The 186,762-nt window shown below is 72.1% G+C and carries 167 protein-coding genes, 2 tRNA genes, 1 rRNA gene and 1 riboswitch; of the genes, 80 read left to right on the top strand and 90 right to left on the bottom strand.

Annotated elements, in window-relative coordinates; all coding sequences use genetic code 11:
• The first annotated feature begins 163 nt into the window (after positions 1 to 163).
• From AC07F3_RS21085 to moeZ, 5 genes are all read left to right on the top strand, one after another.
• A complete protein-coding gene (locus tag AC07F3_RS21085; RefSeq protein WP_479116006.1) occupies positions 164 to 1,897 on the top strand; it encodes a DUF3492 domain-containing protein in 1,734 nt (577 codons plus the stop codon).
• A complete protein-coding gene (locus AC07F3_RS21080; protein ID WP_479116005.1) occupies positions 1,894 to 3,042 on the top strand; it encodes a hypothetical protein in 1,149 nt (382 codons plus the stop codon). Before AC07F3_RS21085 ends, AC07F3_RS21080 begins: the two co-directional genes overlap by 4 nt.
• A gap of 145 nt (positions 3,043 to 3,187) precedes the next feature.
• The gene (locus AC07F3_RS21075) at positions 3,188 to 4,153 is read left to right on the top strand and encodes an NAD-dependent epimerase/dehydratase family protein (RefSeq protein WP_479116004.1); all 966 of its coding nucleotides are present in this window, start codon (positions 3,188 to 3,190) and stop codon (positions 4,151 to 4,153) included.
• The gene (locus tag AC07F3_RS21070; protein ID WP_479116003.1) at positions 4,141 to 4,917 is read left to right on the top strand and encodes a spherulation-specific family 4 protein; all 777 of its coding nucleotides are present in this window, start codon (positions 4,141 to 4,143) and stop codon (positions 4,915 to 4,917) included. Before AC07F3_RS21075 ends, AC07F3_RS21070 begins: the two co-directional genes overlap by 13 nt.
• Positions 4,918 to 4,980: 63 nt before the next feature.
• Entirely contained in the window at positions 4,981 to 6,159 is a 1,179-nt protein-coding gene (moeZ, locus tag AC07F3_RS21065) for an adenylyltransferase/sulfurtransferase MoeZ (RefSeq protein ID WP_479116002.1), read from the top strand.
• A 128-nt stretch (positions 6,160 to 6,287) separates the two neighbouring features.
• Here the strand turns inward: moeZ and AC07F3_RS21060 are convergent, their stop codons facing one another.
• The 7 genes from AC07F3_RS21060 to AC07F3_RS21030 all read right to left on the bottom strand — a co-directional run bounded on the left by AC07F3_RS21060 (position 6,288) and on the right by AC07F3_RS21030 (position 17,040).
• Positions 6,288 to 7,871, bottom strand: coding sequence for an alpha/beta hydrolase (locus AC07F3_RS21060; protein WP_479116001.1), 1,584 nt, complete (start codon positions 7,869 to 7,871; stop codon positions 6,288 to 6,290).
• An 84-nt stretch (positions 7,872 to 7,955) separates the two neighbouring features.
• Complete coding sequence (gene hemG, locus AC07F3_RS21055) at positions 7,956 to 9,326, bottom strand: protoporphyrinogen oxidase (protein ID WP_479116000.1); 1,371 nt, start codon at positions 9,324 to 9,326, stop codon at positions 7,956 to 7,958.
• Positions 9,323 to 10,501, bottom strand: a complete 1,179-nt coding sequence (locus tag AC07F3_RS21050) for a TIGR04053 family radical SAM/SPASM domain-containing protein (protein WP_479115999.1) — start codon at positions 10,499 to 10,501, stop codon at positions 9,323 to 9,325. Before AC07F3_RS21050 ends, hemG begins: the two co-directional genes overlap by 4 nt.
• Positions 10,498 to 11,223, bottom strand: a complete 726-nt coding sequence (gene narI, locus AC07F3_RS21045) for a respiratory nitrate reductase subunit gamma (RefSeq protein WP_479115998.1) — start codon at positions 11,221 to 11,223, stop codon at positions 10,498 to 10,500. The genes AC07F3_RS21050 and narI overlap by 4 nt, the downstream gene beginning before the upstream one ends.
• Positions 11,223 to 11,864 (bottom strand): nitrate reductase molybdenum cofactor assembly chaperone, encoded by a 642-nt coding sequence (narJ, locus tag AC07F3_RS21040; protein ID WP_479115997.1) that lies wholly within the window; start codon positions 11,862 to 11,864, stop codon positions 11,223 to 11,225. Before narJ ends, narI begins: the two co-directional genes overlap by 1 nt.
• Complete coding sequence (gene narH, locus AC07F3_RS21035; RefSeq protein WP_479115996.1) at positions 11,861 to 13,381, bottom strand: nitrate reductase subunit beta; 1,521 nt, start codon at positions 13,379 to 13,381, stop codon at positions 11,861 to 11,863. Before narH ends, narJ begins: the two co-directional genes overlap by 4 nt.
• A complete protein-coding gene (locus AC07F3_RS21030) occupies positions 13,381 to 17,040 on the bottom strand; it encodes a nitrate reductase subunit alpha (RefSeq protein ID WP_479115995.1) in 3,660 nt (1,219 codons plus the stop codon). Before AC07F3_RS21030 ends, narH begins: the two co-directional genes overlap by 1 nt.
• A gap of 257 nt (positions 17,041 to 17,297) precedes the next feature.
• Between AC07F3_RS21030 and AC07F3_RS21025 the strand changes: the two genes are divergently transcribed.
• Positions 17,298 to 18,032, top strand: coding sequence for a YwiC-like family protein (locus AC07F3_RS21025; RefSeq protein WP_479115994.1), 735 nt, complete (start codon positions 17,298 to 17,300; stop codon positions 18,030 to 18,032).
• Between the two features lie 64 nt (positions 18,033 to 18,096).
• Here the strand turns inward: AC07F3_RS21025 and AC07F3_RS21020 are convergent, their stop codons facing one another.
• Positions 18,097 to 20,958, bottom strand: coding sequence for a lysylphosphatidylglycerol synthase transmembrane domain-containing protein (locus AC07F3_RS21020; RefSeq protein WP_479115993.1), 2,862 nt, complete (start codon positions 20,956 to 20,958; stop codon positions 18,097 to 18,099).
• A gap of 221 nt (positions 20,959 to 21,179) precedes the next feature.
• Here AC07F3_RS21020 and AC07F3_RS21015 point away from each other — a divergent pair, with 221 nt between their 5' ends.
• The 5 genes from AC07F3_RS21015 to nudC all read left to right on the top strand — a co-directional run bounded on the left by AC07F3_RS21015 (position 21,180) and on the right by nudC (position 31,460).
• Entirely contained in the window at positions 21,180 to 21,575 is a 396-nt protein-coding gene (locus AC07F3_RS21015) for an MGMT family protein (RefSeq protein ID WP_479115992.1), read from the top strand.
• A gap of 161 nt (positions 21,576 to 21,736) precedes the next feature.
• Positions 21,737 to 25,081 carry an ATP-dependent helicase gene (locus AC07F3_RS21010; protein WP_479115991.1) on the top strand — a complete coding sequence of 1,115 codons (3,345 nt, stop codon included), beginning with the start codon at positions 21,737 to 21,739 and terminating at the stop codon, positions 25,079 to 25,081.
• 237 nt (positions 25,082 to 25,318) lie between these two features.
• The gene (locus tag AC07F3_RS21005) at positions 25,319 to 28,990 is read left to right on the top strand and encodes a UvrD-helicase domain-containing protein (protein ID WP_479115990.1); all 3,672 of its coding nucleotides are present in this window, start codon (positions 25,319 to 25,321) and stop codon (positions 28,988 to 28,990) included.
• A 10-nt stretch (positions 28,991 to 29,000) separates the two neighbouring features.
• On the top strand, positions 29,001 to 30,416 hold the full coding sequence (locus AC07F3_RS21000; protein WP_479115989.1) for a dipeptidase: 1,416 nt from the start codon (positions 29,001 to 29,003) through the stop codon (positions 30,414 to 30,416).
• Positions 30,417 to 30,488: 72 nt separating this feature from the next.
• The gene (nudC, locus tag AC07F3_RS20995; RefSeq protein WP_479115988.1) at positions 30,489 to 31,460 is read left to right on the top strand and encodes an NAD(+) diphosphatase; all 972 of its coding nucleotides are present in this window, start codon (positions 30,489 to 30,491) and stop codon (positions 31,458 to 31,460) included.
• A 110-nt stretch (positions 31,461 to 31,570) separates the two neighbouring features.
• Here the strand turns inward: nudC and AC07F3_RS20990 are convergent, their stop codons facing one another.
• The gene (locus tag AC07F3_RS20990) at positions 31,571 to 31,813 is read right to left on the bottom strand and encodes a mycoredoxin (RefSeq protein WP_479115987.1); all 243 of its coding nucleotides are present in this window, start codon (positions 31,811 to 31,813) and stop codon (positions 31,571 to 31,573) included.
• Positions 31,814 to 32,076: 263 nt separating this feature from the next.
• Here AC07F3_RS20990 and AC07F3_RS20985 point away from each other — a divergent pair, with 263 nt between their 5' ends.
• The 5 genes from AC07F3_RS20985 (at position 32,077) to AC07F3_RS20965 (ending at position 35,988) form a co-directional block, all read left to right on the top strand.
• Positions 32,077 to 34,263, top strand: a complete 2,187-nt coding sequence (locus AC07F3_RS20985) for an ATP-dependent DNA helicase UvrD2 (RefSeq protein ID WP_479115986.1) — start codon at positions 32,077 to 32,079, stop codon at positions 34,261 to 34,263.
• A 179-nt stretch (positions 34,264 to 34,442) separates the two neighbouring features.
• Positions 34,443 to 34,796: a hypothetical protein gene (locus AC07F3_RS20980; RefSeq protein ID WP_479115985.1), complete on the top strand. Its 354-nt coding sequence runs from the start codon at positions 34,443 to 34,445 to the stop codon at positions 34,794 to 34,796.
• A gap of 169 nt (positions 34,797 to 34,965) precedes the next feature.
• Positions 34,966 to 35,334: a WhiB family transcriptional regulator gene (locus AC07F3_RS20975; protein ID WP_053729898.1), complete on the top strand. Its 369-nt coding sequence runs from the start codon at positions 34,966 to 34,968 to the stop codon at positions 35,332 to 35,334.
• A complete protein-coding gene (locus AC07F3_RS20970) occupies positions 35,331 to 35,654 on the top strand; it encodes a hypothetical protein (RefSeq protein ID WP_479115984.1) in 324 nt (107 codons plus the stop codon). Before AC07F3_RS20975 ends, AC07F3_RS20970 begins: the two co-directional genes overlap by 4 nt.
• A gap of 142 nt (positions 35,655 to 35,796) precedes the next feature.
• Positions 35,797 to 35,988, top strand: coding sequence for a hypothetical protein (locus AC07F3_RS20965; protein ID WP_479115983.1), 192 nt, complete (start codon positions 35,797 to 35,799; stop codon positions 35,986 to 35,988).
• An 11-nt stretch (positions 35,989 to 35,999) separates the two neighbouring features.
• Here the strand turns inward: AC07F3_RS20965 and AC07F3_RS20960 are convergent, their stop codons facing one another.
• The gene (locus AC07F3_RS20960; RefSeq protein ID WP_479115982.1) at positions 36,000 to 37,370 is read right to left on the bottom strand and encodes an ABC1 kinase family protein; all 1,371 of its coding nucleotides are present in this window, start codon (positions 37,368 to 37,370) and stop codon (positions 36,000 to 36,002) included.
• A 40-nt stretch (positions 37,371 to 37,410) separates the two neighbouring features.
• A complete protein-coding gene (locus tag AC07F3_RS20955) occupies positions 37,411 to 38,544 on the bottom strand; it encodes a ThiF family adenylyltransferase (RefSeq protein ID WP_479115981.1) in 1,134 nt (377 codons plus the stop codon).
• A 226-nt stretch (positions 38,545 to 38,770) separates the two neighbouring features.
• On the opposite strand from AC07F3_RS20955, the gene AC07F3_RS20950 reads away from it, so the two are divergent.
• The 4 genes from AC07F3_RS20950 (at position 38,771) to AC07F3_RS20935 (ending at position 42,562) form a co-directional block, all read left to right on the top strand.
• Positions 38,771 to 39,367, top strand: a complete 597-nt coding sequence (locus tag AC07F3_RS20950) for a M48 metallopeptidase family protein (protein WP_479115980.1) — start codon at positions 38,771 to 38,773, stop codon at positions 39,365 to 39,367.
• 106 nt (positions 39,368 to 39,473) lie between these two features.
• Complete coding sequence (locus AC07F3_RS20945) at positions 39,474 to 41,096, top strand: TerD family protein (RefSeq protein WP_479115979.1); 1,623 nt, start codon at positions 39,474 to 39,476, stop codon at positions 41,094 to 41,096.
• Positions 41,097 to 41,109: 13 nt separating this feature from the next.
• A complete protein-coding gene (locus AC07F3_RS20940; RefSeq protein ID WP_479115978.1) occupies positions 41,110 to 41,790 on the top strand; it encodes an AIM24 family protein in 681 nt (226 codons plus the stop codon).
• A gap of 16 nt (positions 41,791 to 41,806) precedes the next feature.
• On the top strand, positions 41,807 to 42,562 hold the full coding sequence (locus tag AC07F3_RS20935; RefSeq protein ID WP_479115977.1) for an AIM24 family protein: 756 nt from the start codon (positions 41,807 to 41,809) through the stop codon (positions 42,560 to 42,562).
• Positions 42,563 to 42,667: 105 nt separating this feature from the next.
• Here AC07F3_RS20935 and AC07F3_RS20930 read toward each other — a convergent pair whose 3' ends face one another.
• Both AC07F3_RS20930 and AC07F3_RS20925 read right to left on the bottom strand, forming a co-directional pair.
• Complete coding sequence (locus tag AC07F3_RS20930) at positions 42,668 to 43,189, bottom strand: NUDIX hydrolase (RefSeq protein WP_479115976.1); 522 nt, start codon at positions 43,187 to 43,189, stop codon at positions 42,668 to 42,670.
• Positions 43,186 to 44,652, bottom strand: coding sequence for a zinc-dependent metalloprotease (locus AC07F3_RS20925; RefSeq protein WP_479115975.1), 1,467 nt, complete (start codon positions 44,650 to 44,652; stop codon positions 43,186 to 43,188). The genes AC07F3_RS20930 and AC07F3_RS20925 overlap by 4 nt, the downstream gene beginning before the upstream one ends.
• 189 nt (positions 44,653 to 44,841) lie before the next feature.
• Here AC07F3_RS20925 and AC07F3_RS20920 point away from each other — a divergent pair, with 189 nt between their 5' ends.
• From AC07F3_RS20920 to AC07F3_RS20905, 4 genes are all read left to right on the top strand, one after another.
• Positions 44,842 to 45,948, top strand: coding sequence for an SDR family oxidoreductase (locus AC07F3_RS20920; RefSeq protein WP_469835058.1), 1,107 nt, complete (start codon positions 44,842 to 44,844; stop codon positions 45,946 to 45,948).
• 78 nt (positions 45,949 to 46,026) lie between these two features.
• Complete coding sequence (locus tag AC07F3_RS20915) at positions 46,027 to 46,491, top strand: molybdenum cofactor biosynthesis protein MoaE (RefSeq protein WP_114038854.1); 465 nt, start codon at positions 46,027 to 46,029, stop codon at positions 46,489 to 46,491.
• A gap of 142 nt (positions 46,492 to 46,633) precedes the next feature.
• On the top strand, positions 46,634 to 46,804 hold the full coding sequence (locus AC07F3_RS20910) for a hypothetical protein (RefSeq protein ID WP_189389853.1): 171 nt from the start codon (positions 46,634 to 46,636) through the stop codon (positions 46,802 to 46,804).
• 108 nt (positions 46,805 to 46,912) lie between these two features.
• A complete protein-coding gene (locus AC07F3_RS20905; RefSeq protein ID WP_479115974.1) occupies positions 46,913 to 48,001 on the top strand; it encodes a YlbL family protein in 1,089 nt (362 codons plus the stop codon).
• A gap of 25 nt (positions 48,002 to 48,026) precedes the next feature.
• Here AC07F3_RS20905 and AC07F3_RS20900 read toward each other — a convergent pair whose 3' ends face one another.
• Positions 48,027 to 48,572: a PPA1309 family protein gene (locus AC07F3_RS20900; protein WP_479115973.1), complete on the bottom strand. Its 546-nt coding sequence runs from the start codon at positions 48,570 to 48,572 to the stop codon at positions 48,027 to 48,029.
• A gap of 135 nt (positions 48,573 to 48,707) precedes the next feature.
• On the opposite strand from AC07F3_RS20900, the gene AC07F3_RS20895 reads away from it, so the two are divergent.
• The 4 genes from AC07F3_RS20895 (at position 48,708) to AC07F3_RS20880 (ending at position 53,989) form a co-directional block, all read left to right on the top strand.
• On the top strand, positions 48,708 to 51,593 hold the full coding sequence (locus AC07F3_RS20895) for a UPF0182 family membrane protein (protein ID WP_479116267.1): 2,886 nt from the start codon (positions 48,708 to 48,710) through the stop codon (positions 51,591 to 51,593).
• 102 nt (positions 51,594 to 51,695) lie between these two features.
• Positions 51,696 to 51,769 (top strand) — tRNA-Met (locus AC07F3_RS20890).
• A 238-nt stretch (positions 51,770 to 52,007) separates the two neighbouring features.
• Complete coding sequence (locus AC07F3_RS20885) at positions 52,008 to 53,840, top strand: tetratricopeptide repeat protein (protein WP_479115972.1); 1,833 nt, start codon at positions 52,008 to 52,010, stop codon at positions 53,838 to 53,840.
• A 75-nt stretch (positions 53,841 to 53,915) separates the two neighbouring features.
• Positions 53,916 to 53,989, top strand: a tRNA-Met gene (locus tag AC07F3_RS20880).
• 147 nt (positions 53,990 to 54,136) lie between these two features.
• Here the strand turns inward: AC07F3_RS20880 and AC07F3_RS20875 are convergent.
• A complete protein-coding gene (locus tag AC07F3_RS20875) occupies positions 54,137 to 54,553 on the bottom strand; it encodes a Fur family transcriptional regulator (protein WP_469497851.1) in 417 nt (138 codons plus the stop codon).
• Between the two features lie 126 nt (positions 54,554 to 54,679).
• Here AC07F3_RS20875 and AC07F3_RS20870 point away from each other — a divergent pair, with 126 nt between their 5' ends.
• Positions 54,680 to 56,149: a catalase gene (locus AC07F3_RS20870; protein WP_479115971.1), complete on the top strand. Its 1,470-nt coding sequence runs from the start codon at positions 54,680 to 54,682 to the stop codon at positions 56,147 to 56,149.
• Positions 56,150 to 56,228: 79 nt separating this feature from the next.
• Here the strand turns inward: AC07F3_RS20870 and AC07F3_RS20865 are convergent, their stop codons facing one another.
• Together AC07F3_RS20865 and hisN are read right to left on the bottom strand one after the other, a co-directional pair.
• Entirely contained in the window at positions 56,229 to 56,627 is a 399-nt protein-coding gene (locus AC07F3_RS20865) for a CBS domain-containing protein (RefSeq protein WP_479115970.1), read from the bottom strand.
• 232 nt (positions 56,628 to 56,859) lie between these two features.
• Positions 56,860 to 57,666: a histidinol-phosphatase gene (gene hisN, locus AC07F3_RS20860; RefSeq protein ID WP_479115969.1), complete on the bottom strand. Its 807-nt coding sequence runs from the start codon at positions 57,664 to 57,666 to the stop codon at positions 56,860 to 56,862.
• A 156-nt stretch (positions 57,667 to 57,822) separates the two neighbouring features.
• On the opposite strand from hisN, the gene AC07F3_RS20855 reads away from it, so the two are divergent.
• Positions 57,823 to 58,482 carry a TetR/AcrR family transcriptional regulator gene (locus AC07F3_RS20855; RefSeq protein WP_479115968.1) on the top strand — a complete coding sequence of 220 codons (660 nt, stop codon included), beginning with the start codon at positions 57,823 to 57,825 and terminating at the stop codon, positions 58,480 to 58,482.
• A gap of 45 nt (positions 58,483 to 58,527) precedes the next feature.
• Here AC07F3_RS20855 and AC07F3_RS20850 read toward each other — a convergent pair whose 3' ends face one another.
• From AC07F3_RS20850 to AC07F3_RS20835, 4 genes are all read right to left on the bottom strand, one after another.
• The gene (locus AC07F3_RS20850) at positions 58,528 to 58,851 is read right to left on the bottom strand and encodes a DMT family transporter (RefSeq protein WP_114038981.1); all 324 of its coding nucleotides are present in this window, start codon (positions 58,849 to 58,851) and stop codon (positions 58,528 to 58,530) included.
• Between the two features lie 98 nt (positions 58,852 to 58,949).
• Positions 58,950 to 59,963: a ribosome small subunit-dependent GTPase A gene (gene rsgA, locus AC07F3_RS20845; protein WP_469835044.1), complete on the bottom strand. Its 1,014-nt coding sequence runs from the start codon at positions 59,961 to 59,963 to the stop codon at positions 58,950 to 58,952.
• A gap of 15 nt (positions 59,964 to 59,978) precedes the next feature.
• Complete coding sequence (aroA, locus tag AC07F3_RS20840; RefSeq protein WP_479115967.1) at positions 59,979 to 61,304, bottom strand: 3-phosphoshikimate 1-carboxyvinyltransferase; 1,326 nt, start codon at positions 61,302 to 61,304, stop codon at positions 59,979 to 59,981.
• Between the two features lie 26 nt (positions 61,305 to 61,330).
• Complete coding sequence (locus tag AC07F3_RS20835; protein ID WP_479115966.1) at positions 61,331 to 62,032, bottom strand: M50 family metallopeptidase; 702 nt, start codon at positions 62,030 to 62,032, stop codon at positions 61,331 to 61,333.
• A 50-nt stretch (positions 62,033 to 62,082) separates the two neighbouring features.
• Between AC07F3_RS20835 and AC07F3_RS20830 the strand changes: the two genes are divergently transcribed.
• The 8 genes from AC07F3_RS20830 to def all read left to right on the top strand — a co-directional run bounded on the left by AC07F3_RS20830 (position 62,083) and on the right by def (position 69,540).
• Positions 62,083 to 62,898: an SOS response-associated peptidase gene (locus AC07F3_RS20830; protein ID WP_479115965.1), complete on the top strand. Its 816-nt coding sequence runs from the start codon at positions 62,083 to 62,085 to the stop codon at positions 62,896 to 62,898.
• Between the two features lie 44 nt (positions 62,899 to 62,942).
• Positions 62,943 to 63,578, top strand: a complete 636-nt coding sequence (locus AC07F3_RS20825; RefSeq protein WP_479115964.1) for an alpha/beta hydrolase family protein — start codon at positions 62,943 to 62,945, stop codon at positions 63,576 to 63,578.
• Between the two features lie 256 nt (positions 63,579 to 63,834).
• Complete coding sequence (locus AC07F3_RS20820) at positions 63,835 to 64,479, top strand: sigma-70 family RNA polymerase sigma factor (protein ID WP_167157084.1); 645 nt, start codon at positions 63,835 to 63,837, stop codon at positions 64,477 to 64,479.
• The gene (gene rsrA, locus AC07F3_RS20815) at positions 64,476 to 64,790 is read left to right on the top strand and encodes a mycothiol system anti-sigma-R factor (RefSeq protein ID WP_479115963.1); all 315 of its coding nucleotides are present in this window, start codon (positions 64,476 to 64,478) and stop codon (positions 64,788 to 64,790) included. The genes AC07F3_RS20820 and rsrA overlap by 4 nt, the downstream gene beginning before the upstream one ends.
• Before the next feature lie 299 nt (positions 64,791 to 65,089).
• Positions 65,090 to 66,514, top strand: coding sequence for an HD-GYP domain-containing protein (locus AC07F3_RS20810; RefSeq protein ID WP_479116266.1), 1,425 nt, complete (start codon positions 65,090 to 65,092; stop codon positions 66,512 to 66,514).
• A gap of 1 nt (position 66,515) precedes the next feature.
• Positions 66,516 to 67,751, top strand: coding sequence for an HD-GYP domain-containing protein (locus tag AC07F3_RS20805; RefSeq protein ID WP_479115962.1), 1,236 nt, complete (start codon positions 66,516 to 66,518; stop codon positions 67,749 to 67,751).
• A gap of 117 nt (positions 67,752 to 67,868) precedes the next feature.
• A complete protein-coding gene (locus AC07F3_RS20800; RefSeq protein WP_479115961.1) occupies positions 67,869 to 68,849 on the top strand; it encodes a tetratricopeptide repeat protein in 981 nt (326 codons plus the stop codon).
• 58 nt (positions 68,850 to 68,907) lie between these two features.
• Positions 68,908 to 69,540 carry a peptide deformylase gene (def, locus tag AC07F3_RS20795; protein ID WP_479115960.1) on the top strand — a complete coding sequence of 211 codons (633 nt, stop codon included), beginning with the start codon at positions 68,908 to 68,910 and terminating at the stop codon, positions 69,538 to 69,540.
• Positions 69,541 to 69,661: 121 nt separating this feature from the next.
• Here the strand turns inward: def and AC07F3_RS20790 are convergent, their stop codons facing one another.
• The 18 genes from AC07F3_RS20790 to AC07F3_RS20705 form a co-directional block, all read right to left on the bottom strand.
• Positions 69,662 to 70,678 carry a ribonucleotide-diphosphate reductase subunit beta gene (locus AC07F3_RS20790; protein ID WP_479115959.1) on the bottom strand — a complete coding sequence of 339 codons (1,017 nt, stop codon included), beginning with the start codon at positions 70,676 to 70,678 and terminating at the stop codon, positions 69,662 to 69,664.
• The gene (locus AC07F3_RS20785) at positions 70,678 to 73,053 is read right to left on the bottom strand and encodes a ribonucleoside-diphosphate reductase subunit alpha (RefSeq protein ID WP_479115958.1); all 2,376 of its coding nucleotides are present in this window, start codon (positions 73,051 to 73,053) and stop codon (positions 70,678 to 70,680) included. Before AC07F3_RS20785 ends, AC07F3_RS20790 begins: the two co-directional genes overlap by 1 nt.
• Positions 73,054 to 73,178: 125 nt before the next feature.
• Positions 73,179 to 73,307, bottom strand: a riboswitch (cobalamin riboswitch).
• A 151-nt stretch (positions 73,308 to 73,458) separates the two neighbouring features.
• Complete coding sequence (mctP, locus tag AC07F3_RS20780; protein WP_479115957.1) at positions 73,459 to 75,087, bottom strand: monocarboxylate uptake permease MctP; 1,629 nt, start codon at positions 75,085 to 75,087, stop codon at positions 73,459 to 73,461.
• Positions 75,084 to 75,356 carry a DUF3311 domain-containing protein gene (locus AC07F3_RS20775; protein WP_469842676.1) on the bottom strand — a complete coding sequence of 91 codons (273 nt, stop codon included), beginning with the start codon at positions 75,354 to 75,356 and terminating at the stop codon, positions 75,084 to 75,086. The genes mctP and AC07F3_RS20775 overlap by 4 nt, the downstream gene beginning before the upstream one ends.
• 131 nt (positions 75,357 to 75,487) lie before the next feature.
• The gene (locus AC07F3_RS20770) at positions 75,488 to 76,465 is read right to left on the bottom strand and encodes a LuxR C-terminal-related transcriptional regulator (protein ID WP_479115956.1); all 978 of its coding nucleotides are present in this window, start codon (positions 76,463 to 76,465) and stop codon (positions 75,488 to 75,490) included.
• Positions 76,466 to 76,498: 33 nt separating this feature from the next.
• A complete protein-coding gene (locus AC07F3_RS20765; protein ID WP_479115955.1) occupies positions 76,499 to 78,595 on the bottom strand; it encodes an MMPL family transporter in 2,097 nt (698 codons plus the stop codon).
• The gene (locus AC07F3_RS20760; protein WP_479115954.1) at positions 78,582 to 79,562 is read right to left on the bottom strand and encodes an aldo/keto reductase; all 981 of its coding nucleotides are present in this window, start codon (positions 79,560 to 79,562) and stop codon (positions 78,582 to 78,584) included. The genes AC07F3_RS20765 and AC07F3_RS20760 overlap by 14 nt, the downstream gene beginning before the upstream one ends.
• Entirely contained in the window at positions 79,562 to 80,578 is a 1,017-nt protein-coding gene (locus AC07F3_RS20755) for an endonuclease/exonuclease/phosphatase family protein (protein WP_479115953.1), read from the bottom strand. The genes AC07F3_RS20760 and AC07F3_RS20755 overlap by 1 nt, the downstream gene beginning before the upstream one ends.
• A 7-nt stretch (positions 80,579 to 80,585) precedes the next feature.
• Positions 80,586 to 81,743 (bottom strand): endonuclease/exonuclease/phosphatase family protein, encoded by a 1,158-nt coding sequence (locus AC07F3_RS20750; RefSeq protein WP_479115952.1) that lies wholly within the window; start codon positions 81,741 to 81,743, stop codon positions 80,586 to 80,588.
• Positions 81,736 to 82,806: a glycosyltransferase family 2 protein gene (locus tag AC07F3_RS20745; protein ID WP_479115951.1), complete on the bottom strand. Its 1,071-nt coding sequence runs from the start codon at positions 82,804 to 82,806 to the stop codon at positions 81,736 to 81,738. Before AC07F3_RS20745 ends, AC07F3_RS20750 begins: the two co-directional genes overlap by 8 nt.
• Before the next feature lie 21 nt (positions 82,807 to 82,827).
• Complete coding sequence (locus AC07F3_RS20740) at positions 82,828 to 83,874, bottom strand: NAD-dependent epimerase/dehydratase family protein (RefSeq protein ID WP_479115950.1); 1,047 nt, start codon at positions 83,872 to 83,874, stop codon at positions 82,828 to 82,830.
• Positions 83,868 to 85,298: an aspartate aminotransferase family protein gene (locus tag AC07F3_RS20735; RefSeq protein ID WP_479115949.1), complete on the bottom strand. Its 1,431-nt coding sequence runs from the start codon at positions 85,296 to 85,298 to the stop codon at positions 83,868 to 83,870. Before AC07F3_RS20735 ends, AC07F3_RS20740 begins: the two co-directional genes overlap by 7 nt.
• Before the next feature lie 26 nt (positions 85,299 to 85,324).
• Entirely contained in the window at positions 85,325 to 86,275 is a 951-nt protein-coding gene (locus tag AC07F3_RS20730) for a lysylphosphatidylglycerol synthase domain-containing protein (RefSeq protein WP_479115948.1), read from the bottom strand.
• Entirely contained in the window at positions 86,272 to 87,231 is a 960-nt protein-coding gene (locus tag AC07F3_RS20725; RefSeq protein ID WP_479115947.1) for a UbiA prenyltransferase family protein, read from the bottom strand. The genes AC07F3_RS20730 and AC07F3_RS20725 overlap by 4 nt, the downstream gene beginning before the upstream one ends.
• Before the next feature lie 73 nt (positions 87,232 to 87,304).
• Positions 87,305 to 88,324, bottom strand: a complete 1,020-nt coding sequence (locus tag AC07F3_RS20720) for a glycosyltransferase family 2 protein (protein ID WP_479115946.1) — start codon at positions 88,322 to 88,324, stop codon at positions 87,305 to 87,307.
• Between the two features lie 44 nt (positions 88,325 to 88,368).
• Entirely contained in the window at positions 88,369 to 88,581 is a 213-nt protein-coding gene (locus AC07F3_RS20715; RefSeq protein ID WP_479115945.1) for a hypothetical protein, read from the bottom strand.
• 72 nt (positions 88,582 to 88,653) lie between these two features.
• On the bottom strand, positions 88,654 to 88,824 hold the full coding sequence (locus AC07F3_RS20710; protein WP_479115944.1) for a hypothetical protein: 171 nt from the start codon (positions 88,822 to 88,824) through the stop codon (positions 88,654 to 88,656).
• Between the two features lie 297 nt (positions 88,825 to 89,121).
• A complete protein-coding gene (locus tag AC07F3_RS20705) occupies positions 89,122 to 89,886 on the bottom strand; it encodes a GntR family transcriptional regulator (protein WP_479116265.1) in 765 nt (254 codons plus the stop codon).
• Positions 89,887 to 90,349: 463 nt separating this feature from the next.
• On the opposite strand from AC07F3_RS20705, the gene AC07F3_RS20700 reads away from it, so the two are divergent.
• From AC07F3_RS20700 to AC07F3_RS20660, 9 genes are all read left to right on the top strand, one after another.
• Positions 90,350 to 91,630, top strand: a complete 1,281-nt coding sequence (locus AC07F3_RS20700) for an extracellular solute-binding protein (RefSeq protein WP_479115943.1) — start codon at positions 90,350 to 90,352, stop codon at positions 91,628 to 91,630.
• A gap of 76 nt (positions 91,631 to 91,706) precedes the next feature.
• Positions 91,707 to 92,705, top strand: a complete 999-nt coding sequence (locus tag AC07F3_RS20695) for a carbohydrate ABC transporter permease (RefSeq protein ID WP_479115942.1) — start codon at positions 91,707 to 91,709, stop codon at positions 92,703 to 92,705.
• Between the two features lie 29 nt (positions 92,706 to 92,734).
• The gene (locus tag AC07F3_RS20690; RefSeq protein WP_479115941.1) at positions 92,735 to 93,592 is read left to right on the top strand and encodes a carbohydrate ABC transporter permease; all 858 of its coding nucleotides are present in this window, start codon (positions 92,735 to 92,737) and stop codon (positions 93,590 to 93,592) included.
• A 9-nt stretch (positions 93,593 to 93,601) separates the two neighbouring features.
• The gene (locus tag AC07F3_RS20685) at positions 93,602 to 95,119 is read left to right on the top strand and encodes a glycoside hydrolase family 3 protein (RefSeq protein ID WP_479115940.1); all 1,518 of its coding nucleotides are present in this window, start codon (positions 93,602 to 93,604) and stop codon (positions 95,117 to 95,119) included.
• An 840-nt stretch (positions 95,120 to 95,959) separates the two neighbouring features.
• Complete coding sequence (locus tag AC07F3_RS20680) at positions 95,960 to 97,030, top strand: phytanoyl-CoA dioxygenase family protein (protein WP_479115939.1); 1,071 nt, start codon at positions 95,960 to 95,962, stop codon at positions 97,028 to 97,030.
• Entirely contained in the window at positions 97,012 to 98,331 is a 1,320-nt protein-coding gene (locus tag AC07F3_RS20675) for a DUF6271 family protein (RefSeq protein WP_479115938.1), read from the top strand. The genes AC07F3_RS20680 and AC07F3_RS20675 overlap by 19 nt, the downstream gene beginning before the upstream one ends.
• Positions 98,324 to 99,496, top strand: a complete 1,173-nt coding sequence (locus tag AC07F3_RS20670) for a type III PLP-dependent enzyme (protein ID WP_479115937.1) — start codon at positions 98,324 to 98,326, stop codon at positions 99,494 to 99,496. The genes AC07F3_RS20675 and AC07F3_RS20670 overlap by 8 nt, the downstream gene beginning before the upstream one ends.
• A complete protein-coding gene (locus tag AC07F3_RS20665) occupies positions 99,497 to 100,015 on the top strand; it encodes a GNAT family N-acetyltransferase (RefSeq protein ID WP_479115936.1) in 519 nt (172 codons plus the stop codon).
• 6 nt (positions 100,016 to 100,021) lie between these two features.
• Entirely contained in the window at positions 100,022 to 101,197 is a 1,176-nt protein-coding gene (locus tag AC07F3_RS20660; protein ID WP_479115935.1) for an MFS transporter, read from the top strand.
• Positions 101,198 to 101,530: 333 nt separating this feature from the next.
• On the opposite strand, the gene nagB is transcribed toward AC07F3_RS20660, so the two are convergent.
• On the bottom strand, positions 101,531 to 102,316 hold the full coding sequence (gene nagB, locus AC07F3_RS20655) for a glucosamine-6-phosphate deaminase (protein ID WP_114038812.1): 786 nt from the start codon (positions 102,314 to 102,316) through the stop codon (positions 101,531 to 101,533).
• Between the two features lie 665 nt (positions 102,317 to 102,981).
• Here nagB and AC07F3_RS20650 point away from each other — a divergent pair.
• Positions 102,982 to 104,448, top strand: a complete 1,467-nt coding sequence (locus AC07F3_RS20650) for a sensor histidine kinase (protein ID WP_479116264.1) — start codon at positions 102,982 to 102,984, stop codon at positions 104,446 to 104,448.
• Positions 104,449 to 104,595: 147 nt separating this feature from the next.
• Here the strand turns inward: AC07F3_RS20650 and AC07F3_RS20645 are convergent, their stop codons facing one another.
• Together AC07F3_RS20645 and AC07F3_RS20640 are read right to left on the bottom strand one after the other, a co-directional pair.
• The gene (locus AC07F3_RS20645; protein ID WP_004937597.1) at positions 104,596 to 104,853 is read right to left on the bottom strand and encodes a WhiB family transcriptional regulator; all 258 of its coding nucleotides are present in this window, start codon (positions 104,851 to 104,853) and stop codon (positions 104,596 to 104,598) included.
• Positions 104,854 to 105,173: 320 nt separating this feature from the next.
• On the bottom strand, positions 105,174 to 106,139 hold the full coding sequence (locus AC07F3_RS20640; RefSeq protein ID WP_479115934.1) for a diacylglycerol/lipid kinase family protein: 966 nt from the start codon (positions 106,137 to 106,139) through the stop codon (positions 105,174 to 105,176).
• A 93-nt stretch (positions 106,140 to 106,232) separates the two neighbouring features.
• Between AC07F3_RS20640 and AC07F3_RS20635 the strand changes: the two genes are divergently transcribed.
• Entirely contained in the window at positions 106,233 to 106,667 is a 435-nt protein-coding gene (locus AC07F3_RS20635; RefSeq protein ID WP_479115933.1) for a hypothetical protein, read from the top strand.
• A 36-nt stretch (positions 106,668 to 106,703) separates the two neighbouring features.
• Here the strand turns inward: AC07F3_RS20635 and AC07F3_RS20630 are convergent, their stop codons facing one another.
• From AC07F3_RS20630 to AC07F3_RS20620, 3 genes are all read right to left on the bottom strand, one after another.
• Positions 106,704 to 107,654, bottom strand: coding sequence for an RNA polymerase sigma factor SigF (locus tag AC07F3_RS20630; RefSeq protein ID WP_479115932.1), 951 nt, complete (start codon positions 107,652 to 107,654; stop codon positions 106,704 to 106,706).
• Positions 107,651 to 108,064 (bottom strand): ATP-binding protein, encoded by a 414-nt coding sequence (locus AC07F3_RS20625; RefSeq protein ID WP_053729847.1) that lies wholly within the window; start codon positions 108,062 to 108,064, stop codon positions 107,651 to 107,653. The genes AC07F3_RS20630 and AC07F3_RS20625 overlap by 4 nt, the downstream gene beginning before the upstream one ends.
• A gap of 290 nt (positions 108,065 to 108,354) precedes the next feature.
• The gene (locus AC07F3_RS20620) at positions 108,355 to 108,615 is read right to left on the bottom strand and encodes a UBP-type zinc finger domain-containing protein (RefSeq protein WP_114038806.1); all 261 of its coding nucleotides are present in this window, start codon (positions 108,613 to 108,615) and stop codon (positions 108,355 to 108,357) included.
• Positions 108,616 to 108,681: 66 nt separating this feature from the next.
• Between AC07F3_RS20620 and AC07F3_RS20615 the strand changes: the two genes are divergently transcribed.
• On the top strand, positions 108,682 to 110,280 hold the full coding sequence (locus tag AC07F3_RS20615) for a Na+/H+ antiporter (RefSeq protein ID WP_479115931.1): 1,599 nt from the start codon (positions 108,682 to 108,684) through the stop codon (positions 110,278 to 110,280).
• Positions 110,281 to 110,462: 182 nt separating this feature from the next.
• Here the strand turns inward: AC07F3_RS20615 and AC07F3_RS20610 are convergent, their stop codons facing one another.
• The 4 genes from AC07F3_RS20610 to AC07F3_RS20595 all read right to left on the bottom strand — a co-directional run bounded on the left by AC07F3_RS20610 (position 110,463) and on the right by AC07F3_RS20595 (position 113,977).
• Complete coding sequence (locus AC07F3_RS20610) at positions 110,463 to 111,368, bottom strand: 1-aminocyclopropane-1-carboxylate deaminase/D-cysteine desulfhydrase (protein WP_479115930.1); 906 nt, start codon at positions 111,366 to 111,368, stop codon at positions 110,463 to 110,465.
• A gap of 69 nt (positions 111,369 to 111,437) precedes the next feature.
• A complete protein-coding gene (locus tag AC07F3_RS20605; protein WP_479115929.1) occupies positions 111,438 to 112,028 on the bottom strand; it encodes an N-acetylmuramoyl-L-alanine amidase in 591 nt (196 codons plus the stop codon).
• A 128-nt stretch (positions 112,029 to 112,156) separates the two neighbouring features.
• The gene (locus tag AC07F3_RS20600; protein WP_479115928.1) at positions 112,157 to 113,347 is read right to left on the bottom strand and encodes a globin domain-containing protein; all 1,191 of its coding nucleotides are present in this window, start codon (positions 113,345 to 113,347) and stop codon (positions 112,157 to 112,159) included.
• A 186-nt stretch (positions 113,348 to 113,533) separates the two neighbouring features.
• Positions 113,534 to 113,977 carry an RrF2 family transcriptional regulator gene (locus tag AC07F3_RS20595; RefSeq protein ID WP_479115927.1) on the bottom strand — a complete coding sequence of 148 codons (444 nt, stop codon included), beginning with the start codon at positions 113,975 to 113,977 and terminating at the stop codon, positions 113,534 to 113,536.
• Positions 113,978 to 114,226: 249 nt separating this feature from the next.
• Between AC07F3_RS20595 and AC07F3_RS20590 the strand changes: the two genes are divergently transcribed.
• The 4 genes from AC07F3_RS20590 (at position 114,227) to AC07F3_RS20575 (ending at position 119,039) form a co-directional block, all read left to right on the top strand.
• On the top strand, positions 114,227 to 115,624 hold the full coding sequence (locus AC07F3_RS20590) for a family 2B encapsulin nanocompartment shell protein (protein ID WP_479115926.1): 1,398 nt from the start codon (positions 114,227 to 114,229) through the stop codon (positions 115,622 to 115,624).
• Between the two features lie 76 nt (positions 115,625 to 115,700).
• A complete protein-coding gene (locus AC07F3_RS20585) occupies positions 115,701 to 116,732 on the top strand; it encodes a family 2 encapsulin nanocompartment cargo protein polyprenyl transferase (RefSeq protein ID WP_479115925.1) in 1,032 nt (343 codons plus the stop codon).
• A 428-nt stretch (positions 116,733 to 117,160) separates the two neighbouring features.
• A complete protein-coding gene (locus tag AC07F3_RS20580; protein ID WP_479115924.1) occupies positions 117,161 to 118,411 on the top strand; it encodes an MFS transporter in 1,251 nt (416 codons plus the stop codon).
• A gap of 28 nt (positions 118,412 to 118,439) precedes the next feature.
• Positions 118,440 to 119,039: a GNAT family N-acetyltransferase gene (locus AC07F3_RS20575; protein WP_479115923.1), complete on the top strand. Its 600-nt coding sequence runs from the start codon at positions 118,440 to 118,442 to the stop codon at positions 119,037 to 119,039.
• Between the two features lie 39 nt (positions 119,040 to 119,078).
• Here the strand turns inward: AC07F3_RS20575 and AC07F3_RS20570 are convergent, their stop codons facing one another.
• The gene (locus AC07F3_RS20570) at positions 119,079 to 119,690 is read right to left on the bottom strand and encodes a TetR/AcrR family transcriptional regulator (protein ID WP_479115922.1); all 612 of its coding nucleotides are present in this window, start codon (positions 119,688 to 119,690) and stop codon (positions 119,079 to 119,081) included.
• A 108-nt stretch (positions 119,691 to 119,798) separates the two neighbouring features.
• Between AC07F3_RS20570 and AC07F3_RS20565 the strand changes: the two genes are divergently transcribed.
• The 4 genes from AC07F3_RS20565 (at position 119,799) to AC07F3_RS20550 (ending at position 122,382) form a co-directional block, all read left to right on the top strand.
• Positions 119,799 to 120,380 (top strand): dihydrofolate reductase family protein, encoded by a 582-nt coding sequence (locus tag AC07F3_RS20565; protein ID WP_479115921.1) that lies wholly within the window; start codon positions 119,799 to 119,801, stop codon positions 120,378 to 120,380.
• 57 nt (positions 120,381 to 120,437) lie between these two features.
• Complete coding sequence (locus AC07F3_RS20560; RefSeq protein WP_479115920.1) at positions 120,438 to 120,881, top strand: DUF6304 family protein; 444 nt, start codon at positions 120,438 to 120,440, stop codon at positions 120,879 to 120,881.
• A 176-nt stretch (positions 120,882 to 121,057) separates the two neighbouring features.
• Positions 121,058 to 122,026, top strand: coding sequence for a DUF1648 domain-containing protein (locus AC07F3_RS20555; protein WP_479115919.1), 969 nt, complete (start codon positions 121,058 to 121,060; stop codon positions 122,024 to 122,026).
• The gene (locus tag AC07F3_RS20550) at positions 122,026 to 122,382 is read left to right on the top strand and encodes a GntR family transcriptional regulator (RefSeq protein WP_479115918.1); all 357 of its coding nucleotides are present in this window, start codon (positions 122,026 to 122,028) and stop codon (positions 122,380 to 122,382) included. Before AC07F3_RS20555 ends, AC07F3_RS20550 begins: the two co-directional genes overlap by 1 nt.
• Positions 122,383 to 122,410: 28 nt before the next feature.
• Here the strand turns inward: AC07F3_RS20550 and AC07F3_RS20545 are convergent, their stop codons facing one another.
• From AC07F3_RS20545 to sodN, 4 genes are all read right to left on the bottom strand, one after another.
• Positions 122,411 to 122,821: a VOC family protein gene (locus AC07F3_RS20545; RefSeq protein ID WP_479115917.1), complete on the bottom strand. Its 411-nt coding sequence runs from the start codon at positions 122,819 to 122,821 to the stop codon at positions 122,411 to 122,413.
• A gap of 10 nt (positions 122,822 to 122,831) precedes the next feature.
• Positions 122,832 to 123,224, bottom strand: a complete 393-nt coding sequence (locus AC07F3_RS20540) for a nuclear transport factor 2 family protein (protein WP_479115916.1) — start codon at positions 123,222 to 123,224, stop codon at positions 122,832 to 122,834.
• A gap of 20 nt (positions 123,225 to 123,244) precedes the next feature.
• Positions 123,245 to 123,835, bottom strand: a complete 591-nt coding sequence (cpt, locus tag AC07F3_RS20535; RefSeq protein ID WP_479115915.1) for a chloramphenicol phosphotransferase CPT — start codon at positions 123,833 to 123,835, stop codon at positions 123,245 to 123,247.
• 166 nt (positions 123,836 to 124,001) lie between these two features.
• Complete coding sequence (gene sodN, locus AC07F3_RS20530) at positions 124,002 to 124,397, bottom strand: superoxide dismutase, Ni (protein WP_067163856.1); 396 nt, start codon at positions 124,395 to 124,397, stop codon at positions 124,002 to 124,004.
• Between the two features lie 175 nt (positions 124,398 to 124,572).
• Between sodN and sodX the strand changes: the two genes are divergently transcribed.
• Positions 124,573 to 124,998 (top strand): nickel-type superoxide dismutase maturation protease, encoded by a 426-nt coding sequence (sodX, locus tag AC07F3_RS20525; protein ID WP_114041481.1) that lies wholly within the window; start codon positions 124,573 to 124,575, stop codon positions 124,996 to 124,998.
• Here the strand turns inward: sodX and AC07F3_RS20520 are convergent.
• On the bottom strand, positions 124,917 to 125,531 hold the full coding sequence (locus AC07F3_RS20520) for a CGNR zinc finger domain-containing protein (protein WP_479115914.1): 615 nt from the start codon (positions 125,529 to 125,531) through the stop codon (positions 124,917 to 124,919). The genes sodX and AC07F3_RS20520 overlap by 82 nt on opposite strands.
• Positions 125,532 to 125,715: 184 nt before the next feature.
• On the opposite strand from AC07F3_RS20520, the gene AC07F3_RS20515 reads away from it, so the two are divergent.
• Positions 125,716 to 126,405, top strand: coding sequence for a class I SAM-dependent methyltransferase (locus tag AC07F3_RS20515; protein WP_479116263.1), 690 nt, complete (start codon positions 125,716 to 125,718; stop codon positions 126,403 to 126,405).
• A gap of 75 nt (positions 126,406 to 126,480) precedes the next feature.
• Here AC07F3_RS20515 and AC07F3_RS20510 read toward each other — a convergent pair whose 3' ends face one another.
• The 3 genes from AC07F3_RS20510 to AC07F3_RS20500 are packed head-to-tail and all read right to left on the bottom strand — an operon-like array spanning position 126,481 to position 129,178.
• Entirely contained in the window at positions 126,481 to 127,248 is a 768-nt protein-coding gene (locus AC07F3_RS20510) for an amino acid ABC transporter ATP-binding protein (protein WP_053730660.1), read from the bottom strand.
• 4 nt (positions 127,249 to 127,252) lie between these two features.
• Positions 127,253 to 128,188 (bottom strand): amino acid ABC transporter permease, encoded by a 936-nt coding sequence (locus AC07F3_RS20505; protein ID WP_479115913.1) that lies wholly within the window; start codon positions 128,186 to 128,188, stop codon positions 127,253 to 127,255.
• 27 nt (positions 128,189 to 128,215) lie between these two features.
• Positions 128,216 to 129,178 carry an ABC transporter substrate-binding protein gene (locus AC07F3_RS20500; RefSeq protein WP_479115912.1) on the bottom strand — a complete coding sequence of 321 codons (963 nt, stop codon included), beginning with the start codon at positions 129,176 to 129,178 and terminating at the stop codon, positions 128,216 to 128,218.
• 618 nt (positions 129,179 to 129,796) lie between these two features.
• Here AC07F3_RS20500 and AC07F3_RS20495 point away from each other — a divergent pair.
• Positions 129,797 to 131,005, top strand: coding sequence for an NAD(P)-dependent malic enzyme (locus tag AC07F3_RS20495; protein WP_479115911.1), 1,209 nt, complete (start codon positions 129,797 to 129,799; stop codon positions 131,003 to 131,005).
• A gap of 146 nt (positions 131,006 to 131,151) precedes the next feature.
• Complete coding sequence (locus AC07F3_RS20490; protein ID WP_479115910.1) at positions 131,152 to 132,117, top strand: zinc-binding dehydrogenase; 966 nt, start codon at positions 131,152 to 131,154, stop codon at positions 132,115 to 132,117.
• Positions 132,118 to 132,403: 286 nt separating this feature from the next.
• On the opposite strand, the gene AC07F3_RS20485 is transcribed toward AC07F3_RS20490, so the two are convergent.
• Complete coding sequence (locus AC07F3_RS20485) at positions 132,404 to 133,435, bottom strand: PadR family transcriptional regulator (RefSeq protein WP_479115909.1); 1,032 nt, start codon at positions 133,433 to 133,435, stop codon at positions 132,404 to 132,406.
• 1 nt (position 133,436) lies between these two features.
• On the bottom strand, positions 133,437 to 134,399 hold the full coding sequence (locus AC07F3_RS20480; protein ID WP_479115908.1) for a DUF4097 family beta strand repeat-containing protein: 963 nt from the start codon (positions 134,397 to 134,399) through the stop codon (positions 133,437 to 133,439).
• Between the two features lie 207 nt (positions 134,400 to 134,606).
• Between AC07F3_RS20480 and AC07F3_RS20475 the strand changes: the two genes are divergently transcribed.
• Positions 134,607 to 135,425 carry a hypothetical protein gene (locus AC07F3_RS20475; RefSeq protein WP_479115907.1) on the top strand — a complete coding sequence of 273 codons (819 nt, stop codon included), beginning with the start codon at positions 134,607 to 134,609 and terminating at the stop codon, positions 135,423 to 135,425.
• 106 nt (positions 135,426 to 135,531) lie between these two features.
• On the opposite strand, the gene AC07F3_RS20470 is transcribed toward AC07F3_RS20475, so the two are convergent.
• Positions 135,532 to 135,717, bottom strand: coding sequence for a DUF6104 family protein (locus AC07F3_RS20470; RefSeq protein ID WP_114041492.1), 186 nt, complete (start codon positions 135,715 to 135,717; stop codon positions 135,532 to 135,534).
• Positions 135,718 to 136,009: 292 nt separating this feature from the next.
• Between AC07F3_RS20470 and AC07F3_RS20465 the strand changes: the two genes are divergently transcribed.
• From AC07F3_RS20465 to AC07F3_RS20455, 3 genes are all read left to right on the top strand, one after another.
• The gene (locus AC07F3_RS20465) at positions 136,010 to 136,534 is read left to right on the top strand and encodes a hypothetical protein (protein ID WP_479115906.1); all 525 of its coding nucleotides are present in this window, start codon (positions 136,010 to 136,012) and stop codon (positions 136,532 to 136,534) included.
• A gap of 68 nt (positions 136,535 to 136,602) precedes the next feature.
• A complete protein-coding gene (locus AC07F3_RS20460; RefSeq protein WP_479115905.1) occupies positions 136,603 to 137,100 on the top strand; it encodes a hypothetical protein in 498 nt (165 codons plus the stop codon).
• Positions 137,101 to 137,244: 144 nt separating this feature from the next.
• Positions 137,245 to 137,472 (top strand): DUF6191 domain-containing protein, encoded by a 228-nt coding sequence (locus AC07F3_RS20455; RefSeq protein ID WP_479115904.1) that lies wholly within the window; start codon positions 137,245 to 137,247, stop codon positions 137,470 to 137,472.
• Between the two features lie 177 nt (positions 137,473 to 137,649).
• Here the strand turns inward: AC07F3_RS20455 and AC07F3_RS20450 are convergent, their stop codons facing one another.
• The 4 genes from AC07F3_RS20450 to AC07F3_RS20435 form a co-directional block, all read right to left on the bottom strand.
• Positions 137,650 to 141,453: a multifunctional oxoglutarate decarboxylase/oxoglutarate dehydrogenase thiamine pyrophosphate-binding subunit/dihydrolipoyllysine-residue succinyltransferase subunit gene (locus AC07F3_RS20450; RefSeq protein ID WP_479115903.1), complete on the bottom strand. Its 3,804-nt coding sequence runs from the start codon at positions 141,451 to 141,453 to the stop codon at positions 137,650 to 137,652.
• A 281-nt stretch (positions 141,454 to 141,734) separates the two neighbouring features.
• Complete coding sequence (locus AC07F3_RS20445) at positions 141,735 to 142,925, bottom strand: HAMP domain-containing sensor histidine kinase (protein ID WP_479115902.1); 1,191 nt, start codon at positions 142,923 to 142,925, stop codon at positions 141,735 to 141,737.
• Positions 142,922 to 143,659: a response regulator transcription factor gene (locus tag AC07F3_RS20440; protein ID WP_053730675.1), complete on the bottom strand. Its 738-nt coding sequence runs from the start codon at positions 143,657 to 143,659 to the stop codon at positions 142,922 to 142,924. The genes AC07F3_RS20445 and AC07F3_RS20440 overlap by 4 nt, the downstream gene beginning before the upstream one ends.
• Before the next feature lie 90 nt (positions 143,660 to 143,749).
• Positions 143,750 to 144,418, bottom strand: coding sequence for a spermidine synthase family protein (locus AC07F3_RS20435; protein ID WP_479115901.1), 669 nt, complete (start codon positions 144,416 to 144,418; stop codon positions 143,750 to 143,752).
• 249 nt (positions 144,419 to 144,667) lie between these two features.
• On the opposite strand from AC07F3_RS20435, the gene AC07F3_RS20430 reads away from it, so the two are divergent.
• Positions 144,668 to 145,468 carry a rhomboid-like protein gene (locus AC07F3_RS20430; protein WP_479115900.1) on the top strand — a complete coding sequence of 267 codons (801 nt, stop codon included), beginning with the start codon at positions 144,668 to 144,670 and terminating at the stop codon, positions 145,466 to 145,468.
• A gap of 15 nt (positions 145,469 to 145,483) precedes the next feature.
• Here the strand turns inward: AC07F3_RS20430 and AC07F3_RS20425 are convergent, their stop codons facing one another.
• Positions 145,484 to 146,155 (bottom strand): GNAT family N-acetyltransferase, encoded by a 672-nt coding sequence (locus AC07F3_RS20425; protein ID WP_479115899.1) that lies wholly within the window; start codon positions 146,153 to 146,155, stop codon positions 145,484 to 145,486.
• A gap of 159 nt (positions 146,156 to 146,314) precedes the next feature.
• Here AC07F3_RS20425 and lon point away from each other — a divergent pair, with 159 nt between their 5' ends.
• Positions 146,315 to 148,729: an endopeptidase La gene (gene lon, locus AC07F3_RS20420; RefSeq protein WP_479115898.1), complete on the top strand. Its 2,415-nt coding sequence runs from the start codon at positions 146,315 to 146,317 to the stop codon at positions 148,727 to 148,729.
• Positions 148,730 to 148,781: 52 nt separating this feature from the next.
• Here lon and AC07F3_RS20415 read toward each other — a convergent pair whose 3' ends face one another.
• Positions 148,782 to 149,585 (bottom strand): trypsin-like serine peptidase, encoded by an 804-nt coding sequence (locus AC07F3_RS20415; RefSeq protein WP_479115897.1) that lies wholly within the window; start codon positions 149,583 to 149,585, stop codon positions 148,782 to 148,784.
• A 126-nt stretch (positions 149,586 to 149,711) separates the two neighbouring features.
• Positions 149,712 to 150,545, bottom strand: coding sequence for a lysozyme (locus AC07F3_RS20410; RefSeq protein WP_479115896.1), 834 nt, complete (start codon positions 150,543 to 150,545; stop codon positions 149,712 to 149,714).
• 308 nt (positions 150,546 to 150,853) lie between these two features.
• Between AC07F3_RS20410 and AC07F3_RS20405 the strand changes: the two genes are divergently transcribed.
• Positions 150,854 to 151,306: a MarR family winged helix-turn-helix transcriptional regulator gene (locus AC07F3_RS20405; protein WP_114041413.1), complete on the top strand. Its 453-nt coding sequence runs from the start codon at positions 150,854 to 150,856 to the stop codon at positions 151,304 to 151,306.
• A gap of 375 nt (positions 151,307 to 151,681) precedes the next feature.
• Here the strand turns inward: AC07F3_RS20405 and AC07F3_RS20400 are convergent, their stop codons facing one another.
• Positions 151,682 to 152,467, bottom strand: a complete 786-nt coding sequence (locus AC07F3_RS20400) for a hypothetical protein (RefSeq protein ID WP_479115895.1) — start codon at positions 152,465 to 152,467, stop codon at positions 151,682 to 151,684.
• Positions 152,468 to 152,804: 337 nt separating this feature from the next.
• On the opposite strand from AC07F3_RS20400, the gene AC07F3_RS20395 reads away from it, so the two are divergent.
• The 5 genes from AC07F3_RS20395 to AC07F3_RS20375 are packed head-to-tail and all read left to right on the top strand — an operon-like array spanning position 152,805 to position 158,279.
• The gene (locus AC07F3_RS20395) at positions 152,805 to 155,474 is read left to right on the top strand and encodes a sensor histidine kinase (protein WP_479115894.1); all 2,670 of its coding nucleotides are present in this window, start codon (positions 152,805 to 152,807) and stop codon (positions 155,472 to 155,474) included.
• Entirely contained in the window at positions 155,471 to 155,989 is a 519-nt protein-coding gene (locus AC07F3_RS20390; protein WP_479115893.1) for a roadblock/LC7 domain-containing protein, read from the top strand. The genes AC07F3_RS20395 and AC07F3_RS20390 overlap by 4 nt, the downstream gene beginning before the upstream one ends.
• The gene (locus tag AC07F3_RS20385; RefSeq protein WP_479115892.1) at positions 155,986 to 156,393 is read left to right on the top strand and encodes a DUF742 domain-containing protein; all 408 of its coding nucleotides are present in this window, start codon (positions 155,986 to 155,988) and stop codon (positions 156,391 to 156,393) included. Before AC07F3_RS20390 ends, AC07F3_RS20385 begins: the two co-directional genes overlap by 4 nt.
• A complete protein-coding gene (locus AC07F3_RS20380; protein ID WP_479115891.1) occupies positions 156,374 to 156,991 on the top strand; it encodes a GTP-binding protein in 618 nt (205 codons plus the stop codon). Before AC07F3_RS20385 ends, AC07F3_RS20380 begins: the two co-directional genes overlap by 20 nt.
• Positions 156,992 to 157,037: 46 nt before the next feature.
• A complete protein-coding gene (locus tag AC07F3_RS20375; RefSeq protein ID WP_479115890.1) occupies positions 157,038 to 158,279 on the top strand; it encodes a styrene monooxygenase/indole monooxygenase family protein in 1,242 nt (413 codons plus the stop codon).
• Here the strand turns inward: AC07F3_RS20375 and AC07F3_RS20370 are convergent.
• The 4 genes from AC07F3_RS20370 to AC07F3_RS20355 form a co-directional block, all read right to left on the bottom strand.
• Complete coding sequence (locus tag AC07F3_RS20370; RefSeq protein WP_479115889.1) at positions 158,276 to 159,451, bottom strand: C40 family peptidase; 1,176 nt, start codon at positions 159,449 to 159,451, stop codon at positions 158,276 to 158,278. The genes AC07F3_RS20375 and AC07F3_RS20370 overlap by 4 nt on opposite strands.
• Positions 159,452 to 159,551: 100 nt before the next feature.
• Positions 159,552 to 159,851: a hypothetical protein gene (locus AC07F3_RS20365; protein ID WP_479115888.1), complete on the bottom strand. Its 300-nt coding sequence runs from the start codon at positions 159,849 to 159,851 to the stop codon at positions 159,552 to 159,554.
• Between the two features lie 10 nt (positions 159,852 to 159,861).
• Positions 159,862 to 160,587, bottom strand: a complete 726-nt coding sequence (locus AC07F3_RS20360) for a TetR/AcrR family transcriptional regulator (RefSeq protein ID WP_479115887.1) — start codon at positions 160,585 to 160,587, stop codon at positions 159,862 to 159,864.
• A gap of 29 nt (positions 160,588 to 160,616) precedes the next feature.
• The gene (locus AC07F3_RS20355) at positions 160,617 to 161,546 is read right to left on the bottom strand and encodes an AurF N-oxygenase family protein (protein WP_479115886.1); all 930 of its coding nucleotides are present in this window, start codon (positions 161,544 to 161,546) and stop codon (positions 160,617 to 160,619) included.
• Between the two features lie 189 nt (positions 161,547 to 161,735).
• Between AC07F3_RS20355 and AC07F3_RS20350 the strand changes: the two genes are divergently transcribed.
• Positions 161,736 to 162,854 (top strand): ferritin-like domain-containing protein, encoded by a 1,119-nt coding sequence (locus AC07F3_RS20350; RefSeq protein ID WP_479116262.1) that lies wholly within the window; start codon positions 161,736 to 161,738, stop codon positions 162,852 to 162,854.
• A gap of 129 nt (positions 162,855 to 162,983) precedes the next feature.
• A complete protein-coding gene (locus tag AC07F3_RS20345; protein ID WP_479115885.1) occupies positions 162,984 to 163,583 on the top strand; it encodes a Uma2 family endonuclease in 600 nt (199 codons plus the stop codon).
• An 18-nt stretch (positions 163,584 to 163,601) separates the two neighbouring features.
• Here the strand turns inward: AC07F3_RS20345 and AC07F3_RS20340 are convergent, their stop codons facing one another.
• The 7 genes from AC07F3_RS20340 to AC07F3_RS20310 form a co-directional block, all read right to left on the bottom strand.
• On the bottom strand, positions 163,602 to 165,059 hold the full coding sequence (locus tag AC07F3_RS20340) for a penicillin-binding transpeptidase domain-containing protein (protein ID WP_479115884.1): 1,458 nt from the start codon (positions 165,057 to 165,059) through the stop codon (positions 163,602 to 163,604).
• Positions 165,056 to 166,447, bottom strand: a complete 1,392-nt coding sequence (locus AC07F3_RS20335) for an FtsW/RodA/SpoVE family cell cycle protein (RefSeq protein WP_479115883.1) — start codon at positions 166,445 to 166,447, stop codon at positions 165,056 to 165,058. The genes AC07F3_RS20340 and AC07F3_RS20335 overlap by 4 nt, the downstream gene beginning before the upstream one ends.
• A 260-nt stretch (positions 166,448 to 166,707) precedes the next feature.
• Positions 166,708 to 167,049 (bottom strand): SH3 domain-containing protein, encoded by a 342-nt coding sequence (locus AC07F3_RS20330; RefSeq protein WP_479115882.1) that lies wholly within the window; start codon positions 167,047 to 167,049, stop codon positions 166,708 to 166,710.
• A 100-nt stretch (positions 167,050 to 167,149) separates the two neighbouring features.
• Positions 167,150 to 168,478, bottom strand: coding sequence for an ATP-binding protein (locus AC07F3_RS20325; RefSeq protein ID WP_479115881.1), 1,329 nt, complete (start codon positions 168,476 to 168,478; stop codon positions 167,150 to 167,152).
• Positions 168,475 to 169,263 carry a hypothetical protein gene (locus tag AC07F3_RS20320; protein WP_479115880.1) on the bottom strand — a complete coding sequence of 263 codons (789 nt, stop codon included), beginning with the start codon at positions 169,261 to 169,263 and terminating at the stop codon, positions 168,475 to 168,477. Before AC07F3_RS20320 ends, AC07F3_RS20325 begins: the two co-directional genes overlap by 4 nt.
• A 70-nt stretch (positions 169,264 to 169,333) precedes the next feature.
• Positions 169,334 to 169,960, bottom strand: coding sequence for a class F sortase (locus AC07F3_RS20315; protein ID WP_479115879.1), 627 nt, complete (start codon positions 169,958 to 169,960; stop codon positions 169,334 to 169,336).
• A gap of 88 nt (positions 169,961 to 170,048) precedes the next feature.
• Positions 170,049 to 170,354, bottom strand: a complete 306-nt coding sequence (locus tag AC07F3_RS20310) for a zinc-ribbon domain-containing protein (RefSeq protein ID WP_479115878.1) — start codon at positions 170,352 to 170,354, stop codon at positions 170,049 to 170,051.
• 153 nt (positions 170,355 to 170,507) lie between these two features.
• Here AC07F3_RS20310 and AC07F3_RS20305 point away from each other — a divergent pair, with 153 nt between their 5' ends.
• Positions 170,508 to 171,311, top strand: a complete 804-nt coding sequence (locus AC07F3_RS20305) for a nuclease-related domain-containing protein (protein ID WP_479115877.1) — start codon at positions 170,508 to 170,510, stop codon at positions 171,309 to 171,311.
• A gap of 28 nt (positions 171,312 to 171,339) precedes the next feature.
• Here the strand turns inward: AC07F3_RS20305 and ligD are convergent, their stop codons facing one another.
• Positions 171,340 to 172,224 (bottom strand): non-homologous end-joining DNA ligase, encoded by an 885-nt coding sequence (gene ligD, locus AC07F3_RS20300; RefSeq protein ID WP_479115876.1) that lies wholly within the window; start codon positions 172,222 to 172,224, stop codon positions 171,340 to 171,342.
• Between the two features lie 59 nt (positions 172,225 to 172,283).
• On the opposite strand from ligD, the gene ku reads away from it, so the two are divergent.
• Positions 172,284 to 173,342 carry a non-homologous end joining protein Ku gene (gene ku / locus AC07F3_RS20295; protein WP_479115875.1) on the top strand — a complete coding sequence of 353 codons (1,059 nt, stop codon included), beginning with the start codon at positions 172,284 to 172,286 and terminating at the stop codon, positions 173,340 to 173,342.
• Between the two features lie 103 nt (positions 173,343 to 173,445).
• Positions 173,446 to 174,531 (top strand): PP2C family protein-serine/threonine phosphatase, encoded by a 1,086-nt coding sequence (locus tag AC07F3_RS20290; RefSeq protein ID WP_479116261.1) that lies wholly within the window; start codon positions 173,446 to 173,448, stop codon positions 174,529 to 174,531.
• 258 nt (positions 174,532 to 174,789) lie between these two features.
• On the opposite strand, the gene AC07F3_RS20285 is transcribed toward AC07F3_RS20290, so the two are convergent.
• The 9 genes from AC07F3_RS20285 to AC07F3_RS20245 all read right to left on the bottom strand — a co-directional run bounded on the left by AC07F3_RS20285 (position 174,790) and on the right by AC07F3_RS20245 (position 185,847).
• A complete protein-coding gene (locus AC07F3_RS20285; protein WP_479115874.1) occupies positions 174,790 to 176,214 on the bottom strand; it encodes a DUF6177 family protein in 1,425 nt (474 codons plus the stop codon).
• On the bottom strand, positions 176,211 to 180,215 hold the full coding sequence (gene eccCa / locus AC07F3_RS20280) for a type VII secretion protein EccCa (protein ID WP_479115873.1): 4,005 nt from the start codon (positions 180,213 to 180,215) through the stop codon (positions 176,211 to 176,213). The genes AC07F3_RS20285 and eccCa overlap by 4 nt, the downstream gene beginning before the upstream one ends.
• Positions 180,212 to 181,684, bottom strand: a complete 1,473-nt coding sequence (locus AC07F3_RS20275; RefSeq protein WP_479115872.1) for a CpaE/TadZ family protein — start codon at positions 181,682 to 181,684, stop codon at positions 180,212 to 180,214. The genes eccCa and AC07F3_RS20275 overlap by 4 nt, the downstream gene beginning before the upstream one ends.
• Positions 181,685 to 181,704: 20 nt before the next feature.
• A complete protein-coding gene (gene eccD / locus AC07F3_RS20270) occupies positions 181,705 to 183,069 on the bottom strand; it encodes a type VII secretion integral membrane protein EccD (RefSeq protein ID WP_479115871.1) in 1,365 nt (454 codons plus the stop codon).
• Between the two features lie 13 nt (positions 183,070 to 183,082).
• Complete coding sequence (locus AC07F3_RS20265) at positions 183,083 to 183,391, bottom strand: hypothetical protein (RefSeq protein WP_114041390.1); 309 nt, start codon at positions 183,389 to 183,391, stop codon at positions 183,083 to 183,085.
• Positions 183,392 to 183,470: 79 nt separating this feature from the next.
• Positions 183,471 to 183,911 (bottom strand): hypothetical protein, encoded by a 441-nt coding sequence (locus AC07F3_RS20260; RefSeq protein ID WP_479115870.1) that lies wholly within the window; start codon positions 183,909 to 183,911, stop codon positions 183,471 to 183,473.
• A 91-nt stretch (positions 183,912 to 184,002) separates the two neighbouring features.
• Entirely contained in the window at positions 184,003 to 184,314 is a 312-nt protein-coding gene (locus AC07F3_RS20255) for a pore-forming ESAT-6 family protein (protein ID WP_479115869.1), read from the bottom strand.
• 16 nt (positions 184,315 to 184,330) lie between these two features.
• The gene (locus AC07F3_RS20250) at positions 184,331 to 184,666 is read right to left on the bottom strand and encodes a hypothetical protein (RefSeq protein WP_479113453.1); all 336 of its coding nucleotides are present in this window, start codon (positions 184,664 to 184,666) and stop codon (positions 184,331 to 184,333) included.
• Positions 184,667 to 185,082: 416 nt separating this feature from the next.
• Entirely contained in the window at positions 185,083 to 185,847 is a 765-nt protein-coding gene (locus AC07F3_RS20245; protein WP_479116260.1) for a MerR family transcriptional regulator, read from the bottom strand.
• An 831-nt stretch (positions 185,848 to 186,678) separates the two neighbouring features.
• On the opposite strand from AC07F3_RS20245, the gene AC07F3_RS20240 reads away from it, so the two are divergent.
• Positions 186,679 to 186,762: ribosomal RNA gene (locus tag AC07F3_RS20240) — 16S ribosomal RNA — on the top strand; the annotation flags it as partial.

Below are 186,762 nucleotides of genomic sequence, written 5' to 3'. Positions count from 1 at the left end.
GCACACCAGAAGGAGAGGCACTCCTCCCCCCCCCCCCCCCCCCCCCTCCACCCCACCCCCCCCCCCCCCCCCCCCCCCCACCGGCATCACCGCTTACGTTCTTCCCGCTGCGAGTCGCCGTTGCCAACGGTGACCGCCCACAAGGGAGATCGGGGGTGCGCACATGCGGATCGGACTGCTCACGGATGGCGGTTATCCGTACACGACCGGCGAGTCCAGGCTGTGGTGCGACCGGCTCGTGCGCGGGCTCGCGCGGCACGAGTTCGACATATTCGCGCTGAGCCGCAGCCGGGAACAGGAGGAGCGGGGCCTGCTGCCGCTGCCGCCCCAGGTGCGGCGGGTGCGCACCGCCCCGCTCTGGGCGGCGCCCGAAGGGTGCGGCACAGGCCGCGGACGCGGCGAGCGCGGCTACGGACGGCGTGAACGCCGGGAATTCGCCGCGCACTTCGGGCAGCTGGTCCGGGGGATCTGCACGGACGGGCAGGCGGACCCGGAGCCGGGCGACGGCTTCGCCGAGGGGCTCTACGGGCTCGCCGCCCTCGCCCGCGAACACGGCGGTCTCGCCGCCGGGCTGCGGTCCGAGACGGCCGTCCGCATGCTGGAGGCCGCCTGCCGCGCGCCCGGCGCCAACCGCGCCGTCCAGGCCGCCCGGGTGCCCGACCACCTCGCCTTCGCGAGCCTCCTGGAGCGGACCCTGCGCCCGCTCTCGCTCGACTGGTACGGCGACGACGCGCTCGGCTCGGCCGACCTCAGCCACGCCACGTCCGGCGGCCGCGCGGCCCTGCCCGGGCTCCTGGCCAAACGCTTCTGCGGGGTCCCGCTCCTGGTCACCGAGTACGGCGTGCAGCTGCGCGCCCAGTACCTCGCCAACGCCCGGCTCTCCGTCCCCGTCCGGGCGTTGCAGGCGGGCTTCCAGCGCCGCCTCGCCGCCGAGGTGTACGCCCGCGCCGAGCTCGTCACCCCGGGCAACACCCACGCCCGCCGCTGGCAGGAGCGCTGCGGGGCCGACCGCGCCAAGCTGCGCACCGTCTACCCCGGCATGTCGGCCGACCGCTTCCACGCCGTGGGGGAAGGCGCCTACGGCGGGGACCCGCACACCCTGGTCTGGGTCGGGCGGATCGAGCCCGCGAAGGACCTCATCGCGCTGCTGCACGCCTTCGCCGAGGTCCGCAGGGCGGAGCCGCGGGCGCGGCTGCGGCTGATCGCCGCGCCCGCCGAGGGCGCCGAGGCGCTCGCCTACCTCGCCCACTGCCGGGCGCTGGCCGCCCAGCTCTTCCCCGACGAGGCCGCCGACGCCCACGCGGTGGGCGACAACCCGGTCTCCTTCGAGGAGATCGGCGGCCCCGAGGCGCCCGAACTCGCCGACGCGTACGCGGCCGGCAGCGTCGTGGTGCTCTCCAGCGTCGTCGAGGGCTTCCCGATCAGCCTCGTCGAGGCCATGTTCTGCGGCCGGGCCACCGTCTCGACCGACACCGGCGCGGTCGTCGAAGTCATCGGCGGCACGGGCCTGGTGGTGCCGCCGCGCAACCCGCGCGCGCTTGCCGACGCCTGTGTGGCGCTCCTGCGCGACCCCGAGCGGCGCTCGCGGCTGGGCGCCGCCGCCCGCGCCCGCGCGCTCGAACTGTTCACCGTCGAGCAGAACCTCGCGGCATTTCGCGGCATTTACCTGGAGCTCATGTCGCACAACCCCGTCCACCGCGAGCAGACCGGTGACGCGGCCGCCCCGCAGCCCTTCGCGCACCCCGCCGAGGCCCATGTTCCGGGACGCTGGGCGGCCCCGACCGCGGCCCGCGTGCCCGTCAACACCGGCCCGGCGAAGCCGAGTTGGGCGGGAGGCCCGATCGCCGTGCTGCTCCAGCAGCGCCTCGACGCCGAGGCGGAAGGGGCGGGCGCGTGACCGACCTCCCCTCCGCCCCGGCCACCGGCGCCGCCTGGGACTCCCGCTCGAAGGACGTCCTCTCCTCGGCGTCCCCGAGCGAGTTGGGCCGCACCGCCACCCCCCGGCGCGGCCCCGCCGACCCCGTCAAGGCGCTCATGCACCGCCACCGCGAACTGTGCGAGCGGGCCGTCGATCCGCTGGAGATCGCGGCGGGCCTCGAAGCGCACGGCGTCACCGACCGCACCGCGGCGCGCTTCCGCCACCGCGACGTCTTCTCGCTCGCCGAAGAGCTCTACGCCCGGGTGCCGCGCGACACCGAACCCCCGCCGCCCGCGGCCGAGTCGACGCCCGGTGCCCTCGGATGGGCATGGTGGGCGCCGCTGCCCGGCATCGTCTGCGCCCTCGCCGTCGCGGGGGTCCAGCTCACCAGCGGCGGCGTCCGCCTGGCCGCGGGCGCGGTCGGCACGCTCGCCTTCGTGGCCGCCCTCGCCCTGACCCTGCGCCGCGGCCCCCTGCGCTCCGACCCGCGCACCCGGCCCGCCGCCCGCCTCGGCGCCGGCTGGCTCATGGCGTACGCGATCGGCGGCGACGGGCTGCTCACCGAGGCCGTGCACGGCGGCCCCGACGGGAGCTGGCCGCTGGACCCCGCGGCGGCCACCGGCCTCGCGTTCGCCGTCGTCCCCGCGCTGTGGTGCGCGCACCTCTTCTCGGCGCAGGCCCGCAGGAGGCTCGCGTCGAGCCGAGGGCTCGCCGAGTTCTCCGGGCGGTCCCGGCCGCTGCTCCTGGCCGCTGCCGCCCTGTTCCTCGGCGGCCTCGCGGGATGCCTGGCGATCGCCCAACTCGCTTACGGGAAAGACGTGTTCGCGGACGGACTGGCGCTCGGAATGCTGCTCTGGCTGGCGCGGCTGCTGACCGCGCACGGGTTCGCCCGTGCCGCGACGAAGACGCTCACCGCCGCCGCGTGCGCCGAACTGCTCGCCCTGGCCTGTGTGTTCACCGGGCGGCTGCCCGGGTGCGCCTTCGTCGGCCGACCCGTCGAAGCCGTCGTCCAGACCTGGGGCGCCGGGGCGGTGCCCGCCGCCGTGTGCGGCGCCGCCGCCCTCGCCCTGCTCGCCCGAGCCGCCGCCGTGCTGGCCCGCGCCTCGGCCCACTGTGACCAGTGAGGCGCCCGACGACCGAAGCGCCCACCCCACCGAAGCGCCGTCACCGCCCGACCGCATCACGGAACGGGCGGCACGGCATTGAAGGAGAACGACACATGACCGCCCTGCCACCGGCCTCCCGCCGCCCGCACGGAAGGACCGTGCGATGAGGGTGCTGCTGCTCGGAGCCAACGGATACCTCGGCCGGTTCGTCGCCGACCGCCTGCTCGCCGACCCCGCCGTCCAGCTCACCGCCCTCGGGCGCGGCGACGACGCCGACGTACGGTTCGACCTCGCCACCGGCAGCCCGGGAGCCCTGACCCGCTTCCTCGACGCCGTGCACCCCGGGGTCGTCGTCAACTGCGCCGGGGCCACCCGGGGCGGCGCCCGCGAACTGACCCGGCACAACACCGTCGCCGTCGCCACCGTCTGCGAGGCCCTGCGGCGCAGCGGCTGCGGCGCCCGCCTGGTGCAGATCGGCTGCGCCTCGGAGTACGGGCCCTCGCAGCCCGGCTCCTCCACCGCCGAGGACGCGGTGCCGCGCCCCGGCGGACCGTACGGCGTCTCCAAGCTCGCCGCGACCGAACTCGTCCTCGGCTCCGGGCTCGACGCGATCGTGCTGCGCGTCTTCTCGCCCGTCGGCCCCGGCACCCCCGCCGGGTCGCCGCTCGGCCGGCTCGCGGAGGCGATGCGGCGTGCCATGCAGTCCGGCGACGGCGAGCTGAAGCTGGGCGGGCTCGGCGTGCAGCGGGACTTCGTCGACGTGCGCGACGTGGCGCGGGCCGTGCACGCGGCCTCGCTCTCGGCTGCGCAGGGCGTGGTCAACATCGGCACCGGGCGCTCGGTGAAGCTCCGCGACGCGGCCGCCGTCCTCGCCCGGGTCGCGGGCTACGCGGGCGCCCTGCACGAACTCGACGGCCCCCCCGTCATGCGCCCCGGCATGATCGGCTCCCCGCGCCCCGGCGAGCCCGGGCTCGAACACCTCGCCGCGCCCGCCCCCTACCCCGACGGCTGCGGCAGCTGGCAGCAGGCGGACGTGCGCACCGCCCGCGACCGGCTCGGCTGGCGGCCCCGCATCAACCTGGAGGAGTCCCTCGCGGACATCTGGATGGAGGCGGCATGCCGAATCTGACCCGGCTCCTCGGGCAGCGCGCGGCGACCGGCGCCGACCGGCTCGGACTCGGTGTCCCGGGCTACGCCCACCCGCTGGTCGCCCCCGTCGAATGGGCCGAACTCACCCGCCCCGGAACGCCGTTGCACTGGGCCGTGCTCAACGTGTCCGGCGGCACGCCGGGCGGCCCCGGCGCCCGGCCCGACCCGCACTGCCTCGAAGCCGTCGGGCGACTGCGCAACGCCGGGATCCGGGTGCTCGGCCACCTCGACACGGCGTACGGGACGCGCTCCTTCGGAGAGCAGATCTCCGAGGCGCACCGCTACCTCGACTGGTACCGGGTCGACGGCTTCCTGCTCCACCGCTGTCCCACGGAGCGAGACGCGCTTCCCGAAATGCGGCGCACCCTGGACACGCTGCGGGCCCTGCGCGAGGGCGCCCACCTGGTCCTCGGGCACGGCACGCACCCGTACCCCGGCTACGCGGAGGCGGCCGACCAGCTGATTACCTACACCGGGCCATGGGCCGACTACCGCTGGTCGCAGGTGGCGGAGTGGACCGCCGACTACCCGCCGGAGCGCTTCTGCCACCTGGTGCACGGGGTGCCCAGGACCCATCTGGAAGAGGCCCTGCGGATCGCCCGCTGGCAGGGCGCGGGCACGATCTACTTCACGGACCGCGACGACCGGCCCCGCAAGGGAAACGGATATATCGATCCATTCGAGACACTGCCCGGCTACTGGGACGAAATCGTCTCGCGGATCGGACCGGGTATCTCGGAATGAGGCGGCGCGTGGCAGTGTTACGCAGAGAACAACCGTACTGACTTACCGACAAACGGAGTTTCCGTGTCGCTGCCACCCCTGGTCGAGCCAGCAGCTGAGCTCACCGTAGACGAGGTCCGCAGGTATTCGCGCCACCTGATCATTCCCGACGTCGGGATGGATGGGCAGAAGCGGCTGAAGAACGCGAAGGTGCTCGCCGTGGGCGCCGGCGGTCTCGGCTCCCCGGCCCTGATGTACCTGGCCGCCGCCGGTGTCGGCACGCTCGGCATCGTGGAGTTCGACGAGGTCGACGAGTCGAACCTCCAGCGCCAGATCATCCACAGTCAGGCCGACATCGGCCGCTCCAAGGCGGAGTCCGCGCGCGACTCCGTCCTCGGCATCAATCCGTACGTGAACGTGGTCCTGCACGAAGAGCGGCTCGAGGCCGAGAACGTGATGGACATCTTCAGCCAGTACGACCTGATCGTCGACGGCACGGACAACTTCGCGACCCGCTACCTGGTCAACGACGCCTGCGTGCTGCTCAACAAGCCGTACGTGTGGGGCTCGATCTACCGGTTCGACGGCCAGGCCTCGGTCTTCTGGTCCGAGCACGGCCCCTGCTACCGCTGCCTCTACCCGGAGCCCCCGCCGCCCGGCATGGTCCCGAGCTGCGCCGAGGGCGGCGTGCTCGGTGTGCTGTGCGCCTCGATCGGCTCGATCCAGGTCACCGAGGCGATCAAGGTCCTCGCGGGTGTCGGCGAGCCGCTGGTCGGCCGCCTGATGATCTACGACGCCCTGGAGATGCAGTACCGCCAGGTGAAGGTCCGCAAGGACCCCGACTGCGCGGTCTGCGGTCCGAACGCGACGGTCACCGAGCTCATCGACTACGAGGCCTTCTGCGGCGTCGTGTCCGAGGAGGCCCAGGAAGCGGCCATGGGCTCGACGATCACTCCCAAGCAGCTCAAGGAGTGGATCGACGCCGACGAGAAGATCGAGATCATCGACGTCCGCGAGCCGAACGAGTACGAGATCGTCTCGATCCCGGGCGCCAAGCTGGTCCCGAAGAACGAGTTCCTGATGGGCACGGCCCTGGAGGCGCTGCCCCAGGACAAGCGCATCGTCCTGCACTGCAAGACGGGTGTCCGCTCGGCGGAGGTCCTCGCGGTCCTCAAGTCCGCCGGCTTCTCGGACGCGGTGCACGTGGGCGGCGGCGTGATCGGCTGGGTCAACCAGATCGAACCGGAGAAGCCGATTTATTAGGCGCCGGGCAATGGGGTCGGTCCCGCACGAGAAGTGCGGGCCGACCCCATTGGTCTCAAGGGGCGCGGGGAACTGCGCGGCCAGCCACAGACGGCCCGCGGACGAACGCACTCCGAAGCGGCGCCGGGTCACTGGCAAACGGCCCCCGCGGAGGGGACCTTTCCGTCCAACAGGTACGCGTTCACAGCCCCCTGCACACACTTGTCACCGCTGTTGTACGCCCCGTGCCCCTGGCCCTTGTACGTGAGCTCCACGCCGACGCCCGGGCCCAGCTTGGCCACCATGTTCCGGGCGCCCGCGTACGGGGTCGCCGGGTCGCCGGTGTTGCCGACGACCACGATGGGGGCGGCGCCCGGCGCGCTCACGTCGGGGTTGGTCCACTGTCCGGCGACCGGCCATGCGGAACAGCCCATGAGGCCCCAGCCCATGAAGTCGCCGAAGACCGGGGAGGCGGCACGGAACTCCGGGAGCTTGGCCTTCGTCTGCTCCAGTGAGTAACGCTGTTTGAAATCGGCGCAGTTGATGGCCGCGTTGGCGGCCTGGATGTTGCTGTAGGTGCCGTCCTTGCCGCGCCCGTTCATCGCGTCCGACAGGGCGAGCAGCAGCGCGCCCTGCCCGCCCTCCGCCTCGTCGACGCCCTGTTCCAGGAGCCGCCAGTACTCCTTCGAGTACAGGGCCTGCGCGATGCCGTTGGTGGCCTGCGTCTGAGTGAGCTGCCGTCCGCTGTTGCCCGCGGGGATCGGCTTCGTGTCGAGCTGGGCGAGCAGCTTGACGATGACGTCCTCGACCTCCTTGACGTCGGTGCCGCGCAGCAGGCACTTGTCGCCGCGGTTCACGCAGTCCTGGGCGAAGTTGTCGAGGGCGAGCTGGAAGCCCTTGGCCTGGCCGAGCGCGCCCTGCTCGACGTCGTTGGTGGGGTCGACGACGGCGTCGAAGACGGCCCGCCCGACGTTCTTGGGGAACAGGTGGGCGTAGACGCCGCCGAGCTCGGTCCCGTACGAGATCCCCATGTAGTACAGCTTCTGGTCGCCGAGGACCTGGCGCAGGAGGTCCATGTCGCGGGCGGCCTCGGTGGTGCCGACGTGGGGGAGGACCCTGCCGGAGTTGTCCTGGCAGGCGACGGCGAACGACTTGAGGCCCTCGATGTAGGCCTTCTCCTTGGCGGCGTCGTCGGGGGTCGCGTCCTGGGCGAAGTAGGCGTCGAGCTGGGTGTCGTTCTCGCAGCGCACCGGCGCGCTGGCGCCGACCCCGCGCGGGTCGAAGCTGACCAGGTCGTAGCGGCCGCGCAGGGCCTCGTAGTCGCTCGCCGCCGCGGGCAGGGTGGTCACGCCGGAGCCGCCCGGGCCGCCGAAGTTGAACACCAGCGAGCCGATGCGTCGGGCCCTGTCGGTGGCCTCGGTCCGGATGAGGGCGAGGTCGAGCGTGCCGGCCTTGGGGTCCGCGTAGTCGAGCGGCACCTTCATGGTGGCGCACTTCCACTGGGCGCCGCCGGGCAGCGGGGAAGGCGCGGAGCCGGTGCCCTCCGCGGCGGTGGGCGCGGAGCACGCCTTCCAGTCCAGCTTCTGCGTGGCGAGTTTGGCCGGATCGGCCGTGCCGGAGCCGAGCCCGTTGTCGTCCTTGCCGCCGCTGGAACAGCCGGCGGCGAGCAGTACGGCGGCGGCGCTGAACGCGGCGGCCCGGGTCCGCTTGCGCGGGGCACGGTGGTGTTCCATCTCCCCATCCTGCGGCGGGCAGGCGGGGGGCGCGCCAGCGGGGCGGCCCATCGGGGTGGCGCCCGGCCCGGGACCGGCCGCCGGTCAGGCCACGCGATCCGCCGCCGCGAACCCGGTCGCGACGCAGGCCGCGATGCCCACGCCCTCGTAGGCCGCGCCGCACACTTCGAGGCCCGGCAGGCGGGCGACGTCCTCGTGGATCCCGGCCAGGCGGGCGGCGTGGCCCACCGTGTACTGGGGCAGGCCCCGCTCCCAGCGGGTGACGCGGGCCGCGACGGGCTCACCGATCGGACCGGCCGCGTGGTGCAGATCGGTCAGGGCCGTACGGATGAGATGGCGGTCGGGCCGCTCCAGGAGGTGCTCCTCGCCGGCCCGGCCGACGGAGGCGCGGAGCAGAAAGAGGTCGGGGGCGGCGTCCGCCTGCCAGCGCCACTTGTTGGAGAGGAACGTCGCCGCCTTCACGGTGTGGCCGTCCACGGGCGGCACCAGGAAGCCGTTGCCGGACGGCAGCCTGCCGAGCCCGGCCCGGTCGCGGGCGAAGGCCATCGTCACCACGGCCGTGCTCGCGTACGGAACCGCGGCCAGCTCGCGGGCGGCGGTCGCCGCGTGCGGGCGCAGCAGGGCGGCCGCCGCGAAGGCGGGCAGCGCGAGGACCACTGCGTCGGCGGCCAGCAGCAGCGGGCCGTCGGCGGTGTTCGCCCCGACCCGCCAGGTGCCGGACGCGGTGCGCTCCAGGGCCCGTACGGTCGTCCCGGTCAGGACGCGCGCGCCGCTCGCCCGCGCCACGGCGAGCGGGAGCTGCCCGGTGCCGCCCGCGATGCCGCGTACGAGCGGACCCTTCGGGCGGGGGCGGCCGTGCAGCGCGCCGAGCAGCGGCTCGCCGCGCCCCGCGATGCCCGCGACGCCCGGCATCGCCGAGCGCAGCGACAGCTGGTCGGTGCTGCCCGCGTACACGCCGCCGAGCAGCGGTTCCACCAGGCGGTCCACGGCCTCGCGGCCGATGCGGTCCCCCAGGTAGGCGGCGATCGACACGTCCTCGGTGACCGGGGCGGCCGGTCTCGCCCCCTCCTCGCGCAGCCGTGCCAGGCCGGCGTCCGACAGGAGGCCGGTCCCGGCGAGCGCCGCCGGGTCGGAGGGGATGCCGAGCACATGGCCCGCGGGCATCGGGCGCAGCGCGCCCCGCGTCCACACGGTGACCGGGGCGGGCGCCGGGTCGGCCAGGGCCCGGCCGAGACCGACCGCCTCCGCGAGCTCGACGGCCTCGGGGCGCAGCGCCATCACGGACTCGGCGCCCTCGTCGACCGCCACCCCGGCGAGCGTGCCGGTGCGCAGCTTGCCGCCGATGCGGGCCGTGCTCTCCAGGACCGTGACCTCGGCCCGCCCGCGCAGCCGCCAGGCGGCGGCGAGGCCGCTGATGCCTGCGCCGATGACGATGACCGATCGCCGCGATGTCATGGGGCCAGCTCTCGGAGGTCGTCCTGATGGGGGAAGGTGCCGGGCTCGTACGCGCACCACGGGTCGGCGGCGAGCACGTCGCCGGTCAGCCCGTACGCCCGTGAACGCGAGCCGCCGCACACGGAGTTGAACTCGCAGCGCCCGCACCTGCCGCGCAGCAGGGCGGGGTCGCGGAGCGTCGTGAACAGGGCCGAGCCGCGGTAGATGTCGGTGAGCGGATGGTGTTTCACGTTGCCCGCCGAGACGGGCAGGAAGCCGCTGGGGTGGACCTCGCCGGTGTGGGAGACGAAGACGAAGCCCCGGCCCGACGAGACGTCCATCGGCGGCCTGCGCACCGGCCGCCCCTCGCCCGAGAACAGGTCCAACTCCTGGGCACGTGCGAAGAGTTGCCGGTACAGGGGCCCAAGGTCGGGCTGTTCGCCGTGTCGGGCCAGGATGGCCCGCTGAAGGGCGACGCGGCGGAAGTGGTGGCCCTCGGTCGTCTTGGTGGCGATGACGGAGCCGCAGTCGTACAGGAAGTGGAGGACGTCCTCGATCTCGTCGGGGGTGAGGGCGTCGAGTCCCGCGCCGCGCCCGGTCGGCACCAGGATGAACCCCGACCAGAGCATCGCGCCCTCGTGCTTGACCACGGCCGCGATGTCGGCGAGGTCGGGGAGGCTGGTGCGGGTGACGGTGGTGTTGATCTGCACCTTGAGGCCGAGCTCGCGCGCGGTGCGCCAGCCCTCCAGGGTCCAGTCGAAGACGCCGTCGACGCCGCGGAAGGCGTCGTGCCGGGCGGCGGTCGAGCCGTCGAGCGACAGGGAGAGCGCCACGGCGCCCGCGCCCCGCACCGCCGTGAGGTTGGCGCGGGTCAGGGTCGGGGTGCCGGACGGAGACACCGCGACCCGCAGGCCGAGCGAAGTCCCGTACCGCACCAGCTCGTTGAGGTCGGCGCGCTGGAACGGGTCGCCGCCGGTGATCACGAAGAGCGGGCCCGGTTTCCCGAACGCGGCGATCTGGTCCATCAGGCGCCGGGCATCCACCCCGTCGAGCTCACCCGGGTCGCGGTCCGGCCGCGCCTCGGCACGGCAGTGCAGACAGGCCAGCGGGCAGGCCCGGGTGGCCTCCCAGATGACGATGAAGGGGCGTTCCGCCACCGCGTGCCGGGGCCTGCGCACCAGCGTGTGCCCGCTCATCGCACCCGCTCCCAGCCGCGCCGCGCCGCCCGGGTGGCGGTGAGCCCCGGATCGCGGCGCCGGTAGACGACGTACGGCCGGAACAGGTACCGCACGGGGGCGCTGAACATGTGGACCAGGCGCGAGTACGGGATCAGCGCGAACAGCGTGAAGCCGAACAGGACGTGCAGCTTGAAGACCAGCGGGGCCGCGCCCATCAGGGCGTAGTCCGGCTGGAAGGTGAACAGCGAGCGGAACCAGAGGGAGACGCCCTCGCGGTAGTTGTAGTCGCCGGTGGCGCCGACCGAGCTCATCACCGTCGCGGTCAGGCCGAGGAAGAGCGCGCCGAGCAGGAACGTGTACATCAGGTGGTCGCCGCGCAGGGTCGACCGGCGCACGGCGGTGACCGTGAACCGCCGGTAGACCAGGATCGCGATGCCGCAGGCCGCCGCGAGCCCCGCGACCGCGCCCGTGGACAGGGCGACCAGGTGGTAGGTGTGGTCGGCGACCCCGGCCGCGTCCGTCCAGCTCCGCGGGACCACCAGGCCCACCACGTGGCCGAGCACGACGAAGAGCATCCCGAAGTGGAAGAGCGGCGAACCGACGCGGAGCAGCCGCGACTCGTGGACCTGGGTGGAACGCGTGGTCCAGCCGAACCGGTCGTAGCGGGCCCGCCAGGCGGTGCCCGCGACCAGCAGGGCGATCGACACATAGGGCAGCACGCCCCACAGGAGCAGGTCCATCAGGATGCCTTCCTCTCGGGGAAGCCGGGCCAGGGGAGGTCGACGCCGGGCCCGAAGGGTTCGATTCCCACCGTCTCCCGCGGCGGGCCCGCCTTGGCCAGCGCCTTCGCCTCGGCCTTCGTGGTGGGCGAGGCCCCGGGCAGGGTCGCGCAGACCGCGTCGAGGACGTCGGCGTACGGGGTGGCCGCTTCGGTCAGGGCGAGGCGCAGCAGTTCGAGGCCCGCCCGGTGCTCCTGGAGCAGCTCGGTGCCGGACTCCTCGTGGCGCCCGGCGAATTCGAGGGCCACCGGGAGGAAGTCGGGAAGCTCCTCGTGGCTGAACTCCAGGCCGTGGTCGCGGTAGATCCGCTTGAGGCGGACCAGCGAGAGGCCGCGGCGCCGGGTGTCGCCGTCGGTCCACCACGTCAGGTACAGGCAGCGGCGGTTGCGGGTGTCGAACGTGGCGGTGTAGTGCGCGGCCAGGTCCAGCGGATCGGTGGCCGCCGCCACGTCCACGAAGGACTGGAGCCGTTCGGCGGCCGGGCCGGGACAGTCGCGCAACGCCGCTCGCAGCAGCGGGAGTTGGGCGGAGAACATGTCGTCGGGGTAGTGCAGGCAGCGGGCCGCGACCAGGCGCAGGACGGCTGGGCTCTCGGGATTCACGCGCTCCTCCGGGTGGCGGAGAGGTTGAGCAGGACGCGCCCCGGGGCCGCTTCGCCGACCGGGCAGGCGTCGTCGAGCGGGTGGGCGTCGGCCAGGGCGTCCGCGTCGGCGCGGGCCGCGCTCGGCACCACGTAGCGGTCCTCGTACTTGGCGACGGCGAGCAGCCGGAACAGGTCCTCCATCTCGGTGCCGGTCAGGCCCACGGCGGCGGCGATGGACTCCTCGCGCTCCTCGCCGAGGTTGACCCGCCGCATGTACGCGCGCATCGCGGCCATCCGGCGCAGGACCGCCTCCACGGGGTAGGTGTCGCCGGCCGTGAGCAGCTCGGCCAGGTACTCCACCGGGATGCGCATCGCGTCGATCGCGCCGAACAGGTTCCCGGCGTCCTCGCCGTCGTGGCCGCTCGCCGCGACCGCCTCGACGACCGGCGAGAGCGGCGGCACGTACCAGACCATCGGCATCGTGCGGTACTCCGGGTGCAGCGGAAGGGCGACCTGGTAGGTGGCGATGAGGTCGTACACGGGGGAGCGGCGAGCCGCCTCGATCCACTCGTGGGTGATGCCCGACGCCTTGGCCGCGGCCACGACCGCCGGATCCGCCGGGTCGAGGAAGCACTCCAACTGGCTGGGATACAGGTCGTGTTCGTCCTCGACGGCGGCGGCATCGGCCACCTTGTCGGCGTCGTACAGCATCACGCCGAGGTAGCGCATCCGGCCGACGCAGGTCTCCGAGCAGACGGTGGGCAGGCCCACCTCGATGCGCGGGAAGCAGAAGGTGCACTTCTCGGCCTTGCCGGTGGCGTGGTTGAAGTAGACCTTCTTGTACGGGCAGCCCGTCACGCACATCCGCCAGCCGCGGCAGGCGTCCTGGTCGACCAGGACGATGCCGTCCTCCTCGCGCTTGTACATCGCGCCGGACGGGCACGACGAGACGCACGCCGGGTTCAGGCAGTGCTCGCAGATCCGCGGCAGATAGAACATGAAGCTCTGCTCGAACTCGAAGCGGATCTTCTCGCCGACCTCGTCGCGGATCTTCTCCACGATGGGGTCGAGCGGGGCGTTCCGCGGCGCGCCGCCCAGGTTGTCGTCCCAGTTCGGGCCCCACTCGATGGTGTCGACCGGCTCACCGGTCAAGCTGGACACGGGCCGCGCCACCGGCAGGTCGTCGCCCGCGGGGGCGTCGATCAGGTTCTTGTACTCGTACGTCCAGGGCTGGTAGTAGTCGTCGATCTCGGGGAGTTCGGGGTTGGCGAAGACCTGGCCGAGCCGCTTGAGGCGGCCGCCGGCGCGCAGGCGCAGCTTGCCGGAGCGGGTGCGCTCCCAGCCGCCCTTCCACTTCTCCTGGTCCTCCCAGCGGCGCGGATAGCCCTGGCCGGGGAGGGTCTCGACGTTGTTGAACCAGACGTACTCGGTGCCCTGCCGGTTGGTCCACGCCTGCTTGCAGGTGACCGAGCAGGTGTGGCAGCCGATGCACTTGTCGAGGTTCATGACCATCGCGATCTGGGCCATCACGCGCATCAGTACTCCACCTTCTGGTCGCGGCGCCGGATGACGGTGACCTCGTCGCGCTGGTTGCCGGTCGGGCCGAGGTAGTTGAACGCCCAGGTCAACTGGGCGTAGCCGCCGACCAGATGGGTGGGCTTGAGCATGATCCGGGTCAGCGAGTTGTGGATGCCGCCGCGCCTGCCGGTCTTCTGGGTCTTCGGCACCCCGACCGTGCGCTCCTGCGCGTGGTTCATGTAGACGGTGCCGGCGGGCATCTTGTGCGAGACGATGGCGCGCGCGGTGACCACGCCGTTGCGGTTGACCGCCTCGATCCAGTCGTTGTCCGCCACGCCGATCGCTTCCGCGTCCTGCGGGGACATCCAGATGGTCTGGCCGCCCCGGCCGAGCGTCATCATGTACAGGTTGTCCTGGTACTGGCTGTGGATCGCCCACTTGTTGTGCGGGGTGAGGTAGCGGACCGCGACCTGCTTCCCGTCGGTGGAGCCCAACTCCGGTTCGCCGTACAGGCGGTGCATGTCGAGCGGCGGCTTGTAGACCGGCAGCGCCTCGCCGACCTCGTGGATCCAGTCGTGGTCCAGGAAAAAGTGCTGACGGCCCGTCAGGGTGTGCCAGGGCTTGAGGTGCTCGGTGTTGACGGTGAACGCGGTGTAGCGCCGCCCGCCGGACTCGCTGCCCGACCACTCCGGCGAGGTGATCACCGGGACCGGCCGGGCCTGGGTGTCCGCGAACGTGATCCGCTTGCCCTCGGCCTCGGCGGCGAGGTGCGCCATGCGCTGCCCGGTCCGGCGCTCCAGCGTCTCGAAGCCCTGCGTCGCCAGGCGCCCGTTGGAGGTGCCGGACAGCGACAGGATCGCCTCGCAGGCGCGCTGGGCGGTGTCCAGACGCGGGCGGCCCTCGGCCACCCCCTCGCGCACCAGGCCGTTCTTCTCGCCCAGGTACGCCACCTCCTCGGCGACGTCGAAGGTGATCGCCTTCGTGGTGACGCCGAGCCGGTCCACGAGGGGGCCGAGCGCGGCGAACTTCTCGCCGACCGCGCCGTAGTCCCGCTCGACGACCGTCAGGTTGTACATGGTCCGGCCGGGTACGGGCTCGCACTCGCCCTTCGACCAGTCGAGCGCGATCCCGCCGGGCTGGGCCATCTCGCCGCCCGGGGTGTCGTGCTGGAGCGCGGTCGCGACCACGTCCCTGCGCACCCCCAGGTGCTCCTTCGCGAGCTCGCCGAAGCGTACGGCCAGCGCGTGGAAGGCGTCGTAGTCGGAGCGGGCCTGCCACGGCGGGTCCACGGCCGGGGTGAAGGCGTGCAGGAAGGGGTGCATGTCGGTCGAGGACAGGTCGTGCTTCTCGTACCAGGTGGCGGCGGGCAGCACGACATCGCTGAGCAGCGTCGTCGACGTCATCCGGAAGTCCATCGCGAGCAGCAGGTCGAGCTTGCCCTCGACGTCGTCCTGGTGCCAGGCCACGTCGCGCGGGGCGCACCGGGGGCCGTCGTCGGGCAGGTTGGAGTGGGTGCCGAGCAGGTGCTTGAGGAAGTACTCGTTGCCCTTGGAGGACGAGCCGAGCAGATTGGCGCGCCAGACGTTCAGGACGCGCGGCCAGTTGCGCGGGGCGTCCGGGTCCTCGCCCGCGAAGCCGAGCCGCCCCGCCTTCAGCTCGTCCACCACGTGCCGGACGGGGTCCTCCGCGTCGCCGAGTTCGAGGGGGTTGCGGTCGAAGGTCGGGTACGACGGCATCCACCCCATGCGGGCGGAGGCGGCCAGGCAGTCGGCGCCGGTCATGCCCTCGAAGCGCCCGTCGCCGAGCGGCGAGGCCAGCGCCTCGGTGGGCAGCGTGTCATAGCGCCACTGGTCGGTGTGGAGGTAGAACCAGCCCGCGCCGATCATGTGCCGGGGCGGCCGGGTCCAGTCGGAGGCGCTCGCGAGGGTGGCCCAGCCGGTGACCGGGCGGCACTTCTCCTGCCCGACGTAGTGCCCCCAGCCGCCGCCGTTGCGGCCCTGGCAGCCGGTCAGGGTGAGCAGCGCGAGGAACGCCCGGTAGATCGTCTCGGAGTGGAACCAGTGGTTGGTGCCCGCCCCCATCAGGATCATGCAACGCCCCTCGGACTGCTTGGCCGTGTGCGCGAACTCCCTTGCCACGCGCGCCACTTGGGCCGCCGGGACCGAGGTGAGGGTCTCCTGCCAGCCCGGGGTGCCGGGGGTGGCCGGGTCCTCGTAGGAGGCGGGCCAGGAGCCGGGCAGCCCCTCGCGGCCCACCCCGTACTGGGCGAGCATCAGGTCGTACACGGTCGTGACCGGGCGGCCGCCGATGCGCCGGACCGGGACGCCGCGCCGTACGACACCGTCGGCGTCCTCCTCGAAGCGGGGCAGCACGACCTCGGCACTCTCGCCGGAGCCCAGCATGCTGAGCCGGGGCACGATGTCACCCAGGTCGAGGTTCCACTCGGGCCTCTCGCCCCAGCGGTGGCCCAACGTGCCGTTGGGGACGGCGGGTTCCCCCGTGGCGTCGTCGACGAGGACGGTCTTCCACTGGGCGTTCTCCGTGTCCTCGCCGAGATCGGCCGCGGTGACGAACTTGTGCGGGACGAGCCCTTCCTCGGTCTCCTTCAGGGAGACCAGGAACGGCAGATCCGTATAGCGGCGGACGTAATCCGTGAAGAAGGGCGTCTGCCGGTCGACGAAGAATTCCTTGAGGATGACGTGGCCCATGGCGAGGGCGAGCGCGCCGTCGGTTCCCGGGTGCGGATGCATCCATTCGTCGGCGAACTTGGTGTTGTCCGCGAAATCCGGGGAAACGGTGACGACCTTCTGCCCGCGGTAGCGTGCCTCGGTCATCCAGTGGGCGTCCGGCGTGCGGGTGACGGGGACGTTGGAGCCCCACATCATCAGATAGGCGGCGTCCCACCAGTCCCCGGACTCCGGCACGTCGGTCTGGTCGCCGAAGACCTGCGGGGAGGCCACGGGGAGGTCGGCGTACCAGTCGTAGAAGGACAGCATCGGGGCGCCGATGAGGGAGTGGAAGCGGGCGCCCGCCGCGTGCGAGGCCATCGACATCGCGGGGATGGGGGAGAACCCCGCGACCCGGTCCGGGCCGTGCTCCTTGATGGTGTGGACGTGGGCGGCCGCGACGATCTCGACGGCCTCCTCCCAACTGGCCCGCACCAGACCGCCCTTGCCGCGCGCCCGCTGGTACCGGCGCCGCCGCTCGGGATCGCCCTGGATGTCGGCCCAGGCCAGCACGGGATCACCGAGCCGCCGCTTCGCCTCGCGGTACATCCGGAGCAGCTCGCCGCGTACGTGCGGGTGGCGGACCCGGGTGGGGGAGTAGCTGTACCAGGAGAAGGAGGCGCCGCGCGGGCAGCCGCGCGGTTCGTACTCGGGGCGGTCGGGGCCCACGGAGGGGTAGTCGGTGGCCTGCGTCTCCCAGGTGATGATGCCGTCCTTGACGTACACCTTCCAGCGGCACGAACCGGTGCAGTTCACGCCGTGCGTCGAGTACACGACCTTGTCGTGGCTCCAGCGGTCCCGGTAGAAGGACTCCGCCTGGCGGCCGCCCGTGCGGTGCACGGTGCGCAGGTCCTCGGAGACCTCGGCGCGGGTGAAGAAGCTGCCCGCCCGCACCAGTGCGTCGGCGGCGCCGCGAGGGTGCCGCGCCTCTGTCTGCGCCCTGTTCTGCAACGGAAACTCCTCCGGCCCGGAAAAAGAATGTGAGCGGGCCTTTTCCGGACGACCTGTCGGGAAATACGGACGCCTCCGGACGGCCATCAACGACCTTACGCCCGCCCTTTCTTGGAACCCGGGGACTTTGGTCCCACCGGGCGGTGACCTAATTCCGCAAATGTCCCGTGGGGAGGGCTGGAAAGCTGGAAAGGCGCCGCAAGTACGCGGCGTCCAGTACTTTTGGTCATTCCGGGGAAACGGAAAGGCGGGGTGTCGTGGGCCGGAGCCGGTGGCTGCCGAACCAGCACGGGGCGTGGGCGATGCTCGCCGTCCCCTTCGCCGCGGGTACGTTCCTCGGGCACCCCCGCTGGGCGCATCTGCCGCTCCTCGGCGCCTGGCTGCTCGGCTACCTCGCGGCCCACCACGCCCAGCAGTGGCTGCGCCTGAGCCGGATCTCGCGCAACCCGAGGGCGCCGCGCCGCCACGTCCGCCCGGCGCTCTGCTTCGCCGCCGGGACGGCGGTCTGCGGGATCCCCCTCGCGGTGGCGCACCCCTGGCTGCTGGTCGCGGCGGCCTGCGCGGCGCCCTTCATCGCCGTCAACACCCTTTACGCGTACGGCAATCGGGAACGCGCCCTGCTCAACGGCCTCGCGGCGGTGGTCCCGGCCTGCGCGATGCTGCTCGTGGCGCTGCGGCTCGGGGGCGGCGCGTGGAGCACGGGCGTGGCCCCGGCGCTGGCCTGCCTCCTGTACTTCGGGGGGACGGTGCCGTACGTGAAGACGATGATCCGGGAGCGTGACTCCCGTGCGTACTACCGGAGTTCGGTGGGGTACCACGCGGTGGCCCTCGTGTCGGCCGCCTGCCTGAGCCCGTGGCTCGCGATCCCCTTCGCGCTGTATCTGCTGCGGGCGGCGGCGCTGCCCGGGCGGGGCCTGAGGGTGGGGGTGGTGGGAGCGGTGGAGATCCTGGGGTCGCTGATGCTGCTGGGCGTGGTGCTGGCGGCGTTCTAGCGCGAGCGCCGCCACCCGCGGGGTTCCCCGCGCCCCTGGCAGGGCTGTGCTTGGCGGGGGTGGGTTACAACTGGCCCTTGCGGGTCAGGTAGTTGAAGCACAGCCATCCCGGCAGTACCGGGAGCCAGAACGTCAGGAGCCGGTACAGCAGCACCGCGGACGTCGCCGTCTCCGCGGTCATGCCCGCGATCGTCAACGCCGTCGACAGCGCGAGCTCCACCGCTCCGACACCGCCAGGAGTGGGCGCCGCGGAGCCGAGCGCGTTGGCCGTCAGGAAGACCACCGCCACGCTCGCGTAGCTCAGCGTGTGCTCGCTCCCCGTACCGAAGGCGCGGATCGACGCGTCGAGGCACATCACGAACACGCCCGTCAGGAGCAGCATGCCGCCGATGCCGGTGATGAGCTTCTGCGGACGCTGGAGGACGTCGAGCATGCGCGGCACCACACCCGCGAACAGCGAGCGGACCCGGCTGACCACGAACTTCCGCAGGAACGGGACCGCCGTGACCACCAGGATCAGCACGGCAGCTGTGAGCAGGCCCGCGATCACGGTGCGGGACGGCGACAGTTCCGAGGTCTGCTCGGTGCCGGTGACGTACCCGAAGATCAGCAGCAGCGAGATGTGCGAGGCGAGCCCGAAGAGCTGCGACGCGCCGACGCTCGCCACCGCGAGCCCCGGCCGTACCCCCGCGCGCTGGAGGAACCGCGTGTTGAGGGCGACGCCGCCGACCGCGGCGGGCGCCACCAGCTTCACGAACGACCCCGCGACCTGCGCGATCACCGCCCGCCAGAACGGCACCCGCTCGGGCACGAAGCCGAGCAGGCTGGCCGCGGCGGCGGGGTAGGACAGCGCCGAGAACAGCACGGCCGCCGCGACCCAGCCCCACTGGGCGTTCGCGATCAGATCGCCGAACTTGATGTTGGTGAGCTGCACCAGGAGGAAGTACGCGGCGAAGGCGCCCGCCACGAAACTGATCAGCGTCTTCACCTTGATGCGCTCCAGGCGCACCGGCTCGACGGGTGCCAGCGGACGGATCAGCAGCACCTGGTGGCGGATCTGGGTCAGTAGATCGTCCTCGTGCGCCTCCTCCAGGGCCTCGTCGATGGCGAGCTTCTCGGCCTTCTTCTCGGCCTTGACCGCCTTGCGGTCGTCGGGCGCGGCGGGCACGGCCTCGGGGTGTGCCGCGGCCTCCTTGGCGGCGGCCGCCTCCGCCGCCTTCGCCTCCTTCGCCGCGTCCGAGGCCTCCAGGACCGCCTCGCGTTCGCGCTGCGCCTGCTCGCGGCCGAGCTTGCGCAGCGTCGCCCGGGTGGAGCGGCTCAGCGCGATGGGCTGGAGCAGCGGGAGGCTGTCGGCGACCGCGTCCGGGCCGAGCACGTCGAGCGCGGAGGCCACCGAGCGCTCGGCGCCGACCCGCAGGCCGAGGGTGGTGAGCAGCTGGGCGATGTCCATCCGGAGCACGATGTCGCCCGCCGCGATCTCACCGCCGCGCAGATCGGTCACGATCACCCTGCCGGAACGATCCACCAGGATCGCGTCGCCCGCCAGCCTGCGGTGCGCGATCCGTCGCGACTGGAGCGCCTCCACCTGCCGCCACGTCTCGCGCAGCAGGTCGTCGGTGATCTCCTTGTCCTCCAGGGAGTCCAGGGAGCGGCCACCGGTGTGCTCGTACACCAGCATCACGGCGTCCGGGCCGAGCTCCGACGTGGCGATCAGCTTGGGCGCGTTGGCCCCGGCCGCGATCGCCGCGTACGCGAGGAGCGCCTCCTGCTCCAGGGCCTGGCGCAGCGACTGGATCGAGCGGCGGGTGGTGATGGAGCGCAGCGTCAGACGGCGCCAGACGCGGTAGAAGAAGCCCTGGGCCTGCTGTTCGCGGTCGACGACCGTGACGTCGAGGGGCGGCCCGTCCTCCAGCGTGACCAGATAGCGCCGGCCGCGTTCGCCCTGCTCCATCGAGTCGGGCACGTCCTCGGCGCGCAGCGCGGACACCGGGTTGAAGCCGACGTGGCGAAGGCCCGCGAGCAGGGTCTGCCCGGTGGGCCGCACATTGGGCGAGCCGACCGCGTAGAGCGTGCCGTACGCGACCGTCCAGCCGATCAGGATCGTCACGATGATCGAGAACGGGGTGGTCTGTCTGCCGACGAGCACCGCGAAGGAGTTGAGCAGCAGCACCGCCCACAGCGCCACGCGCCATCTGGGTCTGCGGGCCATGCCGACGGCCGTCATGTAGGCGATGACGGGGGCGAGATAGCCGTGCACGGGGTCGGTGAGGGTGCCCGACGCGGTCTGCCGGGTCAGCGCCTCGGTGATCGAGCCGGGTGCGGACTTGGCGACCCACAGGTCGGTGGCGAGGGCGACGCCGTGCGCGAGGACCGCGGCGAGCACCCCGTCCGCGATGCGCAGCCCGTCGCGTTTGATCAGCCGCTCGATGGCGAAGGCGACGGGCAGCACGAGGACGGCGATGCTGGAGGCGAGCCCGGCGAGGCGGATCAGGACGTCGGGGGTGCCGGTGGTGCCCTTGGCGATGTCGTCTTCCAGGCCGGACGTGGTGCCGTGCGCGAACGCGGCGATGGCCAGTACGGCGGCGATGGCGAGCACACCGGTGAGCAGCCGGAGCAGGTCCGAGGGACGGTGCACGCGCGCGGGCAGCAGCGGTTCGTCCACCGAGACGCGCTCGATCGAGCCCGACGTGTCGTCGCACAGGGGCTCGCCGCCCTCGCCGTCCTCCGGGGCGCCGGAGTCCTGCGGGCGGCCGGGGCCTCCGGCGTCCTCGAAGGCGCCGGAGCGCTCGTGGCCCGCGTCGCCGCTGGAGCCGTCCGCCCCGGCGCCGGGAGTTCCCGCCTCGTCCGACGGCTCACCAGCACCGGACGCGGCGGGCTGCCGCCCCGCTCCGGGGGTGCTGCTCGCCGCCGCCTCGGGTGGCTGCACGCCCCGCTCCTTCGCTGACTCGTCCGTCTTGTCTCTGTCTCGTATCACCGCTCACCGCCCGCATGATGGTGGCATGTCCAGAGATCCCAGGGGGGCATCAGGGTGCATTGCCCGGGCGTGCGCGGTGTGAGCTGCGCCCCGTGCGCACTCCCCGGCCGGAGCGCGCCCGGGTACGACCGGGCCCGGGACGACTGTCGGTGGCGTACGGCAGGATGGAGCGGATGAGCCAGCAGCAGAGGGACCGGGCGGGCGAGCCGCTGCCCGAGATCCCCGCATACGCGGAGCGGGTGCTCGAAGTGACCGAGCACATTCCGCCCGGCCGGGTGATGACGTACGGGGACGTCGCGGAGTGGCTCGGCGAGGGAGGGCCGCGCCAGGTCGGCCGGGCCATGGCGCTCTACGGCGGCGCGGTGCCCTGGTGGCGGGTGGTGCGGTCGGACGGCGCGCTGCTGCCCGGGCACGAGCTGCGCGCCCTGGAGCACTACCGGGACGAGGGCACACCGCTGCGCGAGGCGGGCCGGTCCGCCGAGGGCCATCTGCCGCGGCTCGACATGAGACGGGCGCGCTGGGACGGCTCCGGCGGCGGCGCGGTCGGCGGCGGGGCGTCTCATACCTGACAGCTTCCGCCATCCGGCGCCGCCGGGGGCGGCCTGAGGACCGTACGGATGACCCGCTGCGTGCCGGGCACGGTTCGGCGTACCGTCGAGGGTCTGCGCCGGCCGCGCAGGCCCCGTCCACACCCTCACCACCAGCACACCCACCAGGACCGGCGATCCACGTGAGCTCCTCCTCCTCCACCGGGCGTACGACGTACCAGCAGGCACGTCGGCGGTCCCCCGGCGCGTACCGACTGGTGCGCACACCGCCGGACCCGGTGGATCCCCCTCTCCTTGACGCACCGCAGCGCAGGGTGGTTGACCACGGCTCCGGTCCGCTTCTGGTGCTCGCCGGGCCCGGCACCGGCAAGACCACCACGCTGGTCGAGGCCGTCGCGGCCAGGGTCGCGGCCGGCACGGATCCCGAGCGCGTCCTGGTGCTCACCTTCAGCCGCAAGGCGGCGGTCGAGCTCCGCGACCGCATGGCGCTGCGCCTCGGCGCGGGCGCGAAGAGCCCGCAGGCGACCACGTTCCACTCGTACTGCTACGCGCTGGTCCGGGCGCACCAGGACGCCCAGCTGTTCCGCGAGCCCCTGCGGCTGCTCTCCGGCCCCGAACAGGACGTGGCCGTACGCGATCTGCTGGCCGGCCAGATCGACCTCCAGCGGGGCGGGCTCGCGCACGTGAGCTGGCCCGACGAACTGCGGGCCTGTCTGACCACGCGCGGCTTCGCCGACGAGGTGCGCGCGGTGCTCGCCCGCAGCCGCGAACTCGGCCTCGGACCCGACGCCCTGGCCCGCTTCGCCCAGCGGGCGGGGCGGCCGGACTGGAAGGCGGCCTCGGCGTTCCTCGCCGAGTACCTCGACGTCCTCGACCTCCAGGGCGTCCTGGACTACGCGGAGCTCGTGCACCGCGCGGTGCTGCTCGCCGAGCGCGTCGAGCTGCCCTCCTACGACGCGGTGCTCGTCGACGAGTACCAGGACACCGACCCGGCGCAGGTCCGGCTGCTGCGGGCGCTGGCGGGCGGCGGGCGCACGCTGGTGGCGTTCGGCGACCCCGACCAGTCCATCTACACGTTCCGGGGAGCCGACATCAACGGCATCCTCGACTTCCCCGACACCTTCGCGCGCGCGGACGGGAGCCCGGCGCCGGTCGAGGTGCTCACCACCTCGCGCCGCTCGGGCACCGCGCTCCTGGCCGCCACCCGGCTGCTGACCCGCCGCATGCCGCTGCCGCGCCTCCCCGCCGAACAGGTCCGCGCGCACCGCGACCTGGCGCCCACCCGCACCGGCGGCCGCGTCGAGACGTACACCTACCCGACGGCCTCCGCCGAGCTGGAGCACATCGCGGACCTGCTGCGCCGCGCCCACCTCGAAGAGGGTGTGCCCTGGCGGGAGATGGCGGTCCTGGTCCGCGCGGGCACCCGCACCATCCCGGCGCTGCGCCGCGCCCTGACCACGGCGGGCATCCCCGTCGACACCTCCGGCGCGGACACCCCGCTGCGCGACGAGCCCGCGGCCGCGCCGCTCCTCACCGCGCTGCGGCAGGTCGCGCGGGCGGCGCTCAAGAGCGGGGCCGGGGCCTTCGCGCCCGGTCGGGTCAGCCTCGTCCACCCCCGCCGTGCGACCGCGACCGGCCCGGCGGAGCCCCCCTCCTGGCTCGACCCCGAGACCGCGCACACCCTGCTCACCTCGCCGCTGGGCGGCATGGACACGGCCGACCTGCGGCGCCTCGGACGGGCCCTGCGCGACGAGGAGCGGGCCGCGGGCAACCGCGTTCCGGCCCCCTCCGACGTGCTGCTCGCCCGCGCCCTCGCCGAACCCGAACGCCTCGTCGCGCACGACCCCTCGTACGCCCGCGGCGCCCAGCGCCTCGCCGCCCTGCTGCGCAAGGCCCGCGAGCTCCTGGAGGGCGGCGGGACGGCCGCCGAGGCGCTGTGGGAGCTGTGGAACGGCACCCCCTGGCCGCAGCGGCTGGAGCGCGCGGCGCTGCGCGGCGGTGCGGGCGGCCGGGCCGCCGACCGCGATCTCGACGCGGTGTGCGCCCTGTTCGACACCGCGGCCCGCGCCGAGGAGCGCACCGGCGGCCGGGGCGCGCTCAACTTCCTCGAAGAGGTCGACGCGCAGGACATAGCGGCCGACACCCTGACCCGCCGGGCCGTCCGCCCGGACGCGGTGCGCGTCATGACCGCCCACCGCTCCAAGGGCCTGGAGTGGAGCCTGGTCGTGGTCGCCGGGGTGCAGGAAGGGCTCTGGCCCGACCTGCGCCGCCGCGGCTCGCTCCTGGAGGCCGACCGCATCGGCCGCGACGGGCTGGCCGAACCGCTCACCCCGGGCGCCCTGCTGGCGGAGGAACGACGCCTCTTCTACGTCGCGGCGACCCGCGCCCGCGACCGCCTCGTGGTCACCGCCGTCAAGGCCCCGGCCGACGACGGCGACCAGCCCTCCCGCTTCCTCACCGAGCTGGGCGTGGAGCCCCGTGACACCACCGGCCGCCCCCGCCGCCCCCTCGCGGTCGCCGCCCTGGTGGCCGAGCTGCGCGCCACCACCGTCGACCCGGAGGCCTCCGAGGCGCTGCGCGAAGCGGCCGCCGAACGTCTGGGCCGCCTCGCCGCGCTCACCGACGACGAGGGCCAGCCGCTGGTCCCGGCCGCGCATCCGCACCGCTGGTGGGGCCTGGAAGAGCCGACCCGCTCGCAGGTCCCGCTGCGCGACCGCGACGTGCCCCTGGCGCTGTCCGGCAGCGCCCTGGGCCAGCTCGCCAACACCTGCGCCCTCCAGTGGTTCCTGGGCCGCGAGGTGAAGGCCGACGCGCCCGCCACAGCGGCCCAGGGCTTCGGCAACGTGGTCCACGTACTCGCCGACGAGGTCGCCTCCGGCCGTACGCCCGCCGACCTCGCCGTCCTGATGGAGCGGCTCGACTCGGTCTGGGACGCGCTCGCCTTCGACGCGCCCTGGAAGTCGGACCAAGAGAAGCAGAACGCGCGCGCCGCCCTGGAACGCTTCCTCCAGTGGCACACCCTGGACCGCGCGGGCCGCACCCCCGTCGCCACGGAACACGGCTTCGACGTGACCCTGGAGGCGGGCGAGTACGAGGTGCGCATCCGGGGTTCCATGGACCGCGTCGAGCGGGACGTCGAGGGCCGCGCGTACGTGGTCGATTTCAAGACCGGCAAGCAGGCGCCCACCGCCGCCGAGGTCGCCGCCCATCCGCAGCTCGCCGTCTACCAGCTGGCGGTCCGCGAGGGCGCCCTGGACGAGGCCTTCGAGGGCCGCCGCCCGGACCCGGGCGGCGCCGAGCTGGTCCACCTGCGCCAGCCCGCCCCCCAACGCGAGGGAGGCGACGCCTACCCCAAGGTGCAGGCCCAGCAGCCCCTGGCGGGCGAATGGGTGGGCGACCTGCTGGCCACGGCGGCGGGCAAGGTCCTGGACGAACGCTTCACCCCGACCCCGGGAACCCACTGCACCCACTGCACCTTCCGAGCCTCGTGCACGGCCCAGCCGGAGGGCCGCCAGGTGGTGGAGTAACCCGTCCCGAGGGGGCCCGGGCCCGATCCCCGCCGGGGTCCGGGGCGGAGCCCCGAAGGGGGTGCAGGGGGCGAAGCCCCCGCGGGGGGCCCGGGGGCGCAGCCCCCGGAAGCAAACAACCCTCCCCCCACCCCCGGAGGGTTGAGGGAAGGGGCGGGGTGGGGGAGAACCCCCACCGCACCCACCCCCACCCGCACGGAACCCGCATTGTCAGCACCCCCCACTACCCTTGCCGACGTGCCCACCCACCTCACCGACCCCGAGCAGCTCAAAGAGCTCCTCGGCATCCCGTTCACCCCGGAGCAGACGGCGTGCATCACCGCCCCGCCCGCCCCGCAGGTCATCGTGGCCGGAGCCGGATCGGGCAAGACCACCGTCATGGCCGCCCGGGTGGTGTGGCTGGTGGGCACCGGCCAGGTCGCGCCGGAGCAGGTGCTGGGGCTGACCTTCACCAACAAGGCCGCGGGCGAGCTCGCGGAGCGGGTGCGCACCGCGCTGATCAGGGCGGGCATCACCGATCCGGACGCCCCGGAGCCGGAGCAGGGCGAGCCGGGCATCTCCACGTACCACGCCTTCGCGGGACGCCTGCTCACCGACCACGGCCTGCGCATAGGCCTGGAGCCCACCTCGCGGCTGCTCGCCGACGCCACCCGGTTCCAGCTCGCCGCCCGGGTGCTGCGCGAGGCCCCGGGGCCGTACCCGACGCTGATCAAGTCGTTCGCCTCCCTGGTCAGCGACCTGCTCGCGCTCGACGCCGAGCTCGCGGAACACCTCGTACGCCCCGAGCGGCTCGCGGCGTACGACCGGGAGCTGCTGCGCACCCTGGAGGGCGCCAAGCTCAGCAACGCCGAGCTGCGCAAGGTGCCCGAGGCCGCCGCGGCCCGGCTCGAACTGCTCGACCTCACCACGCGCTACCGGGCCGCCAAGAAGAGCCGCGACCTGCTCGACTTCGGCGACCAGATCGCGCTGTCGGCCGAGCTCGCCCTCAGCCACCCCGAGGTCGGCCGGATCCTGCGCGAGGAGTTCAAGGTGGTGCTCCTGGACGAGTACCAGGACACCTCGGTCGCCCAGCGCCGGCTGCTCGCCGCGCTGTTCGGCGGCGGCACCGGGCACGCCGTGACCGCCGTCGGCGACCCCTGCCAGGCGATCTACGGCTGGCGCGGCGCGTCGGTGGCCAACCTCGACGACTTCCCCCGCCACTTCCCGTACGCCGACGGCCGCCCCGCCACCCGCCAGGCCCTGTCGGAGAACCGCCGCAGCGGCGGCCGCCTCCTCGACCTCGCCAACTCCCTTGCTGCGCCGCTGCGTTCGATGCACGCCGGGGTGGAGGCGCTGCGTCCGGCCCCCGGCGCCGAGCGGGACGGGAGCGTGCGCATAGCCCTGCTCGACACCCACCAGGAGGAGATCGAGTGGCTCGCCGACTCGATCGCGCACCTGGTGCGCACCGGCAAGGCGCCCGGCGAGATCGCCGTCCTGTGCCGTACGGCGGGCGACTTCCCGCAGATCCAGGGCGCGCTGGTGGCCCGCGACGTTCCCGTCGAGGTCGTGGGCCTGTCCGGGCTGCTCCACCTGCCGGAGGTGGCCGACCTGGTGGCGGTCTGCGAGGTCCTCCAGGACCCGGGCGCCAACGCCCCGCTCGTGCGGATCCTGACCGGCCCGCGCTGGCGCATCGGCCCCCGCGACCTGGCCCTGCTGGGCCGCCGCGCCCGCCATCTCGTCCGCCGTCCGCCGAGCGAATCCGACGACCCCGACCAGCGCCTCGCCGACGCCGTCGAAGGGGTCGACCCGGCCGAGGTGATCTCGCTCGCCGACGCCCTGGACACCTTCCTCGAAGGCGCCGACGACGACGGGCTGCCCTTCTCCGCCGAGGCCCGCGTCCGCTTCGCGCGCCTCGCCGCCGAACTGCGCGATCTGCGCCGCTCGCTCGCCGACCCGCTCATGGACGTCCTGCACCGGGTCCTGACCGTCACCGGCCTCGAAGTCGAGCTCTCGGCTTCCCCGCACGCCCTGGCCGCCCGCCGCCGCGAGACGCTCTCCGGCTTCCTCGACACGGCGGCGAGCTTCGCCGCGCTCGACGGCGAGGCGTCCCTCCTCGCCTTCCTCGGCTTCCTGCGCACCGCCGCGCAGTACGAGAAGGGCCTGGACAACGCGCTGCCCGGCGGCGAGAACACGGTGAAGGTGCTCACCGCCCACAAGTCCAAGGGCCTGGAGTGGGACGTGGTCGCCGTCCCGGGCCTGGTCACCGGAACGTTCCCGTCCACGCAGTCGAGGGAGGCGTGGACGGCCCAGGCGAAGGTCCTCCCGCACGCGCTGCGCGGCGACGCCCCCACGCTGCCCGTGGTGGACGAGTGGGACGCGAAGGGCCTCAAGTCCTTCAAGGAGGCGATGAAGGAGCACCAGCACACCGAGGAACTGCGCCTGGGATACGTCACGTTCACCCGCCCCCGCTCCCTGCTGCTCGGCTCGGGACACTGGTGGGGCCCGAGCCAGAAGAAGCCCCGGGGGCCCTCCGCGTTCCTGCACGCGCTGTACGAGCACTGCGCGGCGGGCCACGGCGAGATCGAGGCCTGGGCGGACGAACCGGCCGAGGGCGCCGAGAACCCGGCCCTCCACGAGTCGGCGACCACCCACGCCTGGCCGCTCCCGCTCGACCCCGAGTCCCTGGCCCGCCGCCGGGCCGCCGCCGAGCGCGTCCTGGCCCACCTGGCGACGGCGGCCCCCCGGGAAGCGGCGCCCCCGCACCTCGAAACGCCCTCCTCTTATGAGGACGCGCCGTACGAAGGCGCGCCCCAAGAGGGCGTGCGCCCCGAGGACGGCCCCTACGAGCACACCCTCGACGAGCACGCGCCTTACGACGACGAGCCTTTCGCGGGTGAGCCGTACGAGAGCGAGCTGTACGAGGACGAGCCGTACGGGGAAGGCGCCTTCCCCCCGGACGAGGCGAACCCCCCTTATGGAGAGGGGGAGTTCGCCCAGCCGGGCGATCTCGGCGATCTCGGCGACCCCGCCGACTTCGCCGACGACTGGCACCTGCTGACCGAGGAGCGCCCGGCCACCGCGACGCCCACCACGCGGTCCGCGCCCGCCGAGCACACCCGGACCGGGCCCGGTGCGGGCCCCCGGGCCCGCGAACACGGCCTCGTCCCCGGCGGCATCCCGGCCCCCCGCCTGACCCCCGAGGACCGCCGCACGCTGCACTCCTGGGACCGCGACCTGGAGGCGCTCACCACCGAGCTCCGCCGGGCCCGCGCCACCACCCTCGACGTGGCGGTGCCGGCCTCGCTCACCGCGTCCGAGCTGCTGAAGCTGGCCGCCGACCCCGACGGCTTCGCCCGGGACCTGGCCCGCCCCATGCCGCGCCGCCCGCAGCCCGCCGCGCGCCGGGGCACCCGCTTCCACGCCTGGGTGGAGTCCCGCTTCGAGGAACTCCCGCTGCCCATGCTCGGCCCCGACGAGCTGCCGGGAGCGGACGAAAGCGACGCCGACATCGCGGACGAGCGCGACCTCGCCGCCCTCAAGGAGGCCTTCGAGCGCACCCCGTACGCGGCCCGCACCCCGTTCCGCACCGAGGCGCCCATCCAGCTGACGCTCGCGGGCCGGGTGATCAGAGGCCGCATCGACGCCGTCTACAAGGAGGGCGAAGGCACGCTCGCCACGTACGAGATCGTCGACTGGAAGACCGGTCGGCAGGCCACCGCGGACCCGCTCCAGCTGGCGGTCTACCGGGTCGCCTGGGCCGAGCAGACGGGCGTGCCGCCGGAATCGGTCGACGCCGCGTTCGTGTACGTACGCACAGGTGAGACGGTCCGTCCGGCTCGGCTGCCGGGCCGGGCCGAGCTGGAGGCGATCCTCCTGGGCCACCGTCCGCAGGGCGGACCGGAGGACCGGCCACCGCTTGCGGCCGGATAGGCTCAAGGGCATGAGCGAGACCCCGGACAGCGCCGTCCAGACCGCCACCGCGACGGTGCGCGCCTACATCGAGCAGCACCGCGCCGCCTTCCTCGGCGACCTCGCACAGTGGCTGCGCATCCCGTCCGTGTCGGCCCAGCCCGACCACGACGCCGATGTACGACGCAGCGCCGAGTGGCTCGCCGCCAAGCTCCGCGAGACGGGCTTCCCGGTCGCCGAGATCCTGGACACCCCCGGCGCCCCCGCCGTCTACGCCGAGTGGCCCTCGGGCGAGCCGGGCGCGCCCACCGTCCTGGTCTACGGCCACCACGACGTGCAGCCCGCCGCCCGCGAGGACGGCTGGCACACCGACCCCTTCGAGCCGGTGATCACCGACGGCCGGATGTACGGGCGCGGCGCCGCCGACGACAAGGGCCAGGTGTTCTTCCACACCCTCGGCGTCCGCGCGCACCTCGCCGCCACCGGCCGCACCGCCCCCGCCGTCAACCTGAAGCTGCTCGTCGAGGGTGAGGAGGAGTCGGGTTCGCCGCACTTCCGGGCCCTGGTCGAGGAGCACGCCGAGCGCCTCGCCGCGGACGCCGTGATCGTGTCCGACACCGGCATGTGGTCCGAGGACACCCCCACCGTATGCACGGGCATGCGCGGCCTCGCCGAGTGCGAGATCCAGCTGTACGGTCCCGGCCAGGACATCCACTCCGGCTCCTTCGGCGGCGCGGTGCCCAACCCGGCGACCGCCGCGGCCCGTCTCGTCGCGGCCCTGCACGACGCCGACGAGCACGTCACCGTCCCGGGCTTCTACGACGGCATCGCCGAGCTGACCGACGCCGAGCGCGAGCTCTTCGCCGAGCTGCCCTTCGACGAGGCGGCCTGGCTGGACACCGCCAAATCGACGGCGCCGCTGGGCGAGGCCGGTTTCTCCACCCTGGAGCGGATCTGGGCGCGCCCGACCGCCGAGGTCAACGGCATCGGCGGCGGCTACCAGGGCCCCGGCGGCAAGACGATCATCCCGTCCTCGGCGATGGTGAAGCTGTCCTTCCGCCTGGTCGCGGGCCAGGACCCGAAGGACATCGGGAAGCTCGTCACCGACTGGGTCGCCGGGCGGATCCCCGCCGGGATCCGGCACGAGATCACCTGGAGCGCGGGCACCCGGCCGTGTCTGACGCCGCTCGGCCACCCCGCCCTCCAGGCCGTCGTCCGCGCCATGACCGCGGCCTTCGGCACGAAGGTCCGCTTCACCCGCGAGGGCGGCTCGGGCCCCGCCGCCGACCTCCAGGACGTACTGGCGGCGCCCGTCCTCTTCCTGGGGATCTCGGTCCCCTCCGACGGCTGGCACGCGCCGAACGAGAAGGTCGAACTGGACCTGCTGTTCAAGGGCGTCGAGACCTCCGCCCACCTGTGGAGCGACCTCGCCGCCACGACAGCCTGATCCCTCAGCCCGCGCCACCGGCTGACAGAAATCGCTGAACACACCATCCATCCGGGGGAGTTGGAAGCACCTGTGAGCACCACCAGCAGTGAAGCCGTCACGGACCAGCCGATCGGGCTCGCCACGCCCATCGGTCTCACCGCGCCCAGCGGCATCGACCGGGCCGCGCACCACCGCCTCGACGAGGCCTGGCTCGCGGCTGCCTGGAGCCACCCCACGACCCGGGTCTTCGTGGTCTCCGGGGGACAGGTCCTGATCGACGAACCGGCGGACGGCGGCGACGGGCCCACCGAGCTCGTCATGACCCCGGCCTTCGAGGCCCCGGTGACCGAGACCCACCGCTACTTCCTGGGCACCGACGAGGACGGCGTCAGCTACTTCGCCCTCCAGAAGGACGCGCTGCCCGGGCGGATGGACCAGTCGGCCCGGCCCGCGGGGCTGCGCGAGGCCGGCCTGCTGCTGTCACCGCGCGACGCGAGCCTGATGACGCACGCCGTCGCCCTGGAGAACTGGCAGCGCCTGCACCGCTTCTGCTCCCGCTGCGGCGAGCGCACCGTGATCGCGGCGGCCGGCCACATCCGCCGCTGCCCGGCCTGCGGCGCCGAGCACTACCCGCGCACCGACCCCGCGGTGATCATGCTGGTCACCGACGAGCACGACCGGGCGCTGCTCGGCCGCCAGGTGCACTGGCCCGAGGGCCGCTTCTCCACCCTCGCGGGCTTCGTCGAGCCCGGCGAGTCCATCGAGCAGTCGGTGCGCCGCGAGGTGTTCGAGGAGGCGGGCGTCACGGTCGGCCCGGTCGAGTACGTGGCCAGCCAGCCCTGGCCCTTCCCGTCCAGCCTGATGCTCGGCTTCATGGCCAAGGCCACCTCGTCCGAGATCAACGTGGACGGCGAGGAGATCCACGAGGCCCGCTGGTTCTCCCGCGAGGACCTGGCCGCGGCCTTCGAGTCCGGCGAGGTGCTGCCCCCGTACGGCATCTCGATCGCGGCCCGCCTCATCGAGCTCTGGTACGGCAGGCCGCTGCCGAAGCCGACGCGCTGAGCTTGGCCGGCGCTCCGGCCCAGGCATGCGGAAGGCCCCCGTCCACGGTTGGACGGGGGCCTTTCCGCTCGGTCGGGCGGATCGCCCGCACGGGCTCGTGCGCGCCGCGCTCAGACGCCGATCTTCTGCTTGACCTGCGCCAGCGAGGGGTTGGTCAGCGTGGACCCGTCGGCGAACAGCACGGTCGGCACCGTCTGGTTGCCGCCGTTGGCCTTCTCCACGAACGCCGCCGAGGCCGGGTCGTGCTCGATGTTCACCTCGTCGTACGCGATGCCCTCGCGGTCCATCTGCTTCTTCAGCCGCTGGCAGTAGCCGCACCAGGTGGTGCTGTACATCGTCACAGTGCCCGGCATGTGTCTCGCGCTCCTCTGTATCGCTGACTGGCGTGCGCGCCCCGCCGAATGCGGTTCCGCAGGGGGTGGAACGTACGGGGCCCGGCCACCATTCCCGCGCGGCGCCCCCATGTGACCCAATCGCCACGACGGGCCTCCGGCGGCCGCCCGGCCCGGTGTCCCGCGGCCCGCGACCGGCGGCACGCCCCGCGTTAGTACGACTGCGGGCGCCACCTGTGGACAACGCGGCACACCCGTCCCGGGCGACCTGGCAGCATGGCGGGGTGACATCAGCAACGCACTCCACTCTCTTCCCGCGGGTCCCCGACACGGCCGACGCGGTGCTCGACGGGCTCGACCCCGAGCAGCGCGAGGTCGCCACGGCCCTGCACGGCCCGGTGTGCGTGCTGGCCGGCGCGGGCACCGGCAAGACCCGCGCGATCACCCACCGGATCGCGTACGGAGTGCGGTCCGGCATCCTGCCGCCCGGCGGGGTGCTGGCCGTCACGTTCACCAACCGGGCGGCCGCCGAGATGCGCGGCCGGCTGCGCGAGCTCGGCGTGGGCGGCGTGCAGGCCCGCACCTTCCACTCCGCGGCCCTGCGGCAGCTCCAGTACTTCTGGCCCAGAGCGGTCGGCGGCCAGCACATGCCCCGCCTCGTCGAGCGCAAGGTCCAGCTGGTCGCCGAGGCGGCCGCCCGCTGCCGGCTGCGCCTCGACCGCAACGAGCTGCGCGACGTGACCGGAGAGATCGAGTGGGCGAAGGTCACCCAGACCGTCCCCGGCGACTACCCGGCGGCCGTCGCCAAATCGCACCGCGAGGCGCCCCGCGACCCGGCCGAGATCGCCCAGGTCTACCGGATGTACGAGCAGCTCAAGCAGGACCGCGCGGTGATCGACTTCGAGGACGTGCTGCTCCTCACGGTCGGCGTGCTCCAGTACCGCGACGACATCGCGCAGGAGGTCCGCCGCCAGTACCAGCACTTCGTGGTGGACGAGTACCAGGACGTCAGCCCCCTCCAGCAGCGCCTGCTCGAACTGTGGCTGGGCGACCGCGACACCCTGTGCGTGGTGGGCGACGCCAGTCAGACCATCTACTCCTTCACCGGCGCCACCCCGGACTACCTGCTCGACTTCCGCACCCGCCACCAGAACGCGACGGTGGTCAAGCTGGTCCGCGACTACCGCTCCACCCCCCAGGTCGTACACCTGGCCAACGGGCTGCTGAACCAGGCGAGCGGCCGCGCCGCCGAGCACCGGCTCGAACTGGTCTCGCAGCGCGACAAGGGCCCGGACCCGGTCTACACGGAGTACGGCGACGAGCCCGCCGAGGCCGAGGGCGTGGCCCGGCGCATCCGCGACCTCATCCGCTCCGGTGTGCCGGCCGGCGAGATCGCCGTGCTGTACCGCATCAACGCCCAGTCCGAGGTCTACGAGCAGGCCCTCGCGGACGTGGGCGTGCCCTACCAGCTGCGCGGCGCCGAGCGGTTCTTCGAGCGCCCCGAGGTGCTCGAGGCGATGGTCGCGCTCGGCGGCGCCTCCGTGGCGGGCCGCAACGACTCGCTGCTGGACGACGCCGTGGACGTGCCCTCCCAGGTGCGGGCGGTGCTCGGCACCAAGGGCTGGACGGCGCTGCCCCCGACGGGCTCGGGCGCGGTGCGCGACAAGTGGGAGTCGCTGGCCGCGATGGTCCGCCTCGCCGAGGACTACGCGCAGGCGAGGCCCGAGGCGAGCCTGGCCGACCTGGTGGCCGAGCTCCACGAGCGCAAGGCCGCCCAGCACGCCCCGACCGTCCAGGGCGTCACCCTCGCCTCGCTGCACGCGGCCAAGGGCCTGGAGTGGGACGCCGTGTTCCTGGTCGGCCTCACCGAGGGCATGCTGCCGATCACGTACGCCAAGACGGACGAGCAGATCGAGGAGGAGCGCCGGCTGCTCTACGTCGGCGTCACCCGGGCCCGGATCCACCTGGGTCTTTCCTGGTCGCTCTCGCGCTCTCCCGGCGGCCGGGCGAGCCGCCGCCCCAGCCGCTTCCTGAACGGCCTGCGGCCCGGCTCCGGCTCCCGCGCGGCGCGTCCGGTCGCGGGCGGCACCGGAGGCGTCGAGCGCGGCCCCGCGGTGCGCAAGCGCGTCCGGCGGGGGCCGGTGCTGTGCCGGGTGTGCGGGAAAACACTCACCGAGGCCGGCGAGATGAAACTGATGCGCTGCGAGGACTGCCCGTCGGACATGGACGAGGCGCTGTACGAGCGGCTCCGTGACTGGCGCTCCCACCAGGCGAAGGAGCTGGGCATGCCGCCGTACGTCGTCTTCACGGACAAGACGCTGATGGCGATCGCGGAGGCCGTGCCGTCCACCGGGCACGAGCTCGCGGTGATCTCCGGCGTCGGCGCCCGCAAGCTGGACCGCTTCGGCACCGACGTACTGGCCATCTGCGCAGGTGACGAGCCTGGAGGAGTCGACGACGCGGGTTCGTGAAAACTCGTCGAAAAAATAGTTTGCGCCCGCCCCAGGAATCCCCATAGGTTCTTAACCACGGAAACGGGAGCTTCTCCGAAGCCTGGTCTCCGTGCTGTACTTAGCTGTACTTATCCGAATACGCATGGGATCAGGCCGCGAGGCCGAAGTCCCCGAGACGCCGAGAGGAGGCGAGACCAGTGGCCAGCTACAACGAGACCAACACCAGCTTCATCAGCACCAAAGTGACGGACCGCTCGGTCGCCGCCACCTGCACGCTCGGCTCTTCGTTCCAGGGCACCGGTCTGTCCACCGGCGTCTCCGGTCTGGTCGGCCTCTTCGCCGCCGCTCCGGCGTCCCTGACGAGCCTCCCCGTGCGTGATGAGCGTAATGAGCGACCGATTCAGGCGCCGGGAGCAGCAGTAGCGAAGGGACGGGCCCAGGCCCACGCCTTCGCGGCGACCGGTGCCGGAGCCGAGAAGCAGACGCAGAAGTACCAGCACCACATGATGTGGGCCTTCCGTGGGCTCGAACCCTGGAGTGATCCAGCCTGATCCAGATCAGGCAGGCGCCTTCAGGGCCGCGGAACCCCATCAGGGATCCGCGGCCCTTCTGTTTGTCCCGAACGGGACGGACGGAGTGAAGGGGGCCTCGGTACCAGCCGACACCCGGCCGACCGGCCGGACCGACAGCCGAACACGACAAGACGAGGTTGAAACCACCGTGCAACTCGAAGCGCACGCCCCGTCCGTACCGCCCGCCCCGACTCTCCCCCCGCCCGGTCTCACGGAGGACCCCGCCTTGACTCCCCTCACCGCGCTCACCGCGCTCGACGACGCCATCGAGAACCTCGGCGTACCCGTCCCCTGCCGTTCCTTCGACCCGGAGGTCTTCTTCGCCGAGTCGCCGGCCGATGTCGAGTACGCCAAGTCCCTGTGCCAGACCTGCCCCCTGATGGCCGCCTGCCTCGCGGGTGCCAAGGAGCGGCGCGAGCCGTGGGGCGTCTGGGGCGGCGAGCTCTTCGTCCAGGGTGTGGTCGTGGCCCGCAAGCGGCCGCGTGGCCGTCCGCGCAAGAACCCGGTCGCAGCATGAACCGCCCGGGAACCATCGACCACCCCCGAACGAACGACCCCCAGAAGCAGGCCCCGATGACGACGTCCGCCAGCGAGCCCACCGGCTCCGCGACCCCAGACTTCACCACCACCGGCGCGAACGAGTCGCGCCAGAACAGGACCCTCGAAATGCAACTCATGCCAGAAGCCCTGGCCCGTGCGCATATGCATCAGCGACTGCAGGAAGCCGAGGTGGAGCGCCAGGCCGTGCGCCTGGTCGCCGCCCGGCGTATGCAGCGGCGCGCCGAGCGCGCGTCGATGCGCGCCCGCCGCGCCCTCGCCATGGCCGTCATGCACTGACGGCCGGCACGTGGTCGGCACGACCACGAACGCAACAGAAACAACAGAAGCAGAACGTAAGACGGCGGGGGCCGGTCCGAACGGACCGGCCCCCGCGGTGCGTTGTGCTCCGCGGTGCCCGGCGCGGCGGTATCGTCGCACGGTGGACGACCAGAATCGGCCGGTGGCCGAAACCATCGTGTGCTCCCACTGCGGGACCCCGGCTCCGGCCGAGGGCCCACCGCCGACGTGGACCTACTCGGTCGAGAACGGCGCCGGTCACTACTACTGCGAGGCCTGCGCCCGCGCCAACATCAGAGCCATCGAAGGCAGGCTCGACGCCGCCTGGTGGTAGCGCCGGCCTCCTCAGGCCTCCTCGGCCGCCTCCGGCTCGGGCTCGTCCGGAACGTCCGCCAGGAACCCCGGCATCCACTCCTCCAGTTCGTCCCGCATCCGCACCGTCGCGTCCAGCTGGCACAGCACCCCGATGGTGGACAGCGTCACGCGGTGTATCAGCAGATACGACGGCGGCAGGTTGAGCTGCTTGCCCAACTGGTGGGCGGGGGAGCGGGGATCGGCGATCCGGGCCGCCTGCCCGCGCATCCAGCCCCGGCTGAAGGTGAACGCTTCGGCCTGGGCCGGTTCGATGATCGGCAGCAGGTAGTCGAGCACCGCGTCCGGATCCAGGTCGATGGACTCCTTGACGAAGCCCTCCTCGCGCAGCAGCTCGTAGACCGCCTCGGCCTCGCCATCCAGGGTCATCCGCAGGGACTCGCCGATGGTCGCGGGCAGCCCGCCGGGCAGCCGGTCGACCGTGCCGAAGTCCAGGACGCCGAGCCGCCAGACTCCCCCCGGCTTCTCCGGCGGCAGGAGGCGGAAGTTGCCCGGGTGCGGATCCGCGTGCAGCAGGCCGGTCCTGGCCGGGCCGGAGAACAGGAACCGGGTCAGCAACTGCCCCGCCCGGTCCCGCTGCTCCGGTGTGCCCTCCCTGATCACGTCCGAGAGCGGTATCCCCTCGATCCACTCGGTCACCAGGACCTGGTCGCACTGGTGGACCACGTCGGGCACCAGCACATCGGCGTCGCCCGCGAACTCCGCCGCGTGCTCCCGCTGGGCCCGCGCCTCCAGCCCGTAGTCCAGCTCCTCCGAGACCCGGTCGCGCAGCTCGGCGATGAGCGGCTTGATGTCCATCCCCGGAATGAGCGGGCCGAGCAGCCGGGCGAACCGGCTGAGCTGCGTCAGATCCGAAAGCAGTGCGTCGCCGGCGCCCGGATACTGCACCTTGACGGCCACCTCGCGCCCGTCGTGCCAGACCGCGCGGTGGACCTGCCCGATGGAGGCGGCCGCCGCGGGCTTCTCCTCGAACTCCAGGAACAGCTCCCGCCAGTCGGCGCCGATCCGCTCCGCCAGGACGGCGTGGACCGTGCGGGTCGGCATCGGCGGCGCGGCCTCCTGGAGCTTGGTCAGGGCGGCCCGGTAAGGTCCGGCGACCTCCTCCGGCAGAGCCGACTCGAAGACGGACAGCGCCTGCCCGAACTTCATGGCGCCCCCCTTCAGCTCGCCCAGGACCTTGAAGAGCTGTTCGGCGGTGCGCTGCTGGAGCTCGCGGGCCACCAGCTCCGCGGACTTCCCGCCGATCCGCTTGCCCAGGCCCCAGGTGGCCCGGCCCGCGAAGCCAAGTGGCAGCGCGGCCAGCTTGGCGGTCCGGGTGACCGCCTTCCGGGGAAGATCAGACATGCGCCCCTCCAAATCCCAGACAGCAGCGCCCTCGCAGGCGTCACCCGGCCATTGTGTCGTGTGGCCCGACCGCCCCCGAGACCTGCTCCCCCTGAGTGTTCCCGACCGCGCCGCAGAAGCAGTCCCCGTGTGGCTCGATCGGTGTGGAGCGCCAGTCGAGGCAGGGCAGCGAGGCCTCCCAGCGGCGGCCCGTACTGGCCGGAAGATCCCCGTCCAGGAACGCCAGGGCATGCCCCGCCGCGAGACCCGCGACCGCGGTCGCCAGGGCCAGGTCACAGGCCGGTGCGCCGGTGCGCCGACGCCCCGAGCGCCACTGCGCGAGCAGCCGCGGCCAGCCCGGGTCGCGCTCGGCGCGGCCGAGCGAGAGGCACCCCGCGCATCCGGTGCCGCCGGGCAGCACCAGGGGACCCACCACACCCGTGGTCTCCACAACTCCCGCGTACAGATGGGGTGTTCCCGCGCCGACCCACTCCTCGGCGTCCGCCGCGTCCGGCGCGTACACGTCGAGTGCCTCGCGCGGGGCCACCACGATCAGGGAGAGCGGGGCCCGCTCCGCGTCCCTCCCGTGGCGCGGGGGACCGCCCGGTGCCGTGCGCCGCACCAGCTGGGCCGCCGCCGTCGCGCGCCGCTCGCCCACCGCCCGCTCGGGCAGCCCGCCCGGCGCCACGTCCCCCGGCTGCGCGGTGCCGCCGTCGAGGACGTCGACCCGGCCCACCCCGGAGCCCGAGAGCACCGCGGCGATGGCCGCGCCCACCCGCCCCGCGCCCCGCACTTGAACCCGTATGGCCCTGCGGGCCGCGAGCCTGCGCGCCGCGTCGCCCGGATCCGGATGGATGAGCGAGAGGGACGCGAGATCCGGCCGTAGTCGCTCCAGGGTGTCCGGCCGATTCCGTAGCGCACGGGCCGCCGGGCCGCCCGCCGTCGGATCGTCCACCACGCCCGCCGCCGTCAACCGGGCCACCAGTTCGTCCACTTGGTCCGGCGGCAGGTTCAGGGCGCGGGCCCGCTCGTACAGGATCGGCAGGCCCTGGGTGCCGTCGAGCAGTTCCAGGAAGTGGCCCGTCGCCGGGTCCACCGGTGACACGACGACGGCCTGCGCGGGTGTGATCCCGAACTGCACGGTCTGCCGGTCCCGCCAGGCCCGGCGCAGCGCCGGCTTCAGCATCGGATGCATGGTCGAACCCCCGTTGTCCCACGGCTCCGCGCGTCCCCGGGGCCTGCCCGATCGCAGGGCCGTCGCGCGGCATGGGGCCAGAATGCACGGCTGCGGCGGAGGGCGTGGAAAGTTGTCCACAGGCGAGGGGTATTAGTCATTCAAATGCTGCACCCCAGCGGATGGATCATGGCTCAACCGTCCCGGAGGCGGGACTTCCCCCACTGACAGCGGGTAACGTCGGGGCGTGCCCGCCGACCCACTGCAGAGTGCCGGAAGCCCGCCGCGCAGCCCGACCAGCCTGCCGCCACGCGGTCCGGCGACGAGCGCGGTCGAGGTCCGCCGCAGCTCCCGGCGCAGCAGAACGGTCTCCGCCTACCGCGAGGGCGACCGCACCATCGTGCTCATCCCGGCCCGGATGTCCGAGGCCGAGGAGCAGCGCTGGGTCACGGTGATGCTGGACAAGCTGGCCGCCCAGGAGAGCAAGCGCATGCTGGGCGACGCGGAGCTCACCGAGCGCGCCGAGCGGCTCTCCGAGCTGTACTTCGACGGCCGGGCGCGCCCCGCTTCGGTGCGCTGGGTGACCAACCAGAACACCCGCTGGGGCTCCTGCACCCCGGCCGAGGGCAGCATCCGCCTCTCGCACCGGCTCCAGGGCATGCCGGAGTACGTCGTCGACTATGTGCTCGTCCACGAGCTCGCCCACCTCCTGGTGCCCGGTCACGGGCCCCGGTTCTGGGAGCTCCTCGACGCCTATCCGCGCACCGAACGGGCCCGCGGATACCTCGAAGGTGTGGTGGCCGCCGACCGCCTCCCGCACCTCCCCGCCGCACGCGGAGAGTGACCGTCGACGGTTCTGTACCGAATGTGCAGCGACTTCGCCGATTGTCCGAGGCAGCCGTTAGCCTGGCGCGACGCAATCACCTCGGGATGGGGGACGGTCGGTACGCATGGCCAGGGAATTCCAGCGCGGCCACAAGGCCAAGGTCAGTGATCTCACGGCGGGCACGGATCTGTACGTGGGCGTGCAGATCGGGGGCCCCGGGCTGACCTTCGACATCAGCTGCTTCGGGCTCGACGCCAACGAGCGGCTGTCCGACGACCGTTACTTCGTCTTCTTCAACCAGCCGAAGTCCCCCGAGGAGTCGATCCAGCTCCTCGGCCCCCAGGCCGGTGACACCGAGTCGTTCCGCGTCACCCTGGACCGCGTCCCGGCCCACATCCACAAGCTCTCCTTCACCGCGACGCTGGACGGCGCCGGCCAGATGTCACAGGCGGGCCCGGGCTACATCCGGGTCGTGGCCGGAGGCGAGGAAGTGGTCCGGTACGCCTTCACCGGCGCGGAGTTCAGCACCGAGCGGGCCGTCATGCTCGGCGACTTCTACCTGAAGGACGTCTGGCGCTTCGCCGCCGTCGGCCAGGGCTTCGACGGCGGCCTCGAAGCCCTCCTGAAGAACTTCGGCGGCGAGGTCCTGGAGGAGGAGCCAGCGCCGCAGCAGCCGCCGCAGCCGCAGGGTGCGGCCCCCGGCTTCGCCCCGCCGCCCCAAGCCGCCGCGCCCGCCCCGCAGTTCGGCGCCCCGGCGCAGGCCCCGGCGCCCGCGCCCTCCTTCGCGACACCCGCGCCCGCGGCCCAGCACTACGCCCCGCCGCCGGGGTCCACTCCGCCGCCGCCCCCCGTGCCCACCCCGCAGATCCACGCGGCTCCGACCATCGCGGCGCCCATGCACCTGGTGCCCGGCACCGTGCCGCCGCCCGCGCCCGCGCCGTACGGGCAGCCGCCGCAGCTCCCGTACGGACAGCAGCCGCCGCAGCCCCAGTTCGGCCACGTCCCGGGCCAGGTCCCGCCGCCCGGGGCGCCCGCTCCGTACGGACAGTCCGCGCCCTACGGTCAGCCGCAGGGCGTGCCCCAGGGCGGCGGGCTCCGCGCCGCCATCCAGATGTACAAGGAACTGCCCACAGGCCAGCGCTGGACTTCGCAGAACAAGCAGCTGGTCCGGGTCGACCTCGGCGTCGGCGGCCAGCCGGTCCTCGCCCGCCAGGGCAGCATGGTCATGTACCAGGGCAAGGTCGACTTCGGCTACAAGGGCGCCGGTTTCGCGGGCCGCATCGTCGGCAACGCGACCGGCCAGGAAATGCAGTTGATGCGGTGCACCGGCCGCGGCCAGGTCTTCCTCGCCGAGAACAGCGCCTATCTGCATCCCATCGAGCTCCAGGGCGAAGGCATCTGCGTCTCCGCCGACAACGTGCTGGCCTTCGACGAGTCCCTCCAGTACGAGGTCCGTCGCATCGAGGGGCACGGCATCCCCGGCGGCGCCCTGTTCACCATGCTGTTCCAGGGCACCGGCACGGTCGTCGTCATGACCCACGGCACCCCGGTGGTGCTGCCGGTCACCCCGACCACGTTCGCCGACAGCGACGCGATCGTCGCCTGGTCCGCCGCGTCCCAGGTGATCGTCTCCAGCCAGGTCAGGCTGCGCCGCAACGCCTATCCGGGCCACAGCGGCGAGTCCGTCAATCTCCAGTTCCGGGGCGCCCCCGGCAACTTCATCGTCGTCCAGCCGTACGAGGTCTGAGGGAGCCCGAACCATGAACCAGCAACTTGCGGGCTACGCCCCCACGCCCGTCGCGGCCCGGATGGAGAACCACGGCAGCGCGATGCTCAAGGTGGCCATGTCCACCGGCCAGGACCTGTTCGCGCGGGTCGGCTCGATGGTCGCCTACGAGGGCTTCATCCAGTACGAGCCCAACCCGCCGGCCGTGCGCCAGATGGCCCGGGACTGGATCACCGGCGAGGGCGCGCCGCTCATGAAGTGCACCGGCGACGGGCTGCTCTACCTCGCCGACTACGGGGCCAACGTCGTGATCGTGCACCTCGACAACGACGCGCTCTCCGTCAACGGCACCAATGTGCTGGCCTTCGACGCGAGCCTCCAGTGGGGGGTCGAGCGGGTCAGGGGCCTGGCCAAGTTCGCGGGTCAGGGCCTGTTCAACGTGAAGATCTCCGGCACCGGCTGGGTCGCCCTGACCTCGCGCGGCACCCCGGTCGTCGTCGACTGCGGAAGCGGCGAGGACGAGACGTACGTGGATCCGGACGCGCTGGTGGCCTGGTCGCCGAACCTGAAGGTGAAGGGCAAGCGCAGCTTCAAGGCCTCCTCGCTGATCGGACGGGGCAGCGGAGAGGCCTTCCAGATGGCGTTCTCGGGCCAGGGCATCGTCGTCGTACAGCCGAGTGAGGACAGCACGGACCGCCTGCGGGCCCGGGGCTGAGGGGGAGAGACACACCATGCAGAGCCCGCTTTTCGGCTACACCGAGCAGCAGTCCCAGGAGCGCTACGCGGCGCAGAACCCGCAGTTGCTGCGGGCCGTGCTCACCGGCCACGACGACCTCCTGGCCCGCAAGGGCTCGATGGTCGCCTACCAGGGTCTGATGGAGTTCGACGGCGAGTACCAGTCGAACGGCCAGCAGCGCGCCCGCGCCCACACCGGTGAGGGCCTGGACCTGATGCGCGTCTCGGGCCAGGGCACGGTCTACCTCGCCAACCTGGCCCAGCACGTCCACATCGTGGACGTCGACCGGGACGGGCTGACCGTCGACAGCGGCTACGTCCTGGCGATGGACTCCTCGCTGCACTACGAAGTCATCGCCGTGGACAGCCAGTACGGGGTCTCCGGCACCGGCAAGTACCAGCTCAACATCACCGGCAGCGGCAAGGTCGTCCTGATGACCTCGGGCCAGCCGCTGATGCTCCAGGTCACGCCCGACAAGTACGTGAACGCGGACGCGGACGCGATCGTGGCCTGGTCGACCTCGCTGCGCGTCCAGATGCAGGCGCAGACGCACTCCACGGGCGTGTGGCGGCGGCGCGGCAACACCGGTGAGGGCTGGGAACTGAGCTTCCTGGGCCAGGGTTTCGCCCTCGTCCAGCCGAGCGAGGTGCTGCCGCCGCAGAACGCGGCGATCGGGCAGGGACTGCGGGCGCAGTACGGCATGGGCCAGCAGGGCGCCCACGCGCAGAACCAGGGCAACGCCTGGAGCTAGCTGAACGCTAGTCCTGGGCACACGTAAGGGGCGCTCGCCCTGGCGAACGCCCCTTACGTGTGCGGTAGTTGAGGCCTTGCGGGCGGATCGGGCCCGGCCGGTCGGCTAGAGCCGGGCGCGGGTGGCCTCCAGGAGCCTGACCACCGAGTCGTCGGCGACCTCGGCCACCTCGTCGTAGCCGAACCAGCGCAGGTCGAGGGACTCGTCACTGATCGCCTCGACCGCGCCGGCCGGGGCGAGGGCCGCGTACTGGACGTCCAGGTGCCAGTGGCACGGCGCCGGGATCGGATGCCGGTCGAGGCGGACCGGGCCGCCCGCGAGCAGCGTGAGACCGGTGACGCCGGACTCCTCCTCGGCCTCGCGCAGCGCGGCGGCCGCCACGGTGGCATCCCCCGGCTCGCAGTGGCCGCCCATCTGGAGCCACATATTCAGCTTCTTGTGCAGCGTGAGCAGAACGCGCTTCCGCTCCGGGTCGATGACCAGCGCGCTCGCGGTCAGGTGGCCGGCCCCGCAGGCCTTCCACATGCCGTCGGGGTGCGCGCCCAGATGGTCCAGGTAGGCCTGGCGCAGCTCGCTCTGGTCCTCGTACGCCTTCAGCACGAGGACCGCGTCGTCATGCAGGCTCACTGCTCGGAGTCGTCCTTGCCGTCGGTCTTCGCGTCGCCCTCATCGGCCTTGTCAGCCTTGTCGGCCTTGCCGGGGTTGTCCTTCTTGAGCGACGGGCCGTTCTGCTCGGCGGCCTCGCCCAGCATCTTGTCCAGCTCCGAGAAGTCCAGGTGCTCGCGGTGCACGAAGCCGTCCGGGTCGTCCAGGTCGGAGGCGGTCGGCAGCATGTCCGGGTGCTCCCACAGGTCGTCCCGGCCGTCCACGCCGCGCGCGTCGGTGAGCGAGGCCCACAGGCGCGAGGCGTCCCGCAGCCGGCGCGGGCGCAGCTCCAGGCCGATCAGGGTGGCGAAGGTCTGCTCGGCCGGACCGCCGGTCGCCCGGCGCCGGCGCAGCATCTCGCGCAGCGCGTCGGCCGAGGTCAGCCGGGGCTTGGCGGCCTCGTGGACCACCGCGTCCACCCAGCCCTCGACCAGCGCGAGCGCCGTCTCCAGGCGGGCCAGCGCGGCCTTCTGCTCCGGGGTGTCCTCCGGCTGGAACATGCCCTGCTGAAGGGCCTCCTGCAACTGCTCCGGGTTCGACACGTCGAGCTGGCCGACCGCGTCCTCCAGCTTCGCGGTGTCGACCTTGATACCGCGCGCATAGCCCTCGACCGCACCGAACAGGTGCGAGCGCAGCCACGGCACATGGGCGAAGAGCCGCTGGTGGGCGGCCTCGCGCAGCGCCAGGTAGAGCCGGATCTCGTCCTTGGGGACGCCCAGGTCCTTGCCGAACGCCTCGATGTTCAGCGGAAGGAGCGCCGCCTTGCCGGCCGGGCCGAGCGGCAGACCGATGTCGGTCGAGCCGACCACCTCGCCCGCCAGGACGCCCACGGCCTGCCCGATCTGCTGGCCGAACATGGCGCCGCCCATGGAGCGCATCATGCCGATCAGCGGGCCCGCCATGGCCTGCATCTCCTCGGGCAGGACGCCGCCCATGGCCGCGCCGACGCGCTCGGCGACCGGGTCGACCAGTTCCTTCCAGGCGGGCTGGGTGGCCTCGACCCACTCCGCGCGGCTCCAGGCCACGGCAGTGGTGGAGCCCGACGGCAGCGACGTGGCGTCGTCCAGCCACAGATCCGCCAGCCGGACGGCCTCCTCGACGGCGGCGCGCTCGGCGGGGCCGACGCTCTCGTCCTTGGTGCCGTCGGCGGTGCCCTGGGCGACCGTCTGGCGGGCGATCTGCTTGGCCATGTCCCAGTTGACGGGACCGCCCTCGTAGCTGAGCATCTGGCCGAGCTGCTGGAACGCGGCGCCCAGGTCGTTCGGGTTCATCGAACCGAACATCGCGGCGAACGGGTTGTCCGCGCCGCCCGGGCCCCCGAAATCGAAGGGGTTGCCGCCCTGGCCACCGGCACCCTGACCACCTCCGGCAGGGTCCTTCTTCTTGCCGTCGCCGTTCTCCGGCTCCTCCGGCGGAAGGCCGAATCCGAATGGGGTGTCACTCACGGGTTTCCTCGGCTCGTCAGGCCGCCGGCTGATGCCGACGGCGGCTTCCCCACAACACCACCAGCGTAGACATCCGAACCGGATAAGGGCTCGGTGCTCCGCCGCCTCGTGGCCTGCGGCAGGATGGACGCCACCTGGTCCGTACGCGTCATTAACGTACGTACTGAAGACAACCGCTGGAGACGCCCGGTGAGTTCCCCAGATCCGCAGGTTCGCGCAGCGCGAAACCTCTCAACCTCAACATCGCGCGGTCCCGTCGTCGCCGTGACCGGTGCCGCCTCCGGGATCGGCGCCCTGCTGACCGCGCGGCTCGCCGCGTCCGACGAGGTCAAGCAGGTCGTCGCCATCGACGAGCGCCGGGGCGAGGTCACCGAGGCGACCTGGCACATCCTGGACGTACGGGACCCGGCGATCGCCGAGAAGCTGCGGGGCGCCGACGTCGTCGTGCACCTGGCGCTCGACCTCGACCTGGAGACCGACCCGGCGGCCCGCACCGCCTACAACGTGCGCGGTACCCAGACCGTGCTGACCGCCGCAGCCGCCGCCGGCGTCCACCGGGTGGTCCTGTGCACCTCGGCCATGGTCTACGGGGCGCTGGCCGACAACGACATCCCGCTCTCCGAGGACGCCGAGCTGCGGGCCACCGCCGAGGCGACCGGCGTCGGCGACCTCCTGGAGATCGAGCGCCTGGGGCGGCGCGCGCCCCGCGCCCACCCCGGCCTCAACGTCACGGTGGTGCGGCCCGCCGTCCTGGTGGGCGGCACCGACACCGCGCTCACCCGGTACTTCGAGTCGCCGCGCCTCCTGGTGGTCGCCGGATCCCGTCCGACCTGGCAGTTCTGCCACGTCGACGACCTGTGCAGCGCCCTGGAGTATGCCGCTCTGGAGAAGGTCGACGGGGAGTTCGCGGTCGGCTGCGACGGGTGGCTCGAGCAGGAGGAGGTCGAGGAGCTCAGCGGCATCCGCCGCATGGAGCTGCCTTCGGCGGTCGCCCTGGGCGCGGCCGCCCGGCTGCACCGGATCGGGCTGACCCCCTCGCCCGCGGGGGACCTCGCGTACACGATGCACCCGTGGGTCGTCAGCGTCGGGCGGCTGCACGACGCGGGCTGGCGGCCGCGGTGGACCAACGAGGAGGTGCTCGCCGAGCTCCTCGAAGAGGTCGCCGGCCGGCGCACCGTCGCGGGCCGCAGGCTCGGCCGCAAGGACGCCACCGCGGCGGGTGCCGCGGGCGCCACCGTCGCACTGCTGGGCGCCGCCGCCGTGGTCCGCAGGGCCCGCAAGCGCCGGGGCCTGTAGGACTCTCCTACGCGGGCGCGCCCCACCCGGTCGAAAGGGCTATTCCGGGAAGCCGGTGCCGTGCGGCACGATGGGACCATGGCACGCACGTACCCCGACCACCCCGGTGAGCAGGCGGCGCAGGACCCGATCCGGCTGCTGGCGATCCGTGACACCCCGCTCTCCGTCGACGAGGTCTTCGCGGCCGCGGGCGACTTCGCGGCGGGCGGCACCGCGCTCTTCGTCGGCACCGTGCGCAACCACGACGGCGGCACGGACGTCGACATGCTGGGGTACTCCTGCCACCCCAGCGCCGAGGCCGAGATGCGCCGGGTGGCCGAGAAGGTCGTCGCCGACCATCCGGTCCGCGCGCTGGCCGCCGTCCACCGGGTGGGCGATCTGGCGGTCGGAGACATCGCGGTCGTCGTCGCGGTGTCCTGTCCGCACCGCGCGGAGGCCTTCGAGGCCTGCCGCAAGCTGATCGACGACCTCAAGCACGAGGTGCCGATCTGGAAGCACCAGAAGTTCTCGGACGGCACGGAGGAGTGGGTCGGGGCCTGCTGACGTGGGCTCCCCATCTGAAACCCCGTCGGATCCCTTGGGCCCCGATTTGCGTAACCGCCCCCCGGGCGTGAGCGTTGGACTGGCGGATGACTAATCTGCTGATCTGTCAGTTGCGGTCGCTCATTGGGGACGGGAGGACGGAATGGCTGCACTCCTGTGGCTGCTGATTCCGCTTTTCGCTGCGGTCGGCGCGGCGATATGGGCGAGCTGGGCCGCCCGCAATCGCACGTCCGGCGATGTGTCCGAACTCGCCGGGTACAGCCGGTTCCGTGAAGCGATGGAGAAATCCCACTCCGGAACCGACGCCGTCTGAGCGTTCCCGACCCGCACGCCCGGCCCCCGTCCCGTACGCGTTCGCCAACGGCCCCGTACGGACCGGCCCCACGGGTGGGCGCACAGATCGGTCCCGTACTGTCGTTCCATGCCACGCCGCACCGCGACGATGCTCGCCTCCACCCTCGTGCTGATCGCGCTGCTCTGCGCCGGGGTGCTCATCAAAGTGCCGTACTCCGAGATGTCTCCCGGGCCCACCGTGAACACGCTCGGCGACTCCGGCGGCGAGCCGGTGCTGCAGATCTCGGGCCACAAGACCTACCCGACGACCGGTCACCTCAACATGACGACGGTCCGGGTCACCGGCGCGGACTACCGGATGAACCTCGTCGAGGCCGTCTACGGCTGGCTCGCGCACGACAGCGTGGTCGTCCCGCACGACACGCTGTACCCGGACGGCAAGACCGACGAGCAGTCCAACCAGGAGAACGCCGAGGAGTTCAGCCAGTCCCAGGAGAGCGCCAAGGTGGCGGCCCTGAACGAGCTGGGCATCCCCGTCAAGAGCTGGGTCATCGTCTCCTCGGTGGTCAAGGGCAGCCCGGCCGAGGGCAAGCTGCACGCCGGTGACGCCATCAAGGCCGTCGACGGCACCGCGGTCACCAAGCCGGCCGACGTCGCGGCGCTCGTCACCCGGCACAAGCCCGGCCAGAACGTGGTGTTCACGATCATCCCGGCGAAGGACGCGGAGGCCGCCAAGAAGGCGGGCAAGCAGCCCGAGGGCGGCGAGAAGATCACCATCACCACGGAGAAGGCGCAGGACGGCGACCGGGCCATCGTGGGCATCCAGGCCGGAACCGACCACGCCTTCCCGTTCACGGTCGACATCAAGCTGGCCGACGTCGGCGGGCCCAGCGCGGGGCTCATGTTCTCGCTCGGCATCGTCGACAAGCTGACGCCGGAGGACCTGACGGGCGGCAAGTTCGTCGCGGGCACCGGAACGATCGACGACGCGGGCAAGGTCGGCCCGATCGGCGGCATCGAGATGAAGCTGATCGGCGCGCGCCAGGCCGGCGCGCGCTACTTCCTGACGCCCAAGGACAACTGCGCGGCCGCCGCGGCGGACATCCCCTCGGGCCTGACCCTGGTGAAGGTCGACTCGATCCACGACGCCCGGCAGTCCCTGGACAAGATCCGTACGGGGGACACGGCCGGGCTGCCGAGCTGCTCGGCCAAGTGAGGCGGGCCGCGCCCCCGCGGACCCGCTAGGCGAAGGTCGCGGCCAGCGCCTCGGCGAGGCCCGGCACCAGGTCGGGGCCGGTCAGGACCTCCGTGGCGGAGTCCTTCTCGCGCAGCCGGATGGCGGACTCGCGGGCTCCGCCGCGCAGCACCGCCACCGTCATCCGCACCTCCTGGCGGTCGGGGTGGGCGGCCACCCATTTGGCGAGTTCCTTGTCGCTCAGGCCCTCGGGCACGGAGGTCTCGGCGGACGGCGGCAGCATCAGGCGCTCGACCGTGAGCGCGCAGCCGGCGACCGAGTCGGGCCAGGCGATGGTGCCGAGGAACTTGTCCAGCGGCTTGTTCCGCGGGATCTCCTCCTGCTCGATCGGGGTCAGGCCGGAGACCTGGGCGTCGTCGGCGGTGGAGACCAGGCCCGGCGCCTGGGCACGGAGCTTCGCGGTGTCGACGAGCGCGAAGAGGCGGGCCGGCTTGTCCCAGCCCAGACCGGATGCGTACTCGTCGATTTCGAGCACCGCGCGGGTGAGCGGGCTCGCGGCCATCGGGGGACCGGAGGGGGAAACGTTGGACATGGACAACATCCTGCCCTCTTTCACCCTCCGATCGGGAACTGAGTAAAGCCTCAGTAAGTTGCATGAGTGGGCTCTACGATCGCGGGGCCCGCCCATACGACAGCGAACTTCGAGGTGCGCACCTTGGCTTTCCAGATGCCGGACCGCGGCTCAGGCCCGTCCGGGCCACGGATCAGAGTCGGCCGGCCGTCCCGCCGGGTCCGGACCCTGCTGATGACACTGGGCGTTCTGGCCGTGCTTGCCATGGCCTTCGTCATGTTCGCGGGGTTCTGGACCGACTGGCTCTGGTACCGCTCGGTCCACTACTCGTCGGTCTTCACCACCCAGCTGTGGACCAAGATCGGACTGTTCTGCGTCTTCGGACTGCTGATGGCGGTGGCCGTCGGCCTCAACATCTGGCTGGCGCACCGGCTGCGGCCGCCGCTCAGCGCGATGTCCCTGGAGCAGCAGAGCCTGGACCGCTACCGGATGGGCATCGCCCCGTACAAGAAGTGGATGCTGCTCGGGATCACCGCGATCATCGGGCTCATCGCCGGTGCCTCCGCCTCCGGTCAGTGGCGCACCTGGCTGATGTGGGTCAACGGGGTGCCGTTCGGCCAGAAGGACCCGCAGTTCAAGCTGGACGTGTCGTTCTACGCCTTCGACCTGCCCTGGTACCGCTTCATGCTCGGCTTCGGTTTCGCCGCCGCCGTGCTCTCGCTGATCGCCGCCGCCCTCACGCACTACCTGTACGGCGGTCTGCGCATCACCAGCCCGGGCGCGCGCGCCACGGGCGCGGCCACCGGGCACCTGTCGGTGCTGCTCGGCGTCTTCGTGGTGCTGAAGGCGGTGGCGTACTGGCTGGACCGGTACGGCCTCGCGGTCAAGTCCAGTGACTTCAAGGCGACCAACAACTGGACGGGCCTTCGGTACGTCGACGCCAACGCCTACCTCCCGGCGAAGACCATCCTGTTCTGCATCGCGGTCATCTGCGCCGTGCTGTTCTTCGCCACCCTGTGGCGGCGCACCTGGCAGCTGCCCGTCATCGGCTTCGGCCTGATGGTGCTGTCCGCGATCCTGATCGGCGGGCTCTACCCGGCGATCGTGCAGAAGTTCCAGGTCCAGCCCAACGAGCAGGCCAAGGAAGCTCCGTACATCCAGAAGAACATCGACGCCACGCGCAAGGCGTACGGCATCGACAACGCGGACGTGACGGACTACAAGGGCACCACCGACGCCAAGGACAACCCCAAGCTGCGCGCGGACGCCGACACGGCGGCCAGCTACCGGCTCATCGACCCGAACGTGGTCTCGCCCGCCTTCCAGCAGCTCCAGCAGCAGCGGAAGTACTACCAGTTCCCCTCGACCCTGGACGTGGACCGCTACACGGACAAGGACGGCAAGGAGCAGGACACCGTCATCGGGCTGCGCGAGCTCAACCTCAAGGGCATCGACAAGCGCAACTGGATCAACGACCACTTCACCTACACCCACGGCTTCGGCGCCATCGCGGCCAAGGGCACCAGCGTGGACGACAACGGCGCGCCGGACTTCACCGAGTCGGGCCTGCCCACCAGCGGCCAGCTCGCCTCCGGCTACGAGCAGCGCGTCTACTACGGCGAGAAGACCGACCAGTACTCGATCGTCGGCGGGCCCCAGAAGGAGCTCGACTACGAGAGCGAGGGCAAGGGCCAGGTCACGACGAGCTTCGCGGGCAAGGGCGGCGTGAGCCTGTCCAACCCGTTCAACCGGGCCGCGTACGCCGTCACCTTCAACGAGCCGCAGATCCTCTACTCGGGGGCCATCGGCAAGGGCTCGAAGATCCTCTACAACCGCACCCCGAAGGACCGCGTCGAGTCGGTCGCCCCCTGGCTGACCATCGACGGTGACGCCTACCCGGCGGTCGTCGGCAAGCGCATCCAGTGGGTGGTCGACGCGTACACGACGACCAACGGCTACCCCTACGCCTCGCGCACCACGCTCGGCGAGACGACCACCGACTCGCTGACCGACAACCAGCGCGCGGTGATGGCCCAGCAGAACCAGGTCAACTACATCCGCAACTCGGTGAAGGCGACCGTCGACGCGTACGACGGCACGGTCACGCTGTACCAGTGGGACGACAAGGACCCGGTCCTCAAGACCTGGATGAAGGCGTTCCCCGGCACGGTGAAGGCCAAGTCCGAGATCCCCGGCGAGCTGCTCTCGCACCTGCGCTACCCGCAGGACATGTTCAAGGTCCAGCGCGAGCTGCTGACCCGCTACCACGTCACCAACCCCGCGCAGTTCTACAGCGGCAGTGACGCCTGGCAGGTGCCGGACGACCCGACCAACAAGGACAACAGCGCGGTCCCGCCGTACTACCTGTCCATGAAGGTGCCGGGCGCCGAGGCCGAGGGGAAGAAGTTCTCGCTGACCACGACGTTCACGCCCAACGGCCGGCCCAACCTGGGCGGCTTCATGGCGGTCGACGCGGACGCCGCGAGCAAGGACTACGGCAAGATCAGACTGCTCCGGGTCACCGACAACGTGCAGGGCCCGCAGCAGGTGCAGAGCAAGCTGAACGGTCTGCCGGAAGTCGCCGAGTTCGTACGGAACCTGAGAGGCACCGACTCCGAGATCGACTACGGCAACCTGCTGACCGTGCCGCTCGGCGGGGGCTTCCTCTACATCGAGCCGGTGTACGCCCGGGGCGGCAGCGCCAACTACCCGCTCCTGAAGAAGGTCGGCGTCTCCTACGGCGACAAGACCGTCTTCAAGGACAACCTGGCGGACGCGCTGAGCGCGGTCTTCGGAGCCGACGGGGCCACCCCGCCGCCCACCACGACCCCGCCGACCACACCGCCCACCACCACCCCGCCGGCCTCCGGCAACGCGACGGTGGACCAGGCCATCAAGGATGCCCAGAAGGCGTACGACGACGGCCAGAAGGCGCTCGCCAAGGGTGACTGGAAGACCTACGGCGACGCCCAGAAGGCGCTCCAGGACGCCTTGCAGCGGGCGGCCGACGCCGAGGCGAAGGCGGCGAAGCCCAAGAGCTGACCCCGGCGGGACGCGGCCGGCCCGGACAGCCCGGGCCGGCCGCCGTCCGCTCCGGGCTGGTCCGGGCACCCCCGCGCACCGTGGTAGCGTTCTGTTCACCGACGCGGGGTGGAGCAGCTCGGTAGCTCGCTGGGCTCATAACCCAGAGGTCGCAGGTTCAAATCCTGTCCCCGCTACTCACTGACGAGGGCCCGGATCCTTTCAAGGATCCGGGCCCTCGTCGCGTTCGCGCCGGGTGCCGCCGACGGTCCGATTGCGGTTGGCCGGAACCCGCCGGTGTGAAAGCTGGTCTTGCCAGGGGGAGTTGGGTACAACGGGTTTGGCTTGTCTCTCTGTGGGCATGTCGACAAAACGCTGAAGTGACCTCACTGGCTGCGGTATACCAGGTGTACGCGGGTTGCGGGTGGTGCGACGATGGTATTTATGGGGGACAGGGCAACTCTGTTGGAGACAGGGCGGTTTGTGCAGACACGCTCCGATGAGGATGCTGACACCGCTGACGCCGAGACCGAGGCGCGGCACCGGCGTGCCGCCGACGGCGGCGACGCCGAGTCGATGAGCGTGCTCGGTTCGCTGCTGCTGCGCCGCGGCGACCTCGACAGCGCCGAGCCCTATCTGCGCGGCGCCACCGCCGAGGGCGACCGGGCCGCCGCCAACAACCTGGGTGTCCTGCTCCACCAGCGCGGCTACACGGACGAGGCGGCCGGCTGGTGGCGCATCGCCGCCGTCGCCGGATCCGCCGCCGCCGCGCACGCGCTGGGCCGGCACTACCGCGAGCGCGGCGACGAGCCCGCCGCCGAGTACTGGCTGCGCCAGTCCGCCGAACAGGGCCACGCGCTCGGCGCTTACGCCCTCGCCGACCTCCTGGAGCACCGCAGCGACGTCGGCGCCGAGCGCTGGCTGCGCGCCGCCGCTGAACAGGGCCACCGCGAGGCCGCCTACCGGCTGGCCCGGCTGCTCGACGGGCGCGCTGACGGCGAGTCGGCCGGTGAGGGCCCCGGTGACATCGCTGTCGGCGAGGCGGCCGAGGGCGAGGGCCCGGCCGAGGACGCCGAGCCGTGGTACCGGCAGGCCGCCGCCCGCGGCCACCGCCGGGCCGCCCTGCACCTCGGCGCGATCCTGGAGAAGCGCGGCGAGCTCAAGGAGGCGGGCCGCTGGTACCTGACGTCCGCCAAGGACGGCGAGGCCAAGGCCGCCTGCGCGCTCGGCTTCCTGCTGCGCGACGCCGGCGACGAGGAGAGCGCCGCCGTGTGGTGGCTGCGCGCCGCCCAGGACGGCGACGGCAACGCCGCCAACGCGCTGGGCGCGCTGCACGCGGCGCGGGGCGAGCAGCAGACCGCCGAGCGCTGGTACCGGGAGGCGATGAACGCCGGGGACGTGAACGGCGCCTACAACCTGGGGCTGCTCTGCGCCGCCCAGAACCGCACGGCCCAGGCCGAGCAGTGGTACCGCAGAGCCGCCTACTCCGGGCACCGCGAGGCCGCCAACGCGCTCGCCATCCTGCTGCTCCAGGCCGGGGACGCGACCGGCGCCGAGCCCTGGTTCTCCAAGGCCGCCGAAGCCGGCAGCGTGGACGCCGCCTTCAACCTCGGCATCCTCTACGCCGGGCGTGACGACGACCGTACGGCCCTGAAGTGGTACGAGCGGGCCGCGGCCGCCGGGCACACCGACGCGGCCCTCCAGGTCGGCATCGCGCTGCTGCGAGACGGCGAGGAGCAGGCCGCCGAGCGCCATCTGCGGTGCGCGGCGGGCGGCGGCAGCGCCGAGGCCGCCTTCCGGCTCGCCACCCTGCTCGACGCGCGCCAGCCCCCGCCGGGCCCGCCCGCGCTCGGCGAGCCGATGGCCGAGAAGACCGAGTGCGAGGAGTGGTACGAGCGGGCCGCGCAGCAGGGCCACCGCCGGGCCCAGGTGCGGGTCGGCATGCTCGCGGCCGCCCGGGGCGACCTGGAGGCGGCCGCGCGCTGGTACGGGGAGGCGGCCGAGGCGGGCAGCCGCAACGGCGCCTTCAACCTCGGGCTGCTGCTCGCCCGTGAGGGCCGCGAGCGCGAGGCGGCCCTGTGGTGGACCCGGGCCGCGCACGCCGGGCACGGGCGGGCCGCGCTGCGCCTCGCGCTGCTCGCCGCCCGCCACGGCGAGCTGACCGAGGGGCAGCGCTGGTGCGCGAAGGCGGTCGAGCTGGGTCCCGCGGAGGTCGCCGAGCGCGCGGCGCGGCTGCGCGAGGCGCTCCACCAGGAGCTCACGGCCTAGTCCTCGGGGATTTCCCCGGGACCGGGGAACAGATTTGCGCTGGTCGGCGGCGTCCCGTAAGGTTGTGTTCACCGACGCGGGGTGGAGCAGCTCGGTAGCTCGCTGGGCTCATAACCCAGAGGTCGCAGGTTCAAATCCTGTCCCCGCTACTTGCAGGCTGAGGCCCGAATCCTTTGGGGGATTCGGGCCTCAGCCGTTTTTCGGCGCCAGTGGTGCTCGGCGCTGCGTGCCCAAAGAACCAAAGGAGAAGCCCCCGGCCGGTGGCCGGGGGCTTCATCGTGTTCCGGGGCGGCGGGTCAGGCCGCGGCGCAGTTGGGGCAGGTGCCCCGGTAGGTGACCTCGACGGCGGCGATCGTGAAGCCGAACCGCTCGGCGTCCGGCAGGTCGGCCAGCGGGTTGCCTTGCGGGTGGACGTCGCGGATCGCGCCGCACTGGGCGCAGACCAGGTGCTGGTGGGGGCGGTGCGCGTTCGGGTCGTAGCGCTTGGCCCGGCGGTCCGTGGAGACCTCCAGGATCTCGCCGAGGGTCACCAGCTCGCCCAGCGTGTTGTACACCGTCGCCCGGGAGATCTCGGGCAGCCGCTCCACCGCGCGCGCGTGCACCTCGTCCGCGGTCAGGTGCACGTGGTCGCCGTCGAGGACCTCGGCCACGACGCGCCGCTGTGCGGTCATGCGCCAGCCGCGGCCGCGCAGTCGCTCCAACAGGTCACTCATGACAACCAGCCTAACAGGGGAAGGCCCCCAGTTCCGAACGGGTGTGGCTTTGGATGCTTACTTGACTTAGACATTGTCCATTGTAGGATCGATTCCGCAGACAACGAGGGACAGGACTCGCAGGACATGACGCAGGAGGCGCACGTGACACAGGGACCGCTCACGACGGAGGCCGGCGCGCCGGTGGCCGACAACCAGAACAGCGAGACCGCGGGCGCCGGCGGTCCGGTCCTGCTCCAGGACCAGGCCCTCCTGGAGAAGCTGGCCCACTTCAACCGCGAGCGGATCCCGGAGCGCATCGTCCACGCGCGCGGCGCGGGCGCCTACGGCACCTTCACGCTCACCCGTGACGTCTCGCAGTGGACGCGCGCCAAGTTCCTCTCGGAGGTCGGCAAGCAGACCGAGGTCTTCCTCCGCTTCTCCACGGTGGCCGGCAACCTCGGCTCCGCCGACGCCGTGCGCGACCCCCGCGGCTTCGCGCTGAAGTTCTACACGGAGGAGGGGAACTACGACCTGGTCGGGAACAACACGCCCGTCTTCTTCATCAAGGACGCCATCAAGTTCCCCGACTTCATCCACACCCAGAAGCGCGACCCGTACACGGGCAGCCAGGAGGCCGACAACGTCTGGGACTTCTGGGGCCTGAGCCCCGAGAGCACCCACCAGGTGACGTGGCTCTTCGGCGACCGCGGCATCCCCGCGACCCTGCGCCACATGGACGGCTTCGGCTCGCACACCTTCCAGTGGAACAACGAGGCCGGCGAGGTCTTCTGGGTCAAGTACCACTTCAAGACCGACCAGGGCATCAAGAACCTCACCCAGGCCGAGGCCAACAAGCTCGCCGGTGAGGACCCCGACAGCCACCAGCGCGACCTGCGCGAGGCCATCGAGCGCGGTGACTTCCCGTCCTGGACCGTGCAGGTGCAGATCATGCCGGCGGCCGAAGCGGCGACCTACCGCTTCAACCCGTTCGACCTCACCAAGGTGTGGCCGCACGGGGACTACCCGCCGATCGAGATCGGCAAGCTGGAGCTCAACCGCAACCCGGAGAACATCTTCGCCGAGGTCGAGCAGTCGATCTTCAGCCCGGCGCACTTCGTCCCCGGCATCGGTCCCTCCCCGGACAAGATGCTCCAGGGCCGCCTCTTCGCGTACGGCGACGCCCACCGCTACCGCGTCGGCATCAACGCCGACCACCTGCCGGTGAACCGTCCGCACGCCACCGAGGCGCGCACCAACTCCCGTGACGGCTACCTGTACGACGGCCGCCACAAGGGCGCCAAGAACTACGAGCCCAACAGCTTCGGCGGTCCCTTCCAGACCGACCGCCCGCTGTGGCAGGGCAGCGCGGTCACCGGGGTCACCGGCAACACCGAGGCGCCGGTGCACGCCGAGGACAACGACTTCGTCCAGGCCGGAAACCTCTACCGGCTGCTCTCCGAGGACGAGAAGGCCCGTCTGATCGACAACCTGGCGGGCTTCATCGCCAAGGTGTCGCGCGACGACATAGCCGAGCGCGCGATCAACAACTTCCGCCAGGCGGACGGTGACTTCGGCAAGCGGCTCGACGCCGCGGTCCAGGCCCTTCGCGGCTGACACGCGGGCCGCTCGCCGAGGATGAACAGAAGGCCGGACTCCCTTCGGGGGCCCGGCCTTCTGGCGTGGTGCCCCGTGCTCAGCCGGCCAGCGCGGCCTCGCGCCGTGCCGGGGCCCAGCAGCGGATGATGTCGCGGACCGAGACGACGCCGACCGGTCCGTGGTCGTCGAGCACGATCAGATGCCGGAAGCCGCCGTGCGTCATGGCCTCGGCGGCCTCGACGAGGGTCCAGGCCGGCGCCGCGAACACGACGTCGGTGGTGGTGTGTTTGCTCACCGTCTCGTGGTCCGGGTCCTGGCCCAGGCCGACGGCGTTGAGGATGTCGCGTTCGGTGAGGATGCCGACGCCGCTGGTGTCGGGGTCGAGGACGATGGCCGCGCCGACCCGGCGTGCGGACATCAGGCGGGCCGCCTGTCGGAGGGTGTGGGCAGGTCCGATGGTGAGGACCATCGTGCTCATGGCGTCACGGACCAGCATGGATGGAGCCACCTCCTTGGTGGATTCGGCTCCCGGCGCGGCCGGACGACACCCGCTCCGGAAGGAATTCACAAATTCACAAGTGGGGGGACTCCTAGAGTCGCATCCGGATCGGCCGTCAACAAGAGGCTGGTAGAGGCCAGCAGAGGGGCGCGCAAAAGTACGACTCACGCCCCTCGGGCGCCTCAGGCGTGGCGCTCCCGGGCCCGGAAGACGGCTCGCGGGGCCGCGGTCACGGCTGGGAGGTGTCGCCGAGGTAGCCGAGCAGCTCCTCGTGCAGCAGGCCGTTCGACGCCGCCGCGTTGCCGCTGTGCGGGCCGGGCCGGCCGTCCAGACCGGTGAAGACGCCCCCGGCCTCCTGCACCACGATCACGTTCGCCGCCATGTCCCACATGGACAGCTCCGGCTCGGCGCAGAAGTCCACCGCGCCCTCGGCGACCATCATGTAGGGCCAGAAGTCGCCGTACGCCCGGGTGCGCCAGCACTCCCGGGTCAGGTCCAGGAAGTCGTCCAGCTTGCCCCGCTCCTCCCAGCCGCTCAGCGAGGAGTACGAGAACGACGCGTCGGCCAGCTTCGAGACGCTGGAGACCTTCAGCCGCGTCGCCGAGGTCAAGCTGCGGCCGGTGAACGCGCCGTGGCCCTTCGCCGCCCACCAGCGCCGGTTGAGGGCGGGCGCCGAGACGACGCCGACGACCGGCTGGAAGCCGTGCTCGCCCGCTTCCATCAGCGAGATCAGGGTCGCCCACACGGGCACGCCCCGGACGTAGTTCTTGGTGCCGTCGATCGGGTCGACCACCCAGCGCCGCGGGCCCGTGCCCTCCAGGCCGTACTCCTCGCCGAGGATCGCGTCGCGCGGCCGCGCCCGTTGCAGATGCCTGCGGATGACCTCCTCGGCCGCCTTGTCGGCCTCGCTCACCGGCGTCATGTCCGGCTTGGTCTCGACCTTCAGGTCGAGGGCCTTGAACCGGTCCATGGTGGCCGCGTCGGCGGCGTCCGCGAGGACGTGGGCGAGACGCAGATCATCGTGATAGTCGGGCATGGTCACCACCGTAGCGATCGCCCGGGGTGCGGACCACAGTGCCCGCACTCCGGACGCCCCGCGCGCCCGCCCCCGGCGCCTATTGACAGTCCCTCCGGGCGCGTCAACTCTGAACTCGGAGCCGCTCGCACGGCCTCGGGGGCTCGGGAGGCGACCATGCCCACAGCGCGGGAATCCTTGCTGGACGCCGCCGTCTCGGCGCTCGCGGGGCTGCCCTGGTCGGGAGTCAGGATGGTGGACGTGGCGTCCGCCGCCGGGGTCTCGCGGCAGACCCTCTACAACGAGTTCGGAAGCAAAGAGGGTCTGGCCCGCGCGCTCGTGCGCCGGGAGGCCGATGTTTATCTGCGCGGCGTCGACAGAGCGCTCGCCGAACGCCCCCACGCATCTCCCACAGGCTCCGAAGCAGGGCGGACCCCCATCCCGCCGACCGACCGCCTGGTCCACGTCGCCGAGTGGACGGTGGTCTCGGCCCGCTCCAGTGCCCTGGTACGGGCCCTGCTGACGGGCTGCTGGGGCGAACGCCTTCCGGTGCCCTCGGTGCGTACCACCGCCGCCGTGTCCGCGGTCCCCGCCCAGCGGCGCGCCGACGCCGGCGTGCCCGGCCCCGCCGAACTCGTGGCCGCGGTACGGGACCGGGCGCTCGCCGCGCTGGAGAAGGAGGTGCCGGGCGCCGACCCCGTCGAGCTCGGACGGTTCTGCGAGACGGCGGTGCGGCTCGGCCTGTCCTGCGTCGTGGCCCCGCCCGGACGGCCCGAGGGGCACGCCGGATACATCCGCGCGGTGCTCGCCCGGCTGCCGGTGCGGGCGGTGGGCTGACCGCCCCCTGATGTGACGTTCCCTCAACCGGCGCGCGGGCGTGGGTCAGTGGGCCGAGCCCGAGATCTGGAGGCCGATCACGCCCACGATGACCAGGGAGATCGACACCAGCTTGAGCGTGGAGACCACGTCGCCGAGGAAGACCATGCCGTAGATCGCCGTGCCCGCCGCCCCGATGCCCGTCCACACCGCGTACGCCGGACCCACGTCCAGCTTCTTCAGGGACAGCGTCAGGAGACCGAACGAGCCGAGCGCGAACGCGGCGAAGGCGATCGTCGGCCAGAGGCGGGTGAAACCGTGCGACAGCTTCAGGCAGACGGCGAAGCCCGTTTCGAGGATTCCCGCCACCACGACCAGCAGCCACGCCATGTCCAGGGCCTCCCACAACGCATCGTCGTCGCTGACTGCATGGTCAACACTTGGTGCGATTATGCAACGGAGGGCATGCACACGCCCCTGGAAACAGGTCAGTCGCCCTCGCGTCGCTCCCGCGTCGCCAGCAGTCGGCGCAACGAGTACAGCCGCGCCGGATCGGCGTGACCGTCCGCCACCCACTGGTCGAGCGCGCACTCGGCCTCGTCGTGGCTGCACGCGCGCGGACAGTTCTCGGTGCCGGGCACGAGGTCGGGGAAGGCCAGGATCACCCGCGAGGGATCCACGTGGTGCAGGCCGAAGGACCGTACGCCGGGAGTGTCGATGACCCAGCCGCCGTCCGGGCTGTCCAGCGGCAGCGCGAGCGCCGAGGTGGTGGTGTGGCGGCCGCGCCCGGTGACCGCGTTGACATGGCCGGTGACGCGCCGCTGCGCCTCCGGTACGAGCGCGTTGACCAGGGTCGTCTTGCCGACGCCGGAGTGGCCGACGAACGCCGTGACCCGGCCGTGCAGTTGCTCGCGCACCCGGTCCGCCGCGTCGCCCTCGTACAGCTCCTCGCGCGAGGTCACCACGTACGGGACGCCCAACGCGCCGTACATCTCCAGGAGTTCGTCCGCCGGGGCCAGGTCCGACTTGGTCAGGACCAGGAGCGGTTCGAGGCCGCCGTCGTACGCCGCCACCAGGCAGCGGTCGATGAGGCGGGGCCGGGGCTCGGGGTCGGCGAGGGCGGTGACGATGGCGAGCTGGTCGGCGTTGGCGACGACCACGCGCTCGTACGGGTCGTCGTCGTCGGCCGTGCGCCGCAGCACCGAGGTGCGCTTGCCGATCCGTACGATCCGGGCGAGCGTGTCCTTCTTGCCGGACAGGTCGCCCACGATGTCGACCCGGTCGCCCACCACGGCCGCCTTGCGGCCCAGCTCGCGGGCCTTCATCGCGGTGATCCTGCGGTCGTCGACCAGGCACGTGAGGCGCCCGCGGTCGACGGTGAGGACCATGCCCTCGGCGGCGTCCTCGTGCTTGGGGCGGATGCTGGTGCGGGGGCGGTTGCCCTTGGGGTTCGGGCGGACGCGGATGTCGTCCTCGTCCGGGTTCTTGCCGTAGCGGCGCATGATCCTAGGTCCCGCTCAGCTTCCGGACCCTGCCAGCATCGAACTCCACATGTCCGGGAAGTCGGGCAGCGTCTTGGCGGTGGTCGCCACGTTCTCGATCCGCACGCCCTCGACGGCGAGGCCGATGATCGCGCCCGCGGTGGCCATCCGGTGGTCGTCGTAGGTGTGGAAGATCCCGCCGTGCAGCGGGCGCGGCCGGATGTGCAGACCGTCCTCGGTCTCGGTCACGTCGCCGCCGAGCTCGTTGATCTCCTTGGTGAGCGCGGCCAGGCGGTCCGTCTCGTGCAACCGCAGGTGGGCGACGCCGCGCAGCGTGGACGGCGAGTCGGCGAGCGCCGCGACGGCCGCGATGCCGGGGGTCAGCTCGCCGACCTCGCTCAGGTCCACGTCGATGCCGTGGATGCGGCCGGAACCGGTGAACACCAGGCCGCGGTCGGCGAGTTGGCAGGTGCCGCCCATCTCCGTGAAGATCTGGCGCAGCTGGTCGCCGGGCTGGGTGGTGCGCACCGGCCAGTCGGGGATGACGACCGTGCCGCCCGTGACCAGGGCCGCGGCCAGGAACGGCTGGGCGTTGGAGAGGTCGGGCTCGACGGTCAGGTCGCGGCCGAGCAGCGCGGAGTGCGAGACGCGCCACACGTTCGGCTCGCCGCCCGTCTCCGGCTCGTCGACCTGGGCGCCCACGCAGCGCAGCATGTCGACCGTCATCCGGATGTGCGGCAGGGAGGGCAGCCGGCCGCCCACGTGACGCACCTCGACGCCCTGGTTGAAGCGGGGCGCGGAGAGCAGCAGGGCCGAGACGAACTGCGAGCTGGAGGAGGCGTCGATCTCCACCCTGCCGCCTTCGAGGGCGCCGGCGCCGTGCACGGTCATCGGGAGCGCGCCGCGGTTGTCGTCGTCGATGCGGGCGCCGAGCGCGCGCAGACCGTTGATCACGCCGCCGAGCGGACGCTCGTAGGAGCGCGGGTCGCCGTCGAAGCGGACCGGGCCGTCGGCGAGGGCGGCGACCGGGGGCAGGAAGCGCATGACGGTGCCGGCGTTGCCGACGTCGACGGTGGCCGGGCCGTGCAGGCCGGCCGGGATCACCCGCCAGGCCTCGCCCGAGCCGTCGGGGCCCACGCCCTCCTCGATGCCGACGCCCAGGGTGCGCAGCGCCTCGGCCATGAGCAGGGTGTCGCGGGAGCGCAGGGGGCGGCGCAGCCAGCCGGGCTCGGCGGCCAGCGCGGCCAGGACGAGCCCGCGGTTGGTGACCGATTTCGATCCGGGCACGGTGACCGTCGCGTCGACGGTTTTGCTCGCGAGGGGGGCGGGCCAGAGGGCGGGGTGCACGGGCGTTTCGGTCATGGACCTCACTTTAGTGGGGCCGTCCGCTAGAGACCGAGCAGCCAGCGGCCGCCGCCGATCAGCGAACAGACAGAAACGGCGTGGAAGAGGAAGAGCCAGAGCGCCGGTGGTACGTGGGTGAGCCGGGCGAGCTGGTCGGCGTCCGAGTCCCCGTCGTTGTACCGACGGCGCTTGGCCTGGAGCTCGAACGCCGGGCGCACGCCGCCGAGCAGCAGGAACCACACGGCCGTGTAGGCGAAGGCCGACTGGACGTCGGGATCGGTCAGCCAGGAGATGAGCAGGAACGCCGCGCCGGTCACCACGACGGTCAGGACGCCGTACGCGTTGCGGATCATCACCAGCATGGCGAGGAGCAGGGCCGTCGCCAGCCAGAGGAAGAGGGTGACGTGGTGGGCGGCGAGCAGCCAGGCGCCGCCGAGCCCGAGGAGCGGGGGAGCGGTGTACCCGGCCGCGGCCGTGAGGATCATGCCCGGGCCGTGCGGCTTGCCGCGGCTCACGGTGAGGCCGCTGGTGTCGGAGTGCAGCCGGATGCCGTCGAGGCGGCGGCCGGTGAGCAGCGCCACCAGGCCGTGGCCGCCCTCGTGGGCGATGGTGATGGCGTTGCGGGACAGCCGCCACAGGCGGTGCGGGACGACGGCGGCGAGCGCGGCTATGCCCGTCGCGACGACCAGCCACGGGGCCGGTGCGCTCTGGGTGCCGAAGAGCTGGAGGTCTTGCAGCGCGGACATTTCTGGGACGGCTCCTCATGGGGTCTCGGCGCCGTGGCAGTGTGGCACCTATGTGCGGACGGTATGCAGCGAGTCGCAGGCCCGAGGATCTCGCAGGAATCTTTGAGGTCGAGAAGTGGGATCCGGCGGAGATCGTGGAGCCCGATTGGAACGTGGCCCCGACGAAGGAGGTCTACGTCGTCCTGGAGCGCCCTCTCAAAGACGCCGCGGACCCCGCTCCGGTTCGGCAGCTGCGCAGGCTGAAGTGGGGGCTCGTCCCCTCCTGGGCGAAAACTCCCGAGGGCGCGGCCCGGATGATCAACGCGCGGGCCGAGACGATCCACGAGAAGCCGTCGTTCAAGAAGGCCTTCGCCGCCCGCCGCTGCATCATCCCGGCGGACGGCTACTACGAATGGGTCACCGGCGTGGCCGAGCGCGAACTGGAGGTCGAGGGGAAGCGGAAGCGGCCGCGCAAGCAGCCGTACTTCGTGACCCCGGCGGACGGCTCGGTCTTCGCGATGGCCGGGCTCTACGAGTTCTGGCGCGACCGCACGCTGCCCGACGACCACCCCTCGGCCTGGTGGGTGACCTGCTCGGTGGTCACCACCGAGGCCGAGACGGGGCCGCTCGGCGTGGCCCCGGCCGAGGGGCCCGGCTCGCTCGCCGAGATCCACCCCCGGATGCCGCTGATGCTGACGCCGCAGAAGTGGGGCGCCTGGCTCGACCCCTCCCACACGGACCCGGAGTCGCTGCGCGGCCTGCTGGCGCCGCCGCCGGGCGGTCTCATGCGGGCCTACCCGGTGTCGACGGCCGTCAGCAACGTGCGCAACAACGGCCCCGAGCTCCTGAAGGAACTGGAGGGCCCCGAGGAGGGCACCCTGTTCTGACATGTCGCGCGCCGCTCCGGGCGGACCGGCGGCAGGATGGCCCCGTGACCGAGAGCGAGATCGTCGAGACCGGCGCCGGTGAGGCGCGCATCACCTGGCACCCCGCGAAGAAGGCCCGCTTCGTGCTGGCCGTCAGCCACGGCGCGGGCGGCGGCATCGAGGCCCGCGACCTGCGGGCGCTGGCCGCCGCCCTGCCGCCGCTCGGCGTGAGCGTGGCCCTGGTGGAGCAGCCGTGGCGGGTGGCGGGCAAGAAGGTGGCCCCGGCGCCGAAGACGCTGGACACCGGCTGGCGCGACCTGTGGCCGGCGGTGGCGAAGAAAGGGCTGCCCGTCGTCGCGGGCGGCCGCAGTGCCGGGGCGCGGGTGGCCTGCCGCACCGCGGCGGAACTGGGCGCGGCCGCGGTCCTCGCCCTGAGCTTCCCCCTGCACCCCCCGGGCAGGCCGGAGAAGTCCCGGGCGGCGGAGCTGCTGGGGGCGGGCGCGCCCACCCTCGTGGTGCAGGGCGGCTCCGATCCCTTCGGGAAGCCCGCCGAGTTCCCCGAAGGGGCGTACGAGCTGGTGGAAGTGCCCTTCGCCGACCACGGGTTCGCGGTGCCCAAGCGCGCCCCGCTCGGGCAGGAGGAGGCGGTCGAGGTGATCACCGCGGCGGTCGGCACCTGGTTCGGCGCGCTCTCCGCCTGAGTGGCCCCGCGCCGGGAATGCGCGCCGCGGGGCCACTGTTATGGCCGACGTAAGGCGTACGCAGACCAGATGTGGAGAGGGAGTCCGTCGCATGGGTTCGACCATCTGCCCGAGCCGCGAGGCCGCCGCCGACCTGGAGTGGACGGTGCTTTCCGCGGCCAGGACGGCTCCTATTCGAGCGGCGGGCGGAGTGGATCGTCGTCTATCCTCCGATTCGAGTGGGTCCGCATTCGGGCCCAGCACACCGTTCGAGGAGGTGGGTCCGGTCACAGGGACCGACGACGGCCACGTGGAAGAGACCACCGCCGAGCGCAACGCGCGCTTCGAGCGGGATGCCCTCGGCTACCTCGACCAGATGTACTCGGCCGCCCTGCGCATGACGCGCAATCCGGCCGACGCCGAGGACCTGGTCCAGGAGACGTACGCCAAGGCGTACGGGTCCTTCCACCAGTTCCGCGAGGGCACCAACCTGAAGGCTTGGCTCTACCGGATTCTCACCAACACCTTCATCAACTCCTACCGGAAGAAGCAGCGCGAACCCCAGCGCAGCGCCGCCGAGGAGATCGAGGACTGGCAGCTGGCGCGGGCCGAGTCGCACATGTCGACGGGTCTGCGCTCCGCCGAGTCGCAGGCGCTCGACCACCTGCCGGACTCGGACGTGAAGGCGGCCCTCCAGGCCATTCCGGAAGAGTTCCGCATCGCCGTGTATCTCGCGGACGTAGAGGGCTTTGCGTACAAGGAGATCGCGGACATCATGGGTACACCCATCGGTACAGTGATGTCCCGGTTGCACCGGGGCCGCCGCCAACTGCGCGGAATGCTGGAGGACTACGCCCGTGACCGCGGGCTCGTCCCGGCCGGCGCCGGCGAGTCGGACGAAGCGAAAGGCTCGGGCTCATGAGCTGCGGAGAGCCGCACGAGACGGACTGCTCTGAGGTCCTGGACCATCTCTACGAGTTCCTCGACCACGAGATGCCCCCCACGGACTGCGACAAGTTCGAGGTGCACTTCGAGGAGTGCTCGCCGTGCCTGGAGAAGTACGGCCTCGAGCAGGCCGTGAAGAAACTGGTGAAGCGCTGCTGCGGCTCGGACGACGTGCCGAGCGACCTGCGCTCCAAGGTGATGGGGCGCATCGACCTCATCCGCTCCGGCCAGGCCGTGCCCGAACAGGACATCGTCACCGGAGAGGTGCCGACGCTCCGACCCGAGTGACCCGGGCGGCCCGCCGCTGTGACGCGGGCGATCCGGCGCGGATGATCTGAGACGGTGAACTGCCGCCCGCGGCAGGACAGTTGAGAGCGGCCACGACGACCCGTCGTGGCCGCTCTGCCGTGTCCGCGGCCCCAGACGGCGCCCCACATCACCCGAAGGTGCTAATCCGGGTGGCTCGAAACCCCCTATTCCGACCATGCGCCTGACCGCCGCCGTGCACGGGCCTATCCTCCCGAAGCTGTACGCAACGGGCTGCCCGGGCGGATGGGGAGGTGGGGGCCATGGCGGAGCCGCGGGGGCTGCGGGACGTTCCGGCGGGGGCGCGCATCGCCGTCGTGGGCGCCGTCGCGAGCGCGGGCGCGTGTGCCCTGCCCGTGCTGCGCCCGGGTGTGCCCTGGGCGGCCGTGTCGCTCCTGGCGGGCCTGTACGCGCTGTGCGAGTGGCCGCCGCGCTGTCCGGTGCTGGCCGGCCGGGTGAGCGTGCCGATCGCCTCCGGCTCCTTCTTCCCCGTGCTGCTCGCCGCCGCCTTCCTGCTCCCGCCCGCCGCCGCGGCCCTCGTCGCGGTGCCGGGCGCGCTGCTCGCGCACGTCGAGGAACAGCCGCGCCGGGTGCGCCGGGCATGGCGGGCCGCCCAGCTGGCCCTCGCGACCTCGGCGGCGGCCCGCGCGCACCAACTGCTGGGCGGGCGCGACGCGTTGGGCGGACGCGGGAGCGCCGCCGCCCCCGACTTCCCGTACGCCCTGCTGCCCGCCGGGGCCGCGGCCCTGGTCTTCTGCCTGGTGCTGACCGCCCTCGACGGCCTCATCCTCGCCACCGCCGAGCGCCGCCCGGCCCGCACCGCCTGGCGCGGGCTGCTGCTGCGCTCGCTCGCCCCGCACTGCGTGCACGGGCTCGCGGGCCTGATGATGGCCGTGCTGTGGCGCAGCCGGTTCGGAGCCCCGGCCGCCCTGTTCGTCCTGCTCCCCATGTACATCTCGTGCTGGGTCTTCGCCCAGTACCACCGCGAGCGCGCCGCCCACCAGGCCACCATCCGCGCTCTCGTCCAGGCCGTCGACATCAAGGACCGCTACACCCGCGGCCACAGCGAGCGGGTCGGCCGGGCCTCGGAGATGATCGCGCGCGAACTCGGCATGGAGGAGGGGCGGCTGGAGGTCATCCGGTTCGCCGGGATCCTGCACGACGTCGGGAAGCTCGGGGTGCCCACCCGGGTGCTCCGCAAGGACGGGCCCCTCACCCCCGAGGAGCGTGCGGTGATCGAACTGCACCCCGAGTACGGCCACGAGATGGTGCGCGGCATCGGCTTCCTCGGCGAGGCCCGCGCCGCGATCCTGCACCACCACGAGCGGCTCGACGGCAGCGGCTACCCCTACGGGCTCGCGGGCGGCCAGATCCCCGAGGCCGCGCGGGTGGTGGCGGTGGCCGACGCCTTCGACGCGATGACGTCCACCCGCTCCTACCGGCGGGCCCGACCGGTCGCGGCCGCCGTCGCCGAGCTGGAGCGCTGCGCGGGCGCGCAGTTCGATCCGCGGATGGTCGGCGGACTGGTGCGGGCGCTGGGCCGGTACGGATGGCACGTGGAGGTCACCGCGGACGAACCGGCATCCCCGGCGGCGCGCGGAAACGTGCCTCCACCCCGGCCGGTGCGGGCGCCCGCGGAGGGCCCGTTCCCGGCCCCGCCCCCTCCCGAAGCGGGCCTGCGCCCCTCGAAGTCCCCAGGGGCCTGAAATGATCGCCGTCACCCACACCCTCGCCGGGCTGCTGACCGCCTGGGCGCTCGCGGCGACCCTGCGCGACGGGCTCGCCGAACCCGCGACCGCGGCCGCGTTCGGCGCCCTCATCGTGGTGGGGGAGCTCGCCCGCTGGGGGGCCGGGGACGGCGAGCGGGACCCGGCACCGCTCGCCTCGGCCGGGGCGCTGGCCTATGCGCTGCTCGGCCAGAACGCCGGGCACGCCACCGGGCACGGGGTGCTCCAGGTGATCGCCGTCGTGGTGGCGGCGGCCCTCCTCGGCTCCGTGCCGCACGTGGCCGTCGGGCGCGGGCCGAGCGCGGACCAGATGGCCCGGCGGGTGCTCACGGTGGCCTTCGCGGCCGTCTGTTTCCAGCCGCTCTACAACTCCGGGCGCCTGGACCACTGGTTCGGGCGCGGGCCGTACTTCGCCCTGGTCCTCCTGCTGCTGCTCGTGCTGACCGCGCTGTGCGACGCGGTCGTCGCCGCCCTGCTCCTGTACGCCCGCACCCGCTATCCCTTCGGGCCGGTCCTGCGCGACGAACTGCGCGGGCTGCTCGGCATCGGGTCCGCCGTGTGCGCCACCGGCACCGTGATCGCCCTCGCGGTCGCCGTCGCCGGGCTGTGGGCGCTGCCGGTGTTCTGCGTACCGCTGCTCCTGACCCAGCTGGCCTTCCGGCGGTACGCGGCCGTACGCACCACCTACCGCCAGACCATCACCTCGCTGGCCCGTGCCACCGAGGTCGCCGGATACACGCAGCCGGGCCACGCCCGCAGGGTCGCCGAGCTCAGCCGGGCCGTCGGGCGCGAGCTCGGGCTCAGCGAGAGCGAGCTCACCGTCCTCGAGTACGCGGCGCTCATGCACGACATCGGCCAGCTGTCCCTGCTCGACCCGGTCCCCGCCGGAGCCACCGCCGTGCTGCCCGCCGCCGAGCAGCGCCGCATCGCGCTCCTCGGCGGCGCCGTCGTGCGCCAGACCGGGGTGCCCGCGGACGTGGCGGTCATCGTCGAGCGGCAGGCCGACCCCTACCGCGAGCAGCCGCTGCCCGCCGGCATCGTCCGCGCCGTCAACGCGTACGACGACCTCGCGGAGGGCGCCGCGGGCCCCGGAGGGTCACTGAACGCGCTCGAACAGCTGCGCCTGGGCACCGGCCGTGACTACCATCCCCGGGTTGTCGAATCCCTGGCACGCGTGCTGGCCCGGGGCTGTCTGACCCGGGTACCACCTGGGTAACCCAGGAGTAATGAGCGGCCTTCCGGCTGGGCATGGTTGGATGCGAAAAGAACCCAGAAAACTGGGAGACCGTAAGACCGACCCGGTAGTCGGGGCCGGTCTGGGCAGGCGGGAATCGTGAGGATCTTCGGCAAGGGACGGCACCGGCCCTCCGCCTCGTGGCGGCAGGCCACAGACCGTGCGTTCACGCTGATCGGCGACGGCCGGTACGAGGACGCCGGGGCGCTGCTGACGCGCGCCGCGGACCTGGAACCGTGGCTGTCCGAGTCCTGGTTCAACCTGGCGCTGCTGCACAAGTTCCGGCACGACTGGGAGCAGGCGCGGGCCGCCGGGCTGCGCGCCGTGGCCCTGCTGGACAAGGAGACCGGGGCCCCCGACTGGTGGAACGTCGGCATCGCGGCGACCGCGTTGCAGGACTGGCCGCTGGCCCGCCGGGCCTGGCAGGCGTACGGCCTGAAGGTCCCGGGCGAGGCCACCGGCAGCGGCGAGCCCGTCGGCATGGAGCTGGGCAGCGCCGCCGTGCGGCTTTCGCCGGAGGGCGAGGCCGAGGTGGTGTGGGGGCGCCGGCTCGACCCGGCCCGCATGGAGGTCCTCTCCATCCCGCTGCCGTCCTCGGGCCGCCGCTGGGGCGAGGTCGTGCTGCACGACGGCGTCCCGCACGGCGAGCGCACCACCGCGGCGGGTCCCTCGTTCCCGGTCTTCGACGAGATCGAGCTGTGGGCGCCCTCGCCCGTGCCGACCTGGGTGGTCCTCCTGGAGGCCGCCACCGAGGACGACCGGGACGCCCTGGAGCGCCTCGCCGCCGACGCCGGCTTCGCCGCCGAGGACTGGTCGTCCTCCGTGCGCCTGCTGTGCCGGGCCTGCTCGGAGTCCGAGATGCCCAGCGACGAGGGCGACGGCGAGCACCTCGACCCGCACGACCACAGCGAGCCCGGCCACCCCGGCCCGCTCGGCCACCGCACCAACGGCGACCTGTGGGTGCCGGAGCGCGAATGCGGCATCGCGGCCCCCGCCGGGCTGGTGCGGGGCCTCCTCGACGGCTGGGTGGCCGACAACCCCGACAGCCGGGAGTGGCGGGATCTCGAAGAAGTCTGCTGACCCGCCCCGTAGGCTGTACGGGTTCGGAATCGGGATTTCAGGAAGGCTTACGGCGGACATGGCGCAGCAGGAGACGGACCAGCAGGTCGAGAACGACGGGTTCGTCGTGGACACGGAGGACTGCGAGGCGCGCGAGCTGGCCTACCGCGAACGCGGCACCGCCCGCCCGATCACGGTCGTCGGCAACCCGGTGCTCCACAAGGAGTGCAAGGACGTCACCGAGTTCGACGGGGAGCTGGCGCGCCTCGTCGACGACATGTTCGCCAGCCAGAAGGCGGCCGAGGGCGTGGGCCTGGCCGCCAACCAGATCGGCGTGGACCTCAAGGTCTTCGTCTACGACTGCATGGACGACGAGGGGGTGCGGCACGTCGGCGTCGTCTGCAACCCGGTCCTCGAAGAGCTCCCGGCCGAGCTGCGCGTCCTGGACGAGTCCAACGAGGGCTGCCTGTCCGTGCCGACCGCGTACGCCGAGCTCGCCCGCCCCGACTACGCGGTGGTCACCGGCCAGGACGCCGAGGGCAACCCGATCAAGGTGCGCGGCACCGGCTACTTCGCCCGCTGCCTCCAGCACGAGACGGACCACTTGTACGGGTACCTCTACATCGACCGCCTCTCCAAGCGCGACCGCAAGGACGCGCTGCGTCAGATGGCGGAGGGCACCCCGCGGTACGAGGTCGTCCCGAACGACTGAGCCCGGGAGCACGTCAAAAGGGGCCCCGCACCATGCAGGTGCGGGGCCCCTTTTTGCGGTTTGGCTGCGGACCGTGCGTGGCTGGTCGCGCAGTTCCCCGCGCCCCTATGGGGCGCGGAACCTAGAAGTCCTCGTCGAAGCCCACCGAGCCCTCGACCGCCACCTGGTAGGCGGACGGGCGGCGCTCGAAGAAGTTCGTCAGCTCCTGGACGCCCTGGAGCTCCATGAACGAGAACGGGTTCTGCGAGCCGTACACCGCCGGGAAGCCGAGCCGGGTCAGGCGCTGGTCGGCGACGCACTCCAGGTACTCGCGCATCGACTCGGTGTTCATGCCGGGCAGGCCGTCACCGCACAGGTCGCGGCCGAACTGGAGCTCGGCGGCGACCGCCTCCTTCAGCATGTCGGTGACCTGCTGCTCAAGGGCGTCGTCGAAGAGGTCCGGCTCCTCCTTGCGGACGGTGTCCACGACCTCGAAGGCGAAGTTCATGTGCATGGTCTCGTCGCGGAACACCCAGTTGGTGCCGGTGGCGAGGCCGTGCAGCAGACCCCGGCTGCGGAACCAGTAGACGTAGGCGAAGGCGCCGTAGAAGAACAGGCCCTCGATGCACGCCGCGAAGCAGATCAGGTTCAGCAGGAAACGGCGGCGGTCGGCCTTGGTCTCCAGGCGGTCGAGCTTCTCCACCTCGTTGATCCACTTGAAGCAGAACTGCGCCTTCTCGCGGATCGAGGGGATCTCCTCCACCGCGTCGAACGCGGCCGCGCGGTCCTCCGGGTCGGGGAGGTAGGTGTCGAGCAGCGTCAGATAGAACTGGACGTGCACGGCCTCCTCGAAGAGCTGGCGGCTCAAGTAGAGCCGCGCCTCGGGGGAGTTGATGTGCTTGTAGAGGGTGAGCACCAGGTTGTTGGAGACGATCGAGTCGCCCGTCGCGAAGAACGCGACGAGGCGGCCGATCATGTGCTGCTCACCCGGCGTCAGCTTCGCGAGGTCGGCGACGTCGGAGTGGAGGTCGACCTCCTCGACGGTCCAGGTGTTCTTGATCGCGTCCCGGTAGCGCTCGTAGAAGTCCGGGTAGCGCATGGGACGCAGCGTCAGCTCGAAGCCCGGGTCGAGGAGGTTCTTGTGTTCGGTGTCGCTCATTACTGGCAGGCCTCGCAGGACTCGGGGTTTTCCAGGGAGCAGGCGATGGCGTCGGCGTCGGGCGCCGCCTGCTGGACGGGGATGGTGGTCGTGGCCTGGGCGGCGCGGGCGATGCGGGTCGCCGGGCGCGAGCGCAGGTAGTACGTCGTCTTCAGACCCTGCTTCCAGGCGTACGCGTACATCGACGACAGCTTGCCGATGGTGGGCGTCTCCAGGAACAGGTTGAGCGACTGCGACTGGTCGAGGAAGGGGGTGCGGGCGGCCGCCATGTCGATGAGGCCGCGCTGCGGGATCTCCCACGCCGTGCGGTACAGCGCCCGCACGTCGGCCGGGATCCAGTTGAAGTCCTGGACCGAACCGCTGGCCTCGCGCAGCGCCTCGCGGGACTGGGCGTCCCACACGCCGAGCTTCTTGAGCTCCTCCACCAGGTAGCCGTTCACCTGGAGGAACTCACCGCTCAGCGTCTCGCGCTTGAACAGGTTGGAGACCTGCGGCTCGATGCACTCGTACACGCCCGCGATGGAGGCGATGGTCGCGGTCGGGGCGATCGCGAGGAGCAGCGAGTTGCGCATGCCGACCCGGGCGACGCGCTCGCGCAGGGCAGCCCAGCGCTCCGGCCAGTTCAGCTCGACGTCGTAGTGGTCGGGGTGCAGCACGCCGCGCGCGGTGCGGGTCTTGTCCCAGGCGGGCAGCGGGCCCGACCGCTCGGCGAGGTCGGTGGAGGCCTCGTACGCGGTCAGCATGATCCGCTCGGCGAGCTGCGTGGACAGGGCCTTCGCCTCGGGGGAGTCGAAGGGCAGGCGCAGCTTGAAGAAGACGTCCTGGAGGCCCATCGCGCCCAGGCCCACCGGGCGCCACTTGGCGTTGGAGCGGCCCGCCTGCTCGGTCGGGTAGAAGTTGATGTCGACGACCCGGTCGAGGAAGGTGACGGCGGTGCGCACGGTCTGGTCCAGGCGCTCCCAGTCGATGCCGTCGCCGACGACGAACGCGCCGAGGTTGACCGAGCCGAGGTTGCAGACGGCCGTCTCCCCGTCGTCCGTCACCTCCAGGATCTCGGTGCACAGGTTCGAGGAGTGGACGGTGTGGCCGGGCTCCGCGGTCTGGTTGGCGGTGCGGTTGGAGGCGTCCTTGAAGGTCATCCAGCCGTTGCCGGTCTGCGCGAGGGTGCGCATCATGCGGCCGTACAGGTCCCGCGCGGGCATGGTCTTGCGGGCGAGCCCGGCGGCCTCGGCCTTGCGGTAGGCGGCGTCGAACTCCTCGCCCCACAGGTCGACGAGCTCGGGCACGTCGGCCGGCGAGAACAGCGACCACGTGCCGTCGGCGTCGACCCGGCGCATGAACTCGTCCGGGATCCAGTGCGCGAGGTTCAGGTTGTGGGTGCGCCGCTGGTCCTCACCGGTGTTGTCGCGCAGCTCCAGGAACTCCTCGATGTCGGAGTGCCACGTCTCCAGGTACACCGCGGCCGCGCCCTTGCGCCGGCCGCCCTGGTTGACCGCGGCCACCGAGGCGTCGAGGGTCTTGAGGAACGGGACGATGCCGTTGGAATGGCCGTTGGTGCCGCGGATCAGCGAACCGCGGCCGCGGACGCGGGAGTAGGAGAGGCCGATGCCGCCCGCGTGCTTGGAGAGCCGGGCCACCTGGTGGTAGCGGTCGTAGATGGAGTCGAGCTCGTCCAGCGGCGAGTCGAGGAGGTAGCAGGACGACATCTGGGGGTGCCGGGTGCCGGAGTTGAAGAGCGTGGGGGAGGACGGCAGGTAGTCCAGGCGGTTCATCAGGCCGTACAGGGACGCCACTTCGTCCAGGGCGCGCACCGACTCGTCCTCGGCGAGGCCGGACGCCACGCGCAGCATGAAGTGCTGGGGCGTCTCGATCACCTTGCGGGTGATCGGGTGGCGCAGCAGGTAGCGGGAGTAGAGGGTGCGCAGCCCGAAGTAGCCGAAGCGGTCGTCGGCGCCGTCGGCGAGGGCCGTGTCCACCAGCGCGTCGAGGCGGGCGGTGTGGGTGCGTACGAAGTCGGCGGTGCGGTCGGCGATCAGGCCCTCGCGGTGGCCGACGGCCACGGACGCGGAGAAGGCGACCGAGCCCTGGCTCGCGGCCTCTTCGGCGATGGTGATCGTCAGGAGCCGGGCGGCGAGGCGGGAGTACGCCGGGTCCTCGGAGATGAGCCCCGCGGCCGCCTCGGTGGCCAGGTCCCGCAACTCCGCCTCGTCCGAACGGGCGTTGCGGCCCCGCAGCGCGGCCGCGGCGACCCGGCCGGGGTCGGTGTCCGCGAGGTCGGCGGTGAGCTGCGTCAGGGTCCGCAGCAGCGCGGTCCCGGGCGCGTCGACCGGCTCTTCGGTGATCGCTGAAGCGGGATCCGCAGGGGCGATGGTCACGTGGGGGCACTCCCTCGCTCGGCACGGGGCCCTTCGGGGGAGGCGTCGGCGCGCGTGGGGCAGCCCTCAGCGCGTCGTCCACCGGCCCAACCGCGAGGCCCGGACGTCTGGCACCCGGTTCGGTCGACCCGGATGCGCCGTCGGCAGGTCCTCGGACTCGATCCATACAAAGCCGTACGGATCACACCGTTGCGGGACAGTTCCGGATTCACACCGGATTCCCCTGCGGCGACAGCGAGGACGAGCATACATGTGGGGGGCGTGGTGTGCGGCACCCCCCACATGTTGTGTGTTGTGTCGCTGAGGGGCGCCACACGGAAGCTCAAGGACTGGGTGCGCTGGGCCGCTCATGACGCAGGGCCGTGGCACCCGGGGTGCCACGGCCCTGCGTCGTTCAGTGGAACCTCAGTGCGCCGAGCCCGCCGTCGCCGGGGGGAGCTCCGTGGCGACGCCCGGGTCGCCCGCGTCCGCCGTGTAGTCCTCGGGCGAGGTCTCGTCGACGCCGTCGGGGGCCTTCAGGGCGCGCAGGACGACGGTCAGGACCACCGTCACCACGACGTTCAGGACGAACGCGGTGAGACCGATGTAGCCGATCTCGCCGATGCCCGGGATCTCCTTCGAGGAGCCGCCGAAGTGCTTCTGGGTGGGCGAGGCCACTCCGTACGCGGCGAGCGTGCCGTAGGCCATGCCGACCGCCCAGCCCGCGAGCAGCGCCCAGCGGTGGAACCAGCGCGTGAACAGGCCGCCGACCAGGGCCGGGAAGGTCTGGAGGATCCAGATGCCGCCCAGGAGCTGGAAGTTGATGGCGACCGTCTTGTCCATGGTCAGGACGAAGACCAGCGCGCCGATCTTCACCACGAGCGAGACCAGCTTGGAGACCTTGGCCTCCTGCGCGGCCGTCGCGTCCGGCTTGATGAAGTCCTTGTAGATGTTGCGCGTGAACAGGTTCGCCGCCGCGATCGACATGATGGCCGCCGGGACGAGCGCGCCGATGCCGATCGCCGCGAAGGCCACGCCCGCGAACCAGTCCGGGAACATGTCCTCGAAGAGCTGCGGGATCGCCAGCTGGCCGTTGCTGACCTTGACGCCCGCCGCGATGGCCATGAAGCCGAGCAGCGCGAGCAGGCCCAGCATCAGGGAGTACAGCGGCAGGATCGTGGTGTTGCGGCGGATCACGTTGCGGCTGCGCGAGGACAGCGTCGCGGTGATCGAGTGCGGGTACATGAAGAGCGCGAGCGCCGAGCCGAGCGCGAGGGTGGCGTAGGTCCACTGGCTCTTCTCGCCGGGCACGATCGCGCCGGTCGGCTTGCCGCCGGGCGGACCGGCGAACTTGTGCTGCGCGGCGCTGAAGATGGCGTCGAAGCCGCCCAGCTTGATCGGGATGTAGATGATCGCCACCGCGATGACCAGATAGATCAGACCGTCCTTGACGAACGCGATCAGCGCGGGGGCCCGCAGCCCGGAGGAGTAGGTGTACGCGGCGAGCACCGCGAACGCGATGAGCAGGGGCAGGTCCTTCATGAACCAGTTGTTGGACTCGCCGCCCACTCCCATGACGTCAAGGACGGCCTGGATGCCGACCAGTTGGAGCGCGATGTAGGGCATCGTGGCGAGGATGCCGGTGATGGCGACCGCGAGGGAGAGGCCCTTGGAGCCGAACCGGCCGCGGACGAAGTCCGAGGTGGTGACGTAGCCGTGCTTGTGCGAGACCGACCACAGGCGCGGCAGGAAGGTGAAGATCAGCGGGTACACGAGGATCGTGTAGGGCACGGCGAAGAAGCCGGCCGCGCCCGCCGCGTAGATCGCGGCCGGGACCGCGACGAAGGTGTACGCGGTGTAGAGGTCGCCGCCGAGCAGGAACCAGGTGACCCAGGTGCCGAACGACCGTCCGCCCAGGCCCCATTCGTCGAGCGTGGCCGCGCTTTCGGCGGTCTCGGCCTTGCGCCAGCGGGCGGCCATGAAGCCGATGACCGTGACGGCCAGGAAGAAGAAGATGAAGACGCCGAGCGCGACGCCGTTCACGCCGTCCTTCACGCGGACGCACCCCCCTTCTTGTGCTCGGAGGTGTCGCGCGAGCGCTGGTCGTGCTGCCACAGCTTGTACGCGATCATCGTGAGCGCGGTCGAGATCAGCACCCAGAGCATCTGGTACCAGTAGAAGAACGGGATGCCGCCGAGCGCCGGACCGGCCTTGGCGTAGGAGCTCACCCACAGCATCGCCACGAAGGGCGCGATCAGGCAGAGCGCGATGACCACGCGCAAGGGCGTGATCACCGGTCTCTTCACTTCCGTCGATTCCGGCATCGGGCGGCTCCGTCCCCTCACGATCACCTGTGCGTTGGATCACTTGGTAATGCGCAGGAAATCTAGGGGAGAGATCCGGTCAAGGGAACCCCCGTCCGGATTCCGGACGGGGCGCGTCGCCTGTCACGCCGTCAGAGCCAGCCCTCCTTGGCCGCGCGGACGCCCGCCTCGAACCGACTGCGGGCGCCCAGCCGGGACATGAGCTCCGAACTCATCCGGCGGACCGTCCGCAGGGACACCCCGAGCCGCCGGGCGGCGATGTCGTCGGTGCTGCCGATGCCGAGGAGCAGCAGCAACTCCCGCTCCTGCGGGGAGAGGTCGTGCTCATTGCGGCGCGGGGCCTCGCCGAACGGGGTGCCCGACTCCCACAGCTGGTCGAAGAGCACGACCAGCGCGTTGACCAGGCCCCGGCTGCGGACCTCCAGGGCGCCCGCCCGCGCGTCCTCGGGGTCCACCGGGACCAGGGCCGCGCTGCGGTCGACGATCACCATCAGCATCGGGACGACGGGCACCGTGCGCGCCTCGCCGCCCAGTTCGCAGTACCACCGTACGTACTCCAGCGTCGGCGCGTCGTTGCGGAAGCTCTCCTGGTAGATGCTGCGGATGCGCACCCCGCGCTCCAGGGCCAGCTCGTCCAAGGGCTGGCTGGCGTCCATGGTGTCGGGCAGCTGGGCGCCGCCCGGCAGCAGCGAGAGGCACTCGGCGCGGGCGCTCGCGGCCAGGTCCTCCAGGCGTTCGCGCACCGCGTCCACGCCCTGGATGCGGTCGACGACGTCGTGCCGGAAGGTGCCGCCCGCGCTGAACTTGGCCAGAATCGCGGCCACCGCCTGCTCGGCCCGCTCGACCTGGCGCCTGCGCTTGGTCAGTTCGGCCTCGGCCCGCGAGAGCAGGAAGGCGAAGCCGACGTCGGGGCTGAAGGGGGCGATGCCGTCGGCCGCGTCGTCCATGAGGACGAGCTTGAGGTCGGCGAGGTGGGCCAGCGCCTCCCGGACCTCCGCTTCGGCCCACCCCAGATGCTCGGCCAACTCCGGTACGCCGTAGTCCGGTTGCTCCAGCAGCAGCCGGTAGACGGTTTCCGTGGACTGCTGGATTCCGAGTGCCTCGAGCATGCGGGTTCCCCCAGGTTCGCGTATGCCGATACGTCACTGTCCGTGGCCCGATGGTTCGGCCAGGGGGATGGTATGGCCGCGCGGCAATCTAGGTCTAGACCAATAAGATGGCGGTGGGGTGGCCGGAAGGTCACTTGTGGTGGGCTTGGTGTGTGTTTCGGGTGCGCGGGGGAGCGCGGGCTTTCGCAGCGCCGCCAGGGCGTGGAGCAGGGCCGGACCCAGCAGGGCCGCGCCGCCGAGTCCCGTGACCAGAACGGCCAGTTCCACTTGGGGGCCGAGCCCGATGGCCAAAAGTGGCAGGGCGACGACGAGCCCGCCACCGCGCGGCGCGGGCCCGCCCGGACCGGACGACAGGAGGCACCGGTCGAGCGTGTCGGGGAAGCCGAAGGCGCCGACCACCAGCGGGACCCACCCGGTCACCGCCCCCGTCGCGGGCCCCCGGAGCAGCCAGGAAACCGCGCCGTACTGCCAGAGCAGCACCAGGAGCCCGCACGCCGCGACCGCCGGCACCAGCGCGCACAGCACCGCCCGAAGGGCCGTCCCGGCGGACCGCACGCGCCCCGCCACGACGAAGCCGACCAGCCCCACCGCGACCAGCGCGGCCGGGACGGCGCGGTACACACCGTGCACCAGATCGGGTTCGGGCACCCCCGACCCCCCGACCAGCACCCCGGCACCGGCCAGCGCCGACCGCACCTCCGCCGTCGTCCGGCGGCCCGCTGCCGTCATCGGCTCCCCGGTGGGCACCACGGCGACCAGCGCGGAGCCGTCGTGACGCCAGGCCGCGCCGCGCGGGGCGGCGGCCGTCAGCACGCCGGGAACCTCGCGGGCGGTGGCGGCCACGCGGTCGGGCCCTGTGCCCGAAGGGGCCAGCACATCAAGGGGGTTGAGCACCCCGGAGGGAATCCCGGCGGCCGTCAGCTGGTCGAGTCCGTCGCGCGCGGGGCCGTGCGCCACCAGCGCCTCGGCGCGCGGGTTCCCGGCGGTCAGCAGCCCGGCCGCGCCGGTGAGCAGCGCCAGCGCCAGCAGGGTGCCGAACGCGAGCAGCCGGGGGGCGCGGCGGCGCGCCCCGGCCGCCGGGCGGGCCGCCGCGCGGCCGGGCAGCCAGGACAGGAGTGCGGGGGCCAGGGTCAGCGCCGCCAGCGACGCCGCGCCGCAGACCGCCGCTCCCGCCACGCCGATTGACCGCAGGAAGGGGACGGGGAACGCCGCGAGCGAGGCGAGGGCCGCGCCCCCGGCCAGGGCGCCGAGCGCGGCCGGACCGGCGGTCGCGGACGCCGCGCGATGCGCCGCGGGCCGGGGCCCCGAGCCTCCGGCGAGCTCCGCCCGCCACGCACCCACCAGGAGCGCCGCGCGTCGCACCGAGAGCGCGAGCGCCGCGACCGGGATCAGGTACACCACCACGAAGCTGAGCTCCGTACTCCCCGCCAGGGCGAGCACCACCAGCAGGGCCGCCACCGACGAGACCGCCGTCAGGAGCAGGGCCAGGAGCGAGAGCAGGGGCCGCAGCACCAGGAGGAGCAGGGCAATCGACCCCAACAGGCAGAGGGACTTGGCCAGTTGGAGGGCGATGCCGGGGCGGGCGGTGGCGCTGTCCTCCTGGAGCGGCAGCACCCCCGTTACATTGACGCGTGCTTCGGGCAGCGCCGCGCGCAGGCCGGTCCGCAGCCGGGCGGTCGCGTCCGCCACGGCCGCGAGCCCGGCCAGGTCCGGCTTCCCCACGTGCGGATGGACCAGGGCGTAGGCGGTGCGGCCGTCGCGCGAGAGGAACGCCGGGTCACCCGTCTCCGCGTACGACAGGACGCGGGTGCCCGGCGGCGTCGAGGCGGTGACGCCGGCGCTCAACCGGGCCGCGGCGGCCGGTGAGCGACCGCTCGTGCCCTGTGGCCAGGTGACCACCGCGACCAGCGGGGCGACGCCCGCGCCGGACCCGTACCGCTCGATGATGGCCGCGTTGGCCCGGGAGCCGGCCTGGCCGGAGGCGGTGAAGCTCTGGTCGAGCCGGTCCAGGTGCGCGGCCGACGCGGCCCCGCCCGCGAGGAGCACCGCCAGCCACAGCAGGCACACCAGCCCGCGGTGGCCGACGCAGAACCGGGCGAGCCCGGCGGCGTACCGCTCAACTCTCCGCATCGAGGCCCGCCGCGTCGAGCCGGGCCCTGACCGCGGCGTCCAGGACGAGGCCGACCGCGTCCAGGGACTCCTCCAGCTGGGCCACCGAGCTCGCCCCGATCACCGGCAGGACCGGCAGCTCGCCGCCCATCGCCCAGGCCAGCACCACCTGCCCCGGTGTCACCCCGAGCTCCTTGGCGACCTCGGCGAGCACCGCGAGCCGCCGGTTGGAACCGGCGTGCCGGTACTGCTCCGGGATCTCCTTGGCCGGGTTGTTGTACGCCCCGGTCAGCTGCGTGGTGTAGGCGACGAAGGCGAGTTCGGGGCGGGTGCGCAGATAGTCGAGCAGTTCCTCCGAGGCGTGCGGGTTCACCCCGAAGTCGGCGCCCGGGCGCGGCTGGAGGTAGGTGTAGCGCTGCTGGACCGCCGCATGGGCCGGGACGCCCGCGCGCTCGGCGGCGCCGCGCGACTCCTCGATCCGCCAGGCGGCGAAGTTGCTGCACCCCGACAGCGAGATCTTCCCGGCGTCGGCGAGTTCCGCGAACGCGCCCATCGTCTCCTCGACCGGCGTCTTCCGGTCGTCTATGTGCGCGTAGTAGAGGTCGATCCGGTCGGTGCCCAGATTGCGCAGGCTGGCCTCCACCTGGCGCCGCAGCACCGGCGCGGACAGCCCCTCGGCGGCCTCGGGCCACGGCGCGTCCAGCGGCTCGGGCAGCGCGCCGACCTTGGTGGCCACCACCATCTCGTCCCGTACGCCCCGGCTGCGCAGCCACCTGCCGATGACGAGCTCGCTCTCGGCGCCGGTGGCGCCCGGCTCCCAGAAGGCGTACGTGTTCGCCGTGTCCAGGAAGGTGCCGCCCGCCTCGTGGAAGCGGTCGAGCACGGCGAACGCGGTCGCCTCGTCGATCCGGGTGCCGAAGGGCAGCGTGCCCAGGCACAGGGTGCTCACCCGCAGGCCGTCCCGGCCGCCCAGCTGTCGGTACTGCATCAACGGTTCATCTCCTCGATATCGGTGGTGGTGATCGTGACGTCCTGCGCCAGGTGGTCGGAGAGACCGCCCGGGTCGCGGAACGCGTACCGCTCGGCGCGGAGCCCGGCGCTGGTGAACACCCAGTCGATGCGCCACAGGCGCGGCTTCCAGCGGGCGTTCCAACTCGCCGGAAACAGCGAGCGGTTGGCGCCGATGGCGTCGCGAGCGGACCGCGGCATCCGGCGGATGTCGCCGATCGCCGCGCTGGTGTTGAAGTCCCCGGACACCAGGAACGGGTGGGGGTTGGCGGCCAGGTCGGCGACCAGCGCGTCGTACTCGCGCAGCCGCGCCCCGTGCCGGCGCCGCATGTCCCGGAAGAAGGCCCGGCCCAGCGGGTTCGTCACGGTCAGCTGGACCGGGATGTGCACGTTGTACGTCGAGACGACGCCGCCCGGCATCGAGAGGTCGACCCGGAGCGAGCACGCGCCCACCGGCACCGGGGGCCCGGCCAGGGGGAAGCGGGACAGGGTCACCGAGTTGTTGTCGATGGCCAGGTGGTGCCCGGGGAACTCGCGGCGCAGCCGCTCCTCGTCGTCGATGTCCCACACCTCGCCGCCCTCGAAGCCGTTCAGATACTCCTGGAGCAGATAGACGTCGGCGGGCAGCGTGTGGAGGAAGGCGTAGAACCGGTCGGGGTCGCGGCCCTGGTTCCAGTGCTGGGTGTTCCACGACACCACCCGGACCCGGACCCGGTCGGGGCTCCCAGGGATCGCTGAACTGCGGCGCAGCGCACCGAAGTTGATGCCGCTCTGGCTCAGACCGCCGACCAGGCAGCTTGCCGCCAGCACCCCCGCCGGGGCGCCGCCGGTGAGCACCGCCGCCGCGAGCAGGGCGGTCGGCACCGCGGCGAAGAGCGGCGGAGGCAGCAGGGAGACGGCGAGCCAGGGCCACCAGCGGCCGTTCAGGGCCAGATGGGCGCCGAGGAAGGCGGCCCAGACGAGGGCGCAGACCATGACGGCGGCAGCGGGAGACACGGTCGGCTCACCTCCCCCCGGCGTTCGTCGGTGCGGGCGGCACCGACACCCAGAGGTCCTGCACCGCGTGGTCGGACAGCTTCTCGGGCGGGTCGAAGGTGTAGCGGTCCGCGGTGACGCCGTGGCCGGTGAACGCCCAGTCGGTGCGCCAGAACGGCTTCCAGCCGCCCTCCTCCCAGCTCGTCGGGTACAGGTCGTCGCTCGCGCTCACCGCGTCGTCGAGCCGTGAGCGCAGGCCGTCGAGCTCGGACATGGCGGCGGTGGTGTTGAAGTCGCCCGCCACCACCACCGGGTTGGGGTTGTGGGCCACGTCGTCCTCCAGCCCGGCGTACTGCGCCCGGCGGGCTCCGAAGCTCTCCCGCATGTGCTGGTAGAAGGCGCCCGTGAGCGGGCCGTCGGTCATGCTGTTCCAGACCGGCATGTGCAGGTTGTAGAACGACACCGTCCGCCCCTTGACCAACAGGTCGGTGCGCAGCACCTTCGCCTCCCGGTAGCGCGTGGCCCAGTCGGCGTCCGGCGCCAGCGCGCGGGCCGGGCCGACGGCGGGCCGCGCGACGACCGGGAACCGGGAGAGCGTGACCAGCTCGCCGTCGACGGTGACCTCGTACCCGGGGAACTCCGCGCGCAGCCGCGCGAGATCGTCCACCGGCTGCCGTCCCTTCCGGTCCGGCGTGAGGTGCTGGTACTCGTGCAGCAGATACACATCGGCCTTCTTCGACTTCAGGAAGGCGTAGAAGTGGTCCTGGGTGCCGAGCAGTTGGTTCCACGAGTTGGTGTTCCAGGCGACGACGCGCACCGAGCCCGGCCGGGCCCCGTGGCCGGACGGCCACAGCGCGCCGGGGTTGAGCCCCGACTGCCCCGCGCCCAGCGCGAGCGCCACGGCCGCGGCGGCCGCGGTGCGCCACCGGTCGGCGCCGCGCGCCAGCGGGATCAGCGCGGCCAGCAGGAGCGGCACCGCCACGAACAGGAACGGGGGTACGGCGCCCGCGAGTTCGCCGAACCAGAACCGCCCGTCCACCGCCCACTCCACCCCCAGGCACACCAGCCAGCCGAGCGCGGCCCAGCACACGAGCCGCCCCGCCCGGCGCCGGGAGGCCAGGGCGGCCGGGGGGTCCGGGACCGGCTCCGTGAGCGTCCCGGCGGGCGGGGTCCGGAGATCAGACACCGGAGACACCAGCCGCCGAACCGAGCGCCGTGCTCTGCGAGGGCCGCGGCTGGGGCGCGTACAGCCGGCGGAAGCGGGGCGAGCACAGCCACTGCACGCCCGCGACGCCGATGGCCGCGAACACGGTCAGGTTCACCAGGAAGTTGACGGCCACGAAGTACCCGAGGAACCACCGCCCCCGGTGCCCGCGCACCACCCGGTACATGTCGAGGTCGCCGAGCACGGCCAGGACGAACAGGAGCGCCGGGAGCAGGGACCACACCGGGCCCCACAGCAGCGGCGCGGCCAGGGCGGCCACCGCGAGCGGCGCGGCGAGGCTCGCACCCGCCCGGGGGCCGGTCACGAAACCGCCCTGGAGGGCGCGTCGGCTCAGGATCAGCGGCACCGCGAGCCGGGCCCGGCTGAACACCTTGTCCAGGACGATCCGCAAGGTGTCGTCGTGGTCGTGCCGACCGCGCACCTCCAGGGAGCTGAGCACCTTGTACCGCTCGGAGATGCGCCGCCCGTAGTCCTGGTCCTCGGTGTGGCGCAGGAGCGGGTTGAACGGGCCGACCTCGTCGAAGACCGCGCGCGGCATCGCCAGGATCGCGGTGTGCACGGTGTCGATGACGCCCTCGGATCTCAGCAGCAGGTAGTACTGCTGGAGCGAGCGGTACTCCTCGATCAGGCTGTCCCGGATGAGGGGCTCGGGCTCGTAAGTGCCGCACACCGCACCGTACTTGACGCCGTCGGCGCCTTCGGCGAGCAGGGCGACCGACCGCTCGATCGCGTCCGGGTGCATCGCCACGTCGGAGTCGAGGAAGACGAGCACCTCGCCCCGGGCCAGTTCGGCGCCGAGGTTGCGGGCCACCGCGACCCCGCTGTTGCGGCCGGTGCTCACCACGCGGGCGCCGAGGGCGGCGGCGATCGCGGCGGAGTCGTCGGTGGAGCAGTCGTCGACGACGATGATCTCGACATGGGGGTAGGTCTGGTGCTGCGCGGCCTGTACGCACAGGCCGATCGAGCGGCCGTAGTTGTAGTTGGGGACGATCACGGAGACCAAGGGCTGCTGGTCGCTGGGCACGGTCTTCACTCCTCGGATCTCTTAGAACAGCACCTTGGCCAGGGAGAGGGCTCCCTGCCGCCACGGCTCGACACTGGTGACGCCCTGCCCCTTGGCCGGGGCGGTCCGCACCCCCTGCTGTGCGCGCCACCAGGCGTAGGTGCGCAGGATCGCGTCCTGGTTGGAGTGGCGCGGGTGGAAGCCGAGCTGCTCGCGGGCCCGGTCGGTGCTGACGTACGAGTCGTCGAGCAGCTTGTGCAGCAGGCGCCCGTAGACCGGCGAGAGGCCGGTGCGCTGGAGGGCGCTGAGCGCGGCGAGCGCGGGCCTGGCGGGCAGCGAGCGGACCCGCTTGCCGTGCCCGGCCGCGTCGAGCACCGCCTGGAAGTCCTCGCGCAGGGTGCCGAACTGGGTCGCGCCCAGGTTGAAGGTGCCGTCCGCGCGCTCGGCCGGCGCCTCCATCGCGGTGACGACCGCGTCCACCAGGTCGTCCACGTCGAACATCTGGATGCGGACGTCGCCCTTGCCGAGCACCGGGAAGTGGCGCCCCTCCTCGGCCCATTCGAAGAGCATCGCGAACAGGCCCATCCGGCCCGGGCCCAGGAACGTCTTGGGCCGCAGGATCGGCAGGCACATCTCCCCGCCCCGGAACCGCTCGGCCACCTCCTCGGCCTCCGCCTTGGCGGCGCTGTAGGTGTCGACGGGCTCGCGCGGGTACTCCTCGGGGGTGGGCACCACCTTGGGCAGCCCGTACACGGCGGTCGACGATATGTGCACGAAGCGCGGCACGCCGTTGGCCTCGGCCGCGCCAAGGGCCGCCTCCGTGCCGCCGACGATCACCGAGCGGATCTGGTCGGCCGGATAGCTGGGCAGCGCGGCCGCGCAGTGCACCACCACGTCCGCCTCGGCGGTGACCCGCTTCATGGCGACGGCGTCCCGCACGTCCGCGACGGTGTGGGCGAGGCGTTCGTGACGGATGCGCGGGGCCCGCAGGTCCACGCACGTCACGTCGTGGCCGTCGGCGAGCAGCCGCTCCACGAGGGTCGAACCGAGCATCCCGGCACCGCCGGTCACCACCGTCCTGGCTACCACAGCGACGACACCTTCTCCTTGACGAAACGGGTGAGCAGACGCGGCAGGCCCTGCGCGAGGGTGGCGTCCAGGGACTCCAGGAAGTACTCGACCTCGTGGTCCTCGGTGATCAGCGAGGGGGCCGCCATTAGCGGGTTGTCGCCGTTGAGCGTGTAGTAGGCGTAGATGCCGTGGTCGCGGTAGAGCGCGTTGACCACCGACGAGGTGATCAGCTTGGTGCGGAAGCGCGGGTCCTTGGTCGTCGCGCCCGGCACCAGCTTGGTCGCCAGCTCCAGGACCTTGGGCCCCTTGTGCAGGAACACCCCGTGCAGCGCGCCCGCGCCGCGCACCTCGGACACCACGTCCGGGTGCTCCTTGGCGATCCGCTCCAGGCCGGGCCCGAGGATCCGCTCGATGGCGCGGGCCCGGGCCGGGTAGTCGTCCTCCACCGCGATGTTGACCGCCTCGATGGCGGTGATCGCCTCCTCGCCGAAGCCGTAGTAGGTGGTGCTGGTCGACTGGAGCAGGGCGTCGGTGAGGTTGTCGTACGCCTTGCGGAACACCGGCTCGCGGGCGATGAACGCCGAGATGGAGGACTTGCCGCCGCCGAACGACTTGGAGGTGGTGAGGATGTCGGGGACCAGGCCCTCGTACCGCATGAAGTAGAAGAGGCTGCCGGTCTTGCCCCAGCCCGTGTAGATCTCGTCGAAGAGCAGCACGATGTCCTCGCGGGTGCACAGCTCCCGCAGGCCGCGCAGGAACTCCTCCGAGCAGACGTTCATGGTGGAGGCGCTCAGCGGCTCGATCAGGATGCAGTAGACGTCCGAATCCCCGTTGGCCGTACGGGACTTGGCGACCTCCGCCGTCACGGCCGCCAGGTCGCCGTACGGGAAGACGCCGACGCCGGGGATGCCGGGGAACTGGAAGGTGGACTGGTTCTGCCCGGTCAGGCTGCCCGAGCCGAGCAGCTTGCCGTGGAAGCTGATGTCGGCCCGCAGCACCCGCGAGCGGCGTCCGCCGTGGTACTTGTACGCCAGCTTGACCGCGCCCTCGACGGCCTCGGCGCCGGAGTTGGGGAAGAACGACATGGTCAGGTCGCCCGGCAGGAGCTGGGCCAGGTTGTGGCCGAGCGCCGCGATGTAGGGCGAGAAGTACGTCTTGTGGACCTCCATCCGGTGCTCGGCCTGGAAGCGCTGCCGGGCGGCCAGGATGCGGGGGTGGTTGTGGCCGTGGTTGAGCACCCCGACCCCGCCGGTGAAGTCCAGGACGCGGCGGCCGTCGCGCTGGTGGATGTAGGCGCCCTCGGCCCGCTCGACCAGCTCCTGGCCGAAGCCGAAGGAGGTCATGAGCGAGACCTGGCTGCGGTTGACGTGGTCCTTGTACAGACCGTGGACCTGCTTGGTGGTCAGCGACTCGCAGTCGTCGACCGAGTACAGCTGGGGCATGGGATCCCTCTTCGTCGGGCGTACGGTCAGGAGGTTGCGGGGGCGGGCCGGCCGGAGCTCCTGGTGAGGAGCAACGCGGCCCCGCCGACCAGGACTTCGCTCACGGTGCAGACGACCCGGCTGGCGACGGCCGCGGCCGCGGCGGCCTGCCAGGGCAGCACCGCCGAGAGCGCGAGCATCAGGACGGCCTCGCGGGCGCCCCAGCCGTCGGGCAGCACGACCACCAGGCTGGCGGCGGCGGTGGCCAGCGCGAAGCCGCCCACGCACACCGGGAGGGCCTTGGCCGCCGGGGCGCCGAGCATCACGGCGAGCGCCCACAGGTGCAGCCCGGACACCGCCCAGGACGCGGCGGCCGAGGCCATCGCCCGCCGCATCCCGGTGTCGCTCGCGGTGGCGGTGGGCGCGGGTCGGCGGGCGAGCCGGGCGCCCAGCGCCGCAAGGGAGTTGATCATCGCGGGCCGGGCGGCGCAGGCCAGCGTGACGGCGACCGGGAGCAGCAGCCACCAGGCGTCGCCGCCCAGCGTCCAGGGCGCGGCGACGGGTCCGATGGTGAGCCCGGTGAGTACGGCCACCATCAGGTTGAGCAGGAACACGGCGACCACCACCGGCCCCGGCACGCCCACCGCGCGGCCCATCCGCACCTGGGCGAGCACGCCCCACACCGCCCCCGGCAGGTACTTGCTGAGGAAGGAGGTGAAGAAGATCCGGGTCGCGACCGCGCCGGGCACTTCCGGCCCGAGGTCGGTGAGCAGGGTGCGCCAGGTCGCCATGGAGAGCAGCACGGCGGCCGTGTTGGCGGCGAGGGCGCCGAGCAGATAGGGCACGGCGCCGGGGCGTACGACCAGGTCCGCCAGGTCGCCGATCCGGTCGTGCAGGGCGAAGCCGATGCCGGTCGCGACGGCGAGCGGGAACAGGACGGGGACGGCCCGGCGCGCCAGGCCCCGAGGGGCGGCGGGGGCGAGGTCGGCGGCCGTCATGACGCGGTGTGGACGAACAGCGCGGAGCCGCCGACCAGGCAGGACCACAGCAGCGCGTTGGACACGGTCACGCGGTCGCGGAACAGGGCCCGGGACGGGTTGCCGCCGCCGGAGTCGACCACGAGCAGCTGGAGGTAGCGGGCGAGGCCGAACAGCGCGAACGGCGCCGTGAGCATCGCGACGGCGGTGCCGTGCGAGCCGAACACCGCGCTGCCCTGCACCTGGAGGACGTAGCTGATGGCCGTCAACCCTGCTGCGAACACGAGGAGTTGGTCGAGGAAGCCGACGGTGTAGCCGCGCAGCGCGGGGCGGTGCAGCACACCGCCCACGCTCATCTCGTGGCGCCGCTTGCCGAGGATCAGCATCAGGCACAGCGAGAAGACGCAGAGCACCAGCCAGTCGGGCACGGGCGAGGAGGCGGCGAGCGCGCCCTGGACGAGTCTGAGGACGAAGCCGAGCGCGACGATGAACACGTCGAGCAGCGGTACGTGCTTCAGGCCCCTGCTGTACGCCGCGTTGAGGGCGAGGTAGGCGGCGACCGGCCACCAGGCGGCCACCGGTGTGACGCCGAGCAGCGCGCAGCCGGCCACGGCGGCGCCGAGCAGGACGAGGAGGACGGCGGCGAACGTGACGGCGGTGCCCACCCCGATCCGGCCCGCGGCGATGGGTCTGGTGCGCTTCTGCGGGTGGCTGCGGTCCCGGTCGCGGTCGCTGATGTCGTTGACCAGGTAGACGAGCGCGGAGGCCAGCGTGAAGGCGACGACGGCCGCCGCCGCGCCGCCGAGCAGGCGCCCGGCCGGGCGCTCGGCGCCGAGCAGTCCGAGCGGCACCACCACCAGGTTCTTCGACCACTGGCCGGGCCGGACGAGGGAGAGGAGGTCACTGAGGAGGCTGGGGGGCCGGGCCTGCTGGGTGCGGGCCGGCTGCTGGGCGAGCGTGGGGCCGAGAGTGGCCATGGACAGGCTCCAGGTGCGGACGGGGCGGCGGGGAACGCCGGGCGGCGGGAGGGCGCTGCGAGGGGGCGTCGCGTCACCTCCGGCCGGTCGCGGGCACGGGGGCGCGGCGGCGGACCGTGGGACCGAAGTCCGGTTCGGTGACCCAGCGCACGATCCCGCGCGCCGCGCCGAGCACGAGCGCGAGGTGCAGGACGAAGTGGACGCCGGTGAACCACAGGAGGAATCCGGGCCCCTTGGTGCGCAGGACGAAGCGGCTGAGCCCCGGGTCCGCGCAGGCGAACAGCAGCGCGCACAGGGCGGGCACGAGCAGCAGCCACGGCGACAGGAGGCCGAGCAGCAGGGTGGGCGGGGCGAGGGCGGCGGCGAGCACGCCGAGCGGCCGGTTGGCGCTGAGGCCGCCCTGCCGCAGCTGTCCGACGGCCGCGACCAGGAGCTGCGAACGCCGGTACTGCTCCCGCAGCATGGGCACGAGCCGGTCGACGTCGTCGTGCCGCCCGGTGACGGTCTCCGACATCCGGATGCGGTACTTCCGCACGAGCCGCCCGCTGTACTCGACGTCCTCGGAGTCGCGCAGGTTCTCGTCGAACGGGCCGGTCTCCTCGAAGACGTGTTTCCAGATTGCGCCGAGCGCGAAGAACGCGGTGCGCACCTCACCGGCGCCGCGGCGGCGCCAGAAGTGGGCGTGCAGGGCGTGGTAGCGCTCGATCGGCCCGTCGTCGAAGAGCGGTTCGGGATCGAGGACGCCGTGGACGCAGCCGAGGCCGGGGTCGTCCAGGAGCTGGTCGACGGCGTTCGCGACGGCGTCGGGGGCGAGCGCGGTGTCCGAGTCGAGGAAGAAGAGGACCTCGCCGCGGGCGGCGGCCGCGCCGAGGTTGCGGGCCGCGGACACGCCCCGGTTGTGCGGGCTCGCGATGAGGACGCAGGGGAACGCACGGGCGATGTCGCGTGAACGGTCGGTGCTCGCGTCGTCCACGACAATGACGTCCAGGGGCTTGCAGGTCTGGGCGAACACCGATTCCAGACAGGCCCGCAAGGTCTTCTCGTAATTGAAATTGGGGATGATGACGGACACGCTCGGGCGGGCCCTGGGCATGGCGATGCCTCGATTTCTGGGGTGCTGGGAATATCAGGCGGAATTCACAGGAGCCTGAAGTCCGTGATGTGGAAGCGGGCGAACTCGGGCGACGCGGCGAGCAGCCGCCCGCAGATGTCCAGGGCGTGGCCGACGGCCTCGATCTCATCCGGACTCTGGAGGTAGAGGGCCAGCCGGATCGACTGCCCGAGGACCAGCGCACGGGCCGGCTCCACATGGCCACGGGGCTCGTCGATGCGCCGGAGCGTTTCGATCACCTGCGTTCTCGTCGGGGGTTCGGCACGGTCCCCGGGAGAAGCGGTCATCGAGATGCCGACGAGATAGATGGGTCAGCCCCAGGAGAATCCGTCGCCGGTGTTTCCGGACGGGACGGGGCTGGTGGTCGCGTCGGCGAATTGATGAGTGCGTGCGGGGGTGTTCGCCGGTGCGGCCAGTACGCAGGCGAGCGAGGCCGCGACCGGAAGCAGGAGAACCGCGATCGAACGGATCCTGGCACGCATGAGAACCACCTTTTCCTGAGGGACGGTATTTCCTTCGGCGAGCTCAAGACTGGCGGACGGCATCCGGGGTGTCACCGGAAAACGGGTGGCCACAACCGCCCGGCAGGACGGTGCCACCTTCGCCGCCCCGCCCGGCGCCGTGATCGCCGGGCTCAGCAGGGGTTCTGCCCGGGCGGGCACCTTGCTGCCAGGCACAAGGTGCCGGAGTTCCGCCGGAGTTGGACCGGAGCCCGGAACGCGCGACGGCCACGCCCGGTGCGGGCGTGGCCGTGGGTGGTGAAAGGAAGGCAGGGGCGCTCAGTCGGCCGGGCGCTTGAGGCGGGCCACGAACTTGTACCGGTCGCCCCGGTAGACCGAGCGCACCCACTCCACCGGCTCGCCCCCGCCGTCCAGCGAGTGCCGCGACAGCATCAGCATCGGCAGGCCCACGTCGGTGCCGAGCAGGCCGGCCTCGCGCGGGGTGGCGAGCGAGGTCTCGATGGTCTCCTCGGCCTCCGCCAGGTGCACCCCGTACACCTCGGCGAGCGCGGTGTAGAGGGAGGTGTACTTGACCAGCGAGCGGCGCAGCGCGGGGAAGCGCTTGGCGGACAGGTGGGTGGTCTCGATCGCCATCGGTTCGCCGCTGGCGAGCCTGAGCCGCTCGATGCGCAGCACCCGGCCGCCCGCGGTGATGTCGAGCAGCCCGGCGAGGGTGTCGTCGGCGGTGACGTAGCCGATGTCGAGGAGCTGGGAGGTCGGCTCCAGGCCCTGGGCCCGCATGTCCTCGGTGTACGAGGAGAGTTGGAGCGGCTGGGAGACCTTCGGCTTGGCGACGAACGTGCCCTTGCCCTGGATGCGCTCCAGACGGCCCTCGACGACCAGCTCCTGGAGGGCCTGGCGCACGGTGGTGCGGGAGGTGTCGAATTCGGCGGCGAGCGTCCGCTCGGGCGGCACCGGGGTGCCGGGCGGCAGGGTCTCCGTCATCTCCAGCAAGTGGCGCTTGAGGCGGTAGTACTTGGGCACGCGGGCGGTGCGGGCGCCGGCGCCCGCCTCCGTCTCGCTGCCGCTGCCGTCGGCGGCCATGGTCTGCCTTCCCGAGTGCTGCGCTGCTGCCGTCACCGGCTCCTCCGTCTGTCGCGGCTCACATGGTGGCACGGACCGGTCACGGGTCGTCGCCCTCCGTCAGGGTGTCGGTCCGGTAACGCGATCGACAAGCCCTTCTTATACACCGCCGCGCGGCGGACGTGCGGGGGAGTGTGCAAGTTGGTCTAAACCATTAAAGCCCAGGAGGTCCGTCCGCGGCAGGCCGCCGGCGGGTGGAGCGGGCCCGTCCGGGCGGTGACGCGGGGGGCTTCGGGCGGCGAGGTGTCGGTCCGATAACGGACGGTCTCAGCGTTCTTATCGACTCTTGACACCCCCATAGGTCTAGGCCAAGCTCCCGGTACTGGTCTAAACCATTAAAGACCAGAACCCAGCCCCACGGGCAGTACTCGTCGTATGTGTCATCGCGGTGGGCGGGGGGTCAGTCATCCCTGAGGAGAGTGGCGTGAAGCGCAAGCTCATCGCGGCCATCGGCGTCGCGGGCATCATGATCGGCGCCGCGGCCTGCGGCGGCAGTGACAAGAAGGACGGCGCCGCGGGGGGCGACGCCAAGGAGCTCACCGTCTGGCTGACGGTGGACGCCCAGAAGAACTGGCCCGAGCTGGTGAAGGCCGCCGACGACGCGATCGTCGCCAAGCACCCCGGCCTGAAGATCAACCACGAGTACTACGGCTGGCCGGACAAGAACGCCAAGCTCGACGCCGTCCTCGCCACCGACAAGGCGCCGGACGTGGTCGAGATGGGCAACACCGAGATGCTGTCCTACTCGATCAAGGGCGCGTTCGCCGAGGTCGACCCGGCGAAGTTCGACAACTCCGCCGCCTGGCTCGACGGCCTCAAGGCCTCGGTCACGTACAACGGCAAGACCTACGGCGTCCCCTACTACGCCGGTGGCCGCACGGCGACCTGGCGCAAGGACATCGCCGCCGAGTCGGGCATCACCGCGACGCCCAAGACGTACACCGAGCTGACCGCCGACCTGGACAAGATCCAGGCCAAGCAGGGCGACAAGTTCAGCGCCTGGTACCAGCCCACCCGTGACTGGTACGCGGCCATGTCCTTCGTGTACGACGCCGGCGGCTCCATCGCCAAGGAGGACGGCGGCAAGTTCAAGGCGAACCTGTCCTCGCCGGAGTCCATCAAGGGCCTCACCGAGTTCAAGAACGTCGTCGACAAGTACATGAAGGGCGACAAGACGAAGGACGAGGCCGACCGGCCGATCGTCTACGGCCAGGGCAAGTCCGGCCTCGTCTTCAGCCCGGCCTGGGAGGGCGCCAACGCCGCCCTGCCGGAGAACGACAAGGTGGGCAAGCTCGCCGACAAGATCGAGAGCTTCGTCATGCCGGCCCCGTCCGGCAAGGCCATGCCGGTCTTCCTCGGCGGCTCGGACCTCGCGGTCCCGGTCAAGTCCAAGGCGCAGCCCCTCGCCGCCGAGTGGATCAACGCGTTCACCGGCACCCAGGGCCAGAAGGGCCTGATCGCCAAGGGCAACCTGCCCAACAACAAGACGGACCTCGCACCGCTGAAGTCGGACCCGAAGACGGCCGTCCCGGCCACCGCGGCCGAGTCCAGCTGGTTCGTCCCGATGGCGCCGGGCTGGGGCCAGGTCGAGAAGGCCCAGGTCCTCCAGACCATGCTGCAGAACATCGGCACCGGCAAGCAGACGGTCGAGGCCGCCGCGAAGGACGCGGACGCCGCGATCGACAAGGTCATCAACACCAAGTGACCTTTTGGGCAGGGCCCCGTCACCGCGACGGGGCCCTGCCCGGCCAGTTCCAGAGAGGGATCACCAGGAGCGCGCGATGAGTGCCGCAGAGACAACCACCGCCAAGGTGCCGCCGGCGCGGCGCGACCCCCTACCGGATGCTGGATCCGGTCAACCCGGCAAGCCGGGGAAGAAGCGTGGCACGGGCGGGGGAGCGGCGGTGCCCTGGGCACTGCTCGCGCCCTGTCTGCTCGTCCTCGCGCTCGTCCTCGGCTATCCGCTGGTACGGCTCGTCACCCTGTCCTTCCAGAAGTTCGGCCAGCCGCAGCTGTGGGGCTTCCAGCCCGCCGAGTCGGTCGGCCTCGACAACTTCACCAACGTCCTCGGCGATGCCGAGTTCTGGCAGGTCGTCGTACGCACCATCCTGTTCGCCGCCACCGCGGTCGTCCTGACCATGGTCATCGGCATGTTGATCGCCCTGCTGCTCCAGCGGGTCTCGGGCTGGGTCAAGACGCTCGTCAACGTGGCTTTGGTGGCGAGCTGGGGCATGCCCATCGTCGTCGCGATCACCGTCTTCAAGTGGATGTTCGACTCCGACTTCGGTGTGCTCAACTGGCTGCTCAGCCAGCTGCCCGGGGTCGAGATGCGCGGCCACAACTGGTTCGCCGACGGCACCCAGGGCCTCGCCGTCATCATGCTGCTCGTGGTCTGGGGCGCGGTGCCGTTCGTCGTCATCACCCTCAGCGCCGGCCTCACCCAGGTCCCCAAGGAGCTCGAAGAGGCCGCCCGGCTCGACGGCGCCGGTTCCTGGGGCGTGTTCCGGCACGTCACGATGCCCATCCTCAAGCCCATCATCGTGATGCTCGCGACGCTCTCGGTCATCTGGGACATGGGCGTCTTCCCGCAGGTCTTCGTGATGCGCGGCGGCCACCCCGAGGCCGAGTTCCAGCTGCTCACCACGTACTCGTACGACAAGGCCTTCGTCGTCAACGACTACTCCCAGGGCTCCGCGATCGCCCTGCTCACCGTGGTCCTGCTGCTGGGTGTGATCGCGGTGTACATGCGCCAGATGCTGAAGATCGGGGACGTCGAGTGAGCATCGCGAACGGAAACAGGGGAGTGACGATGGCTGCCTCCACCGCCGCCGCGCGCACCAGGCCCACCCGCAAGAAGACCAAGCTCGGCTGGAACCTGCTCGGCCTGCTCGTCTTCGTCACCGCGGGCTTCCCGGTCTACTGGATGCTGAACACCGCGTTCAAGCCCGCCAAGGACGCGATCGACCCCGATCCGCACCTGTTCCCGACCAACGTCACCCTGGACAACTTCAAGCGGGCGCTCCAGATCGGCGACTTCTGGGGTTCGATCGGCCGGTCCCTGACCGTCTCCGTCGTCGTGGTCCTGATCGGCATAGCCGTCGGCCTGCTCGCCGCCCTCGCCATCTCCCGGTTCGCCTTCCGCGGCCGCAAGATCGTGATCGTCGGCATCCTCGCGGTCCAGATGGTGCCGCTCGTCGCCATGATCATCCCGGTCTTCCTGCTCCTGAACGACCTCGGGCAGTACGACAAGCTCTCGGGCCTGATCATCACGTACCTGACCTTCATCCTCCCCTTCACGGTGTGGACGCTGCGCGGTTTCATCGTCAACGTCCCCAAGGAGCTGGAGGAGGCGGCCATGGTCGACGGGTGCAGCCGCACCGGCGCCTTCATCCGCGTGGTCTTCCCGCTGCTCGCCCCCGGCATGGTGGCGACCTCCGTCTACGGCTTCATCCAGGCGTGGAACGAGTACCTCTACGCCCTCATGCTGATGAGCCAGAACCACCAGACCGCCACCGTGTGGCTGTCCAACTTCACCACCCAGCACGGCACCGAGTACGCCCCGATGATGGCCGGATCGACCATGATGGCCGTGCCCATCGTGATTCTCTTCCTCCTCGTCCAGCGCAAGATGGCCGCGGGTCTGACGGCCGGCGCAGTGAAGGGATAACCCCGCCCCATGACGACTATGACCACGGGTTCCGACACGCTGACCCGCGACGCCCTCGCCGTCCTCCAGCCCGGGTTCGTCGGCACCAGCGCGCCGGACTGGCTGCTGCGCCGCATCGGCGAAGGCCTCGCCTCCGTCGGCCTGTTCGGCCGCAACATCGTCGAGGCGTCCCAAGTGGCCGCGCTCACCGCCCAGTTGAGGGCCGAGCGGGACGATCTTCTGGTGGCCATCGACGAGGAGGGCGGTGACGTCACCCGCATCGAGGTCCGCACCGGCTCGTCCTTCCCGGGCAACCTCGCGCTCGGCGCCGTCGACGACGTGGAGCTGACCCGTGCGGTCGCCCGCGAGCTGGGCCGCCGGCTCGCCGAGTGCGGCGTCAACCTCAACTGGGCGCCGTCCGCCGACGTGAACTCCAACCCGGACAACCCCATCATCGGCGTCCGGGCCTTCGGGGCCGAGACCGACCTGGTGGCCCGGCACACGGCCGCCTACATCGAGGGCCTCCAGTCCGCCGGGGTCGCCGCCTGCACCAAGCACTTCCCCGGCCACGGCGACACCAACGTCGACTCGCACCACGCGATGCCGCGGATCGACGTGGATCTCGACACGCTGCACAGCCGTGAGCTGGTGCCTTTCCGTGCCGCGATCGCCGCGGGTTCCAAGTCGGTCATGAGTGCGCATATCCTGCTTCCCGCGCTCGACCCCGCCCGTCCCGCCACGCTCAGCCCGCGCATCCTCACCGGACTGCTGCGCGAGGAGCTCGGCTACGACGGGCTGATCGTCTCGGACGCGGTGGAGATGCAGGCCATCGCGGGGACGGTCGGCATCGAGCGAGGCTCCGTCCTCGCCATCGCGGCGGGCGCCGACGCCCTGTGCGTCGGCGGCGGCCTGGCCGACGAGGACACCGTGCTGCGGCTGCGCGACGCGCTGGTCAGGGCGGTACGGGACGGCGACCTCGCCGAGGAACGCCTGGCCGACGCCGCCGCACGGGTGCGTGCGCTGGCGGCGTGGACCCAGCGGGCCAGGGGGGACATGACGGCGCCGGGCGCGGCGGAGCAGGAGGGGACCGCGCCCGGCACCGGCAGCGACATCGGCCTGGTGGCCGCGCGCCGCGCCGCCCGCGTCACCGCGTCCCCGGCGTGGCGCCCGCTGAAGGCGGCCCCGTACGTGGCGACGTTCACGCCCGTCATGAACATCGCGGTGAGCAGCGAGACCCCCTGGAGCATCGGCGGCGAGCTCGCCGCCCTGCTGCCCGGCACCGAGGGCGGCACCTACGGCACGGACAGCGCCGCCGCCGACGTGCTGGCGGCCGCGGGGGAGCGCCGGATCGTCGCCGTGGTGCGCGACGAGCACCGCCACCCGTGGATGGCGGCGGCCCTGGACGCGCTCCTCGCGGCCCGCCCGGACACGGTCGTGGTCGAGATGGGCGTGCCCCGGGCCGCCCCGCGCGGCGCGCTGCACATCGCGACGCACGGCGCGGCGCGGGTGTGCGGCCGGGCGGCGGCGGAGGCCATCGCGGGCGCGTAGAACGCTTTTGAACCACGTGGCGGGGGGGGGGGGGGGGGGGGGGGGCCCCACCCCCCCCCCCCCCCCCCCCCACCCCCCCCCCCCCCCCCCCCCCCCCCCCCCCCCACGTTTGCATGTGCGGGCACCTTCCCTATCTGATGTCCAAAGGGGCCGAGTTTCGGTGTCCGCGAGGGCCGACTTGAGCGGCCAGGCGGAGGGCAGCGCTCCGGTTGTCCCGTCTCCGGGCGTTCAACTCGGCTGCGGACGGCTCTACTTGACAGTACGTATCCTCTCCGTGTCCGGTGCGTGAACCGGTCCGTTTTGCGGCCCGCACGCCGTCAACTTGGGGCTTGACACCGTAAGTTGGTCTAGTCCACCGTGGATGTACGCAAGATTGGTGCAGGTGCCCCCGATCCCGTGAGCGGCACCGAGCGCAAGGAGGTGGCAGCCCAGGCCCTGTCCATGTGGAGACCTCTGCTCTCCACCGGGTGACCGGCCGGCGCGGGGACGCGCCGAGCTCGACACGTCCGGTTGCCACGCGCCTGTTTGCCCTCGCAATGCCCGACTGCGAACCGGTCGGCGCACGCCACGCCGAGGGTCCCGCATCGCCCGGCACTGCGCACGTCCCCGGCCCGGACGGCCGCGAAGGTGCGTGCCGGACGCGAGCACGACCGTATGCCGAAACCACCAGCCGCAGCGCTCCGCCGCCGACCGTGACCTCACCCGGCCGCCGGGCGGACCCGCTCCGGCCCCCGCACCCTGTCGCCCCCTCTCCCGGAGCGCCCGCGCCCGTCCGCCGCCCGGCGCCGCCGGGAGCGGGGACCCCTTTGCCACCGACTGTCCGAACCCTGGAGTGATCGCATGCCGGCCCCCGACCGCTACCTCTACCGAGCCGCCTCCGACGTCCCCTATTTCAGCTCGGACGGCGGCGAGACCTACCTGGCCAGGACGCCGCTGCGGGACATCGAGAAGTCCCGCCCGCTGCGCGTCCTGTCCGAGGAGGACTTCGCGTTCTGGCAGACGTACGGCTACGTCGTCGTGAAGGAGGCCATCCCGGCCGACGCCGCCCGGCGCCTGCTCGACTTCGCCTGGGACTTCCAGGGCCTCGACCCCGAGCGCCCCGAGACCTGGTACTCCGAGGACCGCGTGTTCGCCTCGGAGCTCGAACAGCACCTGCACGTCTACGGGTTCGTGGAGGCCTACCACCACCAGCTCCTGTGGGACAGCCGGCAGACCCGGCGGGTCTACGAGGCCTTCGCCGACGTGTGGGACTGCGAGGAGCTCTGGGTCACCCTCGACCGGCTCAACCTCAACCCGCCCAACGTCAGGGACCGGGACCGCGCGCTCATCGAACCCACCGACAAGGGCTTCGACATCGAGCTGCACTGGGACGTCGACACCACGCTCGGCGTGCTGCCGCAGCGGGTCCAGGGGATCATCGCGCTCAACGACACCCAGGACGACCACGGCGGGTTCCAGTGCTCGCCCGAGCTGTTCCGCCGGTTCGAGGAGTGGAAGGTCGCCCAGCCCGCCGGCCGGGACCCCATCAGGCCGAACGCCGACCGCGCCGAGTTCCCCGTGATCCGGCCCGAGCTCAAGGCCGGTGACCTGCTGATCTGGAACGGGCTGCTGGCGCACGGCGTGGCCCGCAACACCTCTGACAACGGTGTCCGCGCCGTGCAGTACCTCTCGATGATGCCCGCCCTGGAGTCCGACCACGAGGCGCGCAAGTCCCGCGTCGAATCCTGGCGCAGCCTCTCCACCCCGGACTGGAACAAGACCCTGGTCGGCGACGCGCGGCGGCACGAGTCCCTCCGGTACCCCACCGCCACCCTCGACGACCTCGGCGCGAAGCTGCTCGGCCTCGAATCCTGGAACGCCGCCGGGTCCACGACCCCCGACGAGGAGCCCGCGTGCGACGCATCTGCCTGACCCTGCCCACCAACCGGCCCTGCGCCGCCACGCTCGCCGCGGTCCACGCCGAGGCGGTCCACGCCGCCACCCACTTCGAGGCCGAGGTCCACCTGCTGGTCCTGGACTCCTCCGACGCGTCGTCCCGAGCCGAACACGTCGCCGTACTAGGGGAGTTGGCGCCCGTCGAGCGGGTCGTCGTCCACCACTTCGACGAGGACCGCCAGCGCGACTTCCTCCAGCGCGTCATCGAGCGGTCCGGGGTCCCCAAGCCCGATCTGATGCTCGACCTCATGCTCCCCGCCGAGGTGTCCTACGGCGCCTGCACCAACCGGGCGTTCCTGCTCGCGAGCGCCCTCGGCTGCACCTCCGTCCACCGCAGGGACTCCGACAGCAGCTACCAGATCCTGGACGGCGAACCCGTCTTCCCCATCCACCACGAACTGCTCTCCCTCGGCAGGCGCGCGGTCGACGTGGTGCCCGGCGTCACCCGGACCCGGCTCGACCCGGCGGACGTCTACAAGCCGGTCGCGATGGTGGGCAGCTCGTTCGTGGGCGAGCTCTCCGTGGACATCGGCGAGATCCGGGACCTGGACCCCGGGATCTACTACGAGGTGGTCGGGCTGTGGGCCGAGGCCGGCGCCACGCCCGAGGAGCGGCGGGACCTGGTCGACGACTCGTTCGTCGGCGCGGGCACCGACCCCTTCACCCACGACGAGTCGACGCTCGGCACCCCCGACATCTGGCGGGTCGACATGTGCAACATCGGCCTCGACCACGAGGTGTACGAGCGCGTGCCGCTGCCGCCCGCGACCAGCACCATAGGCAGCGACTACTTCCTGCTGCACCTGGTGCGCGACGCGACGCTGCCCGGCGTGGTGCACAACCGGAACATCGTGAACCACTACACCCCCGAGCGGCGGACCGGCCCCGGATTCACCGCCTACCAGCTGCGGTTCACCAAGTTCCTCCTGTCGATGCTCTACCTCTACCCGGTCTACACCGCGATGGAGGAGGCACGCGGGGCGCTCCTCGACGAGCAGCACCACGTGCGCGCCGCCGAGATCGCCGAGCTCGCCGGGCGGAGCGCGGGCACGGACCGCGCCGAGAACGTCCGCAGACTGGCGGTCCTGGACCACTGCTACCGCCGACTCGGCGGAAAATACGCCGAGTTCGCCGACCACCTGATACCGCTGCGCGAGCGCCTCCTCGACGAGGCGCAGGCCGACATCGAGGACTTCGCGCTGCTCATCGAGGCCTGGGGACCGCTGGTCGCGGCCAGCCGCGCCGAGCGTCCGGCCCGGGGTGTCGACGATGCGTGAGAGCACGGCCATCCGGGCGGCCCTGGCGGCCGCCACCGACGACCGGATCTTCTTCGACCTCGACGGCATCGGGGCCCAGTACGACACCCTGCTGCGCGAACTGCCCGGCATCGCCGTCCGGTTCGCCATGAAGGCGTGCCCGGTGGACGAGGTGCTGGCCTGCCTGGCCGGGCACGGCTCGGGCTTCGACGCCGCGAGCCCGCACGAGATCGAGCAGGCCATCAGGACCGGCGTACCGCTCGACCGGATCCACTACGGCAACACCATCAAGTCCGACGACAACATCGCCGACGCGTATCGCATGGGCGTACGCGACTTCGCGACCGACAGCGTCCAGGACGTCGAGGCGATTGCCCAACACGCCCCCGGCGCGCGGGTGTTCTGCCGCCTCGCCACCAGCGGCGAAGGGGCGCTGTGGGGCCTCAGCCAGAAGTTCGGCTGCTCGGCCGACGACGCCGTACGCGTCCTGGAGTCGGCCCGGGCTGCGGGCCTGACCCCGTCGGGCCTCTCCGTGCACGTGGGCTCGCAGCAGATGACCTCGGAGGGCTGGCAGAGCGCCCTCGACGACCTGGCGGATCTCGTGGCGGTCCTGAACGGACGCGGGATCCTGCTCGACCGGATCAACCTCGGCGGCGGCCTGCCCGCGCTCGGCTGCCTCGATAAGCGGGGCCGCCCCCTCGACCCGCCGCTCGACAAGATCTTCGCCGTGCTCCGCGAAGGCATGCAGCGCCTGAGCGAGGTGTCACGGTCGCCGCTGGAGTTCCTCATGGAGCCGGGCCGCCACCTGGTCGCCGACCACGGCGCCATCCGGGCCCGCGTCTCACGGCTCACGGCCCGGCGCGGGCACGACGGCGAGCGCCAGAACTGGCTGTACCTGAGCTGCGGAAAGTTCAACGGGCTCTACGAGATGGACGCGTTGCAGTACCGCCTGGAATTCCCCGGCCACGCGGACGGCCGGTACGTACTGGCCGTCGTCGCGGGCCCCACCTGCGACAGCGACGACGCCTACGACCACGAGGCCGGACTCGTCCAGGTCCCCGCGGGCGCCGCGTCCGGCGACCCGGTCTGGATCCACTCCTGCGGCGCGTACGCCGTCGGGTACACGACCCAGGGCTTCAACGGCTTCGACCCGCTGCCGTACACCTGCATCGGAGGATCACGGTAGATGCCCCTGCTGAAGACCGACCCCCTGCTGGGCACCGGCCTGCTCATCCGCCCGCTGGCCGAACCCGACTGGGACGCCATCGTGGCCCTGGAGTCGGACGCCTACGCGCACGACGGCCTGTCGGAGGGCCGTGAAGCCCTCAAGTCCCGCTATTTTGAAGGCACTTGCTTCGTCCTGGAACACGAGGGGCGCGTCGGCGGCTACCTCCTCGCGCTGCCGTACCCGCCGCTGTCCTCCCCGGACCTCAGCCGGGCCGAGGAGAGGGGCCACCCCTCCCGCAACCTGCACGCGCACGACCTCGTCATCGCCGAGGAGCTGCGCGGCCGGGGCCTCGGGCCCCGCCTGCTCACCCATCTCCTCGACACCGCACGCGAGTCGGGGTTCGAGCAGATCTCCCTGGTGGCCGTCAGAGGCGCCCACGTCCTGTGGGCCCAGCTGGGCTACCGCGCCCACCCCGAGGTCGAGCTGCCGTCGAGTTACGGCACGAACGCGGTGTACATGTCCATGAAAGTAGGCTGAATGCGCATGGTGCGCGTGCGTGATGAATACCGTCGGTCCCAGGTGGCGATCGCGGCCCTGTTCTGTTTCCTCGGATTCCAGTACGCCACGTGGGTCTCCCGGATTCCCGCCCTGAAGACCAGGCTCGACCTCTCCGAGGCGGAGCTCGGCCTGCTGCTCATGGTCTGCGGGGCGGGCGCGGCGATCTCCTTCCCGCTCGTGGCGGTGCTGACCCGGCGGCTGGGCTCGCGCCGGCTCGCCGTGCTGTCGGCGCTCTGCCTCGGCGCGGTCCTGCTCGCGCTGTCGGTCACGCCGGACTACCCCGTCACGCTGCTCATCGTCTTCTGCGACGGGATCGCGGTCGGCTGCCTGAACGTCGCGATGAACGCGCAGGCGGCCGCCCTCGAGGTCAAGTACCAGCGGACCACCATGGCCAGGATGCACGCGACCTTCAGCGCGGGCTCGCTGTGCGCGGCGCTGCTCGCGTCCGGCGTCACCTCGGTCTCCTCGGCCCTCCCGGCCCACTTCGCAACGGCCACGGCTCTGCTGGTCGTGCTGGTCCTGACGGCCCGCCCGGGCCTGCTGACGGCGGACGAGAGCGCGCCGGAAGCCCCGGAGCCCGCCGAGAGCACGGGGAAGAAGCGGGGGCTGCCGCTGCCCACGCGGGTCACGATCTGGATGGGCCTGGCCATGGCGTTCGGCACCGTGACCGAGGGCGCGATGAACGACTGGTCGGCGCTCTACCTCAAGGACAGCGCGGGCGCGGCGGCGGAGCTGGCTCCGCTGGGCATCGCCGTCGTCTCGGTCATGATGGTGCTCGCCCGGCTCTTCGCCGACGGCTGGCGCACCAAGTGGGGCGACGACCGCGTCGTCCGGGTCGGCAGCGTGCTGGCGGGCGCGGGCCTGGCCGTGGCGCTGCTCGCGGGCGGGGTGGTCCCGGCGCTGCTCGGGTTCGCCTGCGTCGGACTCGGCATCGCGGCGGTGACACCGTGCGTGTACGTGGCCGCCGCCCGCCAGGGCCCGGACGCCCTGGCGCTCGTCGCGGCCATGGGCACGACGGGTCTGCTGGCCGGTCCCGCGGTGATCGGCTTCATCGCCAACGGCACGAGCCTGGCGTGGGGAATGGGAGCCGTGGCAATCGCGGCCCTGGTGGTCTCCCTGTGCAGCACCCGAATAACCTTCCCCACCCTCACAGACGCCTAGCAACACCACACGGCGCACGGCCGGGGGGGCCTTGGGGGCCTTTGGGGGCGCGAGCAACGCCACACGGCGGGCGGCAGAGGGGGCCTTTGGGGGCGCGAGGAACTGCGCGAGATCCATGCACGGTGGGCGGCCGAAGGGGAGTTGGGGGCGCGGGGAACTGCGCGAGCGACAACGCACGGTCCGCAGCCGAAAGCGGGGTCGGCGCAGCCCCCCGCACGGCGCGAAGCCGAAAGGCGGGGTCGGCGCAGCCCCCGCACGGCGCGAAGCCGAGGGAACCAGGGGCGCGGGGAACTGCGCGAAGGTCGCAGGACCCGCGCCCCGGGGCCGCAGGGGCTAAAGCCCCTGCCACACAGGCTTGTTGGCGAAGGTGTGCCGGAAGTACGGCGCAAGCTTCAGCTTGGACGCCGCAGCCTCATCAACCACAACCGTCGCATGCTGATGCAACTGCAACGCCGACGCGGGCACCACCGCGGCCACCGGCCCCTCGACGGTCTGCGCGACCGCCTCGGCCTTGCCCTCACCCGTGGCGAGCAGCACCAGGTGCCGCGCCTCCAGGATCGTGCCGATGCCCTGGGTGATCACGTGGTGGGGCACCTGGTCGATGTCGTCGTCGAAGAACCGCGCGTTGTCGACGCGGGTCTGCTCGGTCAGCGTCTTGATCCGGGTGCGCGAGGCGAGCGAGGAGCAGGGCTCGTTGAAGCCGATGTGCCCGTCGGTGCCGATGCCCAGGATCTGGAGGTCCACGCCCCCGGCCGAGGCCAGCGCCAGGTCGTACGCCTCGCACGCGGCCTGCACGTCCTCGGCGGAGCCGTCCGGCCCGATGAAGGAGTCGGGGCCGAGCCCGAGCGGCTCGACGACCTGGCGGATGACGGTGGCCCGGTAGGACTCGGGGTGTCCGGCGGGCAGTCCGACGTACTCGTCGAGCTGGCAGACGCGGGCGGAGGAGACGTCCACGTCACCGGCGGCGACCTTCGCGGTCAGCGCGTCGTAGATCGGGATCGGGGTCGATCCGGTGGCCACGCCGAGCAGTGCGTCGGGCTTGCGACGCCACAGCGCGGCGATCGACTCCGCGATGAGCTCGCCGCCTGCCTTGGCGTCCGGGACGATGACAACTTCCACGTGGGCCTGCCGATCTGGAGACGTGAGAAACGGGCGTGGTATAGACCAATCTAGCAGAGGAGTGGCCTTCCGGCTGGCGGTCGCGCCCGCTCCCATGGTCGTCTGAACGGGTTGCCGGAACGCATACGGAGACGGCCATTCGAGCGCACGGGACATGGCGCGGCCGCACGTGACGTCGCGCGAGCGGCCGGGCCGGACGATGTCCGGCGAGATGGCCGAGCAGCCGTCCGTCCCGCGGTGTGTCCCGGGGGAAGGCGAGCGCCCCGCGAGAGGGCCCCCGCGCCGCACGGGAAGCCCTCGCCGACGCCGCCATGCTGGCGCGGCCGCCGGTCCTGCCGCAGGATGGAGCCCGGGACCGGCGGGAGCCGTGACCGTCGCCGGGCGCGCGCGATATTTCGCCGTGCGCACGGATGGACAGGGCAGAATGGTCTAGTCCACAATGAACACACCGAACTTCCGCCCACCCCGCACAGGCGGGCGGAACCGAGGCCCCGGCGCTCTCTGCCCTGACCGCGCCGTGACCTCCCTTGAAGGCCGGAGGGACCGCACACCCACCGGTCGGCAACCGGGCTGCGGTGCCCGGGCGGGCTGAGGGTCCCGTCCAGGCGCCGCGGCCCGCAGTCCTTCGCGCCGGTCTTCGCGGGTACGCTCACAGCGTGCCCTCCATGAACGACCTCGTACGCCAGCACACCGCTCTGAGTGAGTCCGACCTCGAGTGGCTCCACCTGCTGGTCTCGGAGTGGCAGCTGCTCTCCGACCTGTCCTTCGCCGACCTGGTGCTCTGGGTCCCCACCCTGGACGGCACGCGCTACGTGTCGGTCGCGCAGATGCGGCCCAACACCGGCCCCACCTCCTACCAGGACGACATGGTCGGCCACCTGGTCCCGCGCGGCCGGCGCCCGCTGCTGGACGCCGCGCTGGACGAGGGCCGCATCGTGCGCGAGGGCGACCCGGAGTGGCGCGAGGAGGTCCCGGTCCGCGTCGAGTCCATTCCGGTGCGCCGCGAGGGCCGGGTCCTGGGTGTCATCGCCCGGAACACCAACCTGCTCACCGTGCGTACACCCTCGCGGCTCGAACTCACCTATCTCCAGTCCGCCTCCGACCTCGCCCAGATGATCGCCGCCGGGTCCTTCCCCTTCCCCGGCCAGCAGGTCGACATGGACGCCTCACCGCGCGCCGGTGACGGTCTGATCAGGTTGGACGCGGACGGCATCGTCCAATACGCCTCGCCGAACGCGCTCTCCGCGTACCACCGGCTCGGGCTCGCCTCCGACCTCGTGGGGCAGCACCTGGGCCAGCTCACCGCCGAACTCGCGCCGTCGCGCGGCCCGGTGGACGAGGCCATCGCCAAGCTGGCCAGCGGGTACGCGCCCCGGGAGGCTGAGGTGGAGGGCAACGGCGGGGTGATCCAGCTGCGCGCCATCCCGCTCAAGCCGAAGGGGCCGCGCATCGGCTCGCTGGTGCTGCTGCGGGACGTGACCGAACTGCGCCGCCGCGAGCGGGAGTTGATCACCAAGGATGCCACCATCCGGGAGATCCACCACCGGGTGAAGAACAACCTCCAGACGGTGGCCGCCCTGTTGCGGCTCCAGGCCCGGCGGATGGATTCCGACCAGGGCCGCGAGGCGCTCAACGAGGCGGTCCGGCGCGTCGGTTCGATCGCGATCGTGCACGAGACGCTGTCCCAGAACCTGGACGAGCGCGTCGAGTTCGACGAGATCGCCGACCGGGTGCTCGCGATGGTGGCCGAGATCTCGCCCGGCACCATCAGCTGCCGCCGCACCGGCCGCTTCGGCATACTCGACGCCGAGGTCGCGACGCCGCTGTCGATGGTCCTGACCGAGGTGCTGCAGAACGCCCTGGAGCACGCCTTCGCCCCGGGGGAGCAGGGCTCGGTGGAGGTCGCGGCGCTGCGCGGCGGCACCCGCGAGGACGCCCGGCTGCTGATCACGGTACGGGACGACGGCCGGGGGCTGCCCGAGGGCTTCGACCCCCAGCGCACCGGCAACCTGGGCCTCCAGATCGTACGGACCCTGGTGGAGGGCGAGTTGGGCGGCGCCTTCGACATGGTGCCGGCGCCCGGACGCGGCACCAAGGTCGTCCTCGACATCCCGGTGCGCGCCCAGAAGTAACCGGGCCCCAAGAGCAGCGAGCCCCGAACCGTGAAGAACGGTTCGGGGCTCGAATGCTGTGGGTTACTGCTGCGCGCTGCGGCTCGGGGGGCGGTGAGTGCGTACGCTCTGTACGCGCCGCGCGGTGCTAAGGCAGGAAGTGGGGGCTCAGGCGGTCGCGTTGCGCGCCCGGTTGCGAGCGGCACGGCGCTTCATCGCGCGGCGCTCGTCCTCGCTGAGGCCACCCCAGACGCCGGAGTCCTGGCCGGACTCGAGCGCCCACTGCAGGCACTGCTCCATGACGGGGCAGCGGCGGCAGACGGCCTTGGCTTCCTCGATCTGCAGCAGCGCAGGACCGGTGTTGCCGATGGGGAAGAACAGCTCGGGGTCTTCCTCACGACAAACGGCGTTGTGACGCCAGTCCATGGCTGCTACCTCTCTTGGTGTTACGTGCAGGGGGGTGCTTGTGAATGTGAACGCTTTCACGAATCCCTCAACAAGGGAAGGGCCATCTTCCAGTTGGACTGGTGGTGGTCCGAGTTTGAGGAGGGGTTCTGGCTTTCAGTGGAGGCCGGTGTTGCGGGCCGTCCCGATCGCCATGTAGAGATTCGCAAACCTCGGCGGCGGATACAACCCCTTCAGGAAAGTTTTTTTGGATTCCTCGGTGTCGACTGGGTCACAGTCGTACTTCCATGGGGTGGATGCCAGCCTAAACGTTCGAGTGAAAGGACTTTGGGCCCTTCCACTCACACAATCACACGCAGTGCACGGCGTACGCCTGTGAACGCGACGCTGGTACGCAGGCCCAGGTGGTCGCCGTCCATCTGGAAGGGGAGCGGGGCCTTGGAATGCAAGGTGAAGTCGGTCAGGTCGTGCAGGGATACCGCGTGCTTGCCGTGCGGACCCCGGTCAGGGCTGGAAGTGAGCAGCTGGGTCGCGTAACGCGTCGCGGAGGGCGCGGTCATCTTGGTGAGCGCGAGGACGTCCAGGGCCGCTTCGAAGGAGGCCTCCGGTGAGGCATACAGCGGACGATTGCCCAGGTAGGTGTAGGGGGAGGTGTTGCAGACTATCGACAGGACCAGGTCCTCGACCGTCTCGCCGTCCGGCCGCTCCAGGGTGATCTGGCCGTGTCTGCGGTGCGGCTCGCCGAAGAACTGCCGGGCCACTTGGCGCAAATAGAGCGAGTGCGTCGAACGCTTTCCGCGCTCCCGCTGCTGTTCGACCCGGCCGACCACACCCGCGTCGAATCCGAACCCGGCACAGAAAGTGAACCAGCGTTCCGGAACGCCCTCGTCGACGGTGCCCGGGACTCCGGCGGCCAGCCCCAGGCTCACCGTCCGGCTGCGGTCCTCGCGCAGCGCGTCGAGAATGACACCGGTCGACTCCACAGCGTCATTGGGCAGCCCGAGCGCCCGCGCGAACACATTCGTGGAACCGCCGGGAACCACCGCGAATTCGGGAAGCTCCGGGCTCGGCCCGTTGTGCAGCAGACCGTTGACGACCTCGTTGACCGTGCCGTCGCCGCCGAGCGCCACCACGAGGTCGATGTCGCTGCTCTCGGCCGCCCGCCGGCCCAGGTCCTTGGCGTGCCCCCGGTACTCCGTGGTCACCGCCTCCAGCTTCATCTCGCTGGCCAGCGCGTGGATGAGGACGTCACGCGTGCGCGCACTGGTGGTGGTAGCCGCCGGATTGACCACGAGAAGTGCACGCATGGGCGCCAGACTACCTACCGGGGGGTATTGGGGCGCACTTGGGCCGGAAGCCCGGTCCGGGGCCGGGCGGTCGCCGCGGGCTACCCTGGCTGGGTGAGTACTGAGCAGACCCCCGAAGCCCCCGCCGAACCGCGCCCCGGCCGGCTGACCGCCGCGGCCGCGCTGTCCGCGCTGGAAGGGCTCGCCCTGGTCGCCGGTGGCCTCTCCATGCTCGTGATGGGTCTCACCGGCAAGCCCGACCGGCCCACCCAGGCCGAGACCGGCGGTCTGACCCTGGTGGTCCTCGGCCTGATCCCGCTGATCGCCGCCCGCGGCCTGCTGCGCCGCCGCAGCTGGAGCCGGGGCCCCGCGATGATCACCCAGATCATGGCGCTGCCGGTCGCCTGGATGTTCCTGAACTCCGACGGGGCGCCGTGGATCCCGGCGGGCATCGCACTCGCGGCGGTGGCCGTCACCGGCCTCGTCCTCCTGGTGAACCCGGCCACGACCAAGGCGCTCGGGATTCGCGGGCCGATGCGCGACGCGTGACCGGAAAGGGCCCGGAGGATCGCCCCCGGACCCCGGCTACTCCTCGACGAGGAGCTTCTCGCGCAGCTGGGCCAGCGTGCGGGCCAGCAGGCGCGACACGTGCATCTGCGAGATGCCGACCTCCTGCGCGATCTGCGACTGGGTCATGTTCCCGAAGAAGCGCAGCAGCAGGATCCGCTTCTCCCGCGGCGGAAGGTCCTCCAGGAGCGGCTTGAGGGACTCGCGGTACTCGACGCCCTCCAGCGCCTCGTCCTCCGCGCCCAGGGTGTCCGCCACCGCCGGGGACTCGTCGTCCGTGTCCGGCACGTCGAGGGACAGGGTGGAGTAGGCGTTGGCCGACTCCAGGCCCTCCAGGACCTCTTCCTCCGAGATGCCGAGCCGCTCGGCCAGTTCGTGCACCGTCGGCGAGCGGCCGTGCTGCTGGGACAGCTCGGCGGTCGCCGTGGTGAGGGCGAGCCGCAGCTCCTGGAGCCTGCGCGGCACCCGCACCGCCCAGCCCTTGTCCCGGAAGTGCCGCTTGATCTCGCCCACCACGGTGGGCGTCGCGTACGTCGAGAACTCCACACCCCGCTCGGGGTCGAACCGGTCCACCGACTTGATCAGGCCGATCGTGGCCACCTGGGTCAGGTCGTCCAGCGGCTCGCCCCGGTTGCGGAAGCGCCGCGCCAGGTGCTCGACCAGCGGCAGGTGCATCCGGACCAGCTGATTGCGCAGCTCGGCCTTCTCCGCGGAGCCGTCGGGCAGCTTGCGCAGCTCGATGAACATCGCCCGCGCCCCGCTGCGATCGTGTGGATCGTGGTGCCTGTGCTCGATGTGTTCGCTCATAAGGGCCGCCCGCTCTGCCTGCTCCGCCGCGTACAAAACGCCATTTGGGCCATCCACAGGGCTGTCCACCGGGTGCGGCCGGGCCTGCTGCTCCGGGATGCCCGCGGGGCGCACCGCTTCCGGGATGCGCTTGTCGTCCCGCACCGGACCCTCCCCGCTCACGCCGGTCCGGGTCCCGCGCCGCGCTGTTTGTACAGGCTGATGGAGACCGTGCGGTCCTCGGCCACGGAGGAGTCGACCTTGCCGGCCAGGGCGGAGAGCACCGTCCACGCGAAGGTGTCGCGCTCCGGGGCCCGCCCGTCGGTGGTCGGGGCCGAGACCGTGACCTCCAACGAGTCGTCGACGAGGCGGAAGACGCAACTCAGCACCGAGCCCGGCACCGCCTGCTGGAGCAGGATCGCGCAGGCCTCGTCGACCGCGATGCGCAGGTCCTCGATCTCGTCGAGGGTGAAGTCCAAACGTGCCGCCAGTCCGGCCGTGGCCGTACGCAGCACCGACAGATAGGCACCCGCAGCCGGCAGCCGGACTTCCACGAAGTCCTGATTCCCGGGCTCGCCTGCGATCTGGGACACCCTCACCTCCAAGGTGGCACAAGCTCTTTCGAGGCCCGGGGAGGGGGGAGGTCCCGGGGCCGTGGGTACGGGGTCCGTACCTGGACTGGCGACGCTATCGCGATCCATGGTGCCCTGTCGCCGGAAGCTCCCCCGGCGGCTGTCACTCATGGTAAGCCTATGAGTACGGACAGTGGCTAGAGGTTTGCAGGGCCCAATTGCTGTGAACCGAGACCGGGTTGACGTACCCAGGCGTCAAGGGCTTCGAACCCTTCCTCACGCTCTGGACGAAGAGCGGCGGGCCACCACTCTCACACCAGCAGGCCGTCCACGAAACACCAGCGCCAGCTCTCGCCGGGCTCGAAGGTCCGCATCACGGCGTGCCCGGTCTCCTTGAAGTGGCCCGTCGCGTGCTGGTGCGGCGAGGAGTCGCAGCATCCCACGTGCCCGCAGACCAGGCACAGGCGCAGTTGTACGGGGTGCGTGCCGTCCTTCAGGCACTCCGGGCAGGTGTCGCCCAGCGGGGCCGGCTCGGGGCGCGGCAGTTCTGCAACGTGCGGGCACTCGCTCATGATGGCCAGGTTACGACGGAGCGCCCGGCGCGGGTGAGTGCGGGTGAGTGGGGACGGACGGTTCTGATGGATGCATTGCCGCTGGTGGCGCTGATCGCGGCGAGCGCGGCGGTCGCGGGGGCCGCGCGCAGGACGCCGGTGCCCGCGCCGCTGCTCCTGGTGGCGGTGGGACTGATCGGGGCGTACGTGCCCGGCGTCCCCGACTACACCCTGGACCCGCACGTCGTGCTGCCGCTGGTGCTGCCCCCGCTGCTGCACACCGCCGCCCTGGAGAGCTCCTACCTCGACCTGCGGGCGAACCTGCGGCCGGTGGCGCTGCTCTCCGTCGGCTACACGCTGTTCGCGACGGTGGTGGTCGGCTACCTCGCGTATCTGCTCGTGCCCGATCTCCCGCTGACCGCCGCACTCGTCCTCGGCGCGGTGATCGCCCCGCCGGACGCGGTCGCGGCGACGGCGATCGCGCGCCGGCTGCGGCTGCCGGGGCGGATCACCACGATCCTCCAGGGCGAGTCCCTGGTGAACGACGCGACCGCGATCACCGCGTACAAGGTGGCGCTCGCGGCGGCCGTCGGGGCGGGGGCCACGTGGGGCGGTGGGCTGAAGGAGTTCGCGCTCGCGTCGATCGGCGGCATCGGGGTCGGGCTCGTCCTCATGCTGCCGATCCACTGGCTGCGCCGCCACCTGCACGAGGCGCTGCTCCAGAACACGCTGTCGCTCCTCATCCCGTTCGTCGCGTACGCGGCGGCGGAGCAGGTGGGGGCGTCCGGGGTGCTGGCGGTCGTGGTGGTGGCGCTCTATCTGGGCCACCACTCCTGGCAGGTGGACTTCGCGACCCGGCTCCAGGAGGAGGCGGTGTGGAAGATGGTCGCCTTCGTCCTCGAATCGGCGGTGTTCGCGCTGATCGGACTCCAAATGCCGGTCGTGCTCAAGGGACTTGGGGAGTACGGGGTCGGCGAGGCGGTCTGGTACGCGGTGGGGGTGTTCGCGCTCGTGGTGGCGGCCCGCTTCGTCTGGGTCTTCCCGGCGACGTTCCTGCCGCGCGCGCTGTCCGAGAGGATCCGGCGGCGCGAGCCCGGGGTCGAGTGGACGGCGCCGGTCATCGTGGGGTGGGCCGGGATGCGCGGCGTGGTCTCGCTGGCCATCGCCTTCTCGATCCCGCTGACGATGACGGACGGCTCGGCCTTCCCGGCCCGCAACCTGGTGCTGTTCCTCACCTTCACGACGGTCATCGGCACGCTGGTGGTCCAGGGGCTCACGCTGCCGCCACTGATCCGGATGCTCCGGCTTCCCAGGCGGGACGCGCAGGCCGAGACGCTGGCCGAGGCGCAGGCCCAGAGCGAGGCCTCCCGGGCCGCCGAGGCCCGCCTCGACGAGCTCCTCGCCGACTCGCGCAACGCCCTGCCGCCGCCGCTGGCCGACCGGCTGCGGACGGTTCTCGAACGTCGGCGCAACGCGGTGTGGGAGCGGCTCGGGGCGGTGAACGAGGAGACGAAGGAGTCGGCGGACGACACGTACCGGCGGCTGTCCCGGGAGATGATCGACGCGGAGCGGCGGGTGTTCGTGGAGCTGCGTGATGCTCGTCGCATCGACGACGAGATGATGCGGACGTTGCTGCGGCGGCTGGATCTTGAGGAGGCGGCGGCGTACCGGGAGGGCGAGTCGTAGGCCCCAGGGGGCTGCGCCCCCAGCCCCCTCCGGCGGGGACGGCGCCCCCCGCACCCCTGCCCGGTGCTCCGCCCCGGACCCCGTTCGCGCCTAAAGGGCGCTCGTCCTCAATCGCCGGACGGGCTGAAGATGCCCCTGCTGGCCAGCACCGACCCCGCCAGGGGCACGGGGAACCGGAGGGTTCAGGGGAGGGGCGGGGTGGGGGAGAAAGGGCGGCCCGTCAGGACCGCCGTCACCCTCGTGCCCCGCCCGAACACCCCCTCCTCCACCAGCGTCACCAACCCGTACAGCAGCTTCGCCACGTACACCCGCTCCACCCCCACCCCGTGCCACTCCTCGAAGTCCCGCGCGAAGGCGTCCAGTTCGGCCGGGACACGGGCGTAACCGCCGAAGTGGAAGCGGTCGTCCAGGGTCCACGCCCCCCGCACCCCGCCGAACGCAGAGCGTTGCAGGGCGCGTATCTCCTCCGTCAGGAAGCCGCCCTTCAGGACCGGCACCCCGATCGCGCGCTGGCCGGGGGCGAGGCCCGCGGCCAGGCCGGCCAGGGTGCCGCCGGTGCCGCAGGCCACGCCGACCACGTCCGTCAGCCCGCGCAGCTCCTCGCCGAGCGCCGTACAGCCCCGCACGGCAAGGGAGTTGCTGCCGCCCTCGGGCACGACGTACGCCTCGGGGGAGAGGAGGTCCAGGAGGGCGGCGAGGACCTCGGGGTCGGCCTTGCGGCGGTACGTCGACCGGTCGACGAAGTGGAGCCGCATGCCGTCCGCCGCGCACTGGGCCAGGGACGGGTTGAGCGGGCGGCCGGCCAGTTCGTCGCCCCGTACGACGCCGATCGTGGGGAAGCCGAGCAGGCGCCCGGCGGCGGCGGTCGCGCGGAGGTGGTTGGAGTAGGCGCCGCCGAACGTCAGGACGGGGCGGCCCCGGGCGGCCCGCAGGTTCAGTACCAGCTTGCGCCACTTGTTGCCGACGAGATCCGGGTGGATCAGGTCGTCCCGCTTGAGCAGCAGACGTACGCCGTGCCGTGCGAAGCGCTCGTCCTCCACTTCCTCCAGGGGCGAGGGGAGGCGGGGGGCGAGCGCTTCGGGGGTCATGTCCTCATTGTCGTGTCAGGGGCCGGGTGTCACCTCACGGACCCGCGCCGAGCGGGGCCGCCCCGCCGTTCACTTCAGCCGCTCGTGGACCCGTTCGCGCAGCCAGTCCATCGTGAAGCCGCGCGGGTCCACCTTGCCGACCTGCCACTCCTTGTGGCCGATGACGGAGCGCTCGGTCCAGCCGTAGTGGCGGCAGACGGCCGCGGCCGCCTTCTCGATGGCGTCGAGCTGGGCCTGCGGCCAGGGGGCCTCGCCGTCGCCCGGGTTCTCGCACTCGAACCCGTAGAAGTGCGTGTTCCCGTCGGTGTCGTTCCGCAGCGGTGGCGGCAGCCGTTTCTCGGCGATCACGGCGCGGAGCACGTCGCCGTCGCCCGCGCCCGCGTGGTTGGCGCGGCCGTTGCCGACGAGGTGCACCGTGCCGTCCTTGGTGATCACGCCGTGGCAGAGCGGGCCCGGCAGGGAGTCGTAGCCGTCGTAGCAGAGGCGGACCGTGGCGTCGGCCCCGCCGGTGGCGGTGTGGTGGATGACGACGCCGTTGAGCGGGCCCCATCCGCCGTGGCCGGCCCGGTTGTGGCCGCGCCACTGGCCGACCTCGACGACGGTGAGGCCCTCGGCACGCAGGGCGGCGAGGAACTGGTCTGCGGACAGGGGAGGGGCCATGGCCGCCTCCTTCCAGAGCGGTGCGGAATATCTCGTACCGCTTGTATCCCAACTTCCGCTATGGGGCGATCTGTTCGGTTTGCCGTGCGAGTCGATCCGGACAGGCCCGGCGCTCGCCCGCGGGTGGCTCAGTCCTGGGCCAGCCACAGGTCCGGACCGAACACCTCGTAGTGGATGTCCGCGGCCGGTACGCCCTTGGCGAGCAGCTGGGTGCGCACCGCGCGCATGAACGGGAGCGGGCCGCACAGGTAGGCGCGGGTGCCGGACGGGACCGGGAGCGTGGTCAGGTCGACCAGACCCGTGCGCTCGGCCGGGTGGCCGGGCTCCGGCTTCTCGTACCAGAAGTGGGCCGCCGCGTCCGGGAGCTTGGCGGTGAGCGCCGCGTGGTCCTCGCGCAGCGGGTGCTCGGCGGGGGAGCGGTCGGCGTGCACCACCGTCACCGGCGCGCGGTGGCCGTCGGCCGCCAGCTGCTCCAGCATGGACAGCATCGGGGTGCAGCCGATGCCCGCGGAGGCGAGCAGCAGCGGGGCCCCGCTCCGGTCGAGCACGAGGTCGCCGTACGGTGCCGAGACGCGCAGCACGTCGCCCTCGCGGACACGGGCGTGCAGGTGGCCGGAAACCTCGCCGTCCGGGTCGCCCTGGACGCGCTTGACGGTGATCGAGCGGAGCTCGCCGCCCGGCGCCGAGCTGAGGCTGTACTGGCGTATCTGGCGGGCGCCGTCGGCGAGTTCGACCTGGACCGAGACGTACTGGCCGGGCCTGAAGGCGGGTGCGGGCGCGCCGTCGGCGGGGCGCAGCCGGAAGGCGGCGCAGTCCGCGGTCTCCTCGGTGCGGCCCACCACGGTCCACTCGCGCCAGACGTCCCCGGCGAGCACGCCCTGCTCCTCGTACAGCCGGGCCTCGATGGCGATCAGGGCGTTCGCCATCAGCCAGTACACCTCGTCCCAGGCCTCGGCGACCTCGGGCGTCACGGCCTCGGCGAGCACCTCGACGATCGCGGCGAAGAGGTGCTCGTGGACGATCTCGTACTGGTCGGCGGTGACGCCCAGCGAGGCGTGCTTGTGGGCGATGCGGTTCAGCATCACGTCCGGGCGGTCCTCGGGGTGGTCCACCAGGTGGGTCGCGAACGTGGCTATGGACCCGGCGAGCGCCTGCTTCTGGAGGCCCGCCGCCTGGTTGCCCCGGTTGAACAGGTCGCGCAGCAGCTCGGGGTGGGCCGCGAAGAGCCGCTCGTAGAAGCGCTCGGTGATGGTGCCGATGGCCGCTCCGACGGCGGGCAGGGTGGCGCGGACGGTCACGGTCGACTTCTCGGACAGCATCGAGAGGCTCCTTCGGTGCCTTGGTGTGCCGTGCTGGGTGCGCGGCAGGGCGTGGATCGGTGGTGCGGCTCAGGGGCGGATGAATTTAATTGGCATGCGAGATTCGTATTTAATGGCGTGGAGATCGGCACGGCGCGCACCGCCGCGACGGTGGGCGGCGCGGTGGCCGATCGGGGTCGGGGTGTCTCAGCGGCTGGTGAGGCCCACGAGGAGCGGGCCGGTCGGCGAGGCCACGAGGTCGTTGACGGTCAGTTCGTCGAGCGACTCGTAGAAGGCCTCCTGTGCACGGTGCAGCGCCCGGCGCAGTCGGCACGCCGCCGCGAGCGGGCAGGGTGTCGGCCCCTCGCACTCCACGACGTCACCCGGGCCTTCGAGTTCGCGCACCAGGCCCCCCACGGAGGCGAGGCGTCCGGCCGGGGTCAGGGTGAGCCCGCCGCCCCGGCCGCGCCGCGCCTCGACGAGGCCGAGGTGCTGGAGCCGGGCGACGACCTTCGCGGTGTGCGTGTACGGAATGCGCATCGCGTCCGCCACCCCCTGGGTGGTGGGCGGGGCCTGGTCGTCCGCGTTGTCGACGACCGCCAGGCGCATCAGGACGCGCAGCGCCAGGTCGGTGAATCTCGTCAGCCGCATGCGAGCAACCGTATGTAACTTGAATCCCTCGTGCAAATTAAACGCCGGGCCGCGGGGCGGACACCGGCCGGTGTATCGGGGGCGACGGACAGGGGGGCGTGCGGGAGGCGTTCGAGCGCTTCGCGGCGGCTGCCCGCCCCGCTGGTGTTCTAATCCCACTCATTTGAGTAATGGCGCGAGGACTCTCCGTGCTGGAAGTGTTCTCAGGGCAGTCCAGCTTCAAGATCGTTAGAGCTCAGAAGGAGTCACATGTCGGTCGAGGCAGGCCCCGAGAACCGCGCGCAGCAGAGTCTCGGCACAGCTGCCGCGCGCAACTTGGCGACCACCACCAAGTCCGTGCCGCAGATGCAGGAGATCACGTCGCGGTGGCTGCTGCGGATGCTGCCATGGGTGCAGGTCCAGGGCGGCACGTACCGGGTGAACCGCAGGCTCAGCTACTCGGTGGGGGACGGGAGGATCACTTTCGTCCAGACCGGCGAGCGGGTGGCCGTGATCCCGGCCGAGCTCGGTGAGCTGCCCGCGTTGCGGGACTACGAGGACGAGGCCGCGCTCACCGAGCTCGCCAACCGGTGTGAGCAGCGCGAGTTCGCGGCGGGCGAGACGATCGCGACCGCGGGCGACGTCACCGACCGGGTGTTCCTGCTCGCCCACGGCCGTGTCGAGAAGATCGGCACCGGCCCCTACGGCGACGAGACGGAGCTCGGCTTCCTCGCCGACGGCGCCCACTTCGGCGAGCAGGCGCTGGTCTCCGGCGAGGCCGTCTGGGAGTGCACCTTCCGCGCCACCACCGGGTGCACCGTCCTGGTCCTGACCCGGGCCGATGTGCTCAACCTCGCGGAGCGCTCCGAGTCGCTGCACGACCACCTCGCGTCGGTCTCGGTCCTGCCGGAGCAGCGCACCAACACCTACGGCGAGGCGGCGATCGACCTTTCGGCGGGTCACGTCGGTGAGGCGGTCATTCCTCATACGTACGTCGATTACGAGGGTGCGCCGCGGGAGTACGAACTCTCGGTCGCGCAGACGGTGTTGAAGGTCCACAGTCGTGTGGCGGACCTGTACAACCAGCCGATGAACCAGACCGAGCAGCAGTTGCGGCTCACGGTGGAGGCGCTGCGGGAGCGGCAGGAGTACGAGCTGGTCAACAACCGGGAGTTCGGTCTTTTGACCAACTGCGACTACGGGCAGCGTCTTCAGCCGCACGACGGGGTGCCGAGCCCGGACGACATGGACGAGCTGTTGTCGCGGCGGCGTGGTTCCAAGCTGTTCCTGGCGCATCCGCGGGCGATCGCGGCGTTCGGGCGTGAGTGCAACAAGCGGGGTCTGGTGCCGGAGTCGGTGGAGGTGGGGGGCCATCATGTGCCGGCGTGGCGGGGGGTGCCGATCTTCCCGTGCAACAAGATCCCGGTGAGTGAGGCCCGTACGACGTCGATCATCTGCATGCGTACCGGTGAGGCCGAGCAGGGGGTCATCGGGCTTCAGCAGGCGGGGATCCCGGACGAGATCGAGCCGAGCCTGTCGGTGCGGTTCATGGGCATCGACGAGCAGGCGATCATCTCGTACCTGGTCACCGCGTACTACTCGGCCGCGATCCTGGTGCCCGACGCGCTCGGCGTCCTGGAGAACGTCGAGGTCAGCCGCTGGCGGTGAGCTTCCGGTCCGGGCGCGCCGCCTCCGGGGCGCCCGGTGCCGCCGTCGACTCCGAGGAAAGGCACCCTAGTTGGCAATGCCGGAAGCCATGGAGGGCCGCGAGGCCGTCGAGCTCCTGGAACGGACCCGCGCGGTGGTCAACCCCCATCTGCGCGCCACGGTCGAATCGCTGCCCGGCTCCATGCGGCGGGTCGCGATGTACCACTTCGGCTGGGAGCGCGCGGACGGCACCCCGGTCGGCGGGCAGGCGGGCAAGGCGATCCGCCCCGCCCTCGTGCTCGCCGCCGCGGCGGCGTTCGGCGGCCGGGCCGAGACGGTGGTCCGGGCGGCCGCCGCCGTCGAGCTCGTCCACAACTTCACGCTGCTCCACGACGACGTCATCGACGCGGACACGACGCGGCACCACCGGCCCACCGCCTGGACCGTCTTCGGCACCCCGGACGCCATCATCGTGGGGGACGCGCTGCTCGCCCTCGCCCTGCGCCTGATCGCGGACGATGGCCACCCCGTGGCTCCGGCCGCCTCCGCGCGGCTCGCGGCCTGCGTCATCGAACTCTGCGCGGGCCAGCAGGCCGACTGCGCCTTCGAGCACCGCGGCCCGCAGGACGTGTCGCTCGACGAGTGCCTCGCCATGGCGATGGCGAAGACCGGCGCCCTGCTCGGCTGCGCCTGTGCGCTCGGCGCGCTGTACGCGGGCGCGGGCGAGGAGGAGGTCGCCGCGATGGACGCGTTCGGCCGCGAGGCCGGGCTCGCCTTCCAGCTCATCGACGACCTGATCGGGATCTGGGGCGATCCCGGGCACACCGGCAGACCGGCCGGCGCCGACCTCGCCGCGCACAAGAAGTCGCTGCCCGTCGTCGCCGCGCTCGGCTCGGGCGCCCCGGCGGCGGCCGAACTCGCCGAGCTGTACCGGGGGCCGATGGGAGCAGCCGCCGTCCGCAGGGCCGCCGACGCGGTCGACCGGGCGGGCGGCCGGGACTGGGCCCAGATCCACGCCGCCGACCGGATGGCCCGCGCGGTCGACCACCTCTCGCGCGCCGTCCCGGACCTCACGGCGGCGGGCGAACTCCTGGCCCTCGCCGAGTTCGTGACCCGCCGCGCCCACTGATCACCACGCCGCCCTGGCGCTCCACGGCGACAGGGGTGGACCCTGCTCCGACAGCTTGCGGCCGCGCGCCTACCCTGCTCCCACACCCCACGCCACGGTCCTCGCGGGGAACCGCACCCCGGCCCGACGATCCACGCCCCGGCCGCGCAGGCTCACCCCCGCCCCGGACACCCCGCAGCTGCGCAGGGCGCACCCTGCTCTGGCATCCCGGGGCCGCGCGGGCGCGCCCGCTTCCACACCCCACCCCGCAACCGCACGCGGCGCCGCACCCCGGCCCGCCGTCTAGCAAGAGGGGGCCGCACCTGGCTGTTGGCCCGCGCCAGCCAGGCGGCCCCACCCATCCGGCAGCTCGCCATCGCGCAATGGCCCAGTGAATCAGGGTTCAAGTGGCCCCCGTGCTGGGCCACTCGGGCTGGTTTGATGTGGCCATGTCCTCCCGCACCCTGTCATCCGCCGGGCCCTCCCGCATCCTGCCTCCCGCCGGGCCCGCCCGCGGACTCGCCGCCGCCCAGCTCGTCAACTCGCTGGGTGACGGCGCCTTTCTGGTCACCTCGGCGCTGTACTTCAGCCGTGTGGTCGGCCTTTCGGCCACCCGCATAGGCCTCGGCCTCACCCTCGCGTGGGCCGTCGGCGCCCTCGCCGGGGTGCCGCTCGGGCAGCTCGCCGACCAGCGCGGACCGCGTACCGTCGCCGTCCTGCTCGCCACCGCCACCGGGCTCTCGGTCGGGTCCTTCCTGTTCGTGCGCGGCTTCCTCCCCTTCGTGCTCGCCGCCTGCTGCTACGCCACCGCGCAGACCGGCCTCGCGGCCGCGCGCCAGGCGCTCCTGGCCGCGCTCGTCGACCGGCGGGACCGCACCCACGTCCTCGCGCACCTCCAGTCCACGCTGAACGCCGGGCTCGCCGTCGGCGCCGCGTTCGGCGGGGTCGCGCTGCACTACGGCACCCGCACCGCCTACCTCGCCGTGTTCGCCCTGGACGCCGCCGCGTTCCTGCTCTGCGCGCTGGTCCTGCTACGGCTGCCCGCGGTGGCGCCCACCGCCGCCGCGCCGGGCCGGGGCCCCAGGTTCGCGGTGCTGCGCGACCGGCCCTACGCCCTGGTCACCCTCCTCAACACGCTGCTCCTGCTGCGGATGCCGCTGATCAGCCTCGCCATCCCGCTGTGGACCGTCACCCGCACCGACGCGCCGGGCTGGCTGGTGTCCGCGCTGCTCGTGCTCAACACCGGCGCCGTGATGCTCTTCCAGGTCCGTACCGCCTCCGCCGTACGCGATCTGTCCAGCGCGCGGCGGACCGTGGCGCGCGGCGGCGTCCTGATGCTCGCCTCCTGCGTGGTGTTCGCGCTGAGCGCCGCCGGGGCGTCCGCCTGGGTCGCTGTGGTCGTGCTCCTTGTCGCGGGCGCGCTCCAGGTGGCGGGCGAGATGATGCAGTCCGCCGGAGCCTGGCAGATCGGCTTCGACCTCGCCCCGGCCGACCAGCAGGGCCAGTACCAGGGCTTCTTCGGCATGGGGGTGCCGCTGGCCCGGATGCTGGGACCGCTGCTGCTCACCGCCCTCATCGTCGACTGGGGCGTACCGGGCTGGCTGCTGCTCGGCACCCTGTTCCTCGGCGCGGGTCTCGCGCTGGGCCCCGCGGTCCGCTGGGCGGAGCGGGTCAACTCTAGGATCGTGGCCGCCGGTTGACGTGGGACTGGGGGCGGGAGCGACGGACATGGGCATACGGATCAGGCGCGCGGGCCAGGACGACCGGGCGGCGGTGGTGCGGGTCCTCGACGCGGCGTTCATGAACGACCCGGTGAGCAGCTGGGTCCTGCCCGACGCGGCACGCCGGCGCGAGGTGCACCACCGTCTGATGGAGGCGTTCTTCCGGATCGCGCTCGACGAGGGGCACGTGGACCTCGTCGAGGACGGCTCGGCGGCCGCGCTCTGGCTCGATGTCCCGGCCGAGCCGGAGGAGGCGGCCGACGGCGACGACGGGCCCGCGCGGCTGCGGGCCTACGTCGACCCGGACAGCGAACGGGTCGAGCACATCGCGCACTTGACCGCCGCGCTCCACCCGCACGGCCGCGCCCACGCCTACCTCTGGATGATCGGGGTGGCCCCGGACCGGCAGGGCGAGGGACTGGGCGCCGCGCTGATCGCTCCCGTACTCGCGCGGTGCGACCGGGAGGGGCTGCCCGCCTATCTGGAGGCGAGCAGCGAGCGCAGCCCCCGGCTGTACCGGCGGTTCGGCTTCGCACCGCTCGGCGAGCCGCTGCGGCTGCCGGACGGCCCGCTGGTGTACCCGATGTGGCGCGAGCCGGCGTCCTGACGCGAGGGCTTTTCAGTCCGGCACGACGCGAGAGCGTTATCAGTCCGGCACGACGCGGGCGACGATGAGGTCCACGAGACGGGCCGTCTCCGCGTCCGCCGACTCCCCTTCCGCAACGCCCTGTTCACCGGCCTCGCCGAACATCCCGGGCAGGGTGAAGGCCTCGACGAGCAGCCCGTTGACCGCCAGATACAGCAGTCGGACCGTGTCGGCGTCGCCCGGCAGGCCGGAGTCGACGTGGAAGCGGATGTTCGCGTCCAGGTCGGCCCGGAGCGCCCGGGTCAGCTCCGTGCGCAGCGCGGGCCGGCGGACGGCTTCCAGGCGCAGCTCCAGCATGGCCAGGTAGCCGGTGCGCTCGGCGGTCATGCGCCGCACCACCCAGTGTGCGAGCGAGGCCACGAGTTCACGGGACGGCTTCTGGCGCATCACCTCGGCGACCTCGTCCGGGTCCGGCGCCATGCGCACGTGGATGTGCCGGCCGGCCTGGGTGAACAGGTCGTCCCTGCTGGTGAAGTAGTTGGACGAGGTGCCCAGGGGGACGCCCGCCCGCGCGTCCACGGCGCGGAAGGTCAGCCCGCGCGCTCCCTCGCGCGCGAGCACTTCGATCGCCGCGTCGACCAGCGCCGTTCTGCGTTCCGGGTTTCGGACCATGCGGGAACTCCTCCGCGAGGAAAGGGGGTTGCGCAACCACTACACCTGAAGCACTATAGCTGTCGTGGTCAGCGAGGAAGGCCACACCCCCCATCCCAAGAGGTCGGTTTGCGCAAGCTCTCGTACTTCGTCGGCATGTCCCTCGACGGCTTCATCGCGGGTCCCGGCCATGAGGTCCAGTTCCTGATGGACCAGATGTCACCGGCGTACTTCGACCATCTGAAGACGCACTGGCCGGAGACGATGGCGACCGCCGGACGCCGGCACTTCGGCTTCGACGACGCCGAGAACACCCACTACGACACCGTCCTGATGGGCCGGGCCACCTATGACCTGGGCCTCAAGGAGGGCGTGGGCAATCCGTACGCCCACCTCGCGACGTACGTCTTCTCGCGGAGCCTCACCCAATCCCCGGACCCGGCGGTCCAGTTGGTGGCGGGCGACCCCGGCGCCGCGGTGCGCGAGCTCAAGAACCGCGAGGGCCTGGACATCTGGCTGTGCGGCGGCGGCGACCTCGCCGGTCAGCTGGCCGAGGAGATCGACGAGCTGGTCATCAAGACGTACCCGGTGCTCGCGGGCGACGGAATCCGGGTCGTCCGGGGCGCGTTCGAGCCCCGCCAGTTCGCGTTGACCGACTCCCGGTCGTTCGACAACGGGGCGGTCGTCTCGAAGTACACAAGGAAGCGGTAACACTCATTTCGGTCACCCCCTGTGACGAACGGCAGGGTACGCCGCTAATCTCCGCCCATGACACCACAGTCATGGGCGGGTTGGTACCGGGACCGCCTAGGATCCGAAGCGCTGACGATCACCACTGACGGGACGCAACTGCGGACCCGGATCAGGGGGGTCGACTTCGCCGGAGCGAGCTTCGACTCGCTCGGCCCGGTACCGGGGATACCGACGGAGAGCGGCACCTTCGCGCTCGACGGCGGGAGCCTTCGTGACTTCGTACTCGAATGGGACATGCCCGTGCCCGTCGCCTCCGACGGCGCCGTCCAGCAGGCCACCCTGAGCTGCCTGCTCTCCCTCAAACCCCCGGAGCCCGACCTCGGGGTCGCCCTGCACTTCGGGGGAGCGGTGTACGCCAGCGGCCGGGCCGAGCTCGACTTCGGCTCGGTGCTCGACGACATCCGGCGCCAACTGCCGTCCGGCGCAAGCCTCCAGCCGTCCGCGCTGGACGCGATCTGACCGCTCCACCACCGTCTCCCCTTCACATCGTCCAGTTCTCTCACCTTCCTCCGCGGCCGTCGCGCACCGGGGAGTCCAGCCGGACTCCGCGGTGCGGGGCGGCCGCTCCGCGTTCCGGGGCAGCACCCTTTCGATGGCTCGCATTGTTCTACTACTATGCGAACAAGGAGGCTTCGATGAATCGTGTCCGGTACCGCCTGGTGGCCATCTCCGTGCTGCCGTTTCTGCTCGCCCTGGCCGTCGACCTCACGGCGTTCGCACTCCTGCGCGGCCGCGTGCCCGACCCGATGGCCGGCCACTTCACCGCGGGCGGCAACTCCGACGGCACCCAGAGCCACACCTCGTACCTGGTCTTCGTCCTCGTCGTCCACCTCGGGCTCGCCGCCCTGTGGACGGTCGTCGCGCGGACCGCGGACCCGGTGCTGCGCGGGATGCGCTGGATGATCGGGGCCGGGTACGCGGTCGCCGGGCTGGTCGGCTACCTCATGGTCGCGGTGCTGCTCGCCAACGCCGACGCGACCGACCCCGCGCGGGTGCGGATGCCGCCGTGGCAGCTTGCCGCTGCGGTGGGCTGCGGCGCCCTCGCCGCGGGTCTCGGCTCGCTGCTCCTGCTCACCGTGCCGCTGCCCGCCGCCGCGCCGTCCCCCGGTCCCGGTGAGGCCGAGCGGCTCGATCTGGCCGAGGGCGAAGTGGCGGGCTGGATGCGCCGGGCGCCGTCGCGGGTGCTGCTCGTGACGGGCCTCGCGGTCACCGTGGTGGGCCTCGTCCTGCTGTACGCGGGCGGATGGCGCGCGGGCGTCGCCATGCTGGGCGCCGGCCTGCTCTGCCTCGCCTTCTCCCGCCCGTACGTCACCGTCGACCGGCGCGGCCTGACCGCGCGCCCGACCGTGCTGCCCTGGCCGCGGATACGGGTCCCGCTGTCCGATGTCGACCGGGCGGTCAGCCGCGAGGTCAAGATCCTGGAGGAGTACGGGGGTTGGGGCTACCGGATGCGTCCGGGCAAGTCGGGTCTGATGCTGCGCTCGGGTGAGGCGATCGTCGTGCGGCGCAGGGGCGGGCGGGAGTTCGCGGTGACCGTGGACGACTCGACGACGGCCGCCGCCCTGCTCAACACCCTGGCCCACCGCGCGGCGGGGAGGCGCTGATGCTCTTCCGTGTCGACCCCGCCTCGCCGCAGCCCCTCGGTGACCAGATCGCGGCATCGGTCCGCCGGGCCGTGGCCGAGGGCACGGTGGCCCCGGGCGAACGGCTCCCGTCGGCCCGTGCCCTCGCCGACTCCCTGGGGGTCAACCTCCATACGGTGCTGCGGGGTTACCAGCGCCTGAGGGACGAGGGGCTGATCGAGCTCCGCCGGGGACGGGGCGCGGTCGTCGTGGACGACACGGCCGCGCGCGGCCGGGCCGCGCTGATGCTGCGGGTGCGCGAACTGGTCGACCAGGCGCGGGAGTTGGGGCTCACGGAGGAGGAGGTCGTCGGGCTGGTGAGGCGGGGCCTGGCGTAGGGCGACGGCGGATGCGAGACTCGCGCGCCTAGTACGTCTGGAGCTCCACCAGGTTCCCGTCCGGATCGTGGAGGTGCGCGGCCCGCAGCCCCGGGCCCCACTCGGGCAGATCGCGCGCCCCGGCCACGACCGTGCCGCCCGCCTGCGCGCAGAGCGAGACCGCGGCGTCGAGGGCCTCCCGTGAGGCCACGTGGATCACGAGGGAGCCGCCGCCCCGCGGGACCCGGTCCTCGCCGAGCGCGGCGACCATCGCCGACCGGGTGAAGAGCGCGAGCGCGGTGCGGCCGTCGGTGGCGTCCCAACTGGCGTAGCCCGATGAGGAGTCGCCCCGTGCGAGGGTGCAGCCCGTCAGGGCGGGCAGTACGGCCTCGTAGAAGCGGAACGCGGGCTCGTAGCGGTCGACGAGAAGCCGGGGGTACGGGGGCTCCAGAGGGTCCATGCCCTCGAACCTAACCCGGAAGATGACCTTCCGCGGTGTGCCAGTAGTCACGCGTCTCGACCGCGAGCCCGTCCGGCCCGAAGCGTACGAACACGCAGCCCGCCAGGGTCACGGGCGCGTCGCCCTCGAAGGCCAGGACCCGGAACTCGGCGGCCGCCGTCCCGTCCCGGCCGACCAGCGGCTCACCGAAGCGCACCTCCTGGATCCGCTCTCCCTCGAAGGACCAGCGGAGATAGGCGGCGAGTTCCTCGCGCCCCCGGTGCGGCGGCCGGAACGGCATGGAGGTGTGGACGACATCGTCGGCGTACAGCTCCAGGATGGCCTCGACGTCGTGCCGGGCCCAGGCCGCCTCCCAGGTGCTGACGAACCGCCGGGCTGGGGCGGCTGGATCGGGGGTGTCCATGCCGTCGAGCATGCCCGCCGTCACCGCTCCGGGAACGGGGAGGGGAGCGCGGGGCGGTGCCGGCAGGCGTGCTCGGCGATCAGCCGGGCGCAGGCCATGGACTCGGCGCCGGAGGAGTCCACCTCGATGTCGTAGCGGACGCCGAGGTGGACGGACTCGGCCTGCGCGCGGGCCATGCCGGGGATCCGGTCGCCGCGGGCGGTCTCGCGTCCGGCCGCGGTGTCGGCGTCACAGCGCACCCCGACCCAGAGCACGTCGATGCCGTCGAGGGCGTGCTGCCAGCGCTTCTGCCCGTCGGCGCCGTCGAGCAGCACCTCGTCGAGCACCACGTGGGCGCCGGCCCGCACCATGGCGGCGACCCCGTGCCGCCAGGCGTCCGACAGGCGCCGGTACTCGGGGCCCACGCTCACCGACCCGTCCGCCCCGATGTCGAGCCCTTCCCCGCCGGTCCGGAGCGAAGCGGGCATGGCGGCGTCCACCGAGTCGACGCCGAACGTCAGCCAGGCCCCGGGCAGCACCGCCTGGAGGCACCGCGCGATCCCGGACTTGCCGGAACTGGACCCGCCGTTGAGCACGATCACCCGGCACCGCGGCACGTCCCTCTGATCCATCACTCCGTCAAGGTAGGCGCCCGGCCCCGACCCGGCCAACCGGTTTCCGCCGGGGCACGCACGGATGCGACGAAGGGGCCCGGCCGGAAGTCCGGCCGGGCCCCTTCTGGTCCGCTTTCCCCCGCGCGTTCACCGAACGCGCGGGGAGCCGCGAACTCGGCCCGAGTCAGGCCTTCTTGGTCTCCCAGAAGATGCGGTCGATCTCGGCGATGAGTTCGAGCGCCTTCTCGCCGGTCTTGGGGTCGGTCGACGCCTTGGCGGCCGAGAGGGCCTTCAGGGTGTCGTTGACCAGCTGGTGGAGCTGGGGGTACTTCTCGAAGTGCGGGGGCTTGAAGTAGTCGCTCCACAGCACGGAGACGTGGTGCTTCGCGAGCTCCGCGCGCTGCTCCTTGATGACCACGGCACGCGCACGGAAGTGCGGGTCCTCGTTGGCCTGGAACTTCTCCTGCACGGCCTTGACCGACTCCGCCTCGATGCGGGCCTGGGCCGGGTCGTACACACCGCAGGGCAGGTCGCAGTGCGCGCTGACCTTCACCTTGGGGGCAAACAGGCGGGAAAGCATTGAGCTGTCCTTCCTCGTGATCGTCTTCTCAGGTGGGACATTACTCGGTGAGAGACGGGATTTCGCGGGTGCCCCCATGGGCTTAGGCCAAAAGTCCAGGGTCACCATGGGACTCGTGGCGGAACGTACCGTGGGTGTGGCGGCGGGGTGCCGGTGGCCGGGAGGTGGGTGACGTATGACGGACGAGGGGCGGGAGCCGAGGGTGCCGCTGGGGATCGCCGAGGTCCTGGGGACCTCGATGGTTCCCACGCTGTTGCACGGGGACCAGCTGCTCGTGCACTACGGGGCGGAGTTGCGGGCCGGTGACGTGGCCGTGCTGCGGCACCCGTTGCAGCAGGACCTGCTCATCGTCAAACGGCTCATGGAACTGCGCGAGAGCGGCTGGTGGGTGCTGGGCGACAACACCGACGACGAGGTCGTGGACAGCCGCGCCTTCGGCGCCGTGCCGGTCGACCTCGTGCTCGGCCGGGTGCGCGGGCGCTACCGGCCGATGACGGCCGGGCGCCGACGCTCCGTGGGCTACTTGGCGTCGTGGATGCTCTCGTCGGTGCGGCCGGTGCTCTCCGACCGTTCGGTCTCCAGGCGCTTGCGGGCGCGGTAGGCGGCCACGTTGGCACGGGTCGCGCAGCGGTCCGAGCAGTAGCGGCGCGAGCGGTTGGTCGAGGTGTCCAGATAGGCGTTGCGGCAGGGCGCGGCCTGGCACAGGCCGAGCCGGTCGACGCCGTACTCCGTGAGGTGGAACGCCAGGCCCATGGAGGCGATCGCCGCGTAGCCCGCCGTCGCGTTCGACGGGTGGTCGGCCAGGTGCATGTGCCACAGCGGGCGGTCGTCCGCGTCGCGGTGTTCGTGGCCCGACACCTGGGGGCTGACCGGGAACTCCAGGAGCAGCGAGTTCAGCAGGTCGACCGCCTGGACCTCCTCGCCCCGGTCCGCCGCCTCGAAGACCGCGCGCAGCCGTGCCCGTACCGAACGGAAGCGCGTCACGTCCGCGTCCGTCGCCCGGCGGGCCGCCGACTGGTTCCCGCCGAACAGCTCACGGACCGCGTCCACCGACGTCAGCGTGTCCTTGCTGCGGGCCGGCTCCTCGGTGTTGACCAGGCGCACGGCATAGTCCGAGTAATAGGCCAGTTCCACTTGTAGTCCTTACGGCGGCGGTCTAGGGTCTGAGGTGTTCCAGGTAACGGCTGGATACCCATCGAGGGTATTACAGAGTGGCTTCCAAGGAGGGATTCCTGTGTCGGAGACGGTCACTGGGGCGGGCGAGAGCACCGACTGGCGGGGCTGGCAGGACAGCTGGGACCGGCAGCAGGAGTGGTACATGCCGGACCGTGAGGAGCGCTTCCGGGTCATGCTCGACATGGTCGAGGCCTGCGTCGGTCCCGCGCCGCGCGTGCTCGACCTCGCGTGCGGTACGGGGAGTATTACGGACAGGCTCCTCAGGAGGTTCCCGGACGCGGTCAGCACGGGTGTGGACCTGGACCCCGCGCTCCTCGCCATCGCCCGGGGCACCTTCGCCGGGGACGGGCGCGTCACCTTCGTGACCGCCGACCTCAAGGACCCGCGCTGGGTCGAGGCGCTGCCGTACGACTCCTACGACGCGGTCCTCACCGCGACCGCCCTCCACTGGCTGCACAGCGAACCGCTCACCGCGCTCTACGGGCAGGTCGCCGGGCTCGTCCGTGACGGCGGCGTGTTCATGAACGCGGACCACATGATCGACCCCGCCACCCCGCGCATCAACGCCGCCGAACGTGCCCAGCGGCACCAGCGGATGGACCGCGCCAAGGCGGAGTGCACGCTCGACTGGGCCGACTGGTGGGAGCTGGCCGCCGCGGACCCGGTGCTCGCGGAGCCGACGGCCAGGCGGTACGAGATCTACGGCGAGCACGCCGACGGCGACATGCCCTCGGTCGCCTGGCACGCCGACACCCTGCGCGCGGCCGGGTTCGCCGAGGCCCGCCCGGTGTGGGCCTCGCCCTCGGACACCCTGCTGCTCGCCCTGAAGTAGCGGCGGCCCCCAAGGGGCGTACGCGGAAGGGGGGTTACGGGCCGTCGCCCGTAACCCCCCTTTCCGTGGAGCGAGTTACAGCACCTTTGACAGGAACGACTTCGTCCGGTCGTGCTGAGGGTTCGTCAGGACGTCGCGCGGGTTGCCCGCTTCGACCACCACGCCGTCGTCCATGAAGACCAGCGAGTCGCCGACCTCGCGCGCGAAGCCCATCTCGTGGGTGACCACGATCATCGTCATGCCGTCCTCGGCGAGGCCGCGCATGACGTCCAGGACGTCGCCCACCAGCTCGGGGTCGAGCGCCGAGGTCGGCTCGTCGAAGAGCATCAGCTTCGGCTGCATCGCCAGCGCCCGGGCGATCGCCACGCGCTGCTGCTGGCCGCCGGACAGCTGCGAGGGGTAGTTGCCCGCCTTGTCGGCGAGGCCCACCCGGTCGAGCAGCTTCAGGGCCCGCTCGCGGGCCACCGCCTTCGACTCCCGCTTGACCTGGACCGGCGCCTCCATGACGTTCTCCACGGCCGTCATGTGCGGGAACAGGTTGAAGCGCTGGAAGACCATGCCGATGTCCCGGCGCTTCAGGGCGACTTCGCTGTCCTTGAGCTCGTACAGCTTGTCTCCCTTCTGCCGGTACCCGACCAGGTCGCCGTCGACGTAGAGGCGCCCGGCGTTGATCTGCTCCAGGTGGTTGATGCAGCGCAGGAAGGTCGACTTGCCGGAGCCGGACGGGCCGATCAGGCAGAACACCTCGCCCTCGGCCACCTCCAGGTCGATGCCCTTGAGGATGTGGGCGGGGCCGAACGACTTGTGGACGCCCTCCGCCTTGACCATCGGTTGTGCAGTCATGGGGTCACCGCCGCCACTGGGAGAGGGAGAGCAGGTTCGACTTGATGCGCTCCAGCGGCGTGGGCGGCAGGGCGCGCAGCGAACCTCGTGCGAAACGGCGCTCCAGGTAGTACTGGCCGATGCTGAACACACTGGTCAGGGCCAGGTACCAGAGCGAGGCGAGGAAGAGCATCTCCATCACCGCGAAGGAGGTCGCGGCGATGTCCTGGGCGCTGCGCAGCAGGTCCTGGTACTGGACCGCGACGACCAGCGACGAGGTCTTCAGCATGTTGATGAACTCGTTGCCCGTCGGCGGGATGATCACCCGCATCGACTGGGGGAGCACCACGCGGCGCATCGTCTGCGTCTGCGTCATGCCGAGCGCGTGCGAGGCCTCGGTCTGGCCCTCGTCCACCGACTGGATGCCGGCCCGGACGATCTCCGCCATGTACGCGCCCTCGTTCAGGCCGAGGCCGAGGAGGGCGGCGAGGAACGGCGTCATGACCGCGGTCATGTAGTCCTTGTAGAACCCGAGGTTCAGGATCGGGAAGATCAGCGCCAGGTTGAACCAGATCAGCAGCTGCACATAGACCGGGGTGCCGCGGAAGAACCAGATGTACAGCCAGGCGACCGAGCTGGTCACCGGGTTCTTCGAGAGCCGCATCACGGCGAACAGCACACCGAGCACCAGGCCCACGGCCATGGAGACGACGCTGATGAGCACCGTGTGCCACAGGCCGGTCAGGATGCTGGCGTCGAACAGCTTGTCCGTGACGGTCGCCCAGCGCACGTTGCCCTGGGAGAACGCGTACCCGAGCGCGCCGAGCACGGCGACGACGAGGACGGCACTGACCCAGCGGCCGTAGTGGCGGACCGGGATGGCACGGATGATGTCCGGGGGGACCTGCTCCGGGGCGGCGTCCGCCGGACCGGAGGGGGTCTTGTCGAGCTTGTCAGTCACAGCGACTGCCCTTCAGTGGTGCGGGGGTCAGGAGCCGCCGTTGATGGCTGCCTTGGTGACGGCGCCCTGCGCGCCGCCCCACTTGTCGATGGCCGTCTTGTACGTGCCGTCCTTGATGATCGCGTCAAGGGCCTGCGACAGGGCGTCGCGCAGCTGGGTGTTCTTCTTGTCCACCGCGATGCCGAACGGGCCCGCGTCCGAGGGGTTGGCCACCGACTCGAAGTCGGCGCCGCCGCCCGCGGTCTTCGCGATGTACGCGGCGACCGGGGAGTCGTTGAGGTCGGCGACCGCGCCGCCGGCCTTGACGCGGGTCTGCGCCTCGGCGTCGGTGGCGAACGCCTCGAAGGCCAGCTCGCCCTTGCCGCCCGACTTGCACTTGGCGGCGAGGTCCTTGGCGGCCTGCTCGTAGGTGGTGCCACGCTGCACGGCGATCTTCTTGCCGCACAGGTCGTCGGTGGACTTGATGCCCTCCGGGTTGCCCTTCTTGACCAGGATGCCGGTGCTCGCGGTGTAGTAGTCGACGAAGTCGACGCCCGTACCGGTCTTCTTGCCGCTGTCGTCAAGGCCCTGCTGGCGCTTCTTGGTGTCGCTCACCGAGGACATGACCGCGTCGTAGCGGCCGGTCGGCAGCGCACCGAGCAGGGTGTCGAAGGTGCCGCTGGTGAACTCGAACTTCACGCCGAGCTGCTTGCCCAGAGCGGCGGCGATGTCGGGGTCGATGCCGACGATGCTCTCGCCCTGCTTGAACTCCATGGGCGCGTAGGTGGCGTCCGTCCCGACCTTGATGACGCCGGCCTTCTGGATGTTCGCGGGCAGCTTGGAGAAGAGCGGGGCGGACTTCGAGGCCCCGCCCGAGGACTCGGGGGCCGAGCCCTTCTTCGTCTGGTCACCGCAGCCGGTGACCAGCAGGGCGCCCGCGACCGCGATCGCGCCGACCGCGGCAATCCGGGACTTGGAGGCGGTCGTACGGCGGGTGGTGCTTGCGGTCATGGTCGGGTTCCTCCGGCAGATGTTGAGTGGAGTGGCCATGGAGTGCGTACGAAATCGACGACGCACAGGTCCTGGGCGGTGGTCGTGCACGCATCCTCGGGTGTCGCGACCGCGGTGTGAACCGCGTGTGAAGTCGCATCTTGCCATTCGGACCCCGGGAATCAGGGTCGCAGCCATGTCAAAATCGGATAACGGGTCACCCCCCGAACCCCAACAGGCCCGTACGCCAAGGGCCGACTGGCCGGACCATGTGCGGGCAGTGTCCGCGCAGGCCGCAGATTCTCCGGTTCATCTCGCGTTGTGGACACGTTTCATGCCGCGTAAACGACTTGTCGTGACATCGCACCAGGAGTCGTGTCACGGTACGGAGGCCGCTTGCGGCGGAGCGTCCACGCTGGGCCAATATGGACTCGTCGGCGGACGTCTCTGTCCGGTAAGAAGGATCCTTACACCCCTCATCCGGGGCTCAGGGCGCGTGTGCGGCGCGCCCGCGCGTACGTACCTCCTCCCCGCGGGGCGGGCCAACCGCCCTCAGCGGGGCACGTACGCGGGTCCGCCCACCCCTCCTCAACAAGGAGTGGCCACCCTCAACTGATGAAGACTTAAGGGGTCAACACAATGGCAGCGGAGATCGTCAATCCTCGCAGCGACAGCAGCACGGAGGGTTCCGACGAGCCCTTCGACCCGGCCTTCGCGCTCCACCGCGGCGGCAAGATGGCCGTGCAGGCCACCGTGCCGATCCGCGACAAGGACGACCTGTCCCTCGCGTACACGCCCGGCGTCGCCAAGGTGTGCAGCGCGATCGCGGACAACCCGGAGCTGGTCCACGACTACACCTGGAAGTCGCAGGTGGTCGCCGTCGTGACGGACGGTACCGCGGTGCTCGGCCTCGGTGACATCGGCCCGGAGGCGTCCCTCCCGGTCATGGAGGGCAAGGCGATCCTCTTCAAGCAGTTCGGCGGCGTCGACGCGGTTCCGATCGCGCTCGCGACCACCGACACGGACGAGATCATCGAGACGGTCGTCCGGCTCGCCCCGTCCTTCGGCGGGGTGAACCTGGAGGACATCTCCGCCCCGCGCTGCTTCGAGATCGAGCGCCGGCTCCAGGAGGCCCTGGACATCCCGGTCTTCCACGACGACCAGCACGGCACGGCCGTGGTCACCCTGGCCGCCCTGCGCAACGCCGCCAGGCTCACCGGGCGCACGCTCGGCGACCTGCGCGCGGTGATCTCCGGGGCCGGTGCGGCCGGTGTCGCCATCGCCAAGTTCCTGCTGGAAGCGGGCCTGGGCGACGTGGCGGTCGCGGACCGCAAGGGCATCGTGAGCAGCGACCGGACCGACCTGACGGACGTCAAGCGCGAGCTCGCGGAGCTCACCAACAAGGCGGGCCTGTCCGGCTCCCTGGAGACCGCGCTCGCGGGCGCCGACGTCTTCATCGGCGTCTCCGGCGGTACGGTCCCCGAGCCCGCGGTCGCCTCCATGGCGCCGGGTGCCTTCGTCTTCGCGATGGCCAACCCGAACCCCGAGGTGCACCCCGACATCGCGCACAAGTACGCCGCTGTCGTGGCCACCGGCCGCTCGGACTACCCGAACCAGATCAACAACGTGCTCGCCTTCCCCGGCATCTTCGCGGGCGCCCTCCAGGTCCGGGCCTCCCGGATCACCGAGGGCATGAAGATCGCCGCGGCGAACGCGCTGGCCGACGTCGTGGGCGACCAGCTCGCCGCCGACTACGTCATCCCCTCGCCGTTCGACGAGCGGGTCGCCCCGGCCGTCACGGCGGCGGTGGCCGCGGCCGCGCGCGCCGAGGGCGTGGCGCGCCGGTAGGCACGTTCCGGGCATCCGCCCGCCGAGCCGTGCCGGGCCCTCCTCCGGGGGAGCCCGGCACGGCTTTCGCCGTTCCTCCCGGCGTGCGGGGCGTCACAGCCGTGGGAGGTTCCGGCGGCCGGGCCGCGCGCCCTATCGTCAGGGCCATGTTCGCCGCCTACGCCGCCCGCATCGACCGTGACCAGCCGCTCAGCGGCCTTGAGTTGGGGGAGCGGCCTGCCCCCGAGGTACGCCCCGGCTGGACCCTGATCGACGTACGGGCCGCCTCCCTCAACCACCACGACGTCTGGTCGCTGCGCGGCGTCGGGCTCACCGAGGACAAGCTGCCGATGATCCTCGGCTGCGACGCGGCCGGGGTCGACCAGGACGGCAACGAGGTGGTCCTGCACTCGGTGATCGGCCAGACCGGCCACGGCGTCGGCCCCGCCGAGGGCCGCTCGATCCTCACCGAGAAGTACCAGGGCACCTTCGCCGAGCAGGTCGCCGTGCCCACCTGGAACGTGCTGCCCAAGCCGAAGGAGCTGAGCTTCGCGGAGGCGGCCTGCATGCCGACCGCCTGGCTGACGGCGTACCGGATGCTGTTCACCAACGCCGGGGTGCGGCCCGGGGATTCGGTGCTGGTGCAGGGCGCGGGCGGAGGCGTGGCCACCGCCGCGATCGTGCTGGGCAAGGCGGCGGGCCTGCGGGTCTTCGCCACCAGCCGCGACGAGCACAAGCGCAAGCGGGCCGTGGAGCTGGGCGCCGTCGACGCGTTCGAGCCGGGTGCGCGGCTGCCGCAGCGGGTCGACGCGGTGATCGAGACGGTGGGCGCCGCGACCTGGTCCCACTCGGTCAAGTCCCTTCGCCCCGGCGGCACTCTGGTGATCTCGGGCGCCACCAGTGGCGACCGCCCCGCGCACGCCGAGCTGACCCGCATCTTCTTCCTGGAGCTCAAGGTCGTGGGCTCGACGATGGGCACGAAGGACGAGCTGGAGGACCTGCTGGCGTTCTGCTCGGCGACGGGCGTACGTCCCGTCATCGACGAAGTGCTCCCGCTGGACCGGGCCCGCGAGGGCTTCGAGAAGGTGGCGTCCGGGGACCTCTTCGGGAAGGTGGTTCTGACCACGCGCTGATCCGGGGCGGGGCTGTCGGTGGCCGCGGTACCGCGTGTACGGCCGTGCGCGCGTGCACGGCCGTGCGCCGGTCGGGTCTCGCTTCGTCTGCGGGTCCGCTGTGGCTGGTCGCGCAGTTCCCCGCGCCCCTGGCGGGGTGCGGTGCCGCCGGGGCGCGGATGCTCGTGCTCCCTGGTGGGGTGTGGTGCTGCCGTGCTGCGGATTGTCGCGGTCCCTGGCGGGGTGCGGTGTCGCCGCGCCGCACCGGCCCCGCGCACCCTGGCAGGGACGCGGGGCCAGGGGTGGGTCAGTTCTTGTCGGGGTGCAGGGTTGTGGCGATCCGGGTTGCCGCTGTCGCCAAGTGGCGGCGGGCCTCCTGGAGTTGGGGGGCCGTCACGCCGTGGTCCCTGGCCGCGTCCCGGATGTCGTCCCGGAAGCGGTCGAGGAGGCGGTCGAGGTCCCGTGCGGGGTTGTGGGACGGCTCCTCGCGCGCCCACTCCGGTTCCGGCCCGGCCGTGGCGTCCGGCTTGCCCAGGTCCACCCGCTCGACCTCGACCTCCGTCCCGGACGCGGGCGGCTGGCCGAAGCCGAAGCGGCCCAGCTCCTTGGTGATCTCCGCGAGACCCTCGCGCACCCCCGTCGGCCAGTCGCCGCGGGCGAAGTGCTCCTGCACCTGGCGCTGCACGTCACGGGCGACCCGCTGCATCTCCTCGCGCGCCTTCTCCTGCGCCTCCTTGGCCTGGCGGCGGGCCTGCTGGGCCTCGTCGCGGGCCCGGCGGGACTCGTCCTTCGCCCGCCGCGCCTGTTCCTTCCACTCCTGCTTGGCCCGCTTGAACTCGTCCTTCGCCTGCTGCCAGGCCTCGCGGTCGCCCCAGGCGCCGTCGAAGAAGTCGGAGGCCTCGGGGAACCCCTTCCGGGCGCCCCGGGCCCCGGCCGCCGAAGCCTGCCCCGTACGGGCTTCGCGGGCCGCCCGGCGCATGTCGTCGCGTACGCTGCCCGCCGCACCGCGTACGTCGTCGCGGATCTCGGCGGCGAGTTCGGAGACGGACTCGCGGATCTCCAGCTCCAGGTCGGCGAGTTCACCGCCCCGGCCCGCCAACTCCGCGCGGCCCGCGTCGGTGATCGAGTACACCTTGCGGCCGCCCTCGGTGGTGTGCGTGACGAGCCCCTCGGCCTCCAGCTTGGCGAGCCGCGGGTAGACGGTGCCCGCGCTCGGCGCGTACAGCCCCTGGAAGCGCTCCTCGAGGAGGCGGATCACCTCGTACCCGTGGCGCGGAGCCTCGTCGAGGAGCTTGAGGAGGTAGAGGCGGAGGCGGCCGTGGGCGAAGACGGGGGGCATGTCAGAGCACCTTCTTGGTCGAGCCGGCCGGGCCGGACTGGTCGTCGGCGGGGGAGGAGGCGCCCTCGGGCGCCGGGCCCCCGGAAGTCGCGTCACCGGCGGGCGGGTCCTCGCCGGGTGCGTCCCCGAACGGCGGCTCCTCGTCCGCGGGCCTGCGCAGCAGCGCGATCGAGCCGGAGACCGTGGTCGCCCTGAGCGTGCCGTTGCCCGCCCCCAGTGTGCCGGTGATCTTCTTCGTGCCCCAATTCCCGCTGACCCGCAGGTCCTCGAAGGCGTTGGAGACGGCCCCGCTGGCGGTGTTGGCCTCGACCCGCGCGTCGGCCGGGTGCGGCAGCCGGATCGCGACCTCGCCCGAGACCGTGGTCAGCCGGATGTCGGTCGCCTCGGCCGTGGGGTCCAGGTCGAGCAGCATGTCGCCGCTCACCGACTCGGCCGCCACCCGGCCCCCGGCCCCCTCGATGACGGTCAGGTCGCCGGAGACCGACTTGAAGCGGAGCTCGCCGGTGACGGCCTGGGCCTCCAGGTTCCCGGTGACGCTCTCGGCGCGGACCGGCCCGGCGAGCTTGACCAGGGTGGTGTCGCCGCTGACGCCGCGCACCTCCGTGCGCCCCCGGATCCCCGAGACCACCGCCCCCGCGCCGACCATGCCGACCTCGACGTCCGCGCCGGCCGGTACCGCGAGCGAGACCACCGCGCTGCGGTTCCAGCCCTGGGGGTCGAGCCATTTGAGGAAGCCGCGCCAGGGCAGGTCCTCGTAGCCGATGGTGAGCGTGGGCCCGTCCCGCGTCACGATCAGCGGGGGCCCCTCGACCGAGGAGACCTCCAGGCGCGCGGAACTTTCCTCGGTCCCCACCACGTTCACTGTTCCGTTGACGACGCGCACCTGGAGCTTCGTCACCGGCTCGTCGGCATCGTCGAAGGTGAGCTTCCGCGAGTCGGGCACGGCCCACGTGGACTCGGACATGTGCTGACCTCCTGGGGCGCTGGGAGTGAGTACGGCGAGACGCAACATATCGCGTCTCTCGTTAGACACGATATATCGCGCTTGGGCAATGTCAAGGCGCGGCCGTGGAGGCGGGGCGGCGGGCGGCGGCCCTCCCCCGGGCGCCGGGCATCGCGTGCGGGGACCAACAGGGCGAAATCGGGACAGAAATGGCCTAGCGTATGGATCATGCCCGTCGCCCCGCCCGCCACCCCCGGAGCCCTGCTCCTCTGCCGCGCCGAACCCCCGGTGGTCCGCCCGGTCGCCCACCTGCTGCGCGAGCCGATGCTGCTCGCCCCGGCGGGCGACGGCTGGAGCGTGCTGGTCCCGGCCGCCAAACCCTGGCTGACCGGCGCCGATCCCGTGGACCAGGTGCTCGCGGGCTGGGCCGGGGCGCTGACCGTCGCGGCGGGCTGGCCCGCGATCGCGCTGTGGTGGGACGACGCCCGGGCGGGTTACACCCTGGCCTCGGGCTTCCGCCGCACGGTCGGCTACGTCTGGCTGTCCGACGGCACCCCGCTCGGCGAGGACGAGGCGATGCGCACGTTCGCGGCCCGGCTCGGCCTCGACCCCGTACATGACGTGGAGGCGCTCGGCGGGCTGACCCGGCCGGACACGGCGGCCGACGCCCGGGCCCGGCTCCTCGGTCTGATCGCGATCCTGGCCCGCACGGGCGTGGCCCTGCCCACCGGGCTCACCCCGGGCGAACCGGCCGACCGGCTGCGCTCGGTGGGCGCGGCCCAGGGCGCCGAGACGATCGAGTGGTCCGGCTGGCGCGATGCGGTGCGCGCCGAACTCGACGCGGTCGAGGAGAGCCCGCTCGGCCCCTGGGTGCGCGGCCCCAAGGCGCGCCTCCTGGGCGCCGCCCAACTCGCCGCGGGCCTCCCGCTCACGGCCTGGGGCCTGAGCCGGCGCAGCGGCGGCTGGACGACGGCGGGCGCGATCCTGATCGCCCACGGGGTGCTGAGCCTCGCGTACGACCGGATGCGCGCCCGGGCCGGCGGCTGACGCGTATTACGCGTTCATGCCACCGGCTGGTGTCAGCGGAACCGCGGTCCGCGCGGGCCGGGCCCGCCGGGGGCCTCGGACCGCGCGCGATCACGGTTCGCCCGGCTCACTCGTCGTCGTCCTCTTCGTCGTCGAGGCGCGCGAGCCACGTGGCGAGGCGCTCGACCGGGACCTCGAAGTCCGGGTTCAGGTCGACGAAGGTGCGCAGCTGCTCGGCGAGCCACTCGAAGGTGACCTCCTCCTCGCCCCGCCGCTTCTCCAGCTCCTCGATGCCGCGGTCGGTGAAGTACACAACATGCTCCTGGGACGCCGTACCGGATGTTCGCCCTTCAGCGTATCCGGCGGTCGCGGGCGGTTTCGCCCTCGGGCGCGGGCTCGGTGGCCCCGCCCGAGGACGCCCCCCGCTCCGCCCGCCGCCCGGTTCGGCGTCGGGGGCGCGACCGGACTCGGGCCGCGTGCGGAACGAGCGCGGAGGGCCCCTCCGCGCGCCCTCCTCTTTGCCGCTGCTTTGTCTCCGCATGGGGTGGCCGTCGCCGCATCGCTGATACGTTCCCGATCGCTTGTGTCCAGGGGTGGGGGATTCGGTGAAGATCCAGATGTACAAAATGCGGCACATGGCGCTGGTCAGCGCTGGTGCCGTCGCGATATTCGGCTGGCTCGCCGCCGACGAGTACGGGAAGGTCGACGAACGGGGGACCGTCGGCGCGTACGCGATCTATGTGATGGTCGGGCTCGCCGCTGTGTTCGTGGTGCAGCGCTGCCTGTTGCTGCCCTCGCGGGTGTGGGTGCGCGTCGGGGACGGCACGCTGGCGTGGAGGACGCACAAGTCGCTCCTGAAGCAGGAGGTTTCGCCGTCCGGGGAGGTGGCTCTGGACGATGTCGTCGCGGCGGCCGTGATCGAGCAGAAGCCCACCACGCGGGTGCTGTGGACCCGGCGGCAGATCGAGATGCGGGCGGTCCGGCTGGAGTTGAGGAGCGGCGAGAGGGTCGTGCTGCCGATACGCGGGATGGCCGCGTATCTCGGCGCGGCGTCGCCGTTCCGGCAGCTGGTCGATGAACTGGGGCGACAGCGGCCCGAGTTGACGCACGAGCTCAGCGCCGCCGCGTAACAGTGGCGCGGTGGTACCGCCGTCCGCATGCTCGCGGGCGGCTTTCCTCTCATGTTCCGGAGCCGTTCTTGAAGGTCCAGATATTCACGATGCGCCAAGCGGTGAGCGCGTCGGTTTTCGTGGGTGGCGTCCTGTTCGCCCTTGCCGTGAGTCTTTCGTCCGTGATCGCGCAGAGCGTCCTGGGAGGCATCGCGGTTCTCCTGGTCGTCCGGTTCCTGTGCCTGCCCTCCCAGGGGTGGGTGCGCATCGACGCCGCATCCATCGCGTGGCGGACGCCGCGGGCCGGTGTGAAGCACGGGCTCCCGCGGTCCGGGTCGGTGGCGTTGGCGGACGTCGCCTCGGCGGCCATGGTCAAGCAGACGGTGACGGTCCGGCCCCTCGGGGCGTCCAAGCAGCTGGAGATGCGGGGCGTGCGGCTCACCCTGCGGAGCGGGGACAGCGTCATGCTGCCGACCCGCGCCGCGGTCACCAACGTGAGCGCCGAGTCACCGCTCAGGCGGCTCGTCGACGAACTGCGGCGTCAGCACCCCGAGTTGGCGTCCGGGCTCGTCGTGCCGACCATGTGAGCGGTCCGGGTCGTGGTTCGCCGGACGCGCGCGGGGTACTCGCGGCGGTCATGGGCCGCGGGCCGATCGGCGTCCATGATCGGGATTTGCCGGGGGCCGTACGACGTTGTGTGGGTACGGGACGGCTGACGGAGGTGGCTTCGGATGTTCGGTGGGCTCGACGAGCTGTTCGCACCAGGGCGGCGGCACACGGAAGAGGAGCGCCGTCGTCAGGAGATCACGCTCGACGAGGTCGGCGACTCCGATCCCGGGCGCGGACCGATAGACCTGGCCAGCGGAAGCGTGGTCATACGCCTGCCCCAGGCCGGGGACGCCGCGCACGCGGACGAGGCCGAGGGCGATGACGTGCCCGGGGGCGACGACGCGGCCTGAGGGCCGGTAGGGCAGGCACCCGCCCCTGAAGGCTGGTGCGCGCGCGGCCCGTACGCCGAAGGGCCCGGCATCCCCACCCTGGGGATGCCGGGCCCTTCGCGTGCCTACGGCCGGTACGGAGTCCGGTGCGGCGCAGCGGGCCGCAGGGGCGCGGTGACCGCGCCCCTCGCGGAGCGCCTACGCCTCGAAGACCTCGTTCACCAGCTGCTCCTGCTCCTGCTCGTGGCGCTTCTTCGAGCCCACGGCCGGGGACGAGCCGTGCGGACGCGAGATGCGGCGCAGGCGCTCGCCGTGCGGCACGTCCGCGCCGACGGCCAGGTCCAGGTGGTCGATCAGGTTGAGCGCGATGAACGGCCAGGCACCCTGGTTCGCCGGCTCCTCCTGGGCCCACAGGTACTTCTCGGCGTTCGGGAACTTGGCGATCTCCGCCTGGAGCTCGGCACCCGGCAGCGGGTACAGGCGCTCGATGCGGATGATCGCCGTGTCGTTCGCACCGCGCTTGTCGCGCTCGGCGGCCAGGTCGTAGTAGACCTTGCCCGCGCAGAACACGACCTTGCGGACCGCGTTCGCGTCCACGTGCTCGTCGCCGATCACCGGGCGGAAGCCGCCGTTGGTGAACTCCTCGGCCTTCGACGCCGCGGCCTTCAGACGCAGCATCGACTTCGGGGTGAAGACGATGAGCGGCTTGTGGTGCGGGTTGTGGACCTGCCAGCGCAGCAGGTGGAAGTAGTTCGACGGCAGCGTCGGCATGGCGACCGTCATGTTGTTCTGCGCGCACATCTGGAGGAAGCGCTCCGGGCGGGCGGACGAGTGGTCCGGGCCCTGGCCCTCGTAGCCGTGCGGCAGCAGCAGGGTGACGCCGGAGGTCTGGCCCCACTTCTGCTCGGCGGAGGAGATGAACTCGTCCACGACCGTCTGGGCGCCGTTGACGAAGTCGCCGAACTGCGCCTCCCACATCACCAGGGACTCGGGACGGGCCAGCGAGTAGCCGTACTCGAAGCCCATCGCCGCGTACTCGGAGAGCAGCGAGTCGTAGACGTTGTAGCGCGCCTGCTCGTCGGAGAGGTACATCAGCGGGGTGTAGTCCTCGCCGGTGACCTGGTCGACCAGGACCGCGTGGCGCTGGCCGAAGGTGCCGCGGCGGGTGTCCTGGCCGGACAGCCGGACCGGGACGCCCTCCATGAGCAGCGAGCCGATGGCCAGGGTCTCGCCCATGCCCCAGTCGATCGTGCCGTCCTCGACGGAGGCGGCGCGGCGCTGCATCTGCGGCATCAGACGCGGGTGCACGGTGATCCGCTCGGGGATGTTCACCTGCGACTCGGCGATGCGCTTGACGACCTCCTGGGAGACCGCCGTGTTGACCGCGACCGGGAACTGGGCCTGCGTGTCCGAGGAGTGGATCTCGCCCGGCGCCGAGGTGGCCTCGCGGACCTCCGCGAACACCTTCTCCAGCTGGCCCTGGAAGTCCTGGAGCGCCTGCTCCGCCTCTTCCAGGGTGATGTCGCCGCGACCGATGAGCGACTCGGTGTAGAGCTTGCGCACCGAGCGCTTCTTGTCGATCAGGTTGTACATCTGCGGGTTGGTGAACTGCGGGTTGTCGCCCTCGTTGTGACCGCGGCGGCGGTAGCAGATGAGGTCGATCACGACGTCCTTGTTGAACGTCTGGCGGAACTCGAAGGCCAGGCGGGCCACGCGGACCACGGCCTCCGGGTCGTCGCCGTTCACGTGGATGATCGGCGCCTCGATCATGCGGGCCACGTCGGTGGCGTACATGGAGGAGCGCGACGACTCCGGGGCGGCGGTGAAGCCGACCTGGTTGTTGATCACGATGTGGACCGTGCCGCCGGTGCGGTAGCCGCGCAGCTGCGACATGTTCAGGGTCTCGGCGACGACACCCTGGCCCGCGAAGGCCGCGTCACCGTGCAGGGCGACGGGCAGGACCGTGAAGTCCGTGCCGCCCTTGTTGATGACGTCCTGCTTGGCGCGGGCGACACCTTCGAGGACCGGGTCGACGGCCTCCAGGTGCGAGGGGTTCGCGACGAGCGAGACCTTGATCTGCTCGCCGTCCAGACCGGTGAAGGTGCCCGAGGCGCCCAGGTGGTACTTCACGTCGCCGGAGCCGTGCATCGACTTCGGGTCGAGGTTGCCCTCGAACTCGCGGAAGATCTGCGCGTACGACTTGCCCACGATGTTGGCGAGCACGTTCAGGCGGCCGCGGTGGGCCATGCCGATGACGACCTCGTCCAGGCGCGACTCGGCGGCGCTGTCGATGACGGCGTCGAGCAGCGGGATGACCGACTCGCCGCCTTCGAGCGAGAAGCGCTTCTGGCCGACGTACTTGGTCTGAAGGAACGTCTCGAACGCCTCGGCGGCGTTCAGGCGGCGCAGGATGCGCAGCTGCTCCTCGCGCTCCGGCTTGGAGTGCGAGCGCTCGACGCGGTCCTGGATCCACTTGCGCTGCTTGGGGTCCTGGATGTGCATGAACTCGATGCCGGTGGTGCGGCAGTACGAGTCGCGCAGGACGCCGAGGACGTCGCGCAGCTTCATCAGGGTCTTGCCGGCGAAGCCGCCGACCGCGAACTCCCGCTCCAGGTCCCACAGGGTGAGGCCGTGCTCGGTGATGTCCAGGTCGGGGTGCTTGCGCTGGCGGTACTCCAGCGGGTCGGTGTCGGCCATGACGTGGCCGCGGACCCGGTAGGAGTGGATCAGCTCGAAGACGCGGGCGGCCTTCGTGACGTCGTCGTCGTGCGAGGCGTCGATGTCCTTGAGCCAGCGGACCGGCTCGTAGGGGATGCGCAGGGCCTCGAAGATGTCGTCGTAGAAGCCGCTGTCGCCGAGCAGCAGGTTGGCGACGATGCGCAGGAACTCGCCGGAGGCGGCGCCCTGGATGACCCGGTGGTCGTACGTCGAGGTGAGGGTCATCACCTTCGAGATGCCCAGCTTGTTCAGGGTGTCCTGGGAGGTGCCCTGGAACTCGGCCGGGTAGTCCATCGAGCCGACGCCCATGATGACCGACTGCCCGGGCATCAGACGCGGCACCGAGTGCACGGTGCCGAGGCCGCCGGGGTTGGTCAGCGAGACGGTGACGCCCGTGAAGTCGTCCATCGTCAGCTTGTTGTTGCGGGCGCGGCGGACGATGTCCTCGTACGCCTGCCAGAACTCGAAGAAGTTGAGCGTCTCGGCCTTCTTGATGCCCGCGACGACGAGCTGGCGGTCGCCGTTGGGCTTCACCAGGTCGATGGCGAGGCCGAAGTTCACGTGCTCCGGCTTGACCAGCGTCGGCTTGCCGTCCTTCTCGACGAACGCGTAGTTCATCGACGGCATGGCCTTGATCGCCTGCACCATCGCGTAGCCGATGAGGTGGGTGAAGGAGACCTTCCCGCCCCGGGCGCGCTTGAGGTGGTTGTTGATGACGATGCGGTTGTCGAACAGCAGCTTCACCGGGACGGCGCGCACGGACGTGGCCGTCGGCATCTCCAGCGAGGCGTTCATGTTCTTGGCGACCGCGGCGGCGGGGCCGCGCAGCGTCACGTACTCGGGCCCGGCGGGAGCCTCGGTGGCCTCGGTCGCCTTGGGGGCGGCCTTGGCAGCGGGCTTCGCGGGCGCGGCCGCGGGCTTGGCCGGAGCGGGCGCGGCGGCCTTGGCCGGTGCCGGAGCGGCGGCCGGGGTGGCCGGTGCCGCGGGCGCCGGGGCGGCCTGGGCCGGGGCGGCGGGCGCGGCCGGAGCGGCGGCGGCAGGCGCGGCTGCCGGGGCCGCGGTGGGAGCACCCTGAACAGGGTTGTCCGCCGTGCCGGTGGCGCCCGGCTTGTAGTCGGCGAAGAAGTCCCACCAGGCACGGTCGACCGAATTGGGGTCCTGGAGGTACTGCTGATAGATCTCGTCGACAAGCCACTCATTGGCACCAAAGCCGGCCGCAGGGTTCTTGCCCTGCCCGTCTTGGTCGGTCGAGACGCTCGAATTACTGGGGGACTGAGACGACACGGCGGTAACCGCCCTCTTCCGCTTCACAAGGTGATGGACAGCGGAAATAAAGGCTACGCCTCCCTGGCCTGGACGTGCAGGCCGGGCATGCCACAGTCGCGTAAGTCACATCGGAACCCTGGTTTCAGGGCGCGAAATGGCGGGAAACAAGCGTGGTTCCGCTCCTGCGCGAGCCCCTTCGGGTACGCGACAGTGCGGCCACGGCCCGCTGGACCGCACCCCGGAACGACCTCTTCTGCCGAAGACCACGCAGAACGGCCGCTTCCGGTTCGAACTTTACGTCAACTTTGCTGCCGGGGGGTGCCCGGGAGGGTGACCTGGATCCGGCAGCCCCGGGCGGATTCGGCCACGCCGATCCGGCCACCGTGAAGATCCACCGCCCAGCGCGCGATGGCGAGGCCGAGCCCCGTGCCGCCGTCGCTGCCCGGGCCGTGCGGAGAGGGGGCGGTGCCGCGGTTGAACCGTTCGAAGACCCGGTGCCACTCCGACTGCGGTATGCCGGGCCCCTCGTCCAGGACCTCGAGATCGAGCGACTCGGGCTGCGGGCCGCGCCGGGCCCGCACCGTCACGCGGCCGTGCGGCGGGGAGTGCTTGACGGCGTTGTCGATGAGATTCGCCACTACCTGGTGCAGCCGCTCCGCGTCCGCGTGCGCGGTCAGCTCGGGCGGCGAGACGTCGAGGTGGAGGTGGACGTCGGCGCGCTGGTGGTTGCCCGAGCCGGAGGACAGCTTGCGCTGGGCGGCCGCCAGGTTGGCCTCCTTGAGGACGCCCGACAGGTACGGCCACACCTCGAAGCGGTGGGCCCGCAGGGTCACCACGCCGTTGTCCAGGCGGGAGAGGTCGAGGAGCGTCTCGACCAGGCGGCCCAGGCGCTCGGTCTGCTTGAGGGCCGTGCGCATCGTCTCGGGGTCGGCGGCGGAGACCCCGTCCACCACGTTCTCCAGGACCGCCCGCAGCGCCGCGATGGGCGTGCGCAGCTCGTGCGAGACATTCGCCACGAGTTCCTTGCGGTGCCGGTCCACGGCCTCCAGGTCGTCGGCCATGCGGTTGATGGTGCCCGCGAGGTCGCCGAGCTCGTCGCGCCGGTCGGCGCCGCGCACCCGGCGCGTGTAGTCCCCGTGCGAGATGGCGCGGGCCACGGTGTTCATCTCGTCCAGCGGGGCGGTGAGCCCGTGCGCGACGAACTGGGTGATCAGCAGGGTCGCTATCACCGAGAAGACGGTGATGAAGCGCAGTTCGGTGCGGGTCTGCAGGGCCACCATGAGCAGCCCGGTGGTGATGAAGACGGAGACCACGACCAGCGTGCCGAGCTTCGTCTTGATCGATATGGAGACCGAGCGCAGCCCGGCCGCGACCCGGCCGCGCAGTCCTCGCCCGGCCCTCGCCCACCTGCCCCGTCTGGCCGGCTCGTCCCAGCCGGGCCGCTCGCCGCTGCCGCGCAGCTGCCGGGCCCGGTCTCCGGCCCGGCTCATGGCGCCGGGGTCTCCAGCGCGTAGCCGACGCCGTGGACCGTACGGATGCGCTCGGCCCCGATCTTCCGGCGCAGCGCCTTGATGTGGCTGTCCACGGTCCGGGTGCCGGACGCGTCGGCCCAGTCCCACACCTCGGCGAGCAGCTGCTCGCGGGAGAGCACCGCGCGCGGCGTGTTCGCCAGGCAGCTCAGCAGGTCGAACTCGGTCGGCGTCAGGTGCACGTCCTCGCCGCGCACCCGGACCCGGCGCTGCGCGTGGTCGATCTCCAGCTCGCCGAGGCGGAGTATGCCCGTGCGCGGTGTGGTGGCGGCCAGCGCGGCCCGCTCCACCCGGCGCAGCAGGACGTGCACCCGGGCCGCCAGCTCGCGCATCGAGAACGGCTTGGTCATGTAGTCGTCCGCGCCGACGCCGAGCCCGACCAGCATGTCCGTCTCGTCGTCGCGGGCCGTCAGCATGAGGACCGGCACGGGCCGACGGGCCTGGACCCGGCGGCAGACCTCCAGGCCGTCGAAGCCCGGCAGCATGATGTCGAGGACCATCAGGTCCGGCTGCCAGGCCTCGGCCGTGTCGACGGCGGCGGGGCCGTCGACGGCCGTCTGCACCTGGAAGCCCTCGGCCCGCAGACGGGCCGCGATGGCGTCGACGATCGTCGTGTCGTCCTCGACGACCAGCACCCTGCGCTGGGCGCCGGGGGTCGCCGCGACGCCGTTGTGGCCGGTGTGTGTCTGCTCCATCGGTTGCCCCGCCCTGACTGTGCTCGCCCGGGGATCCGTGGGGTGATCCCCTGTGTCGGTCAGAGACTAGAGGCACTTTCCGTATCTCGGCTACGCAGGGCGAACGCCGAGATGGACCACGTCAGGGACGCCCCGGGCAACTCGCACCTCTCTGGTATTTACCCCGGTGAATCCGGCATTCCGGAGAGCCTGTTCAAAGGCGGGGGAGGGCTGCGCGGACCAGACGGCGAGCACCCCGCCGGGGTTCAACCGCCGTACGCAGTGGGCGAGTCCGGCCGGTGAGTACAGTCCGCCGTTGCCCTCGGTGACGGTCCAGTCGGGCCCGTTGTCGATGTCGAGGCAGAGCGCGTCGAAGGTGTCCTGCGCGGTACGTACGTATTCGACCAGATCGGCAGGGATGATCCGCGTACGGGAATCGGACAGAGCCGGGCCGGAAATGGCGCCGAGTGGACCCGCGCGGTGCCAGTCGATGATGGCCTCCTCCCTCTCCACCACGGCGATTTGGCCCCAGCGGGGGTCCTGGGCCGCATGTGCGAGGGAGAAGCCGACGCCGAGTCCGCCGATGAGAACGGAGGGCCGGGAGGCGCCTGGCGAAAGTGTGTCGTACGCCGCATCGATGAGCAGGCATTCCGAGCGGCCGTCCGAAGTGTCCATGAGGAAGCACCCGTTGGCGATGATCTCGAAATGCGCCCCGCGCTGCCGCAGCACGACTTCCCCGTGGGGTCCCTGGCGCCGGTCGAGGGTGGCGATGTCGTCCATGCCGCAGAGGATGCCGCGTCCGGCGGCGCCGCGCACGCGAGTTGGCGGGCCGACGCTCAGGAGGCGTCAAAGGTTGTCCGGTGTGGCGCACGCCATAGACGGGGCAGGAGTCGTTCGCGGAAGGTGGGCCGTTGTAGGGACGTAGACGAGTACGGAACACGGCACACGAAGACGGAACACGGCCGAAGAACGCGGGCGTGGCTTGGTTCGGGACGCGCGCGCCGCGGCCCGGGGAAGGGGCCTCTCCCGGTGCACCCGCTCGACACCCGCCGGTCCGCGGCCCCGGCGGGATCCCCGCCCGCCGCACCCGCGGGCACCGCGGCCGCCGCCGTGCCGGCCGGTCCCCTCGACGCGATGCCCGCGCAGCGCCCGAGGTCCGAGCCCGAAGCGCTGCCCGCTCCCCGGGCCGCCGGTCTGCGCGGCGGGCTCGCCCGGGCCCGGCGGACCCTGCCCTCCCCGTCCGCGACGCCGTTCGCCTTCGGCTACGCCCTGCTGCTCCTGGCGACGTCGCTGTACACCGACTACGGCGACCCGGACACGGTGGACGCGCTGCTCCAGGGGTCGAGCACCGACGTGGCCCACCTCTCCACGGCGCCGGTCCCGACGATCTTCGCGAGCGCGCTGTGGATCGCGGGAGGGATCGCCTCTCCGTACGCGGTGGTGTTCATCTTCGTGCTGGCCGCGCTGGAGCGGCGCATCGGCGGCTGGCGCACGGCGGGCGTCTTCCTGCTCGGCCATGTCGTCGCGACGCTGGCGACCGAGATCCCGGTCGCTCTGTCGGTGCTGGCCGGCCACCTCCCCGAGAGTTCCCTGCACCGGCTCGACTACGGGATCAGCTTCGGCCTGATGGCCACGGTCGGCGCCCTGACCGGGCTGCTCGCGCCGCTCTTCCGCTGGACCACGCTGGCCGTGGTGGCCGTGCTCCTGGTGGACGACCTGCTGGACATGGTCGAGCCGCTGGCGGCCTGGGGGCACCCGATAGCCCTCCTGGTGGGCCTGGCCTGCTGGCCCGCGGTGCGCCGGGCGGGCGCCGGAGTGGCGGGCGGCTGAGCGGCCGCCGGGCGCTCAGTCCTGCGTCGGCCTGAAGTACAGGCTCGCCATGGGGGCGTGCGTGCGCCAGCCCAGTGCGGTGTAGAGGGAGCGGCCCTGCGGGGTGCCCACCAGGATCCCCGTGGTGGCGCCCGCCTCGTGCGCCGTGTTCTGCAGGGTGCGCATGACCAGGCTGCCAAGGCCGCGGCGCTGGTGGTCGGGGGCGGTCTCGATCTGGTCGGCGACGGCCGTCGAGCCCGTCGGCGCGACCTGGCCGCGCGCGGCGAAGTGGCCCTGCGCGGTGCGGACCAGAACCCGTGTGACACCGCCCCGGGTCCAGGACGTGAGCGTGTATCCGGCCGGAACCTCGGGCCGCTCGGCGGTGAGCGGGAGCGTCATCAGGAAGCCCGGCTTGTCGAAGTGCCAGCCCGCGCCGATCCAGGGCCGCACGGTGTCGTCGTCGGCGAACAGCTTCAGCCACGTGCCCGGCGCGCTCGTGGCGGCCACCAGCGCGCGGACGTCCGCCTCGGCGGGGGCGGGAAGCACATGGCGCGACACGTGGTTGGCCTGTCCGGCGTCGATCGTCCAGCCCCACGGCCGGTCGATCGGGTCGGAGGTGCCGCGCGACACGATCCAGCCCTCGATCCAGGCCCGCACGAGCGTCTCGACGGTGGCTCGCTCCGGTGCCGTGGTCGCCGTCGCCGTCATGGTGTGCCCCCTGAGTGGTAATGGATGGATTCAGTGAGAGAACCTTACATTCTGGGGAGCCTGCCGGTGATCGCTCAGAGCGAACACGGCTCGGGGAACATTCCTCGACTCACATGCATTGAGTCGGCATAGCTCAACTTGACTGCCGAAGGGGAGATCATGGCTACCGAGTCCACGGCGTACACACCGTCCAACCTGCCCGTGCTGCCGCTCGACGACGAGGTCGTGCTGCCCGGCATGGTGGTTCCGCTCGACCTGTCCGATGCCGAGGTGCGGGCCGCCGTCGAGGCCGCGCAGGCCGCCGCGCGGCCCGACGCGGGCAAGCCGCAGGTGCTGCTCGTGCCGCGCATCGACGGGACGTACGCGGGGACCGGTGTGCTGGGGACCGTCGAGCAGGTGGGACGGCTCTCCGACGGCGACCCGGGCGCCCTCATCCGGGGCCGCCACCGGGTGCGCATCGGGGCCGGCACCACCGGGCCCGGCGCCGCGCTGTGGGTGGAGGGCACCCGGGTCGAGGAGACCCTGCCCGACCCGCTGCCCGGCCAGGTGACCGAGCTGGTCAAGGAGTACAAGGCGCTGGCCACCGACTGGCTGAAGAGGCGCGGCGCCTGGCAGGTCGTCGACCGGGTCCAGCAGATCGAGGGCGTCTCCGCGCTCGCCGACAACTCCGGCTACTCGCCGTTCCTCACCACCGCCCAGAAGGTCGAGCTCCTGGAGGCGAGCGACCCGGTGGCGCGCCTCAGGCTCGCCACCGAGCAGCTCCGCGAGCACCTCGCCGAGCAGGAGGTCGCCGAGTCCATCGCCAAGGACGTCCAGGAGGGCGTCGACAAGCAGCAGCGCGAGTTCCTGCTGCGGCGCCAGCTCGACGCCGTGCGCAAGGAGCTGCGCGAGCTCAACGGCGACGGCGGCCAGGAGGACGAGAGCGACGACTACCGCGCCCGCGTCGAGGCCGCCGACCTGCCCGAGAAGGTCCGCGAGGCCGCCCTCAAGGAGGTCGACAAGCTGGAGCGCTCCAGCGACCAGTCGCCGGAGGGCTCCTGGATCCGCACCTGGCTCGACACCGTCCTCGAACTGCCCTGGAACGACACCACCGAGGACGTGTACGACATCCGCGGCGCCCGGGCGGTGCTCGACGCCGAGCACGCCGGCCTGGACGACGTGAAGGAGCGCATCACCGAGTACCTGGCGGTCCGCAAGCGGCGCGCCGACCGGGGGCTCGGGGTCGTGGGCGGGCGCCGGGGCGGCGCCGTGCTCGCGCTCGTCGGCCCTCCCGGCGTCGGCAAGACCTCGCTCGGCGAGTCCGTGGCCCACGCCATGGGCCGCAAGTTCGTCCGCGTCGCGCTCGGCGGCGTCCGCGACGAGGCCGAGATCCGCGGCCACCGCCGCACCTACGTCGGCGCCCTGCCCGGCCGGATCGTCCGGGCCATCAAGGAGGCCGGGTCCATGAACCCGGTCGTGCTGCTCGACGAGATCGACAAGGTGGGCTCCGACTTCCGGGGCGACCCGGCGGCCGCGCTGCTCGAAGTCCTCGACCCGGCGCAGAACCACACCTTCCGCGACCACTACCTGGAGGTCGAGCTCGACCTGAGCGACGTGGTCTTCCTGGCCACCGCCAACGTCCTCGAAGCCATCCCGGAGGCCCTGCTCGACCGCATGGAGCTGGTCCGCCTCGACGGCTACACCGAGGACGAGAAGGTCGTCATCGCCCGGGACCACCTGCTCCCGCGCCAGCTGGAGCGGGCCGGTCTCGGGTCCGGCGAGGTCGTCCTGGAGGACGCCGCGCTGCGCAGGCTCGCGGGGGAGTACACCCGGGAGGCGGGCGTACGGAACCTGGAGCGCTCGATCTCCCGGCTGCTCCGCAAGGTCGCGGCCCAGCACGAACTGGGGCAGCGGGAGCTGCCGTTCACCATCACGCCGGACGAGCTGAGGAGCCTGATCGGGCGTCCGCACCACGTGCCCGAGTCCGCCCAGGACCCGGCCGAGCGGCGCACCGCGGTGCCGGGCGTGGCCACCGGCCTCGCCGTCACCGGGGCGGGCGGCGACGTGCTGTTCGTCGAGGCCTCCCTCGCCGACCCGGAGACGGGGGCGGCGGGTCTGACCCTCACCGGCCAGCTCGGTGACGTGATGAAGGAGTCCGCGCAGATCGCGCTGAGCTTCCTGCGCTCGCACGGGGCCGAGCTGGAGCTCCCCGTCGGGGACTTGAAGGACCGGGGCGTGCACGTCCACTTCCCGGCGGGCGCGGTCCCCAAGGACGGCCCGAGCGCCGGCATCACCCTGGTCACCGCGCTGTCCTCGCTGCTGTCCGGGCGGCAGGTCCGTACCGATGTGGCGATGACCGGCGAGGTGTCGCTGACCGGGCGGGTGCTGCCGATCGGCGGTGTGAAGCAGAAGCTGCTGGCCGCGCACCGGGCCGGGATCACGACCGTGGTGATCCCCAAGCGGAACGAGGCCGACCTGGACGACGTCCCGGCGGAGGTCCTGGAGAAGCTGGAGGTCCATCCCGTGACGGACGTGCGCCAGGTCCTGGAGATCGCGCTCTCCCCGGCGGAGGTCGCCGTCGCCGCGGCCGCGTGACGGCTTCGGGCGCGGGGACGGGGGCCTGAGGGCCCCGGTCCCCGCACCCCTCTCAGGCCTGGGTGGCCCGCTCGTACAGCGAGCGGGCCTTCGCGTCGAACAGGACCGCCGTCGATTCGACGTCGGTGTCGCCGCCGCTCAGCACCCCGATGATCCGGCCGAGCCGGTCCGCGCCCTGGTAGCCGACCAGCCAGGGGCTGCCGCTCGTGCCCTCCCAGAAACCCCCGCAGTGCATCAGCAGCATGGCGGCGAGGTCCGGGTCGCGGTGCACGTCGGTGGTGCAGGCGATGGGGCGGTTCTGGGGGTTGTGGTCCTCCAGCGGATAGCCGACGACGGTCACCCGCTGGTCGGGACCCGCGCCCCAGTCCGGCGTCGAGGCGCCGACCACGCTCTGCACGCTGCGGCCCTGGCCGTCCGGCTCGACGGTGAGGAAGGCGTAGTCCACCGAGTCGTCCTGGTCCGAGGTCCACCGGTCGTCGACCTGGACGGCCCGCACCTTCCACTTCCCGTACGGATAGGTCCCCTTGGCGGCGCCGGTGAAGCCGGGCGCGAACTCCAGCGTGCCGGACGCGAAGTCGTTGGTGCAGTGCGCGGCGGTGGCGATCACGTTGCCCCGCGGGCTGTCCACCACGCTCGCCGTGCAGAAGTGGCTGTCGCCGGTGACCAGGACGCCGACGGACGGGGTCCGCTCGGCGGGCACGGCGTTGCTCTGGGTCGCGGACCCCGGGGGAGGGGCGGCGCTCGGCGACTTCTCCGGCTGCGGTGAGGAGGCCGCAGGGCCGCCGCATCCCGCGCCGCCGACCACGACGGCCGCCGCCAGGGCCACCGCCCGCCACACCGCTCCCAACCTGCGCATGCCCCCCATCCTGACTCATGCCGGGGGCGAGATGGGGTCAGGTGTGCGAGAAGTGGTCCGTACGGGCAGATGAAAGGGCCCCCGGCTACGCAGCGCCGGGGGCCCCGCTCTCCGAGGAGGACCGGGTCAGCCGTTGGCGAGCGCCTGGAGCCGGTCGTACGCCCCGTTGAACCGGGAGTGGTCGCCGACCGTCGGGCCGGACGACGTGTACTGCCACATCGTGTAGTAGCCCCAGCCGGCCGGAAGGGTGCCCGGGTCGGTGTTGTAGCGGGCGATCCAGAGCGGGTCGGTGGAGCCGAAGGCCGCCGAGTTGCCGGTGCACTGGCTCCACCAGCTGGCCGCGGTGTAGATGACCGCGTCGCGTCCGGTGCGGGCCCGGTACTCGTTGACGAAGTCGCCGATCCAGCCGACCATCTGGGCCGCCGACTTGCCGTAGCAGGCGTCGCCGTACGGGTTCCACTCGATGTCGAGCGCGCCCGGCAGGGTCCGGCCGTCGCGCGACCAGCCGCCGCCGTGGTCCACGAAGTAGTCCGCCTGGGCGGCGCCGTTCGTCGTGTCCGGGGTCGCGAAGTGGTAGGACCCGCGGATCATGCCGACGTTGTACGAGCCGTTGTACTGCTGGGCGAAGTAGGGGTTGGTGTAGTAGGTGCCTTCGGTGGCCTTGACATAGGCCCAGCGCACCCCGCTGTTCCACAGCGTGGACCAGGCGACGTTGCCGTTGTGGCTGCTGGTGTCGACGCCTTCGGTCTGGGTGGCCAGGGCCGTGCGCGCGTCACGGGGCGGGCCGCCCACCCCGTCGTGCGCCGCCACCCCCATGCCCAGGGTCGCGGAGCCGCGTGCGGGGGTGTCGGCGGCGCCCGACGTGCCGGTGAAGCCGAGGACGAGGGTGAGGGAGGAGAGGAGGATCCCGGCCGCGGTGAGGGGTCCGCGGCGGGCCGTTCCGGATCTGTGCACGGGCATTGCGTGCCTCCGAAAGGCTCGGTGGGGCTGGGGACTTGACGGCCTGGGTCGACATGCCGACGTGTCGCTGTGGACATGTCAGAGACGACGCTACGCACGTAGACCGCTGGCGCGAAAGAGGCTTCAGGTTATGCCGATGGTTCAGACCCTTGGTGGTGGCGACACGCTGCGGGAACAGCGTGGCCCGGAAGAAACTTTCATCCCGCGTTGGCCCCGGCGCCATGACCGCCTTCGGCCGGACCGGGCCCTTGGAGTGCCGGGCGCACAGCATGCTGGGAAATACTGTGCCGTCACGACACACCTACGGCATGGGAGCCGATGTGCACGGTCCGGACCAGGAGTTCCTCGCGCTCGAACGCGAGCTGGCCGTCTTTCTGCGGCGGGCCAGGGCCTCGTCCGGCGAGATGGCCCGCGAGGTGCACCCCGATCTCGAACCGGCGGCGTACGGACTGCTGGTGCGGCTGGACGAGGCCGGGCCGCAGCGGGCGACCGAGCTCGCCGGGTTCTTCGGCGTGGGCAAGGCGACGATGAGCCGCCAGCTCCACGCCCTGGAGGACCTCGGCCTGGTGGCCCGCGAGCCCGACCCGGCGGACGGCCGGGCGTCACTGGTCCGCATCACGGCCGAGGGAACGGCACGGTTCGGCCGCGTGCGCGACGCCCGCCGCGAGCGCTACGTCCGCAAACTGGCCAACTGGGACCGAGCGGAAATCTCCGAACTGGCCCGCCTCCTGCACCAACTGAACGCAGCCGCAGAAAGCTGACCACCGTGCTCCCGCCCCGTCCGCCGGGGATCCAGCGGAGCCCGCACGCGAACGGAGCCCCCGCAGGGAGGGGGCCTGGGCGGGGCCCCGCGGCCCCACGGGACGGAGCCCCCACCGGGGCCCGGGGCGGGGACACGGGGAACCTCTCTTTCCCGTCCGCCGAAACCCCGGTCAGGGGCCGCACGGGGCGGAGCGCCCCCCGGGGTTCGGGGCGGAGCCCGGGGGACCTCTCTTTCCCGCCCGCCGGAAGCCCCCGTCAGGGGCGCAGGGGGCGGAGCCCCCGCTGGGGTTCGGGGCGGAGCCCCGGGAAGGCCTTCCCTCCCACCCTTTCCCCCCAACCCCCGGAGGGTCTCGGGAAGGGGCGGGGTGGGGAAACTACACCTCCACCCACACCACCGTCGCATCGTCATGCCGCTTCCCGCCCCCCAGAAAACCCCGCTCCCCGTCCCCCGCCTCCAACGCCCGCACCCGCTCGATCAACCCCTCGGGCCCCGCCTTGCGGACCAGCGCCACGCAGTCCGCCCACGAGCCCTCGCGGAACGTCTCGACCCACCGCGTCGCCCCGTCCGTCAGGGCGAGCACCGCACGCAGGGGAGCGAGCGGCTCGCGGCCGGTCACGGCGAGGGCGGCCACCGAGGGATCCGCCGCGGCCGTGAAGAAGCCGCCCGCCTTGTTGCGGACCAGCGAGTCGGCGACCGCGTCACTGACCAGGGACGCCCGCGGCACCCGGTCGAGCCGGTCGTCGAGGACCGCCCGCACCGTGCCGTCGGCGCGGGCGAGCAGCAGCGCCGAGTCCGACAGGACGAGGTATTCCAGCTCGGCCTCGTCCCACCGCGCGAGCACCACGGTTGCCTGAGGCGTGCGCGGGTGAGAAAGGTCACACGTGTCGCGATGGGCATCGGCGGTGCGCCGAATGGATTCGGCCAGGATCTCGGCCAGCGTCATATCCCGCCGTGAAGCCGACAGTTCGGTCAGCGCGCCGCCGAGCCGCGCGGTGAACCACGGCACGTCGTGCACGCAGTCGCCGTTGCCGGGCAGCGGCGTCACGCCGTCGAGCACGACGAGCAGGCCGCCCAGGCCCGAAGCGGGCAGCGCGGTGGCCGCCCAGTCCTCGTTGGGGCGGGCGGGGTCTCCGGGAACGGTGGCCAGCTGGATGCGCATGTCGGCCAGTCTGCACGACGCCTTCACGGCCTCTTCATGGCCTCCGCCACCCCGGCGAACGGCCCGTCAATTGGCCTGTACCAGTGGGCGAACCGCACGATCCCGGGAGGAATCAGCCACTCCGCCGAGCTGTGGGCGGGCATCCTGCCAAAGGCCGCGCGGAAGTTCCAACCGGGGGCGAGCACGAGCGGGGCCGGGCATTCCGCGGAAGTTGATGGTCAACTCCGAAGTGATGTTCACTCGTTCAGGTGGCCGAGCAGTGACTACTCGTCATGACCAGTCGTCACCTTGGCTTCCTTGGTGGACTGGCAAACACGAGTGAAGGTTGAGAGCACCGGTGCAGAACAAGCGGCCTCGGGGCAACGACGGCACACGCGCACAACGCACCGTCCGGGTGCGCAGTCGCCTGGTCGTCTCCGTCGCCGTCGTCTCCCTCGTCGTGCTCGGCGCCGGAGCGCCCACCCTGTTCGCGGCCTCCGCGGACCTCACGGACTCCCAGCACCTGGTCACCCTGGCCCAGCTCGACCAGCAGACGATCAGCCTCGCGCACGCGCTCGGCGACGAGCGGGACGGCGTCACGCAGTACGTCGCGGCCGGCCGGCCCAGCGGCAAGGAGGCGGCGCTCAAGGAACCGGCCGCCCGGGTCGACCGGGGCATCGACGAGCTGCGTGCCACCGCCCCGGCGGGCCTCGCGCGTGACCTCGCCACCGTGCCGGCCCTGCGCCGCACCGCGCTCACCGGCAAGGGCACGGCCCTGGAGGCGCAGAAGGCGTACTCCGACGTGATCGCCTCGCTGCTCGCCGTCGCCGACGAGCTCGCCGACCGCACACCCCCGCGCGCCGCCGACGCCGTCCGGGCGCCGGGTGCGCTCGGGCGGGCCGTCGAGCAGGCGTCGGCCACCCGGGGGCTGCTGCTCGGCGCGCTCTCGGTGCCGTCGGGCCAGACCTCCAAGGTGTACGACCCGGTCACCGGCAAGGTCGTACAGAAGGAGAAGGACGACACGGACGCGGGCCGGACGCGGGACGCGCTGAGCGCCGCCGCGCAACAGGCCCACGTGCGCGAGCAGTCCGCGCTCGCCGACTTCGACCAGGCCGCGAGCGCCGCCGCCCGCGACAAGGTCGCCGCCACCGTCACCGGCCCCGAGGTGGAGGCCGCCGACGGCTTCCTCACCCGTCTCACCGACCAGCCCCAGCTCAGCGCCACCGAGCGCAAGTCCGACCCGAACGCGGTCGGCGCCGCGCTCTCCGCCCGGATCGACCGGATGCGCGGCGCCCAGGCGGCGCTGGCCACCTCCGAGGTCAAGCGGTTCGAGCAGCTGCGGGACGACGATGTGACCGCCCTGGAGATCCGGGTCGGGCTGATCGGCGCGCTGCTGCTGCTCGCCATCGGCGTCTCGGCCGCCACCGCCCGCAGCCTGACCCGCCCGCTCGCCGTGCTGCGGCGCGGCTCGGCCCGCCTGGCCGGGGCGCCGGAGTCCCCCGAGAGCGCGGAGCCGGTGCGCTTCACCGGCCGCAACGACGAGTTCGCCGAGGTCGTACGCTCCCTCAACGAGCTGCACGGCAAGCTGGTCGAGCAGCACGCGCGGGCCGGTGAGCTCGGCGAGGACCTCGCCAAGCAGCGCGGCCGACTGGCCCGACTGGCCGCCGAGAAGGACGAACTGCGGGCTCACGTAAGCGAGTTGACCGCCCAGCTGGAGCGGGCCCAGGGCACCGTCAAGCACGCCTTCGTCAACCTGGGGCTGCGCAGCCTCGGCCTGATCGAGCGCCAGCTCGCCGTCATCGAGGGCCTGGAGGAGCGCGAGCAGGACCCGGACCAGCTCGCCGTCCTCTTCAAGCTGGACCACCTGGCCACCGTCATCCGGCGCCACGGCGAGAACCTCCTGGTCCTGGCCGGTACCGAGCACCACCACAACCACCCGGGGCCGGTCCCGCTCGTCGACGTCATGCGGGCCGCGGTCAGCGAGATCGAGCGGTACGAGCGGGTCGTCATCCAGGCCCTGCCGCCGCACGCCCAGGTCGCGGGCTTCGCCGCCGACGACCTGAGCCACCTGGTCGCCGAGCTCTTGGAGAACGCCACCTCCTTCTCCCCGCCGGACGCCCAAGTGGAGCTCTCCGGCTGGCAGTTGGAGGGCGGCGAGATCATGCTCTCGGTGCAGGACGCGGGCATCGGGGTGCCCCCGGAGCGGCGCGCCGAGCTGAACCGCCGGCTCGCCGACCCCGCCTCGTACGAACCCGGAGACCCCGGCACCGAGGGGGGCGGCCTCGGGCTGCACGTCTCGGCGCTGCTCGCGCACCGGCACGGCGTGCGCATCGAACTGCGCGAGCAGAAGCGGGGCGGCGTCGCGGCGGTCGTGGTGCTGCCCGAGGCGATCCTGCCGACCACCCCGCCGGTGGCCGCGCCGCACGTGGTGCCGGAGGCGGGCGACGCCCCGAGGTTCACGCTGCCGGGCGCCCTCGCCGAGGCCAACTCCAACGTGCTGCCGGAACGTACGGAACGCTCCGGCGAGGTGGCCAGGCCCGCCCCCGCCGAACCGGCGCCGGTCGAGCCCGCGCCGCACGGGGGCCCCGCGGCACCGGTCGAGCCCGCGCCGCACGGGGGGCCCGCGGCACCGGTCGAGCCCGTGGCGCACGGGGAGCCCGCCGAGTCCGGCGAACTCCTCGTCGACGAGCCGACCTTCGAGATGCGCCTCCCGGAGCCCCGGCCCGCCGCGGCCGGGCCGCCCGCCACTGAGCCCGGGCCGGAGCCCGAGCCCGAGGCGCCCGAGCCCGTGCAGCGGGTCACGGACAAGGGGCTCCCCAAGCGCACTCCCAAGATCGTGCAGGCAGGACCGGCCAAGGCACAGGAGCGCAAGGGCGGCACCGACGCCGCCGAGGCGCTGCGGCGCAGGCTGGGAGGTTTCCAGCAGGGCGCGAAGGAAGGCCGCCGCGACGTGGCGGCGGAGTTCGAAGAGACCCAACAGCAGGCAGACACGGACACGGGGGAGACAGTCGAGGAGGTACGCAGATGAGTGCGACCGGCACCGGAACCGGCAGGTCCGGCAGCGGCGCGTCCGGCACCGGCACGATCGGAGCGAGTACCGAGGCCCGCAACCTGCAGTGGCTGCTCGGGAACCTGGTCGAGGAGGTGCCAGGGCTCATCTCCGTAGCGGTCGTCTCCTCGGACGGGCTGCTGCTGCTCTCCTCCGACCCGGAGCGGCGCCAGACCACCACCGTCGCGAGGCAGGGCCCGCGCGGGTCCAGCGCCGACCTCGCCACCATCGTCTCCGGCATCGGCAGCCTCACCGTCGGGGCCGCCCGCCTCATGGACGGCGGCCACGTCAAGCAGACGATGGTCGCGATGGAGGAGGGCAGCGTCTTCGTCATGGCCATCAGCGACGGCTCGCTGCTCGGCGTGCACGCCACCCCGGACTGCGACATGAGCGTGGTGGCCTACCACATGGCGCTCTTCGTGGGCCGCGCCGGACACGTCCTGACCCCCGAGGTGCGCAGTCAGCTGCGCCAGTCGATGGAGGCCGCCCGATGACCCCGCCCGCAGCGAAACCCGCGCGGCTCCCGGTGCGCGGCGCCGACCGGAAACCCGCCCGCGTCCGCCCGTACTCGCTGACCGGCGGCCGCACCCGCTTCGGCCACGTCCTGCTCGTCGAGACGTTCGTCGCCGCGATCGAGGCGCCTCCCGAGCGCAAGGAGCTCGGCGGCAGCACGCACCGGGTCATGCCCGAGATGCGGGCCATCGTGGAGATCTGCCGCGCCATGCGCACGGTCGCCGAGATCTCCGCGCTCCTGAAGATGCCGCTCGGCGTGGTGCGCGTGCTGCTCAGCGACCTGGCCGACCAGGGAAGAATTCGTGTGTACGGCACCGGGCACGGCCAGGGCCAGCCGAACCGCGCACTGCTCGAAAGGGTGCTGAGTGGACTCCGCCGCCTCTGAACTGCTCGTCCCGGACGAGGAGTTGATGCCCTGGCAGCAGGACCGCAGTCGGGCCCCCATCGCGACGAAGGTCGTGGTCGCGGGTGGTTTCGGGGTGGGCAAGACCACCTTCGTCTCGGCGGTCTCCGAGATCACCCCGCTCCAGACCGAGGCGGTGATGACCCAGGCCAGCGAGGCCACCGACGACCTGTCGGCGACCCCGGACAAGCTGACGACCACCGTCGCGATGGACTTCGGCCGCATCACCCTCGACGACGACCTCGTCCTGTACGTGTTCGGCACCCCGGGCCAGCAGCGGTTCTGGTTCATGTGGGACGACATCGTGCGCGGCGCGATCGGCGCGATCGTGCTCGCCGACACCCGGCGCCTTTCGGACTGCTTCCCCGCGCTCGACTACTTCGAGAGCTGCGGGCTCCCGTACATCGTGGCCGTCAACCACTTCGAGGGCACCGAGTCCTTCGAGGCCGAGGACGTGCGCGAGGCGCTCACCGTGCCGCCGCACATCCCGGTGGTGATCATGGACGCCCGCAGCCGGGTCTCGGTGATCGAGTCCCTCCTCGGCCTCGTGGCGCACGCGCTGGAAGCCTGCCCCGAATAGACCCCGCCCCCCACGGCTCGCTACGCACTCAACGGAGAACGTCCGCATGCGGAGAATACTGATAGTCGGAGCCGGCCAGTCCGGCCTCCAGCTGGCCCTCGGACTGCAGGCGCAGGGCTACGAGGTCACCCTGATGTCGAACCGCACGGCGGACGAGATCCGGTCCGGCCGGGTCATGTCCACCCAGTGCATGTTCCACACCGCGCTCCAGCACGAGCGTGACCTGGCGCTGAACTTCTGGGAGTCCCAGGCCCCGCTGATCGAGGGGGTGGGCGTCTCGGTCGCCGCCCCCGACGCCTCCCGCGCCGTCGACTGGGTGGGCAGGCTGGACGGCTACGCGCAGTCCGTGGACCAGCGGGTCAAGATGGCCGGCTGGATGGAGACCTTCGCCCAGCGCGGCGGACAGCTGGTCATCCACGGTGCCGCGGTCTCCGACCTGGACTTCTTCGCCCGCACCTACGACCTGGTCCTGGTCTCCGCGGGCAAGGGCGAGCTGGTCTCGATGTTCGGCCGCGACGCGTCGCGCTCCCCGTACGCCGAGCCGCAGCGCGCGCTCGCCGTCTCCTATGTGCACGGCCTCGGCCCGCGCCCCGAGCACCCCGAGTTCGACGCCGTGCGCTGCAACCTGGTGCCCGGCGTGGGCGAGCTGTTCGTGATGCCGACCCTGACCACCTCGGGCCGCGCGGACATCCTGTTCTGGGAGGGCGTCCCCGGCGGCCCGATCGACGTGTTCAACGGGGTGACGGACCCCGCCGAGCACCTGGCGCTCACCCTGGAGCTGATGGAGAAGTTCCTGCCCTGGGAGTACGCGCGGGCCACCAAGGTGGAGCTGACCGACGCGGGCGGCACCCTCGCGGGCCGCTACGCCCCCACCGTTCGCAACCCGATCGGCCGGCTGCCCGGCGGCGGCCTGGTGCTGGGCGTCGCGGACGTGGTCGTGGCGAACGACCCGATCACCGGCCAGGGCTCCAACTCGGCGTCCAAGTGCGCGGCCTCGTACCTCTCCTCGATCGTCGAGCACGGCGAGGCGGAGTTCGACGAGGCGTGGATGCGCTCGGCCTTCGACCGCTACTGGGACACCGCCCAGCACGTGACGAAGTGGACCAACGCCATGCTCGGGGTGCCCCCGGAGCACGTCCTGAACCTGATCGGTGCGGCCGGACAGCTCCAGCCGGCCGCCGACCGCTTCGCCAACGGCTTCAACGACCCGGCCGACTTCGAGAACTTCTTCTACGAACCCGAGAAGACGGCCGCCTACCTCGCCGAACTGACGGGTGCCCAGGGTTAGTTGGAGCCCGACTCCTGAGAGTTCCCCGTGTCCACCCCCACCGTCGCGCCCTCCGGGAGCTTCGGGGGGTGGTACGCGGACAGCGGGGTCAGCGGGGCCGCCGCCGGGTCCGGGCGGACCGCGCCGAGCAGGGGGTTCGCGGCGATGGGCGAGACCTTGACACGGGCGCCGGGCCGGGGCGCCTGCACCACCAGGCCGTCGCCCAGGTACATCGCCACATGGGTGGCCTTGGGGAAGTACACGACCAGGTCGCCGGGGCGCAGCGAGGTCAGCGGCACGCGGGGCAGCTCCGCCCACTGCTCCTGACTGGTGCGCGGGATGGCGCGGCCCGCGTGCGCCCAGGCCTGCGAGGTCAGCCCCGAGCAGTCGTAGGACTCGGGTCCCTCGGCGCCCCACACGTACGGCTTGCCGATCTGGTCGACGGCGTAGGTGAGCGCCCGGTCGCCCTCCGGCGAGGGAGCGCGGCTCCCGCTCAGCGCGCCCGAGGAGAGCAGGCTCTGCTGCGCCCGTTCGGTGCCCTGCTCTTCCAGACGGCTGAGTTCGGCCAGCTCGTCGGGGGAGAGGCCGGCCAGGAGCTTCTCCACCTCCTTGAGGCGCAGCTCGACTTCGTCCTTCGCCCGCTGCTGCTGTTTCGCGAGCGCCTGCTGCTCTTCGAGCGCCTGGCGCGAGGCCCGCGCGAGCTCGGCGGCCTGCCGTTCGCCGCGGGCCAGCCGGTTCAGTGCCGCCTGCCGCTCACCGGCCGCGCGGTCCAGGACGTGGCGCTGGTCGAGCGCGCTCTGCGGGTCGCGGGCCAGCAACAGTCGGAGGTAGGGGGAGAGTTCGCTGCGGCCCTGGTACTGCTCGCGGGCCAGCCGTCCGGCGTCGCGGCGGCTGCGGGCGAGCGCGGTGCGGGCCTTGTCCAGCGAGGCGGCCAGCTTCTTCTCCTCTGCCTCGCGCCGCTTCAGCTCCACATCGGTGGTCTTGTACGCCTCGGTCGCCTCCTCCGTCTGCCGGTACAGCGTCTGGAGCTGGGTGAGCAGCGCCCTGGCCGAGGCCTCGGGCGGCTGGGCGGGCAGGACGGACGAGGACTCGCCGGGCGGCTGGGGTGCGGCCATCACCGGCCGGCCCACCACGGCCGTCACCAGGGCCGCGGCGACGGCCACCGCGCACGCCCGGCGCACGCGAGCTGACATGTGCTCACCTCCGGTACGGAGCCGGTCCCTCCGGCCCCATCGGATCGTGGCACGCGTCCGGGCGACATTCCCCGCGGGAGAAGTGAACGGGGTATTCGGCTCACTCGTGCGGCGGCAGCCCGGTGCGGGGGCTTGCGCCGCCGCTCTTCCTCGTCCACGGCCAGCGGCGCGGCTCGCGGCCCTCGGGCACATAGGTGTACTTCCAGCCGCGCGGCAGCCCGAGCCGCTTGGTGTGGGTGGCGGGTTCCAGGCGGTAGGCGTACACCGTCGCCAGGCCGCCGTCCGCGTCCGGCACGGGCACCTCGTACCACTGCGGCGGCTTGCCGGTCGGGCCGGTCAGTACCGGCAGGACGCGCCCGTCGAGGGGGCCGCCCACAAAGAGGGTGTTCTCGCTTCGCACCCCCCAAGTCTCACAGCAGGTGGGCCGCCTCGCTCACCACGGGTATCACCCGGCGGGCCAGCACCCCGGCCGGGCCCTCGGCGGGCTCGTGGGCCAGCGCCCCGCGCACCACGGCCGCGGTCTGCTCGTCGGTGGCGGCGGTGGCGGTGAGCAGCGCCACCAGATGGTCCACCAGCCAGTCGCGCAGCTCGGGCAGCGCGGGCTGCTTGTCCTCGTCCAGCCAGATGAGGGAGGCCGCCTCCACCGCGGCGATCCAGGTGCGCACCATCATCCGGAGCCGCGGGCCCGGCTGCTCGACCCGCAGGTGGACCAGGATCTGCTCGGCCGCGGCCCGCCGCACCTCGTCGACGATCGCCGTGGTGCGCGACGTCTCGGCCACGCTGCCGCCCTGGAGCAGCGCCGAGAACCCCGCGTCGTGCTCGTCCACGAAGGCGAGGTAGCGGTCCAGGGCCCGGGTGAGCCGCCGGGTGAGCGGGCCGCTCTGCGCCTCGGCGAAGCACAGCTCCAGCTCGTCGGCGGCCGAGCGCAGCGCCGCCTCGTACAACTGCTGCTTGCCGCCCGGGAAGTAGCGGTACACCAGTGGCCGCGAGACCCCGGCGGCCTCGGCCACGTCGTCGATCGAGACGTCCTCCGGCGCCCGGTGCGCGAAGAGCGACAGCGCCGCGCCGAGGAGCTGGGTGCGGCGCTCCTCGACGCTGAGCCTGCGGTACGCGGGGGTGGCGGCGGGTGAGGTCATACAGGCAGCGTAATCCCCAGGTCCGGGGTTTACGCCAGGAGTCCGGAGCTCTTCCAGAGCCGCCTGCTCACGCCGTTCATCACGCCTATGTCGTCGAGGAATTCGGTCAGGCGGCCCGCGCCGCTCTGCATGACCTCGCGGCGGTGGCCGCTCGCCTTCACCTGGGCCACGGCCTCGCGGCGGTCCAGGCCGACGTTCTCGTACACCTGCGGGTTGACGAAGCAGGTGGCGAAGACGCGGGCCGCCTCGCCGCAGCTGAGCCGGGTCAACTCCCGTTCCCAGCGCGGCGCGGACACCATCTGGCGGCGCAACTCCTCGCGGGCGTAACGGACATGGCGGGCCTCCTCGACCACGTGGATGCGGGTCACGCCGCGCACGATGCTCTGGACGCGCTCGTCCGGGAAGGTCAGGCGCTGCATCCAGTCGAGGATCTCCTCGCCGAGCAGGGTGGCGGCGAAGGAGCCGGGCGTGGTGGAGACGGTCTTCAGGACGCGGGCGAGGTTGTGGTAGACGCGCGGCACCCGGTACGTCGGTGCCCCGCCCTTCTTGATCATGCGGGCGAACATCATCGAGTGGCGGCACTCGTCGGCGATCTCGGTGAGCGCGTAGCGGACGTGGTTGCTGGTGAGGGACTTGTCGTAGATGTGCCGCACGAGCAGCTGCATCAGGATGATCTCGAACCAGATGCCGAGCGAGGCGAGCGAGGCGGCCTCGTGGCGGGCCAGGTCCATGCGCTGTTCCTCGGACATCTTCCGCCACAGCGGGGTGTCGTACAGGGAGAGCAGCTCCGGCGGCCAGAACCACTTCCCGTCCTCGATCGGAGCGTCCCAGTCCAGCTCCTGGTCGGGGTCGAAGGAGTGCTTGGCGGACGATTCGAGCAGCCGCTCGGCGACCTGCTCGCGGTCCCTGAGCAGGCCGAGTGCGTCGCGGAGCGCATCGCGTTCGGTCACGGTGGTCATGGCTGGGGCACCTCGTGGCTGGGTTACCTGCGGTCGCCTCTTATGAGACTGCTTGTCAGCAAGCCCGTCAATCCCTTGCGCGCGACTTGTTGACCCCGCGTCTACCACCGTGTGAACCTGCCAACTGCACAGCAGTGTGCAGAAGTTGAGCCGATGGACCATGCCGTCCGCGAGGCGAAGGAGCCGCACGTGTCGACGCACGACCTCTATGTGAAGGCCCCCCAAGAACCCCTGTGGCAGGTGCCGGCCTCCGGCGCCGCCCGCTTCAACTGGGACTACGACGACGGGCGCGACCGGCTGCTCGCCCTCTACCAGAAGGGCAAGGACAAGCAGTGGGACGGCGCCAGGCGCATCGACTGGGACCTGGAGGTCGACCCCTACGACCCGCTGGGCACCCCGGACGAGGCGATGACCCTGTACGGCACCCCGTACTGGGCCAAGATGACCGACCGCGACAAGGGCGAGCTGCGCAAGCACTACACCGCGTGGCAGTTCAGCCAGTTCCTGCACGGCGAGCAGGGCGCGATGATCTGCGCGGCCCGCATCGTGGAGTCCGTGCCCGACCTGGACGCGAAGTTCTACTCGGCGACCCAGACCATGGACGAGGCCCGGCACGCCGAGATCTACGGCCGCTTCCTGCACGAGAAGCTCGGCATGCTCTACCCGATCAACGACAACCTCCAGGCACTGCTCGGCGACACCCTGCGCGACTCCCGCTGGGACATGCCCTACCTCGGCATGCAGGTCCTGATCGAGGGCTTGGCCCTCGCCGCCTTCGGCATGATCAGGGACACCACGGACAAGCCGCTGCCCAAGCAGATCCTCGCGTACGTCATGCAGGACGAGGCCCGCCACGTGGCCTTCGGCCGGATGGCGCTGCGCGACTACTACGCCCAGCTGTCCGACGCGGAGCTGCGCGAGCGCGAGGAATTCGTCATCGAGGGCTGCTACCTGATGCGCGACCGGCTGCGCGGGGTGGAGGTCCTGGAGAACTTCGGCATCCCGAAGAAGGAGGCCGAGGCGCTGAGCGAGGAGAGCGAGTTCCTGCACCTGTTCAGGAAGCTGCTCTTCAGCCGCATCGTGCCGTGCGTCAAGGACATCGGCCTGTGGGGCGAGCGTCTCCAGAAGGCGTACGTCGACATGGGCGTCTTCGACCTCGGCGACTCCAACCTGGACCTCCTGATGACCCAGGACGAGGAGATCGCCGAGCAGCTGGACAAGGAGCGGTTCGCGGCCGAGGAGGCGGCCCGGGTGGCCGAGGTGGAGGGGGCGATCGAGGAGGGCGAGATCGAGGAGGCCGCGTCCTGACGCACGGGCGCCGGTCGCGCCGTCGGTCGTCAACGGCGCGGCCGTCCTTCATCTGTTTGTGTGGCGCGTCCGGTAATCCCCCTGGGTAGGCTGACAGGGCGAGACAGACTCCGTCGCATGGGAGCAATCATGAGCGCCGCACGCGAGTACGCGCTGGACGACGACCACCGGTGGGCGCGCCCGCCGGCGGGCGGCTGGACGGCGGACGACCTGGACCGGCTTCCGAATCTCCCTCCGCACACGGAGCTGATCGACGGGAGCCTCGTCTTCATGAGTCCGCAGACCCGGTTTCACATGCGCACCATGCGTCTCTTGGAGAACGCGCTCGTGGCGCAGGCGCCGGAACACCTTGAGGCCGTCCGCGAGATGACCATCAAGATGGACCCGCGCAACCGCCCCGAGCCGGACGTCCTTGTTGTGCCCGTGGAAGCGGACACCGGTCCACGCCAGACATGGTTCAAGCCGGAGGACGTACTCCTCGCCATCGAGGTCGTGTCCGATGACTCTGTGGCCCGGGACCGCGAGGTCAAGCCCCTCAAATACGCCCGGGCCGGGGTCCCGCACTACTGGCGGGTCGAGGAGAACGACGGTCTGCCCGTCGTGTACGTCTTCGAACTGGACCCGGGCACCCACGCGTACGGCCCGGTCGGGATCTTCCACAAGGAGCTCAAGGTCGACCTCCCCTTCCCCATCGAGATCGACCTGACCGCACTGGACCGCCGCCGCTGACCCCCGGCGCAGGAGCCGTCACGGGGCCAGCGCCGCCTCCATCACGGCCTTCGCGATCGGTGCCGCGTCGCCGCCGCCGCTGATGTCGCCCCGGTTGGCCGACGCGTCCTCGACGACCACCGCGACCGCGACGGCCGGCCGGGCCGAGCCGTCCGCCTGGGCCCAGGAGATGAACCAGGCGTAGGGGCTGCCGATGTTGCCGATGCCGTTCTGCGCGGTGCCGGTCTTGCCGCCCACCGTGGCTCCGGGGATCGCCGCGCTGGTGCCGGTCCCGGTCCGCACCACGTCCACCATCATCTGCTGGAGGCGCATCGCGGTCGCCGGGTTCATCGCCCGCTGGTAGGTCCGCGGGGCCGTCGTGGAGACGGTGGCGCCGCGCGCGGTCGTCGTACGGTCCACCAGATATGGGTACTTGAGGTCCCCGCCGTTGGCGACCGCCGCCGAGACCATCGCCATCTGGAGCGGGGTGGCCGTCGTGTCGAACTGGCCGATGGAGGAGAGCGCCAGCTGGTCGGGGCTCATCCGGGTGTCGAAGTTCGACTTGGCCACGCCCGAGGGGATCCGCAGACGCGTGTCGTTGAAGCCGAACTTCCGCACCGCGTCCAGCATTCCAGCCAGCCCCACCTTCACCCCGAGCCCCGCCATCACGGTGTTGCAGGAGACGGTGACCGCGTACGCCAGCGAGGCGTTGCCGCAGCCGCTCGCCTCGTTGGGGAGGGTGGTGGAGGTGTTCGGGAGCACATAGGGGTCGGGGGTGTCGGTGGGCGCGTTGACGTCCGTGACCGCCCCGGAGTCGAGCGCGGCCGCAGCCGTCACGATCTTGAAGGCGGAGCCCGGGGGATAGGTCTGCCGGATCGCCCGGTTCAGCATCGGCTGGTCCGCGTCCCTGGTCAGCCGCGACCAGGCGCTCGCCACCGCCCTGCCCGTCCCCGAGAGGAGCCCCGGCTCGTACGAGGGGCTGCTGACCAGCGCCAGGATCTTCCCCGTGGACGGGTCGAGCGCGGCCACCGCGCCCTTCTTGCCGGCCAGCCCGTCGTAGGCGGCCCGCTGCATCGACGCCCTGATGGTGGTGACGGCTCGCCCGCCGGAGTGTCGGCTGCGGGTCAGGTCGTTCCACAGCGGGAACACCGAAAGGAGCGAGGAGGTGCCCGACAGGACGGGGTCCTCCGCGTTCTCGACGAGCGTGGTGCCGTACGTCTGCGAGGCGTACCCGGTGACGGGCGCGTACAGCGGTCCGTACTTGTAGGTCCGCTCGTACCGCAGCTGCTGGCCGGTGTCCTTCGATCCGGTGACGCTCTCGTCTCCGACCACGATCGCGCCGCGCGGCTGGTGGTAACGGGCGATGGCCAGGCGGCGGTTGGCGGGGTTGGCGTCGAGCGCGTCGGCCTGGAAGACCTGGACGCGGGCCGCGTTCACGAGCAGCGCCACCAGCAGCACCAGGCAGAAGGCGGCGGCCCGCCGGATGTAGCGGATCACTTCGCGGTTCCCTCCACCGACGGCTCGGGCCGCGCGATGACGCCCGTCTCGACCACGGGCAGCGGGCGCCGGGCCAGATCACTGATCCGGATGAGCAGCGCCACGATGATCCAGTTGGTGACCACGGACGAGCCGCCCTGTGCGAGGAACGGCATCGCCATGCCGGTGAGCGGGATGAGTCCCATCACGCCGCCCGCGATCACGAACACCTGGAGCGCCAGGATCGAGGCGAGGCCGATGGCGAGGAGCCGCCCGAACGGGCTGGCCAGGCTGAGCCCGGCCCGGTAGCCCCGGGCCACGAGCAGCGCGTACAGCAGGAAGATCGCGCTCAGTCCGGACAGGCCGAGCTCCTCGCCCGCCGTGGCCAGGATGAAGTCGGACTTGGCGGCGAAGCCGATCAGGATCGAGTGCCCGAGGCCAAGACCGGCGCCGAGCGTGCCGCCCGCACCGAACGCGAAGAGGGACTGGGCGAGCTGGCTGGGGCCGAGGCCCGCCTCGATGGTGGCGTACGGGTTCAGCCAGTCGGTGACGCGGCCGTGCACATGGGGCTCGAAGAGGGCGACCGCGGCCGCGCCGACCGAGGCGAGCAGGAGCCCCACCGCGATCCAGCCGATGCGTCCGGTCGCCACGTACAGCATGACCACGAACAGGCCGAAGAAGAGCAGCGAGGTGCCGAGGTCGCGTTCGAGGACGAGCACGCCCACGCTCAGCAGCCAGACCATCACGATCGGGCCGAGCACGCGCCCGGTGGGCAGCTGGAGCCGCCAGATCCGGCGGCCGGTGTAGGCGAGCGCGTTGCGGTTGGCGGCGAGGTAGCCCGCGAAGAAGACGGCGAGCAGGACCTTGGCGAACTCCGCGGGCTGGAAGGAGTAGCCACCGACCCTGATCCAGATCTTGGCGCCGTTGACCGCGGGGAAGAGGATCGGCACGAGCATCAGGACCAGGCCCGCCGCCATCGAGAGGTAGGCGTACCGCTGGAGGACGCGGTGGTCGCGCAGGACCAGGACGACGGCGAGGAAGAGGCAGACCCCGAGCGTCGACCAGACCAGCTGGGCGGGGGCGGCCCGGCTGCCCGGGGTCGCGAGGTCGAGCCGGTAGATCAGCACCAGGCCGAGCCCGTTGAGCAGCACCGCGATCGGCAGCAGCAGGGGGTCGGCGTACGGGGCGCGGAAGCGGACCACGAGGTGGGTGAGGAGCGCGAGCAGACCGAGCCCGGCCCCGTAGCGCGCGGCGTCGGGCGGCACCGCGCCGTTGCGCGCGAGGCCGACGTCGACGTAGCCGAGGACCACGATGAGGACGGCACCGACGAGCAGGGAGAGTTCGACGCCCCGTCGTTTGGGGAGGCGGAGCTCGGGCGGGGGCGCGTCCGCCGCCGACGGTGCGGTCATGCCACGCAACGTAGCAAGATGCAGGCCTTATATCCCTGTATGTCATAAGGTGCCGAACCGAATGCGTGACAGCTCGTCAAACCTGGCACCTTGTCCGCCCCGCCCGTGTGCCCCGGGCGCCCTCCGGGCCCGCGACCCGGGCGGAGCCGGCCTCGCGGGCCGAACGGCCCGTCCGGATGAGCCGGGCGCCCGAACGGCCGCTCACGCGCGAAGAGTTCGCGACCGCCAAGTCCCGGCTCCTCGGCGGCCGGGCGGCCGGTTCAGCACCAGCGCGGCACGGCGCCGATGTTGTCGATGTAGAAGGCCGACCCCCAGGCCCAGGTGCCGTCGGTGAGCAGGTACCAGCGGTCGTTCCCGTTGACCCGGTCGCCGCCGGTCTTGCAGAAGATGTGCACGATCGACCCGTACGGCGCCTTGCCGACGATCCTGCTGCTGCGGGTCGGCCGGTCGCGCAGGAGCAGGCCGCCCTTGGCGGTGACGCGGCCCTTGTACTCGTTGTGCGTGGCCTCCTCGGCGGACGCGGGCGACGTCGCGGCGAGCACGGCCACGGCGGCGGTGGTCACGCAGAGGCCGAGTGCGGCACGGGGGGAGCGCAGGGACATGGTGCCTCCTGGAGAGAGCCGGGGCCGCTGGTGAGCGACCCTCAATTCGCCTGCCTCACACTAAATTCGCTGCTTTGAGTTCGCAAAGCGTAACGATGCGTCACACGGTGCGGGGGCCGTCCTCGGCGCCGGGCGTCTCGAAGCCGACGTACTCGGGGAGTTCGAGCCGGGCCACCGCCCCGCCGTCCGGGGCGTTGCTGAAACGCAGCTCGGCGCCGATCACGGCCGCCTGCCCCACCGCGATCGTCAGACCGAGGCCGTGCCCCTTGCTCCCGGCGTCGGTGCGGAAGCGCTGCGGCCCGTGGTCCAGGAGGTACTCCGGATAGCCCGTGCCGTGGTCCCGTACGGTGACGACCGGGCCCCGCACCGTCAGCTCGACCGGGGCCTTGCCGTGCTTGTGGGCGTTGGCGACCAGGTTGCCGAGCACGCGCTCCAGGCGGCGCTTGTCGGTCTCCACGCAGGCGTCCCGCACCACCGTCAGGACGGTGTCCTCCTCGGCGGTGCCCGAGGCGACCGAGGCGCGCACCACCCGCTCCAGGACCGGGGCCAGCAGCTGGAGGTCGAGGTCGACGGTCTCGCTGCCCGCGTCCAGGCGGGAGATCTCCAGGAGGTCCTCGGTGAGCGAGCGCATCGCCTGCACCCGGTCGCGCACCAGCTCGGCCGGGCGCCCCTCGGGCAGCAGCTCGGCGGCCGCGTGCAGACCGGTCAGCGGGGTGCGCAGCTCGTGCGCCACATCGGCGGTGAAGCGCTGCTCGCTGAGCAGCTTGCCCTGGAGCGTGGAGGCCATCGTGTCCAGCGCTCCGGCCACGGTGGCCACCTCGTCCTGCGGGCGCGACGGGTCCTTGGTGCGGGGGTCGTTGACCCGGGCGTCGAGGTCGCCCGCGTCGATCCGGCGGGCCACCGTCGCCGTCTGGTGCAGCCGCCGCGTGATCCGGGTGACCGCGAAGACGCCGACCAGCAGGGTGGCGCCGATGGCCAGGATGGACGAGCCGAAGATCGCCTTGTCGAGGCCGTTGATGGTGCGGGCGCTCTGGGTGTAGTCGAGCTCGGCGGCCAGCGCCTTGCCGTCCGCCGGGCCCGCCGCCCACATGGTGGGGCGGCCGTGGTCGTCGTCGACGAGGGTGCCGCGCTTGCCGGAGAGCGCGAGCGCGCGCAGCGAGGCGGGCAGTTCGGGCGGGTCGAGACCGGCGCCGGGCGGCAGTTGTTCGCCCGCCTCGTACATCTGGGTGACGGCGGCCAGCTTGTCGAGCGCCTTGTTGCGGGCCTCGCCGACGGTCTGCCGGGTCACCGAGACGTGCACGAGCGCGCCGAGCAGCGTCGCGAGCGCGCAGCACATCACGGTGATGAACACCGCTGCCTTCCAGGTGAGCGTCGCCGTCCAGGCGGGCAGCGGCAGGCGGGGCGGCCTGGATATCCGGGGGGTCTTCATGGTGCGTCCGCCGTCGGGGTGGCCGACGGACGCGCCGTCGGCGGCTTCTTCTTCGGTGACGGCGGGGCCTGCCCGGGGCCGGAGGGCACGGGGTGCTTGCCGCCGCTCTCGCCGCCCGGCTTGCGGCGCACGATCTCGTCCCGGGTGGGGAGCATCGCCTGCTGGTGGTCGTCCCAGGACCAGGCGGTGCGGTACTCGTAGCCGGGCATGCCCGCCGACACCGACCGCAGGATCACGTCGCGGCCCGCCAGGTCGACGCTGATGATCTGGTCGACCGTCGACATGATGCGGATCAGGCCGCCGTCCTTGGCCGGCATGTAGCAGCGCACCGCCAGGTTCTGGTCCGGCATCCGGATGCCGAGGATCAGCTCGTCCTTGCCGTCCCCGGTCAGATCCCGGTAGTACGGCCGGAGCACCGGGCAGCCGGCCGGCTTCTGCTTGCAGGCGCCCAGCTGGCGGACCGTCTCGTCGTACAGCCCGTCCTCGCCGCTGTAGGTGTTGGGGTGCGCCTTCACCTCGGCCTGCACCACGGCGACCGGGTTCAGCTGGTGGACGTCGCCGCCGTGCACCTTGATGCCGGGCACCTGCTCCGTGTCGGTCTGGCCGTAGTCGTTGGGGGTCGCCGACGCGGGGGGCAGGTCGGGCCACAGGTGGATCGGACCGGCGGCCGTCGGCGTCGCGCCCGCACTCTCCAGGTGGCCCGCCCCGCCGCAGCCGGACAGCAGCAGGACACCCACTGCGGTCAGCAGGGGTGCCAAGAGTGCGATGCGGCGGTGGCGGATCAAGGTGCTCCTGTCGTGCGGTCACCCCAGGCTATTTCACCTTCCGCCGCGGCTTCGCCGGAGCCCCGGTGCGTTATTCCGCCTTGACCAGGTCGGCATAGAAGATGATGTTGGCCGAACGGTGCCCGTCCTTGATCGGACCGCCACAGGTGACGAGGCGGAGTTCGGGGCGCGCGGTGGGGCCGTAGACCTTGTCCGTGGGGAAGTCCGTCTTCTCCACCTGCTGGGTTTCCCTGATCTTGAACACCGCGGTCGAGCCGTCCGCCCGGCCGACCTCGATCAGGTCCCCCACCTTCATGTCCTTCACGTTCCGCATGAGCGCCGGACCGTTCGCGGTGTCGTAGTGCGCGACCAGCACCGAGGCCCCCTTCTCGCCCGGCGTGACGCTGCCGGTGTACCAGCCCGCCTGTTCGGCCCGGTCCACCGGCGGCACCTCCAGCTCCTGCGCGGAGTCCACCCCGAGGCGCAGCACCGGGCTCGCGTCCACGCCCGCGGAGGGAATGACGAGCCGGGTGGGCTCGGACGCCCTCAGCGGGCCGACGGCCGCCTTGGCCTGCGTGGTCGCGACGTTCCGCACCCGGACGTCGGGGGCCTTGGCCACCGGGTCGGGGGTGCAGGCCATGAGCCCGCCGCCCACGCCGAGGGCGAGCACGGAGGCGACCGCGAGCTTGGCGGTGCGGGGCAGGGTGGTCGTCGTCATGCGTACGACGCTAAATGTCCGGCATTGCGGCCTTGCCCCGCATGTGTAACGGATGGCCGTAGGCCGGCGGGCGGTGCTGTTACGCGGCCTACTGCTGGTACGGGTTCTGGCCCTGCACGGGGCCCGGCTGCGGCTGCCCGCCGTACGCCTGCTGCGGCGCGGCCTGCGGGGCGAGCAGCCCGTCGGCCTGCTCCTTGGTGATCCGCTGCTCCAGACCGCAGAAGGTGCACTGGGTGCGGTACCGGGTGGAGACCGGGAACAGCGGAATGAAGAACAGCGTGAACTTCGTGACGTACTTGCGCACCCCGTGCGCGGACGGGTTGCCGCAGTTGCCGCACACCAGGGTGAGCATCGCGAGCTGGTACAGGTAACTGCGGGTGCCGAAGATGATCATTGAGCGGGTCCCCTCCCGGATTCCAGTGTCGTGTCGCGCGCAAGCGTTGTGGCCATGACCTTCCTGCGCCCACCGCGTGGTGACGACCCCCACCCGGCTTATTGCCCTCACGGGCATCGGGCTGTTCCCATGGTCGGGGTGGGGTGATGGGGCATGGCAGGACTGCGGGTCACACCGGTACACCGGCACGGACAGGCGCGACTGTACGTCAGCCTTCCGGACGGGCGCAGCGTCGCCTGGTACGACCGCGACACCGGACGGGTGTCCCTGCTGCTCGACGACCACCGGGACGACGTGCTGGCCGCACTGCGCCCGTACGCGGTCGGCGAGCTCGTGGTCGGCCCGCCACCCGTGCCCACCTCCGCCGACCTGGTCCGGCTCTCCCTGCACCCCGACGACGACCTCGCGCCCAACCGGCCGGGCGAGGCGCTCCTCGCCGAGCTGGAGCGGGGCGAGCCCCAGCGCCGCTTCCGGGCCGACCCGCGCCGCGGCGAGCTGGCCGCACAGCAGCTCGCCGGGGCCGCGCTCGACCGGCTCGAAGCGGCGGGCTGGCGGGTGCTGCACTCGGTCCCGCTGCCCGGCCGGGCCCGGATCGACCACCTGGCCGTCGGTCCTGCGGGCGTCCTGACCGTGCGCTCCCTCGGCGCCCGGCGCCACCGGGTGCGCATCGCCGACCCGCTGGTCACCGTGGGCCGCGCCGCCCCGCTGCCCCATCTGCGCGCCGCCCGGCACGAGGCCGAGCGCGCCTCCCTCGCCCTCGCGGCCGCCGTCCGCCCGGTGCTCGTCCTGGTCGGCGCGGAACGGGTGGAGCTCGGCCCGCCCGGCGTCCGTGACGTACGCGTCCTCATGGACAGCGAGCTCCCGGACCTGGCCCGCCTGGGCGGCGTCCTGAAACCCGCCGACGTGGAGTCCCTGTACTGGACGGCCCGCGACCGCCGGACGTGGTCGCGGGTGTGAGCGCGGGGCGGCTCACCCGCCGGGGCGGTCACGGCAGGCGGCCCGCCAGATCGGGGTCGGCCAGCGGCGCGAGCAGATCGCCGTCCCGTTCCAGGCGGGGCCCGATGTCGCCGATCAGGAACGTCAGGTCGGCCGGGTCGGCGCACGCCTCCACCTCCGCCCAGGACACGGGCGCGGACACCGTCGGACGGTCCTTCGCACGCACCGTGTAGGGCGTCGCGGTGGTCTTCGCGGCCGCGTTCTGGCTGAAGTCGACGAACACCCTGCCGGGGCGCTGCGCCTTGGCCATCTTGTGCGTGACCAGCCCCGCCAGGGCCGCCTCCGCCTCCCTGGCCAGCGTCTTCGCGTACGCCGACACCTGCTCGGAGGGGGTCGGCTCCAGCGGGCTGAGCAGGTGCAGCCCCTTGGCGCCCGAGGTCTTGGCGTACGCGTGCAGCCCGTCCGCCCGCAGCCGGTCGCGCAGCCAGCGCGCCACCACGCAGCACTCGACGACGCTCGCGGGCTCGCCCGGGTCGAGGTCGAGGACGAGCCGGTCGGCCTGGGCGGGGGCCGCCGCCCGCCACTGCGGGGTGTGGAACTCCACCACCAGGTTCGCCGCCCACATCAAGGTCGCCAGATCGGACACCACGACCTGGCGCGCCCCCGCGTCCTCGGAGCGGGGCACCGGGGCGGTCGTCACCCAGGAGGGCGTGCCGGGCGGCGGATTCTTGGTGAAGAAGCGCTGGCCCGCCGGGCCGTCCGGGAAGCGCAGGAACGACACCGGGCGATCGTCCAGCTGCGCCAGGAGCGGGCCGGAGACCGTGGCGCAGTAGTGCAGCAGCTCGCCCTTGGTGGTGCCGGTCGCCGGGTACAGCACCTTCTCCAGATTGGACAGCGCGATCCGCCGCCCCTCCACCTCGGTGATCGGCGTCATACGATGAGAGTCCCACGAACCACGCGAACCACACTCCTCGGGGACGAAGAGGAGAAACAGTGCGATCCATCTGGAACGGCGCGATCTCGTTCGGCCTGGTCAGCATCCCGATCAAGCTCGTGAACGCCACCGAGAACCACTCGATCTCCTTCCGCCAGATCCACACCGCGGACGGCGGCCGGGTCCGCTACCGCAAGGTGTGCGAGCTCGACGGCGAGGAGCTGACCACCGACGAGATCGGCAAGGCGTACGAGGACGCCGACGGGTCGATGATCCCGATCACCGACGCCGATCTGGCCTCGCTTCCGCTGCCCACCGCCAAGACGATCGAGATCGTCGCCTTCGTGGCCGCCGACTCGATCGACCCGCTCCAGATGGACGCCGCCTACTACCTCTCCGCCAACGGGGTGCCCGCCGCCAAGCCCTACACCCTGCTGCGCGAGGCCCTCAAGCGGAGCCGGAAGGTGGCCATCGCCAAGTTCGCCCTGCGCGGGCGGGAGCGGCTCGGCATGCTGCGGGTGGTCGACGACGTGATCGCCATGCACGGGCTGCTCTGGCCGGACGAGATCCGGGCCGCCGAGGACGCCGCCCCCGAGACCGACGTCAGCGTCCGCGAGGCCGAACTCGACCTGGCCGACGCCCTGATGGACACGCTCGGCGAGGTGGACATGTCGACCCTGCACGACGACTACCGCACCGCCGTGGAGGAGCTCATCGCCGCGAAGGCGGACGGCGCCCCGACCCCGGCGGAGACGGCCCCCGCCGCGCCCGGCGGCAAGGTCATCGACCTGATGGCGGCCCTGGAGAGCAGCGTCAGGGCGGCGAAGGCCGCCCGCGGCGAGGGGGACGCGGTCGCCGGGGTCACCGAGCTGAGCTCGCGCAAGTCCGCGGCGTCCAAGAGCGCGCCCGCCAAGAAGACGGCGGCGAAGAAGGCCGCCCAGAAGGCGCCGCAGAAGAAGGCGGCGCAGGCCAAGACCTCCCAGGCGCGCAAGACCACCGCCGCCGGGAAATCCGCCGCGGCGAGTCCCAAGTCCACCGGTGCGAAGAAGTCCACCGCCACCACCGCGAAGAAGACCGCGGCCAAGAAGACGACGCCGAGGAAGCGGGCCAGCGCCTGACGCCCCCGCCCCGGCGCGGGGCCTCGATTCGATAACGGAAGGGTTGCGGCGCGTCCGTGCTGGCGAAATGGATGGCCAGGGGTGTGAAAGGGGTGCGGCCATGATGCGGAGAACCGGCGACGGCCGCACCCGTACCGAGGCCTCCGGCAAGCCGGTCCCCTATGTGCTCTCCGTCCTGCCGTACGCCGTGATGGCACTGGTCGTCGTGGCCAACCTGATCGCGGGGCCCACCGTCGGACTGCTGCCGCTGGTCTCGCTCGGGCCCGCCTTCGCCGGTCTGGTCGGCGGCTGGCGGCGCACCGTGGCCATCGGGCTGATCGCGCTGGTCGCCGGGGTCGGGCTCGGGATCTACAGCGAACTCTTCGAGGAACGCCGGGGCTTCGCCTCGCTGGCCGCCGTCGCGGGGGTGACCGCGGTGGGCGTGGCCGGCAGCGTCATGCGCCAGCGCCGCGAGGCCGAGCTGGCCGGCATGCGCTCGATCGCCGAGGTCGCCCAGCGGGTGCTGCTGCGGCCGGTGCCGCGCAGCGCGGGCCATCTGCGCGCGGCGGTCTCGTACACCTCGGCGGTCGCGGAGGCCAGGATCGGCGGAGACCTGTACGAGGTCGTCTCGGCGCCCCAGGGGGTGCGCGTGATCATCGGGGACGTGCAGGGCAAGGGGCTCGAATCGGTGGAGACGGCGGCCGTGGTCCTCGGCGCGTTCCGGGAGGCCGCGCACGACGAACCGGACCTGCGGGGGGTCGGCGCGCGCGTCGAGCGGGCGGCCGCTCGCGCCCTGGAGGGCGAGAAGTTCGTCACCGCGATCATCGCCGAGCTCCACCCCGCGAACGGGGCGCTCTTCCTCAACTACGGCCATCCGCCGCCCCTGCTGGTCCGTGCGGACGGTTCGGTGTCCTTCCCCGAACCCCCTCGGTACGCGCTGCCGCTCGGCCTCGGCCTCGGCTCGGGGGAGGGCCCGCAGCCCTTCACGGTGACCTTCGCCCCCGGCGACCAGCTCCTCCTGTACACCGACGGCGTCACCGAGGCCCGCGACCGGTCGGGCGAGTTCTACCCCCTGGGCGCCCGCACCCCGCTCCTGAAGGACCCCGACCCCGAGGCCGCCCTGGAGGCCCTGCGCCGGGACCTCATCCTCCACACGGAGGGCCCGCTGCACGACGACGCGGCCATGCTGCTGCTCCGCCACCGCGCGTAGCCCCGGCCACCTCCCGGTACTGGGTCCCCTACCAGGGGCGCGGGGAACTGCGCGATCAACCCAGCACGGCCCGCCAGGCGACCGATCATCCGCGGAAGCGGCTCAGTCGCGAGATGTTCTCGCGCTGCGGTTCGCCCGCGGACCGTGCGTGGCTGGTCGCGCAGTTCCCCGCGCCCCAGGGGATGGTGCTGGACTGGGCTTCAACGGCTGGCCCGGGACGCCGGGCGGCGTGGCGCCGAGCCGGGTCGAAAGGGTTGCTCAGGGGTGGGCGGGGCCGCCGCGCTGGAGGTGGGCCGTGAGCTGCTCCAGGACCGGCCAGGCCGCCGCATCCGTGCCGTCGCCCAGGACGTAGTGCAGCGCGGGCTCGGACGGCGGGCCGAGGGGGACGGGGCGCAGGGCCAGCGGGGGGCGTTCGGCGTGGGCCAGGCCCACCGAGCGCACCCCGTCCGCGCCCAGCGTGTACGAGACGGGGATCGGCGGCGCCTCGAAGTGGGCCGGCACGGCCAGATCACGGCGGCCCCGGCGCAGCGAGACGAACATCTGGTCAAGCCCGTGGTCGGCGGCCAGCGTCTCCGCCAGCGCCCGCACGGCGTCCAGCGGGGGCGCCTCGTCCGCGCCGTACCCGAGCGTGAGCGTCGCGTCCGCGGCCACGCCCCGCTCGACCCGCGTGACCCGGAGCCCGGCGAGCGCGGGGCGTGCCGGGTCACCGACCGCGAGCAGCTGGGTGGGCTCGGGCGCGCGGTCGCGGGCGAGGTCGGTCAACTGGCGTGCGGACCAAGGGAGGTTGATGGGTTCGGCGGTGCCCCAGCCCGCCGGGCCCGCGCCGGTCAGCGCCTGCCAGGCGGCCTCCAGGGCGCGGCCGAGCACCAGGTTCTCGTCCGCGACGTGCACCGTGCGGAACGCGACGGCCAGCTGCCGCTCGGAGGTGAGCGGGGGCGCGCCGAAAGCCTCCGCCACCACGGCCTCGCCCTTCGCGTCGAGGGCGGGCGCGAAGGTGCCGTCCTGCCAGCGCAGGACCGCGCCGGACAGCCCGTCGTAGTAACCGCAGTCGGGGTCCTTGACCACCCACCGGTTGGGCGCGCCCGTCAGCGCCGTACGCAGCGGAAGGCTGAGCCGCACGCCCGGCGGCGTCACGATCTGGAGGGCACGCCGGCTCTCCACGGCCGCGCGCAGGATGTGCGACAGCCAGGCGGTCAGCGCGATCAGCGGCCGGTCGCACATGACGACGGCGGTCGACCCGGTGAGCACGTCCACCGTCGGGTGGGCGCCGCCGGTCGCGGGCCGCGCGCTCACCTCGGCGTCGTCCACCGGGACGACGTCGGTGCTCGCGGCGCCGGGCGGCCAGGTGGCGCCGCCGAGGAGGGTGGTGAGCCGCCCGGCCACCGAGCCCGCGAGCCGTTCGGCCTCCGGCACCGCGGTGGAGGCGCGCGCCTCGGTCCACCAGAACGGGCCCTCGGGGGCCTCGACCTCGCCCCCCAGGAGCCGCTCCGCCTCGCCCGGCACCTGGACGAGCAGCGGCGCCTCCAGGGAGACGAGCGGGCGCCCGTCCGCGGCGCACAGCTGGACCACCGCCCCGTCGTGACCGGTGTCGACGGCGAGATCGGGCCCGCCCGCGTACAGCCCGGCGAGCAGCGCCCAGGTGTCCGGCATCTTCGGGGTGAGGGCGATGACGTCCTTGGTCACGAGAGCTCTGCTTCTTCCTGGTGGGCGAGGGCGGTCTGGACGAGCTGGTGGCGGCGGCCGCGACGCACCAGGAAGCCGCGGCCCGGCGGCTGCGCGGACGCGTACAGGCCGGGGAACAGCTGGCCCTCGGTGCGGTCGCCGGTCATGACGAGCGCCGCGGTGCCGGTCTCGCGCAGGGTGGTCAGGAACGGTTCGTACAGTGCCCGCGCGGAGCCCGCGACGCGGCGGGCCACCACGAAGTGCAGCCCGATGTCCTGCGCCGAGGAGATGTACGGCAGGAACGGGGCGAGCGGCTGCTGGCCCGCGGTGGTCAGGATGTCGTAGTCGTCGACCAGGATGACGATGCGCGGCCCGTCGAACGAGGGCCCGTCCGGCAGCGCGTCGTGGTCCACGGTCTCGTCCGGCAGCCGCTTCTCCAGCTCGGCGGCGATGCCGGAGGCGAGCCCCGCGCTGATCTTCGCGTTGTGCGCATAGCCCCCGCGGTACGGCTCGGGCACCACGCCGCGCAGTCCGCGACGCGGGTCGAACACCGCGAAGACCAGCTCCTCGTCGCTGTAGCGGGCGGTGAACTGCTGGGCGATGAGCTTGAGCAGGTTGGTCTTGCCGCACTCGTTGTCGCCCAGGATCAGCAGGTGCTGGTCGTGCTCGAACAGGTCGAGCAGCACCGGGTCGAGCGCGTCCTGGTCGACCGCGATGGGGATGCGCCTCGGCTCCGCGGCCGGCGACGGAAGCCGCTGCGCGGGCAGCCGGGTCGGCAACACCCGTACCGGAGAGGCGAGTTCACCGTGCCAGGTGGCTCGCACCGTGCGGGCCGCGTCCTCCAGGGCGGGGCCCAGGTCGGCGGCGGACGCCACCGAGTCGGTGCGCGGCAGCGCGGCCTGCGCGAACAGCTTGCCGTTGGTCAGCACCCGGCCCGGGGTGTCCTGGGCGAGCGTCTCGGACAGCTTGCGGTCGATCGAGGAGTCGGACGGGTCGTTGAGGCGCAGCTCCAGCTGGGTGCCGAACATCGACTGCGTCGCGATCCGTACGTCGTTCCAGCGCAACATGCCCGCCACGATGTGGATGCCGTAGCCGCTGCCGCGCTTGAGCAGATCGGCCACCGCGTCGTCGAGGTCGTCGAACTCGTCGCGCAGCGCCCCGTACCCGTCCACCAGCAGCACCACGTCGGTCGAGCCGAGCTCGGGCAGCCGGCCCTGCGCGCGCAGGCTGCGCAGCTCGTCCACCGAGTCGATGCCGTGCTCGCGGAACAGCTCCTCGCGGGCGGCCAGCATGGCCCGCACCTCCGCGACGGTGCGCGCGGCCCGCTCGCGGTCGGCGCGCCCGGCGATCCCGCCGACGTGCGGAAGCCCGGCGAGCGCGGCCAGGCCGCCGCCCACCAGGTCGAGCCCGTACAGGGCCACTTGTGCCGGGGTGTGGGTCAGGGCGAGGGACAGTGCGAGGGTGCGCAGCAGCGTCGTCTTGCCGGACTGGGGCCCGCCGATGACGGCCACATGGCCGCCGGCCACCGTCAGGTCGAGCGTCCAGGGGCCCTGCCACTGCCGGCCCGGATCGTCGAGCAGACCGAGCGGCACCCGCATCGGGCCCGGCCGGTGACTGAGCTGGAGCCCGTGCTCGGAGACCTGGAGCGGACCCGCCGCCGCGTCGAGGCTGATCGCCGACGGCAGCGGGGGCAGCCAGATCCGGCGCACCGGCTCGGCCGCCGTGCGCAGCTGGTCGACCATCGCCGACATGACGGTCGGCCCGGTCTCGCGCTCGCGCATCTGCGGCTCGGCCGGGGCGTCGGCGCTCTCCTCCCGCGCCGCCGAGTTGAAGGTCGGGTACGGCCAGGCGAGCGGGGTGTCGTCCTGCTGCTCCAGGACGGCGGGGCCCCGGTAGGCACCGGAGACGTAGCCCGCCTTGAAGCGCTCGTACGTCGAGGTGTCGACCTTCAGATAGCCGAAGCCCGGCAGCGGCGGCAGGTGGAAGGCGTCCGTCGTGTCCAGGACGGTGCGCGACTCGTCGGCGGAGAACGTCCGCAGACCGAGCCGGTAGGAGAGATAGGTGTCCAGGCCCTTGAGCTTGCCGCCCTCGATGCGCTGGCTGGACAGGAGCAGGTGGACGCCGATGGACCGGCCGATCCGGCCGATCGACAGGAACAGGTCGATGAAGTCCGGCTTGGCGGTGAGCAGTTCACCGAACTCGTCGATCACCACGAAGAGGTGGGGGAGCGGTTCGAGCTCGGCCCGCTCGGCGCGCAGCGCGGCGTAGTGCCCGATGTCGGCCACGTTGCCCGCGTCCTTCAGGACCTGCTGGCGCCGCTTGACCTCGCCCGCGAGGCTGGTGTGCACGCGCTCGACGAGGCCCGCCTGGTTCTCCAGGTTGGTGATCACCCCGGCCACGTGCGGGAGTTCGGCGAACGGAGCGAAGGTCGCGCCGCCCTTGTAGTCGACCAGGACGAGCGCCAGGTCCTCCGGCGGATGCCCGGCGACCAAGGCGAGCACCAGCGTGCGCAGCAGCTCCGACTTGCCGGAACCGGTGGCTCCCACGCACAGGCCGTGCGGGCCCATGCCGAGCTCGGAGGACTCCTTCAGGTCGAGCAGCACCGGCTGGTGGCGGTCGTCGAGACCGATCGGCACCCGCAGGAACGCCCGCTCGCCGCGCGGCGCCCACAGCCGGTCGATGTCCAGGTCCGCCGGGTCGTCGATGCCGAGCAGCTGCGGGAAGTCCACCGGCCCGGTCACCGGGGTGCCCTCGGCCACCGACTCGGCGGACAGCCGCAGCGGCGCCAGCATGCGCGCGAGGCCCTCGGCCCCGGCCGCGCTCACCTCGTCGGACAGGCCGTAGGACAGCGGCGGGCTCGGGTTGGCCGGATCGCGCAGGTCCTCGACCGTGATGCGGTCGCCGTCGACGCTGATCCGGACCGTGACGTGGTCCGGCTCGTGCACCTGCTGTTCCAGCAGGTGCAGCACCGTCACGCCCATCTCGGTCAGGCCGACCGCCGAGTCGGGGCGCGGCAGTTCCTCGGCCGGGGCGCCGTACTCGTCGCTCACCACGAGCAGCCGGTCGATCAGCCGCAGCGCGTTCCGGTCGGACAGACCCCGCCGTACCTCCGCCGCGTACGAGGCCCGCTGCCGCAGGTCCGTCCGCATCAGCCGGGCCAGCTGCGGCATGCTCGGCGCGATCCGCCGCGCGGCCACCGGGCCGTCGCTCTCCAGCGCCTCCAGGACGTGGGGCAGCCACTTGGCCCACTCCCACTCCTCGATCCGCTCACCCGGTACCCCGAGCGCGATCGACAGGTCGTCCGGCGCGTGCGTCACGGCCGCCTGCACGAGCAGCGCCCGCGCGACCCGCAGCACCCCTTCGCGGTCCCCGACGACGCTCACGTTCGCGGCCCGGTCCAGCGGCACCGTCAACGGCGACTCGGTGGCCGTGGCGTACCGCGCGACCAGCGCCCGCGCCTCGTTCAGCATGAACGGGTCCGGCGGCGTCAGCACCCCCTGGGCGCTGTTCTGCCCGATCGACAGGTCCTGCGTGGGTACGGGGCCGGTGCCCACCCGCACCCGCAGGAAGTCGGCGTCGCCGCGCCGGCGCTCCCACAGCCGCGCCGGGTCCCGCACCAAGTCGTACAGCGCCTGCGGCGGCGGGTTCAGGAGACGGGCCCGCAGCCTCGACTCCCGCTCCACGGCGCCGAGTTGCTCCCGCTGCTCCTCCAGGTACTCCAGATAGCGCTCGCGCTGGGTGCGCCGGGTGCGCTGGGCCTTGCCGCGCTGGGACAGGAACAGCGCGACCGCGCCGAGCAGCGCCACGACCAGGACGATGGCGCCGAGGCCCGCGAACTGGCTGTTGCGGATCACCGTCATCATGATGACCGAGCTCATCACTCCGGCCATCGGGAGCAGCGCGGTCGCGGCCGTACCGGTCTTGCCCTCGGGCAGGTTCGGCGGCGGCTCGATGGCACGCGGCGCCGCGGGGGCGGCCGGCCGGGTGGAACGGGCCGGGCGGTGGACCTGGTGCAGCGTCATCGCACCCTCACCGCCCGCTCCATCGCCTCGGCGGCCAGCGCGACGGCGGCCTGCCGGGTGGCCCGGCCGAGCAGTGCGGTCTGGATGGGGCCTCCCTGGGCCAGATGCCGGTCGTAGGGGACCGGGAGCACGGTGACGCCCGCCTCGCGCAGATGCGCGGTGGCGGCCTTCAGGTCGAGGGTCATGTCGGGGGAGTTGGCGGTCAGCGCCACCACGGTGGTGGCGAGCGCCGAGTGCGGCAGCTGGGCGAGCCAGTCCAGGACGAGCCGGGTGCCGCCCACGCCCTCGGCGGTCATCGGGGCGACCACGATCCGGGCGTGCGCGGTGTCCATCGCGGTACGCGCCACCTCGCCGGGCAGCGTCTCGCAGTCGACCACGGTCACCGCGAAGTACCGCCGCAGCGCGAGCGTCACCGTGCGGTACGTCCGCATGCTCAGCGGTGCGCCGAGGCGCCCCTGGCTCGCGGGCAGCAGCCAGCCGCCGTCGGTGACCGGCACCAGGTAGCCGGTGACATCGGTCAACTGCATGGCGGGGGTGAGGATCTGGGCGAGGTCGCCGCAGGACCAGCGCACCGACTCGGCGCCCAGCCGCACCGGCAGCGTGCCCAGCGCGCCGTCCGCCTCCAGGGCGAGCACGGGGTCGTGCCGGTAGTGGTTGAAGCTCCGTGCGAGCAGCGCGGCGACGGTGGTCTTGCCGACGCCGCCCCGGATCGAGGTGACCGCGATGACCCGCCCGGTCGTCACGGGCTGCTGCAACTCCCGCCCGATCCGGGTCTCCTCGGCCACGTCCTGCGCGGCGGAGGAGGTGAGCCTGCGCATGGAGCGCCCGGCCCGCTTCGTGACCGAGTCGCCGTGCACCGGCCGCCCGAGCGCCACGGCGAGCCGGGGATCGACGGTGGGCACCGACTCGGGCGCGGCCATCGGCACCGCGGCCTCGCGCCCACCGGGGACGCGGAGTTCGGGCAGGGTGGCGGGGCGGGTGTTGGCCGGGGGCGGCACGGGCTCGGTCGTGCGCATCGGCAGGGCGCCGGGGCGGCCGTCCGGGGCGCTCTCCTGTATGGCGGCGGCGGCGCGCGCGGCCGCGAGGGCGTCGAGGGTGCCGGCCACGTCGAGGCCCGGGGTGTTCGCCGGGGTTCCCGTCGCGGCGGGGTGCCGGACGGCCGGGGCGTGTCCGGAGGCGCCGGGCCGCCGGGAGGGCGGGGTGCGGCCGCCGCTGTCCGCGGCGGAGGCCTCAACGCCCGCCGTGGGCACGGCTGTTGCCGCCGCGCGGGGGTCGTCGGCCGGGCCGGGCCCGGCCCGGCGTATCCGGAAGGTGCCTTCCGCGGGGCCCGGGTACGGCCGGGCGTCCGGCGCCGCCGTGCCCTGCGCGTCCGGCTGCGCGGCCGACCCCGCCGAGCCGGCCGCATCCCGCTGCGCGGCCTCGTTCAGCTCGCGCAGCACATCGCGCTGCCAGTCCTCGCCCACAGCCATATCCCGACCTCTACGCCTACCTACGCGAACGTGCCGAGCAGACGCCCGTACACCCCGAACACACCGAGCACCAGCGGGAACAGCGCGATCACGCCGATCGATTCCAGCGCGTCGCCGAACCGCCGCAGCCGCACCCGCACGTGGTCGGCCGGCTGGACGACGAGCACCGCGACCGGGGCGAGCGCGAGGACCACGAGCAGGGCCAGCGGGCCGACCGCGCCGGTGCGCTCCCACCACACCCAGGCGAGCCGCCCGGCCACCGCGGCCGCGGCCGCGAACAGGCCCACGACCTCGGCGACCAGCGGATAGGCCCGCGCGCGCAGGGCGAGGACCACGGCGAGGACCGAGGCGAGCGGCACCGTCCACACGGTCGGCGTACGCAGCGCGAGGATCCCGGCGACCGCCGCGCAGGCGGCCATGACGACCGTGGCGAGAGCGAGCCCGCGGTGGGTGGCCGCGAGCGCGGTCGACACCTGGTAGCGGCTCACCGACGCCCCGCCCGAGCGGCGGTCGTCCAGGCCCGAGAGCCCGGACGCCATCAACGCGAGGCGCGGCAGCACCCCGAGCAGCAACGCGGAGACGACCACCACGATCGCCCCGGCCCGGGCCTGCCCGACCGCCGTACCGGCCCCGGACTGCGACGCGATCACGGCCTCCCAGCAGATCCCGGCGCCGGCAACGGCCCCGGCGCCGATGAGCCCGCCCCGCCCGAGCGGCGAGAACAGGCCGAGCAGCAGGAGCGCCACCGCGACGGCGGCGCCGACCGCGCCGAGCCGGGCGCCGCCCGGCCAGCCGTACGCGTCGGCCAACGTCCAGGCGCCGAGCACGGCCAGCACCCCGGCCGTGACGATCAGCGTGGTCGCGGGCCCGCGCTGCCCGGCCCGGCCGAGCACCGCCCCGGCGACCGCGCCGACCCCGGCCACGGCGAGCAGCACCGCGCCGACGGCGGAGAGCGTGAACTCGTCGCGCGCGAGCACCCCGGCCGCGAGCGCCCAGCCGACGGTGGCGAGGCCCGCGACCGCACGCCGCGAGGCGGGCCGCCAGCGCCAGGCCCGTACGTCCAGATCGTCCGCGGCCTCGTCGGTGACGTCGTGCACGACGGGCGCCGAAGGCGCGTCCTCGACCCGGACCAGCCGCAGTACCGCACCGTCCGGCACCCCGGCCGACGCGAGCGTCGAGTCCTGGGCCAGGGCCGATCCGTCCGCCGTCGTCAGATGACGCAGCATCGGCCGAGCGCCCGGCCCGTCACCGAGCAGCCGCATGATTTCGGGCAACAGCAGCCCAATGGGCTCTTCGGAGGGCAGAACGAGATCGACCCGACGCTGTTCACCGACCAGAGTGACCCGGCTCAATGCCGTACGGCTCACCGATCCCGTAGTTATCACGCGTGCGAACCTATCATCGGGCCGAAGACTTCACGGCGGGCGAAGAAGCAGGAGAAGAAGGGGGCGGAGAGGACACCGAAGTCGGCTGAACCGAAGTCCCGTACGGCGTCTTGCCGATGAGCTTGTGCGAAATGAACGACCAGCCCACACACCCCGCGCAGAGCACCGCCGCAATCACAATTCCGGCGAAAAGCTTCCCGAGGCGTTCGTCGACCGAGCGCCGTCCGCGCTGCCCTCCGAACAGAAGGGCATCGCGAAGTCGCCGACGCCGTACGGAAACCGACTCCAGCAATTGGCTGTCATAGTCCTGCGCGGCTGTCATGCCCGGCCGATCCCCTCAAGAGCCTGCTCACGCCGCACGGCGCGGACACCGGTGCGACCCTTTCTGATACGGACGGAAATCAAGGACATGCGCGAAGCCTCGCGGTGACCTTCGCGACGAAAGCGTCCGCCTCTCCCCGCGTGATCTCCACATGGTCGACCTCGTTGTGACCGAGTTCGTGGAGCCGGAGGTATTCGGTCGGCTCCCAGCGGAGATTACGGGTGAAAGCCTCGTCGTACGCCACCCCTTCGACAAAGCGCCTCCGGACGACGCCGCGCGGCCTGCTCCGCGGATGCCCCTCACCGATCTTCGCGTAGTACGTGATGTCCCGTGACGCGGGATCGCCCACGCCGGCCACGGCCTGCGCGTCGTCCGGCACGGCCCGGACGAACGGCTGCCCCGCTTCGACGCGGATACCCGACAACTCGATCACTCCCTCCCCACGGTCCCCGGCCGGCGCCCCGACGTGTTCGGCGTCGACCCGACCGGCCTGGCGCAGGCCATGGGCGACCCGGCGCACGCTTCGCCATCCCCGGCCCGGTTTTTCCGGTGGCGCGGGCTGCGCGGAGGCGCCTCGAAAAGGTAGGCGTACAACCCCGGAGATACCGTGCTCAGCCGATGGCGTCGACGGCGGCCTTGGCCTTGGAGAGCGTGGACTGGGCGGTGCCGTCGTTGAGTTCCAGGGTTCCGCGCACGAGGCGGATGATCTCGCGGACCTCGTTCGCGGCCTTGTTCCAGCGCAGTTCCTTGCCGTGGTACTCGTCGGAGACGCCGTCGGCGGTGAACTCGGCCATGGCGGCCTTCACCGCGCGGTCGCGGTCGTTGAGGACGCGCTCCAGGTTCCCGACGATTCCGGCGAGACCGCCCTGCACCTCGGTGGAGGCACCCGTGTCGTAGCTGAGCCGGTCCTGATTCTGACCCATGATCCTGATCCCCCGGTTAGTGACGTCCGCCGAAGCGGGCCGCGTCGAAATTGGCCGCCGACATGTTCTGGTGCGCGTTGGACTCCTGCTCGTGATCACCGGTGCCGAACGCGGAGTCCATCCCGGACTGCCCGCCCAGAATGTCCTGGAGCGAACCGTTCAGATCGTTCGTGATCTCGTCCGCGTGCGCCTTGAACGAGTCGAACGCGACCTTTCCGGCCCCGTTGAACTTCCCCTCCAGCGGATCGGCCGCGGCGATCAACTGCCGGATCAGCGCACCGAGATCACCACTCGACCCCTCGGTGCTCTTTCCCAGATCGGACAGAGTCGTGGACCCCATGTCGAACTTCACGCACACACCCCCGTAACAGACTGAACCACCACCACGCGCAACAGGGCGCGCCGTCTATGTCTACCCAAAGCAGATTGCACGCGCAACGCACGATCGCACCGCCCCGACCTGCCCGGATCCCTGATTTCCCAGGTGTTCGACGGGCTAGCGGTGGCGGTGCTTCGGGAACGGTTACGAACTTGGAACAGCGGCGCGGACGACATTCGCGGCATAGGTTGAGCATCCGAACCAAACACCTAAACGGGGCACTTGGCAGCGGCTGTCGGCGGGCGGGAAGGCGAGTGCGCGAGGCGTCCGCGAAGGCGGCCGGGGTACCGCCGGGGGTCTGCAGCCCCCCGGGGGTCATGTGCCGCCGGGTCGGATGACGGTCGGCCGGTGATGCCGGACGCGGGCCGACCAGTGAGCGGAGCCGGTGGTCAGCTCAGCTGGGCGTCGGCGTAGACGAACATCGCGTCCCGCTGGTAGACGGCGAGGCCGTCGGCGATCCTGTCGAAGTTGGCGCGCATCCGGGGCTCGTCGACATAGGTCTGTCCCAGACCCTTGTACGCGACCGCGTTCGGCGTCCAGAACCGGCAGACGCCCTGATAGTGGTCGGCCATCTCGGCCTGGACCGCGGGGTCGTCGACCGGGGTACCGGCCACCATGAGCTCCGCGATGCGGATCATCTGTGCCGTCACCTCGCGCTGCCACCGCTCCGAGTCCTCGGCGGTCATCGTCTCGATGGCCTGCCGGGACTCCTCCCACGCCTTGGGCCAGCGCTCGCGCACCTTCTCCGACTCGGCATCCGAGGGCTCGAACCCCTCGAACAGGTTCTCCGGCCGGTTGATCTTCGTCATGGCGTTGTTCTCCTCTGCTTCCTCCAGTTCGGCGATGGTGCGCCCGACCGTGTGGGCCAGGGTGGCGAGCCGGTTCCGTTCCGCCAGCAGCCGCTGGTGGTGCTCGCGGAGTACGGCCACGCGGTCCACCTGGCTGTCGAGCACGGCCTGGATCTCGCGGAGCCCCAGATCGAGCTCGCGCATCAGCAGGATCTGCTGCAGCCGCAGCAGGTCGGACTCCTCGTAGTAGCGGTGCCCGTTGCTTCCGATCCAGGCCGGCGGCAGCAGACCGATCTCGTCGTAGTGCCGCAGTGTCCGGGACGTCACTCCGGACATCCGGGCCACCTCCGCGATCGACCAGGCCATTGCCGTGCCTCCCATCGCCGGGCCGGTGTCTCCGGCCACACCGACGACGGTAGGAGTTGACGCTGCGGCAACCGCAACCCGGAACGACGACGGTGACCGATCGTGCCTACTTCCTCCCCATAGAGAGGAAGGGCGCTCATAGAGAGAAGGAGGGACGCTGAGGGTGGGACGGGCGGCGGGGGAGGGGGCGGACGTGGACCCCGGAACCTCGTGTAATGTTCTCCGGGTTGTCACGCAGCCGGGATGGTTCCGGGCAACCGTCCGCCGCAGGTTCTGCGGCACCCCAACTCAGCACGATCTCCCGACCGGGAGTGCTTTCGGCATGCCGAATTCCATTCCGGTCGATCCGGAAAGACTCGATTACGAATCACCGGAAAGATCGGCTAGAGTTCGGGACGTCGGAACGGTTTCAACAACCGGGAAGACACCCCGACTTCGACCGGGAATCGGGTCCGAAAGGATCTGATAGAGTCGGAACCGCCGGAAAGGGAAACCCGCGAGGGAGAACCGGAAAGGCGCCGAGGAAATCGGACACGAAAGAGTCTGATAGAGTCGGAACACGAAATACCGAAGGGAAGCGCCCGGAGGAAAGCCCGAGAGGGTGAGTACGAAGGAAGCGTCCGTTCCTTGAGAACTCAACAGCGTGCCAAAAGTCAACGCCAGATTGACAACCCCGTCCACTTCGGTGGATCGAGGTTCCTTTGAAAAGTCCATCCACCTCTTCGGGGTGTGGGTGGCAACAACACAGCGAGGACGCTGTGGACGGGCCGCCTTATTCCGGTGGTTCCGTCCCGCTCTTACGTGATGTGTGCACCCGATCACGGGTAAACATTCATGGAGAGTTTGATCCTGGCTCAGGACGAACGCTGGCGGCGTGCTTAACACATGCAAGTCGAACGATGAAGCCCTTCGGGG

The organism is Streptomyces sp. NPDC045846 (assembly GCF_056431605.1).
Note: the sequence above shows the minus strand (reverse complement) of the source record. Positions and strands in the feature narration are given on the sequence as shown.

Bases quoted from the DNA above. Each gene is read 5' to 3' on its own strand.
- AC07F3_RS21085 (WP_479116006.1), top strand. From the start codon at position 164: ATGCGGATCGGACTGCTCACGGATGGCGGTTATCCGTACACGACCGGC.
- AC07F3_RS21075 (WP_479116004.1), top strand. From the start codon at position 3,188: ATGAGGGTGCTGCTGCTCGGAGCCAACGGATACCTCGGCCGGTTCGTC.
- AC07F3_RS21070 (WP_479116003.1), top strand. From the start codon at position 4,141: ATGCCGAATCTGACCCGGCTCCTCGGGCAGCGCGCGGCGACCGGCGCC.
- AC07F3_RS21060 (WP_479116001.1), bottom strand. From the start codon at position 7,871: ATGGAACACCACCGTGCCCCGCGCAAGCGGACCCGGGCCGCCGCGTTC.
- hemG (WP_479116000.1), bottom strand. From the start codon at position 9,326: ATGACATCGCGGCGATCGGTCATCGTCATCGGCGCAGGCATCAGCGGC.
- AC07F3_RS21050 (WP_479115999.1), bottom strand. From the start codon at position 10,501: ATGAGCGGGCACACGCTGGTGCGCAGGCCCCGGCACGCGGTGGCGGAA.
- narI (WP_479115998.1), bottom strand. From the start codon at position 11,223: ATGGACCTGCTCCTGTGGGGCGTGCTGCCCTATGTGTCGATCGCCCTG.
- narH (WP_479115996.1), bottom strand. From the start codon at position 13,381: ATGCGCGTGATGGCCCAGATCGCGATGGTCATGAACCTCGACAAGTGC.
- AC07F3_RS21015 (WP_479115992.1), top strand. From the start codon at position 21,180: ATGAGCCAGCAGCAGAGGGACCGGGCGGGCGAGCCGCTGCCCGAGATC.
- AC07F3_RS21000 (WP_479115989.1), top strand. From the start codon at position 29,001: ATGAGCGAGACCCCGGACAGCGCCGTCCAGACCGCCACCGCGACGGTG.
- AC07F3_RS20990 (WP_479115987.1), bottom strand. From the start codon at position 31,813: ATGCCGGGCACTGTGACGATGTACAGCACCACCTGGTGCGGCTACTGC.
- AC07F3_RS20970 (WP_479115984.1), top strand. From the start codon at position 35,331: ATGAACCGCCCGGGAACCATCGACCACCCCCGAACGAACGACCCCCAG.
- AC07F3_RS20960 (WP_479115982.1), bottom strand. From the start codon at position 37,370: ATGTCTGATCTTCCCCGGAAGGCGGTCACCCGGACCGCCAAGCTGGCC.
- AC07F3_RS20955 (WP_479115981.1), bottom strand. From the start codon at position 38,544: ATGCATCCGATGCTGAAGCCGGCGCTGCGCCGGGCCTGGCGGGACCGG.
- AC07F3_RS20945 (WP_479115979.1), top strand. From the start codon at position 39,474: ATGGCCAGGGAATTCCAGCGCGGCCACAAGGCCAAGGTCAGTGATCTC.
- AC07F3_RS20940 (WP_479115978.1), top strand. From the start codon at position 41,110: ATGAACCAGCAACTTGCGGGCTACGCCCCCACGCCCGTCGCGGCCCGG.
- AC07F3_RS20935 (WP_479115977.1), top strand. From the start codon at position 41,807: ATGCAGAGCCCGCTTTTCGGCTACACCGAGCAGCAGTCCCAGGAGCGC.
- AC07F3_RS20915 (WP_114038854.1), top strand. From the start codon at position 46,027: ATGGCACGCACGTACCCCGACCACCCCGGTGAGCAGGCGGCGCAGGAC.
- AC07F3_RS20910 (WP_189389853.1), top strand. From the start codon at position 46,634: ATGGCTGCACTCCTGTGGCTGCTGATTCCGCTTTTCGCTGCGGTCGGC.
- AC07F3_RS20905 (WP_479115974.1), top strand. From the start codon at position 46,913: ATGCCACGCCGCACCGCGACGATGCTCGCCTCCACCCTCGTGCTGATC.
- AC07F3_RS20900 (WP_479115973.1), bottom strand. From the start codon at position 48,572: ATGTCCAACGTTTCCCCCTCCGGTCCCCCGATGGCCGCGAGCCCGCTC.
- AC07F3_RS20895 (WP_479116267.1), top strand. From the start codon at position 48,708: ATGCCGGACCGCGGCTCAGGCCCGTCCGGGCCACGGATCAGAGTCGGC.
- AC07F3_RS20885 (WP_479115972.1), top strand. From the start codon at position 52,008: ATGGTATTTATGGGGGACAGGGCAACTCTGTTGGAGACAGGGCGGTTT.
- AC07F3_RS20875 (WP_469497851.1), bottom strand. From the start codon at position 54,553: ATGAGTGACCTGTTGGAGCGACTGCGCGGCCGCGGCTGGCGCATGACC.
- AC07F3_RS20870 (WP_479115971.1), top strand. From the start codon at position 54,680: ATGACGCAGGAGGCGCACGTGACACAGGGACCGCTCACGACGGAGGCC.
- AC07F3_RS20865 (WP_479115970.1), bottom strand. From the start codon at position 56,627: ATGCTGGTCCGTGACGCCATGAGCACGATGGTCCTCACCATCGGACCT.
- hisN (WP_479115969.1), bottom strand. From the start codon at position 57,666: ATGCCCGACTATCACGATGATCTGCGTCTCGCCCACGTCCTCGCGGAC.
- AC07F3_RS20855 (WP_479115968.1), top strand. From the start codon at position 57,823: ATGCCCACAGCGCGGGAATCCTTGCTGGACGCCGCCGTCTCGGCGCTC.
- AC07F3_RS20850 (WP_114038981.1), bottom strand. From the start codon at position 58,851: ATGGCGTGGCTGCTGGTCGTGGTGGCGGGAATCCTCGAAACGGGCTTC.
- rsgA (WP_469835044.1), bottom strand. From the start codon at position 59,963: ATGCGCCGCTACGGCAAGAACCCGGACGAGGACGACATCCGCGTCCGC.
- aroA (WP_479115967.1), bottom strand. From the start codon at position 61,304: ATGACCGAAACGCCCGTGCACCCCGCCCTCTGGCCCGCCCCCCTCGCG.
- AC07F3_RS20835 (WP_479115966.1), bottom strand. From the start codon at position 62,032: ATGTCCGCGCTGCAAGACCTCCAGCTCTTCGGCACCCAGAGCGCACCG.
- AC07F3_RS20830 (WP_479115965.1), top strand. From the start codon at position 62,083: ATGTGCGGACGGTATGCAGCGAGTCGCAGGCCCGAGGATCTCGCAGGA.
- rsrA (WP_479115963.1), top strand. From the start codon at position 64,476: ATGAGCTGCGGAGAGCCGCACGAGACGGACTGCTCTGAGGTCCTGGAC.
- AC07F3_RS20805 (WP_479115962.1), top strand. From the start codon at position 66,516: ATGATCGCCGTCACCCACACCCTCGCCGGGCTGCTGACCGCCTGGGCG.
- def (WP_479115960.1), top strand. From the start codon at position 68,908: ATGGCGCAGCAGGAGACGGACCAGCAGGTCGAGAACGACGGGTTCGTC.
- AC07F3_RS20790 (WP_479115959.1), bottom strand. From the start codon at position 70,678: ATGAGCGACACCGAACACAAGAACCTCCTCGACCCGGGCTTCGAGCTG.
- AC07F3_RS20775 (WP_469842676.1), bottom strand. From the start codon at position 75,356: ATGCCGGAATCGACGGAAGTGAAGAGACCGGTGATCACGCCCTTGCGC.
- AC07F3_RS20770 (WP_479115956.1), bottom strand. From the start codon at position 76,465: ATGCTCGAGGCACTCGGAATCCAGCAGTCCACGGAAACCGTCTACCGG.
- AC07F3_RS20765 (WP_479115955.1), bottom strand. From the start codon at position 78,595: ATGCGGAGAGTTGAGCGGTACGCCGCCGGGCTCGCCCGGTTCTGCGTC.
- AC07F3_RS20760 (WP_479115954.1), bottom strand. From the start codon at position 79,562: ATGCAGTACCGACAGCTGGGCGGCCGGGACGGCCTGCGGGTGAGCACC.
- AC07F3_RS20735 (WP_479115949.1), bottom strand. From the start codon at position 85,298: ATGCCCCAGCTGTACTCGGTCGACGACTGCGAGTCGCTGACCACCAAG.
- AC07F3_RS20730 (WP_479115948.1), bottom strand. From the start codon at position 86,275: ATGACGGCCGCCGACCTCGCCCCCGCCGCCCCTCGGGGCCTGGCGCGC.
- AC07F3_RS20725 (WP_479115947.1), bottom strand. From the start codon at position 87,231: ATGGCCACTCTCGGCCCCACGCTCGCCCAGCAGCCGGCCCGCACCCAG.
- AC07F3_RS20720 (WP_479115946.1), bottom strand. From the start codon at position 88,324: ATGCCCAGGGCCCGCCCGAGCGTGTCCGTCATCATCCCCAATTTCAAT.
- AC07F3_RS20710 (WP_479115944.1), bottom strand. From the start codon at position 88,824: ATGCGTGCCAGGATCCGTTCGATCGCGGTTCTCCTGCTTCCGGTCGCG.
- AC07F3_RS20705 (WP_479116265.1), bottom strand. From the start codon at position 89,886: ATGGCCGCCGACGGCAGCGGCAGCGAGACGGAGGCGGGCGCCGGCGCC.
- AC07F3_RS20695 (WP_479115942.1), top strand. From the start codon at position 91,707: ATGAGTGCCGCAGAGACAACCACCGCCAAGGTGCCGCCGGCGCGGCGC.
- AC07F3_RS20690 (WP_479115941.1), top strand. From the start codon at position 92,735: ATGGCTGCCTCCACCGCCGCCGCGCGCACCAGGCCCACCCGCAAGAAG.
- AC07F3_RS20685 (WP_479115940.1), top strand. From the start codon at position 93,602: ATGACGACTATGACCACGGGTTCCGACACGCTGACCCGCGACGCCCTC.
- AC07F3_RS20680 (WP_479115939.1), top strand. From the start codon at position 95,960: ATGCCGGCCCCCGACCGCTACCTCTACCGAGCCGCCTCCGACGTCCCC.
- AC07F3_RS20670 (WP_479115937.1), top strand. From the start codon at position 98,324: ATGCGTGAGAGCACGGCCATCCGGGCGGCCCTGGCGGCCGCCACCGAC.
- AC07F3_RS20665 (WP_479115936.1), top strand. From the start codon at position 99,497: ATGCCCCTGCTGAAGACCGACCCCCTGCTGGGCACCGGCCTGCTCATC.
- AC07F3_RS20660 (WP_479115935.1), top strand. From the start codon at position 100,022: ATGGTGCGCGTGCGTGATGAATACCGTCGGTCCCAGGTGGCGATCGCG.
- AC07F3_RS20650 (WP_479116264.1), top strand. From the start codon at position 102,982: ATGAACGACCTCGTACGCCAGCACACCGCTCTGAGTGAGTCCGACCTC.
- AC07F3_RS20645 (WP_004937597.1), bottom strand. From the start codon at position 104,853: ATGGACTGGCGTCACAACGCCGTTTGTCGTGAGGAAGACCCCGAGCTG.
- AC07F3_RS20640 (WP_479115934.1), bottom strand. From the start codon at position 106,139: ATGCGTGCACTTCTCGTGGTCAATCCGGCGGCTACCACCACCAGTGCG.
- AC07F3_RS20620 (WP_114038806.1), bottom strand. From the start codon at position 108,615: ATGAGCGAGTGCCCGCACGTTGCAGAACTGCCGCGCCCCGAGCCGGCC.
- AC07F3_RS20615 (WP_479115931.1), top strand. From the start codon at position 108,682: ATGGATGCATTGCCGCTGGTGGCGCTGATCGCGGCGAGCGCGGCGGTC.
- AC07F3_RS20610 (WP_479115930.1), bottom strand. From the start codon at position 111,368: ATGACCCCCGAAGCGCTCGCCCCCCGCCTCCCCTCGCCCCTGGAGGAA.
- AC07F3_RS20605 (WP_479115929.1), bottom strand. From the start codon at position 112,028: ATGGCCCCTCCCCTGTCCGCAGACCAGTTCCTCGCCGCCCTGCGTGCC.
- AC07F3_RS20600 (WP_479115928.1), bottom strand. From the start codon at position 113,347: ATGCTGTCCGAGAAGTCGACCGTGACCGTCCGCGCCACCCTGCCCGCC.
- AC07F3_RS20595 (WP_479115927.1), bottom strand. From the start codon at position 113,977: ATGCGGCTGACGAGATTCACCGACCTGGCGCTGCGCGTCCTGATGCGC.
- AC07F3_RS20590 (WP_479115926.1), top strand. From the start codon at position 114,227: ATGTCGGTCGAGGCAGGCCCCGAGAACCGCGCGCAGCAGAGTCTCGGC.
- AC07F3_RS20585 (WP_479115925.1), top strand. From the start codon at position 115,701: ATGCCGGAAGCCATGGAGGGCCGCGAGGCCGTCGAGCTCCTGGAACGG.
- AC07F3_RS20580 (WP_479115924.1), top strand. From the start codon at position 117,161: ATGTCCTCCCGCACCCTGTCATCCGCCGGGCCCTCCCGCATCCTGCCT.
- AC07F3_RS20575 (WP_479115923.1), top strand. From the start codon at position 118,440: ATGGGCATACGGATCAGGCGCGCGGGCCAGGACGACCGGGCGGCGGTG.
- AC07F3_RS20570 (WP_479115922.1), bottom strand. From the start codon at position 119,690: ATGGTCCGAAACCCGGAACGCAGAACGGCGCTGGTCGACGCGGCGATC.
- AC07F3_RS20560 (WP_479115920.1), top strand. From the start codon at position 120,438: ATGACACCACAGTCATGGGCGGGTTGGTACCGGGACCGCCTAGGATCC.
- AC07F3_RS20555 (WP_479115919.1), top strand. From the start codon at position 121,058: ATGAATCGTGTCCGGTACCGCCTGGTGGCCATCTCCGTGCTGCCGTTT.
- AC07F3_RS20550 (WP_479115918.1), top strand. From the start codon at position 122,026: ATGCTCTTCCGTGTCGACCCCGCCTCGCCGCAGCCCCTCGGTGACCAG.
- AC07F3_RS20545 (WP_479115917.1), bottom strand. From the start codon at position 122,821: ATGGACCCTCTGGAGCCCCCGTACCCCCGGCTTCTCGTCGACCGCTAC.
- AC07F3_RS20540 (WP_479115916.1), bottom strand. From the start codon at position 123,224: ATGGACACCCCCGATCCAGCCGCCCCAGCCCGGCGGTTCGTCAGCACC.
- cpt (WP_479115915.1), bottom strand. From the start codon at position 123,835: ATGGATCAGAGGGACGTGCCGCGGTGCCGGGTGATCGTGCTCAACGGC.
- sodN (WP_067163856.1), bottom strand. From the start codon at position 124,397: ATGCTTTCCCGCCTGTTTGCCCCCAAGGTGAAGGTCAGCGCGCACTGC.
- sodX (WP_114041481.1), top strand. From the start codon at position 124,573: ATGACGGACGAGGGGCGGGAGCCGAGGGTGCCGCTGGGGATCGCCGAG.
- AC07F3_RS20515 (WP_479116263.1), top strand. From the start codon at position 125,716: ATGCCGGACCGTGAGGAGCGCTTCCGGGTCATGCTCGACATGGTCGAG.
- AC07F3_RS20510 (WP_053730660.1), bottom strand. From the start codon at position 127,248: ATGACTGCACAACCGATGGTCAAGGCGGAGGGCGTCCACAAGTCGTTC.
- AC07F3_RS20500 (WP_479115912.1), bottom strand. From the start codon at position 129,178: ATGACCGCAAGCACCACCCGCCGTACGACCGCCTCCAAGTCCCGGATT.
- AC07F3_RS20495 (WP_479115911.1), top strand. From the start codon at position 129,797: ATGGCAGCGGAGATCGTCAATCCTCGCAGCGACAGCAGCACGGAGGGT.
- AC07F3_RS20490 (WP_479115910.1), top strand. From the start codon at position 131,152: ATGTTCGCCGCCTACGCCGCCCGCATCGACCGTGACCAGCCGCTCAGC.
- AC07F3_RS20485 (WP_479115909.1), bottom strand. From the start codon at position 133,435: ATGCCCCCCGTCTTCGCCCACGGCCGCCTCCGCCTCTACCTCCTCAAG.
- AC07F3_RS20480 (WP_479115908.1), bottom strand. From the start codon at position 134,399: ATGTCCGAGTCCACGTGGGCCGTGCCCGACTCGCGGAAGCTCACCTTC.
- AC07F3_RS20475 (WP_479115907.1), top strand. From the start codon at position 134,607: ATGCCCGTCGCCCCGCCCGCCACCCCCGGAGCCCTGCTCCTCTGCCGC.
- AC07F3_RS20455 (WP_479115904.1), top strand. From the start codon at position 137,245: ATGTTCGGTGGGCTCGACGAGCTGTTCGCACCAGGGCGGCGGCACACG.
- AC07F3_RS20445 (WP_479115902.1), bottom strand. From the start codon at position 142,925: ATGAGCCGGGCCGGAGACCGGGCCCGGCAGCTGCGCGGCAGCGGCGAG.
- AC07F3_RS20440 (WP_053730675.1), bottom strand. From the start codon at position 143,659: ATGGAGCAGACACACACCGGCCACAACGGCGTCGCGGCGACCCCCGGC.
- AC07F3_RS20435 (WP_479115901.1), bottom strand. From the start codon at position 144,418: ATGGACGACATCGCCACCCTCGACCGGCGCCAGGGACCCCACGGGGAA.
- AC07F3_RS20425 (WP_479115899.1), bottom strand. From the start codon at position 146,155: ATGACGGCGACGGCGACCACGGCACCGGAGCGAGCCACCGTCGAGACG.
- lon (WP_479115898.1), top strand. From the start codon at position 146,315: ATGGCTACCGAGTCCACGGCGTACACACCGTCCAACCTGCCCGTGCTG.
- AC07F3_RS20415 (WP_479115897.1), bottom strand. From the start codon at position 149,585: ATGCGCAGGTTGGGAGCGGTGTGGCGGGCGGTGGCCCTGGCGGCGGCC.
- AC07F3_RS20410 (WP_479115896.1), bottom strand. From the start codon at position 150,545: ATGCCCGTGCACAGATCCGGAACGGCCCGCCGCGGACCCCTCACCGCG.
- AC07F3_RS20405 (WP_114041413.1), top strand. From the start codon at position 150,854: ATGGGAGCCGATGTGCACGGTCCGGACCAGGAGTTCCTCGCGCTCGAA.
- AC07F3_RS20400 (WP_479115895.1), bottom strand. From the start codon at position 152,467: ATGCGCATCCAGCTGGCCACCGTTCCCGGAGACCCCGCCCGCCCCAAC.
- AC07F3_RS20390 (WP_479115893.1), top strand. From the start codon at position 155,471: ATGAGTGCGACCGGCACCGGAACCGGCAGGTCCGGCAGCGGCGCGTCC.
- AC07F3_RS20385 (WP_479115892.1), top strand. From the start codon at position 155,986: ATGACCCCGCCCGCAGCGAAACCCGCGCGGCTCCCGGTGCGCGGCGCC.
- AC07F3_RS20375 (WP_479115890.1), top strand. From the start codon at position 157,038: ATGCGGAGAATACTGATAGTCGGAGCCGGCCAGTCCGGCCTCCAGCTG.
- AC07F3_RS20370 (WP_479115889.1), bottom strand. From the start codon at position 159,451: ATGTCAGCTCGCGTGCGCCGGGCGTGCGCGGTGGCCGTCGCCGCGGCC.
- AC07F3_RS20360 (WP_479115887.1), bottom strand. From the start codon at position 160,587: ATGACCTCACCCGCCGCCACCCCCGCGTACCGCAGGCTCAGCGTCGAG.
- AC07F3_RS20355 (WP_479115886.1), bottom strand. From the start codon at position 161,546: ATGACCACCGTGACCGAACGCGATGCGCTCCGCGACGCACTCGGCCTG.
- AC07F3_RS20345 (WP_479115885.1), top strand. From the start codon at position 162,984: ATGAGCGCCGCACGCGAGTACGCGCTGGACGACGACCACCGGTGGGCG.
- AC07F3_RS20335 (WP_479115883.1), bottom strand. From the start codon at position 166,447: ATGACCGCACCGTCGGCGGCGGACGCGCCCCCGCCCGAGCTCCGCCTC.
- AC07F3_RS20330 (WP_479115882.1), bottom strand. From the start codon at position 167,049: ATGTCCCTGCGCTCCCCCCGTGCCGCACTCGGCCTCTGCGTGACCACC.
- AC07F3_RS20325 (WP_479115881.1), bottom strand. From the start codon at position 168,478: ATGAAGACCCCCCGGATATCCAGGCCGCCCCGCCTGCCGCTGCCCGCC.
- AC07F3_RS20315 (WP_479115879.1), bottom strand. From the start codon at position 169,960: ATGACGACGACCACCCTGCCCCGCACCGCCAAGCTCGCGGTCGCCTCC.
- AC07F3_RS20310 (WP_479115878.1), bottom strand. From the start codon at position 170,354: ATGATCATCTTCGGCACCCGCAGTTACCTGTACCAGCTCGCGATGCTC.
- AC07F3_RS20305 (WP_479115877.1), top strand. From the start codon at position 170,508: ATGGCAGGACTGCGGGTCACACCGGTACACCGGCACGGACAGGCGCGA.
- ligD (WP_479115876.1), bottom strand. From the start codon at position 172,224: ATGACGCCGATCACCGAGGTGGAGGGGCGGCGGATCGCGCTGTCCAAT.
- AC07F3_RS20290 (WP_479116261.1), top strand. From the start codon at position 173,446: ATGCGGAGAACCGGCGACGGCCGCACCCGTACCGAGGCCTCCGGCAAG.
- eccCa (WP_479115873.1), bottom strand. From the start codon at position 180,215: ATGACGCTGCACCAGGTCCACCGCCCGGCCCGTTCCACCCGGCCGGCC.
- AC07F3_RS20275 (WP_479115872.1), bottom strand. From the start codon at position 181,684: ATGGCTGTGGGCGAGGACTGGCAGCGCGATGTGCTGCGCGAGCTGAAC.
- AC07F3_RS20265 (WP_114041390.1), bottom strand. From the start codon at position 183,391: ATGACAGCCGCGCAGGACTATGACAGCCAATTGCTGGAGTCGGTTTCC.
- AC07F3_RS20255 (WP_479115869.1), bottom strand. From the start codon at position 184,314: ATGGGTCAGAATCAGGACCGGCTCAGCTACGACACGGGTGCCTCCACC.
- AC07F3_RS20245 (WP_479116260.1), bottom strand. From the start codon at position 185,847: ATGGCCTGGTCGATCGCGGAGGTGGCCCGGATGTCCGGAGTGACGTCC.